The organism is Acidipropionibacterium jensenii, from assembly GCF_005890135.1.
Classification (GTDB): Bacteria; Actinomycetota; Actinomycetes; order Propionibacteriales; family Propionibacteriaceae; genus Acidipropionibacterium; species Acidipropionibacterium jensenii.
Window position 1 is genome coordinate 1,893,580 of sequence record NZ_CP040635.1, and the last position, 230,686, is coordinate 2,124,265.

Sequence of the window (230,686 nt, forward strand, 5' to 3'; positions counted from 1 at the left end):
CTCACCGGCGCCCTGGTGCTGGTGGGAGTCGGTCTGGTGTGGGCCCTCCAGGTCATCGGCTTCGGAGTGTCCAGTCGCTGGTTCTGGCCGCTGGCGCTGGCCGCCGGGGGAGTGGCGATGGTGTGGCGCCAGGCCGACGACTCGGCCTCGGCCGACCACACGGGTGCCGAGAAACCCTGGCGGCAGGCGCTGATGGGACGCCGCGGCAGGCTCGCCGCGGTGCGGGTCGGCGTCGGTCTGGCCCTGGTGGGCACCGCGGTCTCCCTGGTGGCGGCCTCCCAGATCGGTGTCGACCAGCTGCCCACTCTCGCCCTGATGGCCCTGCTGGTGCTCGGCGGGGTCTCCCTGGTGGTCGCCCCGTGGGCCCGCTCCTGGCAGGTGCGACTGCGCAGAGCCGACCGGGAGCGGGTGGTGGCCGATGCCCGCGCCGACATGGCCGCCCACCTGCACGACTCGGTGCTCCAGACCCTCGCGCTGATCCAGCGTCAGGCCGACGACCCCAGGGCGGTGGCCACCCTCGCACGGCGTCAGGAGAGGGAGCTGCGCGAGTGGCTCTACGGCGGGGCGACGGCGACCGCAGCCGACCCCGGTCGTGGTTCGGGGGCCCGATCCGACGGCAGCGAGGCGCAGGCCTCCTTCAGGGCGGTGCTGTCGGCCGAGTGCGCCCGGATCGAGAGCGAGCGCGGCACTCCCGTGGAACTGGTCTGCGTGGGAGACGTCGTGATGGACGACGGCCTGCGGGCGCTGTCCCAGGCGGCGGCCGAGGCCGTGATGAATGCCGCCAAGCACTCCGGAGCCCCCAGGGTGGACGTCTACGCCGAGGTGGAGCCCGACCAGGTGGAGGTCTTCGTCCGGGACCGCGGTACCGGCTTCGACCCCGATGACATCGCCGATGACAGGATGGGAGTGCGGCGATCGATCATCGGTCGGATGGAGCGTCACGGCGGCACCGCCACGGTGCGCAGCGCGCTCGGCGAGGGAACCGAGATACGACTTCAGATGGCTCCCGAGACAGGCGGGGCGGACTCCTCCGGCAGACCCACGAACGACTGAATGACGGCGACGAGACCGACGAGGATGAGATGAGCTACGAGATGTCCGGGGAGCACGACCCGGTGACCATCGTGCTGGTGGATGACCACGAGATGTTCCGGGTCGGGGTTCGCTCCGAGATGGAGCAGCACCGAGACCGGGTCCGGGTGGTGGGGGAGGGCTGGGACGTCGACTCGTCGGTGCAGGCGGTGATGACCGGCCGCCCCCAGGTGGTGCTGCTCGACGTGCACCTGCCCGGTGGCGGCGGCACCGAGGTGATCCGCCGGTGCGAGGCCGGCGGTCTGGAGTCCTCGGCCACCCGGTTCCTCGCGCTGTCGGTCTCCGATGCGGCCGAGGACGTCATCTCGGTGATCCGGGCCGGGGCGCGGGGCTATGTCACCAAGTCGATCTCCTCGGAGGAGCTGCTCGACGCGATCGACCGGGTCTCCACCGGTGACGCGGTGTTCTCCCCGCGGCTGGCCGGTTTCGTCCTGGACGCCTTCTCCGGTTCCATCGAGGTGGCCAGTATCGACGAGGATCTGGACCGGCTGTCGCCCCGGGAGCGCGAGGTGATGCGGCTGATCGCCCGCGGCTACGCCTACAAGGAGGTGGCCCGGGAGTTGTTCATCTCGGTCAAGACGGTGGAGACCCACGTCTCGAATGTGCTGCGCAAGCTCCAGCTGTCCAACCGCCACGAGCTGACCCGGTGGGCCACCGACCGTCGGTTGATCTGACCCCTGGGGGGCGCCCGGGCGCCCCAGGACGTCAGGAACCCCCGCCGGATCGCTCCGGCGGGGGTTCCTGACGAACGGCTGAGGGATCAGGCGCGTCGACCGCGGGCCAGCCCCCAGATGAACAGCACGATGAGGGAGCCCAGCACCGCCAGCAGCCAGCTGCGCAGACTCCAGAACTGGTAGATGCCGACGTGGAAGACAGTGCTGCCGATCCAACCGCCGAGGATCGCGCCCACCACGCCGAGCAGGATGGTGGACAGCCATCCGCCACCTTGTCTCCCCGGCATGATCGCCTTGGCGATCGCACCGGCAATCAGTCCCAACATGATCCACCCAAGAAATCCCATGGGCCCATGCTATGAGGATCTGGCAGGATTGAAAGGGCAGGAGATCCTTCTGGGGGTCGAACGGGGGTACCCCGGACCCGACCCTCAGAACAGCGGCCGCCAAGGGGCCAGCAGCATCTCGGTGAACTTCGCGAACACCGACCGGCGTCGCCACCGGTCCAGATCCATCTCGGTGCAGTTGCGCGAGTCGATCTCGAAGATCTCCTCCATCGCGCGGGCCACCTGAGCACCGACCACCGAGATGTTGATCTCGTAGTTCCCCTGCAGCGAGAGCCGGTCGATGTTGGCGGTGCCGATCGTCGTCCAGGCGCCGTCGATGGTGCAGGTCTTGGCATGGACCATCGCCCCCTGGTACAGCAGCAGGTGCACCCCGCAGCTCAACAGCCGCTCGTAGTAGCCCCGGCTCAGCCAGTCGGCGACCACGTGATTCGACTCGGCGGGGATGATGATCCGGACGTCCACCCCTCGTGCGCAGGCGCTCCGCAGCGCGGCCATCATGTCGTCGTCGGGGATGAAGTAGGCCTGGGTCATCCAGATCCGCTTGGAGGCGCGGTCGATCGCCTCGAGGTACATGTTGCGGATCGGGTACATCGCCATCCGCGGCACATTGCGGCGCACCTCGATGGTGGTGTCCCAGGACCGGGAGATCGGACCGCTGAGCCGCTCGGGTCGACGCCGCGAGGGCAGGGAGGCGTAGGGACGCAGATTCCACTTGTCGACGAAGGCGTTCTCCAGGTCGGCCACCGCGGGGCCCACGATCCGGGCGTGGGTGTCGCGCCACCGGTCGGCATAGGTCTTGCCGATGTTGTAGCCGCCGACGTAGCCGATCCTGGAGTCCACGATGAGCAGCTTGCGGTGGTCGCGTCCCAGATTCCGCACACTCGGCAGCCCCGGGGTGAGCAGCGGATGGGGTCTCACGTGGACCCCGGTCAGTCCGTGGAAGAAGCGCGGGTCAACGACGAGGTTGGCGAACTCGTCCCAGATCGCGTAGACCTTCACGCCGCGCGCCGCGGCGTCGACCAGAGCCTGGCGGAACTGGCGTCCCACCTCGTCGGACTTCCAGATGAAGGTCTCGAAGTGGATGGTGGAGGTGGCCGCGGCGATGTCGGCGAGCATCTGGGAGTAGAGGTCGCGTCCGAAGGTGAAGACGCTGACCTGGTCCCGCCCGGCGCTGACCGGCTCGGCCGGGGCGGTGGGGAACCGGTAGGGCCGACGCGAGCGCCGTTTGATGGCGGTGAAGGTGACCAGGGCACCGGCCGCAGCCAGCTGGGCGGCGAGCAGACCTCCCGACATCCAGTGCGCAACTCTCCGGAGGCGCCCTGGATGACGCGGTGACAAGGCCATGCCCGCCAGCCTAGCGGCTGTCGCCGGCGTCCCCCCAGCTACCTCCGCATGGCCTTGCGGGCCAGTGCGTTGCCGGCGAACTGGGCCGCCTGGACGATGACGATGATGGTGATCACCGCGATGAAGGTGACCGTCCAGTTGAACCGCTGGTAGCCGTACTGGATGGCGAACTGTCCCAGCCCGCCGCCGCCGATGGCACCGGCGATGGCCGTCATGTCGACGATCGCGATGAGGACGTAGGTGTAGCCGAGGATCAGCGGCCCGAGGGCCTCGCGGGCCACCACGTCGAAGAGGATCCGCCAGGGTCCGGCGCCCATCGCCCGGGCCGCCTCGATGACGCCGGGATCGACGGTGACGAGGTTCTGCTCGACGATCCGCGACATCGCGAAGGTGGCGGCGATGCACAACGGGAAGGTCGCGGCCTGGACCCCGATGGTGCTGCCGATCACCTTGAGGGTCAGCGGGCCGATCGCGGTCATGAAGATGATGAACGGGATCGGTCGGACGATGTTGACGATGATGTTGAGGATGAGGTTCGCGGTCCGGTTGGCGAGCAGGCCGCCGCGGCGGGTCGCGAACAGGAAGATCCCGAGTACCAGGCCCAGGATTCCACCGACGATGAGGGTGATCACCGCCATGAAGAGGGTCTGCCAGATCGCGTCCAGGTAGACGGGCTTGAGTGTCTCCCAGTCCATCAGTTGTCCTCCCCGCTCGTGACGGTCCGTGTGGACCCGTCATCGACGGCATCGCCGGCGATGACGTTCAGCTGGTGTGCGGCCTTGGCGACGTCCTCGGGAGGGCCGCTCAGGGCCACCGTGTAGTTGCCCAGGGCGCCGCCGCGGACCTCGATGACTCCGCCGTGCACGATCTTGAAACTGACCCTGCCCAGCCTGCCCAGTTCGGCCAGGGCGTTGCCGAAAGCACTCGCCTCGACGCTGGGGACATCGACCAGAGTGGCCCCGGGATTCTCCCGACGCAGCCGCTCGAGCTCATCGGGTCCGGGGTGCTGGCCGATGATCGTCGACAGGAACCGCTGGGTGGTCTCCGACTTCGGTCGCGCGAAGATCTCGCGGGTCGAACCGGTCTCGATGAGGTGGCCGCCCTCCAGGACGCTGACCTGGTCGGCGATGGATCGCACCACCTCCATCTCGTGGGTGATGACGATCACGGTGACGCCCAGTTCGGCATTGATGCGCTGCAGCAGGGCGAGCACCCCGGCGGTCGTCTCCGGGTCCAGGGCGGAGGTGGACTCGTCGGCCAGCAGGATGGTCGGCCGGGTGGCCAGCGCCCGGGCAATCCCGACGCGCTGCTTCTGGCCTCCCGACAACTGGTCCGGATGGGTCCACGCCCGGTCGGTGAGCCCGACGAAGGACAGCAGCTCGGTGACCCGGGCCCGCTCGTCGGCCTTGGACCATCGGGCCAGTTTCAGCGGGTAGGCCACATTGTCGTAGATGGTGCGGGAGTTGAGCAGGTTGAACTGCTGGAAGATCATCCCGATGTCGGTGCGCAGCGGCCTCAGCTGCCGCTCGGTGAACCGGGAGATGTCGGTGCCCTTCACCACCACGGTGCCGGAGGTGGGTTGCTCCAGGCCGTTGATGAGTCTCACCAGGGTCGACTTGCCGGCGCCGGACTGTCCGATCACCGCCGAGATTGCGCCTCCCTCGAAGTCCAGACTGACGTCGTCGAGGGCCTGTACGGGTCCGGAACGGGTCTGAAAGGTCTTGGACACGTGATCGATGTGGATGATCGGGTCGCCCATTCGGGTCCTCCTGTGGTCGGCTGAACCGTCGTGGTGGGCCGCAGCGCGGCCCACCACGACGGAGGAGGTCACTTGTTCTTGAGCTCGGTCTGGAGCTTGTCCAGAGAGGACTGCAGATCGGCCTGGGAGGTCCCCTTGACGATCTTTGCGGTGTTGTCGGACTCGGCGAGAACGGCCTTGAGCACCTCGGGGTCGTGCCAGATCTGGGTCACCTTGAGGTAGGTGGCGTTGTTCTTGTCCTTGGCGCGGGCCGCGAAGATGTTGATGTAGGGGGCGGACTCGGGGCTGGCGGGATCATCCTGGAAGAGGGCCGACTTGGGGTCGAGCTTGGCGTCCCGGGCGAATCCGTTGTTGATCACCGAGGCGTCCACGCTCGGCAGGGCGGTGACGGTCTGGGAGGCGTCGACCGCGGTGACCGTGATCTTCGACTTGTTGGAGATGATGTCGGCCGGGGTGGACAGCGGGGAGCCGCCGTTGCGCAGGCTCAGCAGTCCGGCCTTCTGCAGCAGCAGCAGGGCACGACCCTGGTTGGTGTCGTCATTGGGGATGGCGATCTTTCCGCCGGCCGGGACCTGGCTGAGCTTGGTGTGCTTCTTGGAGTAGATCGCCAGCGGGACGATGTAGGTCGGGGCCAGTGGGATCAGGTTGTCGTTGTTCTCGGCGTTGTAGTTGGCCAGGAAGAAGACGTGCTGGAAGAAGTTGAGGTCGATCTGGCCCTGGGAGAGGGCGCGGTTCGGCTGGTTGTAGTCGCTGAAGTCGACCTTCTTGATGGTGATGCCCTGGGCGGCGGCCTTCTTGATGAAGATGGGCCAGAAGGTGGCGCCGGCCTCGGTGGTGCCGATCCGGACCGTGGAGCTGGCCGTGGCGTCCGAGCCGGCGGCCTGGGATCCGGAGTTGCGCTGGGTGGCCCACACGATCGCTCCGGCGATCAGGGCGATCACGACGACGACCGCGGTGATGATCAGACCCTTGCGGCCGCCTCCCTCGGGCTTGTCGGGAAGGGCCTGAGGCTCCTCCGGTGTGGAGCCTGCGGGATTCTGGGGGGTGCTCATGATGGTTCTCCTGGGACAGCGAATGAGTGGGGATAACCCCGATCGGGGTCTGATCGGTCGGCGGAGAAGCTGGTCCTGGCGCGGCCATGGGCATGCGGGAGGAAGGCAGACTCCACCGTTGGAGATCCTGCTGGGTGACTCGGGATCGGTCGAGTCAGCAGGTGCCGGACATTCGGCAACACGCGTCCGCAGCGCAGCACATCATCATCGCCGCACGCCGGTCGGCGCGAACGAGATGTGTGGTGGCGGTCGCCATGTCGTGTCTCCTGCTCTCATGTGCCGTGTGGCACCTACTGCGACACGTACTCGCGCCGCGGAGGTCCTATGGTGTCAGACCTGCTTCGCAGATGCACAGAAGAGGTCAGTAAGTGACACCATGTCTCAGAACTCGGACATGACCTTATGCGGAGATCGGCGGCCAGTCAACTCATCGGGAGGCCGCGGGGGCGACGAACGGTGGTCGACCGTTCCGGTCGCGGGCCGGTCGCTCGGCTGCTGTGCCGGGCTGGCCGTAGTCTTGGCACCGCCATGAGTGACGCCACCCCAGATCTGTTCTCCTTCTTCGCCTCCGCGCAGCCGCCGACCACTGCCCGCTATGGGGCCGAGTCGTCCCGCCGGCTGCCGGCCGGGGCGGGGTCCTCCGGTGCCCAGTCGCACAACCGGACGCCGTCCGGGACCGAGCCGGGATTCCGGCCCGAGCCGCGCCCGGCCACCGAGGATGAGCTGCTGGCGGACCTCAACCCGCCGCAGCGCGAGGCCGTGCTGCACGCCGGCTCGCCGGTCCTGGTGGTGGCGGGAGCCGGGTCGGGCAAGACGCGGGTGCTCACCCGCCGGATCGCCCACCTGGTCCAGGTGCGCGGCGTCCACCCCGGATCGATCCTGGCGATCACCTTCACCAACAAGGCGGCCGCCGAGATGAAGGCCAGGGTGGTGGAGCTGGTCGGTCGGCGGGCCCGGCCGATGTGGGTCTCGACCTTCCACTCGGCGGCGGTGCGGATGCTGCGCTCCGACATCGACCGGATCGGGATGTCGCGCACCTTCTCCATCTACGACGACACCGACGCCAAGCGGCTCATCACCCTGGTGACCCGCGACTCCAAGCTGGACCCCAAGAAGTTCCAGCCCCGCACGGTGATGAACTGGATCTCCGACCAGAAGAACGAGCTGATCGACCCGGCGGCAGCGGCCGCCTCCGCCACCAGCGGAAACGACCGGCTCTTCGCCGATCTCTACGCCGAGTACCAGCGGCGGCTGCGCTCGGCCAATGCGCTGGACTTCGACGACCTCATCATGGTGACGGTCACCCTGCTGAGGCAGTTCCCCGACCTACGCGAGCAGTACCGGCGCCGGTTCCGCCATGTCCTGGTCGACGAGTACCAGGACACCAACACCGCCCAGTACCAGTTCATCCGCGCGCTGTGCGGGACCGACCCGGTGACCGGCGGCCCCGATGACCGGCAGGAGGGTGTCCGGCAGGAGGACCCGGAGGCGACCAGAACGGTCGATCCGCCGGAGCTGATGGTGGTGGGGGACTCCGACCAGTCGATCTACGCCTTCCGCGGCGCCACCATCCGCAACATCCTCGACTTCGACAAGGACTTCCCCGGGGCACGGACCATTCTTCTGGAGCAGAACTACCGCTCCACCCAGACCATCCTCAGCGCCGCCAACAGCCTCATCAAGGTCAATCCCAACCGGCCGGCGAAGAACCTGTGGACCGATGCCGGCAACGGCGAGAAGATCATCGGCTATGTCGCCGACACCGAGCACGACGAGGCCGCCTGGGTAGGCCGCAAGATCGACGAGATGGTCGACGCCGGGCTGACGACCTACGGCGAGGTCGCGGTCTTCTACCGCACCAATGCCCAGTCGCGGCCCTTCGAGGATGTCTTCATCCGCACCGGCCTGCCCTACCGGGTGGTCGGCGGGGTGCGCTTCTACGAGCGCCGGGAGGTGCGCGACGCCGTCGCCTACCTGCGTGCCATCGCCAACCCCGCCGACGACGTCTCGGTCCGGCGGATCCTCAACGTGCCCAAGCGCGGTATCGGCGCACGCGCCGAGGCCTCCCTTGAGCTCTTCGCCACCGCGCGACGGATCCCCTTCTCCGAGGCGATCGACCGGGCCGGTGAGATCACCTCGATGGCCAGCCGTTCGGTCCACCAGATCGCATCCTTCGCCGAGTTGATGGCCGACCACCGGAAGATGGTCGCCGAGGGGGCCAGGGCCGACGAGATCCTCGACTCGATTCTCAAGAAGTCGGGCTATGTGGCCGAGCTGGAGAACTCCAAGGATCCCCAGGACCAGACCCGCCTGGAGAACCTGGTGGAGCTGCTGTCGGTGGCCCAGGAGTTCGTCGCCCGGGTCCACACCATCGACCTGGACGGACGGGAGGAGGATCAGTCGGATGAGGACCAGGACGAGCTGGCCGAGGTCGACGACTCGCTGCCCGCCTTCCTGGAGCAGATCGCCCTGGTCGCCGACTCCGACGCCATCCCCGAGGAGGGGGACGGGGTGGTCACCCTGATGACCCTGCACACCGCCAAGGGGCTGGAGTTCGACACCGTCTTCGTGACCGGCTTCGAGGACGGCGTCTTCCCCCACGCCCGCAGCCTGGCCGATCCCAAGGAGCTCGCCGAGGAGCGCCGGCTGGCCTATGTGGGGCTCACCCGGGCCCGCAAGCGCCTCCTGCTGTCGCGGGCCGTGGTGCGCACCACCTGGGGGCAGCCCCAGTACAACCCCGCCAGCCGGTTCATCGACGAGATCCCCGAGCGCCTGGTGACCTGGGAGCGGGTGGCCGACGCCTCCCCCGGCTGGGCCTCCACCTCGCAGAGCGGCAGCCGCAACGCCCGGTCCACCCTGACCGAGGGCGGTCCGGTCTTCGGGTCGGGAGCCGGACGGCCGGCCTCCAGGCCCGCCCCGATCTCCCTGCAGCCCGGGGACAAGGTGCTGCACACCCAGTTCGGGCTGGGCACCGTGCTGTCGACGAAGGGATCGGGGGGCAGCGCCACCGCCGACGTCGACTTCGGATCGGTGGGCACCAAGCGCCTGGCGCTGAAGTTCGCCCCGCTCGAGAAGCTCTGAGGCCTCAGGAGCCCCTGAGTCGCCAGGAAACCCGGCGCCCAGGGAGCCTTGAATCGCCAGGGCGCACCGAGCCCCCTGACCCTGAAGAATCCTGGCGGGCAGACTCAGTACCGGGGGCTCGATGTCAGCCGTGGTCCTCGCGGGGGCGAGAACCACGGGTCGGGGGTCAGGGCTTCAGGCCGATCGACCGCAGGAAGACCAGCGGATCGGTGGTGCTGTAGACGTCACCGGGGGTGGTGCCCGCCGGGTAGTACTCGAAGTGCAGGTGGCAGCCGAAGGCTCGACCAGTCTCGCCGGAGTAGCCGATCAACTGGCCGGGCTTGACGGTCTGGCCGACGGAGACGGACTTGCTCGTCATGTGCGCGTAGAGCACCGACCCGCCGTTGGCCAGGTGGATGACGACGTGGTTGCCGGCCCAGGAACCGCCGGTCGACTCGCCGACCACTCCCGCGGCGACCGCGTGCAGCGGGGTGCCGCAGGCGGCCACGAAGTCCTCACCGGTGTGCCAGCGAGCCCACACGCCGGTCTCGCCCCAGTAGGAGCCCAGGGTGTAGGAGCCCGGGTTGATCGGCAGGGAGGCGCCGCCGTCATTGGTGATCGCCGAGGTGGTGCCGGCGGTGATCTTGACCCCGCTGGCCGCGGCAGCCTTGACCAGCTTCTGCTCGGCGGCCTTCTTCTCGGCGGCGATCTTCTTGGCCTGCTTCTTCACGGCGACGATGGAGGCGTCCAGCTCCTTGGCGCGGACCGTCTCGGAGGCGGTCACCGCCTGGTTCTGGATGCCGTCGGTGGTGCTGTCCAGATCGGTGCTGCGCTGGTTGGCCGCCGACTGGCTCATCGCCTTGTCGATCTCGGAGCGCACATTGCTGCGAGAGACCGAGGAGCCGCGTCCGGCGTTGTTGGTGCGCGAGCCGATGCCGGCCGAGCCGGCGCCGTTGAGCTGGTTGTCGGACTGGGGGACCGCCCGGGTGACATCGGACCGGTTGGGGTCGACCGTCAGTGAGTGGAGGTTCGTCGCCGAGGAGTTCGAGGCGCTGGTCAGCATCACCGCACCGGCGGTGACGGTTCCCAGGGCGGCCACCACGGCCACCGCGATCCCGGCGCGCAGCGGGGACCGGCGACGATGGTCGGCGAAGGCCCGCTCGGCGGGCTGATCGGGGTCGAAGCCCTCGGCGTCCAGCTCCTCGTCGTGGGCCTCCGGGGGATCGACCACGGCCGAACGGCGGAGGAACTCCAGCGGTGCGAACCCGCCACGACGGTGCCTGAGTGTGCTCACTGAACTCCTAGTACGTGGGACCAAGTCCCAGTCGAACGCGGATCTGCGGTCCTTCTGGAGGATGATGCAGGGCTCCGGTGGAATGCTGAGAAAACATTAGCATCTCTCAGGAATGACTCCAATTCGGGGCTGCGGTACTGCTTGGCGACGGAGCACGACGTCAACCGTCGGGGGTTGATACTGTGGCGGCGCTGGGCACCGATCAGCTCGATCCTCCTGGCTCGAGCGGAGATGCCCGGGACACCAGCCGGCCAGACCCCGGTGGTCGACCACCTCGCAGAGTGGAGAGATTGTGGATCTGTATGAGTACCAAGCCCGCGACCTGTTCGAGAAGCACGGTGTACCCGTGCTCCGGGGCATCGTCGCCGAGACCCGGCAACAGGCCGTGGACGCGGCCGCCGAGCTGGGAACACCCGTCGTCGCCGTCAAGGCCCAGGTGAAGGTGGGCGGCCGCGGCAAGGCGGGCGGCGTCAAGATCGCCAAGTCCCCGCAGCAGGCAGGGGAGTGCGCCGAGGCCATCCTCGGGATGGACATCAAGGGACACACCGTCGGCAAGGTGATGATCGCCGAGGGAGCCGAGATCGTCGAGGAGTACTACTTCTCGATCCTTCTCGACCGCGGCGAGCGCCAGTACCTGGCGATGTGCTCCCGCGAGGGCGGGATGGACATCGAGACCCTCGCCAGGGAGCGCCCGGAGGCGCTGGCCAAGGTGCCGGTCGACCCGATCGACGGGATCGACCGGGCCAAGGCCGTCGAGATCCTGGAGGCCGCCGGGTTCCCCGCCGACAGCCACGACGCCATCGTCCCGGTGATCCTCACACTGTGGGAGGTCTACTCCGCCGAGGACGCCACCCTGGTGGAGGTCAACCCGATGGTGAGGACCGGCGACGGCCGGATCATCGCCCTGGACGGGAAGGTCACCCTGGACGGCAACGCTGCCTTCCGCCACCCCGAGCACGCCGACCTGGTCGACCGGGCGGCCACCGACCCGCTGGAGCTGCGGGCCGGTGAACTGGGCCTCAACTACGTCAAGCTCGATGGCAGCGTCGGGGTCATCGGAAACGGCGCAGGCCTGGTGATGAGCACCCTGGACGTGGTCGCCTACGCCGGTGAGAACTACCCCGGATCCCCCAGGCCCGCCAACTTCCTGGACATCGGGGGCGGCGCCTCCGCCGAGGTGATGGCCAATGGCCTGGACCTCATCATGTCCGATCCCCAGGTGCGGTCGGTCTTCGTCAACATCTTCGGCGGGATCACCGCCTGCGACGAGGTCGCCAATGGGATCAAGGCAGCCCTGCAGACCCTCGGCGACAAGGCCAGCAAGCCTCTGGTCGTGAGGCTCGACGGCAACGCCGTCGACCAGGGCCGGGCCATCCTCAACGACTTCAACCATCCGCTCGTGACCATGGTCGCCACCATGGACGAGGCCGCCAGCAGGGCCGCCGAGCTCGCATCCCAGGAGGTATGAGACATGTCCATCATTCTCGACAAGAACTCCCGGATCATCGTCCAGGGCATGACCGGATCGGAGGGCATGAAGCACACCCAGCGGATGCTGGCCTCCGGATCGGCCATCGTCGGGGGCGTCAACCCCCGCAAGGCCGGCCAGGACGTCACCTTCGACGGGGGCGTCACGGTACCGGTCTTCGGCACCGTCAAGGAGGCTATCGAGGCCACCGGGGCCAATGTCACCGTGGTCTTCGTGCCCGCCCGGTTCACCGCCGCCGCGGTGCTGGAGGCCGTCGACGCCGAGATCCCGCTGGTGGTGTGCATCACCGAGGGAGTCCCCGCCAAGGACGAGACCCAGTTCGTGGCGGCCGCCCGCCGCTCCGGGAAGACCCGCATCATCGGGCCGAACTGCCCCGGAATCATCAGCCCAGGACTGTCGAACGCCGGCATCACCCCGGCCGACATCACCGGCCCGGGGCGGGTCGGCCTGGTCTCCAAGTCCGGCACCCTGACCTACCAGCTGATGTTCGAGGTGCGCGACCTGGGAATCTCCACCGCCCTGGGAATCGGCGGCGACCCGGTGGTCGGCACCACCCACATCGACGCCCTCCAGGCCTTCCAGGACGACCCGGAGACCGACGTCATCGTGATGATCGGCGAGATCGGCGGGGACGCCGAGGAGCGGGCGGCCGACTACATCCGTGAGCACATCACCAAGCCGGTGATCGGATACGTGGCCGGTTTCACCGCCCCCGAGGGCAAGACCATGGGCCATGCCGGGGCGATCATCTCGGGCTCATCGGGCACCGCGGCCGCCAAGAAGGCGGCTCTGGAGGCCGCCGGGGTGAAGGTCGGCAAGACCCCCTCGGAGACCGCCAAGCTGGCCCACGAGGCGGTCGCCGCACTGACCCACTGAGACACCGGTCACCCGGGTCCCCACGAGGGACCAGGGGACACGACCCCCCGCACCACAGGTGCGGGGGGCCGTGTCCTTCAGTACGCCCTCGGCGCCATCAGTCTCATCGGCGCAGGGGCGGGGGAGGGGTTGTCAGTCAGCGAGCCTGGGTGGCCCGCTCGGCGGCCCGGACCGCCAGCTGCGACCAGGCGTCGTCGGTGAACCGGTAACTGGTGGTGACATTGGCCAGCAGATAGGTCACCGAGGAGCCGACCGTGCTCACCGAGACCTGGAAGACGGCCTTGTTCCCAGATCCCGCGTCCTGGGTCACCAGGAAGGACCGACCGGAGATCTTGGCGCCCTTCTCGCCGACCCCGGTGAAGGACTTCGCGTCGCTCACCTTCGCGGTGGTGAGGCTCTTGGAGCAGCTTGCGATGCTGTCGCCGATCTTCTTGGCGAAGGCCGCGGCTCCCGCTGCGTCGCCGAAGCCGAATCGCAGCGAGTCGACACCGAATCCCTGAGGTGCCGAGGAGTCCTTGTAGAGCAGGTAGGTCCGCTGCTGGCGCTCCCGCGGGCCGGAGGCACTGGCGAGGGTGACGCCCTCGCACTGGGTGCCCTTGCTGGACACGCCGGCCGGGGCGGCGGCCTGCCACTCGCCCTGATCAGGGGTCAGACGCGGCAGGTCGGAGGTGATGAGCCAGCCTGGCAGGTCCGATGTCGGCGGGACCGATGCGGAGACCGTCACCTTGCCGGGACAGGTTCCACCGGCCAGCCGGCAGCCCCGGGAGGCAGCAGCGGTGATCGCCGAGGCCGCCGCTGTTGCGTCGATCGGGGTGTGGTTGTCGGAGGCGTCGATCGCCTGGATCTCGCGGCCGATGCGGGTCAGCACGATGGTGCGGTACTGGATGGTGGTTCCCTGGAAGGCGACTGTCAGGGACGTCGCCTCGTCGCCCAGGCCCTTCACCGAACTCGCCGAGACGATGAGTGAGGGGACCGAGTCGCAGGCTGCCAGGGAGGCCGCCTGCTGGGTGTAGACCGACTTGGCGGTGGCCTCATCGGCGTACCCGTCAACCCGGTGCAGGGCGGCGGTAGCGGTCTTGGTGGAGGCGGTGAAGGAGCGCTGCCATGAGGACTGAGGAGTCGGCTGGTCCGCGTCCCGCACGATGCAGGAGATGGTCTGGGTGGAGTCGGCGGGAATGGTCGACAAGGTGTCGTCGACCTTCCAGCTCGCCTTGGTGTCGAGTCGGGAGACCTCGGCGGCACTCATCAGAGAGTCCTGCGGCAGAGGGGTCACCGAGGAGGGGGTCGGGGTGACCGAGGCGCCGGTGATCGGCGACTGATGGTTCAGCCGGGAGACGGCCACCACGACGATCGCCACCACCAGCACGGCGATCACAGCCCACACCCAGGGGCGGCGCAGCGGTGAGCGGTCCACGACGAGCTCATCGGGGGAGGCCGATCCGGGCTCCTCGGCGGCGCGGTGGGGTCGATCCGCGGCCGGGGTCGCGGTCCTGCGGTTCCCGGTCCGGTGACTCCTGGCCCTGGGGATCTTCCCGGCCGGCGGCCGGAAGGCGGCGTCGGGATCGGCGGTCGAACTCTTGCCGTCCTCGGAGGACTCCGGTTCCGTGTCCTGCTCCGGCGTGTCGGTCGCCGGGTCATCGTCGGGGATCAGTCCGCGCCGGGGAGCGGGGCCATCGGCGGACTCGCCGGAGCTTCGCGACCATCCCTGCCCGGCGGGAGCCGGGGTATCGTCTGGGTGGTGCTCGGCCGCTGCGGTGCGCAGCGCGGAACCGTCGGCGGTCTCGGCTCCCGGCTGAATGGAGTCGTCGGGTATCCCGCGCCGCGGCCGACGCGTGGGTTCCTCGCTCACTCGAATGCCTCCAGGACTTGACTATGTGACACAGCGACCGGCGGTATCGGTTCTGGTGGATATCGGCTCACAGCCGCGTCTGCTCAGGCGAGCTTACCGTCTGGGCCGGGGCAGCGCCGTGCGAACCGGTCGTGGCATCCGCCCGATGACCTGGAAGGGTCTGGACCGACTCTGATGGAAGGAGACAGCCGTGCCGCCAGCACACCACGGTCACCGTGGGGGTCGACTGAGTGGGAAGCGGGCGAGTGGGAGTCGCCCGGGTGGGAGCCGGACGGGATCCGGTGACGGCCGCATCGATCTCACCGTGGAGTCCTCGGCCAGCCGTCGACGCCATGACAACGGGCCGCGCTGGCCCTGGCCGGTGGTCTGCGCCCTGGCATGTCTGGTGGGACTCGCCTCGGTGTGGGTCCTGCTCACCGGGCTCATCATCCCCGAGTGGCTGGCTCTGCCGAAGGGGAGTTTCGGGGACCTGGTGCGCGGGTCGACCGGACTGTGGCTGCTGGCCCATGGCGTCCCGCTGAGCGCGCTGGGCCTGAGGGTGAGCCTGGTGCCGCTGAGTCTCACCCTGCTGCTGGTGGTGGTCGGGATGCAGACCAGCCGGTACTCGGCCCGGGTGATGTCGGACGCCCGGCGCCGCGCCGACCGGCCGGTGGCCCTGCGGCAGGCGGGCCAGGTCGCCGCCCTGCACGCCACCGTGCACCTGGTCGCCGTGGTGTTTGCGGCATCCGCGGCCGGGGTCTCGGGCCCGTCGTCGTGGCTGCGGGTCCTGGTCGGCGGCCTGGTCCTCGGCACCGGGCCCGGCCTGGCGGGTGCGCTGCGCGGGGCACGCGTGCGGGCCGCCGGGATGGTACCCGGTGGAATCCGCAACACTTGGGCGGGCGCGATGATCGGCTCCGCAGTGGTGGTGGCGGGCGGGTCGGCGGCGCTGGCGGTGAACCTGATCGCCAACGGTTCCCGGGTGGTGGCCCTCCACGAGTCCCTCGGGGCGGGAGTCTGGGGTGGAATCGTTCTCATTCTTCTGCAACTCAGTTGGCTGCCGAACCTCATCGGATGGTGGTCGGCCTGGACCCTGGGCCCCGGCTTCACCCTGGGACTGGGGTCATCGGTGAGCCCCTTCGGAGTGCATCTGGGCATCGTCCCCGCGATCCCGGCCCTCGGCGCTCTTCCCGCGGCCGGCGACCCCGGTGCCGCGAGCTGGTTGTGGCTGGCGGTGCCCGCCCTGGCGGGGGCCGCCGGGGCCGTCGTGGCCCTGCGGGACCGCCGGCTCACCGATCCCCGGCAGATCCTCGCCCGGGGAGCGGGCTCCGGGGTCGTCGCCGCCCTGGTGGTCGCCCTGCTCGGAGTCCTGTCGGCCGGCGGGATCGGTGCCGGGCGGCTGTCGGCGATCGGACCCCAGATGCCCCAGGTGCTGGGGATGGCCCTCGTCCTGCTCGGAGGTGGCGGACTGCTGGCAGGGGCCGCGGTGGCGGTGCTGCGCTGGCGGGAGGCACGGTCAGGCGACTCGCCGTCCGGGCCCACCGACGAGGATCGGGAGGCCGGCGAGGACACCAGACACCTGGTGCGCTCCTCACGCCGTGCTACCGCTTCCCGCCGTGAGGCCGTCGGTACCGATGGCGGAAAGTCCCGCGACGAGGGGCAGGAGCCGACCCGCGACGGTCGGTAGCCGGCGTCCCCGGACTCCCGATGTGGGGGGTTCTGGGCCGAGGAGGCATACTTGCTGTGCACACGTGCTCCGGGGTCGGTGAAAGTCCGAACCGGCGGTGACAGTCCGCGAACCGCTCATCCAGGTCCACCTGGAGGAACGGCTGAACCGGTGAAAATCCGGTACCGACGGTGAGAGTCCGGATGGGAGGAAGCACGTGGGACCTGCGCGGCGACGCGCCGGGGACCCATGACGGCGATGCCGCCGGGACTCCTCGGTGCCTGTCCGGAGCGGTGGCGTCCTGAACGCCGCCCGACTCCGCACACCGCGTCGTGCCCTGCCGGTCGATGACCGGCGTCGGCCGGGTCCCCGGCGACCCCGGCGTTCGTGAGGACGCGAACGAAGGGTTGTCGATGGTCGAGAGTCATCATGTCGGGACCGGTCACCGGTGGGACGACGCCATGCGTCGAGCCATCGAGCTGGCCGCCAACGGTCCCGCCGTCGACCCCAATCCCCGGGTCGGCTGCGTCCTGCTCGGTCCCGACGGGGCCGTGCTCGGGCAGGGCTGGCACCACGGGGCGGGGACACCGCACGCCGAGATCCAGGCTCTTCGTGACGCCGGAGTGACCGCCGGCCGGGACCGGCTCACTGCCGGGTGCACGGCGGTGGTCACCCTGGAACCCTGCAACCACACCGGTCGGACCGGGCCGTGCAGCCGCGGGCTGATCGCCGCCGGCGTCCAGCGAGTGGTGATCGGCCAGTCCGATCCCAACCCGGTGGCGGCCGGCGGCGCCCAGACCCTGGCGGAGGCCGGGATCGAGGTGGTCGGGGAGGTCCTCACCGATCAGGCGCGGGCCCTCAACCCCGACTGGACCTTCTCGATGGTCCACGGCCGACCCCGGGTGGTGTGGAAGTACGCCGCCACCCTGGACGGTCGCTCGGCCGCCCAGGACGGCACCAGCCGCTGGATCACCTCCGATCAGGCGCGGGCCCGGGTGCATCTGGAGCGCTCCCGGTGCGCAGCCGTGATGGTGGGCACCGGCACCGCCCTGGCCGACGACCCGAGACTGACCGTCAGAGGGGTCGCGGTGGCCCACCAGCCGCTGCGGGTGGTGGTGGGACGACGCCCACTGCCGCCGGGAAGCCACCTCCTCGACGACTCGGCGCCGATGGTCCAGATCACCAGTCACGACCCGCAGTTCGTCCTGGCCGAGCTGCAGCGTCGAGGAGTGCACCGGGTCTGGCTGGAGGGCGGTCCTCGGCTGGCCGGAGCCTTCTGTCGGGCCGGGCTGATCGACGAGGTGATCGCCCACATCGCCCCGACACTCCTCGGATCGGGACCCGCCGCCCTGGCCGACGCCGGGGTCTCCACGATCGACGAGGCCCATCGTCTGGTCATCGACGAGGTGTCGATGATCGGCCCCGATATCGAGATCCGGGCCCACCCGATCCCGCGGGAGCCCCCCGCACCGGTGCCACCTGCACCGAGTCGATCCACACCGGGTCAATCCACGTCGAATCAATCCAGACCGTGACAGATATCAGCACCAGGCAGCCCCGAGGACGGGACTGCCGGGACAGGAGTTCAGCAATGTTCACCGGAATCATCGAGGAGCTCGGCGAGGTCGCCGAGCTGCGACACGGCGCCGACTCGGCCGTGATGACCATTCGCGGTCCGTTGGTGACCTCGGATGCCACCCTCGGGTCGTCCATCGCGGTCGACGGGGTCTGCCTGACGGTGACAGCCGTCGACGGCGACCTGTTCAGCGTCGACGTGATGGCCGAGACCCTGGCCCGCAGCGGGCTGGGGCGTCTGGCCCCCGGAGCCCGGGTCAACCTGGAGAGAGCCCTGCCGGCCGGCGGCCGGATGAGCGGCCACATCGTCCAGGGACATGTCGACGGCACCGGCCGGATCCTCCAGCGCAGGCCCGGGGACCGCTGGGAGGTGGTGCGCATCTCGGCCCCGCAGAACCTCCAGCGCTACATCGTCGAGAAGGGGTCCATCGCGGTCGACGGGACGTCGTTGACCGTCAGCGCCACCGGACCCGGATGGTTCGAGATCGGCCTGATCCCCACCACCCTCGCCACCACCGTGCTGGGAACCCTGCCGGTGGGCGAGGAGGTCAACCTGGAGGCCGACGTCATCGCCAAGTACGTGGAGTCCCTGCTCGCCGGCCGGGAGGCACCGGACCCCTCGCAGTCGAACCGCCCCGACGTCACCCGGACCGCATCCGCCGCCACGACGACCACCACCCAGCCAACCACCACCCAGCCAACCACCAGCCAGCCGACCACCACCCAGGGAGAGCTCCGATGACCGGATTCGCCACCATCGACCAAGCCCTCGACGAGCTGCGGGCGGGACGCCCGGTCCTCGTCCTGGACGACGAGAACCGCGAGAACGAGGGGGACGCCATCATGGCCGCCTCCCGGGCCGACGCCCACTGGGTCGGCTGGATGATCCGACACACCTCGGGCTACCTGTGCGCCCCGATGACCGAGGAGCGCGCCGACCGCATGGGGCTGCCGCTGATGTGGCCCGAGAACCAGGATCCGCTGCGCACCCGCTACACCGTCTCGGTGGACGCGTCCGAGGGCACCACCACGGGCATCGGGGCCGGCGAGAGGGCCCACACCTGCCGGGTGCTGGCCGATCCCGCGTCGACCCCGGGCTCCTTCGTGCGGCCCGGCCACATCCTGCCCCTGCGCGCCCGCCCGGGCGGCGTCCTGGAGCGTCGGGGTCACACCGAGGCCGCGGTGGACCTCACCCGGCTGGCGGGCCTGGACCCGGTCGGGGTGATCGGAGAACTGGTCGACGACGAAGGCCGCTGCCTGCGCACCCCCCAGGTGCTCGAGGTCGGGCAGCGCGCGAACCTGTGCGTCATCACCATCGACGAGCTGGCGCACTGGCGCCAGGACCATGACGACCGGCTGCCGGCCGTTCCCCCCTCCAGGGTGAGCGCCGGCCAGCCCGCCACCCTGCCCACCGAGTCCGGGGTCTTCACCCTCACCTGCTACGCCGACCACGCCACCGGCGCCGAGCACCTGCTGATGGTGCCGGCCCGCGGCGTGCAGGCCGACGACGGCGGGCCGAGCTGGGTGCGGGTGCACTCGGAGTGCCTCACCGGAGACGCCCTGGGATCGTTGCGATGCGACTGCGGTGAGCAGCTCCACTCGGCGATGGAGAAGGTCAGTCGGCACGGCGGGGCAGTGATCCTGCTGCGCGGCCAGGAGGGTCGCGGGGTCGGCCTGTTCAACAAGATCGCCGCCTACCACGCCCAGGACAACGGCCTGGACACCGTCGACGCCCAGACCGCCCTCGGCCTGCCGATCGACGCCCGGGAGTACGGGGCGGCCTCGGCCATCCTGGCCGACATGGGCCTGTCGAGTGTGCGGCTCATGACGAACAACCCGGCCAAGACCGACTCGCTGCGCCGGGCCGGCTGCCGTGTCGAGCAGGTTCCCCTGGAGGTGCCGGCCCATCCCGAGGACCTGCGCTACCTCATCACCAAGCGCGACCGGATGGGCCACAGCCTGGCCATCCCCGAGGACGCCCGGGTCGCCGAGTCCGAGAGCCAGACCCCCGGAAGCATCATTCCCGGAACTGCCGGGGTCCAGGGTCGCGACGACACGACCTCGTCGGCCACCGACACCATCGGGACCGATTCCGCAGACCACACCGACCAGAACCAGGAGCACATCGCATGAGCACCACCAATGGCGCAGCAGGACAGGCCAGCCCCGACCTGGGGACACTGAACGGCACCGGCCTGAGGGCCGCGATCGTCGCATCCCGGTGGCACCAGGTCGTGATGGACGGTCTGGTCGCCGGAGCCCTGGCAGGGCTGTCCGGGGCCGGCATCGACCACCCCACGGTGGTGCGGGTTCCCGGCTCCTTCGAACTTCCGGTGGCCTGTTCCCGGCTGGCCGGGCAGTTCGACCTGCTGGTCGCCCTCGGCGTCGTCATCCGGGGCGGCACCCCCCACTTCGACTACGTGTGCAACGCGGCCACCAACGGCCTCACCCAGGTGGCGGTGAGCACCGGGACGCCGGTCGGCTTCGGGGTGCTCACCTGCGACGACGAGGCCCAGGCGCTGGCCCGCTGCGGCATCGAGGGATCCATCGAGAACAAGGGTCGCGAGGCCGCCGAGGCCGCCCTCGCGACGGTGCTCGCGCTGCGGGCGGCCGCCTGCTGAGGCGGTCCGCCGGTGGTGCGGGGGCGAACCCGGCATGACGGGGGAACCGACGAGCGCGTCGAGGGCCGAGCCGCGGACCGGAGTCACCCAGGTGACTCGCGTCGGCCGCGGTGGCGTCTCACGGCGGGACCGGGTGCCCGGGGCGGGCGGATACAGTGTGCTCGTGGCCCTTCGCGTGGTTGTCCTCGTCTCCGGTTCCGGGACCCTGCTCCAAGCTCTCATCGATGCCCACGACGCCGGCGAGCTGCCCGTCCAGATCGTCGCGGTGGGCTCGGACCGGGCCGGCATCGAGGGTCTTGCCAGGGCCGACCGGGCCGGTATTGCAACCTTTGTCGAACCGCTGACCAAGGGCGCCGACCGGTCCGAGTGGGACCGTCGGATCACCGCCGATGTCGCCGGTTTCCAGCCCGACCTGGTGGTCTGCGCCGGATTCATGAAACTCCTCGGGCCCGCCTTCCTGGCCCGTTTCGGCGGTCGCGTCATCAACTCCCACCCCGCCCTGCTGCCCTCCTTCCCCGGCGTCCACGGTCCCCGCGACGCGCTGGCCTACGGGGTACGGATCACCGGCGCCACCGTCTTCATGGTCGACGCCGGGGTCGACACCGGACGGATCCTGGCCCAGCGGGCCGTGGAGGTCGCGCCCGACGACACCGTGGAGACCCTGCACGAGAGGATCAAGGTGCAGGAGCGCCAGATGCTCGTCGAGGTGGTCGCCGACCTCGCCACCACACTGACATCCACCGAACCCAGCACTCCCGACTGACCGGTCGGGTCGCCGCGCCGACATCAACCACATCTGAAGGGACTCCCTGTGACCGATCGCCAACCCATCCGTCGTGCCCTCGTCTCCGTCTACGACAAGTCGGGCCTCGACGGCCTGGCCGCAGCCCTCGGCCGAGCCGGCGTCTCCGTGGTGTCCACCGGGTCGACCGCCAAGGCCCTGGCCGCCGCCGGCCTGAAGGTCACCGAGGTCAGCGAGCTCACCGGTTTCCCCGAGTGCCTCGACGGTCGCGTCAAGACCCTCCACCCGAAGGTCCATGCCGGGATCCTCGCCGATCGCCGCCTGGAGTCCCACCGCGCCCAGCTCGCCGAGCTCGGCGTCGAGCCCTTCGACCTGGTGGTGTGCAACCTCTACCCGTTCAGCGAGACGGTGGCCAGCGGCGCCGGGTTCGACGACTGCATCGAGAAGATCGACATCGGCGGGCCCTCGATGGTGCGCGCCGCCGCCAAGAACCACGCCTCCGTGGCGGTCCTCACCTCTCCGGGCCAGTACCAGGGCCTCGAGGAGGCGCTGGCCGCCGGAGGCTACACCGAGGCCGAGCGACGGGTCCTGGCCGCGAAGGCCTTCGCCCACACCGCCGCCTACGATGTCGCGGTGGCCGGCTGGTTCGGCGGCCAGGACGGCGTCGCCGTCGACGGCGTCCCGACCTTCGTCGGAACCACCGGCAAGCTCAAGGAGAAGCTGCGCTACGGCGAGAACTCCCACCAGGCCGCGGCGGTCTACCTCACCCCCCAGGGGCCCGGACTGGCCGGCGCCGAGCAGCTCCACGGCAAGGCCATGAGCTACAACAACTACGTCGACACCAACTCGGCCCGCCGGGCCGCCTTCGACTTCGACGACCCCTGCGTGGCGATCATCAAACACTCCAACCCGTGCGGCATCGCGATCGGGGCCGACATCGCCGACGCCCACCGCCGCGCCCACGCCTGCGACCCGTTGAGCGCCTTCGGCGGCGTCATCGCCACCAACCGCCCGGTCAGCGTCGAGATGGCCGAGCAGGTCAAGGACATCTTCACCGAGGTGGTGGTGGCTCCCGGATACGACGACGGTGCGGTGGAGATCCTGTCGCGCAAGAAGAACATCCGGCTGCTGGTGGCCGCGGCCCCAGACCTGTCGGGCCATGAGCTGCGCGAGATCGACGGCGGCCTGCTGATGATGGAGCGCGACCTCTTCCAGGCCCCCGGTGACGATCCGGCGCACTGGACCCTGGCCGCCGGCGAGGCGGTCTCGAAGGAGGATCTGGCCGATCTGCTGTTCGCCTGGAAGGCCTGCCGCTCCGTGAAGTCAAATGCGATTCTGCTGGCCCACGACGGAGCCTCGGTCGGTGTCGGGATGGGTCAGGTCAACCGGGTGGACTCCTGCAAGCTCGCCGTCGAGCGGGCCGCTGACAGGGCTGCCGGTTCGGTGGCGGCCTCCGACGCGTTCTTCCCCTTCGGCGACGGACCCCAGGTCCTCATCGACGGCGGCGTCAAGGCCATCGTCGAGCCCGGCGGGTCGATCCGCGACCAGGAGACGGTCGACGCCTGTGCCGCAGCCGGGGTCTCGCTGTACTTCACCGGGACCCGGCACTTCTTCCACTGAGGTGCGGCCCACGTCCTCTCACCCGCAGTACCCCCACCCGCGGTACCCATACCCGCGGTACTCCCGTCGCCCCGGCGAGTATCGGCACAGTGCGTCCCGGGACCCGCTGTGCTGATTCCCGCCGGGGCGACGCCGGTCGCGCTGGGCCGCCAGGCACTCGCCCTGGCGGCCCGGGGCGCCCGCGACGCCGGGAGGCGCACCGTCCTGGTGCCCTGGTACTGCTGCCAGACGATGGTGACCCCGTGGGAGCTGGAGGGGATGTCGGTCCGGCGCATCCCGGTGGGCCCGGACCTGTTGATGGATGCTGCGGCCCTGTCGCACAGCCTCCGGGACTGTCGTGAGGCGGGGGAGCACCCGGTGGTGCTGCACTGCCAGACCCTCGGGCTGCATGCTGGCCCGCAGTTGGCAGGCGTGCTCGCCCGGGTGGCGCGGACCGGCGCCCTGGTGGTCGACCGGACCCACTCCTTCCTCGAGGACCACTGTCCCCACGCATCACCGGACGCATCACCGGGTTGCGACGCTCCCGCTGGGAGTGTGGAGATCGTCAGCTCCCGGAAACTGCTGCCACTGGCCGAGGTGGCCTGGATCACCGGCCCCGATCATCGGCTAGCGGGGCGCACGCCGGCGGATGAGGATCTCACCGCGGCCCGGATGCGCTACCTGGCCGACCCTCGGGTGAGCACCTTCGAGGAGGTCGAGGACCTCGCCGACAGCGCCTGGACCCCGGTGCCCCCGGACCGACAGGCGCTGGACCGACTCCGCGAGTTCGACGCGCCGGCTCTGGTGGAGCAGATGAGGGCCGGCCGGGAAGCGGTGATGGCGGGGCTCGCCGTACAGCATGCGGGAACTGCGGTGGAGGTGGTCAATCCCCGGGCGGTGTGCCCCCTGGTGGTGAGGGCGGCGGGTCGACAGGCAGCCGACCGGATCGCCGAGGAGCTCCACGGTCAGGGGCTCGACGGACCCATCCACTGGGACCGGCCCGCCCACCTTGCCCCGGTAGGCGGCAGCGAGTGGCCCGACGACCTGGTCTGCCTGCCTGTCGTGATGGACGCGGACCAGGTGGCCACCGTCCTGGAGATCCTGGGCCGGACAACCAGCTGAGGGTTCTGCCTGTTCCCCGGCCTCACGGCTGGACCGATTCATCCGCGCGGATTCTTAACAGAGGGATGACCAGGACCGTCACCGCTGCGGCGATGACGCCGAACAGGAGGATCGATCGTGCACCCGTGGTCGCTGCGCCGCCGATGCCGGTGGCCAGGAAGGTGGTCGCCGCAGTCATGGTGAGGGTGCCGGAGATCGACTCGGCCATCACAGCGGCATTGCTGACGTCCAGGTCGGTCAACCCGTCAGGCTCTTCTGGCGGCGTGAAGAGCACATTGAGGGTGTCGACGTAGCAGAGGCCCATTCCGATGCCTGCCAGGGTCCATCCCACCGCGAGAATCGCGATCGGGCCGATGCCGAGCCATCGGGTGGAGGCACAGGCCATCACCACGACACCCAGGGAGAGAACCGCCACTCCCAGACCTGCGCGGCGTCGATAGGCGGCGATGTCGGAGGCCGGTCTCCAGCCGCAGAACAGGCCGATCAGAGCCCATCCGAGGCCTCCGGCCATGAGCACGATCCCGATGTCGCGGGCACCGCCGCCGAACACGTCATGGGCGACGATCGCGACCACCGAGTCGGCGGCGAAGTAGAGCCCGCACAGCCCGAACATGAAGGCGATCACCGCCTGCCGTCGCGATCTCATCCGGAAGGTCCCGTCCGGCAGCACCCGGTGGGTCGCCACCGAGAGCAGCGCGACGCCGACGGCCAGCAGCACGACACGCAGCCACCGCGAGTCGATCGGGGCGGCGATGCAGGCCATCGCCACCGCCAGCAGGACGGCGTTCGACCAACTGATCCGGCTGTCCCGGGAGGGTTCGCGGTCGGGGAGGTGGCGCGCCACGATCGCGCGGGCGGCGAGCAGCACCGGCAGGTACACCACCATGGCCCATCGCCAGCTCAGGGCATGGGAGATCCAGGCGGCATAGGCCGGGCCGAACAGCGCCGAGATGACCCACATGGCAGACATCGCGGCCAGGGTGATCTGGCGCACCCGTCCCTCAAGCCCGGTGACGACCGCACCCATCGACACCGTGGCGATGCAACCGGCCGCGAATCCGCGGATGGCGGTGCCTGCCAGGAACCACCAGATGCTCGGAGCGACTGCGCACAGTGTCGCCCCGGCGCAGATGAGCACGGTGAAGGCCATCAGCAGTTTCGGGATCTTGAACCGGCCCGCCAGGCCCACTCCCAGTGGCAGGCCCGCGAAGCTCGCCACCGCTCCGGTGGCCGTGACCACTCCGTAGAGCGAGCGGGCACTCAGGTCGGCCGCCATCAGGGGCATCACGGTCTGCGACAGGTAGGTCTGAACTCCCGTCAGCAGCTCCACCAGCAGCAGTCCGCCCGCCAACGCGGCCGTGGTGACGGCGCGAGCCCTCGCGCTGTGCATTTCGGGAGATGTCGCGACTGGCACCATTGGATCCTCTCCGCGGCGGGGAGGAGGCACACCTCGCGCAGCCGATGATAGATCCTCCCCCGGGTGCCCCGGAGGTTTCGCAGGTGTGGGAGCAGAGCGGCGGGCCGGATGCGGCACGGGTGGCGGGCCACCGGGACGCCGGCATGACAGGATGGGACCCGGTGATGGCCCGGTCGGTGTCCCGACCCGGACCTGCAGACAATCCGATGGGCGAGGAGAGCGATGACTGCACAGAGGCTCGACGGCAAGGCGACCGCCGCTCAGATCAAGGCCGAGCTGGCCGAGAGGGTGACGGCGTTGCGGGCGCACGGGATCGTCCCGGGCCTGGGAACGGTCCTCGTCGGTGATGACCCGGCCTCCCACCAGTACGTCCGCGGCAAGCACCGCGACTGCGCCCAGGTGGGGATCGAGTCCATCCGCGTCGACCTGCCGGCAGATGTCACCGCCGAATCCCTTGAGGAGCACATCCACCGGCTCAACGAGGATCCGGCCTGCACCGGCTACATCGTCCAGCTGCCGCTGCCGCGCCACATCGACCAGAACTGGGCCCTCGGTCTCATCGACCCATTGAAGGACGCCGACGGTCTGGCGCCGGTCTCGCTGGGCTACCTGGTGCTCAACCAGCCCGCCCCGCTGCCCTGCACCCCGCGCGGCATCGTCGAGCTGCTCAGCCGACACGGCATCGAGCTGCCCGGCAAGGAGGTCTGCGTGGTCGGCCGCGGGACGACGGTCGGCCGCCCGCTGGGCCTGCTGCTGACCCGCCGCACCGAGAACTGCACCGTCACCCTGTGCCACACCGGGACCCGGGACCTCGCCAGCCACACCCGCTCCGCCGACATCGTGGTGGGTGCGGCCGGGGTTCCCGGCCTCATCGACGCCTCGATGATCCGGGAGGGGGCGGTGCTCGTCGATGTCGGCGTCTCGCGGTCCCCCGAGGGCAAGATCCTGGGCGACTTCGCCGCCGATGTCTGGGAGAAGGCCGCCTGGGTCTCCCCGAACCCCGGCGGGGTCGGCCCGATGACCCGCGCGATGCTGCTGTCCAATGTCGTGGACCGGGCCGAGCAGCTCGCCGCGCAGAGGCCGGCGGGCTCGTGACCGTCAGGCCGCAGGTGGCGCGGGACCCCCAGACCTCCTCGCCCTGGGCCCTGCTGACCTGCCTGGCCGGGGTGGTGGTCTGTTCGGCCGTCATCTACACCGGCCACTGGCGCAAGGGGGCGATGGTCTTCGCCCTGTCGGTGCTGGCGGCGGGCCTGATGAGGCTGTTCCTCCCGGCCCGGTGGGCCGGTCAGCTCGTGGTGCGCGCCAAGTGGGTCGACTGCCTCATCCTGCTGACATCGGCGGTGGCGGTGGCCGTCCTGGTGATGGTGGTGCCCCACTCCCAGCCGTCCTGATCGGGCTGTCCCCGGGGGCTGTCGGGGCCGGTCTCCGGGACATGCCGGGCGCAAAACGCTGCGTCCGCGATTCAGTGCGGAGACCTCCGGACGCAACTCGGGGAGCCGACCGAGGTCGGCTCCCCGAGAGGTCAGGAGAGGTGGGACTCAGATGAGACCCAGCTCGGTGACGGCCTTGCGCTCGTCCTCGAGCTCGGCGATCGAGGCATCGATCTTGGCGCGCGAGAAGGCGTCGATGTCGAGGCCCTGGACGATCTCGACCTTGCCGTCGGTGACGGTGACGGGGAAGGAGGAGATGACTCCCTCGGGAACCCCGTAGGAGCCGTCAGAGGGAACGGCCATCGAGACCCAGTCGCCCTTGGCGGTGGTGCCCAGCCAGTCGTGCATGCACTCGACGGTGGCGTTGGCGGCCGAGGCCGCCGAGGAGGAACCGCGAGCAGCGATGATGGCCGCGCCGCGCTTGGCGACGGTCGGGATGAAGTCGTTCTCGACCCAGGCCTCGTCCACCAGGTCGGCAGCGCTCTTGCCTGCGACCTCGGCGTGGAAGACGTCGGGGTACTGGGTGGAGGAGTGGTTGCCCCAGATGGTCATGTGCTTGACATCGGCGACGCTGGCGCCGACCTTCTTGGCCAGCTGCGTCTTGGCGCGGTTGTGGTCGAGGCGGGTCAGAGCGGCGAAGTGGTCGTTCGGGATGTCGGTGGCGTTGGTGCAGGCGATCAGCGCGTTGGTGTTGGCCGGGTTGCCGGTCACCAGGACCTTGACGTCGTCGGCGGCGACCTCGTTGAGGGCCTTGCCCTGAGCGGTGAAGATCGCGCCGTTCTTGCTCAGCAGGTCGGAACGCTCCATGCCGGCCTTGCGGGGCATGGCGCCGACCAGGAAGGCGGCGTTGACGCCGTCGAAGACCTTCTTGGGGTCATCGCCGATCTCAACATTGACCAGGTTCGGGAATGCGCAGTCGTCAAGCTCCATGACGACGCCCTCCAAGGCCTTCAGCGCCGGGGTGATCTCGAGCAGACGCAGCTCGATCGGCGTGGAACCCAGCAGTGAGCCGCTGGCGATGCGGAACAACAGGCTGTAACAGATCTGGCCGGCAGCGCCGGTGACGGCGATCTTGACGGGAGCAGTGCTCATCGAAAGTCTCCTATAAGTCCTCTGTGACACGATGTGAGACTCACTCTAGTAGTGGCACGAATGCCACCCGGCGGCGGCCCCTCGGCTCACCGCAGGGTCGGACGGCCGCCCTTGCCGGGGCCCGCGCGGGCGCTGTCCGCGGCCGGTCACCGAGCCTTCGTGCCGGCCCCTCACCGCACCGGAGATGCCGGCCCGAGGACCCCTGCTGCCGGAGATCCCCGCTGTCTGAGATCCCTGCTACCGGAAGATCCCTGCTACCGGAAGATCACCGTGCGCCGACCGTCCACGAAGGTCCGGTGCTCGCAGAACAGCCGCACCGCCTCCGCCAGAGTCGTCGACTCGGTGTCCTGACCGATCGCGGTGAGCTGCGCGACGGTCTGCGAGTGGTCCACGCGCTGGACGTTCTGCTCGATGATCGGGCCCTCGTCGAGATTGTCGGTGACGAAGTGGGCGGTGGCGCCGATCAGCTTGACCCCGCGCTCGTGGGCCTGACGGTAGGGACTGGCCCCCTTGAACCCGGGCAGGAAGGAGTGGTGGATGTTGATGCACCGGCCGGCCAGCGCCTCGCACAGCTCGGGGGACAGGATCTGCATGTAGCGGGCCAGCACGACCAGTTCGACACGGCGGTCCCGCACGGTGTCCAGGACCTCCTTCTCGAACTCGGCCTTGGTCTCCCTGGTGATCTGGCGGTGCTCGAAGTCCACGCCGTAGAAGGCGGCCAGGTCTGCCAGGTCCGGGTGATTGGCCATCACCGCCACGACGTCCAGGGGAAGCCGGCCGGCCTGCCGGTTGAACAGCAGATGGGACAGGCAGTGGGGCGCTTTGGAGGCCAGCACCAGGGTGCGCAGCGGTCGGCCCAGGTGGTCCACGCTGACCGTGGCGTCGAAGGCCGGTGCGATGCCGCGCAGGGCCGCGGTGAGATACTCGGCCGAGGTCATGTCGCGAACCTGCAGGCGCATGAAGAAGCGACCCGTGTCGGTGCTGGAGAACTGCTGGAGCTCGGTGAGATTGCCGCCGGCGCTGACACAGGCTCCGGTGACGGCATGGACGATGCCGGGCCGGTCGGGGCACTGCCAGGTCACGACGAGTTCGTCATCGCTGCGACGGGTGAGGGGGAGGGGGTTGGTCACGGCCCACACCGTATCGTCTGGCGGCGGTCCGACAAGAGTGCCCGATCCCAGCTGATGGACGACGACTCCCCGCCGGGCGGCGTCGCACGGGTAGCCTGAGGCCCGGGACGGACCGCTGGTGTCGCTGGGCCGGTGGTGGAGACCGCATCCCGTCCGAGCCGCCACGACGACCGTCGACGCGGAGTCTGATCGGCCCTCGACCGACCCACGACTGCAAGGAGCATCACCTATGGCCACCATTGTCTGGACCAGGATCGACGAGGCGCCGGCGCTGGCGTCCTACTCGCTGCTGCCGATCGTGCAGGGATTCCTCCACGACTCCGGTGTCGAGGTCACCACCAGCGACATCTCGCTGGCCTCCCGGATCCTCGCCCAGTTCCCCGAGCGACTCGACGCCGATCAGCAGGTTCCCGACCACCTGGCCGAACTCGGCGCCCTCACCGCCGACCCCACCGCGTGCATCATCAAACTGCCCAACATCTCGGCATCCGTTCCCCAGCTCAAGGCCGCCATCGCCGAGCTGCAGTCCCAGGGGTTCGACATCCCCGATCTGCCCGAGCATCCCGACGACGCCTCGCGTCAGATCGCCGCCCGGTACGCGAGTGTGCTGGGATCGGCCGTCAACCCGGTGCTGCGCCAGGGCAACTCCGACCGCCGGGCGCCGGCCGCCGTGAAGGCCTACGCCAAGGCCCACCCGCACCGCCTGGGGCCCTGGACCCCCGACAACAGGGCCCGTGTCGCACACATGGCCGATGACGACTTCTACGGCCACGAGACCTCCTTCGTCTCCGGCGGGGAGACGCTGAGCATCGTCCACGTCGGCGACGACGGCACCCGGACCGTGCTGGCCGACGGCCTGGAGGTCCTCGACGGGGAGATCGTCGACGCCACCTACCTGTCGGTGGCCGCCCTCGACGAGTTCTACGAGAAGACCCTCCAGCAGGCCAAGGAGGAGGACTTGCTGTGGTCGGTCCATCTCAAGGCCACCATGATGAAGGTCTCCGACCCGGTGCTGTTCGGCCACGCGGTGCGGACCTTCCTGGCCGACGTCTTCGACCGCTTCGGAGAGGACCTGGCCACCGTCGGGGTCAACCCCGATCTCGGTCTGGCCGATCTTCTCGCCAAGGTCGACACCCTCCCGCAGGACCGCGCCGAGGCGGTCCGCCAGGCCATCGACGCAGCCTTCGCGGCCCGTCCGGCGCTCGCCATGGTCGACTCCGACAAGGGCATCAGCAACCTGCACGCCGGCAACAACGTCATCATCGACGCCTCGATGCCCACCGTGGTCCGCGACTCCGGCTGCATGTGGAACGCGCGCGGCGAGCAGCAGCAGACCCTCGCGGTCATCCCCGACCGCAGCTACGCCACCATCTACGCCGCGATCATGGACGACTGCCGGGCCAACGGCGCCCTGGACCCCGCCACCATGGGAGACGTCCCCAATGTCGGCCTGATGGCCCAGAAGGCCGAGGAGTACGGCTCCCACGCCACCACCTTCATCCTCGATCGACCCGGCCGGGTGGAGGTCCGCTCCGGTGACGAGGTGCGGGTCAGCCAGCCGGTGGCCGCCGGAGACATCTGGCGGATGAGCCGGGTCCGCGACATCCCGGTGCGCGACTGGGTGCGACTGGCCGTCGACCGGGCGCGCATCACCGGGGCTCCCGCGGTGTTCTGGCTGGACGGCGACCGGGCCCACGACAGGCTGGTCATCGAGAAGGTGAAGGCCTACCTGCCCGAGCACGACACCACCGGCCTGGAGATCCGGATCCTGCCCCCGGCCGACGCCATGAAGTACACCCTGGAACGGGTCCGGCGCGGCGAGGACACCATCTCGGTGACCGGCAATGTGCTGCGCGACTACCTCACCGATCTGTTCCCGATCCTGGAGATCGGCACCAGCGCGAAGATGCTGTCGATCGTCCCGCTGCTGGCCGGTGGCGGCCTCTTCGAGACCGGGGCCGGCGGCTCGGCCCCCAAGCACGTCGCCCAGTTCATCGCCGAGGACTACCTGCGCTGGGACTCGCTGGGCGAGTTCTGTGCCCTGCAGGCCTGCCTCGACCACATCGGGCGGACCACCGAGGGCACCCGGGCGGCGGTCCTGGCCAAGACCCTGGACACCGCGATCGGCGCCTATCTCGAGAACGACCGCTCCCCGGCCCGGCGGCTGGGCCAGATCGACAACCGCGGGTCGCAGTTCTACCTGGCCCTGTACTGGGCCCAGGCGCTGGCCACCCAGCTCGACGACGCCCGGCTCGCCGGCCGCTTCGGGCGCACCGCCGAGTCCCTGGACAACCACACCGACTCGATCCTCGCCGAGCTCCTGGCGGTCCAGGGCCATCCGGTGGATCTGGGCGGCTACTACCGGATGGATGACGACCGCGCGCGGGCCGCGATGCGGCCCAGCGAGACCTTCAACGCCGTCGTCGACGGCGTCCTCAACCGCACCCTGAGCGGAGACCAGGCCGACTGATCCGAGACCCCGGGCACCCCGGCCTCCGGGGTGGCGCACTTCGCCGGTCCGGGGGAGCGCACCACCCCGGAGGGCGCCGACCTTGGTCGGACTCGTCGGTCGTCCATAGTCTTGGGGCCGTGGGACGATCAGGCAGCGGTCAGCGGGACACCTCGGACGGCGGGGGAGCGGGGCGGTGGGCTCCGCCGAGCCGTGGAGTGCACCCTCGCGGGACCTCCTGCCCCGGGACGAGCGAGGGACTCGCGGTGTCCCGGCGCTGCCGGACTGAGTGTGGCGGGGTCGCATCCGGGGCCCTCGACGAGACTGCCGTGGGCACGGTTCTGAGGGGACGGGCGGATGTCTGAGATCGTCAGCAATGTCATCCTGGTCCTGGTCTTCGTGATCGTCGGCGGGGTGTTCTCCGCCGCCGAGATGGCCCTGGTCACCCTGCGCCAGTCACAGGTTCAACAGCTCGCCGCCACCCGGGGGACCCGTGGCCGGGCCATCGCCGATCTGGTCGCCGACCCGAACCGGTTCCTCTCCTCGGTCCAGATCGGCGTCACCCTGTCGGGATTCCTCGCCTCGGCCTTCGGCGGAGCCACCCTCGCCCGGCACCTCGACCCGGTCTTCGTGCGCTGGGGGGTCCCGGCCGCGGTGGCCTCCACGCTCTCCCTGATCCTCACCACGATCGTCATCTCCTATGTGTCGATCGTGCTGGGCGAGCTCACCGCGAAGAGGCTGGCGATGCAGCGGGCCGAGGGGTTCTCGCTGGTGCTGGGACCGCTGACCAACGCCATCTCGAAGGTCTTCCGGCCGATCATCTGGTTCCTGGGGGTCTCCACCGATGCCCTGGTGCGGGTGCTGGGCGGTGATCCGAGTGCGGATCGCGAGGAGATCACCGAGGAGGAGCTGCGCTCGATGGTGGTCTCCTCGGCCTCCCTGGGTCCCGAGGAGAGACGCATCCTCGACGAGGTGTTCCACGCCGGGGAGCGCTCCCTGCGCGAGGTGATGGTGCCGCGCACCGAGGTCGAGTTCCTGGCCGGGGACATGTCTGCGGCCCAGGCGGCCAGCCTGGTGAGGGAGGGGTCCCACTCGCGCTACCCGGTCACCGACGGATCGGTGGACCGGATCGCCGGTTTCGTCCACGTCCGAGACCTTCTCGCGCTGGATCCGGCACAGCGTCACTCCAAGGTGATCCAGCTGGTCCGCCCGGTGCGCTCGCTGCCGGACTCGGTCAAGGCCCTCAAGGCGCTCTCGGCGATGCGCCGTGGTCGCTCCCATCTGGCGGTGGTTCTCGACGAGTACGGCGGCACCGCGGGAATCGTCACCCTGGAGGATCTCGTCGAGGAACTCGTCGGTGAGATCACCGACGAGTACGACACGGTGGCCCCCTCCGACGCCATGCACGTGAGGATGCGCGACATCGACGGCCTGATGACGCTGGAGGCCTTCGCCGACCGGACCGGCCTGGTGCTGCCCGAGGGGCCCTACGACACGGTGGCCGGCTACTTCATGTCACGGTACGGGAAGGTGCCGGTCAAGGGCGCCAAGATCCGCGTCCACCTTACCGAGGTCGATGCTCCGCAGACCTCCGAGCAGCCCGCCCCGACCGACACGGCGGCCAATATCGAGATGACGGTCACCGGGGTGGACGGCCGGCGTGCGGCATGGCTGGACATGCGTCACCTCGACGAGCCGGCCGCAGAGCCGGCAACCCCGGTCACGGCAGCCCCGGTCACGGAGACTCATGCCACGACTCGAGTCACGACACCTCCTGCCGAGGGAGGCACTGCGTCCGCACGCACTGTCGCCCACAGCCCCTCGGAGACGGCGACGGCGGGCAGAATAGAAGGAGAAGGAACCGGGCCCGATCCGACGGGGAGGTGAGACCCATGACTGGCCATCTTGTCCCGGGACCCGACCCGGACGGCTCGACGCTGCTCACCACCCCTGCCGTGGAGAGTCTCCTGCGGGCCGCCGTCGACCATGCCGGCGGGCACCTGGACTCCTGGCGGCTGGACCACGTCGACGCCAACCCCGGCCTGTCCACCACCGCGACCTACCTGGCCACCGTCACCTGGTCCTACGGCACCCGGTCCGAACTGCTGGGGGTCAGCGCTCGCAGCTCCGGACCGGCCACCAGTGACGGCAATGCCGAGATCTTCGCCGACGGGGACCGTGAGGTCGCGGTCTGGCTCTACCCGAACGACCCGGACCTGCCCGGCCTGGCCCGCGCCGCCTATCCCGACCGGATGGCCGAGCTCATCACCAGCCTGGGGCTGGTGGGACGGCCGGTGAGCCCGGGGCAGGTGAGTCTGCGGATGATCGGCTACCGGCCGCGACGCCGGGCGGTGGTGCGTGTCGACGTCACCGACCCGCGCCGCACCTTCTACGTCAAGGTGCTGCGGGGAACCCTGTTCGCCGACGTCCTCCACCGGCACCGGATCCTGCTGGACGCCGGCGTCCCGGCCCCGGAGATCGCCGGGACCACCGACGACAACCTGCTCATCCTGGCCGAACTGCCCGGCCGGCCACTGGCCCGGGCGGTCTTCGACCCCGTGGAACCGTGCGCCGCCGCGAATCTCATCGGCGTCCTGGACACCATGCCGATCTCGGTCGCGGCACTGGAGCGTCGCCCGCCGTGGAGCGAGGCGGTCAACCACTACGTCCAGATGGTCTCGGCGGCGATGCCCTCCCAGGCCGGCCGGCTGGCCTGGATGTCGCAGACCATCGGTCAGGGACTGTCCGCCATCCCCCGTGGCGAGGAGGCCACCCACGGGGATTTCCATGAGGGCCAGGTCCATGTCGCCGACGGAAGGGTCTGCGGGATCCTCGACGTCGACACCATCGGCCCCGGCCGGCGGGCCGACGACCTGGCCTGCATGGTCGCCCACCTGTCGACCATCCAGCGGATGGACGCCCAGCAGGCCAGCCGGGTGCACCACCTCATCCGCACCTGGGTGCCCGTCTTCGACGAACGGGTGGACCCCACCGAGCTGAGACTGCGCGCCGCGGCGGTGATCATCTCGCTGGCCACCGGCCCCTACCGGAGCCAGGAGCCGCACTGGGAGCACGAGACCGTGATGATCCTGGACGCCGCCGAGGCCCTGGTCCGCCAGGTCGTCTGAGGGTCGCGGGTACCTCGGCACGGAGCCGACCCTCGCCCGGCCGGGGGTCAGCCGACCCCGCCCGGGAACCAGCCGTCCCCGGCTCCGGAGCGACCGGCCGACCCGGCTCCGGATCAGATTGTGACGATATGGTCACGCTTGCCCGCTGCGACCGCTGTTGGGCCACCGTCGACACGGCAGGTGGTCTACAGTTTTGACCGCCTCGCGTCGGTGACGTCAACGCGACCGCTCCATGATCTTCGTCCTGCTCCAGGAGGCAGTCCGTGAAGAAGAAAGCCCTCGCAGCCTCGGCCGTGTTCTCGGCCATGGCCCTGACCCTGTCGGCGTGTGCCCAGGCACCCGACCAGTCCAGCAGCAGCGCATCCCCGGCCGCGTCGGCCTCCGGGAAGCCTGCCTCCGGCGACTTCAAGGCATGCATCGTCTCCGACTCCGCCGGGTTCACCGACAAGTCCTTCAACCAGACCTCTCTGGCCGGCCTCGAGAAGGCCGCCACCGATCTGAAGATCAACACCGCCAAGGTGGAGTCCAAGGACGACAAGGACTACGCCGTCAACATCCAGTCGATGGTCGACGCCAAGTGCACCATCATCGTCTCGGTCGGCTTCCTGCTCGAGAAGGCGACCGTGGCTGCCGCCAAGGCCAACCCCAACATCGACTTCGCGATCGTCGACTCCCAGCCCGAGGGCGCTCCCTCGAACCTCAAGCCGCTGATCTTCAACACCGCCGAGTCCTCCTTCATGGCCGGCTACCTCGCGGCCGCCCTCACCAAGACCGGCAAGGTCGGAACCTTCGGCGGCATGAAGATCCCCACCGTGACGATCTTCATGGACGGCTACGCCCAGGGTGTCGACTACTACAACACCCAGAAGAAGAAGTCGGTCCAGGTGCTCGGCTGGGACGCCAAGAAGCAGGACGGCCTGTTCGTCCCCCAGCCCAACCCCTTCCAGAACGTCGCCGGTGGCAAGACGACCGCCCAGACCCTCATCAACCAGGGCGCCGACATCGTCCTGCCGGTGGCCGGCAATGCCGGTAACGGTGCTCTCCAGGTGGTGAAGTCCTCGGGCGGCAAGGCCAACGCGATCTGGGTCGACGCCGACGGCTGCAACACCCAGCCGAACTACTGCTCCAGCATCATCACCTCGGTGTACAAGGGCATGGACGTGGCGGTCTACGACGCCATCAAGGCGGCCAAGGACGGATCCTTCTCCGGCACACCCTATGTCGGCTCGCTGGCCGACGGCGGCACCGGACTGTCTCCCTTCCACACCTTCGACTCCAAGATCCCGGCCGATCTCAAGGCGGATCTGACCAAGATCAAGTCCGACATCGGCTCGGGCGCGATCAAGATCACCTCGACGGCCCAGCCCAAGAAGTGACCAGGTACCGCAACTAGCCCGCAGATCACCGGCCGGCCCCGTCGACGAGGCGGGGCCGGCCGGTGATCTGATGGCGCCTCCGGTTCCCGGGTCAGGGGCCGGTCCGACTGAGCGTGGAAGGATCTCCCCGTGGCAGATGTCACAACCCAGGACTCGACGACGGCCCCACCGGTGGCCAAGGGGCTCAGCCTGCGCGGAGTCTCCAAGCGGTTCGGCGGACTGACCGCCAACGACCAGATCGACCTCGACGTCGTCCCGGGGCGGATCCACTGCCTGCTGGGGGAGAACGGGGCGGGCAAGTCGACCCTGATGAACATCCTCTACGGACTCCTGGAGTCCGACGAGGGGTCGATCTACATCGACGGCGTCGAGAAGCACTTCGACAACCCGAAGCAGGCCATGGCGGCCGGTATCGGGATGGTTCACCAGCACTTCATGCTGGTCGACGTGTTCACGGTCGCCGAGAACATCATCCTGGGCCGGGAGCCCTCCCGCGCCGGGGTGCTCGACATGCGCCGGGCCCGCGCCACCGTCCGCGACCTGTCGAGCCGCTACCACCTGGACGTCGCCCCCGATGCGGTGGTGGAGAACCTGCCGGTCGGCGTCCAGCAGCGCGTGGAGATTCTCAAGTCGCTGGCCAATGACGCCCGGTTCCTCATCTTCGACGAGCCGACCGCCGTCCTCACCCCTCAGGAGATCGAGGAGCTGATGGAGGTCATGAGAACCCTGCGCGACGAGGGCCGGGCGATCGTCTTCATCACCCACAAGCTTCACGAGGTCCGTGCGATCGCCGATGACATCACCGTCATCCGTCGCGGTCGGGTGGTCGGCCAGGCCCAACCCCAGAACTCCGAGGGGGAGCTTGCCGAGATGATGGTCGGACGGGCCGTCAACCTGGTCGTCGACAAGGAGCCGGCGCACCCCGGGGACACCAGACTGGAGATCGACCACCTCACGGTGGCCGACGACACCGGGGCGGTGATGGTCGACGACGTCTCGCTGTCGGTGGCCGGGGGAGAGATCCTGTGCATCGCCGGCGTCCAGGGCAATGGCCAGACCGAGCTGGCCCAGGCCCTGCTGGGCACCGTGCGTCCCACCACCGGGCAGATCCGCATCGACGGGGTGGCCACCGCCCAGATGGACCCCGGACAAACCATTCGGGCCGGCCTCGGATTCGTCCCCGAGGACCGCCAGCGCGACGGCTTCGTCGGCGAGTACACGGTGGCCCAGAACCTGGTCCTCAACCATGTCGAGGACTTCGCCCGGGCCGGGAACCTCAGACTCGGACAGATCCACGACAACGCGGTCGCCCGGGTCGAGGAGTTCGACATCCGGACCCCCTCGGTGAATCTCCCAGTGCGCTCCCTGTCGGGAGGCAACCAGCAGAAGGTGGTGCTGGCCCGCGAGCTGTCCCGTGACCTCAGCGTGTTGGTGGCATCCCAGCCGACCCGCGGCGTCGACGTCGGCGCCATCGAGTTCCTGCACAGCCGCCTGGTCTCCGAGCGGGACAAGGGCACCGCGGTGCTCATCGTCTCCACCGAGCTCGACGAGATCGAGGCGCTGGCCGACCGGATCGCCGTGATGTACCGCGGCAGGGTGGTCGGGGTGGTGCCCGCGGGCACCCCGCGCGACGTCCTCGGCCTCATGATGGCCGGCGCAAGCTACCAGGAGGCGCTCGACGGCGCCACCTCCTCCCGGCAGGATGCTGACGGGCACGATCACGTTGAGAAGGTCATCGATGAGCACGAGTGAGACGCCGAACCCCGGACCCGAGGGGTCTGAGAACGCGGCCCCCGAGGAGGTCGCCCCGCTGGACCAGTCCGTGGTGGACGAGGTCCCCACCGACGCCCCGGTCACCAGCCACGAGATCGTCGCCGCCCAGGAGAGCCGGGCGCGCAGCGGGTTCCCGTGGAATGAGCTGTGGGTGACGGTGGCGGCCTTCGTGATGGCCTTCATCGTCTCCGCGGTGGTGATGGTGGTCGCCGACCCGGACATCTCCAAGCAGTGGTCCTACGTCCTCAGCCGCCCCGACGCCATCACCAGCTCCTGGGCGAAGGTCTCGGGCGCCTACGTGGCGCTGTTCCAGGGAGCCTTCGGGTCCTGGACGGCGATCACCGCCACCACCGCCCAGGCGGCCCCGCTGATCTGCGGAGGCCTGGCGATCGGCCTCGCCTTCAAGGCCGGCCTGTTCAACATCGGCGGTCAGGGCCAGGCGATCGCCGGGGCCACCCTCGCGGCGTGGGTGGGATTCAACTTCCACAGCCTCCCGCTGGTTCCCCATCTTGTCCTGGCGATGATCGCCGGACTGCTCGGCGGCGCCGTCTGGGGCGGCATCGCCGGCGTCCTGCGCGCCAAGGCGGGAGCAAATGAGGTCATCGTCACCATCATGCTCAACTACGTCGCCTCCGGCCTGCTGGCCTGGCTGCTCACCACCAGCGCCTTCCAGATGCCCGGGCGCACCGATCCGATCGCCCCGCCGGTGGACTGGGCGGCCACCTTCCCGAGACTGGCCGGGTCCCAGCTCCACCTGGGCTTCTTCCTGGCCCTGCTGCTGGCGGTGGCCACCTGGTGGCTGCTGGACCGCACCAGGCTCGGATTCCACATCAAGGCCGTCGGGGCCAACCCGAACGCCTCGGCGACCGCCGGCATGAAGGTCGACCGGATCATCGCCGTGACGATGATCATCTCCGGTGCGCTGGCCGGATTCGCCGGCGTGGAGGTGGCCCTGGGTCCGATCTCGGGAGCGACCCCCACCCAGCTGTCCATCGGACTGGTCGGATCGATCGGCTTCGACTCCATCACGGTCGCCCTGCTGGGCCGGTCCAGGCCGCTCGGCGTGGTGCTGGCCGGTCTGTTCTGGGGGGCGATGAGCCAGGGCGGCCTGCGGATGCAGGCCCTGGCCCAGACCCCGCTGGACCTGGTGAGCGTCATCCAGGCCGTCATCGTGATGTTCGTGGCCGCGCCGATGCTGGTCAAGACGATCCTGCCCTTCCTCAAGACCGCTCATGACCGACGACGGGAACGCAGCACCAAGCCCGGGTCCGACCCGAAGACGGGAGCACTGGCATGAGCCCCGACAAGATCCGCCTGCCTCGCCCCGCCGAGTCCGACCCGGTGCGCGCCGGGGTGGCCGCACCCCCTGTCCCGGACGGTTCCGGGGACGGTGCCGCCGATGAGATCTCACTGGTCCACATCGAGTCCCGGGAGGCGCGCACCCACCGGCTGTCCACCTCGGTCCTGATCGGTCTGATGGCCGTCGTCCTGCTGTGGTTGACCACCATGACGACCGGCCGGGCCCACTTCTCCTTCGCCGATGCCCTGTCGACCCACAAGCTGGGCACCCTGGGGGTTTCCGGCGTCCCCGTCGTGCTGGTCTCGGGACTGCTGTGCGCACTGGCCGCGGCCGGGTTCTTCCTGGGCCGCTCCCACCGGGCCATCTCCCGGACCTCGGCGGTGGTCGCCGGGGTGGCCATCGTGGTCGGTTTCCTCACCTGGGCGGCGGCCGGCCATGAGCTGCCCTTCCAGGTCGCCAGCCAGCTCCAGGGCACCATCGCCCTGGCCACCCCGCTCATCCTGGGCGCCCTGTGCGGGGTGATGTGCGAACGATCCGGGGTCGTCAACGTCGCCATCGAGGGCCAGATGCTCACCGCGGCCTTCGCCTCGGCGCTGGTCGGCTCGATGACCCAGTCGATCACCGCGGCCATCATCGCGGCGGTGATCGCCGGCGTTGCGATGGCGGCCCTGCTCGCGGTGTTCACCGTGAAGTACCTGGTCGACCAGGTGGTGATGGGGGTCGTGGTGAACCTGTTCGCCTCCGGCCTCACCGGCTTCCTCTACAACCAGCTGATGGGCCAGGACACCGAGAAGTACAACACCGCTCCGATCATGGGCCAGATCGCCATCCCAGGGCTGTCGAAGATCCCCTTCGTCGGCTCGGTGCTGTTCGACCAGACGATCCTCGTCTACGTCGCGGTGTGCTGCATCCCGCTGGTCTACCTGCTGCTGTGGCATACCCGCTGGGGACTGCGGGTGCGTTCGGTCGGCGAGCACCCCCAGGCCGCCGACACCGTCGGAATCTCGGTCGCCGGGATCCGCTGGGCGGCCGTTCTGGCCGGCGGCGTGCTGGCCGGACTGGGCGGTGCCTACTTCACGATCGGCACCGTCGGCTCCTTCTCCAAGGACATCACCGTCGGCAACGGCTTCATCGCCCTGGCCGCCCTCATCATGGGCCGCTGGCGGCCGGGTCTGGCCGCCCTGATGGCGCTGTTCTTCGCCTTCCTCACCCAGCTGTCGACCGAGCTGGGACCGTTGGGGACGCCGATGCCCAGCCAGTTCCTGCTGCTGCTGCCCTACCTGGCCACGATTGTCGCGGTGGCCGGGCTGGTCGGTAAGGTGCGGGCCCCGGCCGCTGACGGCGATCCCTTCATCAAGGAGTGACCGATCGCCGCACCGGCGAGGCGGGAGAGCGGAGGATGATGAGCGAGGGAATCGACTGGCAGCGGCTGCACCGGGCGGCGCGGGCCGCCTGCGAGCACGGCTACGCCCCCTACTCCCACTACCGAGTCGGGGCCGCCGGGCTGGTGGACGACGGCCGGCTGGTGGTCGGCTGCAATGTCGAGAACGCCGCCTACGGCGTCACCCTGTGCGCCGAGTGCGGGCTGATCAGCAGCCTTGTCGCCGGCGGTGGCGGGAGGTTGGTGGCGTTCTGCTGCGTCGACTCCTCCGGTGCGGCGATCATGGCCTGCGGGCGCTGCCGGCAGCTGCTCTGGGAGCACGGCGGGGCCGGACTTCTGGTCGACACCCCGCTCGGCGTGCTCCCGATGAGCCAGGTCCTGCCCCAGGCCTTCGACATCACCAACCTCGACGCCCGACGTGCCGCCGAGGAGACCGGACACCGCGAGGGGACTCCCGAATGATCACAGCAGCCGCTGACGGCTCCTCCCTGGACAACCCCGGCCCGGCCGGCTGGGCCTGGTACATCGACGACGATCACTGGGCGGCCGGCGGTTGGCCGCGCGGAACCAACAACATGGGAGAGTTGATGGCCGTCCTCGATCTGCTGCGCTCCACCGCCGTCGCCGACGCCGAGGAGCCACTCACCGTGCTGTGCGACTCGCAGTACGCCATCAACTGCTGCACCCGGTGGATCCCGGGCTGGAAGAAGCGCGGCTGGAAGAAGCGCGACGGCAAGCCGGTCCTCAACCGGGACCTGCTCGAACAGCTCGACGAGGCGCTGGCCGGCCGCGATGTCACCTTCGAGTGGGTCAAGGGACATGCCGGCCACCGGATGAACGAGGCCGCCGACCACCGGGCCAGGGCGGCCGCGACCGCCTACCGCGACGGCACCCCGGTCGACGCCGGGCCGGGCATGACCGGCCACGGACCGGTCGCCGAGGAGCCCGACCCGGGCCAGAACCGCGACGAAGGCACCGGGGACGGCTCGAGGCCCGCCGATCAGGGGCAGCGCAGCGACCAGGAGGGCCTGTTCGCGCTGCCGGAGACCCCGCTGACCCCCGACCAGGAGCTGCTGGTCGAGCTGACCCGGCTGGAGCGGCTCACCCTCTCCGATGAGATCCGCACGGACCCGGCCAGGATGGCGGAGTTGATGGCTCCGGACTTCGTCGAGCACGCCGCCAGCGGCCGGCTGTGGACCCGCGGGCGGATGCTGGCCAGCCTCAAACCCCTGGAGGTCCGGCCGAAGTTCGAGGTGCTGGGGCTGATGCACCTGGGTCCCGACACCGTGCTGCTGCGCTGGCGGGAGAGGGGCGGTTCGCGGGTGGTGCTGCGCGCCTCCATTTGGCAGCGCGGTGGCGCTCACGGCTGGCAGATGCGGTTCCACCAGGGGACCCCGGTCCGCTGATCGGTGCCCCCGCGCCGGACCGATAAGCTGGGGCCCATGTGTGCCAACATTCTTGCCGCCGTCGCGTGGCCCTACGCCAATGGGCCCCGACACATCGGCCATGTCTCCGGCTTCGGAGTTCCCTCAGACGTCTTCGCCCGGTTCATGCGCATGTCAGGACACCGGGTGCTGATGGTCTCGGGATCCGACTGCCATGGCACCGCCATCTCGGTGAAGGCGGACCAGGAGGGTCTGACCGCCCAGCAGTGCGCCGAGAAGTACCACCGCATCATCGCCAAGGATCTGCAGGGGCTGGGGCTGTCCTACGACCTGTACACCGAGACGATGACCGACAACCACGCCCATGTCGTCCAGGAGATCTTCCGGACCCTGCACAGCAACGGCTACCTCGTCAAGCACTCCGAGCTGGCCGCCTTCGAGGCTGGCACCGGGCGCACCCTGCCCGACCGCTACATCGAGGGCACCTGCCCGTTCTGCGGCTATGACGACGCCCGCGGCGACCAGTGCGACCACTGCGGACGGCAGCTGGACGCCACCGACCTGGTCAATCCGCACTCCAAGACCACCGGGGCGGTCCCCGAGTTCCGCGAGACCGAGCACTTCTTCCTGGATCTGCCGGCCCTGGCGACCTCGCTGACCGAGTGGATCGACACCCGCACCGACTGGCGGCCCAATGTCCTGAAGTTCTCGCACAACCTGCTCGACGAGTTGCGTCCCCGACCCATCACCCGTGATCTCGACTGGGGCGTCCCGGTGCCGGTGGAGGGCTGGCAGGACAACCCGATGAAGAGCATCTACGTCTGGTTCGACGCCGTGATCGGATACCTGTCGGCGTCCATCGAGTGGGCCCGGCGCAGCGGTCATCCGGAGGCTTGGAAGGACTTCTGGACCGGTGGGCAGGAGCAGTCCTACTACTTCATGGGCAAGGACAACATCGTCTTCCACTCGGTGATCTGGCCCGGCATCCTGCTCGGCGTCGACGGCGAGGGGGACAAGGGCGGGGAGCAGTCCCAGGAGCTCGGCCACCTCGACCTGCCCACAGAGATCGTCTCCAGCGAGTTCCTCACCATGAGCGGCTCGAAGGTCTCCAACTCGCGCGGCGCGACGATCTTCGTCGGTGACTTCCTGCGCGAGTTCGGCCCTGACGCGCTGCGCTACTTCATCGCGGTCGCCGGTCCGGAGAACCAGGACACCGACTTCACCTGGGACGAGTTCGTCCGCCGGGTGAACTTCGAACTGGCCAACGAGTGGGGCAACCTGGTCAACCGGTCGGTCTCGATGGCCTTCAAGAACTGCGGGCAGATCCCGGCCGCCGGCGAGCTCACTGACGACGACACCGAGCTGCTGGAGGCCTCCCGGGGCGCCTTCGAGACGGTGGGGGAGCTGCTCGGCCACGCCAAGTTCAAGGCGGCGATCACCGAGGCGATGAGGATCGTCGGGCTCGCCAACGCGTACATCAGCGCCCAGGAGCCCTGGAAGCTCAAGGACGACCCGGCCCGCCGCGACACCGTGCTGCACGTCGCCCTCCAGGTGGTCAGCGACTGCAACACCCTGCTCACCCCCTTCCTGCCGCACGCCAGCCAGCAGGTCTACCAGGCCCTGGGCGGGGAGGGCATCTGGGCCGCCATGCCCGAGATGGTCGAGGTGGCGGAGAACGGTCGCAGCTACCCGGTGCTGCAGGGCGACTACGCCGCCGAGAAGGCGCACTGGGCCTCCGAGCCGATCGCGGTGGGGCGTCCGCTGTCCAAGCCCTCGCCGATCGTCCACAAGATCGACCCGAAGCTGGCCGAGACCGGCCCCGAGTGGGCGCCGATCAGCACCGACTGAGGTCCCTCGGTCCCCGGCCTCAGATCCGGGTGTTGCTCAGACTGGGTGCTGCCCAGATCTGGGTGTCGGGGGCCAGCGCCGCGATCTCGCGGCGGGCCAGCGCCATCCGCATCGGCTGGAATCCCCTCGCCACGGCGCGACCGCGCAGCTCCCGCTCATCCTGGCGTAGCGCCAGTCCCCGCCGGAGCAGGATCGAGGGCTGCTTGCGGTGCTGACGCAGGTCGCGACCCAGACGGCGGGCGAAGTTGAGATCGCGGGGCCGGTCCAGCCAGATCGGCAGCACCGCCAGGCCGGCGGCCCGGCAGGGGGCGAGCAGGTCGGTGGCGAAGATCCCCTCGGCCAGGACCGCCGGGGACCCCGCGGTGCAGATCTCCTGGCTGCCCCTGGTCCGGTTCTCCGAGATGACGTAGTGCGGGGTGACCGCGCGACCGGAGGCCACCAGCCGGCTGAGGGCGGCCACCGCTGCTGCCATGTCCCAGGAGTCGACGTCGTCCCAGTCGACCATGCCGTGCACCCGGGGCAGGTCGGGGTCGTCTCCGTTGCGGTAGAAGTCGTCCAGCCTGACCTGCGGGACCGCGGTCAACCTGGCCAGACGGGACTTGCCCGATCCGGACGGACCGGCCAGCAGGACGATGGTGCACGATGCCACGGCCGGTCATTCTAGCGGTTCGGCGTCACGCCTCCGGTGAGGCCGCTGTGGTGGCCCGCCCTCGCGTTCCCGGCGTGCCGCACCGAATGTCCTGAATGCCCCGCATGGCCCGCGCCGACTGTGCCGGCCGGGCCGCGCGGGGTGGATCACCAGCCGCCGCCACCACCGCCGCCGAACCCGCCGCCTCCGGAGAACCCGCCTCCCGAGGAGCTCGTCGACGAGGTGCCGGCCGCCTCCATCGAGGAGGCCATCGCGGCATTCATGTCGTTGAGTGAGGAGCTGAATCCGTAGGCGAAGCCGGCGTTGAAGGCCATCGAGTCGCCGCCGTACCAGCCGTAGTTGCCGTGGTAGATGCCGCGCGCCTCCAGATCCTGGAAGATCTTCACCCACCGGTCGGCCACCCCGAAGACGGTCGCCCAGGGAAGGTAGCGGGAGAACACGTCGATGCCCTCCTCGAACTTGATCTGGTCGGCCTCGGCGGTGGTCAGGTACAGCCTGAAGCCCTTGATCTGATCGAGCACCGCGGTGCCCTTCGCGGTGCGCCCGGGCGACCTCATCATCCCCGCGACGCCCATCACGATGCCGATGAGCAGCACCGGGACGCCCAGCAGACCCCAGCCCACGAAGGCGCCCGCGACGGCGATCACGACGCCGAGGAGGGCGATGCCCAGACCGGCACCCAGGGACTTCATCCGCAGGGTCATCGGGTCGGTGTCGTACCAGCCGTAGGTCTTCACCGCGGTGTTGAGGTTGCCGGTCGCCACGCTGAGGGTGTTGTTGTCGTGCTGGTCGCGCAGCTGGGCGGTGGTGACGTTCCGTGAGCCGTCGAAGAACATGTCCAGGTAGGTGCGCTCCCAGCTGCGCAGCGTGTCGCCGCTCTGCGGGGTCTGGGTGAAGCTCCAGTCCTTGGTGCGTCCCTTGCGGTCGGCCCCCATCGGGGAGATGGTGAGGTGCCCGCGGACCGCCAGGTCCAGCATCGCGGCCGTGACGTCCTCGGTGTCGGCCGACCCGTCGAGCAGGGTTCCGGCCTCTGCCGGCGAGACGTCGCGCGGCGGCTGGAAGGCCACCGCCACCTCGGGATCCTTGCGTCGCACCTGGACCGGGCCCTCGCCGTTGGGCGGGATGATGCCGGGGGCGACCCCGGCGAACTCGCGGTCGCGGCCCTTGAGGCGGCTGCGCACCGCGACCCAGCCGGCCAGCAGGGCGGTGAGTACGGTGCCGACGGCGGTGGCCGGGTCCAGTCCGAAGGTGTTGCCGGCGTGGTAGCGCTTGGTCTCGCGGGCGACCGCCTTCTCGCTGAAGGTTCCGGCCGGGAAGCCGGCGACCACCTGGAAGGGATCGCGCTTGGCGAAGTCACGGCCCTGGAAGGTGGCGGTGCTGCCCTGCTTGGAGGAGGTGCACGGGGTCTCCTGGAAGCAGGCGGTTCGCTGTACGGCGGCAGGTCCGGTGATCTTGACGTTCGCCTGGTCGATCGGCACGTCGAAGTTGTCGAAGACCCGCCAGTTGAACTCGTCCAGCCCGCTGCTGGCGCTCTTCGGGGCGATCAGTCCGTGCACCGTGAAGGTCACCCGGTAGCGCTGGATCCCGGTGTAGGTGCTGCCCTTGCGTCCGATCTTGAGCTGGACCGCCGAGCTGGAGTCGTTCACCTCCACATTGGCGTTGGCCCCCGAGGGGCTGGTCACCGCGAACTTGGAGTAGTCGATCATCCGCCAGTGGTCCGGGTCGTCGGTGAGGCGCTGCTTCTTGACGAAGGTGAGGTAGGGGCCGTGGCCCTTGTCGTTGTCGAAGTCGAAGGCCATGTCGAGGGTGACCTGGGCGTCGCCGTCACGGTTCACATTCGCGTCGAGGTTGTACTCGGGGATCGACCAGCTGCGCGGGGTGTCGTCATCGTCGGCGCGGGCCACGGTGGTGCCCTGAACGGCCACCGAGGACAGCAGCACCATCACCAGGCAGGCCAGCGCCGCCAGCAGACGATGCCCGTGTCGAGGTCGTGATGGGCCAGGGACAAGGGGATCGTCAGTGTGTGCCATGCGCCCACCATACCGACAGCTGGTCCGCCGCCCCAGCGCCTCGGCGGACCAGCTGTCGGCCGCAGACTCAGTCGGACAGCCCCAGGCTCTCGCTGGCCTGGGCGCGCAGTCGCACCATGTCGGCGTCCAGTCTGTCCTTGGCGGCGGCCAGGTCGGCGGTCGTGGTTGCGGCGTCCAGCCGGACCTCGAGGTAGACCTTGAGCTTCGGCTCGGTGCCGGAGGGACGCGCCACCACGTGGGTGTGCGCGCCGGTGAGCTCGATGGCGTTCTGCCGGGGCAGGCCGGTGTCGGCGTCGGGATCGTCGAGGTCGCGGACCGTCACGGGCTCACCCAGCAGCTCGTGCGGCGGGGACTGCCGGAGGCGGTCCATCGCCGCGGTGATCAGTGAGCGGTCCTGGACCCGGACAGCCAGCTGGCTGGTGCGGTGCAGACCGAACTGGCACCAGATCTGGTCGAGTCGCTGGCCGACCGTGAGGCCGTCGCGGCGCAGCTGCGCGGCGAGCTGCCAGATCACTGCCAGGGCGGTGATGCCGTCCTTGTCGGGGACCTTCGAGGGGTCGCAACAGTAGCCGATGGCCTCCTCGTAGCCGTAGACCAGTCCCGGCACCCGGCCGATCCACTTGAATCCGGTGAGGGTGGTGGCGTGCGGCTGGCCGGCGGCGCGGGCCATCCTCGCCAGGCAGGTCGAGGAGACCACCGAGTTGGCGTAGACCCCCTCGACGCCCTGCCCCAGCAGGTGGGCGCCGATCAGGGTGCCCAGCTCGTCGCCGGTGAGCATCCGCCAGTCCCCGTCGATGACGGCCGCGACAGCACAGCGGTCGGCGTCGGGATCGTTGGCGATCACCAGGTCGGCGTGCTCCCGGCGGGCCAGTGCGATCGACAGATCGAGGGCGCCGGGCTCCTCGGGGTTGGGAAAGGCGACGGTGGGGAAGTCGGGGTCGGGGTCGAGCTGTTCGACGACACCGGCGAAGGCGGGCAGGTGGGCGGCTCCGATGAGCCGGTCCACCACCCGGGTGCCCACCCCGTGCATCGCCGTGTACACCCAGCTCAACCGGCGCGGCGTCTGGTCGCTGATCAGGGATGCGGCACGGGCCACATAGGCGTCGATCAGGGCGTCGCCGACCATCTCGATGTCATCGCCCCGGGGGATCTCATCGACCGGGGAGGCGGAGATCCGGGAGATCTGCTCGGAGATCTCGGAGTCGGTCGGAGGCACGATCTGGGAGCCGTCGCCCAGATAGACCTTGTAGCCGTTGTCGGCGGGCGGGTTGTGGGATGCGGTCACCATCACCGCGGCGATCGCGTGGTAGTGGCCGATCCCGAAGGCGGTGACCGGGGTCGGGATCGGGGCATCGGCCAGCAGGGCGTGGAATCCGGCCCCGGCCATGATCTCGGCGGTGTCACGGGCGAAGACGTCGGAGTTGTGCCGGGCGTCGAAGCCGATCATCACCGGCCCCTCGTGGTGGCCGTGCGCGCGCAGCCATGCCGCGAACCCGGCGGCCGCGCGCTGGACGACCACCCGGTTCATCCGGGCCGGACCCGGCCCGAGGGCGGCCCTCAGGCCGGCCGTCCCGAAGGCCAGCGGACCCGCGAAGGCGGCCTCGATCTGCTCGGTCGCCGCCCGGTCCCCCGACAGCGCGCGGTCGCGCAGCTCGGTGAGCTGGGAGCGGGTGGCGGGATCGGGATCCTGGGCGATCCAGGCGTCCACCTCGGCGCGGCGCTGGAGGGACAGGCTGGTCACAGGAGACTCCTTGAGGTCGGGTGCGGGGGAGTGCGCCGGGATGGTCACAGCTGGGCCACCAGGGCGGCGAGCAGGTCCGCCAGCCGCGGCGCGGCAGCCCGTCCGGCGGCCACCACCTCCTGGTGGTCCAGGGGCTCGGGGGAGACCCCGGCGGCGAGGTTGGTCACCAGCGACAGACCCAGCAGGTCCAGGCCCGCCTCCCGGGCGGCGATGGCCTCCAGGGCGGTGGACATCCCCACCAGGTCGGCGCCGATGGCCGAGGCCATCCGCACCTCGGCGGGGGTCTCGTACTGGGGTCCGTGGAACTGCGCGTAGACGCCGGTGGCGATGGTCGGGTCGATGCGCTGCACCAGCTCGATGAGCCGCGGCGTCCACACCGAGGTCATGTCGATGAAGGTCGCCCCGCGCAGCGGGGTGGCTCCGGTGAGGTTGATGTGGTCGCTGATCGCCACCACGGTGCCGGGGGTCCACTCCCGGCGGATCCCGCCGCAGCCGTTGGTGAGGATCATGGTCGAGGCGCCGAGGGCCGCGACGGTGCGCACCCCGTGCACGACGGGCTCGACGCCGTGGCCCTCGTAGAAGTGGGTGCGGCCGGTGAGCACGATCGCGATCTTCCCGGAGGCGGTCCGGGTGGCGATGAGGTCCCCGCCGTGGCCGGCCACCACCGGTGCGAGGAATCCGGGGATCGAGGACAGCGGCATCCGGCCGATCTCCTGGCCGAGGTGGTCGGATCCGGCGGCCCATCCCGATCCCAGCACCAGGCCGATGTCGGCGCCGTCGATGCCCAGAGCGGCCCGGATGGTGTCGGCAGCCTGTGCGGCCAGGGAGCTCGGAGTGGTGGGTTCAGCGGCTGAGGTCATGAGGGCCACTCTAGAGCGTCCTCGAGACAGGGCGGGGGCGGCGATTCTCCGGCGGGCGGATGCGTCGGCGGCCACTGAGGAGAAGGTGCAGAGCAGAAGGTGCAGAGGGGAAGGTGCTGGGAGGGGTGGGCCCGAATGACGGGGGAGGGGTCAGCGGGGCCCCGGGCCCATCGGGCCGTCGTCGAACATGGCCGAGAACAGACCCAGACCGATCAGTCCGAGCCCGCCGACGGCCAGCCCGGAGACCGCCGGGCTGTGCTCGTAGCGCTGGTAGTAGCCGCGCACCCAGGGGGCGTAGTCCTCGCCGGCCTCCCAGTAGGGCACCTGGTGACCTGCCATCGGCACGGTGCGGATCCACGGCGAACGACCCTGCTGGATCCGATCGGCGTCGGCCGCGCAGGCCGGCACCTTGCGGGCGACTCCGCCCTCGGGGGCCCACATCACCTCAGCGGTCGAAGGACCGTGGGAGGGATCGAAGAAGCACGGCGGACGCATCTCGGGGACCGGATCGCCGTGCTGTCGCGCCTTGACGCAGGCCACCGCGTGCTGACCCTCCTCCAGGGCCTCGGTGACCAGGGTGATGTTGCCGGTGCCCGGGTCTGAGGCCATCAGGGTCTTCGCCCGGTCATAGCAGTCCAGAGCCCTGGTCCAGTCCTTGCGGGCCTCGGAGGACAGATCCTCCGAGCCCATCTCGATGTCCAGCTCGCGAAGGCTCTCGCCGAAATTGGTGACGTCGGTCTCGGTGTCGGCGCGCATCTGGTTGACCCGCGCCTCGATGGCCTTGGTCCGTTTCGCCTCCACCTCGCGCGCCTGCCGCTGCGCGCGCGTCATCGCAGCCATGGTGGCGATCATTCCCACCAGGAAGACGATGAACAGCAGAAGATTTCCCATGACCCCCAGCATGCCGTTCCGGCAGCCGGGGCTCAAGGCGGGGTAGCCCACAGCGGACGGGTCCGCCAGGGATCACTGCGGGTCGACGATCTCGCAGACCACCTCTCCGGAGGCCACCGTGCTGCCGGGCTCGGCGATGAGGTTGCGGATGATCCCGGAGCGGTGGGCGGTGAGCGGCTGCTCCATCTTCATGGCCTCCAGGACGACGACCAGATCTCCCTCGCTGACCTGCTCCCCCTCCACGACCTCGACCTTGACGATGGTGCCCTGCATCGGCGACGCCAGCGCGTTGCCGCTCGGCTGAGCCGGACGGTGACCCCCGCGGGACCGTCTGGTGGGCTTCTTGGACCGGGCTCCCTGGGCCGGACGGGAGGCCTGCAGCGAGGCCGGCAGTCGGACCTCCACGCGCTTGCCGTTGACCTCCACCACCACGGTCTGCGGCGGCTCGGTCTCCTCCGGGTTGCCCAGATCGCCGGTGTAGGCGTCGATCTCGTTGTCGAACTCGGTCTCGATCCAGTCGGTGAAGACGCCGAAGTGCCCGTCCTCGGCGGTGAACGCCGGGTCCCGCACGACGACCCGGTCGAACGGGATGACGGTGGGCATGCCCTCGATCCGCATCTCGTCGAGGGCGCGCCGGGCGCGCTCCAGGGCCTGTTCGCGGCTGGATCCGGTGACCACCAGCTTGCCGATCAGCGAGTCGAAGGCGCCCGGGACCGACATGCCGGTGTGGTACCCCTCGTCCACCCGCACGCCGGGACCCGACGGCGGAACCCATGCGGTGAGCGTGCCGGGAGCGGGCATGAATCCACGGCCCGGGTCCTCGGCATTGATGCGGAACTCGAAGGAGTGGCCGCGCAGCTCCGGGTCGTGGTCCTCCAGACGGCCGCCCTCGGCGACGTGGAACATCAGGCGGACCAGGTCGGTGCCGGAGACCTCCTCGGAGACCGGGTGCTCGACCTGGAGACGGGTGTTGACCTCCAGGAAGCTGATGGTGCCGTCCTGTCCGACCAGGAACTCGCAGGTCCCGGCGCCGGTGTAACCGGCGTCCTTGAGGATGGCCTTCGACGCCGAGTAGAGCCGGTCGAGCTGCTCCTGGGAGAGGAACGGGGCGGGGGCCTCCTCGACCAGCTTCTGGTGGCGGCGCTGCAGGGAGCAGTCACGGGTCGAGATGATCTGGACGGTGCCGTACTGGTCGGCCAGGCACTGGGTCTCGACGTGTCGCGGCTTGTCGAGGTAGCGCTCGACGAAGCACTCGCCGCGGCCGAAGGCGGTGACCGCCTCGCGGACCGCAGACTCGTAGAGATCGGCGACCTCGTCCATCGTCCGGGCCACCTTCAGGCCGCGACCGCCGCCTCCGAAGGCGGCCTTGATGGCGATCGGAAGACCGTGGGTCCTGGCGAACTCGACGACCTCCTCGGCTCCCGAGACCGGGTCGGCGGTGCCGGGCACCAGGGGGGCACCGACCTTGTTGGCGATGTGGCGGGCCTGCACCTTGTCGCCCAGCGACCGGATCGCCGACGGCGGCGGCCCGATCCAGATCAGCCCGGCGTCGATGACGGCCTGGGCGAAGTCGGCATTCTCCGACAGGAAGCCGTAGCCGGGGTGGACGGCGTCGACCTCGGCCCGTCTGGCGACGTCGAGCAGTTTGTCGATGTCCAGGTAGGTCTGCGCGGGGGTGGTCCCGTTAAGGGCATAGGCCTCGTCGGCGAGCTTGACGAACAGCCCGTCGGCGTCGGAGTCGGCGTACACGGCGACACTGGTGATCCCTGCATCGGCTGCCGCTCGGATGACGCGTACCGCGATCTCTCCGCGGTTGGCGATGAGCACCCGGTGGATGGTCTGCCCCACGATTCCTCCATTCGTCACAGTCCCTATGGGACGGTCTCTGTGGAGTCTAGGGGCAGATCGCCCCGAATGTGGCACAGCTCACGCTCCGGAGACTCATCGGGCCCGGCCCCATGACCTGCCGGACGGCCTGCTGCGGGCGGCTCGGAGGGCTAACCTCGACGGCGTGCCCACACCTGAGTTCATTCTTCAGTTGAGAGAGCAGATCGGTCACCGGGACCTGTGGTTGTCGGGGGCCACCGCCACCGTGGTGCGTCAGGTGGCGGGCCGACCCGCCGAGGTGCTTCTGGTGAGGCGCTCCGACGACAGCTCCTGGACCCCCATCTGCGGGATCGTCGAACCCGGCGAGCTGCCCTCCCAGACCGTGGTGAGGGAGGCAGCCGAGGAGGCGTGCGTCCAGATCGAGGTGGTCCGGCTCACCCGGATGGCCGTCTCCGGGACGATCGAGTACCCGAACCGGGACCGGTGCAACTACCTCGACCACGACTTCCTGTGCCGGTGGGTGGCCGGGGAGCCCCGGGTCGGCGACGACGAGTCCACCGACGCCCGCTTCTTCCCGCTGGACGCTCTGCCGCCACTCAAGCCGCGGCACGCCCGCAGGATCGAGGTGGCTCTGGCCGGGGGGCCGGACGTGGTGATCGAGCACGATCCCCACTGACTGGCCGGTCGCGTCCCTGTGCGGCCTCGTGCTGCGTGTGGCCGGACTGGGTGCTGATGATCTGCGGGTCCTGTCCGCGGTCCGTCTCGCCCATGGGCGGCGGCGGGTCCCGGCGTCCGGCGGGTGGATGATGGAGGGGTGACGAAGATTGCACTGACCATCGCGGGATCCGAGGCCTCCGGCGGAGCCGGGGCCCAGACCGACCTCAAGACCTTTCACCAGCTCGGCGTGTTCGGCTGCACGGCGCTGACCTGCATCGTCTCCTTCGACCCGGCCAACGGCTGGGGCCACCGGTTCGTGCCGATCGATCCCCAGGTCATCTCCGACCAGATCGAGGCAGCGGTCGGCGTCCACGGCAGGATCGACGCGGTGAAGATCGGGATGCTCGGCACCCCGGCCACCATCGAGGCGGTCGAGGCCGCACTCAAGAAGTACCAGTTCGACAAGGTGGTGCTCGACCCGGTCCTCATCTGCAAGGGCCAGGAGGCCGGCGCCGCCCTGGACACCGACAATGCGCTGCGCGAGAAGCTGCTGCCGCTGGCCACCATGACCACACCGAACCTGTTCGAGACCCAGATCCTGGCCGGGGTCGACGAGATCACCTCGGTCGACGCCCTCATCGACGCCGCCAAGCGGATCCACGCCCAGGGAGTGCCCGCGGTGCTGGCCAAGGCCGGCACCCTGCTGAACACCGGCACCGCCCTCGACGTGTTCTACGACGGCGACACCCTCGAGGTCCTCGAGGTGCCCGCGGTCGGCAAGGAGCGCGTCTCCGGCGCCGGCTGCACCCTGGCCGCGGCCATCACCGCCGAGCTCGCCAAGGGGGCCACCCCGCTGGAGGCCAGCCGCACCGCCAAGAAGGTCGTCGTCTCGGCGATCGAGCACCGGATGCACGGCAATGCCCCCTTCGACTGCGCCTACCAGGGGTACTACCAGGGCTGAGCAGGGCTACCGAGGGCCGAGTGGGCCGGACCGGTCAGCGCCGGAACACCGGCCGGATCGACAACTCCTCGATCATCGCCTCGTCGGAGGCCTCCAGGGCGGTTCTCACCGTGGCGGCCACCGACTCCGGACGCAGGTGCTCCGAGGCCACATAGGGTCTGCCGCTGCCGGCCTGCAGGGCGACCTGCATGTCGGTGTCGACCCGGCCCGGATGGATCGAGGTCACCCTCACCACGCCCCGCTCCTCCTCGCGCAGGGCGTGGGTGAGGGCCCTCAACGCATACTTGGCCGCCGCGTAGATCCCCCCTCCCGGTCCGGGTCGGTTGAATCCCGATCCGGAGTTGATCATCACGATGTCGCCGTGGGAGGAGCGCAGCAGGGGCAGCAGCAGTCGGGTGAGATCGGCGACGGCCACCACGTCGATCTCCAGGACCCGTCGCCACTGCTCCCGCCCGGCCTCGCCGATGGCGCCGGGACCCTGGACGCCGACCGCCGCGCAGTTGACCAGCGCGTCGAGTCGGGTGATCGCCGAGGCGGCCCGTGCGGTGGCATACTCGTCGGCCAGATCGCAGATGAAGGGCTCGGCCGAGGGCAGTTCGGCGACCACCGGATCGACGGTCTGCGCCCGGGTGCCCCCGACCAGGACGTGGTGGTCGCGCCCCAGGTCGCGGGCGATCGCCCGGCCGATCCCGCGAGACCCTCCGGTGACCAGGACATGTCTGAGAGTGCTGTCAGCCATGACGCCACTCTATGAGCACCCCGCGGTCGCCGACCACGCGTATATCGTCGCCCCATGGACATCAGGCCCTGTGAGGTGCACTCGGAGGTCGGTCGACTGCGCACGGTGATCCTCCACCGGCCCGGCAACGAGCTGCGGCGTCTCACTCCGCGCAACAGCGACGCGCTGCTCTTCGACGGGCTTCCCTGGGTCGACCAGGCCCAGCGCGACCACGACTACTTCGTCCAGGTGCTGGTCGACCACGGGGTCGAGGTGCTACTGCTGCGCGACCTGCTGGAGGAGGTCCTCGACGACCCCACGGCGCGCTCCCGGGCGATCCACGACGCCCTGTCCAGCCTCCGCCTGGACGACTCGGTGCGCGGGTACCTCAGAATCCGGATGGCCGAGCTGTCCAGCGAGGGACTGGCCGAGGTGCTGATGGCCGGCCTGTCCAACGGTGAGCTGTCGGACCTGGAACCGGCCGCCCCGCGCAGCCTGGTGACCGCCCTGCTGGCGCCCGAGGAGTTCGTCATCGCGCCGCTGCCGAACCTGCTGTTCACCCGCGACTCCAGCGTGTGGGTGGGACGCCACCCGGCCGTCACCTCGCTGACCATGCCGGCCCGTCGGCGCGAGACCCAGCTCACCGAGCTGATCTACGACCACCACCCCCGGTTCGCCGCCCACACACCCTGCTACGGCTGGCGCCAGGAGAATCTGGAGGGCGGCGACGTCCTCCACCTGGCCGCCGGTGTGATGGCCGTCGGCGTCGGACAGCGGACCTCCCCGGCCGGCGCCCAGCGTCTCGCCCGGATGGCCTTCGAACTCGGCGAGGCGCGGGTGGTGCTGGCGGTGCCGATCGACCAGCAGCGGGCCACCATGCACCTGGACACCATCTGCACCATGGTCGACACCGACGCGGTGGTGATGTACCCGCCGGTCGCCGACAGTCTGACCGCCCTGGAGATCACCCTGGACGGCGACGACATCCGGGTCGGCAGCCCGCGTCCCTTCGTCGAGGCCGCCGCCGAGGCGATGGACATCGACCGACTGAGGGTCATCGACACCGCCCTCGACCCGGTGACCGCCGAACGGGAGCAGTGGGACGACGGCAACAACACCCTCGCCCTGGACCGCCGGCTGGTGATCGGATACGACCGCAACACCCGCACCAACGCCCATCTGGAGAGCGCCGGCATCGAGGTGCTCACCATTCCCGGATCCGAACTGGGGTCGGGCCGCGGAGGCCCCCGGTGCATGTCCTGCCCGGTGCTGCGCGACCCGGTGGGCTGACCTGCGTGGTTACAGTGACCGGGTGAGTGTCTCTCGAGGCCCGGTCGCGGCGGCCGCCGCGGCGGCTCTGCTGGCTGTGCTGACCGTGACCGGGTGCGGTGGGCGGACGGGGTCCGCGACCTCTCCATCAGCCGGCACGGGTGCGACGCTGTCGCCCGGTGCGGGCGCCCCGGCGGCATCAGCCCCCGATACGTCGGCCAGGGCCGGCACCAGTGCGCCGGGCGGTCCCTCCGGGTCCGTGGCGATGCCCTCCTCGGCGGACCCGGAGGCCTCCACACTGCGCGACTTCGCGATCCGCAATGGCCCCGAGCAGCTGCCGCTGCCGGCCGACCTGATGATCAGCTACACGGTGGACAACCCCAACAACGTGACCCTGGTGATCGACGTCTCCCAGGGTTCGCAGACCTACCGCTTCCTGCGCGACCGCCTGCCCGGTGCGGGATTCACCATCACCGCCGACCGACAGCAGTCGCTGACCTTCAGCGGGCACGGCTGGAGCGGGGCCTACACCGTCTCCCAGGACCTCGCCGGGCTCACCCTGCGCCGTCCCTGACGGATGGCTTCCCGGACGGGTGGCCACCGGTCTCCCGGCCTCAGCAGACCGGTCTCACCGGACCCACAGGCTCTCCCAGGCGACGTCCATGTCGAGCAGCATCTGGCGCACCAGGGGCAGCGAGATACCGGTGACATTGTGCGGATCCCCCTGGATGCGGGTGACGAAGGCACCGCCGTAACCGTCCAGGGTGAAGGCCCCGGCGACCCGCTGGGGTTCGCCGGTCTCGGCATAGCTGCGGATCTCGTCGTCGGTCAGATCGGCGAAGGTGACGACGGTCTGTCCCACCCGGGTGGCGGCCCGGCGTCCGGCCTCGTCCAGGACGCAGACATGATGTCCGGTGACCAGCACCCCGCTGCGTCCCCGCATCCCGTACCACCAGTGCATCACCGCATCGGCGGTGCCCGGTTTGCCCAGCACCCGGCCGTCCAGATCCAGCACCGAGTCGCAGGCCACCACGATCGTGGGGCCGTCGACCGCCAGGGTCTCGATGACGCTGTCCGCCTTGAGCTCGGCCAGCCGCGCGGTGAGGTCGGGAGCCGGCTCGCCGGGATGCTGGGTCTCATCGGCCCCCGAGACGATGACCTCCGGCTCGATCCCGGCCGAGCGCAGGCTGGCCAGCCTGGCCGGCGACTTGGAGGCCAGCACGAAGCGGTACCGGACGCCCATCAGTACCGTCGCAGAGAGCCCTGCCAGGCGGCGTGGCCGGGCATGAAAGGTTCGCGGATCGGACGCCAGTAGGACCGCCAGCCGAAGGCCGCCGGGCGGTCCTCGGGAACATAGGGATCCGGTGCGGGGCGGGTGGCCGCGGTGAGCACCGCGATCAGAGCCCCGAGCTCCTCGTCGCTCAGACTGCCCTTGGTGAGCTGGATCTGGGGGGCCTCGGGCCGGCCCGCCAGCGTCTGGTCGGTGCTCACAGCGGGATGTTCCCGTGCTTCTTGGGAGGCAGTGCCTCGCGCTTGGAGCGCAGCAGCCGCAGCGTGCGGATCACCGTCTCGCGGGTCTCGTGGGGGTGGATCACCTGGTCGATGTAGCCGGACTCGGCGGCCACATAGGGGTTCGACATCGAGGTCTCGTACTCGTCGACCAGTTCCTTGCGCAGCGCCTGGGGATCCTCGGCCCGGGCGAGATCCTTGCGGTGCAGGATGCTCACCGCGCCGTCAGCCCCCATCACCGCGATCTGGGCGGTGGGCCAGGCGAGGTTGACGTCGGCGCCCAGGGTCTTGGACCCCATCACGATGTAGGCGCCGCCGTAGGCCTTGCGGGTGATGACGGTCAGCAGCGGAACGGTGGCCTCGCCGTAGGCGTAGATGAGCTTCGCGCCGTGGCGGATGATCCCGCGGTGCTCCTGCTGGACCCCGGGCAGGAATCCCGGGGTGTCGACGAAGGTCAGCACCGGGATGTTGAAGGAGTCGCAGGTCCGCACGAACCGGGCCGCCTTCTCGGAGGCGTCGATGTCGAGGGTGCCGGCGTTCACCAGGGGCTGATTGGCGACCACCCCGATCGCCCGCCCCTCGATCCGGCCGAATCCGCACAGCACATTCGGGGCGAACAGCTCGTGGACCTCCATGAAGGTGTCCTCGTCGAGGACGGTGTTGATCACCTCATGCATGTCATAGGGCTGGTTGGGGGAGTCCGGGATGAGGGTGTCGAGCTCGCGGTCGTGGTCGGTGATGGTGAGGTCGACCTCACCGTCGTCGTAGACCGGCGGGTCCTCCAGGTTGTTCTGCGGCAGATAGCTGATGAGGTCGCGGACGTACTCCAGGGCGTCGGCCTCGTCGGCCGCCAGGTAGTGGGAGTTTCCCGAGACGGCCGAATGGGTGCGGGCGCCACCGAGCTCCTCCAGGGAGACGTCCTCGCCGGTGACCTCGCTCACCACTGCCGGACCGGTGATGAACATCTGGGAGGTCTGGTCGACCATCACGATGAAATCGGTGAGGGCCGGTGAGTAGACGTGCCCGCCGGCGGCCGCCCCCATGATCACCGAGATCTGGGGGATCACGCCGGAGGCCCGGGTGTTGCGCCGGAAGATCTCCCCGTACATCGCCAGGGAGGAGACCCCCTCCTGGATCCGGGCGCCACCGCCCTCGTTGATGCCGATGAGAGGGCAACCGGTCTTGACGGCGAAGTCGATGATCTTGCAGATCTTCTCGCCGTAGACCTTGCCCAGGGAACCGCCGAAGATGGTGACGTCCTGGCTGAAGACGCAGACCGGCCGGCCGTGGATGGCGCCCACCCCGGTGATGACGCCGTCGGTGTAGGGCCGACGGTTGTCCATGCCGAAGTTGTGCGAGCGATGCCGGGCGAACTCGTCGAGCTCGGAGAAGGAATCCTCGTCCAGCAGTGCCAGCACCCGCTCCCGGGCGGTCATCTTGCCGGCGGCGTGCTGCTTCTCGACGGCTGCGGGGGAGGCCGCGTTGACGGCCTCGTCGATGCGACGACCCAGGTCGGCGATCTTCCCGGCCGTGGTGTGGATGTCGATGTCCATACCGGCGAGACTATCCGGTTGTGGAGCCTGTCGGTGGCACCGGTTGTGTGACGGACATCACATCGGCGCGCCGGTGGGGAGCACGGCAGGCGACGGTGGATCGGGGCCGAGGCGCTCGAGGGGTCCGGACTCGCGGTCACGGCCGCCCGGTGCGGCTAGGCTTGCCAACCGTGCCAGTCACCTCGCCCATCGACGCCGCCAGGATCACCGAGCTCACCGACCGCGACACCCGGTTCACCCGTCCGGGATCCGGCGGTATCACGGTGGTGGCGAACACCGACTCGACCAATGCTCACCTGAGCCGGATGGTGCGCAGCGGACAGACCGGATTCCGGATCCTGGTGGCCGATCACCAGGACGGCGGTCACGGGCGGTTCTCCCGGCCCTGGCAGGCGCCGGCCGGCACCGCTCTGCTGATGTCGGCCCTGGTGCCGGCCTCCCGCGATCCCCAGGACTGGGGGTGGCTGTCGATGGTCGCCGGACTGGCCGTCACCGAGGCCGTCGAGGCGACCACGGGGGCCGGGCGCGACCGCGTCACCCTGAAATGGCCCAATGACATCCTGCTGGACCAGCACCGGGAGCACGGCGGGAAGCTGTGCGGGATCCTGTCGGAGCGGGTCGAGGGCCCCGTCGGCTCCCATGCCGTGATCGGCATCGGGATCAACACATCGATGGACCGCAGCGAACTGCCGGTGCCCACCGCCACCTCCTTGGCGCTGTGCGGGCTGGCCCACGACCGGGAGCGGCTGGCCGCCGCCGTCGTGGAGGCCCTGGACCATCTCATCGGGGTGTGGCTGGCGACCGGAACCGTGCGCGGCATCTATCGCGACCGCTGCGACACCATCGGCAGGCCGGTGCGACTGACCTTCGACCCGGCGAAGGTCGGGGGTGGACCGACCCGCATCGAGGGGGTCGGTGCAGACATCGAGATGGATGGCTCGATCGTGGTCGCCACCGCCGAGGGGCGGTGTGCCTTCTCGGCCGCCGATGTCGAGCACCTCAGGCCGGTGGGGAACCCTAGACTGACCCCATGACCACCCACATCCTCGCCATGGGCGGCGGCGGCTTCTCGATGTCGAACCGCGGCGCCCCGACTGCTCTCGACCGTCACCTGTTGGATCTGTCGGGCAAGTCCTCACCGCTGGTGTGCTTCGCGCCCACGGCGGCGGCCGACGACCCGGCCTACATCAACCGATTCCTGGCGGCCTACTCTGCTCTCGGGGTCCGGACGATGGTGCTCACCCTGTGGCAGGGGGCCGCGGAGTCGGTGGACCGGCTCAGTCAGGCCGATGTGGTGCTCTCGGGTGGCGGGTCGACGGCGAATCTGGTGGCCCTGTGGCGGGCCCACGGGGTCGACCACGTCATCAAGCGAATGGTCGTCCGGGACTCCGATCTGGTGCTGGGCGGGGTGTCGGCCGGGGCCGCCTGCTGGTTCACCGGATCGTTGACAGATGCCTTCGGCGACCTGCGCGCCTGGCGGGGCGGTCTGGGTCTGCTGCCGGGTTCCTTCTGTCCGCACTTCGACGGGGAGCCGGACCGGCCCCCGGCCTACGCCCAGGCGATCGCCTCGGGGGTGCTGCCGGACGGTTACGCGGTCGACGACGGCGCCGCGGTGCACTTCATCGACGGCGAGTTCGCCGGGGCGGTGTGCGAGCGCGAGGGGGCCCAGGTGAGCCGCTTCACCAGCAGCAACTCGCCGACCGCGGCCGGGGTGCTGCGTGACCAGCTGGACGTCACCCTGCTCTGAGTGACCGTCGGTCCGGTGAGCTCCCTGCCGGTTCAGCGGTCGTAGTCCTGCGGGGTGGAGGGCGAGCGTGGGTCGGGCCTGTGGGACGCGAACAGCGCGTCGGCGACCTGGACGTGGACCTGCTCGACATGGGGCACATCGGGCAGGGTGACCGGGTCCTCGGCGGCGGTGGACAGCACCAGGGTGCCGCACCCGAGCATCCGGTCGACCAGTCCCCGCTCGTAGGACACGTCGTTGATCCGGTGCAGAGGGATGTCGTGGCCGCTGCGCTGGAGGATCCCGCGTCGGGTGATGATGCGGCGGTCGGTGACGGTGTAGGTGGTGGTGAGCCAGTTCAGCCACGGGCGCACGGTGCCCAGGACCACCAGCACCACCGCCAGCCCGACCACGGCCCAGGAGCCCCAGGGCGTCCACTGCGACGGCATGAGGCCCAGTCCGAGCCCGGCCGCCGCGACCACGATGATCAGCAGGACGGTCGGGGCGATGAGAGCCTTGACATGGGTGCGCATGTGAAGCAGTACCTGCTCCTGGTCGCTGAGCAGCTTTCGTGACAGAACCATGACTCCAGTGTGGGCCATGACTCCAGTGCGGGCCATCTGCCCAGTGCGTCGCCCGAGGTGATGGGGATCGGACCTCCCAACGCGTGGATCTGCCGGCGCGTGGATCTACCGACGTCTGGTGGCCGGTGTTCACCGGGCCGGGGCACTACCCGCCAGACTCTAGGATGACGAGGGTGAGCGCATCCTCAGACTCTGACCACCACGAGTCCGTGCAGGACTCCTCGATCTCATCCCTGCCCGGCAGCGCACGCAGCAGCCGGCCTGAGGGGCAGTACACGGTCGGCATCATCGGCGGGGGTCAGCTCGCCCGGATGATGCACCAGGCCGCGATCTCCCTGGGGGTCCACACCCGGTTGCTGGCCACCTCCCCCGATGAGTCCGCCGCCCAGGTCATGAGAGACGTCACCATCGGCTCGCACCTGGACCATGACGCGGTGCTGGACTTCGCCAAGGGGTGCGACGTCGTCACCTTCGACCATGAGCACGTCCCGACCGAGTACCTGCGGGAGATGGAGGAGGCGGGGGTCGCGGTCCGGCCCGGCTCCGAGGCGCTGGTGCACGCCCAGGACAAGGCGGTGATGAGGGCACGCGCGGCCGCCGACGGGGCGCCCTGCCCACTCTGGCAGGTGTGCGACACCCCGGCGGACCTGATCGCCTTCGGTGACGCCCACGGATGGCCGGTGATCGCCAAGACCTCCCGCGGCGGGTATGACGGCAAGGGAGTGTGGAAGGTCGAGGGCCCCGAGGAGGTCGACGAGCCCTTCGAGGCGATGGGCGGCCTGGCCGACGGCCAGCAGCCCATCGAGATCCTTGCGGAGGAGTTCGTCGACTTCACCCGCGAGCTGTCGGCGATCGTGGTGCGCTCCCCATCGGGTCAGGGGGTGGCCTACCCGGTCAGCGAGACGGTGCAGCGCGACGGCATCTGCGTGGAGACGACCACCCCGGCACCGCGGATGAGCGACGAGCGGCAGGCCGAGATCCAGCAGATGGCGATGGGGATCGCCGGGCGGCTGGGGGTGGTCGGGGTGCTGGCCGTCGAACTGATGGAGCGGGCCGACGGGTCGGTGGTCATCAATGAGCTCGCGATGCGACCCCACAACACCGGGCACTGGTCCATCCACGGGGCCCGGACCAGCCAGTTCGCCAACCACATCCGGGCGGTCCTGGATCTCCCGCTGGGTGATCCGTCGGTGACCGCACCGGTGGTGGTGATGGAGAATGTCCTGGGGGGTTCGGAGATGGATCTGACCGGTGCTCTTCAGCACTGTTTCGCCCGGGACCGCAGTCTGCACGTCGAGCTGTACGGCAAGCAGGTGCGGCCGGGACGCAAGGTGGGTCACGTGACCTGCCTGGGCACCGACGTCGAGGATGTGCAGCGCCGGGCCCGCCATGCCGCCGGATACCTCATGGGAGATCGCAATGTCTGAGTCGAGAAAGCAGCCCGAGTCCAGGAAGCAGCCCAAGTCCAGGAAGCAGCCCGAGTCCAGGAGGACGCCGCGGCGGACCAAGTCCGAACCGCGCACCAAGGCCCGACGGGTGGCCGAGGAGGAGGTCGTCTCGCCACGGGTGTCCATCGTGATGGGGTCCGACTCCGACTGGCCGACGATGGAACCTGCCGCGGCCGTGCTCAAGGACTTCGGGGTGCTCTTCGAGGCCGATGTGGTGTCGGCCCACCGGATGCCCGAGCAGATGGTGGAGTTCGGGCGGGCCGCCCACGAACGGGGCATCAGGGTGATCATCGCCGGAGCCGGCGGAGCGGCTCACCTGCCGGGGATGCTGGCGGCTCTCACCCCGCTGCCGGTGATCGGCGTCCCCGTGCCGTTGGCCCACCTGGAGGGGATGGACTCCCTCCTGTCGATCGTCCAGATGCCGGGCGGAGTGCCGGTGGCGACGGTGGGAATCGGCAATGCCAGGAACGCCGGCCTGCTGGCGGTGCGGATCCTGGCCGCCGGAGATCCCGCACTCACCGAGAAGATGCTGGCCTTCCAGGAGGATCTGAGGGCCAGCGCGCAGGCCAAGGGGGAGCGGGTCAGGCTGCACGGCCAGAGCTGACCGGGTCTGCACGGTCAGAGCCGACAGGGTCAGTGTCGACCGGGCAAATGCTGACAGTCTCAGTGTCGACCGGTCGGCGCCGGTCGGTCAGGCGTACTGCTCGGCCACCGAGGTGTCTCCACGGGCCAGCGCCTCGAACAGCGCCAGGGCCTTGGGCCTGTCCCACAGCACCGAGGATCCGGCCGCGGTGGTGGCGTCGGTGCTGGCGACCGGCACGGTGATCTTGATCCCGTTGCTGCCGGCGGCCCCCATCAGACCTGTGGCGGTCCTGACGGTGGTCCACAGCGAGGTGTCCGAGCTTCGCCGGAAGGACTCGGCGACCGCCATGTTGACCCGCCAGTAGCGCACCGGGTTGATGGCCGTCCAGGGGCTGATGACCTTCTTGGCGACCGCCGCGGTGATCTGCTGCTGGCGCTTGACCCGGCCGAGATCTCCCAGCGGGTCTGCCTTGCGCATCCGGACATATCCGAGTGCCTCGATGCCGTGGAGGGTCTGGCAGCCGGCCGGCAGGTTCGTGTGGGAGTCCTTGTCGACCATCGGCCGCTGGAGGCACACCCTGACCCCGCCGACCGCGTCGACCATGTCGACGAACCCGGCGAAACCGATCTCCATGTAGCCGTCCATCCGCAGCCCGGTGGCCCCCTCGACGGTCGCCATCAGCAGTTTCGGGCCGCCGATCGAGTAGGCGGCGTTGAGCTTGTTGCGGCCATGGCCCGGGATCGGCACGAAGGAGTCGCGGGGCAGCGAGATGAGCACCGACCTGCCGCGGGGCGGGGTGTAGAGGATGAGCATCGTGTCGGTGCGGGTGCCCACCTCGGTCCCGGTGCCCAGCTTCTTCTGCTCGGAGGAGCTGAGGTTGTCCCGTTGGTCGGTGCCGACCAGCAGGGTCGCGGTGCCGGGCTGGCTGTCCGGGCGATCCCCCTCGGGGGTGGCGTCAACCGTGTTGGACCGGACCAGGGCGATGATCGGAACCACCAGCAGCCAGATGATCCACACCACCAGAAGGTTGCGGAGGATCCGGAGCGGGCGATGTCGTCGACGACCTGCCGCGGCCCGGGGACGAGTTCCACCCGGATCGCGGTGCCGACGCGAGTCTGTGCGGGCACCCCTTCTCGACCGGGACCTTCCGGACGAGGACGGTCGGCTCGACGAGGAGTCGTAGGAGTAGCTGAAGGGGTGCAGCGGATGGCCGCTCGGGTCGACATGATCCTCGCGCTCCCCGTGAGTTCCAGCCGGGCCGGACCGACCCGGTCCGCGGTCCCGCCGCTCACCCGGTGAGGCGCCGCGCGGGGTCCCGCCACGGGCACTGCTGGTGGAGTCATTGCCGTAGAGCCAGTCCACGTCATCCTGGCGGGATTGCTCGTCTCGTCGGTCGGCCATGTGCCCACGGTAGTTCTCCCGGGAGCCGCGGGGTGCGCACCGGCGTCCCGACACCCCGTCCCGACCGGCTCGCGAGGCGGACCCGGGGGCCGAGGCGTGCAGCGCTGGGAGCGAGCGACGGATCGGTGCTGGCACAATGGCCACCATGTCCTCGTCCACATATCCGGCTCCACCGGTCAGCGTCGTCATGCCGGTCAGGGATGAGGAGAAGTACCTCGCCTCCTCGGTCGACGGGATTCTGGCCCAGGGCTATCCCGGTGAGATGGAGGTGATCCTGGTGGTGGCGCCGGGTCACGACGCCAGTCAGCAGATCGCCGAGGATCTGGCCGCCCGCGACCCCCGCGTGCGGGTGGTTCCGAACCCGTGGGCGACGACTCCCCGGGCCCTCAACATCGGGGTGGCCGCCGCCCGGCACGACATCATCGTGCGGGTCGACGCCCACGGCGAGCTGGCACCGGAGTACATCGCCACCGCCGTCGAGCTGCTGGAGCGCACCGGCGCCGCCAATGTCGGTGGCGTGATGGATGCCCGCGGCCGCACCGCCTTCGAGCAGGCCGTCGCGGTGGCCTACACCTCCAGACTGGGCCTGGGATCCTCCTCCTTCCACCTTGGCGACTCCCCGGAGGGACCGGCCGACACCGTCTTCCTCGGGGTGTTCCGCAAGTCCGATCTGCTCGCCGTCGACGGCTTCGACGTCACCTTCGACCGCGCCCAGGACTGGGAGCTCAACTATCGGTTGCGTCAGGCGGGCCGTCAGGTCTGGTTCAGCCCGCGCCTCAGGGTCACCTACCGGCCGCGGTCGACGGTCGGGGCGCTGGCCCGCCAGTTCTTCCGCACCGGGCAGTGGCGCCGCGAGGTGATGCGCCGGCACCGCGACTCGGTGAGCCTGCGGTACCTGGCGGCCCCGCTGACGGTGTCGGCCTCGGTGATCGGTGCCGCCCTGGGGATCGCTGGTGCGGTGCGCGCACTTGCCGGGATCCTCCCCGGCGCGGACTCCCGCAGACCGGGCGGCCAGTGGATGCTTGCGGGCTGGGGGCTGCCGCTGGGCTATGCGGCGGCGATCACTGTCGGCAGCGTGGCGATGCGACGCCCGATGCCCCGTCAGGTGCGCCGGCGGCTGCCCCTGGTGCTCGCGGTGATGCACTTCAGCTGGGGTGCCGGGTTCCTGGTCGGGCTGCCGCGCCGACACCGTGACACCGGCGACGCCGGGCAGCCTCCCCTCATCGAGTGAGCCCGTCCCGGCTGGCCCTCTCCTGACGGGCGATCTGCTCGATCGTGGTGCCCGACCCGGTCGACTCCACCAGCACCAGCGACCCACCGCCCCGGAGACACCCGGCCAGCAGCACGGCGAGGTGGGCCGGGGTCGCTCCCGGATCGCCGGTGGCCACCAGCAGCGGACCGGCGACCGGCGGCACGCCTGCCAGGCTCCGACCATTCATCGGGTCGACGTCGGCCAGCCAGGTCTGCGCCAGCGGGGCGGGTGTGGCACCGGGCATCTCATCGGGCATCGCCAGGGCCTCGCAGTAGTCGATCGCCCCGGGCACCGGATCCTGGCACGGTCCGGCGAGCGGCTCCAGCGAGCACTGGACCAGCGGCACTCGTGGGTCGCAGCCGGTGGCATCGGGGCCGGCCACCGCCAGGGCCGCCCTCGACGAGTCGGTCGGCAGCACGCTGGGGGTGGCCCCCGACCACCAGGTGGCCAGCAGCCAGCAGCAGCTCACCCAGTGCAGCGGGTGCGAGGAGAGGACCTGCAGGTGGACCAGGTCTCCCCGGCCCACCCCCTCCTCTGACATCAGATGAACGGTCTTGGCGACCCAGGTGCCGACGGTGCGGGTGGACAGCTCCACCCGGTCCGGCCCCCGGTACCAGGTCACCAGGGGCCCGGCTCCCGACTCACCGATCCGTTGGGCGAGGGTGGACACCGGGTCGCCGGCGGCGGGACGAGGGCCCGGGGTGGAGGAGGGGGTGCGGGAGAGCTGAACCATGCTGGCATTGTGCCGCGGACGCGTGCCCGCGGTCTCGTCGTGGCCTCTCGCAGCGCGTGCCAAGGGCGATGTGTGGGGGGTGGCGGGCGGGATCGTCTCGTGATCTCGTCTCGTCCCTCGGAGAGCAGTCCCGGAGCCGTCCGCCCCGCTAGGCTGAGGCCATGCGTCACGTCCTCATCATCGCCGGGGGCTCGGGCACTCGCCTGTGGCCCCTGTCGCACCAGGGTGAACCCAAACAGCTTCTGGAACTCATCGACGGACTCAGCCTGTTGCGGATGTCCTACGAACGGGTGCGCGGTCTGGTCCCCGACGAGAACATCGTGGTCTGCACCGGTGCGGACTACGCCGATGTGGTGGCGACCCAGCTGCCCGAGCTCCCCGCGGAGAACATCCTCGGCGAACCGGTCGGTCGTGACTCCCTGGCCGCTGTCGCCTGGCCCGCCGGGATCATCGCCGCCAGGGATCCGCAGGCCACTCTGGCCACCGTCACCGCCGACCACATCATCCGGCCGGTGCCCGACTTCCGCGCCGCCCTCGACGGGGCCTTCCGGATCGCCGAGGGCGATGCGCGCGCCCTGGTGACCTTCGGCGTGGTGCCCACCGAGGCCAACACCGGTTTCGGCTACCTGAGGCGTGGCCAGCAGATCGCCGACGACCCGCCGGCCTGCGAGGTCGTCGAGTTCACCGAGAAGCCCGACGCCGAGACCGCCCGCCGGTACCTGGACTCGGGGAACTACTGGTGGAACTCCGGAATGTTCGTCTGGCGCGCCCAGACCCTGCTGGACGTCCTCGGCCAGCTCCGTCCGGCGGTCCGTTCCGGAGTCGACCAGCTGGTCGCCGAACCCTCCAGACTCGCGCAGATCTACCCCAGGCTGGAGAAGATCTCGGTGGACTTCTCGGTGATGGAGCCGGTCTCGCGAGGCGAGGCGGACGCCCACGTGGTGGCGGTGCCGCTGGACGTCCAGTGGTACGACGTGGGCTCCTACCAGAGCCTGGCCCCGCACCTTCCCCCCGATCAGGAGGGCAACCGGCACACCGGGATGACCATCTGCCTGGACTCCGACGGCAATCTGCTGATGAATCAGCGTCCGGACTCCGTGCTGGCAGTTGCCGGACTTCACCGGATGGCGGTGATCGCCACCGATCGGGCCACCCTGGTGGTGCCCCTGGCCGACTCGCAGAAGGTCAAGGAGCTGGTCGCCAAGGTGGCCGCCGAACAGGGTGGCGAGTTCGCGTGAGCTCGCAGTCGGGCGATCCCGGAGCCCATCCGGAGAGCACCTTCAGGAGTGTCCTGGAGTTCGGCAGGAGGGCTCGCGAGCCCTTCGCCTGGGCGATGGTGGCGGTCTGCGCGGTGTCCGTCCTGATCTTCGTCGTCGAGTTCCTCTGGTCGGTGCTGCACGAGCACGGCGGCCTGTTCGAGACCTCCCGGCGACTGTCCGGGAACTCGCTGGGGATCGGCTCGATGGCCCTGGCAGTGGCGGCAGTGGTCGCCTGTCGGCTGGTGAATCCCGCCACCCGGCACTGTCGTCAGGTGTGTCTCGCGGTCGGGGCGGTGGTCGCGGTCTCCGGTTCTGCCGATCTTGTGCTGGCGGTGCTGTCCCTGATCGGTGCTCCGGGCGGGGTGATCGGGATCATCCTGGGCCTGGTCGGTGACCTTCTCGTCGTGGTGGTCAAGGCGGCCGTTGCGGTCGTCCTGCTGATGATGTCGCGCCGCCATGACGAGGACCGGTCCGTGCTGGGCTCGCCGGCCCCCGACGAGGGGCGGGGTCGGCCCGACGGGGTGGGTCAGGATAAATGACGACAACGGGTCGCGTCACGAACGACACCCGTGTAACTTATGGATTGCGCAGGCCGGAGCTGTCGCGGTGGAACTGCCGAGATGACCGACCAGGTGTGTGAAACCACTTGCCACCAGAGCCCGAGGAGTTCGTATGGGGGAGCTTTTTCCGCCGTTGTCCGGAGTTGGCGACGGGACCGAGTCGTGGCAGGAACGCGGGCTGTGCGCCCAGACCGATCCGGAGGCCTTCTTCCCCGAGAAGGGTGGATCGACCCGCGAGGCCAAGCGGATCTGCGAGCACTGCGAGGTGCAGGCCGAGTGCCTGGAATACGCTCTGCGCAATGACGAGCGGTTCGGCATCTGGGGCGGTCTGTCCGAGATGGAGAGGCGCCGGATCAAGCGCAGTGCGTGACGATCCGTCATGACCGTAAACCGCGTCGAGAGCCCCAGGTACACGATCGCCGACTAGACTCCCCACTCAATGTCCGGGGACCGGATGCCGCCGTCAGTCCGCACCGCGGACATCGAAGGGCAAGGATGGGTTGTCATCGTGAGTGAACAGACCGGAGAGACCGCGGGCACCACCCCGGTGCCGGCCGGGGGCGAGCCGCCCCGCACCGACGAGGGATTGACCGACTGGACCATCCCAGTCGTCCCCTCGGTGCCAGTGCTCGAGGAGGACTGGGAGTGGGCCCACCGGCCCGCCCCGAAGCCGCCCACCGACATCTCGCCCGACCAGGTCGCCGCGATCCTTCTGGTCCATCAGGCCGAGGAGTGGCTGCCCGCCACGCTCAGTGGTCTTGCTGCTCTTCAGGACCGACCCGGAGTCACCGTCGCGGTGGACATGGGTTCGGTCGACGGGTCGGCCGCACTGCTGGCTGCCGCCCAGCACGACGGGTTCCTCGAGGAGGTGCTCGAGGCTCCGGCGACCGAGCCCCCGGGACAGGCGGTGTCCCGGGCGGTGGCCTCACTTCCCGACGACATCACCCATCTGTGGATCCTGCACGACGACCTGATGGTGAGCCCCGAGAGCCTGCACCAGATGCTGGTGGAGGTCTCCCGCCCACCGCAGGCCGACGTCTGCTACCCGACCCTGCTGCGCCCGGCCCGACGGAACTATCCCGACGTCATCGATGAGCAGGGCCAGACCCTCACCTCGACCGGGTCGCGGGTGCTGCCCGTCATCGACAAGGGAGACATCAACCAGCACCAGTCCGATCCGGTGACGGTGCTCGGCGGATCGACTGCCGGCATGTTCCTGTCCGTGGCGGCCTGGCGACGGGTCGGCGGGTTCGATCCGGCGCTGCCCCTGTTCCGTGACGGGGTCGATCTGGGCTGGCGGGCCAACGAGGCGGGACTGGTGGTGCGCACCGCACCCAGCTGCGCCCTGCACCACCGCCAGGCAGGTCGCGGCTGGGAGCGCGACTCGACCCTGGCCCGCCGTCCCGATCTCACCGACCTGCTGGCCGGGATGAGGATGGTCACCGCTCGCTCCGCCCACCCGGGCAGGACCGCCCTGGCGCTGTTCCTGGAGTGCATCGGCCGGGCTCTCATCCTGCTTCTGGGCAAGGCCCCGGGCCGTGCTCTCGACGAGTTGAGGGCCGGGTTCAGGCTGTGGCGCACAGGCGCCGAGAATCGCGAGATGGCCGAGCGGGTGCGCGCCTTCCGGCAGACCTGCGACCCCGACCAGATCTCCAGCACCAGGCGGCTGCTGCCCACCCGGCGCAGGGTCTGGGCCCGGATCGCCGACCAGTTCGCCGGCAACGTGAGCGACCGGCTGCACCCCGACCGGGACGCCGATCTGGGCACCTCGATCGATGAGCTCACCGGCGACGAGTCGGAGGCCCGCGAGCACCACACCGTGATCAATCCCTACGGCACCATGCTTGTCGGCATGCTGCTGGTCGGGCTGGTGGCGGGACGGGGCCTGTTCGGTTCCGGCGATGTCGTCTCCAGCTGGCTGGGGCCGGCCCCCGACGGGCTGCGCGGTGCCTGGGCGGCATGGCTGGGTGCCACTCCTGGGGAGCCCGGCGGCAACGCCGTCTGGCTGAGCATCTCCGCTCTGGGGTCGACGATCGCCTTCGGACAGCCCGAGATCTTCGCGCGGGCCGCACTCATCCTGAGTCCCCTGCTGGCCGCGATGTCGGCCCACCGGGTGAACCGGCGGATCATGGGTCTCGGCGTCCCGGCCGTCCTGCTGTCGGTCACCTGGGCGATGCTGCCGGTGCTCACCGGCAGCATCGCGCGCGGGTCGATCACCGGTCTGGCGATGGGTGTGGTGATCCCGCAGCTCGCCCTGCACATGTGGCGGCTGCTGTCCCCGGAGACGATCGATCTCGAAGACCTGTGGGGGGCCGGCGGACACAGTCCGGATCCCTGGCGCACCGCCGGGGCACTGGCCTTCTGGACCGCTGTGGCGGCCTCCTTCACCCCGTCGATCTGGGCGCTGGCGGTCGTCGGCCTGGTGGGGGCGTGTTGTCGCGACCGGAGGCTGTGGCGCCCGGCCCTGCTGGCGGCGCTGGGGCCGGTCGTGGTCCTCGGTCCGTGGCTGGTGCGGGTCTGGAGTTCACCGACCCGGCTGCTCACCGGCGCCGACCCGCTGCTCACCGGCGTCGGAAGCACCACGGGCGGACTCCTGGTCCTGGTGGGAGGAGGCGTCAGTGACGGCGCGGCCCCCCTGTGGCTGCTGCTGGTGGGCACCCTCCCGCTGTGGCTCGCGGTGCTGTGGGCGCTCACCTGGCTGTTCCGCCACCCGCCCAGAGGAGGCGCCCCGCACCGCAGCAGGGTGCTGGTTGTCGCGGTGGCGATCGCCGGCCTGGTGTGCTTCCTGGTCGCCGGGACCAGTGCCCGCCGGCTCGTGCGACTGTGGGGGAGCCAGGTCCATCCCGACGTCGAGAGCTGGCAGCTGCTGGGTCTGGGATGCCTGATGGTTCTCATCGCGATGGCCTGGCAGGGGGCGGTCGTCAAGGCCCAGGCCGAGCAGACCGACGATGAACTGGGGGACTCGCCCAGCCTCGGCCAGCTCATGGCGCGATGGAGCCGGAAGATACTGCCCGTTGTGCTCATCGTCGGCATGGTCGGCAATGTGGCCTGGTGGATCATCGCCGGCGCCGGACAGCCCCTGCACCGTGTCTCGACGAAACTGCCGGCCTATGTCACCGCGGTGGAGGACTCCCCGCGGCGCACCCGGACCCTGATGATCCTGGTCCAGGATGGCCGGACCACCTGGAACCTGGTCGACTCGCGCAGCCCCCGGTGGGGATCCGGGGAGCATGCCGCGATCTCGACCGATCCCGCCATCCGGGGGGCCGCCACCCAGCTCGCCCAGTCGATCTCGGCGGGCGATGTCAGTGAGGACCTGGCGAGCCAGCTCACCGCCCTGGGAATCGGGCATGTCTGGATGCGGGGAGCCGGTGACGACGTCGTCTCCCAGGTGAGCAATGCCTCCGGACTCACCTCCGCCACCGCCGACTCCACCAGTACCGTGTGGTCCGTCAACGGGAGTCCGTCGAGAGCACGGCTGGTCACCGGCCGGACCCTCAGCCCGGTCGCCGAGACCGTGCCGGCCGGCGGTTCGGGGCGGTCCGTGGTGATCCTCGAACCACGGGACGACCGGTGGCAGGTGAGAGTCGGCGGCACCCTGCTCCAGCAGTCCGGACGGCCCTCCGGCGGATATGGCCAGAGCTACGCGCTGGGCGGGGCGGCCGGTCAGCTCGACTGGCGGATGCCCACCCAGGGCTGGGCCGCCGCCATCGAGATGGGTGCGGTCCTGATCCTGCTCATCATCGCCGGACCGAATGCCTCGCGCCGGGCCCCGGCGCCGCGCCGATCCCTGGAGGTGGACTGATGGAGCCGCGTAGAGCACGCCGCGCCGACGACGACCCGCAGAACTCCCAGGAGGTCGACCAGGACGGCACTGACGCCCGCAGGGCCGTCCCCCGTCACGGAGACCGGGCCGAGGGCGCGGCCCCGGCGGCGGATCATCAGGATCGTGCCGCGCAGACGCTGGGGGATTCCTCGGCGGGTCACCGTCAGCACTCGCGGCGCACCGCCGTGAGGGGCGGGATCATCTGCGCGGTGGGATTCGCCGCGCTGGCCCTGGTCGTGGGGACAGGAGTCTCCCTCATCCCGGCCCAGCAGCTCGACCGGGGTCGGGCCACCACCGTGATGCCCGGACAGACCCTGGTCTGTCCCCCCTCCCAGCAGACCGCCCAGATGGCGGTGGGATCCACCAGCGCGCAGTTGCACGTCTCCGATCTCGGCGGCGCCCCCCAGCAGGTCCGGGTGCCGATGTCCGGGGCGATCGGCACCGGCGCCCGGCTGGTGCGATCGGTGAGCGGCCAGGGACGTCCCACCGCCACCACGATGAGTCTGGTGGGGTCGGGGGCGGGCGCCACCAGCGCCTGGACCAGTTGCGTCACCGCCTCCACCGGCGGCACCGTGATCGTCGCCGACCCGAGCATCTCCGACCTCATGGTGACCAACTCCGAGTCCGAGGACACCACTGTCGACGTCTCCCTGAGTGGGGCCAAGGGGGCCATCGACGCCACCGGGTCCCGTGGGATCAGCATCGCCGCCGGCGCCAGCAAGGTGCTGCCGCTGTCGGTGTGGGCCCCCGGCAACTCGCCGGTCTCCGCGACCGTGACCAGCGACACCGGCCGGATCGTCGCGGTTGCCAGAAGCCGTGGGGCCGTCGGTGCGGAGACCGTCGCGATGAGTTCGCCCGCACAGAACCTGTCCATCCCCGCGGTGCCCGCGGGCGCCACCGCCTCCGAGCTCCTGGTGTCCAACCCGGGATCTGGCAGAGCCACCGTGAAGGTCAGTGCGCTGGCCGCCGGCGGGTCCTTCACACCCGAGGGGGCCGATGACATCGAGGTCGAGCCGAACAGCACGATCGCGGTGGACCTCAGCAAGGCGCTGGCCGGTGAGGCCGTCGGTCTGTCGGTGAGCGCCAGCACCCCGGTGAGCGCCCAGCTGATGGCGACCCGGGGCAAGGATGTCGCGATGGCGACGCCGGCTGCGGCCGCGACCAGCCTGCAGACCGCTGCTCCACGCGGGGGGACCGTCTCCCTGTCGAACCCCACCGACCAGGTCACCCGGATCAGCGGCAGCTACCGGACGGTCAAGGGCCAGACGGTGAGGTTCAGCGCATCCCTGGCCGCCGGCACCACCTGGACGCGCGGACTGGGCACGGATGCGGGCCATCTGCTCGTGAACGCCGACCACGCCGTCATCGGAGGGGTCTGGTACTCCGCCACCGGACTGTCATCGGTGCCGCTGTCGGTGGTGAGCGGGAACACCCGGGCCACCCGGATCTCGGTCGACGCCCAACTGTCCTGACCGGCCTCCGGACCGCGGTGCCGGTCACCGCGCGGCCGGCCGCGCGGTGACCGGCTGCCCGGTCAGTCGAACTCGGCCCCCGGGTCGATGACGTCGACCGGCAGCCCGGTGAGCGCGCTGAGCTGCTCGACCAGGGTGCGGTGCACCAGGATCACCAGGCCCTGAGGAGTGGCCGCCCTCATCTCCAGCGGACGTCGGAACAGCACCACCTTGGCCGGATGGTGCTCGTCGCCGTCCTGGGCCGAGGTGAGTGGCACGTGATCCTCGATGAAGGACTGCCTCTCGGGAACATCCTCGACACCCACCACCAGCCGGTCCAGGGCCGCCGGGCAGGTCTGTGAGATCCGCGCCAGGGCCGACCCGACGGCCTCCGCGAAGAACTCCGAGCGGGTCGGACGTGGCGAGGGCACCACCCCGCCGAGGGCGGCGGGCACGACCAGAGGTCCGCGCATTCCCCGGCCATGACGATCACGACGAGACGACATGCACCCCACGGTAGTGGTACCGGTGAGCACCGCGGCGTAGTCTCCGGCGGGTGAGAGAGTGTTCGCGGTCTGGCTGCTCGCGGCCAGCAGTGGCGACGTTGACCTACGTCTACGCCGAGTCCACCGTCGTCCTGGGGCCTCTCGGCCCGGCGCACGAGCCGGGCTCCTATGACCTGTGCCGGGAGCACTACGGGGTGATGTCGGCCCCCCGCGGCTGGGAGGTCATCCGACTGCCCGGGGTCGATGACGCCCCGGCGATCACCGCCGACGACGACCTGATGGCGCTGGCCCGAGCGGTGCGCGAGGCCGGCATGCTCGATGACGAGGTGATCCCCGACAGCCCCGTCGACCCCGATCCGGACTCCGTGCGGGTGGTCGCCCAGCGCGGCCACCTCAGCGTCATCGTCGACTCCTCGGCGCAGCCGGAGCCGCGACCTCGCCACGCCGGTCACCGGGGGCACTAGGCTGGGGACCCGATATCCCTATTGGTTCTGCATCCATGCGGGACCTGTTGCCGCACCGCTCCAGCAGACGGTGCGGCCCCGGGTCGGCCACGACCCGCAGGTCCTGCGATCGTGAGGAGTTGCGCCCGGCATGTCCGATCTTCCCGCCACACCTGAGGCTCTCGACCTGTCAGCGGCCTTCCTCGAGATTGCCGCCTGTCCGCAGTGTCACTCCAAGTTCGCCCTCGACTACGACCTGGGGGAGCTGGTCTGCTCCAGCCCCGACTGCGGCCTGGCCTTCCCGGTCCACGACGGGGTTCCCGACCTGAGGATCGACGCCGCCCGGCGTCCCGCCGATGAGGTGCCGGACCCCGCCCCGTCGACCGGCAGCACCGGGTCTGACCGCGCGGGGTCTGACAGCACCGGGTCTGACAGCACCGGCACCGATGCCGATCAGGGCGAGGCCGACCGGTGAGCGGCGCCTTCGAGGACTCCCGGCTCGAGACCTCCGCACTGCCCGGTCCGGCCGAGGCCGCACTGCGCTACCTGGCCAGCACAGGCGCACGGATCCGCTCCGACGCGACCGAGCTGGACGCCTCCGCCCGGCTGGCCGCCACCGATCTGGAGCGACCCCGCGGGGTGCTGGTGGTCGGCCCTGAGGCCAGACTGGTCCGCTCGGTGCTCGAACCGGTCTGTCCGGTTCCGATGGTCGCCTGGCCCTTCGATCGGCTGCCCGCCTGGGTGGGGCCGCTGGATCTCGTGGTCGCCCTGGACACCGAGACCGACCTGCTGGGTGCCGCCCCCGCCCAGTCCTGCCTGGAGTCGGTGGCCGAGGCCGAACGGCGCGGTGCGGGGATCCTGCTCGCCGGCCGCGACGGGTCCTCGGCCTGGCGGGCCGCCGGTCACCGCTCGGCGGTGCGGCTTCCGGTGCTCAGCGGCGACCCGATGTCGGCGGCGGTGGTGGTGCTGGCCCTGCTCGGCCAGATCGGGATCGGCCCGCACGTCGACCCGGAACAGGTCGCCCGGGCCGCTGACCTGGTCGCCGAGGCGGCCTCCCCCCACCACGACCTGGCCACCAATCCTGCCAAGGAGATGGCCTGCGCCCTGGCCGACGCCGACCCGCTGCTGTGGGGAGGGTCGGTACTGGCCGCGCGATCGGCCAGACGGTGCGCCGAGGCGCTGCGCCGGGCCAGCGGCAGGGCCGCCCTGTCCGCCGACGCCGACGCCCTGATGCCGGTGATCACCGGCACCCCGGTGCGCGACCCGTTCGCCGACCCGGAGATCGACGGTCTGCCCACCCGACCGGTGCTGGTCGTGATGGACGACGGCGAGGCCGGCGACGCCGAGGGCAGAGCGCGGCTGGAGGCCGCCTGCCGCCAGCACGACGTCTCCGCACGCAGGATCGGGCTGCCGCTGGGAATGGAGGAGGCCGGCCCGGTCGACCGCTACGTCACCCTGCTGCTGCAGGGCCGGTTCTCCGCGGCCTACCTGGCCCTGGGGCTCGACCGGCTGGTTCTCGACAGCAGGGCCGGCGCCCGATGAGCGCGGAGGAGGGCAGCAGGAGGGCGATCCTCGCCGCCGCGGCGGCGAACCTGGGAATCGCCGCGACGAAGTTCGTGGCCTGGGCCCTCACCGGCGCCTCCTCGATGCTCGCCGAGGCGATCCACTCCACCGCCGACACAGGCAACCAGGTGCTGCTGATCCTCGGGGGCCGGGCCTCCCGGCGGGAACCCGATGAGAACCACCCCTTCGGTCATGGGCGGGCCCGCTACCTGGCCGCCTTCATCGTCGCCATCGTGCTGTTCAGCCTCGGTGGGCTGTTCGCCCTCTACGAGTGCTACCAGAAGATCGTCGCGGTGCGTGCCGGGGAGCACGACGAGCTGGCCGCCTCCAGATGGTGGTGGATCCCCCTCGTGGTGGTGCTCGTCGCACTGGTCGCCGAGTTGCTGAGCCTGCGCACCGCGCTGAGGGAGACCCACCGGGCGCGCGCTCACCTGTCGGTGATCCAGTTCATCCGCCAGTCCAAGGCTCCCGAGCTGCCGGTGGTGATGCTGGAGGACTCCGCGGCCGTGCTCGGCCTGGTCTTCGCCCTGCTCGGCATCGGGCTCACCCTGATCACCGGCAACGACATCTTCGACGCCCTCGGCTCCGGGTGCATCGGCCTGCTGCTGGTGGTGGTCGCGGTGATCCTGGGCCGGGAGATGATCTCCCTGCTGGAGGGGGAGTCGGCCAGTCCTGCTGACCGAGAGGCGATCGGGACCGCGCTGACCGGCACCGACGGCGTCGAGCGGGTCATCCACATGCGCACCGTTCACCTGGGGCCCGAGACGGTTCTTCTGGCGGCCAAGATCGCGGTCGCGCCGGGGGACTCGGCCAGCGAGGTGGCGCGGATCATCGACGCCGCCGAGGCGAGGGTGCGTGCCGCGGTCCCCACCGTCGGGCCGCTCTACCTGGAACCTGACATTCTGCGAGGGGTCGAATCCCGCCCCGGTGCGCCTCGAGGTACGAAGGAGAACTGATCATGGCCACTCATGTCCTGGTGCTCAACGGTCCCAACCTGGGCCGGCTGGGTCGCCGCGAGCCTCAGATATACGGGACCCTCACCCATGCGGCGCTGCGCGAACACCTGGTCGCCGTCGGCCATGATCTCGGCCTGAGGGTCGATGTCCGCCAGACCGACGCCGAGGCCCAGATGATCGACTGGCTCCACGAGGCCGCCGACAACCGCATCCCGGTGGTCATCAACCCGGCCGCCTGGAGCCACTACTCGATCGCGATCGCCGACGCCGTCGCCCAGCTCGAGGCGCCCGCCATCGAGGTGCACCTGTCGAATATCGCGACCCGCGAGGAGTTCCGGCACCACAGCGTCGTCTCGGCCTATGTCACCGGCACCATCATCGGTCTCGGTGCCTCCGGCTACGACTACGCCCTCGAGCACATCACAGCGCTGATGGAACATCCCCAGGAGGACCTGCCCGAACCTCCTCAGATCAACCGTGGAGCGGTGCAGAGCGCCATCACCGGCGGACCCGACGCCGGCCTCGATCCCCGCAGCTGAGTCCCGCTGCAGGGCGGAGCGACGGGATCACCCACCGGCCGGCGGGTGATCCCGTCGCGAACTCGCGCGGAGCGGCGCAGGTTCAGCTCACTTGCCCGGCTTGCCTGGATTGAGGGACTCCCAGATCTCCTTGCACTCGGGGCAGACCGGGAACCGCTCGGGATTGCGGGTCGGCACCCACACCTTCCCGCACAGGGCGACCACCGGGGTGCCGTTGACCATCGCGTCGGTGAGTTTCGCCTTGGGAACATAATGCGAGAACCGCTCGGCGTCGCCGTCCTCGAATGCGGGTTGGGTCCGTTCATCGAGGACGGTCTCGGACCCGGGTGCAGACTGCGTACTCATGCCTGGATTGTAGGCTCGCCGGGATTCGCGCCCCGAGGCGATCGGCTGTTGGCGAAGCCCGGGTCCCACAGGGCCGCGGAGGGTCTCGCGGGCGTGGTTCGGATGGGTCCGCGTTGCCGTGGCGTGGGATAGTTGACGGGTGAGCAGTGAACAGCCGGACCGTGAGGAGACTCGACAGATGGTCGAGGGACAGGCCAGGCAACTGCCTCCGATGGGGTGGTACCCCGATCCGGCGGGCAGCAGGAAGGAACGGTACTGGGACGGGAACCGGTGGACCCGCAATCTGCGGTCCGCCCCCGAGGCGCCGAGGAGATCGCACTCCGGTGCGCTTCCCGAGTCCCTGGAGCCGATCCGGCGACGTCATCCCGATGAGCAGCCGCGACGCCGCGTCGTGCAGCGCCGCTCGGCCGGGGACTCCCAGTCGAGCCCCCAGAGTCCCAGTGGGTACGACCCCGATGAGTACCACTCCGCCTCCCGGGGCCCTGCTCAGCGCAATCCCTACGACGCCTACCGCTCGGGTGCGGCGTCGGGTCCCGGACGCCTGGACAGCACGACCTCCGATGGCGTCCCGCTGGCCGGATGGTGGTGGCGGGTGCTGGCCAGTCTCATCGACCAGGCCGTCATCTGGACGATCGTCTCGATCCTGCTGCGCGACCAGTGGCAGGCCTACATGACCGCTCTGGTGAAGGTCACGGCCGAGTACACGACCCCGGCCCAGCTGCTGTCCGCCCTTCAGAAGGACCCGAATCTGATGGTCACAGCGGGCCTCACCGGTCCGCTGTACACCCTGATGATCTATGCGATCTTCGGCCAGGCGATCTACCAGTTCGTGATGCTCGTCGCCTGCTCGGCATCGCTGGGCCAGCTCATCGCCGGTCTGCGGGTGGTGGAGGTCGGCAAGGGCCGGGAGCACAGCCGTCTGATCTGGTGGCGGGCGGCAGTGAGGGCCCTCACCTGGGGGATCGTCGAGGTGGTCAACATCTACCTCGGGATGCTCACCGTGCTCAGCTACCTGATGCCCCTGTTCCAGCGGCGACGCCAGACCCTCCACGACCTCGCCGGCGGCACCCAGGTGATCCGTCCGGTGCGTCGCTGAGGTCACCGGCCCCCACTCCCTGTTCCCAGATCCTCTGAAAGGCCCCCTGACATGTCTCTGTCCGATCCCGCCCTCCTCGCCCTGGCCGACCACTTCGGTGTTGCCCGGAGCTTCCAGGACTGGAAGGGTCGGCAGACCACCGTCTCCGAGGAGACCATCCGGGCGGTGCTGACCGCCCTGGGTGTCGACGTCAGCGCCCCCGACCGGGCCCTCAGGGAGGTCCGCGACCGCCCGTGGCGGCGCACCATCACCCCCTGCACCGTGCTGCGGGAGGGCCAGGAGGGCCGTGTCGACATCCACCTGCCGGCCGGGCAGTCGGTCGCGGTGCACATCGAGCTGGAGGACGGCACCCGTCGCGACTGCTGGCAGGTCGACAACTGGAACCCCGACCGGCTGCTGGACGACGGGTGGGTCGGGGAGGCCACCTTCGGGATCCCCGCCGATCTGCCACTGGGCTACCACACGGTCGTCGCGATCACCCCCGACCGACGGTCCACCGCCAGCCTCATCGTCACCCCCGGATGGCTTGGGCTGCCCACCCGGATGGGCTCGACCCGATCCTGGGGATACTCCACCCAGCTCTACTCGGTCCGCTCCCACGGCTCCTGGGGGGTCGGCGACCTCACCGACCTGGCGGACCTGGCGGTCTGGTCGGCCACCCAGGGGGCTGACTACCTGCTCATCAACCCGCTGCACGCCGCCGAGGTGGTGGCGCCGATGGAGCCCTCCCCCTACCTGCCCACCAGCCGGCTGTTCGTCAACCCGGTCTACATCCGGCCGGAGCTGGTTCCCGAGTACCAGGATCTGGACGAGGACGCCCGGGAACTGGCCCAGCGGGACCGCCAGCGGGTCTGCGAGAATCCGCACGCGATCGACCGGATCGACCGGGATGACTCCTGGACGGCCAAGAGGTCGGTCCTCGAGGAGATCCACGCCCTCGGGATGGAGCCGGCGCGAATGATGGCCTTCCAGGCCTTCCGCCGGACTCGCGGCCGTCGTCTGGACGACTACGCCGTCTGGTGCGCCCTCTCGGAGCGGCACGGCTCGGACTGGAAGCGCTGGCCCGAGGATCTCCAGCACCCCGACAGCCCGGCGGTGGCCGCCTTCGCCCGGGAGAACCCCGAGCGGGTGGAGTTCTACGAGTGGTTGCAGTGGGTGGCCGACCAGCAGCTCTCGGCGGCCGATCGGGCCGGTCGCGACTCCGGGATGCGGCTCGGGCTGATCTGCGATCTGGCGGTCGGGGTGAACGGCCACGGTGCCGACACCTGGATGCTGCCGAGCCTCTATGCGGAGGGGATCGGTGTGGGGGCCCCGCCGGACCAGTTCAACCAGTCCGGACAGGACTGGGGACAGCCGCCGATGCGCCCCGACGCGCTGGCCGAGATGTCCTACCAGCCCTTCCGCGAGATGGTCTCCACCGCTCTGCGGCACGCCGGAGGGGTCCGGATCGACCACATCCTGGGGCTGTTCCGACTGTGGTGGGTGCCCGCCGGGCTGGGGCCGCGCAATGGCACCTATGTGCGCTACGACCACGACGCGATGGTCGGAATCCTGGCCCTGGAGGCGCTGCGTGCCGGAGCCCTGGTGGTCGGTGAGGACCTGGGGACCGTGGAGCCCGGGGTGCGCGACTACCTGCGCGACCGCGGGATCCTGGGCACCTCGGTGATGTGGTTCGAGATGGACGGTTCCGGGCGGCCGCTGCCCCCGCAGGCCTGGCGCGAGTACGCGCTGTCCTCGGTCACCACCCACGATCTTCCGCCGACCGTGAGCTACCTGGCCGGCGAGCACGTCGATGCCCGCAACGAGCTGGGACTGCTCACCGAGCCGGTGGAGCAGGAGCGCGCCAACGCCGCCCGGGAACGCGCCCTGTGGGTCCAGGCGCTGCGCGACTGCGGTGCGCTGACCGTCGAGAATCCCAGCGACGAGGAGATCGTGGTGGCGATGCACCGGATGCTGAGGCAGACCCCCTCCAGAGTCCTCAACGTCGCTCTGACCGACGCGGTGGGGGACCGGCGGACCCAGAACATGCCGGGGACCACCGACCAGTACCCGAACTGGAGGGTGCCGCTCAGCGGTCCCGACGGGCGTCCGATGTGGCTGGAGGAGGTCTACACCAGCGAGCTGGCGGCCGAGTTCGCCGGCGTGCTCAACGACGGCTGAGCCCGGCACCGCCTCGTGAGGGGGCGCACAGCGGGGGCCCGGATCCGATCGGATCCGGGCCCCCGCTGTGCGCCTGGCGCGGTCGCCGTGGCGACGTTGATCAGGTCGCAGTGGCGACGTCGATCAGAGGGATCGACGTGGCGCAGTCACTCCGAGACGGCCTTCTTGAGGGTGCTCGATGCCGAGATCTTGACGGCCTTGTGGGCCGGGATGGTCATCGACTCGCCGGTGCGCGGGTTGCGCCCGTTGCGCGCCGGACGCTCGACCGACTCGGCGGTGAGCAGACCGGGAAGCTGAACCTTCTCGCCGTTCACCAGGGCGGTGGTGATGACGTCGGTGAGCGCCTTGACAGCTTCGTTGGCCTGGGTCTCGGTGAGCGAGGCCTCCTTGGCGATGGCCTTGATGAGCTCGGACTTGGTCATGGGGTCTCCTTGTATCTGACTACAGGGGCTGGCACGACCAGTTTGGCCGTCCCGCACGAGGGTGCCGTCGTCATCGGTCAGCGGGGCCGGTTTCGCCTGGCACGTTCTCTGAACTAGGACACTAACCGATCTGGGCTCGCAGTCAAGCTTCACACCGCCGTCAGACCCGCAGAAACAGCGGTTCTGATGCCCCCGGGGAGGTCTGGGAGAGGCCGAGTCAGAGTCCCTCGCCGATGATGGTGACCGGGCCGTCGGTGCCGGACCTGCCCATGATGGTGGGGATCGCCTGCTCCCCGCGGGAGATCCGCCGCCCCGACATCGGCAGCTCCTCCAGCCTGGCGCGGTGCCGGTCCCGGGCGGCCTGCAGGGGCTCGGCGCCGACCGTGACGCCGTCGGTGATGAGCGGGACGATGAGCTCCTGGTCTCCCGGCTGGTGGGCCGGCGGACGGTCGATACCGACCACCTCCGCGGTCGCCACGCCGTCGGGGCCGATCCGGCGCACGGCGAACTTGCGGCCTCCGACGGTCGACTTGTGGGAGGACTTCTTGGCCACCGGGACCATCGGGGCCGCCGGATCGTCGCTGGTGGCCCGGGCGACCAGTTTGTAGACGAAGCTGCAGGTCGGGGCCCCCGAGCCGGTGACCACCGAGGTCCCCACCCCGAAGCCGTCGACCGGGGATCCGCGCAGCGCGGCGATCTGCCACTCGTCGAGGTCGCTGGTGACGATGATCCGGGTCTCGGTGGCGCCCAGGTCGTCGAGCAGGTCGCGGACCTGACGGGCGACGATGGCCAGGTCCCCGGAGTCGATCCGCACCGCCCCGAGCCGGCCCCCGGTGAGCTCGACCCCGGTGCGCACCGCCTGCTCGATGTCGTAGGTGTCGACGAGCAGGGTGGTCTGGTCCCCGAAGGTGTCGAGCTGGGCGCGGAAGGCGTCCCGCTCGGAGTCGTTGAGCAGGGTGAAGGAATGGGCCGCGGTGCCGGAGGTGGGCACTCCGTAGCGCATCCCGGCGGCCAGGTTCGAGGTGGGACCGAAGCCGGCGATCCAGCAGGCCCGGGCCGCGGCCACCGCGGCCTCCTCATGGGTGCGCCGCGAGCCCATCTCGATGATCGAGCGGCCCTCGGCCATCAGCACCATCCGGGAGGCCGCCGAGGCGACCGCCGAGTCGTGGTTGTAGATGCTCAGCAGCAGGGTCTCCAGCAGACAGGCCTCGGCGAAGCTGCTCTCCACGGTGACCAGCGGGGATCCGGGGAAGTACAGCTCCCCCTCGGGGTAACCGTGGATCGAGCCGGTGAACTGGTACCCCGACAGCCACTGCGCCATCTGCTCGCTCACCACCTGGTGGCCGACCAGGAAGTCGATCTCCTCGGGCTCGAAGTGGAAGTCGGCGACGGCGTCCAGCATCCGTCCGACCCCGGCGACCACCCCGTAGCGCCGGCCCTCGGGAAGCCGACGGGGGAACAGCTCGAAGACGCAGGGGCGGAAGGCGGTGCCGGCCCGCATGGCCGCCTCGACCATGGTCAGCTCGTAGTGATCGGTGAGCAGTGCTGTCGACATGGGGCAACTCTATGGGGCCGACGGCATCGGGAACAGGTTGGCGGGCTGGAGAGGGGAGGCAGAATGGGGGCATGTCCCAAGCCGTTGACGGTCCGCAGGTGGCCGAGGTGCTGGTCGGACCGCGGTGCTCCCTGCCGGCCGGCGAGCCGACCGCGCAACGACTCGAGCAGCACGAGCCCGAGTGGACCACGGTGGTCTGGGACGACCCGATCAACCTGATGAGCTACGTCTCACGGGTCTTCGCGACCTACTTCGGCTATCCGCGTCCCAAGGCCCACGAGCTGATGATCCAGGTGCACAACGAGGGCAGCGCGGTGGTGGCCACCGGGTCCCGCGAGGAGATGGAGACGGCGGTCAGCGGCATGCACTCCTACGGCCTGTGGGCCACCCTCGGGAGGGTCGGTCGGTGAAGATGTCGACGGGGCAGCCGCCGTGGTCCCTGGAACTCGAACCGGAGGAGACCTGGCTGCTGGGGATCCTGCTGGACGTCTACCAGCCGCTGGTCGACCCCGACGACGAGGTCGACTCCGACGGTGAGGCCGACCGGACCGAGGATCTCGACGGGCCGGAGGACGGCGACGCCGACGACGACTGCTTCGACTTCTGGGAGTCCGATCTCAGCCCGACGGTGATCGACCGGGACCACGAGGACCCGGCGCTGCGCAGGCTGTTCCCCGACGCCTACCCCGACGACGCACTGGCCAGCGCGGAGTTCCGCCGGTTCACCCTGGCGGGCCAGCGACGCGAGCGGCTGGACGACATCGCCTTCCTGCGCCGGGCCCTGGATGCCCTGGACGAGGGCCCGCTGATCGTCCAGGAGTCCCAGATCGATCAGTGGCTGCGAGTCGCCAACGCCCTGCGACTGGTGCTGGCCAGCCGCCTGGGGATCGTCGATGAGATCACCGCCGACCAGGCCGAGCGGACCGCCGAGCAGGACCCCTCCGACATCGTCCATCCCGCCTACGAGTGGCTCGGGGTGCTCATCGAGATCCTCATCGAGGTGTCCTGGGGGCAGGACTGAGAGCCGCCCCAACAGCCCTTGTCCGGGTTCGGTTCGACCAATACCGACCCCCGGTTGGTTAGGGTCGCCTATCCTCACCTACACTCATCCGCATGAGTGAGAACCCGAGCCGTCGGCTCAACGGCGATGCCGATGGCCTCCGCCAGTCCCTGCGCGGCGAACCCCTTTCCAGCTGCCTGACCGGCGTGCCTCGTGTCCTGCAGGCCACCGGCGCCCGCCCCGAGATGGCCCGTCGGCTGGCCGCCCTGGGACTGCGCCGGGGCGCCCAGGTGACCCTGATGACACGCACCGCCGGTCGCGGCGGGATCGTCTCGGTGGCCGGGGCCCGGATCGCGCTGGACCACAGCATGCTCGCCAGCCTCTACACCACCGACGCGAGGGATGCCGCATGAGCCCCAAGGTTGCCGAGGACGCGATGCGGGAGCTGTCGGGCCACAAGCACCGACCGGTGATGTCGGCCAAGGCGTGCTGCTCCGAGGGTCCCGACGAGTCGGCCACCGGGGCACCGGTCGTCGCCCTGGCCGGAGCCCCCAATGTCGGCAAGTCCACCCTGTTCAACCTGCTCACCGGAGCGCGGGTGAGCATGGGCAACTGGCCCGGCACCACGGTGTCGGTGTCCCGCGGCGTGTGGCACACCCACCACACCCCGGGCGCCCCGTCCGACCAGGACTGCAGCTGCCCGGAGGGGCAGTGCCACTGCGACCACATGGCCGACCACGACCGCGACATCACCCTCATCGACCTGCCCGGCGCCTACAGCATCGACCCGATGAGCCCCGACGAGGCCCTCACCCGGGCCCTGCTGGTCGACTGCCCGCCCGCCGAGGCCCCCGACCTCGTGGTGGTCGTCGCAGACGCCGCCCACCTGTCGCGCAGCCTCTACCTCGTCGCCCAGCTGAGGGAGCGCCCGCTGCGTGTCGTGGTGGCCCTCACGATGGTCGACGTCGCCCGCCAGTACGGCATCGAGATCGACACCTGGGCGCTGTCGGACAAGCTCGGCGTCCCGGTGGTCTCTCTGGACCCGCGGCGGCGCCGCGGCCAGCAGACCCTGGCGATGGCGGTCCGCAACCAGCTGGACGACCTGCCCCCCTGCCCCCGCGAGATCGCCCTGGACCCGGCCGAGCTGAGTGTCGGTCCCGACGCGCTGCCCGCGACCCCCACGGACACCGCGGACACCGCCGGCACCGGCACGGCCGACGCGGCGGCCGCCGATGAGGACGCCGACCTGGCCCGCGAGGACGAGCGCTTCGCCTTCATCGAGGACGCCGTCGCCGGAGGCACCACGGTCTCCGGGGAGAACCGCAAGACCACCTCGGACAAGATCGACCGGTGGGTCACCCACAAGGTCTTCGGACCGATCATCTTCGCCGCCGTGATGTGGATCGTCTTCGAGGTGACGACCACCGTGGCGGCACCCTTCCAGGACTGGCTGGACTCCTTCTTCTCCGGGCCGGTCTCCGAGTGGACCCACGCCGGACTGGCGGCCATCGGGCTCGGCGACACCTGGGTCAACGGACTGCTGGTCGACGGCCTGATCGCCGGCGTCGGCACCGTGCTCACCTTCGCCCCGCTGATGGCGCTGATGTTCATCCTGCTGGCGATCCTGGAGGACTCCGGGTACATGGCCCGCGCGGCCGTGGTCACCGACCGGATGATGCGCCGGATCGGACTGCCCGGCCGGGCCTTCATCCCGCTCATCGTCGGCTTCGGCTGCAATGTGCCGGCCATCTCGGCCACCCGTGCGCTGCCCCAGGCCCGCCAGCGGATCCTCACCTCGCTGCTGGTCCCGTTCACCTCCTGCACCGCCCGGCTCACCGTCTACGTGATGCTCGCCAGCACCTTCTTCCCGAAGATGGCCGGCACGGTGTGCTTTATCATGTACCTCGTCTCGATCGTTCTGGTGGTCCTCATCGGGATGGCGCTGCGCAAGACCCTGTGGCGCACGATGGGTTCCGAGCCGCTGGTGCTCGATCTGCCCCCCTACCAGGTGCCCACCGCCCGGCTCACCGCCAGCGTCACCTGGGTGCGCCTCAAGGGATTCCTGCGCACCGCCTCCGGCATCATCGTGGTCGCGGTGGCCGCGGTCTGGCTGCTGCAGTCGATCCCGGTCGTCGGAGGGGCGGGGTTCGGCGAGGCCGCCCCCGAGGACTCGGCCTTCGGGGTCGGGGCCTCCGCCGTCGCGCCGGTCTTCGAGCCCGCCGGATTCGGATCCTGGCAGACCTCCTCGGCGCTGGTCGTCGGGTTCGTCGCCAAGGAGGCCGTGCTGTCCTCGTGGGCCCAGACCTATGCGGTCGACGATCCCGAGGAGACCGGCAACGAGACCCCGCTGCAGGCCAAGGTGGTGGAGTCCTTCGAGCAGAGTTCGGGAGGACACACCTATCCCGCGGTCTGGGCCTTCCTGTTCTTCATGCTCTCCTACACCCCCTGCGTGGCGACCCTGGCCGTCCAGAAACGTGAGATCGGCATCGGTTGGACGCTCTTCGGTCTGGCGATGCAGCTCGCGGTGGCCTACATCGGCGCGGTCGCGATCTTCCAGATCGGCAGTCTGCTGTGGTGAGGGATGCCGGCACCGGGACCCTTCCCGACGAGACGACAGGCGGCAGGACGGCAGCGTCCTCCGAGGCGGGGACAACCGCTCCCGCCAGGCCCGTCCGCCCGCTCAGCCAGGTGCTGGCCGCCTTCCGGGCCGGCGCCGTCAGCCTCGACGAGATCGCCGAGAGGACCGGGCTGCCGGGCACCATCGTGCGCACCAGCGTCGCCCATCTGATCCGGATGGGGCGGATCGAGGCCCGCGAACTGTCGATGGGATGCCCCGGAGGGGGATGCGCCTCCTGCGCCTCGGCGCACACCGACGGCACCCCCGGGTGCGGTGCGGCCGGACCCTCCCAGGCCCGGCGGGGGCCCGTCCTGGTGCAGCTGAGTCTGCGCCGGTGAACGCTCCGTCGTAGGCTGGCACACCGTGAGCGATGATCCGGCCGGACCTGACGAGAACACCGTCGACTCACCGATCGGGGTCTTCGACTCCGGTTTCGGTGGGCTGACGGTGGCCCGGGCCGCCGTGGACCTGATGCCCAACGAGGACATCATCTATCTCGGCGACACGGCCCGGGCGCCCTACGGCGAGAAGCACATCGCCCAGGTCCGCCACTACGCCCTGCAGTGCCTCGACCGGCTCAACACGCACGGTGTCAAGGCCTTGGTGATCGCCTGCAACACCGCCTCCTCGGCGGTGCTGCGCGATGCCCGGGAGCGCTACGACGTGCCGGTCATCGACGTCATCATGCCCGCCGCCCGGCGCGCCTCGCTGGTCACCCGCAACGGTCGGATCGGGGTGATCTGCACCGAGGCGACCGCCCGATCGCGGTCCTACGAGGATGCCCTGGCCGCGGTGCCGGGGGTCCGCCTGACCACCTCCCCCTGCCCCCGGTTCGTCGAGTTCGTCGAGCGGGGGATCACCGGCGGCCCCGAGCTGGAGGCGGTGGCGCGCCAGTACCTGGCGCCGATCCGGGAGGCCGGCTGCGACACCGTGATCCTGGGGTGCACCCACTACCCGCTGCTGGCCGGTCTGATCAGTATGACCCTGGGCGACGAGGTGACCCTGGTGTCCTCCTCCGAGGAGTGCGCCCGGGCCTCCTACGCGGTCCTCACCCGGCGCGGCATCCTGCACACCGCCCCGAGGGAGCCGAGCCGCTACTTCCTCACCACCGGAAACGCCGAGAAGTTCGAACGGCTGGGACGCCGGCTGATGCAGGGATTCGTCCGCGACGTGCACCGAGTGGGGATGGACGAGACGCCGGCCCTGCTGGGCGACCGGGCCTTCGTGCGCTCCGCCGACGAGCCGGTCTCCTGAGGATCGTCCGTCGCCGGCACCCCGTTGACCGGAGCGCGGTCGGCCCCAGGATCTCGGCCGCCAGAAGTGTCGGCGGTGACCGCTACCCTTGGCGGCGTGACTGATTCTTCATCCAAGACCCGTGTCGACGGCCGTGACCTGGACCAGATGCGTCCGGTCTCCATCAAGCGTTCCTGGCTCTCCCAGGCCGAGGGCTCGGTGCTGGTGACCTTCGGACGCACCACCGTGCTGTGCAACGCCTCGGTCACCGAGGGGGTCCCGCGCTGGCGCAAGGGGTCGGGGCTCGGCTGGGTCACCGCGGAGTACGAGATGCTTCCGCGGGCCACCAACGACCGCAGCCCGCGAGAGTCCCGCAAGGGCAAGATCGGTGGCCGCACCCACGAGATCTCCCGGCTGGTCGGCCGCTCCCTGCGGGCCGTCGTCGACTACAAGGCCCTCGGCGAGAACACCATCGTGCTGGACTGCGACGTCCTGCAGGCCGACGGCGGGACCCGCACGGCCTCGATCACCGGCGGCTACGTGGCCCTGTGGGACGCCATCGCCTGGCTGCGCGAGCGCGGATCCCTGGCCGGGGAGCCGCTGACCGGATCGGTGCAGGCGATCAGCGCCGGCCTGGTGGGCGGGGTCCCGATGCTCGACCTGGCCTATGAGGAGGACTCCCGGGCCGACACCGACATGAACATCGTGATGTCGGGGGACGGCGATTTCGTGGAGATCCAGGGCACCGCCGAGGGGGCCCCGTTCAACCGGTACCTGCTCGGCCAGCTGCTCGACCTGGGGACCAAGGGCTGCGCCGAGCTCAAGGCCGCCCAGCAGGAGGCCCTGAAGGTGGAGCTGTGAGCCGCGTCGTGCTGGCCTCCCACAACCGGGCCAAACTCGTCGAGCTGTCGCGGACCTTCCAGGCCGCCGGCTCCGACGTCGAGGTGGTCTCCGTCGATGAGGTGCTCCGCTACCCGCCGCCCGCCGAGACCGGCGCCAGTTTCGTCGAGAATGCCCTCATCAAGGCCCGGGCCGCCGCCGAGCGCACCGGACTGCCGGCTCTGGCCGACGACTCGGGGATCGAGGTCGACGCCCTCAACAGGATGCCCGGCATCCGGTCGGCCCGCTGGTCGGGGCCCGAGGCCACCGACGCCGGGAACCTCCAGCTGCTGCTGGACCAGACCTTCGATCTGCCGGCCGAGCGCAGCACCGCCCGGTTCGTCTGCGCGATGGCCTTCGTCGACCCGGACGGCACCGAACTCACCGAGACCGCGACCATGGAGGGCCGGGTGATCCACCAGGCCCGCGGCACCAACGGTTTCGGCTACGACCCGATGTTCGTTCCCGACGAGCAGCAGGGATCCCTCACCAGCGCCGAGCTGAGCCCGGCGGCCAAGGACGCCATCAGTCACCGCGGCAGGGCGGTGCGCGCCATCGTGCCGGCGGTCATCGCCCACCTGCACGCCAAGGAGAGCTGAGATGCAGCAGTACCTCGACCTGCTGCGCCGGATCCTCACCGAGGGGTCCCGCCGCCAGGACCGCACCGGCACCGGGACGCTGAGCGTCTTCGGACACCAGATGCGCTTCGACCTGCGCCAGGGATTCCCACTGGTCACCACCAAGAGGATCTACACCCGGGCGGTCTTCGGGGAGCTGCTGTGGTTCCTGCGGGGGGACACCAATGTCTCCTGGCTCCACGACAACAACATCCACATCTGGGACGAGTGGGCCGACGAGAAGGGCGAGCTGGGGCCGATCTACGGCCACCAGTGGCGGTCCTGGCCCGATCTTCACGGGGGCAGCATCGACCAGATCGCCCGGGTCATCGAGCAGATCCGCACCGACCCCTGGTCGCGGCGTCACATCGTCAGCGCCTGGAACCCGGCCGAGGTCGACGAGATGGCACTGCCGCCCTGCCACACGATGTTCCAGTTCTACGTGACCGGCGACGACTCCGGGAGGCCTGCCTGGCTGTCCTGTCAGCTCTACCAGCGCAGCGGTGACACCTTCCTGGGGGTGCCCTTCAACATCGCCTCCTACGCCCTGCTGACCCACCTGGTCGCCCGGCTCACCGGGCTGCGACCCCTGGAGTTCGTCCACACCCTCGGCGACGCCCACCTCTACCTCAACCATCTCGACCAGGTCCACGAGCAGCTGGGCAGGACCCCCAGGGCGCTGCCCCGGCTGGTGCTCAGTCCCGACATCTCATCCATCGACGCGGTGGAGCTGTCCGACATCAGCATCGAGGGATACGACCCCTACCCGGCCATCAAGGCCCCGATCGCGGTCTGAACGATGAACGCGCACACGCCGATGCAGGTGATCGCCATCGCCGCGGTGGCCGACGACGGGTCGATCGGCTCGGGGGAGGACATGCTGTGGCACATCCCCGAGGACTTCCGACGGTTCAAGAGGGTGACGATGGGCCACACCCTGGTCTTCGGCCGACGGACCTTCGAGCAGATCGGCAGGCTTCCCGGGCGCCGGCACATCGTGTGCACCCGGGACCGGTCCTGGTCGGCGCAGGGGGTCGACGTCGCCCACTCGGTGCCCCGGGCCGTGGAGATGGCCCGACAGGCCGGTGAACAGATCTGCTACATCGCCGGTGGGGCGCAGATCTACGCCGACGCCCTCGGCCTGTGCACCGGCCTGGACATCACCGAGGTGCACCGCCGACCCGGCGGTGCGGCGCGGTTCCCGCAGATCACCCCCGACAGCTGGCGGGAGGTCTCCCGCCAGCGGCACGAGGGATTCGACTTCGTGCAGTACCTGCCGGTCCGGGCCGCCGGCGAGGACTGAGCGATGCGCTCCCGGGCGTCGGTCCTGCACCTGGACATGGACGCCTTCTTCGCCTCGGTGGAGCAGCGCGACAAGCCGTCGTTGAGGGGCAAGGCGGTCATCGTCGGGGGAACCAGCGGCCGCGGCGTCGTCTCGACCGCCTCCTACGAGGCGCGCGCCTTCGGGGTGCACTCGGCGATGCCGAGCGCCCAGGCCCGCCACCTGGCCCCTCAGGCCGCCTTCCTGTCGGGCCGCTTCGAGGCCTACCGGGAGTCCAGCCGAGTGGTGATGGGGCTGCTCCACGAGGTCTCCCCACTGGTGGAGCCGCTGAGCCTGGACGAGGCCTTCGTCGACCTGGAGTTCGCCGACATCGACACCGGGGATGTCGCAGCGGTGCGCAGACTGGCCGCCACCCTGCGCCACCAGGTGGCCGGGCGGACCGAGGGCCTCACCTGCTCGGTCGGGATCGGCTCAAGCAAGTTCATGGCCAAGGTCGCCTCCGAGATGGCCAAGCCCGGCCGGGGGCACCAGGACCATGTCGTGCTGGTCGAACCCGGCACCGAGGCCGACGTCATCGCCCCGCTGCCGGTCCGCGCGATACCCGGGGTGGGGCCGGTGGCGGCGGCCCGGCTGGACCGACTGGGAATGAAGAAGGTCGCCGACATCCGGCAGGCCTCCCGGGAGGAGCTGGTCCGGGAACTGGGTCAGGCCTGGGGGGCCGGTCTGGCCGATCTGGCCCTGGCCCGCGACGACCGCCCGGTGATCTCCTCACGGGAGGCGAAGTCCATCTCGGTGGAGGACACCTTCGAGCACGACCTCACCGACCGGGCCGAGTGCGAGCGGGTGGTCGACCGGGACGCCGCGCTGGTCTGCGCCCGGCTGCAGCACTCGGGGCGGTTCGCCCGCACGGTGACCCTCAAGGCCAAGATGTCGGACTTCAGCATCTGGTCGCGGTCGGTGACGATGACCGGGGCCACCGACTCCGCCGAGCGGGTCCGACGGATGGCCCGGCACCTGCTCGGATCACTGGACCTGAGGGAGGGGGTCCGGCTGCTCGGGGTGGGGGTGGCGAACTTCACCACCTCCGCCCAGGAGGAGCTCTTCGCGGTCGACGACCACGGAACACTGGTGGAGGACGTCGACCGGCTGCCGACGGTCGAGGGACCGTTGGGAGGACTGGCCGCCGGTCCCTTCGGCAGGCGACGGTCGATGGACGAGGGGATGCACCACTGGCGTCCCGGCGCCGATGTGGAGCACACCCGCTGGGGTCGCGGCTGGGTGTGGGGGTCGGGCCACGACGTGGTGACGGTGCGCTTCGAGTGCCGGGGGTCCAGCATCGGCCGGGTCCGTTCGATGGCGGCCGACGATCCCCAGATCAGCCGGGCCGACCCGCTGCCACTGGCCTGGACGCTGGACCACCGGGTGACCACGGTCGACGAGGATCCCGGCGTCGACCCGACGACACCTGACTGACCCGACGCAGTCGAGGCGGCCCGATCTCAGCCCAGCCACACATCCCGACAGGATGAGACAATCCCCCTCCGACAAGGATAAACATCCTTGTCGGAGGGGGATTGTCGCAGGTGCCGGAGAAGGGACTCGAACCCTTCCCGTAGATCCATTCCACAAGGTGAAACAATGGGAATTCCGACCACCGTGCCAGATATGTGCCAGAACAAGACGCCTCGAACCGGCCCCAAGACGTAGGTGTGGCCCCCGCCGGTTTCCAAGCGACGAGGGCCACGGGAAGAGGGTCGGAACACCCCTGCCAGAGCAGCCATGTGGCTGCACCACCAGGATGCCACCCGGCACAGACGGTTATTCGGCGATCACCGAAGAACTTCCCGGCTCCGGGAAAAGCTTCCCGGCGGCGGGGATGTCCACCAGGGCCATCGCGCCCATCGTCGGAGTCAGCAAGGCTCAGGTTTCCGTGGATAGGCGTGAGGCCGAGGTGTCCAGCGACTGGACACCTGCCTCTCCTGTCAGCCCGGACGAGACCGAGACCGAGCACAGGCTGCCCGCCCCTGGGCAGCCGTTCGGATGAACCGAACAGTTGCCCTCCACTGCCGTAATGGCAGCGCAGCTGGTCGGCCAACCACTGCCGTTACGACCGTGGTTGGGCCTCCGTTGTCGTAACACGAACGCAGCGCCGCCGGGGGCTCCGCAAGACGGAGTCCCCCTCGGCCTGCACTGCCGTTACAGCAGTGCAGCTCCCCGGGTTCTTCGGTGATCGCCGAAGAACCCGGTGGGCCCGTGTGAAACATCGGCCGTTTCTCGTGGAACAGCCCCGGTCGTTACGACCGGGGCTGAGTTCCTTCCATGACGGAAGCGGCTGCACCTCCATGGCACAGGTGCAGCCCGTCCGCACTACGGGTGGACTCTTGCCACCGTGGGCCTCCGTCTCCGTTATGAAGACGGTCGGGTATCCCGCGGGCGTGGGAGTGCCCCCGCTCCAGCACCAGGACGGGGGCACTCCGCTGCGCCGTCCACTCCGCGGCGCGGAACCGGTCAGGGGGTCTCGAAAGGGTTAGCCGTCAGGCCGGACCCCCCACCGGAGGATTCAGTTGTTCATCGTTCCTCGAACTGGAACGTCCGGCCCAGCTCGGCGGCGATGAGCCGGCGGGCCCGGTTGACCTGGGCGCCAGGGGAGGCGGCCTGCACCTCGTCCAGGCTCATCTCCGAACGACCGCCATTGTCCCGGTACGCGTCGGCGAGGAACCGCCACAGCCGCGGCCCGGCCTCGGGGTGCTCGGCCCGGTAGTACTCGAACGAGCCGGGCTCCAGTGCCTCCGAGGGCTCGCCAGCGTCGATCTGAGCGCCTCCCACCGCCTCGGCGTCCTCCCGGCCACCCACCGGGCTGTCAGGGCCGCTCATCGCTTCTCCTGCTCCAGGAGGAACAAGCCGATCCAACTGTCCGAGTCGGGCATGCGCCGATTCTGCGCACCACCCGACGCCCGACGCTGGATCTCAGCACGAAGCATGTTCCGACGATCGGCCGGCAGGCTCATCGCCCGCCCCACCAGCCCCGGATCCAGGTCCACGACCGGGGCCGCCGGCCCCAGCCGGACCGCGGCACGCTTCCCGGCCCCGGGAACCTTCCGGGACGCCGGCACCACCGGAGCCAGCAGATCCGCCCACCGGGGCCTGCCCGGGGCCACCCGCAGCCGCACAGCCGGCCGCGGCACCACATCATCCCAACGATGATTGCTCATCACGCCACCTCCACTGTCTGAACGACCCCGTCGGCCCGACGGGTCACCTGCCCGTACCGCAGCCACCCGAGCTGGGTACCCAACACCTTCGGATCGACCTGGGAGAACGCCTCGACCGGGCTCGCCTCCAGCCACACCCCGCCCGACGCGACCACGTAGGCGGTTCCCGGCTCCCGGACCCCGCCGGTGGCCAGCACCAGGGGACGATCGGCCGGCCCCAGCTGGGCGGCCGCATAGGCGCGCACGATCTTCGGCCGGTCGGCCGCATGACACAGCACCAGGTCGGCACCCGACGGCCACGCCGCCCCGCAGGCGACCTCCGCAGCCTCCAGGTCGGCGGCAGCCGGCGCACCATCGGCCAGCTGACGAACCAACTCGGCCTCCAGGGCCACACTCGCGACAGCCACACCCAGACGGTCGAGCTCGACCATCGCGGCCACACCCCAGTCGGCCACCTGGGCGGACCGGCTCGTCGACCAGCCGGCCAGCGTGTACCGCTTCTCGTCGCCCTCCAGCTGCGAGAGGTCGGTTCCAGCATCGGCCGGATTCGCACTGCCCGGGTTGACCACCCCGGCCGGGAACACGTCCCACCGAAGCGGCGTCATCAGCTTCGCAGCCGACGAGGCGGTCACCGGCTGCGCGTACCCGTCCAGCCACGCCGACAGGCCCGGCAGCTCGACGGCAGGCGGGGTGACGAACACCTCACCCACCGAGGCCACGCCCAGCCCGGCGGCACGCGCCTGGGCCCTCACATCAGCCAGCTGGGAGGACACCCGAAGCCTGCCACCGGCAGCACGGACAGCAGCCTCACCGCCGAACGCCCGCGGCATGTTCGAGCCGACGTGATCCACGCCGCCGTCGATGCCATGCACCAGCGGCCCCTCAGCCGACAGCACCAGGTCAAGCACCCGGGAGTGCTCCCCATCCGCGTACGGGTCCAGACCAGCCACCACCTGGGGAACATCCCTCAGCGCCTCAGCGGCCCGCCGGGATCGGGTCACACGCTCCGCCCGGGAGATTCCCTCCTCACCCACACTCGCGGCCAGGTCCCGCACCGCGGTGAACAGCTGCTCGGCTGCCCCCAACTCCGCCGTCTCACCCATCAGTGTTCCTTCCTCGTCGGCGGGATCTCGTCCGCCACCACGAGCCATGTCCGGCCCGACCGTCGGGCCCGGATCTTCTGCGCGGAAGCCCAGTCCCGGGCCGTCCGCACAGGCACCCCGCAATTGCCTGCCCACTCAGTCAACGTCACCCAGGCACCCCCAGACCAGCGGCCAGGATCAGATTCGCCGAAAACGGCGAACTCCCGGGCCCGACGGGCGATCAGATCCAGCCGGCCGGTCTCCCGGCCCCGCCCACTCAACCGCCGCCGCACCATCTCGGAATCCATCACGTCGGCGAGCTCCTGGGCATCGATCGGCACCCCGAACAGCATCACCGAAGCCACGGGTCCGCCTCCCCATCGAGATGGTCAACCGGCCTCAACCGCCGCCACAAGTCCAGCCGGCCACCACGCTGCAACGCCACATACAGCCCGTGCTCAGACAGCCGCAACGCCGAACAGACCCCCGCCAAGGACTCCCCGAACGACAACAGCCACTCGACCTCCTCCACCGTGGCCGCGGTGGTCGAAGGACGGCCCCTCCGCGGCTTCACCGGCTGATCGTCAGCCACGACCGGACCCCTCCCCAAGAGTTCCAATCCGAAGAGAGAGAACATGGATGGGCATCGGCGGTGTCTGAGGGGGCCTGCTGCTCAAAAAAACGGGCGGCGGTCATCGTCGAACGATTCGTTGAACGGATCGTTGACGATCGGTTGACGATTCGTTCGCTGGTCTCGGTTGCCGGATCACGTAGTCGATGAGTCCGTGTCCGGGTTCGGTGATGGTGACGCGGATCTCGCCTCCGCAGTCGGGGCAGCGGTTGATGCGGGGTGCAGTCGGCTTGCCGCACTGGTTGCAGCGTCGGCGCCTCATGATGCGTTGCCCTGGGGCTGGTCGTTGGGCTGCTGGTCGGTGGGGCGTAGTTCCTTCATCCTCGACTCGACCGCGGCGCGGAGCTGTTCGCTTCGGTTGATGACCTCGCCGTACTTCGCGCATGCCTTGGTGAGCTCGGGGTAGTCGCATCGCTGGATGATGTGGAGGATGCGGGTCTCTTCCTGTTCGTCGGTCTCGGTTGTCTTGGGTCGGCGGTGTGTCTTGGCCTGGGCTCGGGCGAAGGCGGGTGGGGTCTGGCCGTAGTGGGCTGGCTGGCTGGTGTGCTGCTCGATGGCAGCTGCCTCCCACGGGTCGGTGGCTTGTGGGTCGGGTGTGCCGGTCAGGACTTCTCCGGTGGTGATGTCCACGGTGTTGTTGGCGAAGAGCTGGCCGGGTTCGTCGGTGGTGGCCGGAGCGTCAGCGGAGGTGGTGTTCCTCGCGCGCGCGGACTGAGGTGAGTTACAAGCAGACGCGCTACGCGCGCGGGAAGAGGAAGTGGAAGTGGTAGTGGAAGTGGTAGTGGAAGTGGAAGTGGTGCGCGTGCGCGGGCGCGCACCACTACCAGGTGAGTTCGGGACTGAGTCCCCGACTGAGTTCGGGACTGAGTCCCCGACTGAGTTCTGGACTACTTCCGGAGTAGCCCCTGAACTAGTACCGGGAGTAGTTGGGGAACTAGTTCCTGAGTAGTCCGAGACGGGGTCCTGAAGGGGGTTCGGGACCCCCTTCGGAAGGTCGTAGATCTGAAGGTCACCGTCAGGGTTGAGCTCGGCGTACAGCTCGGCCAAGATCTCCTCGACGCGCTGCTGCTCGGTCTTCTTGTCGCGATCGCCCACACGGTCGTGCTTCACCTGCGAGGTGTCGATCTCCCGCAACGACTCAGCCATGGCCAGGCGCAGTTGCTTGGATTCGATCTGGGCCGCAGCACGGGCGGCAGCCCGCATGTTGTTGGACCTCTTCCAGGTACCGTCTCGGTCGATCCACGACGGGATCAGCACCTCTCCCGTGTCGTCGTCCACGACGATGAACCCGTGCTCGGTGAGCTCGTCCAGGTCGGCGTCAAGGTCGGCCTGCGAGTAGTCGGCCGCCGAGCGAAGCCACTGCCGGGTGTTCATCAGAACCACGCCGCACGCGGACCTGCTCGGGATTGAGCACAGGTACCAGAACAGTCCTTGAGCTGACCGGCTCAGCGCCTTCATCTCCGGGTCGCGCCAGGTCCCCGTAGAGATCGGAAAGTACAGGTCTTTCACTTCGAGCCTCCCGGCTTGCCGCCGGCCACCAGGGCAGCGGGGAACGTGTGTCCGGCACTCGAGTGCCGGGGGTGGACTGGCCGGGCCTCAGCGGCCCGGGCGGAGCCCCCGCCAGCGCGATGCTGGCGGGGGCTGATGCTGCTGTTGCCGGTCACTTGGTGCGCTCCAGTTCCGCCAGGAGCCGGCTGTAGTGGTCGTCGTCCAGGAGGCGGCGGAGGCGGCGCAGGGCACGGCGCTGGCCGATCGGTGCGGAGCGGACCATCTGGGCCATGCCGGCCAGGTTGACGATCTCCTCGGGCTGCCCGTCGATCACGGCGACAGTCCAGTTCTCCGGGGAGACGACGCCGTACAGGTTCAGACCGTCAGCCATGGTGGGCCTCCAGGATGATCGAGTCGGCGGCGAACACCATGTCGGTGAGTCGTTCGAGCTGGGCGGACGGCGTGGACGGTTGCAGCCCGTCGGCCTCCAGGGCTTGGAGTCGGTGCACCTCGTTGTCGAGGACGTTGCAGATCAGCTGATGCTCGGCCTCGGTGAGGACACGGTCAGACATGGCGGGCCTCCTCGTCGGAGTGCTCGGGCAGGTGGTCGGCGTCAAGGTCGGCCGCGATCTCTTGGAGCGCGGCGATCAGCGCGGGAAGCTCGGCCCGGGTGAAGAAGCACGTCCCGCCGTCCACGCCCACCAGCTCGATGGTCTCGAAGGAGTCTTCGGTGACGGCCCCGTCACAGGTGAAGTCCCCCCAGCGCACCAGGTCAACCTCAGTGTCCTTGTGCCCCGACGTGATGGGGAACTCTCGGATCCAGTGCATTGAGGCCGTGGGGTCGTTCGGGTTCTTCTGGTAGAAGGCCCGGAGTCGGCCGGCCCACCGGGGACGCTGGGCCTTTATCCTCGCCATCACATCGTTGGGCAGGTACTCAATCGTCTTGCCCTTACCGTTCCACTTCATGCCTGGGCCTCCCCGAGCTGGTCGCGGTCGGTGAACACGCTGTCGATGCTGTGGCGGATCGTGGCCGCGGTGCGCTCGCGGCGCCGGCGGGCGTTCGCGGTCGGGATGTTCTCCCACGCCGGGGTGCATTCCAGGATGGTGACGGTGCAGCCATATCGGCGGAGCAGTGCGGCCCGGTCTCTCGCCGCGGATCGTGACTTGTAGATCCGGTCCGTCTTCGGCCAGTAGAAGGCCGGCACCTGCTCGGTCGGGGTGAACGTGTCGGGCACCCAGTCGGGGTCAAGCGCCCCGTCAGTGATCAGCGCGGCGGCCGGGTAGGCCACCTCCAGGCAGTAGAGGCGAGGTTCGGTAGTCTTGGTCATGTCCTTCTCCTTGTTGGGGGTTGGGTTGGCTCCGGCGCGACGGTCTTGGCGGATAGGCGCGTCGGAGTTGAACTTGTAGGGGCCGGGAGTGTCGAGGGCGACACCGCGGCGGGGCCGGCTGACAGCGGCCATGGCGACCAGCACCAGGGCAACGGCCAGGTAGACCAGCAAGCCGCTGTTGCTGGCGGTGGGGATCGCGTTCATCGGTCGCCGCCGTACGTGGTGAACAGGGCGTCCATGTCGCCGTCCTTGATTCGGATGATCTTCCCGCGGCGGTAGATCTTCAGGGCTCCGGAGGCTATCTGCTTCCTGACCCAGTCAGTGGACACTCCCCATCGCTCTGCCTGCTCGGGGATTGAGCCGGCCCCCTTGGCGGGCTTGATCTTCGTCGTTGGCATGTGCTTCCTCCTCGGTCTTGCGTGGCTCTGACGCGCTCACGCTTGTTGTGAGGAGACTAGCACGTCTTGCGAGGTGATGTCATAGGGGCGCTATTGCAGATTGTGGCCAGCACCGGGCAAGGTGGGGGCATGGAGGGTCAGCCAGAGGAGCACACCGGGGATCTGCTGATCGGTGGACGGTCTGGATACATCGTGGGATCCCGGGTCCAGATCAGCCCGCACCTCGAGGGGCCGGCTATCGCCGAGATGGAGTCCTACCCCGAGGATCCCCGCTTCAAGGCGGTCTTGAGCATGCATGCCATGACGGGGAAGGGGTACCAGCTACGGGAGCTGACCTTCAGTGCCCGCGAGGGAGAACCGGAGCTGACCAGCGCCGCCCTCCGGGAGTTCCCCGTTCGGGAGCGGGTACGAGAGGCGGCCATCCAGGTCATCGCGGGAATGGTCAGCTCCAAGTTCGGCAATTTCACCGAAACGATCAAGCACATACAGGACCAGGTGAAGGAAGCCGGCGGCAGGCTCAGGCCCACGGCGGAAGTGCTAGAACTCGTCGCCATTGCTCATGAGTTCTGCCAGGTGCTCCAGATCCCCACCATCAAGAACATCCAAGCGATGTTCTCGATCCCGAACCGCACAGCCTCTCACTGGGTCCGCCTCTCTAAGGATCGGGGCCATCTCCAGGACGACCCCATCAATGTCGCGCCAGATCCCACAGCGAAGGTGTGGACCACTCGGCTCAGCGCCGAGGAGGTAGACCGACTGATCGGCGGGGCCTCTCCGAAGGATGGCGACTAGTCGCCCGGGATCTTCCGCCTCGCCTCGGTGATCGTCTTGTCCAGGCGGGCGGCACGGTCCCGGTCACGCCGCGCGGACGGCACCTGATACAGCATCGCAACGTCGGCGGTCGTGTGGCCCAACAGCCTCTTGAGCTCCTCGAGGGTTGCCCCGTCCTCGGCGGCCAGAGTCGCGGCCGTACGTCGCAGATCGTGAATGGTCAGGTTCGGCCGGCCGATAGCGGCGGCCGCCTTCTTGTGGTTGCGGTTCAGCGTGCTGTCGTTCATCGGCGAGTGGCCGTCACGGGCGGGGAACACCAGGGCGTCCCGGCCGGCCACCGGTTGCGAGGCGATCCACGCCGCCAGCGTCGGCACCAGGAACTTGGGCACGGTGATATCCCGCCGGCCGGCGTCACTCTTCAGATCGGCGAACCGGTACACCAGGTGATGATCCACCGTCGGCTTGATGACCTGCTGGCGGACATGCAGCGTCCCGCCCTTCAGGTCCACGTCACGGCGCCGCAGGCCTCGCAGCTCCCCGGACCTCAGGGCGCACGTGGCCGCCAGGGACAGCGCAGCCCGGTAGTGCTCCGGTACGGCATCCAGGTAGGTGAGGAGCACGTCGACGGGGAGCGCGTCCACATCCTTGGATCGGCGAGGCTTGCCCGCACCCTTCAGCCTGCACGGGTTCCGATCGATCCACCCGTCATCCACTGCGTCGTTGAAGATCGAGCGCACCAGGTCGTAGCACTTCCCGCGGCTCGTCTTCCGTCCCGGACAGCAGCCGTCGTACCATCCGGCGATGTCGGCCGGCGCGAACTGGTCAATGCGGATATGGCCGATCGCAGGATTGATGTGCAGGCGGAGGAGCTTCTCGTAGTCCTGGGCGGTCAGGGGCCGCAGTGGCCGGCTTGAACGGTTCTTCCTGCGCGCCATGATCGTGCCGGCGTAGGCGGCGAACGTGGGCACGGACTTCCTACGGGCCCGCGTCTCGGGCGGAGTCCAGGTGCACATGGAGATGAGCATCTCCTCGTCGGCGAGCCATGACTCGGCGTGGCCCTGCATCGCGAACGTCCGGTCGGCCTTGTGCTCGATGGTGTCCGGGCCGATGTAGCGGGCCTGCCACTTGCCCGATGGCAGGTGCCGGATGCTGCCGAATCCGCGTCTCGCCATGGTGTCCTCCGTGCCAGATACGTGCCATAACTGCCCATTTCTGGGCTGATTTCAGCCTACCTGCACATACCGACAAGATACGCAAATTACCCTCTGGCAAGGCTGTTTGCGCTTGTCAGAGGGGAATCATGAATGGTGCCGGAGAAGGGACTCGAACCCTCACGCCACAAGGCACAGGAACCTAAATCCTGCGTGTCTGCCAGTTCCACCACTCCGGCCGGGGCGCCCGCGGGGGCGCCGGGGGCTCAGCCCGGGATCAGATCTTGAGTTCGCGACACAGCTTCTCCACGTGGCCCTTGGCCCGCACGTTGTACTGGGCGAGGCTGACGATCGGTCGGCCGTCGTCCTGGACGTCCACCACGAAGGTGGACCGGATCACTCCCTCGATCTCCTTGCCGTAGACGTTCTTCAGACCGTAGGTCCCGTAGGCCCGCATCACCTTCGTGTCGGCGTCGGAGAGCAGGGTGAGGGTCAGCGACTCCTTCTCGGTGAACTTCCGCAGCCGGTCCACCGAGTCCGGGGAGATCCCCAGCACGGTGTACCCGGCGGCCGAGATCGCGTCGTGGTGGGTGGTGAAGTCAACCGCCTGAGTGGTGCACCCGGGTGTCATCGCGGCCGGGTAGAAGTACACGATGACCCGCTGTCCGGTGAGCTTGGAGAGGGTCACCGGATGGCCGGAGGCATCCGGGAGAGTGAAATCGGGGGCGATCGATCCGGGGGCGAGGCGAATGCTCATGCGCTCACGATATAGGCTGTCGCCACGGCTTGGCGCGCGGGCCGACGTTGACACGTCGGACGTCGTCGAGACGATTCAGGAACCACGGTCGGCCCAGCGCCGGCCGATTTTCAGGTGGTCGCGTCTCAGGGAGGGCCAAATGGCTGACAACCGACAGCAGGGCAAGGCGAAGGACACTCGTTCCGCCGATCAGATCAGGCGGGACATCGCCGCTGCACGGGCCAAGATGTCGGCCACGGTGGAGGGCCTCACCGAGCAGTTCCACCCCGCTGCGGTCAAGAACCGGGTCGTCGAGGACGCCAAGGAGTTCGTCCAGAAGGAGTACACCAGCGTCCGGGAGAAGCTGATCTCCCAGGTCAAGGACGAGGACGGCTGGCGCACCGATCGGCTCAAGCTGGTCGGCGGCGCCTCCGCGGGGGCGGTCACCGGGCTGGTGCTGCTGCGTGCGGTGGTCGGCAAGGTGACCGGATCAACGGCCCGCAAGAAGTTCGAGAAGGCCCAGGTCACCGCGGCCAAGGACGCCAAGAAGCAGGCGAAGAAGCAGCGCAAGACCGATGCCAAGGCGGCGAAGACCGCCAAGAAGCAGGCGAAGAAGCTGGCCAAGACCATCGCGAAGTGATCGTGCAGCGGTGAGCGAGCACACGGAGGGCGGCGACACTGCCGTCGACCTGCCCATCCGGATGCTCGGCGACCGGGTGCTGGTCTCCACGAAGGGGGAGGACGCCGAGCGGCGCAGTGGATCGGGAATCGTCATTCCCGCCACCGTGACGATGGGCCACCGGTTGAGCTGGGGCCGGGTCGTCGCGCTGGGCCCGGCGGTGCGCCAGGTGGTGCTGGGGGACCGGGTGCTCTTCGACCCCACCGATCGGCCCGAGGTCGAACTCGAGGGATCCAGCTACACCCTGCTGCGCGAGGAGGAGATCCACGCGGTGTCCACCGCCCAGCAGGATTCCGACAGCGAGGTCGGCATGTACCTGTGAGACCGCCCAGGCCGAACAGCCTGAGAATTCTCCCTGAGTTGACCGGACCGCGCTGCTAGCATGAGGGGCACCACACGGCGGGGGCACGTGGTGATGACGTGCACCGTCACATTCAAGGGAGAATGAGTGATGCCAGTTTCACGTCGCAATTTTCTGGCCGGGCTCGGGGGTCTTGGTTCACTGGCTGTGCTGAGCGCATGCGGGTCCAACTCCGATTCCGGCACGGGTTCCTCGGCCGGGGCCTCCTCGGGCCCCGCCTTCACCGGGAAGGGACCCATCACCTATGCCACCGGCAAGGACACCTCGGGAAAACTCCAGGAGATCCTCGGTGACTGGAACAAGACCCATCCCGACGAGAAGGTCACACTGACCGAACTTCCGGAGTCGGCCGACGACCAGCGCGCGGCGATGATCCAGAACTTCCAGGTGAAGTCGGACTCCTACTCGGTGGTCGGGATGGACCCGATCTGGGTGGCGGAGTTCGCGGCCCAGCAGTGGGTGGCGGCGCTGCCGGCCGACACCGACACCTCGGGACTGCTGAAGTCCAGCGTCGACTCGGCAACCTATTTCAAGAAGCTCTACGGCGTTCCGTTCGCGACCAACGGCCAGCTGCTGTTCTACCGCAAGGACCTGCTGGACGCCGCCGGGGTCGGCGTGCCGACCAGCTGGGACCAGATGTGGGCGGCCTGGGACAAGGTGAGGTCGAGCCCGGCGGCCAAGGGGATGTCGGCCTATGCCGGTCAGCTGACTAAGTACGAGGGGTTGACGGTCAACTTCACCTCGGCGGTGCTGTCGGCCGGTGGCAAGGTCTTCGACGAGAACGGCAAGCCGACGGTCGACTCCGCCCAGGCGAAGGCCGGTCTGGGGGCCCTGGTCAACGGATTCTCGAAGGGGTTCATCCCCAAGGAGGCCCTCACCTACAAGGAGGAGGAGTCGCGTCAGGCCTTCCAGGACGGCAAGCTGATGTTCCTGCAGAACTGGCCCTACGTGTACTCCAAGGCCGCCGCCACCGACGGTTCCTCGAAGGTGGCCGGCAAGTTCGCCGTCGCACCGGTTCCCGGCATCGGCAGCAACCCGGGCATGACCGTTCTGGGCGGCCTCGTGCTGGGCATCTCTGCCTACGCCAAGAACAAGGCGACGGCCTTGGAGTTCGCCAAGTACATGGCCAGTGAGAAGGTCCAGAAGGTGTGGGCGCTGGCCACCAGCCAGGCACCGGTGGTCACCTCGCTGTACTCCGATGCCGAGGTCATCAAGGCCTACCCGTACACCGAGGAGCTGAAGAAGGCCCTCGACAGTGCCGGAACCCGACCCCAGGTGCACAACTACGGCGACGTGACGCTGGCCATCCAGAATGCCGTCTACCCGGCGCTCAGCGGCAGGACAGGTGTCGACGCGGCCCTGAAGGATCTGCAGACGAAGCTCGAGGCCCTGGCCAAATGAGCCGCCGGGCACGATCTGGCGAGGAGAGGAAGGAGGAGCGGTTCGCCTATCTGCTCCTCCTCCCCACCTTCCTGGTGCTCGCCCTGGTGGTCGGTTTCCCGCTGGTGCTGTCGCTGTGGCAGTCCCTGTTCCGCGGTGGCTCCGGTATCAACCCGCAGACCGGTCTGGTGGAGAAGGGCGACGTCTTCGTCGCGCTGGGCAACTACACGGCTGTCTTCTCGGACCCGGATGCCTCGGCCCAGTTCTGGAACGCCTTCTGGAATACCTCCTTCTTCACCGTCGTCGGGGTGCTCGTCGAGACGGTGCTGGGGGTGCTGATGGCCCTCATCATGGTCCGCGGGATGCGCGGGCTGGGGTGGGTGCGGGCCGGCATCCTGGTGCCCTGGGCGATCCCGACGATCGTCTCGGCGCTGATGTGGAAACTGATCTTCAACGCCGACGGGGTGGCCAACAAGCTGATCGGCAACCAGATCCTGTGGACCACGGAGGGCTGGCAGGCCAAGGCCGCGGTCCTCATCGCCGACATCTGGAAGACCGCCCCCTACATCGGGCTGCTCACCCTGGCGGGCCTGCAGACCATCGACACGCAGGTCTACGAGGCCGCCAAGGTGGATGGGGCGAGCGCCTGGCAGTCCTTCTGGAGGATCACCCTGCCGCTGGTCAAACCGGTGCTCATCGTGGCGGTGTTGTTCCGCACCCTGGACGCCATGAGGATGTTCGACCTCCCCTACGGCCTGCTGGGCATGCTGGACTCCGGCAAGACCCTGTCGATGCTGTCGTGGTACCAGGCGGGTCAGTCCCGCTACGGGGAGGCGGCGGCCTACTCGCTGTACCTGTTCGCCTACATCTGCCTCATCGTGCTGGTCTTCGTGCGGGTGCTGGGGGCCGACATCATGGGGTCCCAGGAGAGCGGGAGGAATCGCAGCAGGAAGGGCGGGAAGGGCGACGCCCCGGCGTCGGATCCCGCCGGGGCCGCGACGGCAGGGGGCAGGTCATGAGTGGCGAGACGCAGGACACCTCCAGGGCTGTCGCCGACGATCAGCTGGAGGAGGTGCGGCGACGCCGGCGGCGTCCCTCCCGGGTGGCCGGCAGAGTGCTCACCTGGATCGGGATCGTGATGATCGTCGTCTACTGCCTGGCGCCCTTCTACTGGATGATCGTCTCGGCACTGCGGCTGCCCTCGATGGGTCTGGACACCTCCTTCATCCCCGACCCGGTGAGCCTGGACAACTTCACGGCGGTCTTCCAAGGCCGCAACCACTTCGGCCGGGCGCTGGTCAACTCGCTGATCGTGGCCGGCCTCACCACCGCCCTGGTGCTGGTGGTCGGTACGGTGGCGGCCTATGCGATGGCCCGGCTGCGGTTTCGCGGCAAGCCGCTGGTGCTGTTCGCGATCATCTCGACCTCGATGTTCCCGGTCGTCACCCTCATCGTCCCGCTGCTGCGGCTGTTCACCGGGGGGTATGCGTTCTTCCCGGTCAACTGGATCAACACCTACCAGGCGATGATCCTGCCGTCGATCAGCTTCGCCCTGCCGCTGGCGGTGTGGACCCTCAACGCCTACTTCCGGCAGCTGCCCCACGAGCTGGAGGAGTCGGCGATGGTCGACGGCGCCACCCGCAGCCAGGCCTTCCGCCGGGTGATCCTGCCGCTGGCGGCGCCCGGCGTGTTCACCACGGCGATCATCACCTTCATCGCGGCCTGGAATGAGTTCCTCATCGCCCTGACGATGGTCAATGACAATGTGCACATGACCGCGAATGTGGCGATCTCGAAGTTCACCGGGGTCTCGGGCTATGACACCCCCTACGGCACGATCATGGCCGCCGGCGTCATCGTCACGGTGCCCCTGCTCATCGTGGTGCTGATCTTCCAGCGCCGGATCGTGGGCGGGTTGGCGGCGGGCTCGCTCAAGTGAGAGTCGGACCGGCGGGTGGCGGGTTCAGCGCGCGTAGCGGGTGACGAAGGCGCTCAGCAGGCGGTGGGAGTCCTCCACCTCGGCGAGGGCGACCCGCTCGATGAGGGGTTCCATCTCCTCGGGGTCGAAGTATCCCTTGTCGCGGTAGATCCGGATCCGCTCGGTGATCCCCTCGACGTCCAGCTCGGGATGGAACTGGGTGGCGTAGAGGTTCTTGCGGATGCGGAACATCTGCACCGGGGCGGCGGTGCCGGTGGCCAGCAGCACCGCACCGGCCGGGAGCCGGTGCACCGACTCCTTGTGGCCGACGAAGGCGTCGAACCGGTCGGGGACGCCGGCCAGCCGCACCAGCGGGTCGCTCCGGCCGTCCTCGGTGAGGCTGACGGTGACCGCGCTGACCGGCTCGGGGTAGGTGTGGTCGATGAGTCCGCCCTGGTGGACGCCGAGGGTCCCGACCCCGTAGCAGGCGCCGAAGAAGGGGAAGTCGCGGGCCACCACCCGGTCGAGCAGACCGGACAGCTCGCTCTCGGCGCGCACCTGGTCGGGGGACTTCTCCTCGGTGGGGTCCGAGGTGCTGTAGGGGCTGCCGCCGACGATCACCCCCGACAGCTCGTCGAGATCGACCCGGGGCAGCGGGGAGCGGTCGAGCTGGGAGTAGACGACGTCTCGGGGAGTCAGTCCGCAGTAGCGCAGCATCGCCCGGTACTCACCGCGGGCGGCGGCGTCCTCGGGGCGGGTGGCGATCAGCAGGAAGGGTTTCACAGGACATCCCTCGGGACCAGCGTCGTGCTCAAAGTGGAGAAAAGGACCTCTTCAATGAAGAAGAGGTCCTTCGGCCTGGTGCGCCGCCAGGGACTCGAACCCTGAACCCGCTGATTAAGAGTCAGCTGCTCTGCCAATTGAGCTAGCAGCGCCGGCGAGAGAGAACATTACCGCAGACCGGCAGACATCCCAAATCGGGCTGGCGCGGCCACCCTGACGGTGGTGCTGACGGTCACGGTCGGCCCTCCCGGACCGCCTCGATCCGGCGGGCCCGCAGGGCCTCGATCTCGGGCATGTCGAGGGGTTCCAGGGGGCGGCCCAGGGCCGTCTCCAGGAGATGATCGGCCAGGTCGGGATTGCGGGAGAGCACCGGCCCGTGCGGGTAGATGCCGTACACCCGTCCCTGCACCGCACCATCGGTCTGTCCGTCGCCGTTGCCCCAGCCGACCTCCATGGAGGTCAGCGGGGTGGCGCCGGAGCCCAGCTGGGTCCAGCCGCCGTGGTTCTCGAACCCGGTGATGAGGGAGCTGGTCCCGTCGGGCCTGGTCCAGTGCGACAGGGACTCTCCGACGGCCCGCTCGGGGCCCCGGCGGGTCTCGATGTCGAGCAGTCCCAGTCCGTCAATGATCTCGTCCCGGGCGCCGATGGTGAAGCTCTTGCCGCAGATCTGGTAGCCGGCGCACACCGCGAAGAGCACGGCGCCGTTGTCCAGGGCGGTGAACAGACCGCGGTCGGTCTTCAGCTCGTGGACGGCGGTGGTCTGGGCGATGTCCTCCCCGCCGCCCATCAGGTAGACCGCGCCGTCGGTGGGCACCGGGTCGCCGGGCTCCACGGGGACCAGCTCGGCGTCGATCCCGCGCCACTGGAGTCTTCTGGTGAGGATGACGGCATTGCCGTGGTCGCCGTAGATCCCCAGCAGGGACTGGTACAGCAGGACGATCTTCACAGGTGCGGCGCTCATGCCAGCCCCCCAAGTCGACGCAGTTTCTGGAACGGGGTGTAGGTGGACAGCACGTCGATGGGATGGTCCTTGTCCCAGTGGCCGGCCAGCAGCGGGGACTCGAGGGCCTCGGCGAGGTCCTCGATGACGACATGCTCGACGCCGGCGTAGCTGAGCCGCACGGCCAGGTCGAGGGCGCGAGGTCCGGTGCAGATCACCGTTCTCCCGACCAGCTGCTCGTAGTCGACGTCCCACAGCCAGGAGACGTCCTTGCCGTCGGCGGCGACCGCGTCGATGGCCAGCACCAGGGGGTCGGAACTGGTCAGCGGCAGGGACTCGGTCCAGCCCGCGGGGTTCTTCGACAGCAGCAGGCGCACCTCGGTGCCGGAGATCACGGTGGTGGCGTAGCGGCCGGCGGGTGAGGCGACGGTGTGCATCCCGGCGAGGGCGTCGTCGGGGGAGATGCCCATCTCGACGGCGGCGGCCAGGGCGCAGGTGGCGTTGGTGAGGTTGAAGTGTCCGGGGACCTGGAGATCCAGGTGGTGCCGGTCGCCCTTGCGGGAGACGGCCTCCTCGCCGTCCACCCACCAGTCGGCCTCGGGCTGACGCAGCGGACAGTCGGGACAGTGCCAGCTGGTGGCCTCGTGGATGAGGACTCCGCCGCAGTTGGGGCACAGTGTGGAGTCGGCCGTCCAGCGCGGTTTGGTGTCCACCCAGACCACGGCGCGGGCGCGCTGGCAGACCCAGACGATGAGCGGGTCGGAGGAGTTCGCGATGACCATCGGTCCGTCGGGGCCGGCGGCGGCCAGGGCGGCCCGCCAGTCGCGTCCCAGGAAGGTCAGTTCGTGGTTGCGGTCCAGCTGGTCGCGGCTGAAGTTGAGCAGCACCAGGATCTCGGGATGTCCCAGTCGGACGGTGTCGGTGACCACCCGCTCGTCGGTCTCCAGGATCGCGACGGGGGCCTGGGGGGCCTCGCCGAGAGCCGAGACGATGCCGTGGTGGAGGTTCGCCCCGTCGGCATTGGTGACGACCTCGGTGCCGTCGTCGTCCAGTCCGGCGCGCACCGCGGCGGCCAGGAAGTGGGTGGTGGTGGTCTTGCCGTTGGTGCCGGTGACCGCGGCGATCCGGCGGGAGGCGATGAGTTCGGCGAAGGCCCTCGGATCCAGCTTGGTGGTGACCTTCCCCCGGATCGAGGCTCCCGATCCGCGTCCGGCCATCCGTGAGGCCAGAGCCGCTACTCGTCCTGCCAGCAGTGCCGTCCGCAACCGGGGGGAGGGACGTCGGCGCGGCTGCCGGGGGGATCGGGACTCTCTGCTCATGGCCCCATCATGGCAGCTTCCGGAAAACCGGGCCGTCGCGGTGGTGGGAGTTGGCAGGGAGTTGCCCCCGGCCTGTCGGGGGTTGCCAGGGGGTTGCCCCCCGGCCTCAGAAAAACTGTCAGTGGTCGCTGGCACCGTGGAGACCATGAGCAGCGAGAACCGGTCAGGGTCGGGTGAGGCGATGGCCGCCGCCCTGGCGCGCCTGCCGGTGAGTCGCGGCGTCGGTCGGGGAGCCGGTTCCGGGCACGGCGGATGGTCGGCCGACGATCTGTCGGTGCGTCCGGGCCGAGCGGTTCATCCGGGGCTGCGCCCGGTGCTGCCCAGCGGTCTGATGCCGGAGATCTACTCCCTCAACGGGTCGGCCCAGGTCGGCCTGGGACTGCTGGTCGAGGGCTGGTGCGCGGTGGTCGGGTTGCCCGAGCTGGGGGTGGAGGCCGCCCGCGAGTGGGGGGTCGAGCTGTCGCGGATGGTGCTCGTCCCCGATCCCGGGTCGTGGTTGGAGACCGTCGCCACCCTCATCGAAGGGTTGGACGTCGTCCTCGCGGCGGCTCCGGCGTCGATCGCCCCGGCGGCCGCCCAGCGGCTGGTCGCCCGGCTGCGGTCACGGGGCTCCAGCCTGGTGGTGCTCGGCCGATGGCCCCACGCCCATGCCCGGATCGATGTGCGGACTCTCGGCTGGCAGGGACTCGGACGGGGGTACGGGGCCCTGGAGTCCCAGCGTCTGGAGATCACCGTGACCCGCCATCACAGTCATCGCACGGTCACCCTGATCCGGGGTGCCGAGGGTGTCACGGCAGCCGGGGAGTCCTCCGACGACTCGGGAGGAGCGGGCCGGTGAGCAGTGACGCGCAGTCCCCGCGAGTGATGCTGGTCCGGGTGCCGGACTGGCCGATCAGGGCCGTCCAGATGCACACCGAGCACAGCGACCCGCTGATCGTCGCTGAGAAGGGCAGGGTGCTCACCTGCTGCCGACGGGCCGCCGAGGACGGGGTCCTGCCCGGCCTTCGGGTGCGCGCCGCCCAGCTGCGCTGTCCCCGGGCCCGGGTCGTCGTCCACGACCCGCGGGTGGAGGAGGAGGGCTTCGCACCGGTGGTGGCCCGGATCGAGGAGCAGGTCGCCCCGGCGGTCCACGTGCTGCGCCCCGGCACGGCGGTGGTCCCGGTCGGTGGCCCGGCCCGCTTCTACGGCGGGGAGCGGGCCGCCGCCGAGCGGCTGTGGCAGGTGCTCGGGCAGGAGGGGTGGTCGGATGCCACGGTGGGGGTGGCCGATGGCATGTTCGCCGCAGAGCAGGCGGCCCTGGGTGTCGCCGCGGTCCACCGGGGAACCCGGACCCCGACCGGGCAGCCGGTACCGATCGGGGAGTCCGACCCGATCAGGATCGTGCCGGCGGGCCGGTCCCGGGAGTTCCTGGCCGATCTGGAGGTCGGTGCCCTGGTCGGGTCGATGGATGACTGCTGCACCGACGGCGGCATGGATCTGGTCGTCTCGCTGCGCACCCTGGGGCTGCGCACGATGGGCCTGGTCACCACCCTCAGCCGCGAGCAGGCGGCCACCCGGTTCGGGAGGGCCGGCAGGCTCGCCCACCAGTACGCCCTGGGTCAGGATCCCCGCCCGCTGGTCCCGCATCGCAGCGACCATGACGACACCGTCGAGATCGCCTTCGAGGATCCGGTGGCCTCCGTCGAGCAGCTGGAGCAGGCGGTGCGGCCGACCCTCGAGAGGCTGATCGGCGAGATCGGGAGCCGTGGACTGATCTGCGACACGGTGCGGATCCTGATCCGTTCCACCGCGGGGGTGTGCGAACGCACCTGGCGGCATCCCTGGCAGTTCGGCTCCGACGACCTGGTCTGCCGGGTCCGGTGGCAGTTGGCCGAGCTGGACCGGCCGCGGGCCGACACCGCCGAGGAGGTGGTCTGCGAGTACTCCACCGGCGTCCAGGCGGTGCAGCTGATCCCCACCTGCCGGCCCCTGGCCGATCACGCCGAGGGGTTGTTCGGTGCCCGGCCGGCCGAGCACCTGGTCCAGATCCTCACCCGGTTGCAGGCCCGGCTCGGGCCGCGTGCGGTGCTGGTGCCCAGTGTCGCCGGGGGACGGCTGCTCACCGAGAGACGTCGTCTGACCCCGTTCGGCTCGGTGCCCGACGGTGCCCGGACCGGCGGGGATCAGCCCTGGCCGGGACGTCTGACCGGGCCGGCCCCCGGTGTCATCTACTCCGAGCCGCGGCCGGTGCGCGTCCAGACTCTCGGCGGACAGTCGGTGCACCCGCTCGAGGATGCCGGGGGATCGGCCGGTGAGGATCCTCCGGGCGGTCTGGACGCCGAACCGGGTTGGCTCATCGTCCCGGGCGGACGCCGGGTCAGGGTGATCGCCTGGGCCGGGCCCTGGCCGGTGCGGGAGCACTGGTGGACCGATCGGGCGGTGTCCCTCGACCGATACCAGTTCGTCACCGAGGACCAGGAGGCCTGGGTGCTGGTCGCGGCCTCCTCGACATGGTGGCTGGAGGCCCGCTATGACTGAGTGCGCTGCGAGCGGGGTGCGCCATGCCCTATGACAACCCGCCTATCTCCTGGTCGGAGATGGAGCGACGGATCCGCGGCAAGGCCCCTGAGACGGAGGGCCACGGCACGGACCGGATGCGCGGCGGCCCGGAGGACGCCCCCATCGGCAGGCGGCGGGCACCCTTCTCCGGCAGGGCGACACCTCCCGAGGGTCCGGTGGTGCCCTACGCCGAGCTGCACTGCCACTCCTACTACAGCTTCCTGGACGGTGCCTCCAGCCCCGAGGATCTGGTCCGCAGGGCGGTCGAGCTCGGCCTGTCCGGACTGGCACTGACCGACCACGACGGGGTCTACGGGGTGGTCCGGATGGCCGAGGCGGCCGAGGCCTGCGGGCTGGCCACCAGTATCGGCTCGGAACTGTCGATCGGTCTGCCGGCCCCCCAGAACGGGGTGGCCGACCCGGTGGGCAGCCATCTTCTGGTCCTGGCCCGGGGGACCGAGGGATACCGCCGGCTGTCGGGGGCGATGACCGAGGCCTATCTCGACGAGGATGCCGAGAAGGGCCGGCCCGTCTACGACCTGGACCGGCTGGCCGATCAGGCCGACGGCCACTGGATCATCCTCAGCGGGTGTCGCAAGGGGGCGGTGCGGCAGGGCCTGGCCCGCGGCGGCCCCGATCTGGCCGGGAGGGAACTGGACCGGCTGGTCCGGCTGTTCGGCCACCGCAACGTCGTCGTGGAGCTCACCGACCACCGGCGTCCCTGCGACTCCCACGACAATGATGCGCTGGCCGCGCTGGCCGCCGCCCGCGAGCTGCCGGTGGTGGCGACCAATGACGTCCACTACGCCGATCCCGGACAGTTCGAGCTGTCCTGCGCCCTGGCGGCGGTGCGCGCCCGACGCACCCTCGACGAGATGGACGGCTGGCTGCCGGCCGGCCCGGTCGCCCGGATGCGCTCCGGCTCCGAGATGGCCCGGCTGTTCGCCCGCTACCCCGGTGCCGTGGAGCGCAGCGTGGAGATCGCCGAGCAGACCCGGTTCTCGCTGCGCGCCAGCCGCCCCGAGATGCCCGAGCAGAAGGTGCCGCAGGGCCACACCCCGATGAGCTGGCTGCGCCATCTGGCCGATCTCGGCTGCGCACGGTTCTACGGTGACGACCCGGTCGCCCGACGGCGTCTCGACGAGGAGCTGGAGGTCATCGAGTCCAAGGACTTCGCCGGCTACTTCCTCATCGTCCACGACATCGTCGAGTTCGCCCGTCACCACGACATCCTGTGCCAGGGGCGCGGCTCGGCGGCGGCCTCGGCGGTCTGCTACGTGCTGGGGATCACCGTCGTCGACCCGGTCTTCTACCGGCTTCCCTTCGAGCGGTTCCTCTCGGCGCTGCGGGAGGAGGAGCCCGACATCGACGTCGACTTCGACGCCCGGCGCCGCGAGTCGGTGATCCAGTACGTCTACGGCAGGTACGGCCGCCACTACGCCGCCCAGGTGGCCAATGTCATCAGCTACCGGCCCAAGAACGCGATCCGCGACATGGCCAAGGTGCTGGGTTACTCCCAGGGTCAGCAGGATGCCTGGTCACGGCAGGTGGAGCGCTGGGGATCGCGGATCGGCGAGGACCAGGAGGGGGCTGACAGGATCCCCGAGCGGGTCCGGGATCTGGCCGGACAGGTGCTCGGATTCCCCCGTCATCTGGGGATCCACTCGGCCGGAATGGTGCTCACCCGGCACTCGGTGGGCGAGGTGTGCCCGATCGAGCCGGCCCGGATGGCGAACCGCACCGTGCTGCAGTGGGACAAGGAGGACTGCGCGTGGATGGGGCTGGTGAAGTTCGACCTGCTCGGACTGGGAATGCTCGCCGCCCTCCAGCACACCTTCGACCTGGCTGCCGAGCACTGCGGGGAGCGCTGGACGATGCAGTCGATCCCGCGCAATGAACCGGGGGTCTACGACATGCTGTGCCGGGCCGACACCATCGGCGTCTTCCAGGTGGAGAGCCGCGCCCAGATCGGCACCCTGCCACGGCTCAAGCCGCGCTGCTTCTACGACCTGGCGGTGGAGATCGGACTGATTCGGCCCGGCCCGATCCAGGGAGGTGCGGTGCACCCCTACATCCGGCGGCGCACCGGGGTGGACCCGGTGAGCTACCCGCACCCGATGCTGGAGCCGGTGCTGAGACGCACCCTGGGGATCCCGCTGTTCCAGGAGCAGCTCATGCAGATGGCCACCACGGTGGGCAACTGCACCGCCGCCGACGCCGACCTGCTGCGCCGCGCGATGGGCTCCAAACGCGGGGTCGAGAAGATCGACTCGCTGCGCGCCAAGCTGTTCGCCGGGATGGCGGCTAATGGCATCTCCGACGACGTCGCACAGGAGATCTACAACCGGATCGAGTCCTTCGCCAACTTCGGTTTCGCGGAGTCCCACTCGCTGAGTTTCGCGGTGCTGGTCTATGCCTCCTCGTGGTTGAAGCTGCACTACCCGGCGGCCTACCTGGCCGGGCTGCTGCGCTCCCAGCCGATGGGGTTCTACTCGTCGGCCACCCTGGTGGCCGACGCCCGCAGGCATGGCGTCAGGGTGCTCGGCCCCGATCTGCTGGCCTCGGGGGTGCACGCCGGGCTGGAACCGGCACGTCGCGACGGACGCGAGAACCCCGAGGTTTCCGAGAACCACGAGAATCCCGGCCGGGGTCGGTCCGACTGCCTGCTGGACCACACCCAGGAGCAGATCGGCGAGTTCGACGCCGCCTCCCCCGACGACTGCGCCTCCCACCGCCGGGACGGGGGACTGGCGGTGCGGCTGGGACTGGCCGACGTCTCGGCGATCCCGGTGGAGGTCACCGAGCAGATCGTCGCAGAACGGGAGCGCGAGCCCTTCACCAGTCTCGCCGATCTGGTCCGTCGGGTGGGGCTGGAGCCCGACCAGGTGGAGGCGCTGTCCCTGGCCGGGGCCTTCGACCGTCTGGTCGGGTCGCGGCGAGGGGCGCTGTGGCAGTCGGGCCAGCTGGCCGGGGTGGCACCGGGCCAGCTGGACATCGAGGTGTGCAGCCAGCCCCCGCTGCTGCCCGAACCGACCCCGGTGGAACTACTGGGTCACGATCTTCGGGCCACCGGGATCAGCGCCGAGGATCATCCGATGCGCCATCTGCGCGCGGCGATGGCCGAGCGCGGAGTGCTGCCGATCGACACCTTGGACCGGGTCGAGGCGGGCCGCCGGATCGAGGTGGCAGGGGTGGTCACCCATCGGCAGCGCCCGGCCACCGCCGGCGGGATCACCTTCATCAATCTCGAGGACGAGACCGGTCTGCTCAACGTCATCGTGACCGCCGGGGCGTGGAAGCGGTACCGGCAGGTCGCCTTGACCTGCTCGGGGATGGTGATCAGGGGGATCCTGGAGCGCGGCGACGAGGGGGTGATGAACCTCTACGCCGACCGCCTGGAGCGGTTGCAGATGGCGGTGGTGGTCTCCTCCCGAAACTTCCGCTGAGGGGCCGGACCACTCGGTCGTGATCGGCAGGCCGACCAACAGGTCACAATCGATGCAGTAGCCGCCATGGTGGCAGGGCGCGGCACAACTCGTAGGCTCAAGACACCGGTCGAGGTCCTCGTCGGTACAGACGTGTGGTCACTCCTGATCCAGAGGACCTCGACCGCTCAGCTCACCGACCACCCATTCATCGGCGTGTCCCGCTCACCCTCACCGCAGATCCGAGGAGCCCGTTAACGACGCGATTCCCGTAGTCGACGTGACTTTTCCTGAGCAGTGCAGTGACCGTGGTCAGATCGACCGTGATCACGGTCACAACGTCGTCCTAGGAGGCCACAGGTCATGGTGGCGAAGGATGCTTAGCAAACTGGCTCTTCAGGATCCGGGGTGTAGTCGGGGTCTGAAGCCGCCGGCCTCGAGTAGGGATCTCGCGACATAGTTGGTCAGGTTCCGGAAGTCCAGGGCTGAGCCGCGTAGGTGTTCGAGTCGGCCGTTGATGGCCTGGGTGGGCCCGTTGGATGTGCCGGGCCGGTCGAAGTGGGCCAGCACGTCGGTGGCCCGCTTGGTCAGTGTCCGGCCGAGCGTGATGACCTCGGCGAGTGCCTTCGGCACGCCGGTGCTGACCGACTCGATCAGGCTGGCCATCAGCTCCCGGCCATGTCGGCGGTCAGGGTGACGGTAGGCGGCGATCATCGTCTGGTAGATGCCCCAGATGGCCTCGACCTCGACGTGGGCGTCGTCGTTGAAGAGCGCGGTGAGCCGGTTGGTCTGTTTCTCGGTGAGCAGGTCAGCGACGGTGCACAGCGTCCTGCGTGCGGCGTACAGCGGATCGCTCTTGCGGCCGCGGTGTCCGCCGATGGCCTGCTGGACCCGGCGCCGACACTCAGCAAGGGCATCGCCGGCCAGCCGCGTGACGTGGAAGGGATCCATCACCTCGGTCGCGGTCGGCAGTTCCTCGGCGGCGGTCTTGAAGCCCGTGAACCCGTCCATCGACACCACCTCCACACCGTCACGCCACGCCTGGTCGCGATCGGCCAGCCAGGTCTTGAACACCTGCTTGGAGCGGCCCTCGACCATATCGAACAGCCGCGCAGGGCCGGTGCCGTCACGGACCGGGGTGAGATCGATGATCACCGTGACGTACGTGTCACCGCGCCGGGTGTGCCTCCAGATGTGTGGACTGCTTGCCGTTTCTCGGACACGCCCAAACACTTGGTTTCAGGCCACCTGACGTGATTCCCTGTACTCCGCCTCAATCTCATTAGGGGTCCGATACCCCAACGACGAGTGAAGACGTTTCTGATTGTACCTGAGCTCGATCCACCGCACAATATCCCGGACCGCATCATCTCTGGTCCGATAGATCACCCGGTGCACCCTCTCGTTCTTCAACGTCGCATTGAACGACTCCGCCCACGCATTATCCCAGCACAGTCCCGTCCTCCCCACGGACAGTCTGATATCATAGGACTCGAGCAGCTCGGTGAATTCCTTCGACATGTACTGCGACCCATGATCCGAATGGAAAATGGTCGCCCCTCTCACATACTCACAATTCCTGACGGCCATGTCGATGGCCCTGCAGATCAATCCGGTCCTCATGTGATCATCGATCGCGTAACCCACGGCCCTCTTCGTGCAGCAGTCCAGTACCGTCGCCAGATAGCAGAATCCTTCCAGGGTGCGAATATAGGTGATGTCACCGACCCATTTGTATCCCGGCTGCGCCGCGGTGAAGTCTCGTTCCACCAGGTCTGGGCGCCCGTCGGCGTCGTCGGCCGGGATCGTGGTGCGGACCGCCAGGCGGGGCTGTGCGGCCACCAGCCCCTCGGCCCGCATGATGGAGCGGACCGTGTCCGGGTGCACCGCCTCACCGGCCCGGGCGAGCTCGGCTGCGATCCGCCGGTAGCCGTAGGTACCGTCCGAGTCAGCAAAATAGAAACGAATCTTGGAAGCGAGGTCACGGCGTCGACGTGCGGTCGCAGAAATGGGCCTGGCTCGCCAGTCATAATATCCCGAGGGAGACACGGTGAGGCATCGGCACATGAGCCGAACGGGGTAGTTGCCTTCTTGCGAGAAGATGTACGTGTAGCGGACAGCTACTGTGATTCCTTCGCGAAGAAGGCTGCCGCTTTTTTTAGGAACTCGTTCTCCATCCGGGCCTCACGGAGATCCTTCCTCAACCGTTCGAGTTCGGCCGACTCGGCACTGGTGAGGTTCTCGGTTTCCGGGTCCGGATTCTTCTTGCGATACTCCTTGACCCATACACCGACAGTCTGAGCGACAAGATTGTATGATTCTGCTACGGCTTTGATGGTGCGATGCTTGTCCACGACTTCAAGAACGACCTGGTTCTTGAACTCCGGACTGTACTTCGATCCTGACATGATGTGATCCTACCCGATTTTCGAAACTATGACTTTCCTCAGAAGTCCGGGAAGCTTCACTCAGTCCAGATGCTTACTGGGCCCGTGTTCTGTGCCGACACGTGCCAGGGCAAGGACGTTGCGTATCAGATTCACGGTCATCGCCGACCCCAGTGGCCGCCCGCTGGGAACATCTGGCCGGCAGACTGGACGCCTACCGCGACCTGCGACGAGGTCGCGATCGGCCTGCCGAGCCGGACCTGCAGTTCAGGTCGGCATGGCCGACTCCTACCACGCGCTGAGCTGCACCACCGCCTTGTACATGGCGGGCCATCCGCCCCGTCACTCGGCACCCCGAGTGGTGGATCGGGCTCAGTGGGCGCCGGGCACCACCAGGGCCCACAGCACCCCGAAACGATCGGTGACCTGACCGTAGTGGTCTCCCCAAGGGGCCACCGCGAAGGGCATCGTGACAGTGGCGCCGGCGGCGGTCAGCGTCGCGATGAGTCGCTCGGCCTCTGGCACGGTGTCCAGGCCGATGAGGAAGGAGTAGACCTGCGACTCCAGCGGGGCCAGGGGCTGGCCGTCCTCGGCGATGGCATCGCCGCCGGCGAGGGTCACCAGGCCGCCGTGGAGCTGGGCGTGGGAGACGGCGTCGGCGGGAGGGGTGAAGGGGAACCCGTCGGTGGGGAAGTCGCCGTAGTGGCCGATCTCCAGCTCTCCGCCGAAGACCTCCTGGTAGTGGTGGAAGGCCGCGTCGGCATTCCCGGGGAAGCTGATGTAGGGGGTGAAGCTGTGGGACATGTGTGGTCTCCTCGAGGCTCCCGATGACGGCGCTGACAGGCGGTGACGCTATCAGCCCCGAGTTCAGACAGCCCCGAGGTCACATGGCCCAGGGGTTCAGAGCACCTCGACCAGATGGACGATGGCGACCACCATGGCCACCGTGGTGAGTCCGTAGCCGATCGACAGCAGGGTGAGGGGCTGGCGGATCGCCGCCCCCAGCGTGGCCCAGGTGGGCAGCTTCTCGCGGGGGACGGTGTCCCAGGACTGCTCGGTGGCCTCGGCCCTCGACAGCGCCAGGTGGGAGACGACGATGCCGGGCACCGGGGTCAGCATCCACAGCCACACCAGGCCGGTCGACATCGTCGTGACGTCCACCGCGCCGGTCACCGTGAGGACCACCTCGGCGAGCACCGCGATGGCCGCCAGAGCGGTGAGGACCAGGGCCACCCGGTGGTGGCGGATCGGCTCGGCGTCGTCGTTGAGCATCGTCATGTCCGGAGTCGCGGGGACCACGATCGAACCGGTGTCGTCGGGGGCGGCGGCATTGCCGGCGAGCATTCCCTCACCGAACTGGGAGAGCACATTCTCCTGGTGACCCTCCAGCCGCACCCGGGAGTGCAGGTAGGAGTAGCCGAAGTAGATGACGAAGCCGAGCAGCAGCCACACGACGAATCGCAACCAGGTCTCCACGGCCAGATTGGACATCAGCCACAGGCACAGCACCCCGGAGATGATCGGCAGCACGGGGGAGAAGGGGACGGTGAAACCCCGCTTGAGGTCGGGGAACCGCTTGCGCTGCACCGGGATGGAGAAGCTCACCAGGACGAAGGCGCTCAGGGTGCCGATGTTGATCATCTCGGAGAGCTGGTCGACATCGGCCAGGGCGGCGACGACCGCGACCACGATGCCGCAGATGATCTGCAGCAGGGCGGGGGTGCCGCGGTCGGAGGTGCGCGAGACCCGGCGCGGCAGCAGACCGTCGCGGCTCATCGAGAACACGACGCGGGTGAGTCCCAGCAGCAGCACCATGATGACGGTGGTCAACCCGATGAGGATTCCGATGGTGATGAAGGTGCCGACCCAGTCGGCCCCCACGAGCTTGAATGCGGTGGCCAGGGAGACGTCTTTCTGGGTGGCCATCTTCTTGTAGGAGACCATCCCGGTGACGACGATGGTCACCGCGATGTAGAGCGCCGAGACCAGCGCCAGTCCGCCGAAGATGCCGCGCGGCAGGGTCTTCTGCGGGTCCTTGGCCTCCTCGGCGGTGGTGGCGACGATGTCGAAGCCGATGAAGGCGAAGAAGACCAGAGCGGCGGCACCCATCAGCCCGTAGGCGCCGTAGCGGGTGGGTTCGGCTCCGGAGAGGAAGGAGAACAGGCTCTGGCCCAGCACCCCGGTGGCCGATCCGTTGCTGATGGGCTCGGAGGGCGGGAAGAAGGGGGTGAAGTTGGAGGCCTTCACGTAGAAGGCGCCGGCCACGATGATGAACAGGGTCACGCCGATCTTGATGGCGGTGAGGATCCCGTTGACGCGAGAGGTGAGTTTGGTGCCCAGCACCAGCAGGACGGTGAAGAAGGCGACGATCACCGCCGGCGGCCAGGAGACGGCGACCGAGCCGATGGTGAACTCGGTGGCGATGTTGATGTGGAGGAACTCGAAGACGTTGGACAGGTAGATGCCCCAGTACTTCGAGATGACCGAGGCGGCCATCAGCATCTCAAGGATGAGGTCCCAGCCGATCACCCAGGCGAGCAGCTCTCCCAGCGACAGGTAGGAGAAGGTGTAGGCGGAGCCGGAGACCGGCACCGATGAGGCGAACTCGGCGTAGTTCATCACGGCGAGGCCGCAGATGAGGGCGGCCACCACGAAGGAGATGATCACCGAGGGGCCGGCGTAGAGGGCGGCGGCCTGGGCTCCGACCGAGAAGATCCCGGCGCCCACCGCGACCGCGACACCCATCACGGCGATGTCCATCGCCCCGAGTTCACGTTTGAGGCTGCGTTCCGGGTCGCCGAGATCCTCCTCGACCTGGTGCAACCCTTTTCTGACCAGCAGCGACATTCGCTCGTCCTCCCGTCCTGAGGCCGACCAGTCGTGATCGGCCCAAGGTCAAAAGGCTATCCTCGGCCGGTTCGGCGATGAGACGCGGGGGTCATATCCCGGACATCCGGGCCCCGTGAGCGCCGAGGATCAGCCGAGCCGGCGGGCCAGGTATTGCCCGGTGACGGTGTCGCCGGCGGCCAGCTCGCGCGGAGTCCCGGTGAAGTCGATGAGCCCGCCGTTGTGGCCCGCCCCGGGCCCCAGGTCGATCACCCAGTCCGCATGGGCGATGACGGTGAGGTGGTGCTCGATGACGATCACCGAGCGGCCGGCGTCTACCAGCTGGTCGAGCAGTCTCAGCAGGATGTCGATATCGGCCGGGTGCAGTCCGCTGGTCGGTTCGTCGAGGACGTACAGGCCGCCGTCCTGGGCCATCTGGATGGCCAGTTTGAGCCGTTGCAGCTCCCCTCCCGACAGGGTGCTCAGCGGCTGGCCGATGGTGAGGTAGTTCAGTCCGACGTCCCTCATCCTCGACAGGATCCGGTCGGCCTGGCGGACGGTGGAGTCCGGGGAGCTGAAGAACTCGTGGGCCTGTTCGACGGTCATGTCGAGGACCTGGCTGATGTCGCGTCCGGCCAGTCGGTACTCCAGGACGCCCGGCTGGTAGCGCTTGCCGCCGCAGTCCTCGCAGACGGCGGAGGTGGTCTGCATGAAACCGAACTCGGTGTAGACGACGCCGTTGCCGTTGCAGGTCGGGCAGGCTCCCTGCGAGTTGGAGCTGAACAGTGCGGGTTTGACGCCGTTGGCGGTGGCGAAGGCCTTGCGGATCGGGTCGAGGAGGCCGGTGTAGGTGGCGGGGTTGCTGCGCCGCGATCCCTTGATGGGGGTCTGGTCGATGGTGATCGCCCCGGCACCGGTCGGCAGGCAGCCGCCGATCAGGGAGCTCTTCCCGGACCCGGCGACCCCGGTCACCGCGCACAGCACCCCGAGCGGGATGTCCACCGAGACGTCGCGCAGGTTGTGCAGGTTCGCATGGCGGACGGGGATGGTCCCGGTGGCCGTGCGCACCGACTCCTTGAGGGCGACGGGGGTGGACAGGTGGCGACCGGTGAGGGTGCCGCAGGTGCGCAGGCCCTCGACGTCCCCCTGGTAGCAGATCGTGCCGCCCTCGGGCCCGGCTCCCGGGCCGAGGTCGACGATGTGGTCGGCGATGGCGATGGTCTCGGGCTTGTGCTCGACCACCAGCACCGTGTTCGACTTGTCGCGCAACTGGGTGAGCAGGCCGTTGAGCCGGTCGATGTCGGCCGGGTGGAGGCCGGCGGTGGGTTCGTCGAAGACGTAGGTGACGTCGGTGAGGGCCGATCCGAGGTGGCGGATCATCTTGACCCGCTGGGCCTCACCGCCCGACAGGGTGCCCGAGGGCCGGTTGAGCGACAGGTAGTCCAGACCGATGGCGGAGAAGGCGTCGAGGGCCTCGGCCAGGGAGTCCAGCAGCGGGGCGGCGGAGGGTTCGTCCAGGCAGCGCACCCACTCGGCCAGGTCGCTGACCTGGATGGCGGACAGGTCGGCGATCGACCGGCCGCCGATGGTGGCGCTGCGCGCCCCCTCCGACAGCCGGGTGCCCTGGCACTCGGGACAGCGCGCGAAGGCCACCGCCCGGTCGACGAAGGCCCGGATGTGGGGCTGCATGGCCTCGGGGGACTTGGCCAGCATGGACCGTCGAATCCGGGGGATCAGACCCTCGTAGGTCATGTTGATCCCCTGGAACTTGACCTTGGTGGGCTCCTTGTAGAGGAAGTCGTTGAGCTCGCGCCGGCTGTAGTCGGCGATGGGCTTGTCCGGGTCGAGAAATCCGGACTCGGTGAAGAACCGCACATTCCAGCTCCCGGGCTTGTATCCGGGAATGGTGAGGGCTCCCTGGTCCAACGATCGGGAGTCGTCGTAGAGCTGGCTGAGATCGATGTCGGAGACCGATCCGCGGCCCTCGCAGCGCGGGCACATGCCGCCGGTGACGTGGAACTCCTTGCGCTGCTTGAGTCCCTTCCGGTCGCCGGTCTGGACGGTGAGGGCGCCGGCCCCGCTGACCGAGGCGACGTTGAAGGAGAAGGCCTTGGGGCCGCCGATGTGAGGCTCGGCGAGGCGGCTGAACAGCACCCGCAGCATGGCGTCGACGTCGGTGACGGTGCCGACGGTGGAGCGAGGGTTGGCGCCCAGCCGGCTCTGGTCGACGGTGATGGCGGTGGTGAGTCCCTGGAGCCGGTCGACCTCTGGGCGCGACTGGCTGGGCATCATCCCCTGGAGGAAGGCGGTGTAGGTCTCGTTGATGAGGCGCTGCGACTCGGCGGCGATGGTGTCGAAGACCAGTGAGCTCTTGCCCGACCCGGAGACCCCGGTGAACACTGTGAGCCGACGTTTGGGGATGTCCAGGGTGAGGTCGCGCAGGTTGTTCTCGCGGGCCCCCTGGATCCGGATGAGGTCGTGGGCGTCAGCAGACATGGCGGACAGCCTAGCTGTGAGCAATCTCACAGACTGTGACGCGAGCGCTGATACCGTGCGCGCCATGACCACCAGACTGGAGAACGTCGGCATCGCCGTGCGCGACATCGATGAGGCTGTCGCGTTCTTCACCGACCTGGGCCTGTCGGTGCTTGGCCGGGACACGGTCAGCGGCGAGTGGGCCGACACCGCCGTCGGACTGGATGGCAATCACGCCAGGATCGCGATGCTCCAGACACCGGACGGCCAGGGTCGCATCGAACTGTTCGAGTACATCCATCCGGAGGCGATCGAGACCCAGCCGACCCGTCCTCAGGAGATCGGCATGCACCGCGTCGCACTCCTGGTCGACGATATCGACCGGTCTGTGGAGATCGCCGCCCGTCATGGCTGCCACCCGCTGCGGGGAGTGGCGACCTATCGGGACCTCTACCGGCTGACCTATCTGAGGGGTCCCAGCGGGATCATCGTGATGCTCAGCGAGGATCTGAGGGCCACCCGGTCCATGCACGGCGGGCACGAGGACGAGCACGGCGAGCAGATGGACGAGCACGGGTGAGGTGAGCGCCGGGGGCGGTGGGGAGTGGTCCGCAGAGGGTTCATATATTGGACGGCCATGACCGACATCACACCGCTGCTGCGCAACCGTTGGAGCCCGCGCGGCTACGACCCGGACCACACCCTCTCCTCGCAGGAGGCCGACCTGCTGCTGGAGGCCGCGCGCTGGGCGCCCTCGGCGATGAATCTCCAGCCCTGGCGGTTCATCATGGGTCTGCGCGGCGATCCGGTGCGGGCGCGTGTCGACCGGTTCGTCGTCGGCCACTCCGACTGGGCCCTGGACGCCAGCGCCCTGGTGGTCAACATCTGCCGGTCCGGGGAGGACCACCTGGAGGTCGCCCACTACGACCTGGGCAACGCGGTGGCCGACATGTGCCTGCAGGCCGAGGCGCTGGGTGTGCACGCCCGACAGTTCATCAGCTTCGACCACCGGGGGCTGAGCCAGGAGTTCGGCATCACGGCGCCGTGGACGGCGTTCACCATGACGGCGATCGGCCGGCCCGCCGCCGGCCTGGAGCCGGCGGGCCGCCAGCGCGCGGATCTCTCCGAACTGGTCTGGCCCACCGACTGAGCCGGTGCTCGACTGAACCGGGGCCCGGCTCCGGGACGCAGTCCCGGGTGCCGTGCCCGGCCGACGCCGGTTCGGGAGCGGGTCAGCGCTGCGGGGGCACCGCCTCGGTGCCGGAGTCGTCGACCCGGGTGCGGCGGCGCACCACCAGCCAGCACACCCCCAGGAGGATGAACCACAACGGCGTCATCTCGAGGGCCTCGAGGGTGTCGGGCTGCTGGGTGAGAAGCACCAGCACGAAGGCGAAGAAGGCCAGCACCACCCAGCACATCACCCGTCCTCCGGGCATCGGGTAGACCGACGTCCGGTGCGCCTGGGGATGGAGCTTCCGGTAGCGCAGGTAGCTGATGAGGATCATGCTCCACACGAAGATGAACAGCACCGAGGCCACCGTCGTCACCAGGGTGAAGGCCTCCATGATCGACTGGGAGAGAGTCAGCAGCACCGAGCAGCCCACCAGGACGACGGTGAAGATCAGACCCCAGGTGGGCACCCCGGACCGGCTCAGCCGGCCGAACCGCGCCGGGGCCATGCCCTTGTGGGCCAGCCCGAAGAGCATCCGCGAGTTGGAGTAGATGCCCGAGTTGGCTCCGGAGGCCGCCGAGGTGAGCACGACGAAGTTCATCACGGTGGCGGCCGCCCCGAAGCCGATCAGTCCGAACATCTGGACGAAGGGGGAGGAGTCGGCGTGCACCTGGTCCCAGGGCGTCACCGACATGATTCCCAGCAGAGCCAGCACGTAGAACAGCAGAACCCGGATCGGGACCGCGTTGATGGCCCTGGGCAGGGTCTTGACCGGATCCTTGGTCTCGGCGGCGGTGGTACCCACCAGCTCGATGCCGACAAAGGCGAAGACGGCGATCTGGAATCCGGCGAACAGTCCGGTCCAGCCCGCAGGCATGAACCCGCCGTGGGTCCACAGGTTGGAGACGGCCGCACGGTGGCCGGCCGGCGACTGGTAGTGGATCACCACGAGCACGATGGCGGCGACGATGAGCACCGAGATGGCGATCACCTTGATGATGGCGAACCAGAACTCCAGCTCCCCGAAGAGTTTGACGGTGAGCAGATTCAGACCCAGCAGGAGGAGCAGGGTGCCCACCGCCAGGGCGACGGCCGCGCCCTTGGAGTGGACCCAGTAGTCCCAGTAGCTGGTGACCCCGATGAGGTCGGCCATCCCGGTGGCGATCCAGCACAGCCAGTAGGTCCAGCCGAGGAAGAACCCGGCCCAGGGGCCGAGCAGGTCGGCCGCGAAGTCCTGGAAGCTCTTGTACCTGAGGTTGAACAGCAGCACCTCGCCCATCGCCCGCATCACGAAGAACAACATGATGCCGATGACCAGGTAGGCCACCACGATGCTGGGACCGGCGGTGTGGATCGTCTTGCCCGATCCCATGAACAGGCCGGTCCCGATGGCACCGCCGATGGCGATGAGCTGGATGTGGCGGTTGGACAGGTTGCGGCGCAGGTGGTCCGGGTGGGAGCTGTCCCGCTCGGGTGATCCTGACTGTCCGGCGTCCGCGTTGTGGGTGGTGGTCTGGGGGCTGCTCACTGACCGATCACCACTCCCGAGGACCGACGGTCCGCGCTGTTTGTCGATCGTCCGTACCCCGGGCGTCCATGCCCTGTTGCTCCACACATGGGGCCAGTGTTCGCTCTGGGCGCGGTGAGGTCGACCGGGGTCCACATGCTGGGAATGTCGGCGGGACGGCACTTCTCGTGTGGTGGACCGGTGACGGGGCGGATACCGTCGAGGACGTGACGACTCAGCCTTCCCACCCCCGTCCCCGGGATCCGGACTCCTCCGAGGGCCCCGGCACACCTCCGGCCGGGGCGGTCACCCCCGCCCGGGAGCAGTTGCTGAAGGTGCTGTGGGGTCTGGAGATGGAGCAGGGGCTCCGGGTCACCAACTCGTTGCTGGCCCAACATGCCGGACTGCACACCTCCACGGTCTCCGACGCGGTGCGCCGGATGGCCGAGGACGGCTTCGTCGAGCACCACCGCTACGGTGCGGTGGCGCTCACCCCCGCCGGTGAGCAGATCGCGGTCCAGGTGGTGCGCCGCCATCGTCTCCTGGAGACCTTCCTGGTGAGCAGCCTCGACTACACCTGGGATGAGGTCCACGAGGAGGCGGACGTCCTGGAGCATGTGGCCTCCGACAAGCTCATCGAGCGCATCGACGAGAAGCTCGGGCACCCCTCCCGGGATCCTCACGGGGACCCGATCCCCGACTCCTCGGGCCGGCTCCCGGCCCTGTCGCGGGGCACCTCGATCGTGAAACTGGAGCCGGGGGCGACCGCGGTGGTGAGTCGGATCCGCAGTGACGACGCCGAACTGCTGAGGTACTTCTCGGTCCTGGGACTGGGGCCGGGAACCCGGGTGGAGATTCTCGTGCCGCCGCCCTTCACCCGCGACGTCCGGATCCGGATCGACGGGGGAGCGCCGGTGGTGCTGGGGGAGCCGGCCGCCGAGGAGGTTCTCACCGATCCGATCGACGGCCCCCGGGGGCGCGGCTGATCCGCGGCCCGACCTGTGCTGACCGCCCCGCAGGTCGTGTCCGGACAGTCTTCAGTCGACCCGCACAGTCTCGGCCGGCCTGCACAGCCTCAGTCGACCCGCACAAGTCTCAGCCGGGCCGGCCCGGAGGGACTGCCGCGGAACCTCAGAACAGGCCCGACAGGGTCTGCCAGATGAGCTGGATGTTGAGGACGGTGAGCACCGCGGTCGCCAGCCAGCCGAGGATGACGGCCCACTTGCGGTTGGCGAACTCGCCCATGATCTTCTTCGACGAGGTGAACCAGACCAGCGGGACCATCGAGATCGGCAGGGCGATGCACAGGAAGACCTGGGAGTACACCAGCAGGTTGTCCAGCGCCGCCTCCTCGCCGCCGAAGATGATGGTGCAGATCACGACCGGGATGATGGCGATCACACGGGTGACGACCCGGCGCAGCCACAGCGGGATGCGCATCTTGATGAATCCCTCCATCACCACCTGCCCGGTGAGGGTGCCGGTGATCGTGGAGTTCTGGCCCGAGGCCAGCAGGGCGACCGCGAAGAGGATGCTGAGCACCGGGCTGGCGACTGCTCCGGCGATCTTGGAGTCCTTGAGGGCGTCGAAGACCGAGCCGAGGGTGCCCAGGTCGGATCCCCTGCCGTAGAACATCGCCGCGCCGAGCAGGAGCAGCAGGGTGTTGATGACGAAGGCGACCGACAGCTGCAGGTTGGAGTCGATGGTGGTGAAGCGAACCGCCTGTCGCTTGGACTCCAGCGAGGTCCGATCGTAGCTGCGCGACTGGACGATCGCGGAGTGGAGGTACAGGTTGTGCGGCATCACGGTGGCTCCCACGATGCCCAGCGCCATGGTGAGCTGACCGCTGTGGGTCAGCGAGGGGGAGGGGAGGAAGCCGGTGAGGATCTGCGGGATGTCGGGACGGGCGAGGATCACCTGGTAGACGAAGATCACCATGATGGTCGCGATGAGGACCACCACCAGGGCCTCGATCTTGCGCATCCCCACCTTCAGCAGCAGAAGCAGCAGGAAGACGTCGAGGACGGTGACGATGACGCCGATCGTCAGCGGGATTCCGAAGAGCAGGTGGAGGGCGATCGCGGCGCCGATCACCTCGGCGATGTCGGTGGCCATGATCGCCAGCTCGGTGACGATCCACAGCGCGAAGCCGAGTTTGCGCCCGGTGTGGGCGCGGGTCGCCTGGGCCAGGTCCATTCCGGTGACGACGCCCAGTTTCGCCGACATGCACTGCAGCAGCATCGCGACCAGGCTGGACAGCAGGACCACTGACAGCAGGACGTAGCCGTACTGGGCTCCGCCGCCGATCGACGTCACCCAGTTGCCGGGATCCATGTAGCCGACGGCGACCAGGGCGCCGGGTCCGAGATAACTGGCCAGGGTCTTGGCGAACCCTGCCCCGGCCGGGGGTACCGGCACCGATGCGTTGATCTCTCCCAGTGAGATGTCATCGGACGGTCGGATGATCCGTCGTGGCTTCTCCAAGACTGGTGCCGATCCTGTTCTGCCGATCATGGGCCGTCCTCCCCGGAACTACCTTTCCGGATATCAGTATCATACTTTTCGTTATCTAAAGAAAAATTGTTTGATACTCCAAACAATGCCTGGTGCCGGCGGCCTCCAGACGGGCCGGAGAGTCCCCGCTGGGCCGATCCGATCCCCTCCGGGAGGGGCAGGGGACGTCGGGGCGGGGATGGGCGACAATGGGTGGGCAAGGATCGGCACCGGAAGCGAGGAGGCGACCATGGTGCTGGGCAGAAGGAGGGCCGGGCAGGCAATCAACATCTACTTCGACATCGACGGGGTGCTCAATCTCTACGGCCGCGATCCGCGACCGGACTCTCCCGACGACCAGGACCTGTGGGGGTCCTACCGGAGCCAGTCGATGATGGTCACCTACTCTCCCGACATGATCGAGCGGCTCAACACGGTTCTGGAGGATCCCGAGGTGACTCCCTACTGGCTCACCACCTGGGAGTCGCAGGCCGGCTGGTTCGGGGCCCATGTCGGACTGCGGGACGCCCGCGAGTGGACCTGGCTGCCGGCTGTGGGGATGAGTTCGGCCGGTCAGTGGCAGAAGTTCGCCAGCATCAGGCGGCACGTGCGCACCACCCGGCCGTCGATGGCGATCTGGTTCGACGACGACCTGGCGATTCAGGACGACGCCCGGGCCTGGGCCGATCGGACCGGGTTCGTCCACGCCCAATCCCCGGAGCCGCGAATCGGATTGCGTCCCTCGGATGTGGACCGCCTCGCGGACCTGGTCGGTTCGGCCCGCTGACCCCGGGGCCCTCACCACTCCAGGTCGTTGGCAGATGGTGCGGCCTCGGTAGTGTGAGAGTCGGCTCCGGCCCCCGACGCCGTCCGCGCCGTTCGGAGCTGTTCGGAGCTGTTCGGAGCACAGACGGCGTCCGGTGAGGGATGCCGGACTCTGCAACGAGGAGAGAGACACCATGTTCAAGGGCCTGCTCATCGAGAACGACGAGGCCGGATATCGCACGAGCCTTCAGGACATCGACGAGCAGCGGCTGCCCGCGGGCGATGTCACGGTGCGGATCGACTTCTCGGGTCTGAACTACAAGGACGCCCTGGCCATCACAGGGAGGGGGAAGATCGCACGGGTCTTCCCGATGATTCCCGGTGCCGATCTGGCCGGGGTGGTGGAGGACAGCACCCATCCCGACTACCGGACCGGGGACCGGGTGCTGGTCAACGGCTGGGGGATGGGAGAGCGGCACTGGGGAGGGCTGGCCCAGAGGGCGCGGGTCGACGGAGACTGGCTGGTGCCTCTTCCCGCCCGGTTCACCCCGGAGCAGGCGATGGCCATCGGGACCGCCGGTTACACCGCCATGCTGTGCGTGATGGCGATCCAGCGGCACGGGGTGACTCCCGGGGACGGTGATATCGCGGTCACCGGCGCCTCGGGAGGGGTGGGCGGGGTGGCGATCGCCCTGCTGTCCAGCCTGGGCTACCGGGTGGTCGCGATCACCGGGCGTCCCCGGGAGAGCGACTACGTCACCGCGCTGGGGGCCTCGGAGATCCTGGACCGCGCCGAGTTCGCCGGCCCAGGGAAACCGCTGGCCAAGGAGCGCTGGGCGGCGGCGGTCGACGTGGTTGGCAGCCACACGCTGGCGAACCTGTGCGCCGGCACCCGACGCCGGGGGATCGTGGCGGCCTGCGGTCTGGCGGGGGGCATGGATCTGCCCGCCACCGTCGCACCCTTCATCCTGCGGGGAGTGACCCTTGCCGGAATCGACAGTGTGATGTGTCCCCGGCAGGAGCGGATGGAGGCCTGGCGACGGCTCGGCACCGATCTGGATCTCGCCACACTGGGCGAGATCGCCCACCAGATCGGTCTGGACGAGGCCATCGAGGCCTCCAGCCGGCTGCTGGACGGCACGGTGCGCGGCCGCGTCGTGGTCGACGTCAACCGGTTCTGAGCGGACTCACTGGCCGGCGAAGGGCCGCACCTCCACGGCGGAGCGGCAGGCCTTCGAGGCCTGTGCCGCCAGGTCCACCGCGGTCTGGATGTCGGGGGTCTCCACCACCCAGAACCCGCCGATGTACTCGTTGGACGGCGCGAAGGGACCCTCGGCCACCCTGGTGCCGCCGGCCCGCCCGTCCACCGTCCGGGCGGTCTCGGGAGGCTCGAGGCCCCCGACGAAGACCAGTGCGCCGCTGGCCGCCAGCCGGTCGTTGAAGGCCCCGGTGTCTGCGAAGGCCTGGTTCATCTCCTCCTCCGAGTCGTAGGCCAGGTACTTCCTCGTGCCGTTGTAGACATCGGCGCTGTGGTGGACGGACAGCAGATAGCGGGGCATGGGGTCTCCATCGACGGGCCGGCCGTCGGCCGGGTTCGAGGGAGTGTAGGACGGCGCGGGCTCAGCCTCGAGCCCGGCGGGCGGGGATCGGTGGGGAGACCTGTGACCCCTCGCCGCTAGGCTTCGAAACGGAAGAGGTGATCAACGATGAAGATCGGTATGCGTACCCTCTCACTCACCAAGTCGTTGAGGGCACGGACCACGGGTCGAGCCACCCGGGCGGTCAAACGGGCCATCATTCCCGGCTACGGGAAGAAGGGGATGGGCTGGATCAAGGATCCGAAGCGGGCGGCGAGGAATGCCGTCTACCGGCGCACGACGTTCAGCGTCTGGGACCTGTTCAAGAAGTAGATCCGGTCCGGACCGATGAGCGAGGATGCCGTCCACCCCAAGATCGACGTCAAGAAGACGATGGCCGGATACCGGGCGCCCAGGGGGACCTTCGCCCTGGTGGAGCTGGCGGACCAGCGCTACCTGATGATCGATGGCCGGGGCGACCCCAACACCGCTCCGGCCTACGCCCGGGCGCTGGTGGCCCTTTACCCGGTGGCCTACGCGCTGAAGTTCGCGAGCAGACGCGAGCTCGGACGCGACTACGTGGTGCCACCGCTGGAGGGGCTGTGGTGGGCCGACGACATGAACTCCTTCACCGGGGTGCCCGACAAGAGCCGCTGGCAGTGGACGATGATGCTGATGGTGCCCGACTGGATCGGGTCCGGGATGGTCGACGAGGCGGTCGCCAGAACCGCCGACAAGGCAGCCGGGGAACGGCTCGAGGGTCTGCGTGAGGTACGCCTCCAGACCCTCTCGGAGGGCCTGTGCGTCCAGACCCTGCACCTCGGATCCTTCGACGACGAGGGTCCGGTGCTGGAGCGGATGCACGACGTCTTCATTCCCGAGCACGGCCTGCAGATGACCGGGCGCCATCACGAGATCTACCTCAGCGACCCCCGCAGGGTGGCGCCGGAGAAGCTGAGGACGATCCTGCGCCAACCTGTCCTGCCACGCTGAGCTGTCCTGTCACGCTGGATTCGCGCCAGCGCCGACCGGACGCGGCGGGGACGCACGGTGGACGCATTGCCCGGTCGGTGAGGAGCCACTTAGCATGAGCGACACCGCGGGACGGTGGTGGGGACGCCGACCCGCAGCAATGATCCAGCTCGCCTCATGAGGATGTGCGATGAAGAAACTCGGTCTCGTCGGTGGCACCGGCCCCGAATCCACGGTGCTGTACTACCGGCGCATCATCGAGGGGATCGGTGAGCGCGAGGGGTCCCGGGTCATCCCGAAGATCACCATCGACAGCCTGAGCCCCTTCGAGGTCTTCGACATGTTCGAGCACCCTCGATTCGACGACCTCACCGGATACCTGCTGGCCTCCATCGAGAACCTGGCGGCCGCCCATGTCGAGGTCGCCTCCTTGACCGGCATCACCCCGCACGTGGTGTTCCCCGACCTTCAGGCCGCATCCCCGGTGCCGCTGGTGAGCGCCATCTCGGCCACCTGCGACGCCGCGGTGGCGGCGGGGTACACCCGGATCGGACTGCTCGGCACCGAGTTCACGATGCGCGAGCACTTCTTCGGCGACGCTTTCGCGGCGGCCGGCATCGACGTGGTCGTCCCCGAGGAGGCGACCCTTCGCCTGGTCCATCACCGGATCGAGAGCGAACTGGAACTCGGCAGAGTGAAGGACTCCACCAGGCAGGAGTTCCTCGGAATTGCCGACGAGATGCACCGCAAGGACGGCGTCGAGGCCATCATCCTGGGATGCACCGAACTGCCCCTGCTGTTCACCGGCATGGACGTCGAGGTGCCCCTCCTCGACGTCGTCGAGCTGCACACCCGAGCGCTCATCGACGCCATCTGACCCTCGTCTCACCTGGCCGGCTGTGCTGGCCGATACTTCAGCGCGACTGCTCCCGAGCGAAACTCTGTGCGGTCGACCAGTTCGAGCTCGATGCGGTGGCGCAGACCGGCGAGCAGGGTCGGGCCGTGACCGGCCAGGACCGGCTGGACGACGAACTCGTACTCGTCGATGAGCCCCAGGTCGGCCAGCGCCAGGGGCAGCGTGACACCGCCCACCGAGATCTCCGTCCCTGATCCCTGCTTGAGTCGGCAGACCGCCTGCTCCAGATCGCCCACCACCAGCTCGGCATTCCAGTCGACTGTGTTCAGGGTGCTCGAGACGACGTACTTCCTCGTCTGGTCGATCGCCTCGGCGAACGGAATCTCCCACTCGTCCATCCAGTCGGGCCACTGGCCGGAGGCCGGCCGACGCCAGGCCTGCTCCATCATCTGGTAGGTCACCCGCCCGAAGAGCAGGGCATCGGCCCGCTGCATCTGCGCCGTCCAGTAGCCCATCGACTCCTCATCGGGCGGCAGACCCGCCTCGTGGTGGCAGCAGCCGTCGAGGGTGGTGTTGATCGAGTATCGGAGCGGTCTCATGGGAGTCCTCCAGGCGGGTGGATCAGGCAGGCGGGTGGATCAGGCAGGGGGGTGGATCAGGCAGGCAACGATACGAGCCGAGGTTCCAGGACACTCCGCACGCTGATCCGGTGCCCCGGTCCCCGGTCACAATGGACGCCAACCACAGTCGTGCGGCGCGATGGGAGCAGGACGATGACGTCGAACTCGCTGGACAAGCCCTGGAGACGCAGCGGACGTGCCGGCTACGCCCTGAGGAGGGTCCGGGCCCTCCTGCACCCTCCGGTCTCGGTGTACGAGATGTCCGCCGATGTGCGCAAGGACCAGGACGTGGAGGTGCGGCTGCGCGACGGCGTCACCCTGCGACTGAACCTGTTCCGCCCGGCGGGGCGCAGCGACCCGCTCCCGGTGATCGTGTCGGCGCACCCCTACGGGAAGGACGCCGTCCCCAGAAGACGGCGCGGACGATGGTCGCTCAACCCGCAGTTCCGCATCATGAATCAGCCGGCGCCGCTGAAGATCTCGGACCAGACCAGCTGGGAGGCCCCCGATCCTGTCTGGTGGGCGCAGCAGGGATTCGCGGTGATCAACCTGGACGTGCGCGGGGGAGGGCGCTCCGAGGGCAGCGGACGGCTCTTCTCCGACCAGGAGGCCGATGACATCGCCCAGGTGATCGAGTGGGCGGCGGCCAGGCCGTGGTCGAACGGGAGGGTCGGGATGCTGGGGGTGTCCTACCTGGCGATCTCCCAGTACAAGGTCGCGGCGCTGGGTCCGCCCGCTCTGCGGGCAATCTGCCCCTGGGAGGGGTTCACCGACGCCTACCGCGACTTCTTCACCCCCGGCGGGGTCGTGGAGAACGGTTTCGCCCGCGTCTGGCTGTTCCTCAGCTCCCGGGTGGCCAGACTCGAGGGGGGTGTCGCCGCCGAACGACGCCGTCACCCACTGCGCGACCAGTGGTGGCGGGCGATCACCCCCGACCTGGCGCGGATCCGGGTGCCGATCCTGGTGTGCACGAGTTTCTCCGACGCCAACCTGCACAGTGCCGGATCGATGCGGGCCTTCCAGCAGGCCGGCTCCCGGCATCGTCACGCCTATGCCCACCGCGGCCCCAAGTGGGCGACGTTCTACTCCCAGCAGGCGAGGTCCTGCCAGCTGGCGTTCCTCAACCGGTATCTGCGCGGGGAGGACGTCGCCGAGCCGCCGCCGCTCCGGCTGGAGATCCGGGACCGGGGCGATCACATCGTCGAGGTGCGCGACGAGCAGGAGTGGCCGCTCGCCCGGACCGAGTGGCGGCGGCTCCACCTCGCCGGCGACGGCACCCTGCGCCAGACCCAGCCCGGAACCGGTCGGACGGCGTTCGACCTGAGGCGAAACGCGGCGAGGTTCGACCACCGGTTCGACCAGGACACCGAACTCAGCGGCCCGATGACCCTGCGGTTGCAGGTGGCGACTCGGGGGGCGAGGGATCCTCGGCTGTTCGTCGCCGTCGAGAAGTGGGCCCAGGGCCGCCCCGTGCCGTTCGAGGGGTCCTACGGCTACGGGCGCGACCACATCGCCCAGGGACGCCTCCGACTGGCGGTACGGGAGATCGACGAGAGGCTGAGCACCGCCCATCAGCCCGAGCACGCCTTTGACAGGCTGGTGCCGGTGCGCGATGGCGAGGAGATGGAGGTGGTCATCGCCCTGACTCCCTCGGCGACCCTGTTCCACGCCGGGGAGAGCCTGCGTCTGCTGGTGTGCGGCCGCTACCCGCAGCCGCGCAACCCGCTGTTCGGGCACTTCCCCACCCGCTACGAGCCGAGCCGCGGTGGAATCGCCGTCATCAGCTGGACGCCCGACCGGCCCTCGACCCTGGAGATCCCCGTCATCCCGGCCCGCGCCGTGGTGCCGGGTCGGTGAGCGGTAGCACCCCGGCTCACTACACTCCCGGCATGCGGATTCGACCCACCGACCTCGTGGACGTGTTCGTCTACCTCGTCGTGCTGGGAGTGTTCATCCAGCTGTTCCCCGCGGTCCTCTCGGAGTCATTCCTGATCGCCCTGCTCACCGCGGTGCTGCTCAAGGCCGTCCTGGAGGTCGTCCTGCTCGTGAAGCGGCGGATCGTCGGGCGGATCCGGAACGGTCGCGAGAGATGGATCCGGGTGCTCAACGTCCTGGCGCTGATCCTGGTCCTGCCGGGCAGCAAGTTCGTGGTGCTCGAGCTGGTGGACTGGGCCTTCGGGGACGCGGCCTCACTGGGAGGGTTCGTCCCGGTGACTCTCCTCATCGTGGTGCTGATGCTGGCGCGCGGCGGTGTGCGGAAGCTGTTCCCGGAGACCGGCGCACAACCTCAGGAGTGATCGGGCCCGGTGGCCGGCCTCCGGGCCGTGCGGATCAGCCGATGGCGGTGAGCCGGGTGACGTCGTCGAGAGGAAGCTCGTCGACGGTGGCCCTCACCTGCTGGTCGGTGACGGTGGCCCGGCCGTGATGGATCGAGAGGAAGGCGATGTCGGCGGCGTCGTCGCCGGTCGCCATTCTCACGAAGGACTGCCGGGGTCCGAGAGCGGTGGCGTCGACCACGTGCCAGCCGCCGTCGATGCAGGCCTCCGCCACGGCGTGGAAGTCCATCGGGTCGATCCCCGGCGCGTACACCCCGACCACGCGTGCCGGGACGTCGAGGGCGCGCAACAGTGCGACCACCAGGTGGGCGTAGTCGCGGCAGACTCCCTGGCGCGACAGCAGGGTCGCGGTGGCTCCGTCGGTGGGCTGGGAGGAGCCGGGGACGTAGCTGAGCCGGGTGCCGACCCAGGAGCTGACGGCGGCCAGCAGGTCCTGGTGGGGCACGTCCTTGAACTGCGCCAGAGCGGTCGGTGCCAGGACGTCGGACTCGCAGTACCGCGAGGGGCGGAGGTATCTCAGGGTGTCCCACCGGGTCACCGGGGCGGGTGGGATGCGTCCGGTGATCGTGGCGGTGTAGTCGATGGTCAGCGGGCCGACGGGTGCCTCGATGACGTGCACCCTGGTGCCGTGCTGGACGAGGATCTCGTTGGGGGCGAGGTCGCCGGCCCCGCCGTTGACGGTCAGCGTCTCGGTGGCGGCGCCGGCATCCAGGTAGTCCTGGGCGACGGCGATCTCCAGCACCAGGGTGGCGGGCTCGGTGACGTCGATGGACAGGTGGGCGGAGACGGAGCGTTGCATGGGCGAAGTCTTGCAGATCTGCCCCGCTCGGGACTCCATCGATCTCAGCCGAGCGGATCCGCCAGCCGCCAGCCCTCGGCCATCACGGCGTCGATCAGCTCGATCGACGCGCGCACCCTGTCCCGGAGGGATCCGCGCACCTCTGTCCAGGGGGTCTCCTGGCCGGCCAGCACATCGCGGAACCGCTGCTGCATGTCGTGGCGCAGGTGCTCCCCGTCGCGCATGCCGTCCTGGACGAAGGGGATCTCGTCGCCGGTGAGCAGGTACAGGTCCGGCTTCCATCGGCTGGCCAGCTCGGTCACCGAGGGGGAGCTGACGCCCAGGTAGCGCTCGTGCCAGATCGAGGTGGCCCGCACGTCGGTGTCGCTGATGACCAGCGGGATCGGCGCGGTGGCCATGGCATCGCGCTCCTGGCGCCGGTGCTCGGCGGCGATGAGATCGAACTCGGCGGTGTGCCAGGGTGCCTCCAGGCCGCCGGGGCGGATCTGCGACCACGTCCTGCCGTACTCGGGCACCCACCTGGTCCGGTAGTACCCGGCCAGTGCTCGGGCCAGGGTGGTGCTGCCGGTCGACTCGGCCCCCAGGACCACCACTCGGCGGCAGAACCACTGGCGGACCGCTGGTGACAGCGCCCACCAGCAGCCGGCGGGGTCGGCGCGCACCGCGGTTCCCGAGGTCGGCAGCGAGGCCCGACCGGGATCGACCCGGACCCACCGGGCATCCAGCCGCCGGGCCAGTTCGGCCCCGTAGTCATCGGAGGTGAACACCGCGTCGACCGGCGTCTTCAGCAGCGACTCGATGACCCCCATGTGCTGATCCCAGGCGGCCGGCGAGTCGAAGTCGACATCGGCCTCGTCCATCGCGGCCACGACGTCGAGCATCGGGAACCTCTCGGCCACCCAGTCGCGGCGGACCTGGAGGGGGACCGACTCCCGGGAGGACCCCAGCACCTGGACGGTGACCTGCTCGCAGCGGGCCGCGGCGGCGCAGATGAGGTGTTCGTGGCCGGCGTGGAAGGGATAGAACTTGCCGAGCACCAGGCCGTGACGGAAGGAGGTCATGCCGCCACCTTCTCGCGCTCGGTGCGGGCAGTTGCACTCTCCTCGCGCAGGGTGGCCCGCCACTGCGCCACCCCGACGAAGCACATCGCCAGGAACAGTCCGTAGAGACCGGCGGTGAGATAGAGCCCCTTGTAGGCGTAGAGGCCGATGTAGATGGCGTCGGCGCAGATCCACAGCAGCCAGTTGCCGATCCACTTGCGGTTCAACATCACCTGCGCGCCCAGCGACAGGGCGGTGGTGGTGGCGTCTCCCCACGGCACGGTCGAGTCGGTGTGGACCGACAGCAGTGCCCAGATCGCCCAGGCGCCTCCGGCCACCGCGACCCCGATCGCGGGCCAGGCCCAGGCCGGGGTGCGACGAACCACCAGGTGGCTGCGATCCTGCCCGCCGCGCAGCCACCAGTACCAACCCAGCCCCCCGAGGACCAGGTAGAGCACCTGGAGCCAGGCGTCGGCGTACAGGCCCGAGCCGATGAACAGGATGAAGAAGAAGACGTTGTTGGCCATGCCGACGGGGAAGTTCCAGATGTTCTGGCGCACGGCCAACCACACGCACACCGCCCCGGAGACGAAACCGAGGATCTCTGTCCAGTTCATGAGCTGCTCCTTTAGCGCAAGATTCGCCTAACTCGTGAGGAGACTGTAACCCCGGGATGGAAGTTTGCGCAACAGTCGCCTAATCTGGCCTCATGAAGAAGCCGCAGGATCGCGACCGCCAGGGTGCGTACTGTGACGAGTCCGGTCGCACCCTGGCGGACTATCCGCGTCCCTCGGTGGCCGTCGACACCGCGGTCCTCACCGTCGAGGACGGCCGGCTGTGCGTGCTGCTGGTGCGCGGCCCCGACGGCTGCGAGGGCCTGCCGGGGACCTTTCTCCATCCCGGCGAGACGCTGGCGGACGCGTCCCTGCGGGCCCTTCGCGACAAGGCCCAGGTGGAGGGGCTGGCCCCGCACCAGTTGAAGGTCTTCGACGATCCGGACCGCGACAGTCGCGGCTGGGTGCTGTCGGTGGCCCATCTGGACGCGGTGCGGGCCGATCTCATCCCGCTCACCGATCGCAGCGATCTGGTGCCGGTGGACGAGTGCCCCCCGCTGGCCTATGACCACACCGCGATCATCGCCCATGCCGCGGCGGTCCTGCGCGACGGGTACCGACGTCTCCCCGATCCCTGGCGGCTGCTGGAGCCCAGCGAGGAGGGTGTGACGATCCGCGACCTGCGCCTGCTGCACGAGCAGGTGCTGGGGGAGAGGCTGGTCCCCGACACCTTCAGGCGCACCATGCTGCCGGGTCTTCGCGGGACCGGGCGGGTTCGCCGCGGCACCAGAGGAAAACCCGCCGAGCTCTACCGGATCGATCGCCGCTGATCGATCTGTGGGGCGTCCGCGGGAATGTTGGAGGCCTCCGCTCGACCCGGATCAGGTCGCAGCACTCGCTGTGGATGTGAGGATCGCTGTGGCAGGATAGGCCGACGAAGGGGAGTAGCTCCCGATCCCTGAGCTGGCGCTGCCGAGCGGCGCAGACCCAGGTCGAGCGATGCGTCGACACAATGGCAGGCCTGTGAGCCTGCCCGGTGCATCACCTGCGGCATGCGGGCGGGCGAGACCTTCGACCGCTCACCGCTCAGGACCCTGTGTTGGCCCCGGGGCAGTGATGACCGAAGGAATGCCATGCCTCGGGCCGTTACCCAGTCGCACTCACACGCCCTCGCACGCTCGAAGCACAGATGGCGCCGCTATCTCGCGGACGAGCGCGCCGAGGCCGCGATGTACCGGTCCCTGGGGCGGCGTCGCCAGGGCGAGGAACGCGAGATCCTAATGGCCCTGGCAGACGCCGAGAAGCGCCACGAGCAGCACTGGCTCGACCTGCTCGGCGATGAGGTCGGGCGCCCCCTTCGCCCGGCCCTGCGCACCCAGGTCCTGGGGCTGTTGGCGAAATGGTTCGGTTCGGTCTTCGTGCTGGCACTGATGCAGCGGGCCGAGGCGCGCTCCCCGTACTCCAAAGATCCCGATGCGACCCCGAAGATGGCTGCCGACGAGCAGCTGCATGAGGAGATCGTCCGCGGGCTGGCCGAACGCGGACGCAAGAGACTCTCGGGATCCTTCCGGGCGGCCGTCTTCGGGGCCAATGACGGGTTGGTGAGCAATCTCTCGCTCATCCTGGGGGTCGGTGCCAGCGGCGTCTCCACGCATGTGATCCTGCTCACCGGTGCCGCCGGGTTACTGGCCGGAGCACTGTCGATGGGTGCCGGTGAGTACGTCTCGGTGCACTCCCAGCGCGAACTCCTGGAGGCGTCGCGGCCTAATCCTGCGGTGCTCAAGATCATTCCGATCCTTGCCGTCGGCAACAACGAGCTGGAGCTGCTCTACCGCGCTCATGGCATGAGCGAGGAGCAGGCCAGGGCTCGGGCCCATCTCGTGCTGGAGGAGCGCACGGCCGACTCCAGCATCATCCTCGATCAGCCCGAGGACGTCAGCCACGAGGAGATCGGCACCGGAATGGGAGCCGCACTGTCGAGTTTCTGCTTCTTCGCCTCGGGCGCGATCATCCCGATCTTCCCGTACCTCTTCGGGGTGTCAGGGATGCCGGCAGTGTTCACCGCCGCCGGGCTGGTCGGTATCAGCCTGCTCGGCACCGGTGCGGTCGTCGGGCTGCTGTCTGGCGCGTCACCGGTGAAGCGGGCGCTGCGCCAGCTCGCCATCGGGTACGGGGCAGCTGCCGCCACCTACCTGCTGGGGATGCTGTTCGGCACCGAGATTCACTGACTGCCGGGCCGGGTTGCGGAGGGGGCGCCGGCCTGTCGCAGGATTTTCTCCATCTTCCTGCCCCTGGCGAGCTCATCGACGAGCTTGTCCAGGTAGCGGACCTGCTGCATCACCGGATCCTCGATCTCCTCGACCCGGACCCCGCAGACTGTTCCGGTGATGAGCGAGGCATTCGCATTGAGGTCGGCGCCGGCGAAGAACTCCTGGTAGGTCATCTGGTCGGAGGCGAGCCTGTCGATCTGGGCATCGTCGTAGCCGGTGAGCCAGCTGATCACCTCGTGCAGTTCGGACTCGGTGCGCCCCTTGCGCACCACCTTGTTGAGCAGCAGCGGATAGACCGATGAGAAGGTCATGGCATGGACTCGTGCGAGGGTCTTCGGGTCGGTCCTCATGCGGTGAGCCTACCGAGGGGGGTGCCCCTTCGCCGCTCTGGCCAGAGCTGTCATCGTGAACGGACCGGGTCCGACCCGATCGAACAGCGCCGCCCGCACCGCCTGCTGAGAGGGGGCGCTCAGGGCCTTCAGGTAGCTGCCCGCCGGCCCGATGCCCTGGTCGAACCCGGCCCACAACTCGTCGAAATCCCACACGGCGGCGGCCGAGATGCCGCCGGCGCGCAGGACCCGCGCCTGTTCGGCAGCTGCCGCCGGGGGGTCGCCGACGAAGTGCAGCACGAGTTCTGACAGGGCTGCGTCGACCGAGCCGTCGTCGAACGGCAGGTGCTCAGCGGCACCGGTACGTACGTCGACGCCGGGGTTCCGCCTGGCGCACGCGGCGGCGAACGGCCGCGAGGGATCGCACGCGACGACGTTGGCGGCACCCACCAGGCGGACCAGTTCGGCCGTCAGAGCGCCGGGTCCGCAACCGACGTCGAGCACCTGGTCGGTTGACCCGACCCCGACGAAGGAGACGAACTGGGTCGCCAGCGGAGTGGAGTACCTGCCCATGAAGTTGTCGTAGGCCTCGGCGGCGACGTTGAACCCGCCCGCACCCGATGGTTGCATGGTTCCTCCCGCAGATTTCCGTCGGCGTCACCGAACCCGGCACACGTCCACGGCGTCGATGTACTGGGACACCAGGAACCGGCATCCTCCCTCGTCGGAGGTCGGTTCCTGGTCTCTCGAAGGGGTCAGGATACTGCTGCGAGGGGCGATCTCGGCCGTCCCGCCGACGCCCTGAACCAAGTCGAGGCGAGTCTCTTCTCGGAGCGTGTCAGGGCTTCAACTGGCGATCGTGATGTTCGCTTGTGCGAGGGCGTTGGTACCGGTCGGGGTGAGTCGCACGGCGCGGGTGGTGCCGATGCGCTCGATCCAGCCCTGGGCGAAGAAAGTGCGACACAGGGCGTTCCCGGCGGGACCGGCGAGATGGTAGTGGCGCTCCGTGGAGTCCATGCATGTTCGTGCCCGGGTCGCCTCGGCCTCGGGGACTCCCCACTCGGCGAGGAGGGCACGGCCCGCGTCGGTCGGCTGCCAGGCGCTGTCAAGGAGGCGACGCTCCTGCATCTGAGTGGTCAGGCCGGTACCCAGCCTGCCTGCGAGGTGTCGGTAGCAGGTGCGTCCAGCCAGGAGTCGTTCGTGTGCGGTCGTGGCGCGCAGGCTCGGCGGAGTGGGCACCGTGTCTCTCGCGATGACGCCCAGGTCCTCGATTGCTCGCGCGACGCGTTCCCCGGCGAGGTGGAGATAGCGGTGCCGGCCTTGCCGGACCTCGGTGACCAGGCCGCGAGCGACCAGGAGAGTGGCGTGCTCGCTGGCGGTGGATCGGGCGATGCCGCAGTAGGTGGCGAGTTCGCCAAGGGTCCAGGCACGCCCGTCCATCAGCGCCGCGCACATCGCGGCGCGCGACGGATCGGCCAACGCGGCGGCGGACGCCGCGATGTCCGGCACTGCCTCGGGAAAGCTGCGACCACTCACCCCTCCAGTATGAGCGGGGAGAAGGTTCGACTCCCACCGAACTCTCGGCAGACCAGGATCGAGGAGACGGGCAGCGAACGGGAGGACAATCGTGGCGGTAGTCGAGAAGCGGCGCGCAGCAGCGACTGGCGGTGTACTGGCGGGCTTCTTCATCGTCATGCTCGACACGACCATCGTCAACGTCGTCCTGCCGGACATCGGTAGCGATCTCGGCGCGAGCGTGTCGGGGCTGCAATGGATCGTCGACGCGTACACGCTGGTGCTCGCTGCGTTGCTGCTGACAGCTGGTGCTGCCTGCGATCGGCTCGACACCAGAACCGTGTACGTGTTCGGGCTCGGCTGGCTCGGGCTGATGTCGATCTGCTGTGCGCTCGCCCCGACGACGCTGCTGCTGGTCATCGCCCGCGCACTGCAGGGAGTCGGTGCGGCGGCGATCATTCCCGGCTCGCTCGCCCTGCTGGCGCAGCTGTTCCCCGAACCCGGCAGGCGCGCACGCGCCATCGGGCTCTGAGGCGGGGTGGCTGCCGCCGTCGGACCGGTGATCGGCGGCTTCCTGGTCTCCGTCATCGGGTGGCGCGTCGTGTTCTGGGTGAACATCCCGGTCGTCGTGCTCGCCTGCTGGGCTGCCCTGCACGACATCGCCGCGCGGCCGGGCAATGCGCGTAGGGGGCTCGACCTGCCCGGTCTGGCGCTGTCGGTGCCGGGCCTGGCCGTCATCACCTGGGCGGTGATCGCCGCCGGTGAGCACGGCTGGATGCTCGCCCCGGTCTTCGGCCTGGCACTCGGGGTGCTGGTGCTGGCGGGCTTCGTGCTGGTCGAGCATCGGGTGCCCGCCCCGATGCTGCCCCTGAGTCTGTTCCACAGTGGCCGCTTCTCCGTCGCCAGCGTGGTGGGATTCGCGCTCAATGTCAGCTTCTTCGGGCAGCTCTTCGTGCTCTCGCTCTTCTTCCAGCGATACCTCGGCTACGAACCGTGGCTGGCCGGACTCGCGCTCGCACCGCAAGCCTGTAGTGCCGTTGTCGGCTCCCCGCTCGGCGGGCGCGCCTCAGCCAGGTTCGGACCGTTCCCGGTCATGCTGATCGGCCTTCTGGTCGGTGCGGTGGGATTCGGTGGACTTGCCTTCGTCTCTGGCGCGACCGCATATCCGATCATCGCGGCCCTGTCCTTCGCCGGAGGACTCGGCATGGCATTCGCCATGCCCGCTGCCACGGCGGCGGCCGTCGCAACAGCACCCGCCGAACTCGCCGGTACCGCAAGCGGCGTCATCAACACCGCCCGACAGACCGGCACCGTGATCGGCGTCGCCACTCTCGGCACCTTCGCCACCGGGAGCAGCGGCTTCCTGCCCGGCTTTCAACGCGCCGTCACCGGTGCGAGCCTCGTCTTCCTCGTCGCCGCCGTCCTCGTCGCAGTCACACTGGCCCGGCACCGGCGTTCCAGTGGACTGCTCGGTGCATCTCGGACGTGCCCGAGGGACACCGAGCAGTCCAACTCATGAACCAGGCGCTGTTGAAGACGATATGCGTCGACAAGGACAACGAGGCACGCGTCGGTTGACGTAACCGGTACGACGGGCGGAGCCTCTCGGGAGCTGCATGTCGACGCACCGAGCTGGGCCGCCGCAGGCAGAGAAAGAGGGCCAGGTGAGAATCTGAGACCAAGCGTGGACCCTTGGTCGAAAGTTCAAACCTGACCCATCTGGGGTGGATAACGGGACTTGAACCCGCGACCCCCTGGACCACAACCAGGTGCTCTACCGACTGAGCTATATCCACCATCTGCCCGACAAGCTCCGGGCAACTCGGAGAGAATATCGAACCCCCGAGATCCTTGGCAAATCCGTGCGGGTCCACCGGGACGCGCACGGTGCCAGGTCAGTCGGCGGTGCGACCGGCTCCGGTGAGAGCCCCCTGGCACCTGGCGGCGATGGTCCTGGCAGTGGCGGCGTCCGGCCCCGGGGCCGGCACCATGAGCGCCGCGCGCCAGTACATCAACTCCTCGATCGACTCCTCGATGTCGGCCAGCGCGCGGTGGTTGCCCTGCTTGGTCGGGGAGTTCCGGTAGGCGGCCGGGTACCAGCGCTTCGCCAGCTCCTTGATGGAGGAGACATCGACATTGCGGTAGTGGGTGTACCCCTCGAGCTCGGGCATGTCCTTGGCCAGGAAGGACCGGTCGGTCCCGATGGAGTTGCCGGCCAGCGGGGCCTTGCCGGCCTCGGGCACCCACTCCTTGATGTAGTCGAGGACCTGCTTCTGGGCCTCCTCCATCGACATCCCGGAGTCCAGCTCGTCGAGCAGTCCCGAATGGGTGTGCATGCCGCGCACGAAGTCGTTCATGTGCTCCAACCACTCCGGCCTGGGGCGGATGATGACGTCGACCCCCTCACCCATCACGTTGAGGTCACCGTCGGTGACCAGGGCGGCCACCTCGATGAGCCCGTCATGGGCCAGGTCGAGCCCGGTCATCTCGCAGTCGATCCACACCAGCATGTTGTTCACGGGCAACCAGCCTACGTCGACGCGGCATGTCGCCCCGACGGCGTCATCCTCTAGACTTGCCGCGCTGGCCCGGTAGCTCAGCGGATAGAGCAGCAGCCTTCTAATCTGTCGCGCGTGGGTTCGATTCCCACCCGGGCCGCCACATCCTCACCCTCCCCGTGCCTGGGCGGCTGATAGGCCGGTACCCCCGGGGCCGAACGTCGATCGCCGATCGCTCCCGGGCGAGCGGTCTGCCTCCTGTTGCCGACCCGCCGGTACAGTGGCGGGCATGCCCGAGTCCGCCACCATCCGACGTCCCTGGTGGATGCGCCTGCTGCGCAACCCCTGGACCTGGATCGTGCTGGCGATGATTCTCCTGTCGGTCGGGCTGCTGTACGCCCAGTACCTCCAGCTGCACGCCGACGTCGAGGTCGAGCGCGACGGCCGCACGGGGGTGATCCCGGGCATCACCGTGCGGTCGTTCACACTGGCCGCCCACTACGCCTGGCCCACCGCCGCCGTCTGGTCCCTGGTGTTCATCTGGCTGGACCGCTTCCGCACCCAGCACATGGCGATGTGGTTCACCGCCTTCGCCTGGGGTGCGGCGGTCGCCACCTCCATCTCCCTGGTCGTCAACACCTGGATGGCCGGCATGCTGTCGGTCCAGGGCGGCTACGACCCGAGCGGCGGGGCGGGTCCGGCGATCTACTCGGCGCCCTTCGTCGAGGAGACCTGCAAGGTGACGGTGCTCTTCCTGTTCGCCGCCTTCATGCGCAACCGCCTCACCTCGATGCTCCAGACGGTGAGCCTGGCGGGCCTGTCGGCGATCGGCTTCGCCTTCGTGGAGAACATCATCTACTACGCCCGCGCCGACAACTACGCCCGCATCACCGTCCAGGCCGGCGACCCCACCCAGGCCGTCCGGCAGCTCGTCCTGCTGCGCGGCGTCCTCACCTCCTTCGGTCACCCGCTGTTCACCTCGATGGCCGGGATCGGCCTGGCGATCGGCCTGCGTTCACGCAGTCGGCTGGTGCGGATCCTCGCCCCGGTCACCGGTTTCCTCGGAGCCGTGATCGGCCACATGGCCTTCAACGGGATCTCCTCGGTGGTGCCGAGCAAGGACCTCAAGGTCTACTGGTTCGTTGCCCTGGGGATCGTCGCCTCGCTGGTGATCTTCCTCATCGTCCGGCTGCTGCGCGAGGGTTCCATGGTGCGCAACCGGCTGGCCGACTACGTCGTGATGGGATGGCTGGAACCGCGCGACCCGACCGTGGTCGGCAGCCTCGCCAGGCGCTGGTGGATCACTGTGGTCGCCACCTCCCACGGGTTCGCCACCTGGTGGGCGACACTGGCATTCCTGCGCACCGCCACCGAGCTGGCCTACCTGCGGGACGCCGTCACCCGCGGCACCGCCGATGCCACCCAGGACCGTGAGGTCGCCCTGGTGGATCGACTCCGCGACCTGAGGCCGGTGGCCATCACCGAGTCCAAGGGGGCCCGACCGGTCGCCCCGCACCTGCCCGGTTGGTGGCCGTGGCGTCGCGGCAGGGCCGGTCGGATGCCGGCCTTCGCCCCGCCCGGACCCGGTTCGCGCCCGGCGGTCTCCTGGGTCCCGCCGCGTCCCTGACCGGTTCTCCACAGGAGGGTCGGGACCGAGGCGGGGTGGGAGAAGTTGTCCACAGATCTGTCCGGAGGCGGCAGATCGAGGCCTGCGCCACGACACGTGTCGGTGAGAGGAAAGGAACTCACATGGACGCGAACGTGTCAATCACCGGAAACCTCGGCACCGAGGTCGATTTCATCAGGAAGGACGGCTGGTGCGGCGGCCGATTCCGCATCGCCCAGACCCCCCGGTACCTCCGGGAGGGGCAGTGGTCGGACGGCGAGACCACCTGGATGTCGGTGCGTGTCAACGGCCGGCTCGCCGAGAACTGCCGGCAGAGTCTCAGCAAGGGCGACCCCGTCGTGGTCGTCGGACGGCTGCGGACCCAGGCCTGGGTCACCGAGGACGGCGTGCGCCGTGAACAGCTGGTCATTCTCGCCTCCTCGGTCGGTCACGACCTGCAGCGGGGGACCAGCATGTTCGTCCGCCCGACGCCCAGGCCCGAGGAGGCTCCCATCATGGAGCCCGGTGCGGTTGTCGATGCGACCACCGAGCTGCTCACCGACCGCTCCGGGGGGTTCGCCGACCGGGACCCTGACGGTTCTGGGGCTCATTCCACAGGCGTCGACGGCAGCGACCCCGCCGGAGCCGAGGACGACGGGACCGAGGGCGACCAGACGGATCTCGATGCCATCGAGATGGACGGGGAGATCGCCTCGGCCGACCGCCACACCGGTGAGATCCCGGTCGGATAGCGGTGGGACCAGCGGTGCGGCGGCCTCGCGCGGTGGTCGCGGTCGGAGGCGACTGGCATACTGGCGTGCGGCCCTCCGACCCGCCCTGTGCGGCGTGGGGCCACACGATCCCTGTTCCCGGTCGTGACCGCGGCCGCCCCGTGCCGGCCCGGCCACCCCACACAGACCTTGCGTCATCACGACGCCGAAGACACGCCAACCCCGAGGAGCGCCGATGGCTGAGTTCATCTACACCATGCACAACGTCCGGAAGGCGATCGGCGACAACGTCATTCTCGACGACGTCACGCTGTCCTTCTATCCCGGCGCCAAGATCGGGGTGGTCGGCCCCAACGGCGCCGGCAAGTCCACCATGCTCAAGCTGATGGCCGGCATCGAGAAGCCCAACAACGGCGACGCCACCCTCGCCAAGGGGGCCACCGTGGGGATCCTGCTCCAGGAGCCCCCGCTCACCGAGGACAAGACCGTCTTGGAGAACGTCGAGGAGGGAGTCGGCGAGATCAAGGCCAAGCTCCAGCGGTTCGAGGAGGTCTCGGCGGCGATGGCCGATCCGGACGCCGACTTCGACGCCCTGATGGCCGAGATGGGGGAGCTGCAGACCGAGCTGGACTCCTCCAACGCATGGGACATCGACGCCCAGCTGTCCCAGGCGATGGACGCCCTGCAGTGCCCCCCGCCCGACACCCCCGTCTCGGTGCTGTCCGGTGGTGAGCGACGCCGGGTCGCGCTGTGCAAGCTGCTGCTCCAGGCCCCCGACCTGCTGCTTCTCGACGAGCCCACCAACCACTTGGACGCCGAGTCGGTCAACTGGCTGGAGGGCCACCTCCACAGCTACGCCGGCGCCGTGCTGGCCGTCACCCACGACCGGTACTTCCTCGACAACGTCGCCCAGTGGATCTGCGAGGTGGACCGCGGCAAGCTGCACCCCTACGAGGGCAACTACTCCACCTACCTCGACACCAAGCGCCAGCGCCTCCAGATCGAGGGCAAGAAGGACGCCAAGCGGGCCAAGATCCTGGAGCGCGAGCTCGAGTGGGCGCGTTCCTCGCCCAAGGCCCGCCAGGCCAAGAACCGGGCCCGGCTGGCCCGGTACGAGGAGCTGGCCGCCGAGGCGGAGCGCAACCGCAAGATCGACACCGCCGAGATCAACATCCCGGCCGGCCCCCGACTGGGCAACACCGTCCTTCAGGTCACCAAGCTCACCAAGGCCTTCGAGGACCACGTCCTCTACAAGGACCTCACCTTCGACCTTCCCCGCGCCGGCATCGTCGGTGTGATCGGGCCCAACGGCGTCGGCAAGACGACTCTGTTCAAGATGATCGTCGGCCAGGAGCAGCCCGACTCCGGCACGTTGCGGGTGGGGGAGACGGTCAGTTTCTCCTACGTCGACCAGAACCGTGCCGGGATCGACCCCGACAAGAACCTCTGGGAGGTCGTCTCCGACGGACTGGACTACATCAAGGTCGGCAACTTCGAGGAGCCCTCGCGTGCGTATGTCGCCAGCTTCGGGTTCAAGGGGCCCGATCAGCAGAAGCTCGCCGGGGTGCTGTCGGGCGGTGAGCGCAACCGCCTGAACCTGGCGCTCACCCTCAAGCAGGGCGGCAACGTCCTGCTTCTCGACGAGCCCACCAACGACCTGGACGTCGAGACCCTGTCCAGCCTGGAGGACGCCCTGCTGGAGTTCCCCGGCTGTGCCGTGATCACCTCCCACGACCGGTGGTTCCTGGACCGGATCGCCACTCACATCCTGGCCTGGGAGGGCGAGGACGAGGACGGCGCGCCCCGATGGTTCTGGTTCGAGGGCAACTACGCCGACTACGAGGCGAACAAGGTTGACCGCCTCGGCGTGGAGGCCGCTCGCCCGCACGCCTCCAAGCACCGCAGGCTCACCCGAGGGGAGTGACTCGCTCGGCGTCGGATCCCTCCTGGGGAGCCTCTCGGGGCGTCGGGGGCCTCTCGGGGCCCCTTCGGGCGGGGCCTCCTCGGGGCGCTTCCGTCACGGAAGGCTCGTCCGCGGCCGGCGACCGGTCGATCGGACGTCAATCGTTCGTAACAGTGGGCATCTAGCGTCCAGGACATCAGTCCGGGAGGTCACGTGATCATCGTGCTCGTCGTTCTGGCGGTGGCCTGCTGCAGCGCCGTGGTGTGGTCGGCGATCGCCGAGAAGGTGCCGCCGGCGAGCGGATGGGCGCTGGCCGGCGCGACGGTGGCCACCACGGTGACCGCCCTGCTGGCCGGTGACATCCCGTCGCGGTTCGCCGCCTCCGTGCTGGCCGCCGGGTGCATGGCCGAGTCCGTGTGGACGATGGCCGCATCTTCATGGCAGCGCCGTCGGACCGCACGCGCTCTCTCCCGGTGAGTGCGTGCGGTCCGGGACCGGCTGTCGGGCCTTGAGGCGATGGCCGTGTCCGTGTCCGGCTCCTGTGACGCAGGTCGGGGGGCTCAGTGGTGGTCGTCCTCCGGCGAGGTCTCAGATGGGTCCGGGGCGCCATCTGACTCAGTCACCAGGTCGGTCTCGCTCGTTCTCTCGATCTTGAATCCAGTGAACCCGTACAGGAGGCTGAGCAGCGGGCTGAGGATGTTGAAGAATGCGAACGGCAGATACAGCAGTGTCGACACACCGAGAGCGGAACTCATGAAGGCACCGCAGGAGTTCCACGGCACAAGCGGCGAGGTGACTGTGCCGGAGTCGGCGCACAACCGGGAGAGGTTCGTGGGGGCGAGCCCGCGCTTGGCGAACTCGGCGCGATAGGTGCGGGCCGGCAGCACGAGCGCGATGTACTGGTCACCTGCCACGATGTTCAGGCCGAACGCCGAGCCGAACACGGCGACGTAGAGACCTCCGCGACTCTTCGCCCGCGCGAGCAGCGGATCGGTGAGTCGTCGGATCAGTCCCAGCTCGTCGAGGAGTGCTCCGAAGGTCACCGCCCCGATGATCAGCCACAGTGTGAGCAGCATGGAGTCCATGCCGCCCCGGGAGAGAAGGCGGTCGATGTCGGCGATACCCGTGTGGGCCGAGAACCCGCTCGACATCGCCAGCCAGGTCGCCCGAATCGCTCCCAGTGGAGTGAGGTGGTCCGCGCCGACAAAGCCGGAGAACACTCTGGGCTGCAGGATCGCACCGCTGATGCCCGCGAACACAGCTGCCAGGAACAGCGAGATGGAGGCGGAGACCTTGCGCACGGAGAGCACCACGAGCAGCACCAACGGCAACAGGTTCCACGGGGTGATGAGGAACACCTGGTCGAGTTTCTCCAGCTCGATGGAGGTCGGTGCCGGCGGCTGGGCCGAACCGCTGGTGAAGAGTCCGATGACGAGAAAGAGCACCACTGCAATGCCGAAGGCGGGGATCGAGGTCCAGGCCTGAGCCTTGATGTGCCGCATCACGTCGGCCTTCACCAGCTGGGCGGTGAGAATCGTCGTCTCCGACAGCGGGGAGAGCTTGTCGCCGAGATAGGCGCCGCTGACCACCGCGCCGGCCGCGATCCCGGGGGAGACTCCCAGCATGCTGCCGATGCCGACGAGTCCGACGCCGATCGTGCCGACAGTGGTCCACGAGCTACCGATCGACATCGCGATGATGCCGCAGATCAGGGCAGTCGCCGGATAGAACCACTCCGGTCTGAGCACATGGAGCCCGTAGGAGACGAGGGTGGGGATCGTGCCTGAGAGATTCCAGGTTCCGATCAGGGCGCCCACTGACAGCAGGATGAACACCGCCGAGGTGATCGACGCCATCGCCGACTGGCCCGCGGCCTGCACCTCGCCCCAGGGATGTCCATTCTTCAGGGCAACGGCCGCAGCCACCAGACAGGAGGCGACGAGGGCCACCTGGATCGGTCCGTCGAGGGCGTCCAGGCCGAAGATCAGGAGGGAGGACGCGATGAGGAGCACCATCGCGATCAGTGGTGTCAGCGAGTCGGCGATCGACGGATCCCGCTTCTGCCGCGCCTTCGGCTGTGCTTCTGCCGGCTGTGAGCCCTTCATGGCTGGCGCCTCAATTCTCGCTGCGTACCAGGGCGGGCATCGGTCAGAACTCGACGGGATCGCGCAGGATCGGGCACGTCATGCAGTGCCCGCCGCCACGGCCGCGGCCGAGCTCCGCGCCGACGATGGGGATGACCTCGATGCCGGCCTTGCGAAGCTGCTCATTCGTGAGGGTGTTGCGATCGTAGGTGTAGACCACTCCCGGGCTCAGAGCCACGGCGTTGTTGCCGCTGTCCCACTGCTGGCGCTCGGACTCGTAGTTGTTGCCGGCGGTCTCCACCACGTGCAGAGCGGGAAGTCCGAGTGCTCCGGCGACGACATCGACGAAGGGCCGCGATCCGTGGTCGATCACCTCTGCACCTGGGGCCTGGTCCGAGGGGCGCAGCGAGAAGGTGTGGACGGCGTCCATGATCCGGGGGAACAGTGTGACGACGTCGCGGTCGACGAAGGTGAACACGGTGTCGAGGTGCATCGCGGACCGGAGCTTGGGCATCCCGGCGACGATCACATGATCGGCAGCGCCCTGTGCGAACAGCTCGGTGGCGAGCTGGGTGATCGCCTGGCGGGAGGACCGTTCGCTCATCCCGATCAGCACCACTCCGTTGCCGACCGGCATCACGTCGCCACCCTCGAGGGTCGCCTGGCCCCAGTCGCGCTCGGCGTCGCCCCACCACACGGTCGAGTCGCGGAAGTCCGGGTGGAAGCGGTAGATGGCCTGCATCAGCAGCGTCTCATCGTGCCGGGCGGGCCAGTAGAGAGGATTCAGGGTGACGCCGCCATAGATCCAGCAGGTCGTGTCGCGGGTGTAGAGGGTGTTCGGGAGCGGCGGCATGAGGTACTCGTTGACGCCGGTCGACTCCCGGGCGAGGCTCAGGTAGTCCGTGCGGTAGTCGGCCGGTAGATCCGCGGTCGACAGACCGCCGATCAGGAACTCGGCCAGCTGGGCCTCATCAAGGGAGTCGAGGTAGGCCCGAGTGCCCTCGATCAGACCGAGGCCAACCTCGTTCGGCACGATCTTCCTGTCGAGCAGCCACGCTCGCGCGGAGGGGTCCCGCAGGGTGTCGGCGAGCAGGCTGTGCAGCTCGACGACCGCCACTCCGTGGGAGCGCAGACTGTCGGTGAACTCGTGATGATCTTTCTGCGCATTCTCCACCCACATCACATCGTCGAAGAGCAGCTCATCGCAGTTGGAAGGGGTCAGTCGGCGATGAGCCAGACGCGGTTCGCACACCAGAACCTTGCGCAGCACGCCGACCTCGGAGTATACCCCTGGCGTATTCGTCTCAGACATTGTCTGTTCCCTTTCTGGTGGATTGTTGAGTGATCTCAGAGCTGGATGAAACCGGTCGCGAGGGCAACTATTCCAGCGGCTGCGCCTATCAGCGATACCATGAGGATGACAAACTCCCGGGCGGTGAACAAGGTGCGTCCCTGTTCACGTCGGGTCATCACGAAAAGAATAGAAGCGGGAGCGTATATGACAAATGAGAGGAGAAGGAACTGCAGGCCAGCCGCAAATATCAGGAAGGCCGTGTACAGGCAGGCCAGGATCGCCAGCATTATGTCGCGCGGAACCAGTGTGTTCTTCCCGGTGTTCTTCTCGGTGCCGCCGTTTCGGGAGAGTACCAGCTTCAGTGCGAACAGAGCCGCGAGGAAGAACGGTATGAGTGTTAGGGCGCTGGTGAGGTCGAGGGCCAGGTCCAGGGCATTGCTGGCGAACAGCAGGATGACAAGGAGCAGCTGGACGAGCAGCGAGCTCAGGAGCACCGCATTCTCGGGCACGCCATTGCGATTCGTTCGGGCAAGGAACCGGGGCATGTCCTGGCTCTCGGCCATGACGCTCAGCACCTCGGCCGCCATGAGCGACCACGCGAGATATGCGCCGAGCACTGAGACGATGAGCCCGATACTGACGAACCAGCGACCCCATGGGCCCACGGCGTGCTCGAGCACACCGGCCATCGACGGCTGGGGCAGTGCGGCGATGTCGGCCATCGGCATGATCCCGTAGGACACGATCGTCACCGACGCGAAGACCGCGAACACGGACAGGAAGCCGAGCACGGTCGCCCTGCCGACGTCCTCGCGGCTCCTGGCGTGGCGGGAGTAGACGCTCGCTCCCTCGACGCCGAGGAACACGAAGACGGTGACCAGCATCGTCCCGCGAATCTGCTCGCCGAGTGAGCCCGCGTAGTCGGCCCCGGCCCAGTTCTGCAGGAAGACATGGAGTTTGAACACGAAGATGCACAGCAGCACGAAAATGACGATGGGCACGATCTTCGCGATGGTGATGATCGTGTTGATGAACGTCGCGTTCTGCACGCCCTTGCGGATGAGCAGGAAGAATCCCCACAGGCCGACCGAGGAGACTGCCACGGCGAGGACGGTGTCCCCGCCTCCGAGTCCGCGTACGCCGAGCCCGGAGAGGGTCGACATGATGAAGACCCAGTAGAAGGTGTTTCCCGCGCAGGCGCTCGCCCAGTAGCCGAAGCCCGAGAAGAAACCGAGGTACTCGCCAAAGCCTGCCTTCGCGTACGCGAAGACGCCGGAGTCGAGCTTCGGCTCCCGGATGGCGAGCATCTGGAAGACGAATGCCAGCATGAGCATGCCCACACCGGCGATGACCCATGCGATGAGCGCGCCGGCAACTCCGGTTTCCCGGGCAAATCTGCCGGGAAGTGAGAACACTCCGGCGCCCACCATCGAACCCACGACCAATGCGGTCAACGCGGCCACCGACAGTTTGTCCACCGACCGGGTCTCCTCGGGGGAGTCCCCCGCCTCTCTGTCCTCCGACATCGCGCCGCCTCTCCGTTTCCCCGGTATCGCGGTCGCACTCGTGTGTGCCTGCGATCAGGAGTTTATCGAGGGGGGTTGGTGAACACGACCGACACGCACCCTCATTTGTGGGGGAATTCGGGATTCGAGCCTGTTTGGTGTGCTTAACTCACGCATGTTTGGCTATCAGAGAAGTGAACTTACGGTGGGGATCACGTAACACTTCGTCCCACCAAAACCGTGTGGATCGTGGACCGCCCGCGGTATCAGTCGACGCGCCTGTCAGCGTCCATTGCAGACAGCCCTGGCCACATCCCGCGCCAATGGACCCATCGGCATCAGATCCCCCAGTTGTGAGGGTTGCAATGCGGCCCGTCCGGGGCGTGCGGAGGATAGCCTTGTCGTAGAGTCCTGGGGTCTCCTGAAGGGGTCGCTGATGAAGGCACGGATAGGGGTTGTCGACGATCATCCAGCGGTGATTCTGGGTGTGACAGCCATCCTCAACGAGCAGCCGGATATGCATGTGGCGGCCGGAGGGGCGACGATCGACGCCCTTCTGCAGTGTGGAGCGACCTTGGATCTGGTCCTGCTCGACCTCGTGCTCGTCGACGGATCGACACCGGCTGACAACGTGCGTCGGCTGACCGCTCTCGGAGTGACCACCCTCGCCTTCACCAGCGGCGATCAACCACAGCTTGTTCGCGAGGCTGCCCGAGCCGGAGCTGCGGGCATGATCCGCAAGTCCGAGTCCCCCGAAATGATCGTGCAGACGGTCCGTGGGGTGCTTCAGGGGGATCCGGTGCCGACGCCTGACTGGGCCACCGCGATCCTCGCGGATCACGCCTTCATCAGCGCGCACCTCAGTGATCGCGAGTCCGAGGTTCTGGCCCTGTACGCCTCGGGAGAGACTGCCGAACGAGTGGCCGAGGAGCTCTTCGTCTCGCGGACCACCGTGATCGACCACGTCAAGCGCATTCGCGCCAAGTACGCCGCCGTCGACCGCGTGGCTGTCACGAAGGTCGATCTGTTCAGACGCGCTGTCGAGGACGGTCTCATTGAGGCGGAGCGATAGGTGACGGAGCTCTCCTCCACCCACATGCGACGCGCGGATCGCTGGGCTGGCTCACTCATCGCAGTCTCCGCCCTGCTGCTCAGCGTGTGGTGGTTGCCCGACGCCCTGATGCAGCGGAACCGCTTCGCCATCTGGTGGACTGTCGGAGCGTGGGGTCTCATTGCGCTGTGGCTGCTGCTGGCGGGACTGGGGCAGCGGTTGCCGATGTGGTGGCTGCGTCGACTGTGGGCCGCGATCCCCAGTTTTCAGTTTCTGCTGCAGGTGCTCTCCTTCGCCGCCATCCGCGGCAATCCGTCCGACGTGATGCCCTGGGTGTGGACACTCGAGTCGACCACCGTGTGTCTGCTGGTGCTGCAACTGAGGCGGGTTGCCGCCGTCGCTGTCTCGATCGTCTTCTCGCTGAGCGTGCCGTTGTCGTCGTGGCTCTTCACCGGAGGGGTCTCGCAGCTCGTGCTCTCGAACACTCCCGTACGACTCAGCAATGTCTTGTTCGTCGTGCTGCTCATCGGCGTGCGACATCGTCTGTCATCGCTCTTCGAGGTCGAGACGGAGGCGCGTATGGCGGCAGACAGGAGAGCACTGAGCGCGGCCGAGACCCGGCAGCGGGCACGGTTCTCTCGCTTCGTCCATGACGAGGTGCTCTCGGTGCTCACCGCGGCACAACTGTTCAGCGGTACACCCCCGCCCGAGTTGCGGGCCGAGGCGGCCGCCACCATTCGGGCGCTGGCCGTCGAACGGCCCTCGGCGGCCGAGGACGCGCGCGCTGTCGATCCAGTCGATTCGACGGAGGCGGGGGAGCGGCTGCGCGCTCGGATCGCTCGCCTCGCGCCGACGGCGGTGGTCCACCTGGAGGCCGACCACATGCCGATCGATACAGGCGCTGTCGAGACTCTGGGCGACGCGGCGGCCGAGGCGGTGCGAAACGCACTCCGGCACTCTGAGGGAAACCACCTGTCGGTGCGCATGACGATCCTCGAGCAGTCGGTCGACATCTCGGTGAGTGACGACGGCACCGGCTTCGACGTGAACTCCATTCCGCCCGAGCGCTTGGGGGTTCGAGAGAGCATCTTCGCCCGAGTTCGCGAGATCGGTGGGCATGCGGAGGTCCTGTCCTCGCTCGGCCATGGCACAGAGGTGAGGCTGTCGTGGACCACACAGTGACCGCCAGGGGTACTGGTGCCGGCGGGCTCGCCACTCCTGCCGCCCGCTGGGCGCTCGTCTTCGCCTGGCTGATGGGGGCGGTGAAGGCGCTCGTCGACGGGCAGTTCAATCCCCAGTACGTCACACTCCCAGTGGCGTGCTTGTTGTGCCTTGTCGCAGCGGTGGTGCTGACGCGAAGGGAGGACCTGCCACTCAGCGGTGTGCTCGCGACCGTGGTCACCGCACTCGTGTTGACCGCGATGGTTCTCGCGCTCTCGGTGCCTCCGGATCGAGCCTCGATCTGGCAGCTCCAGTTCGGTGCGACGCTGCTCGCGCTGCTCTTCGTGCGGGGAGATCTCGTGCACGCCGTCATTGGCGCGGCACTGCACAGCGCCATATTCATCGTCTGGGCCCTGTGGTACTCAATGCCCGTCTCGTGGCTCCTGACCGTGCTGACGGCCCCGTGTGTTGTGTACTTCCTGGCGGTGACCTGGCTGTTCGGACTGCGCCGCGTCGTGATGCAGGAACGCACACACCGATCCGAGGCGGCCGAACACGTACGACAGACCAGGGCCGAGCGTGAGGCTGCCAGACGTATCGGCAGGGAGCTGGCCCTCGTGCGCGCGAAGACCGGGCATGTCCTCGCACTGCTTCGCGACGGTGCTCCTCTCGACAAGGAGTTGCGCGGTGAGATCGCGGTTGTCGGGGGAGAGATCCGAGATCGTCTCCGATCGCCCCGGTTGCAGCACCCCGAGCTGAACCGGGCCATTGCAGCGCTGCGGGCCGGTGGAACATCGGTGAACGTCCTGGCGGAAACCTCCGAGAGCGCTCCAGAACTGGGGGATCGGGCCGCAGAACAGATTGCCGCCGTGGTTCGCGATGAGGCTGGGGCTGACTCACTGGTGGTCACCTGGAATGAGCCGGAGCGAGTGAGCATCGTGGCCCGGCACGGAGATCGCAGCGAGAGGCACATCGTCCAGGTGCTGCCGGCGGTGAGCCGCTCAGACGCGGAGTAGTGGTGGTGGCTGGTGCTGGTAGCGCTGGTTGTGCCTCACCGTTGCCACCGGAGTGTCTGGCAACCGGAGTCCCGGGACGCGAGTACCTGTGTCGGGCATGGGTTGGGACGTGAATGCCCGTCTCGGGCGGGGTCGGGCTGCGGGAGCTCTCGTCGGGCAGGGTCGGGCCGCGGGTACCCACGTCGGGCAGGGTCGGGCTGCGAGTACCTGTGTCGGGCAGGGTCGGGTCACCGCGAACCCTGGTGGATTCTCGTCCCAGGGCCCTGACCGCACTCTGCTGGTTCCGAGTAGTGCCCCTTATGGTGGTGTAACCCGCTGGTGACCAACCCGTCGGCCTCCGCGACTTCGTGGTGGACGGCAGCGCGGTCACCGTGTGATCCTTCGAGAAAGCTCTCTACTTCTCACTCGAAAGGAACAACCACGATGACCGCTCCTCATATTGTCGACCCGACGCGGGTCCTGGACCAAGCCCTGGGCCAGGCCTCCCCGGACCTGCTGCGCTCACTGCTGCAGACGATGATCAACATGCTCCTGTCAGCCGACGCCGACCAGGTCGCCGGCGCGGAGTACGGCCGCCCCGACCCCGACCGCCTCGTCCAGCGCAACGGCTACCGTCACCGCGACCTGGACACCCGGGTCGGCACGGTGGACGTGGCGATCCCCAAGCTCCGCCAGGGCAGCTACTTCCCCGAGTGGCTGCTGGAGCGGCGCAAGCGCGCCGAGTCGGCGATGATCACCGTGGTCGCCGACGCCTACCTGGCCGGGGTCTCCACCCGCCGGATGGACAAGCTCGTCAAGAGCCTGGGTATCGACTCCCTGTCGAAGTCCCAGGTCTCCAGGATGGCCGCCGACCTCGACGCCCAGGTCGAGGCCTTCCGCCACAGGCCTCTGGGCGAGGCGGGCCCGTTCACGTTCGTGGCCGCTGACGCCCTGACGATGAAGGTCCGGGAGGCCGGACGGGTCATCAACGCGGTCGTGCTGACTGCCACCGGGGTCAACGCGGACGGCCACCGGGAGGTCCTGGGCCTCCAGGTCGCCACCGCTGAGACCGGGCCGGCCTGGAACACGTTCTTCGCCGATCTGGTGGCCCGGGGCCTGTCCGGGGTGCGGCTGGTCACCTCGGATGCCCATGCCGGGCTGAGGGAGGCGATCGCGGCGAACCTGCCCGGGGCTGCCTGGCAGCGGTGCAGGACCCACTACGCGGCCAATCTGATGAGCGTGTGCCCCAAGAGCCTGTGGCCGGCGGTCAAGGCCATGCTCCACTCGGTCTACGACCAGCCCTCCGCGGCCGCCGTCGACGCCCAGTTCGACCGGCTGCTGGACTATGTGGAGGCCAAGCTTCCCCAGGTCCATGCCCATCTGGACGCCGCGCGGGCCGATCTGTTGGCGTTCACGAGTTTCCCGGTCGACGTGTGGCGCCAGATCTGGTCGAACAATCCTCAGGAGCGGCTGAACAAGGAGATCCGGCGGCGTACCGATGCCGTGGGGATCTTTCCCAACAGGGAGGCCGTCATCCGGCTCGTCGGGGCCGTGCTGGCCGAGCAGACCGATGAGTGGGCCGAGGGCCGGCGCTACCTGGGCCTGGAGGTCCTGGAACGCTCACGAGGCACTCACAACCCCGACGGCCCGGACCAGACGCACCTGGAAGGAGCAGACCCCATCCCACCCGAACTGGCAGCCTGACCCCGTATCGAAAGATCACGAAACGGATACACCACTACCAGGGACTTGACCTGGTTCCGAACGCGTGAGACATTGCCGTCAATGAGCGCGCGACGTTCGACTCCACGAGACGCGTGACAAGAGGTGTCTGGGGGAGTCGGTTTCCGGCTCTGGTGAGTGCCGGCGTGATTGATGGGAAATCGCTCTCGCCTTGAGCGCATGCTCGTGGTGTAGAAAAGGCGGTGTTGGAGGCGGATGGCGCCGGTTATCCCTGGTGGAGTGCGTTGCATCAGTCGAACGTGGTCGGCCTTGATCTGCGTCGGCTGGGACGTGAATAGTTCTCGCACTTGTGTGTGTTTCCGCGTTCAGTGTCAGATTGTGATCGGAAGGAATATGCTCTCGGTCTTCTCGCATGATCGGTCGCGCGAGTGACGGATTCGATATCGAGCTGGATTCACGGTGTTTCGGTATATCATCAGGCCCCCTGAATCGACCAACGATCGACCCGTCCAAGCTGACCATCCCGCCATACCGTCCGCGGTGTGGCCGGTAGTTCCCGGGGCTCGGCTGGGCGGTGGTATGTTCCCGATCCCCCTGCCTTGACCGCCTGACCAAAGAACACCTCCTATGAGACGTGACTTCCCTCGCGGGTCAGATCGACAGGCAGTCCTCTCTCGGTCTGCTCCCCGCCGTCTCGTCGGCTCTCCTTCGCGACTCAACGGCCCAGGTGGGATTGGTTCTGTGCTCCTGACCGCGGCGACCATCTCATGTGGCCACGCCCGTCATCTGGCCATGCTCGTCATGGGCCACGGCACGGCAACCCGTGAGGGGACAGTGGTTGCCGAGGCCGGGCGGGGACGGGTCCCGCTCTCGTCGCCGTGCTGTCCGGAGGCGCCACACCTGCGTCTGCTGCACCAGGGGTCCCCGACAGATCGCCACTCGGTCATCTCCAGCGCGCTACGTGTTGGGCTGTGCGTCGGTGAGGGTGCTGAAGTGTAGGGGTGCGCCTGTGCGGCGCTGGCGGTTGTGGTCGTGCCGGCTCGTCCGGGTGCTCATGAGCGTCCCGCGGACCTGCATGTGCAGACGGCCCGGCGTCCGGATGCTGTCGTGCGGTTCTGGTGTCCGGAAACTGTCGCACCTTCTTGGTAGCCTTTTGTCGGTTTGCCGATGTGTCACTACTCGAAGTCCCAACAAAAAACTGTCAGTGCTGCCGGGTAGAGTTAATTAGTTAGGTGTCAAGTATGGTTGGAGCGGTAATCATGAAGGCGCCGTCGGAGTGTGTGCATGACAATGTGGAACTCCAAAAAAAGAGGCAGGAAATATCCTCCCGACTCTTGTGTGATGGACGCCGTGAACATACCATTGATCCATGGAACAGGTATCGGACTTCTGGGCGGCGACCCGGGTGATCTCAGAGGCCCTCGATGGCCTGGATCACGCCGCGGTCAGCCACATGTCCGATACTGAGAAGGTTCGGGCCATGACCTGCCTGAGGACCCTTTCCCGACGACTTGACGTCTCGGCACGGGTCGTCACTGATGTGGTGTCCAAGGCATGTGCCGTCGACCGCGCGACCGGTCTGATGCTCTCGGACTTCCTGGCCAGGGAGGAGGGTCGTTCCGCCAGTGAGGGGCTTGGCGAGGTTCATCGTGCCGCAGCGATCACCGCGAACTCCCAGGTTCGTGATGCTGCACTGGCAGGAACGATCACGCCCGAACATGCGGTGGCCATCGGCCAGCAGATGCGCACACTGCCGGTAGGTGAGATGACGCGCGACGAGGAAGATGCCGCGGCCGGTCAGTTCATCGATGCGGCGCGCTCGACAGCGCCGGGCCAGTTGTCGCGCAAGACCGCCTCGATCCTCGAGACCGCCGCACCTCGGCTGGCTCCCTCGCCTCGCGACCGGGCCGGGCGGACCGCCGCCAGACGCAAGCACGCGGTGGCCGAACGACGGTTCTGCTGGGGTGAGGACGGGAACGGCTCCATCTGGTTCTCCGGCAAGCTGCCCGAGCTGGAGGGTCGAACCCTCATCGGCACCCTTCAGGCTTTCACAGAGAAGGGCCGGCAGGCCGAGCGCGCCGAACGGGAGGCACTGCGCGCCCAGCGCAATCAAGGGGTCATCTCCAGCAGGCAGTACCTGGCGCTGCGCCGGGAGACTGATGCGCGCGGCGCCCGCACCACCGCCCAGCGGATGGCAGACGCCCTGGTTGATGCCGCCCATCTGCTGGCCGGAAAGGACCTCGTCCCCTCGGCCGGGGGACAGCCGCCCCGCATCGTGGTCACCATCGGCTACCAGTACCTGCGTGACGCCCTGCAGGGCATGATCGACGCGGGCACCTTCGAGGGTGAGGTACCCGTCGATGCCGGAACTCTGCGTCGCTTGTGCTGCGATGCGCAGATCCTGCCCGTCGTGCTCGGTTCAGATTCTCAGACCATGGATGTGGGACGCTCCGAGCGTCTGGTCACCCCAGGGATCCGTCGGGCGCTGGAGCACCGAGACGGAGGATGCATCTACCCCGGCTGCACCGTTCCAGGCCATCTGTGCCAGGCACACCATGTGTGTCCCTTCTGGGACGGTGGGGCCACCGCACTGGACAATCTGGTGCTGGTGTGCCGCCACCACCACGCCGTTGTCGAACCCGACCCGCACCGCGACCGAGACCAGCCCAGGATCGTCTTCGACCCGACCACTGGACGACCCCGCGTCATCGAACCCGAGCGCATGCGGAATTACCGCACTCGCCTCGCCAGACCGGGCAGCTCGGATCAGGGGGAGGACTCCGTCCGCATGGGTGGCGAGATCCAAAGTGGCGCCGCCGATCGGCCGCGTGACCCCAACAAGCACCAGCACCAGGCTGCCCTGCTGTAGTCGCTGATGGCGGGAGCCACAGGGTCACGGGTCTTGGCGCTCAGCGGGTCCTGGAACTCAGCGGTCCCTGGGGGTTGTGTCGGGCGGGGCGAGCAGATCGCGGGGGGTTGAGTGGGGCCCGGGCCTTGAGTGGGCCGTGGGACTTGAGCAGGTCCTGGGATTCGAGCGAGTCTCGTGGCGAACGGGACCGGGAAGACTCAGCGCCTCCCCGGGCTCAGGCTGTCAGCCGGTCCGGCGAACTGGGTGCAAGGCGGTGGAGCGGGTGCCGGGTGGGGCGTCCAATGGGCTGCAGGTGGGCGGCGATCCCAGGCCTGGATACTCAGTGCTTCTGGGACCTCAGACCCGCCCGCTCCCGCCCCGCACGGTCCCGCCCCGCACGGTCCGGTTCTGCACGGTCCTGTCCCACACAGCCCCGTTCTGCACCGTCCCGAACCACCCCGCCCGTCAGGCTCAGTGGTGCTGAAGGTGAGAGGCGAACAGCTCCGCAAGGGTGAGGGCGCGACGTCCGGCCAGGTCGGAGGTCTGACGGCGGCAGGAGAAGCCATCGGAGACGACGATCGCCCCCGGGCCGGCCTTCTCGATGGCGGGCAGCAGGTCGTGCTCGGCCACCGCCACCGAGGTCTCGTAGTGGCCGATCTCCACCCCGAAGTTGCCGGCGTAGCCGCAGCACCCGCCGACCGTGGTCACGGTGGCACCGGAGGCCTCCAGCAGTCGCCGGTCCGGGCCGAAGCCCAGGATCGAGGCGTGGTGGCAGTGCGGCTGGGCGACGATGGTGTGCCCGGCCAGGCTCGGCGGCTGCCACCCGGCGGCCTCCAGCATCTCCGCCATGGTGTGGATGTCCTTGCCGACCACCGCGGTGCGCGGATCATCGCCCACCAGCTCCTGGGCGTCGGCACGCCACACCGTGGTGCAGGAGGGCTCAAGACCCACGATCGGGATACCGGCCTCGGCCAGCGGGGCCAGCACGTCGAGCGCCTTGCGCAGCTTCTTGGCGGCGCCGTCGAGCTGACCGGTGGTGATCCAGGTCAGTCCGCAGCACACGTCATCGGTGAGCACCTCGGGCTGGTAGCCGGCGTCGGCCAGCACCGCGACCACGGCCGACAGGTCGCAGTCGCCGAGCATGTCGGAGAAGGAGTCCACCCAGATGACGACCCGGCCGTGCTTGGCGGTCGAGGACCGTCCGGCCCGCACCGCGTCGGCCGCCGTGGTGGAGTGCTCGGCGCTCAGCCCCTTGCGGGCCGGCCCGCCGGGTCGGAAGGTCGGCAGCGGACGGCGCTGGTCCACCCCGGCCACCCAGCGGCCCAGATGCTTGATGCCGGTGATCTTCAACGCGGTGTTGGTCACCGTCGCCATCCCGGGAACTGCAGAGATGAGCCGCTCCCAGCGGGGCAGCCAGCCCATCACGTAGTGGGAGCGGGGACGCAGGTGGCCGCGGTACTTCTCGAAGAACACCCGCGAGCGGTAGCTGGCCATGTCGATGCCGGTCGGGCAGTCGCGGGCACAGCCCTTGCAGGCCAGGCACAGGTCCAGCGCCTGGGCCACCTCGGGGGAGTCCCAGCCGTTGACCAGGGTGCCGTTGACCATCTCCTGGAGGACCTTGGCGCGGCCCCGGGTGGAGTCCTTCTCGTTGTGGCTGGCCTGGTAGGAGGGGCACATCACGCCGCCGTGCTGGGAGTTCTCGGCGATGCACTTGCCGACCCCGGTGCACTGGTGGACGTCGTGGGCGAACTGGGGGTGGCCGAGAGTCAGCGGCGAGTTGCGGGCGGCGAAGACCCGGATGTCGGCCTCCACCGGCCGCGGATCGACGAGCACGCCGGGGTTGAGCAGGTTGTCGGGATCCAGGATCCCCTTCACCTGACCGAACAGGGAGATTGCCTCGGGGGAGTACATCGCCGGCAGCAGGGCCGAGCGGGCCCGCCCGTCGCCGTGCTCTCCGGAGGCCGATCCGCCGTGGCGGGCCACCAGGGCGGCGGCGTCCTCCACGAAGGAGCGGTACTGCGCCGGACCGTCGTCGGCGTCCAGCGGGTAGTCGATGCGGCAGTGCACGCATCCCTCGCCGAAGTGGCCGTAGGGCATGCCGTGCAGTCCGTGGGCGGTGAGCAGTTCCTCGAAGTCGCGCAGATAGGCGCCCAGATCGGAGGGCGGCACCGCGGCGTCCTCCCAGCCGGCCCAGGCCAGCTTCTCCAGGCTGACCCCGGCCAGTCCGGCGCCGTCGGAGCGGATCTGCCACAGGGCGGCGGCCTCGACGGGATCGGAGACCACCCGGGCGTCCAGTGCCCCGGAGGCGGCAGTCATCTGCTGGGCGCGGGCAGTCACCTCGGCCGGGTCGTCGCCGCGCAGGTCCAGGAACATCCAGCCGTCCCCGCGGGGAAGGTCCGGCACCGCCGAGGCCCCCTTGGCGCGGGCCACGACGTCGACGATCCGACGGTCCATCCCCTCGCAGGCCACCGGCTTGAAGGGCAGCAGGGCGGTGACGGCGTCGGCCGCCTCGGGCATGGTGGGATATCCCAGCGCGACGGTGACGCCGTAGGGCGGGTCGGCGACCATCCTGACGGTGGCCCGGGTGACGATCCCCAGGGTCCCCTCGGTGCCGCAGATGAAGGCCGGCAGGTTGAAGCCGTTCTCGGGGGCCAGATGCTCCATCTGGTAGCCGGAGACCTGCCGGGAGAACCGGCCGAACTCGGTGCGGATGACCCCCAGGTTCGCCTCCGCCAGCTCCCTGAGCCGGGTCAGACGCGGATCGGCGGACTCCCCGGCGCGCACCGTGAGGACGTCCCCGGCGGCGGTCAGCAGGTCGACCGTCACGACGTTGTCGCAGGTTCGGCCGTATCCCAGTGCCCGCGGGCCGCAGGCATTGTTGCCGATCATCCCGCCGATCGTGCAGCGGGTCGAGGTGGACGGGTCGGGCCCGAATCGCAGCCCGTGCGGACGGCCGGCGTCCTGCAGGGAGGCCTGGATGACGCCGGGGTCCACCACCGCGGTGCGGGCCTCGGGGTCGAGCTGATGGATCGTGTGGAGATGACGGGCCAGGTCGATCACCAGGCCCTCACCGATGGCGTTGCCCGCGCAGCTGGTGCCCGCGCCGCGGGTGGTCACCGGAAGGCCCACCTCGGCGGCCGCCCGCACCAGGGCGATCACCTCCTCGACGCTGCGGGGCCGTGCGACAGCGGTGGGGACGACCCGGTAGATGGAGGCGTCGCTGGAGTACAGCGCACGAGCCAGGGTCGAGCTGTCCAGACAGTCGGGGGCCCCGGAATCGAGCCGGCCGAGTGTGGAGACGAAGTCCCCGAGAAGTTCACTGTCGACAATCATGCTGGGAGCGGACATGTGCCTCAGTTTCCCACGGCCCCCAGGACGGCGCGCAGGGCCCTGCCCACCGCGGACAGGTCGGCCGGATCGATGGCGTCGATGAAGACTCTTCGGACCGCCCGCACATGGAGCGGGGCGACCTCCACCAGGCGGGCGTGGCCGGCGTCAGTGAGGTGGGTCATCACCCCACGACGGTCGTGACTGGCGGGCCGTCGCTCGACCATCCCGAGGTTCTCCAGCCGGGCCACGGTGTGGGTCATCCGGGACCGTGAGGCCCTCACCAGCTTGGCCAGGGCGCCCATCCGCAGGCTGCGGTCGGGGGCCTCCGACAGGTGGATCAGGACCTCGTACTCGCCCAGCCCCAAGCCCTGGGCGCGCAGGTTGGCGTCGAGGACGCGGTCCACGGTCGCACTCGCCTTGAGCCAGTCCCGCCAGACCCTCTGCTGCTCCTCGTCGAGCCAGCGGGTGGTGCCCGGGTGTGCAGGTGCGGGTGCCTGCCGGGCAACGTTGTCTTCGGGCATGGCTGCATCGTAGTGACCTGGCAACGTCCCTGGACGATCGAGCGTTCCCGTCCATCTGGCGGAACGAGATGAAGCGGGATGGGACGGTATGAGGGGGGACCTCAGACCATCCGCTCCCGGTGAGGAGTTGGCGGGTCTGTCCAACACCGCGCCCCGGATCGTTGTGGGATCTGCCCATCAGGGCCTTGCCTAGAGTCGATCATGATCTGATATCGCGCACCGCCGAGCCGGCCCGGGACGCCGCAGCGCCAGAGTTCCCGAAAGGCGAGGACTCAGCATCTGCGAAGCGCGCCAGCATCTGTGAAGGGCGCCGGCATCCATGAAGGGCAGGGGACCAGTGAGTCTCGAACAGGATCTGATCGACCGATCGGCACCCAACTTCGGGGCCCTGCTCGACCGGCAGGCCGACGCCCATCCCGACCGGGTGGCCCTGCTGGTGCCGCACGGTGCCGACGACCAGGTCAACATTTGGACCCCGATCACCTTCGCCCAGTTCCGCAGGCAGGCCCACGACGTGGCCGCCGGCCTGCTGGGGCTCGGTCTGGGGCGCGAGCAGCGGGTCGCCATCATGTCGGGCACCCGCACCGAGTGGATCATCGCCGACATGGGGATCTCCTGCGCCGGCGGTGCGACCACCACCGTCTACCCCAACACCAGTCCCGAGGAGACCGCGTACATCCTCACCGACTCCGACTCCCGGATCGTCTTCGTCGACACCGCCGCTCAGGTCGACAAGATCGTCTCCCGGACCGAGCTCGCCGACCAGATCCAGCAGATCGTCACCTTCGCGGGGACCGACGAGCGCACCGGTGCCGACGTCCACACCCTCGACCCCAGGGTGCTGACGATGGCCGAGCTGATCGCCTCCGGACGCCGTCTGCTGGCCGACGACCCGCAGCTGGTCCGGCGGATGATCGACTCCATCAGGCCCATCGATCTGGCCACCCTCATCTACACCTCCGGGACCACCGGCACCCCCAAGGGGGTCGAGATCGAGCACGGCTCGTGGACCTACATGGGTGCGGCCTGGGAGTACAAGGACTTCATCGGCCCCGACGACCTCCACCTGCTGTGGCTGCCCCTGTCGCACGCCTTCGGCAAGTGCCTGCTGGCCATCTGCATCCAGATCGGCGTCGCCCAGGCCGTCGAGGGGCGGATCCCCCGACTGGTCCGCAGCATCGGCGAGGTCCGCCCCACCGTGATGTGCGGGGTGCCGCGGATCTTCGAGAAGATCCGCGCCGGCGTGATGACCGCCGCCCCCCAGGGGCGTCTGACCACCCGGATCTCCCACTGGGCCTTCGCCGTCGGGCGCGACTCGCGGCCCTACCGGCTGTCGGGGAGCCGGATGCCGCTCGCCCTGGCGGCCCGCTACCGGATCGCCGACGCGCTGGTCTTCGCCACCCTCAAGCGCAAGCTCGGTGGGGTCCGGTTCATGATCTCGGGAGGGGCGAAACTCTCCCCGCAGGTCCAGGAGTGGTTCTACTCGGCCGGCATCCCGATCGTGGAGGGCTACGGCGCCACCGAGTTGTGCGCGGTGGCCTTCTTCTCCGAGCCCTCCACCATCCGGTTCGGCACCGTCGGGCCGGTCTGCCCCGGCTGCGAGGCCAGGATCGCCGAGGACGGGGAGGTGCTGGTGCGCGGCCCGATCGTGGCCCGCGGCTACCACAACCTTCCCGACAGGACCGCGGAGTCCTTCGTCGACGGCTGGTTCCACACCGGCGACATCGGCGAGTTCGACGAGACCGGCAGTCTGCACATCACCGACCGCAAGCGCGATCTGTTCAAGACCTCCGGGGGCAAGTACGTCGCACCCCAGAAGGTCGAGGCGGCGCTGATGGCCAACTGCCCCTACCTCGCCCAGGCCGTCGCCCTGGGGGAGGGCCACAAGTACGCGGTGGCCCTGCTCACCCTGGATCCCGAGAAGCTGGCGGTCTGGGGACGCCGGCACGGCCACCCCCAGATGTCCTACGCCGAGCTGACCCGTCAGCCCGAGGTGAGATCGACCATCCAGGGATATGTCGACCGCGCCAATGCCCACCTGGACCGGTGGGAGACCGTCAAGAAGTTCGCCATCCTCGACCACAACCTCGACGACGAGGAGGGGCTGGTCACCACCAGCCTCAAGGTACGGCGTGACGTGGTCGCCAACCGCTATCGTGACCTGTGGGAGTCCTTGTACAAGGGCGATGAGGTTCCCGAGGGCTGAGGCCACCCCAGCCCGCCACGTCCAGCCGCAGGAGGATTCCAGAAATGACGACCGACACGCTGGCGATTCGAGACGAGCTGTTGTCCCGCAGCGCCCGCAACCTCGGGGACATGCTGCGCCGCCGGGTGGATCAGACCCCCGACGCCACCGCCTTCCTGTACCCGGAGAGCAACGCCGGTGGTCCCGAGAAGTGGACGCCGTTGACCTGGCGCGAGGTCCAGGACCGGGCCCACGACATCGCCGCCGGGCTGCTTGACCTGGGACTGGGACCCGAGCAGCGGGTGGCGATCTGCGCCGACACCTCCGTCTGGTGGATCCTCACCGATCTGGGCATCGGCTGCGCGGGCGGGGCCACCACGACCGTCTACGGGAACTCCCAGCCCGAGGACGTCGAGTACATCCTCACCAGCTCCGAGTCGCGGATCTACGTCGCCCAGAACAGCGCCCAGGCCGCCAAGGTGGAGCACAGCTCCGCCCTCGACGAGCTGGTCACCCACATCATCCTGGTCGACGACGACCGGCTCATCCAGGGCGCTCCCGGTTCCGACCGACGGCTGGTCGCCGAGGACACCCGGGTGATCTCCCTGGCCGACCTGTCGGCCCGCGGACACGCCGCCCGGCAGGCCGATCCCGGAGCCGTCCAGCGGGTCATCGACGCCACCGCCCCCGACCACCTGGCCACCCTCATCTACACCTCGGGCACTACCGGTAAGCCCAAGGGGGTCGAGCTGACCCACCAGTCGTGGACCTACATGGGTGTGGCGATGGAGTCCTGGGACCCGTTGGAGCCCGGAGACCTGCAGTACTTGTGGCTGCCGCTGGCCCACGTCTTCGGAAAGTGCCTCATCGCGGTGCAGATGACCATCGGCTTCAGCTCGGCGGTCGACGGCCGGGTGGAGCGGATCGTCACCGGGATGGGCGAGGTGCACCCCACCTTCATGTGCGGGGTGCCGCGGATCTTCGAGAAGGTCCGCGCCAAGGTCATCACCTCGCGGGGGATGGCTCGCACCATCTCGTCATGGGCCTTCCGGGTCGGCGAGCGCACCGCCCCCTACCGTCTGGAGGACCGGCCACTGCCGGTCTGGCTGTCCGGTCAGCAGCTGCTCGCCGAGAAGCTCGTCTTCTCCACACTGAAGCAGGCGATGGGCGGCCGGCTGCGGATGATGATCTGCGGCGGGGCGAAACTCTCCCCCCAGGTCCAGCGCTGGTTCTTCGCCGCCGGGATCCCGGTCGTGGAGGGCTACGGCGCCACCGAGACCAGCGCCATCGCCTTCTTCAACGTCCCCAAGAAGGGTCGCTTCGGGCCCCGGTTCGGCACCGTCGGACCGGTCTGCCCCGGCTGCGAGGCCAGGATCGCCGAGGACGGGGAGGTACTGGTGCGCGGCCCGATCGTGGCCCGCGGCTACCACGAGCTGCCCGAGAAGACCGCCGAGACCTTCACCGACGGCTGGTACCACACCGGCGACATCGGCCACTTCGACGAGCTGAACTACCTGGTCGTCACCGAGCGCAAGCGCGATCTCATCAAGACCTCCGGGGGTAAGTACATCGCCCCCCAGAAGGTCGAGACCACCCTGATGGCCAACTGCCCCTACCTGTCTCAGGCCGTGGTGCTGGGGGAGGGGCACAAGTTCGCGGTGGCTCTGCTCACCCTGGACCGCGAGGCGCTGTTCAAGTGGGCGGAGAACCACGGCCACGCCGGCGACTCCTACGAGAAGCTCACCCAGCTGCCCGAGATCCGCCGATCCATCCAGCGCTTCGTCGAGGTCGCGAACTCACGACTGGACCGGTGGGAGACGGTCAAGCGGTTCGCGATCCTCGACCACGAGCTGGACGGCCAGAAAGGGCTGGTCACCGAGAGCCAGAAGGTGCGCCGCGACCAGGTCCGCAAGCGCTACAAGAAGGAGATCGAGGAGCTGTACGCCGATGAGCAGACGGCCTCCCGGGAGGATCCCGAGCGGTGAGTGAGGAGGGGAGCCCGGCCTCGGCGGTGCGGGTGCAGATCCCGATGCGGTGGTCCGACATGGACTTCCAAGGCCACGTCAACAATGTCGCGATCGCGGATCTGGTCCAGGAGGCCCGTTCTCTGGCGCTGATCGGCACCCCGGTGGAGAAGCTCTTCGGCACCGGAATCATCGTGGTGACCCAGGATGTCGAGTTCATCTCCCCGTTCACGGTCGACGGGAGGCCCCTCGACGTCGATGTCTGGTGCTCCAACCTGGGGATCGCGCGGGTCTTCCTCGAGTACCGGGCCCGCCACCACGGGGTCGACGTTGCCCGGTCCCGGGGCTGGATGTGCCCCTTCGACTTCCATACCGGCCGGCCCCGACGCCTGGACCGCGCCGAGCACGCCACTTTCGAGGCGATGAGCGGCCCGGCGACGGTGTGGGGGGAACTGCCGCTGTCAGATCTCAGCGGCGGGGCGGAGATCACCGCCATCCCGGTGCGCTGGTCGGATGTGGACCGCTACGGCCATGTCAACAATGTGGCTCTGGCCGGATACCTGCAGGAGGCCAGGATCCAGGTCACCACCGGCTGGACGCCGGGGATGCGCCGGGCCGGCAGCCGCAACTGGGTGGTCGCACGCCAGGACATCGCCTACCGGCACCAGGTGCACCCCGCCATCGGGAGCTGTGCCGTCCACACCGCCCTGACCCGGCTGGGACGGACCTCGCTCACTCTGGCGGCGTCCATCCCCACCGATGAGGGCACCGCCGTGTCGGCCGCCACCGTGCTGGTCTGCGTTGACCCGGCCACCGGTTCCGCCGTGCCGATCGACCAGGACACCAGGGCGGTGCTGAGGGCTCACCTCATCGGCTGAGGCAAACCGAGCCCTCTGAAGATCGTGTCGGTGCTGACCTAGGGGCTCCATCGCCCCCGGGGCGCTTCGGAACCGGGATCACATCCGGGCGACGGGATCGTCCTCGGCCACCGGAATGTCCCACCGCTTGCGCCACGGATTGCGGTCGTTGTATCCGTCCAGGGCGACCGCAGCACACGACTGGGCGAGCTGACGGCCCAGCTCCTCGCGCTCCATCTGCGGGATCCGGTCGTCCCCGTCCATGTAGTCGCACAGCGCCTCGGCCGCCCGCTCGTACTCGGAGGAGTCCTGCATCAGACGTCGGCGGGTGTCGCGGTAGGTGGTGCGCAGCGCGGTCCACACCAGCGCCTGCTCGAAGTCGTCGGGATCGGTCATCAGCGCCTCGACCGAGGTGTTGAAGGTCTCGGCGATCGCGGAGACCTCGGTGATCCGGGGCTCCCGTTCGCCCCTCTCGAGCAGCTCGAGCTGGTCCGGGGTGATGGTGGCACCGCGGACGGCCAGCTCGTCGCAGAGCCGCTGCTGGCTCCAGCGGCGGGTCTTTCGTGCCGCCGAGATGTTTGCGGCGAGGCGTTCCACAAGGGCATTCATGGCCCCCACTCTTCCACCCGCGGCGACCTCGAGCCGCCGCGGGTGGACCCACAGTGCTCAGGCGCTGACCTCGGAGCCGTCCCCGCTCCACTGCAGGTGCCAGGAACCCTGGTCGTCGACGCGACGGTAGGTGTGGGCGCCGAACAGATCGCGCAGGCCCTGGGTGAGAGCCGCGTTGAGCCGTGGCGCGCGGACCTGGTCGTAGTAGCTCAGCGCCGCGGAGAACCCGGGCACCGGCACCCCGGCCTCGGCGGCCCGGGCGACCACCCGACGCCAGGAGGCCTGGGAGGAGGCGAGCTCGGCCTTGACCGAGGGGGCCTCCAGCAGGGTGGTGAGGTCGTTGGCGGCGTACTCGTCATGGATCCGCTGGAGCAGACGCGCCCGGATGATGCACCCGTCGCGCCAGATCGAGGCCACCTTGGCCATGTCGACCTGCCAGCCGTACTCCTGGGCGGCGGTGCGGATCTCGTCGAGCCCCTGGGAGTAGGCGACCACCTTCGAGCTCCACAGAGCCGCACGGACATCGTCGAGGAATCCCTGCCGGTCGTCGACCGAGATCCTCCCGTCGGGTCCGGTGAGGGCCTGCTGGCCGGCGGCGCGCAGCTTCGGGGAGCTGGAGACCGCGCGGGAGAAGACCGCCTCCCCGATGGTGGAGACGTCGACCCCCAGGTCCAGGGCCGACTGCACCGTCCAGGTGCCGGTGCCCTTCATCCCGGCCTCGTCGACGATGACGTCGATGAGATCGCGGGAGGAGCCACGAGGATCCCGGGTGGCCAGCACCCGTGAGGTGATCTCGATGAGATAGGAGTCGAGGTCGCCGGTGTTCCAGCTGGCGAAGACCTCGGCGGCCTCGGCGTTGGACAGGCCGACCCCGCGCAGCAGGGCGTGGGCCTCGCCGATGAACTGCATGTCGGCGTACTCGATGCCGTTGTGGACCATCTTCACGAAGTGACCGGCGCCGTCGGTGCCCATCCAGGCGCAGCAGGGCTCCCCGTCGACATGGGCCGAGATCTTCTCCAGGACCGGGCCGATGGCACGATAGGACTCCTTCGAGCCGCCCGGCATGATGGACGGCCCCTCCAGGGCGCCCACCTCCCCGCCGGAGATCCCGGTTCCCACGTAGTGGATCCCGGTCTCGCGCAGTGCAGCCTCGCGCCGCCGGGTGTCCTTGAAGAAGGAGTTGCCGCCGTCGACCAGGATGTCGCCGGGTTCCAGCAGCGGCACGATCTCGTCGATCACCGCGTCGGTCGGCCCGCCCGCCTTGACCATCATCACCACGCGGCGGGGCCGCGACAGGGAGGCGACGAAGTCGGCCAGCTGGTGGAAGGGGAGGAAGGTGCCCTCGGACCCGTGCTCGGCGATGACCTTGTCGGTGCGGGCGTCGGTGCGGTTGTACAGGGCGACCTTGAATCCCTTGTGGGCCATGTTGCGCGCAAGATTGGACCCCATCACCGCCATTCCGATGACCCCGACGTCCGCCTGGGCGGCCTGAGTACTGGTCTGCGACATCAATTCCTCCTGTTGATCGGTCGGTCTCATTGTGTCAGCCCGGCCCGAATCCGGTCCTGCCACCCTGTTCGCGGCAGGAGGATTCCGACATCCCGGAGTTCGTCGACCAGTGCCGTCGGTGGCCGCGCTGGTCTAGTCTGGCGGCCATGAGCTCAGCCCTGGTGTTGATGAATGTCCTGGTGCCCCTGAAGGTGATGCCGGGATGGCCGCCGTACACCTTCAGCCCGATCCACTTCATCGTGCTGTGCTTCATCGGACCGCTGCTGGTGGCCGCCCTCTTCGCGGTGATCGGCAAGACGCCGGGGTGGCTGCGTCAGCGCCACGCCTCCGAGCAGGCCGCCGGTCTGGCAGAGCCCGCCGATCCCGCCCGCCGTGATGCCGCACCGGCCGATGAGGTGGCCGAGGCCGACCGGGTCGCCGCCGACCAGGTCGCTGCCGGCGAGTCGGGCAGCAGCCGCCAGATCCAGTCCTGACCGGTCGGGTGTCCCGTCCGGTCGGCAACGCCAACGGGCGGGTACCCCCTCAGTCTCGACCGCCCACTTCAGGTCACTTCAGGCTGAAGGCCTGGCAGCGCAGCGCCCGCTCGGTGCCGTCGGCCTGCTCCAGAAGCACCCGGCGCACCGTGCTGGACAGCGTCCGCGAGGACATCCAGCCGCTCAGCTCGTCGAGCCAGGCGCGATCGGCCACCTCACCGGGGAACAGCCACTGCAGGGCGTTCTGCACCTGGGCATGGCCGGCCTCGCGCCACTGACCCTGCTCGGCGTTGATCACCTCGCACAGCTGGAGATACTTCGCCGCGTACGGCTTCAGCACCTCCTCCTGGTCGGGATTGTTGAAGTGGCTGACGATCGACCGGTAGGTCTCGTTGGGCACCCCCGCCTCATCGGTCGCCCGCTTCCATGCGGTCTCCTTGGCCTGGGCGGTCGGCACCGCGGCCCGGGCGCCGGCGGCCTGCTCGGCCCCGGAACTGGTCTTGTCCCGCTCCTGCTCGGCGGCGATGAAGGACTCGTCGGCGGCTCCCAGCCGGGCCAGCGTCGAGACGATCCGCCACCGGAGGTCCTGATCGACGTCCAGACCCTCGGGCACCTCCTCGCCGTTGAGCCAGCCCGCCAGCAGCGGCACCCCCTGGCTGCCGATCGCCCCGGTCAGCCCGTTGGTGAGGGCCAGCTGGTGGTCCGACCCGGGCTCGGCGTCGCGCAGCAGGGTGGCAAGGGTGCTGATCAGACCGGTCCGGACCTCCTCGCGCAGCGAGGGGTCGGTGTAGTTGAGAGTGGCGGCGGTGGCCTGGCGGATCAGCGAGGAGACGGCGGTGAGGTCCTGCTCGGAGGCCAGCCCGTTGGACACCAGGGTGACGTAGTCCTGGGCCCTCAGCTCGGCGTCGCGGCACATGTCCCAGGCCGCTCCCCAGCACAGCGCCCGGGCCAGCGGATCGACCAACTGGCCGATGTGGGCGGTGAGGGTGGCCAGGCTGGCCGGATCCAGCCGGACCTTCGCGTAGGTGAGGTCGGCGTCGTTGAGCAGGATGAGATCGCCGCGGGAGTGACCCACCAGGGCGGCGATCGGCGTCCGCTCCCCAAAGATGTCGACGTCCAGCCCGTCGGTGCGCACCAGCCCCTCGTCGGTGAGCGAGTAGATGCCGATCCCCAGCCGGTGGGTCCGCAGGGTCGGGAACTGCGCCGAGGCGGACTGGACGATGTCGAACCGGGTGAAGGCCCCGTTCTCGTCCAGATCGAAGTCCGGGCGCACCGTGTTGACCCCGGGGGTGCGCAGCCAGGTCTCGGTGAAGCTCGACAGGTCGCGGCCGCTGGAGCGCTGGAGCTGGTCCAGCAGATCGGACAGCTGGCTGTTGCCGAAGGCGTTGGCGTTGAGGTAGGCCCGCACCCCGGCCAGGAAGGCGTCCTCCCCGACGAAGGCGACCAGCTGCTTGAGGGTCGAGGCCCCCTTGGCGTAGGTGATCCCGTCGAAGTTCTGCTCCACGGTGGCCAGGTCGACCATGTCGGCGGCGATCGGGTGGGTGGTGGGCAGCTGATCCTGGGCGTACCCCCAGGTCTTGCGCTGGTTGGCGAAGGACACCCAGGGGTTGACTCCGCCGTAGCGGGCCACGATCTTCTCCTGGCAGTGGTGGGAGGCCCACTCGGCGAAGGACTCGTTGAGCCACAGGTCGTCCCACCAGGTCATCGTCACCAGGTCGCCGAACCACATGTGGGCCAGCTCGTGGAGGATCGTGTTGTCGCGCGAGTCGTAGGCCGCCGCGGTCACCTTGGAGCGGAACAGGTAGTCGTCGCGGTGGGTGACGCAGCCGGCATTCTCCATCGCGCCGGCGTTGAACTCGGGGACGAAGGACTGGTCGTACTTGCTGAACGGGTAGGGATGGCCGAACTCGGCCTCGTAGACCTCGAAACCGCGCTGGGTGGTGGTGCGGATCCGATCGGCGTCCAGGAACTCCTTCATCGACTGGCGGCACAGGATGTTGGCCTGGATGTCGCCGCCCTCGCGGGTGCGCACGGTGCCCTCGTCGACGTGGTAGTCGCCGGCCACCAGGGCGGTGAGGTAGGTCGAGATGCGCGGGGTCGGGCCGAACTGCCAGGTGGAGATGTCGTCATAGGGTCCCTGGGCGACGGTCACCTCCGCCGAGTTGGAGATCACCGTCCAGCCCGTCGGGGCGAGCACCTGGAGCTGGAAGGTGCCCTTCTGGTCGGGCTGCTCGAAGTTGGCGTAGACCCGGCGGGCGTCGGCGATCTCGAACTGGCTGTACAGGTAGACCTTGCCGTCGGCGGGATCGACGAACCGGTGCAGACCCTCCCCGGAGTGGGAGTAGCGGCACAGCGCCACGATGGTGAGCTGGTGCTCCCCGGCCGGGGCCTCGATCGGGTAGCGGTGGTCATGATGGGCCGCCGGGTCCAGCGGGACGCCGTCCAGCTCGGCGGCATAGACCCCGTCGGCGATCAGGTCGGCGTGGGTGGGCTCCCCGGTGCTGGTGAAGTGGATCGTCGAGGAGGAGACGAAGGTGCCGGTCGGATCGGCCAGCGGGTTGCCCTGCGGGTCGCGACCCGACAGGTCCACGACCACCCGGTAACCGAGCGTCCTGACGATGCCCGAACGAGTCCGCGCTTCGTCTCTGCTGATGTTCACCGGGTTCATGCTGGTGCTCCTCGGAAGGTGTTTGTGACACGCCCGCTGCCACGTCGGGTGGCTGTCAGGGCAGACTCTATCGACTTGCCCCGGGTGCCGATACTCAACGGCGCCGATACACACCATGGAGCTGCGCGCGCGGCGAAATGTCGCTCCACAGGCCGATTCGGGCCCTCCTGACGGGCATCCTCGCGGTTGACTGGGGCCATGACGACAACTGTTGACTTCTGGTTCGACCCGGCATGCCCGTGGGCCTGGATGACCTCGCGATGGATGCTCGAGGTGGAGAAGGTCCGCGACGTCCACACCGTCTTCCACGTGATGAGCCTGGCGGTGCTCAACGAGGGGCGGGACCTGCCCGAGGACTACCGGCGGGAGATGGACCGGGCCTGGATCGGCGCCCGGGCCGCCACCGCTGTGGCCACCAGCTACGGTCAGGAGGCGGTGCGCCCCTTCTACACCGCACTGGGCACCCGCTACCACCTGGGCAGGGCCCCGCACGACCGCGACACCGTGGCCGCCGCACTCCAGGAGTGCGGCTACGACACCGGTATCGCCGAGCGCGCCACCACCGAGGAGTTCGACGAGGCGATGAGGGCCTCCCACCACGAGGGGATGGACCCGGTCGGCCAGGACGTCGGCACCCCCGTCCTGCACGTCAACGGGATGGCGCTGTTCGGCCCGGTGATCTCCCCGGCTCCCAAGGCGGAGCAGGCCGGTGAACTCTTCGACGGCTTCCTCAAGATGGTCTCCTACCCGGGATTCTTCGAGCTGAAGCGGACCCGGACGGTGGGGCCGATCTTCGACTGAGCGAGGGGGAATCTCGGTGCGCAAGGATGGATCCATGGTGAATGAGGAGAACCCGGTGGAGGCCAGCACCTCCGAGTCGACGCTGCGGCACACCTGGAAGGAGCTGGTCGACCAGATCCTGGCCGCCCAGGAGGCCTACTACGGTGCCGATGCGCCGACCATCTCCGATGCCCGGTACGACCACCTGATGCGCGACCTCCAGTCATTGGAGGAGCACAACCCCCAGCTGCGCACCCCGGACTCGCCCACCCAGCGCGTCGGCGCGCCGCAGAAGGTCACCGACTTCGCCCCGGTGCAGCACATCGAGCGGCTGCTCAGCCTGGACAACGTCTTCACCCTGGACGAGCTCGCCGAGTGGATCGCCCGGGCCGGGGCGACAGCCTCCCAGCAGGTCCCCGGTGAGCACTCCCAGCTGCTGTGCGAACTCAAGATCGACGGCCTCGCCCTGGATCTGGTCTACCGCAACGGCCGGCTCGACAGCGGTGCCACCCGCGGCGACGGACGGGTCGGCGAGGACGTCACCGGCAATGTGCGCACCATTCGGGCCATCCCGCAGCGACTCACCGGCGACGACATCCCCGCCCTGCTGGAGGTGCGCGGGGAGGTCTTCTTCCCGGTGGAGGACTTCGCCGATCTCAACGCCCATCTGGTCGAGGTGGGCAAGCCGCCGTTCGCCAACCCCCGCAACGCGGCGGCCGGGTCGCTGCGCCAGAAGGACCCCCGGGTCACCGCCGGACGGCCGCTGTCGATGATCTGCCACGGACTGGGACGGGTGGACGGCCACGACTTCCCCAGCCAGGGCCACGCCTACCGCAAGCTCGCCGAGTGGGGACTGCCGGTCTCGCCCTACTACAAGCTGGTCGACACCCCCGGCCAGGTGATGGACTTCGTCCAGTACTGGGGGGAGCACCGCGACGAGGCCGCCCACCAGATCGACGGGATCGTCGTCAAGATGGACGACGTCGAGGTGCAGCGGGCGCTGGGTGCCACCTCCCGGGCCCCCCGCTGGGCGATCGCCTTCAAGTACTCGCCCGAGGAGGTCAACACCAAGCTGCTGGACATCCGCGTCAACGTCGGCCGGACCGGCCGGGTCACCCCCTACGGGGTGATGGAGCCGGTCGCGGTGGCGGGCTCCACGGTCGAGATGGCGACCCTGCACAACGCCTTCGAGGTGAAGCGCAAGGGTGTCCTGATCGGCGACACGGTCGTGCTGAGGAAGGCCGGAGACGTCATTCCCGAGATCCTCGGGCCGGTCGTCGAGCTGCGCGACGGCACCGAGCGGGAGTTCCAGATGCCGACCGTCTGCCCCTCCTGCGGAGCCACCCTCGGCTACGAGAAGGAGGGGGACAAGGACCTGCGCTGCCCCAACACCAGAGGCTGCCCCTCCCAGCTGCGCGAGCGCGTCTTCGCGCTGGCCTCCCGCTCCGGACTCGACATCGAGGCCCTGGGATGGGAGGCCGCGATCGCCCTCACTGATCCTGAGAACGCCCGGCCCGACCCCTCTCTGGTGACCGGGGAGATGCCCGAACCCCAGACCCCGGTGCTCACCAGCGAGGCCGGACTGTTCGACCTGCAACCCGACGACCTCGCCGACGTCCAGGTGTGGCGCCAGCGCAAGGTGAAGGGCTCTCCCGGGCCGTGGGTCCGGGAACCCTACTTCTGGACCCGGGCCACCAGGACCCGGCCCTCGGCCCCGGCGGCCAACACCCGCAAGATGTTCGACGAGCTGGCCAAGGCCCGCAACCAGCCGCTGTGGCGGGTCCTGGTGGCGCTGTCCATCCGCCACGTCGGGCCGACGGCGGCCCGCGCCCTGGCCACCCGGTTCGGCTCCCTGGCGGCGATCCGCGCCGCCAGTCAGGAGGAACTGGCCCAGACCGACGGGGTCGGACCCGTGATCGCCGAGTCGGTGATCGACTGGTTCGGGGTCGACTGGCACCAGGAGATCGTCGAGCGCTGGGCCGCCGCCGGAGTGCGGATGGCCGATGACACCTCCGGGGGGCCGGCGGCCACCCTGGAGGGGCTCACCGTGGTGGTCACCGGCAGCCTGGAGGGATTCAGCCGGGACGAGGCCAAGGAGGCCATCCTGTCGCGCGGCGGGAAGGCCGCCGGATCGGTCTCCAGGAAGACCGACTACGTCGTGGTGGGGGCCAACGCCGGGTCCAAGGAGACCAGGGCGCGGGAACTGGGCCGCCCGATCCTCGACGAGGCGGGATTCCGCCATCTCCTGGACCACGGACCCCAGGGGGTGCCGACGGTCGGCTGAGGCCGACACACCCCTTGGCGGCCGAGTCCCGGTGAGCACCGGCCGACCGCCACGAGGATCCTGGCGCGCGGTGCGGGAGGCGGCCCCGGTCGTGATCGTCCGGGCCGCATAGCCCGGCCGCCGGGACCGATCAGCTCAGGTGACGCGCCACCCGGTCCTCCAGACGCCGCCGCACCGCCGGCCACTCGTGGGACAGCAGGGAGTAGACGACGGAGTCGTCCAGGACCCCGTTGGCGTGGCGGGCGTAGCCGCGCAGCACCCCGTCGCGGCGGAACCCGAGTCTCTCGATCGCGGCCCGCGACTGCTGGTTGGTCCACTTGGTGCGCAGCCCGACGCGCTGGCAGCCGAGCTCCTCCATCGCATGGGCGATCAGCAGCCGCTTGGAGTCGGGATTGGTGCCGGTGCCCTGGCATGAGGCGCGGGTCCAGGTGTAGCCGATCTCCAGACGCGGCACCGAGGGCTCCAGGTCGTAGTAGGTGGTCACCCCGACGACCTGCTCATCGGCCAGCCGCACGCAGACGAAGGGCACCATCGTGCCGGCGTCACGGGCCGCTAGCTTGCCGGCGATGTCCTCGGCCATCCGCTCCGGGTTCGGTGTCGAGGTCCACCACAGGCGATCTCCCAGATCGCCGTCGCGGGTGGCCTCCCGCAGCGCGTCGAGATGGTCCATCGAGAGCGGCTCCAGCCGCACGATCCGCCCTGTGAGAGTCAGTCCGGGATCGATCCAGGCCATGGTGGTCTCCTTGTCTCAGAACTCGGTGTCGCGGGAGTCGGTGCCGTGAAGCTTGGTGTCTCAGAACTCGGTGATGCTGAACGGGAGGTCGTCGGTGGCGAACATCCGTCCGATCGTCTGGATCTGCTCGGCGGTGCCGCGCAGGTGACCCGCCCCGGCCAGGGACTGGGCCCGCACGGCGCCGAAGTACAGCGATCCCAGGGCGGTGATCCCGATGGTGGCATGCCCCTCGGTCCCCGCCGCGTCGTCGGCCACCCGGGTGACCACGGCGGGCCGCTCCGGGTCGCTCACCTCGATCCGGTAGCTGCCGGTGCACCACTCCAGCGGATCGGTGACACGCAGCACCACCGAGCCGGTGTGGTCCCAGCCGCGCACCGACAGCGCTTTCACGACGTCGAGGATGCGCACCCAGGTGAGGTCCGACCGTCCGGTGAAGCGCACCAGCCGCGGGTCCCGGACGGCCCACGGAAGGGGGGTGTCTGGATTCGTGTTTCCGGCGGTGATCTTGGTCACCAGGTCGATGGAGGCCAGGAACTCCCACAGGCCCAGTTCGGCGTCGGCGGTGACAGCGATGAGGTCGTGCACCTCCAGGGTGCTCCCGAAGTCCTCGGTGACCTGGTAGGACACCACCCCGTCGGGGCGGCCCTGGGAATCCCGGTGGATCGCCGAACGGACCCTCCGGTCGGGCTTCTGCCTCTCGTAGGACCAGCGTCCGGAGGCGAACTCGACCCACCAGTCGAGGCGGCCGTGGGAGCCGCGGCGGGAGGCGTGGAAGCGCCGGAACAGTTCCAGACGCAGCTCGTCGATCTTTCCGGGAGCCACCATCTCCACCGAGCCCTCGGGGCGGTGGGACAGCACGAACCGGCCCCCGCTGGTCACCTCGATGCGCTGGTTCTGGGTGGACACCCCGAACCCGAAACGGCCGTAGATGGCCCCCTCGGTCGCGGTGAGAGCAGCCATCGACAGGCCGGCCCGTCTGGCCGCCGCCAGATCGTGGCTGATGAGACCGCGGAGCAGGCCTCGACGCCGATGGGTCGGACGGACCGTCACATCGGTGATGAAGTCGGCCGGCTCGAGGTGACCGTGGCCGGTGTTGATGGTCTGGTCGTAGCTGGCCAGGGTGGCGACCGGCAGACCCGGCAGCTCCGGGTCGTCCTCGGGGCCCTGGACCGCCCAGAGGCGCTCCCCGGCGACGTGCTGGGCGAAGTGGTTCAGGAAGTCGTCGTCCGGCCAGGGCATGTGGAAGCCCAGATTGACCGCCCGGCACTGCGCGACGATTCCCTGGGAGACCGTCCCGTCGGTGACCACCCGCGCCAACCGGTAGGGGTCTGGCAGTTCTCGCGGTTGGCTGACATCGGGCCTGCGTCGATCCTCGGACATGCCCTCACCGTATCGGAGCCCCACGTCAACGGCCGATCGGGCGATGAAAGGATGAGCCCATGACCTTCCATCCCAGCCATGTCCATGTCGCCACCGATCACGCCGCCTTCGAGCTGAAGGAGTACCTGGTCAAGGAGCTCCGCGCTGCCGGCTACCAGGTCGTCGACCACGGGGCCACCAGCTATGACGCTGAGGACGACTACCCCGACTTCTGCATCCCCTGCGCCCAGGCGGTGGTCGCCGAGCCGGGCTCGCTGGGGATCGTGTGCGGGGGTTCGGGCAACGGCGAGCAGATCGCGGCGAACAAGGTGGCCGGGATCCGCGCGGCGCTGGTCTACAACGCCGAGATGGCCCAGCTCGCCCGTGAGCACAATGACGCCAATGTGATCTCCCTGGGTGGCCGGATGCAGTCGGTCGAGGACGCCTGGGAGTGGGTGAAGGTCTTCCTCACCACCCCGTTCTCCGGGGTCGAGCGCCACCAGCGCCGGATCGAGAAGCTGGCCCACTGGGAGTCGGCCGGAGCCCTCAGCTGATCCAGGCCGATCCCGGCTGATCACTTCGTGGGGGCGTCGTCCCGTCCGTCGGTCCGGGTCGCGTCCCCGTCGGCACCGTGGCCGGCATCCCTGCTACCGGCCCGGCCGGCACCCCGGCCCTCGGCCCTGTGGTCCTCGCCCCGTGCCCGTCTCCTCAGCGAATCGAGGATGAACGGCCACTCGCGGCCATTCGCGGGCATCGGCACCGTCTCCGAGGGCGGCGTACGGTGTTGACGGCCCAGCAGCTCGCGGGCGCGCAGCGCACGGACCCGGTCGACGACCGGGCCGGATCGCCGCCCGTTCGTGGTCGGCCTGCCGGACCTGCTCATTGCTCCATTCCACCACGTCCGGGAGGCCGAGTTGCCAGAGGGGCACGTCATCCACCGTCTTGCAGGCGCCATCGAGGACGCCTTCGCGGGCGAGGAGGTGACCGTCACCTCCCCCCAGGGCCGCTTCGCGGTGGAGGCCGCCCATCTCAACGGCAGCCGGCTGCGCGGGGCACAGGCCTGGGGCAAGCACCTGCTCATCGACTTCGCCGCCGAGGGAGCCCACCTGGTCCACATCCACCTCGGACTCATCGGCAGGTTCACGGTGGGGCCGATCACCCCGGTGCACGGCCAGGTGAGACTGCGCATCGAGGACGCCGTGAGCTCTGCCGATCTGCGAGGACCGCAGTGGTGCCGACTGCTCAGCGACGAGGAGTGGGAGGCCGTCCTGTCCACCGTCGGCTCCGACCCGATCCGCCCCGATGCCGATCCGGAGAAAGCCTGGCGGGCCATCCACCGCAGCACCCGGGCGATCGGGGTGCTGCTGATGGACCAGTCGATCACCGCCGGGGTGGGCAACATCTACCGGGCCGAGGTGCTCTTCCGCCACCGGATCGACCCGATGACCCCCGGGAACAGACTGGCGCACGCGACCTGGCAGGCCATCTGGGAGGACCTGGTGGTCCTGATGCGCCGCGGGGTGGCCACCGGTCGCATCGACACCGTCCGGCCCGAGCACACCCCGGAGGCGATGGGGCGGCCCCCTCGCCTCGACCGGCACGGCGGCGAGGTCTACGTCTACCGCCGGGACGGACAGCCCTGCCTGGTCTGCGGAACCACCGTGCGCCGGACCAATCTGGCCGGACGCCACCTGTTCTGGTGCCCGCGCTGCCAGCGGAGGCACCGATGACCCCGGCGTCAGGTTCCGACTCCCGGTCAGTGGACTGGCAGGGCTGGACTCTCGACCTCGGGGTCGACGCCGACTCCTGGCCCCGGGTGACCGGCTGCTCCCCACCCGGGGAGGTCCTGGTCAGCGCACCCTCCCCCTGGCGGGTGAGGGAGGCCGACCGGCCGGGCACCGAGATCGAGGTGAGCGCGATTCACCCCAGCGGGGCGCGGATGAGGATCCGTCAGAGCATCGACGAGAGCTGGGACATCCGCATCGCGGTGGCTCCGCCGTCCGAGGCCATGACGTCGGTCGAGGTGCCGGGGCCGGTCTGGCGGTTCGGAACCGACAGTCCGGTCCAGGTGTGGACCGCCGGCGCCGAGGGCCTCGCCCTCACCGACCGGGACCCGCAGGACCCGGCTGGGCGACGGATCGTCTGGCGCCAGATCGTCGGGGACTCCAGCCTGGACGTCGAGGGGATCCGCCCGCTGGGGGAGTCGCTGACCCTGGAGCCGGGACGCACCCGCACCGCCCTGTGGCGGGCCACGCCGGTCGACGACGTCGCCTCGGCGGCAGCCAGACTGCCGTCCTGGCTGCCCGACGAACTGCTGGTCGATCCCGCCGTCGACCAGGAGATCTGGCTGGACACCCCCGACGCCGGACTGCTCCTGGACGGCGCACCGAGCGACCAGTGGCTGAGTCCCGGCACCGACTCCCCGACAACAGATCACGACGTCGTGCACGGTCTCGGGCACGACGTCGACCACGGCCTCGACCACGACGTCATGCACGAGGTGCAGGTGCGCCAGGCCCGCGGCACCACGCGGCTGATGGTCGGCTGGGCGATGATGGCCCGCGACCACGCCCGCCGGCGCGCCGAGGAGATCCTCGAGGGAATGGATCCCCGGCTGGTCACCGGGGCGCAGTTGTGGATCCTGCTCCAGGCCACCCCGGTCGGGGCGGTCCGCGGCGAGGACGTCGTCGCCGCGGTCGCCGAGTCCCTGGAGAACCGGCTGGCGCGCCCGGGCGCCGACTTCTTCACCGTTGTCTCCGCGATCACGGTGGCTGCCCAGATCGGCGACGCCGACATCTGGGAGTCTGCGATGGAGGGCCTGGCGAGCCTGCCCGCGGAGGCCCCCGGCACTCTCATCGGCCACGCGCTGGCCCGGTCGCGGGCCCTCCTCCACGACTGGCAGGTCCCGGCACCCCGCAGCGGCAGGGCCGACGACCCGCTGGTGCGCGCCGAACGGTCGGTGCTGCTGCGACCGGGCCCCGTACCGAGCCCAGGACCGAACCCTGGACCGGGCGTCGACGACGGCCCGGACGCAGACGCCCTGGCCGCGCTGTGGTGGCTCGGGTCGGCGCTGCCCGTCCCCGGCCCCCGCCCCCTGATGGGCCGGACCGGCCCGGTGGACCCGATCCAGTCGGCCTGGGCCTCGGCCATCTGCTCCTTCTGGCCGCAGTGGTGGCAGATCGGCCCCGACTGGGGTGTCGACGTCACCCGGCTGCGGCAACGGACCGCCCGTCGGCTGCTGCTCGACCCGGAGCTGAGAGACGAGACGCTGGCCCTGCTGCTCTGGTGAGCGCGCAGGGAGCGGGCAGGGAGCGACCGGGGGGCTGGGGAGAACACCTCTGTTGCCGAGGTTGCGGGCGCGTTCCGGAGTGGCGCCGATCGGTGTGGTGCGCGCGAAGGCTGCACCCCGGGTGGCACAGTGTGAGCGTGACCATCGCAGAAACCCGATCCAGACGCGGCGCCGCCGTGGTCGTTCCGCGACTCATGCTCGTGGGAGCGGTCCTGACCGCCCTGAGGTTGTTGTTCGCCCAGACCTGGTGGGTCCAGGGCCTGAGCTCGCTGTTCTCGGTGCTGGTCTTCCCGACCGACCTGGGCAGCTGGGGGCTGGTCGTCCTGCTGATGGTGCTGGCCTACTCCCTGAACCGCCGTAAGCGCATCGCCTGGCTGGGTTGCCTGGTGATGTTCGGGTTGATGTGGCTCGTGTCGGTGTTCTTCTTCGTCGTCCTCATCGTCGAGGTGGTTCAGGGAGACCCCACCGACCCGTTCGAGGACATGGGGATCGCCTCCTACCTGTTCAACGTCGTGAGCGTCGGCTGGATCCTGCTGGTCCTGGTGGAGAACCACTCCCAGTTCGGTGCCCGCACCGCCCGGGCCAATCTGCGCCGGGCCATCGTGGTGCTGGTCTCGGGACTGGCCGCCACCGCCCTCATCGGATGGCTGCTGGTGTGGGCCTCCGGCGGATCGGGACGCCCCCGCAGCCGGCTGTGGCACCTCATCGCCCGGATGCTGGAGGGCCACCGCGCCGACACCGGCCCGTTGGCCCCCGCCTGGGTGGGCGACATCATCGGACTGCTCATCGCCGGTACCCTGGTCGCCGCCCTCATCGTGCTGCTGCGCTCCCAGCGGGAGGTCGCGGTGATGACCCTGGCCGAGGAGCTGGAGGTGCGTCGCCTGCTGGCCGCCAATCCTGCGGACTCGCTGGGCTACTTCGCCCTGCGTCGCGACAAGTCGGTGTCCTTCTCGGCCAACCGGCGGGCCGCCATCGCCTACCGCACCGTCTCGGGGGTGATGCTGGCCGCCGGGGACCCGATCGGACCCGCCTCCCAGTGGCCCGCGGCGATCGACTCCTTCCTGCGCACCGCCCACACCTTCGGCTGGACACCGGCCGTGCTGGGGACCTCGGAGGCCGGCGCCACCGCATGGGAGCGGGCCGGCCTGAGAGTGATGAGGATCGGCGACGAGGCGATCATCTCGCCGTCGACCTTCCACCTGGACGACCACGAGCTGAAGGCCGTCCGCGGCACCGTCGACCGGTTGCACAAGGCCGGCTACTCGGTGCGGGTCCGCCGCCACGAGGACATCGCCCCGGCCGAGCTGGAAGAGCTCATCACCCTCGCCGACCGGTGGCGCGTCGACGGCGACGAGCGCGGGTTCTCGATGGCCCTGTCTCGCCTGGGCGACGTCCTGGACGGACGCTGCGTGATGGTGGAGGCCCGCTATCCCGACGACCAGGGCACCGCCGGACTGCTGTCCTTCGTGCCGTGGGGGGAGGACGGGCTCTCCCTGGACGTGATGCGCCGAGACCCGAGGGCCGACAACGGGGTCACCGAGCTCATGGTGGCCGGGCTGATGTCGGCGGGCCGGGAGATGGGTCTGCACCACGTCTCACTGAACTTCGCGGTCTTCCGCGAGGCCATCGAGGAGGGTTCGCGGGTCGGGGCCACCCTCCTGCAGAGACTCAACCGGCGACTCATCGCGGCCGCCTCCCGCTGGTTCCAGATCGAGCAGCTCTACCGGTCCAACGTCAAGTACAGCCCGCAGTGGCAGGCGCGCTACCTGGGATACGCCGACGCCGCCGATCTGGGGCAGGTCGGTGTCGCCCTGGGACAGGCCGAGGGGCAGCTGGACCTGCCGCGATGGATGCGTCCGCTGCCGCTTCCGGTCCAGCCGATCTACACCGCCGAGTCCCGTCCCGAGATCGCCGCCTTCCTCGCCGAGCAGTCGAAACCCTCCCTGCTCCCGACCCGGCCGGTGCCCGAGCAGATGCGGGCCAGGATGGCCACCCGACAGCACATCCTCGACGAGGGGGGACAGGCCTACCCGCCCGATATCCACCCCGACCACCGGCCGCACGACGTGGAGACGGTGGCGATGGGGGAGTCCATCTCCGTCGTCGGACGGGTGCTGGCGGTGCGCGACCACGGCGGGGTGATCTTCGCCGAGGTGGCCGACTGGTCCGGATCGGCCCAGGTCGTCCTGGAGGTCTCGGCGCTGGGAGCCGGGTCGATGGCCCTGTTCCGCTCCCAGATCTCGCTGGGCGACCATCTGCTGGCCGAGGGCACCGTCGGACCGACCCGCAACGGCACCCGTTCCCTGCTGCTGACCTCCTGGCGGTTGGCCGCCAAGGCACTGCGGCCGCTGCCGGACCGCCGCTCCGGGATGAGCGACCCGGAGGCCCGGGTCCGTCGGCGCTACCTGGACCTCATCATCAACAGGTCGGCCCGCGACCAGTTGAGGGCCCGCTCCGAGACCATCCGGGCGGTGCGCGAGACCCTGCTGGGCCACGACTACCTGGAGGTCGAGACGCCGATCCTCCAGACCATCCACGGCGGGGCCAATGCCCGGCCCTTCCGCACCCACATCAACGCCTACGACCTGGATCTGTACCTGCGGATCGCGCCGGAGCTGTTCCTCAAGAGGCTGATGGTGGGCGGTGCCGGCCGGGTCTTCGAGATCGGTCGCAACTTCCGCAACGAGGGGGCCGACGCCACCCACAACCCGGAGTTCACGATGCTGGAGGCCTACCAGGCCTACGGCGACTACGTGCAGATGCGCCATCTCACCCGCGAGATGATCCTCACCGCGGCCCGGCGGGCCACCGGCGGCACGTCGATCCGGGGTCGCGACCGCTCCGGCGTCGAGCACGAGATCGACCTGGCCGAGGAGTGGCGGGTGGTGACGGTCAACGAGGGGATCTCCGCGGCCCTGGGCGAGGAGATCACCGCCGACACCTCCAAGGAGGAGCTGATCCGTCACGCCGACCGGCTGGGGATCGCCGTCTCCCCGAAGTGGGAGCGCGGAGACGTGGTCCTGGAGCTCCATGAGCACCTGTCCGAGCACGTCACGGTCGCGCCGACCTTCTTCTGCGACTTCCCGACCGACGTCTCGCCGCTGACCCGACAGCACCGCGACGACCCGCGGCTCGCCGAGAAGTGGGACCTCATCGTCCTGGGGGATGAGGTGGCGACCGCCTACACCGAGCTCGTCGACCCGGTGATCCAGCGCAAGCGGTTCACCGACCAGTCCCTGCGCGCCGCCGGCGGGGACCCTGAGGCGATGGAGCTGGACGAGGACTTCCTCCAGGCCCTGGAGTTCGCGATGCCCCCCTCGGGAGGGATGGGGATGGGCCTGGACCGGTTGGTGATGATGCTCACCGACACCTCGATCCGGGAGACCATCGCCTTCCCGCTGGTGCGCCCGGCACGGCGGGAGGGGACGGGTCGCGGTGACCGATGAGATCGTCGAGACGCCGACATCGGCGGGGCCGCGACAGGTCCGGCTGAGGATCCGTCACGGCCGGGGCCCGGCCGCCCTGCTGATGTCGGGAGCGGCGCAGTCCAGCGAGCTGTGGCGTCCGGTCGTCGAGGATCTTCCCGACCGTCTGGTGGTCTCATACGACCGACCCGGGATGGGCGGCACGCGCTGGCCCGGACGGCTCCCGAGCCTGGCCGAGGAGGCGCAGACGGCGACCGCGCTGGCCCGCCGGATCGGCCCGCCGGTGATCCTGGTCGCCCACTCGATGGCCGCCTTCCACGCCGAGGCAATGATCCGTGAGCACCCCGACCTGGTGGCCGGCCTGGTGCTGGTCGACCCCTCGGTCGAGTGGCACGCGCGTCGTCCCGGTCCTCAGGGCAGCCGCCTGGCCCACACCGTCCGGCTGGCCGCCCGAAGCGGCCTGTCGGGACTGGGGGAGCTCACGATGGCCACCGGCACCCTGCTGCAGACCAGCTGGTCGGCCGGACGGCTGCGCGGATACCTGCGGACCCACCGACTCAGGGAGGTCTTCGCCGACCCGGACTCCCTGGCGATGTCCACCGCCGAACTGCTGGCCTACCCCCGCCAGGCCTGGGAGCTGATGGAGGTCCGGGCGCATCACCCCTGGCCCGGCACCGCCACGATCCTGCTGTCGGCAGAACACTCCCACGCCGAGCAGGAGGTCGACCGTCAGGACAGGCTCGCCCGACTGCTGGGGGCCGAGCTGCGGGTCGTCCACGGCTCGCGTCATCTCATCATGCTCGACGAACCCGGGGCGATCGCCGGGGCGATCCGGGAGCTGTCCTGAGTCTGCGCCGCCGTCCGTCCTGGCCCAGCCGGGCCCGATTCCTCGGGACGGCTCTGGTTCCGGTGCCGCAGGGCGGCCCGGGGACCATTGCCGCAGGACCGCTGCGAGGCGGTCCTCGGGCCACCCGCGCAGACGACCGCGGGTGAGACTCGCGCACGACAGCCGGGAGTCGGGATGCCGGACGGCGTCGGGTCCACTACACTGGCCGTCGTTCTGCCGCCGAGGCGGTGGGATCGGGGCGTAGCGTAGTGGCTAGCGCGCCTGCTTTGGGAGCAGGAGATCGCGGGTTCGAGTCCCGTCGCCCCGACGGACGGTACGGCCTCATCGTCGGCGAGATCCGGCGGATATGACGCGACGGCCGGTTCCATGTAGCATTACCCGAGTTCCGTCAGGGACGTGCGGATGTAGCTCAATGGTAGAGCCCCAGTCTTCCAAACTGGCTACGCGAGTTCGATTCTCGTCATCCGCTCCACATGCCGCCGTGGGTTTTCCAGCATTGGTGGACCCCATCTGCGCTCGGTACAATTGCACGGCGTGTGTCCCCGCCGTGACGGGCGGAGACTGTGTTACCCCGGACCATCAGGAGAACTTCGTGCCCAGCACCCTCGAGCAGCTCACCAACAATCGCGTGAAGCTCACTGTCGAGATTCCTTTCGAAGAGCTGAAGCCCAGCCTCGACAAGGCCTACAAGGACATCGCCGGCCAGGTGAACGTCCCCGGCTTCCGGAAGGGCAAGGTGCCGGCCCCCGTCATCGACCAGCGGTTCGGACGCGGCGCGGTCCTCCAGGAGGCCATCAACGACGCCCTGCCGACCGCCTACAGCAGCGCCGTCAACGACAACAAGATCGTTCCTCTCGGCCAGCCCGACATCGAGGTCACCAAGCTCGAGGACCACGGCAAGGACGTCGACGTCGAGTTCACCGCCGAGGTGGACATCCGTCCCGACTTCGACCTGCCCGATGTCTCGACCATCGAGGTCGAGGTGCCCGACCTCGACGTCCCCGACGAGGACGTCGACGAGCGCATCGAGACCCTGCGTCAGCGCTTCGCCACCAACACCGAGGTCGAGCGCCCGGCTGCTGACGGCGACGTCGTGGTGCTCAACCTCAAGGGTTCCCAGAACGGTGAGGTCCTCGAGGACGCCACCGCCGATGACATCACCTACAAGATCGGTTCGGGCGGCATGCTCGAGGGTCTCGACGAGGCCGTCACCGGCCTGAAGGCCGGCGAGTCGGCGACCTTCACCTCCAAGCTGCTGGGCGGCGCCCACCGCGACGAGGAGGCCGAGATCGAGGCCACCGTCACCAAGGTCTCCGAGCAGAAGCTGCCGGAGGTCGACGACGACTTCGCCCAGCTGGTCAGCCAGTTCGACACCGTCGACGAGATGCGCCAGGACATGCGCAACTCGCTGGAGGGGATGGCCCGTCTGGACCAGTCCGCCGATGCCCGCGACAAGGTCCTCGAGGCCGTCATCTCCAAGATCGACATCGAGCTGCCGCAGGCCCTGGTCGACTCCGAGCTGGAGGCCCGCCGCAACCAGGTGAGCCAGCAGCTCGCCCAGGCCGGACTGACCGTCGAGCAGTACCTCGAGGACTCCGAGGAGGAGGCCGAGGACGAGGACGCCTTCTGGGCGGAGATCGAGAAGCGCTCGCTGGACGCCCTCAAGGCCCAGATCGTGCTCGACAAGATGGCCGACGACGACGAGATCGGCGTCGAGCAGAACGAGCTGTCCGAGCTCATCGTCCGCAAGGCCCAGCAGAACGGCTCGACGCCGCAGCAGGAGGCCCAGCACATGATGGAGCACAACCATCTGGCTGAGTGGATGGAGGAGATCCGACGCGGCAAGGCGCTGGCCTCGATGGTCAAGCAGGCCACCGTCAAGGACGCCTCCGGCACTGTCCTGGAGCTGGACCGCATCCAGCCCGACGGTTCGATCTCCGACGCTCCGGCCGATGACGAGGCCGCCGCGCCCGCCGACAAGGCCGATGAGCCCGCCGACGAGGCCGACGAGGCGAAGGCCGACGAGGCGAAGGCCGACGAGGCGAAGGTTGATGAGCCGAAGGCCAAGGCCAAGGCAGACGAGCCCAAGTCCGACGAGCCCAAGGCCAAGGCCGACGAGCCCAAGTCCGACGAGCCCAAGGCCAAGGCCAAGTCCAAGGCTTCCGCCAAGAAGTGATGATCTGACCCGAGTCCCGTGCGGGCAACGGGCTGCCGATCTGGCAGGATCGTGCCAGCACGGCCGCTCGACGGTACGGTGATCCGAACCGGCACCCGCGATGAGACGTCGTGCGGTGCCGGTTCGGCGTCTCCAGGGAGGGGTAGTTCATGACGCGACGATCATCCAGCCCGGACGGTGAGGGGACCGAGGAGTCCCCGACACGATCGGAGGAGCCGTCCTCCGGCCGACTGGTCCGGATCCAGCGGGCGGTCCGCCGACAGATCTCCAAGGTCCAGGCGGTCACCGCGGTGACCCCGCCGCCGATTCCGCAGCAGCCGGTCAACGTCGCCGATCAGGGCACCGCCGATCAGAGTGTTGCCGCCGATCAGGGCACCGCCGATCGGGGTGTCGGCGGCGAGCCGGTGTCGGCCAGCCAGGACCACGGGGCCGAGCCGCACCCCGGCGTCCCGCAGGAACACGGAACCCTGCCCAGATTCACCGTGGCGGTGCTCACCATCGGGGCCGCCTGGCTGGCCTTCAGTCTGCTCCACGATCTGGCCGGCGTCATCGCCCCGATGTTCCTGGCGCTGAACCTCATGATCACCGCCTACCCGATCCACTCCTTCCTGGTCCGCCACCACTGGCCCAGGGGGATCTCCGCGATCATCACCGGCCTGGTCGTCGTCCTGGTCCTGGGCGGCTTCCTTGCCGGTATCGCATGGTCGGTGGCCGCCACCATCACCCAGATGCAGAAGTACGTCCCGCAGATGGAGTCGCTGTACCGCAACGCCATCGAACTGCTCACCAGAATCGGCTGGGACGAGGAGTTCATCCTGGAGAAGGTGCGACGGATCGATCCCCAGCAGGTGGTCGGGGTCGCCACCTCGCTGCTGTCGGACACCACCTCGGTGCTCACCATGATCGTGGTGATCATCACCGGGATGATCTTCATGGTGATGGACACCTCCCGGTTCGGCGAGAGGCTGGAGGCCGCCGGCCGGCAGAAGCCGGGCATCGTCGCCTCGCTGATCGCCTTCGCCTCCGGAATCCGGCGGTACTGGCTGGTCACCACCGTCTTCGGCCTCATCGTGGCGCTGCTCGACTGGGGTGTGCTGGCGGCGATCGGTGTTCCGCTGGCCGCGGTCTGGGCGCTGTTCAGCTTCCTCACCAACTACGTGCCCAACATCGGCTTCGTGATCGGCGTGATCCCCCCGGCGATGCTGGCCCTGTTCGACAAGGGCTGGGTGAGCGCGGTGATCGTCGTCGCCGCCTACTCGGTGCTCAACTTCGTCGTCCAGTCGATCATTCAGCCGACCTTCGCCGGGGACGCGGTGGGGCTGACGCCCACCCTGTCCTTCCTCTCCCTGCTGCTGTGGGGATGGGTGTTCGGCGCCCTGGGCACCCTCATCGCGCTTCCCTGCTCCCTGCTGGTCAAGGCGATGCTCATCGATCCCGATCCCGAGTCCCGTTGGGTCAATGCGCTGATCTCCCCGCGCGGCGACGAGCTCGAGTCCTCCTCGGGCCAGTCCGCCCCCGACTGAGCCCCGGTCCGGGCGTCCCGACGGCCCCGCCGTGCGCGAAACCCGCACGGGGGGCCGTGAAGTGTCGGTGGCACACGGTAGGTTCGTAGACGTGAACGACACCAATGCACCCATCATGGCGGGCGCACCTCGGATGGCCGGGGAGTCCCTCGGCGGCGGAATGACCGACAACGTCTACCAGTCCCTGCTGCGCAACCGCATCATCTTCCTGGGTTCGGAGGTCAAGGACGAGAACGCCAACGCGTTGTGCGCCCAGATGCTCCTCCTGAACGCCGAGGACCCCGAGGCCGACATCTACCTCTACATCAACTCCCCGGGCGGATCGATCACCGCGGGAATGGCGATCTACGACACCATGCAGTGGATCTCCAACGACGTCGCGACGGTGGCCATGGGGATGGCCGCCTCGATGGGGCAGTTCCTGCTCACCGCCGGCGCCAAGGGCAAGCGATATGCCCTGCCGCACTCCAAGATCCTGATGCACCAGCCGCTGGGAGGGATCGGTGGCACCGCCACCGAGGTCGCCATCCACGCGAGGTTCCTGGTCGACATCAAGAAGGAGATGGCGCGCATCATCGCCGAGCACACCGGCCAGCCGGTCGAGAAGATCGAGGCCGACTCCGACCGGGACCACTGGTTCACCGCCGAGGAGTCCCTCGAGTACGGCTTCATCGACCACGTCTACGAGAACGCCTCGCAGATCCCGCACGACGCTCCCACCAAGTGAGGTTTCCGATGGATCTTTCCACGATGGCCGGATTCAACGCCCAGCAGGCCGCCCACGCGCTGGCCGGCGCCGGCGTCTCCCCGGTCTCACCCGTGATGCCCTCGACGATGCCCTCGTCGACGAGCAGCCAGCCCGCACCCTCGATGGACTACTACATCCCCCAGTGGGAGGAGCGCACCTCCTACGGGGTGCGGCGGGTCGACCCCTACACCAAGCTCTTCGAGGACCGGATCATCTTCCTCGGCACCCCGGTCACCGACGACATCGCCAATGCCGTGATGGCCCAGCTGCTGTGCCTGCAGTCGATGGACCCGGACCGCCAGATCAGCATGTACATCAACTCGCCCGGCGGCTCCTTCTCCGCGATGAGCGCCATCTACGACACGATGAACTACGTGCGCCCCGACATCCAGACGATCTGCCTGGGAATGGCGGCCTCGGCGGCGGCGGTCCTGCTCGCCGCCGGCACCAAGGGCAAGCGGTTGGCCCTGCCGAACTCGACGATCCTCATCCACCAGCCCGCGATGGGCCAGTCGAGCTACGGTCAGTCCTCCGACATCGAGATCCAGGCCAACGAGATCCAGCGGATCCGCAGGCTGATGGAGAAGATGCTCTCGGAGGCCACCGGCCAGACCGAGGAGCAGGTCTCCCAGGATGTCGACCGTGACAAGTACCTCACCGCCGAGGGAGCCAAGGAGTACGGCCTCATCGACGACATCCTCACCTCGGTGTGAGGATCCCGCCCCCTCGGGGGCACGGCTCGCGGGGGTCCTGAGGATCTCGGGACCCCCGGCGGGCTAGGTTGAAACAACAGCCCACATCGCAACACGATAGGGGCCCCACAGGCCCCCGGGAGATCGGCCCGGACCGGGTCGGAGGTATCGGCCCCATCGGGACACGACAGGCCTGAACGACGGGCCCAGGGGAAGGAGGAGAAGCTCATGGCACGGATCGGCGAGAGCAGCGATCTGTTCAAGTGCTCGTTCTGCGGAAAGAGCCAGAAGCAGGTCAAGAAACTCATTGCGGGCCCGGGGGTGTACATCTGCGACGAGTGCATCGACCTGTGCAACGAGATCATCGAGGAGGAGTTCACCGAGTCCAGCGAACTCGGCCCGATCGACGAGCTTCCCCACCCCCGCGAGATCCGCGACTTCCTCGACTCCTACGTGATCGGTCAGGACGAGGCGAAGAAGACCCTGTCGGTGGCTGTCTACAACCACTACAAGCGGATCCAGGTCTCCCAGGAGACCCCCCACGCCCGACGCGCCGAGGACGACGGGATTGAGCTCGGCAAGTCCAACATCCTGGTCCTGGGACCCACCGGCTGCGGCAAGACCTATCTCGCCCAGACCCTGGCCCGACGCCTCAACGTCCCCTTCGCGATGGCCGACGCCACCGCCCTCACCGAGGCCGGCTATGTCGGCGAGGATGTCGAGAACATCCTGCTCAAACTCATCCAGGCCGCCGACTTCGACGTCAAGAAGGCCGAGACCGGAATCATCTACATCGACGAGATCGACAAGGTGGCCCGCAAGTCGGAGAACCCGTCGATCACCCGCGACGTCTCCGGTGAGGGAGTGCAGCAGGCCCTGCTGAAGATTCTGGAGGGCACCGTGGCGGCGGTCCCGCCACAGGGCGGCCGCAAGCATCCCCACCAGGACTTCCTGCAGATCGACACCACCAACATCCTGTTCATCGTCGGCGGCGCCTTCGCCGGCCTGGAGGACATCATCACCAAGCGGGTCGGCACCCGGCCCCTCGGGTTCAACACCGATCCGACCGCCCAGCGGATCGACACCTCCGACATCCTCGCCCAGGTGACCCCCGAGGACCTCCACAAGTTCGGCCTGATCCCCGAGTTCATCGGCCGGCTGCCGATGATCACCACGGTCCACTCGCTGGACCGCGACTCCCTGGTGCGCATCCTCACCGAGCCGCGCAACGCCCTCACCCGCCAGTTCGAGAAGCTCTTCGAACTGGACGGCGTCCAGCTGGAGTTCACCGAGGACTCCCTGGAGGCGATCGCCGCCAAGGCCCTGGAGCGCAAGACCGGTGCCCGCGGGCTGCGCTCGATCATCGAGGAGACCCTGATGGAGGCGATGTTCGAGGTGCCCTCCCGGGAGGACGTCGCCCGCGTCGTCGTCACCGCCGGTGCCGTCGAGGGGTCCGAGCAGTGTCGGCTGGAGTCCCGGGTCAAGATCAGTCAGAGCCGCGGCAAGCTCACCGCCTGAGGGCGGCTGAGGCGTCCAGCGATCGGCTGATCGGCTGAGAACCGCTGACGGTGGAGCGAGACGGGGAGAGTGTCAGAGGGCAGGGATAACCTGTTCCTCATGCCCTCTGGATACCTGCGCTACCCCGATGTTCACCAGGACCGCGTGGTCCTGGTCGCCGATGACGACCTGTGGCTCGCCCCGATCACCGGTGGCCGGGCGACCCGGCTCACCACCGATCACGCCCCGGCCAGGAATCCGCGGTTCTCCCCGGATGGCAGCAGGATCGCCTGGAGTTCCACCGCGGCCCAGCGTCCCGAGGTCTACGTCCTCGACCTGGCCACCGGGAACCGACGCCGTCTCACCTGGCTGGGATCGGTCAAGACGGTCGTGGTCGGCTGGGCCGACGACGAGCACGTGGTGATCTCCTCCCCCTATCAGCGCAATGACGCCGGACTGGGCTGGTTGTACACGGTCGGGATGGATGGCGATGTGGAGCCCTGCGGCTACGGGCCGGGGATGGATCTGGCCGTCGATCCGCACGGGGCGGTGGCCGTGGTGAGCCCGAACTCCGGGGACTGCTCGCGCTGGAAGCGCTACCGAGGCGGCACCGCCGGCCAGATCTGGCTGCGTCCGGCCGGGGCCGAGCGGTTCCTCCGGGTGCTGCGCGACGGCAATGACGACCACGACGGGGTCTACGCGGCCGCCGGCCGGTACTCGGTCGGATGGATCGACGGACGTCTCATCTTCAGCTCCGACATGGGCGCCGAGCTCGACCCGGCCGGCCAGGAGACCGCCAATCCGGGCCGTCAGGCCCAGCTGTGGTCGGTCGACGGTCAGGGCGCCGACCTGCGGCTGCACACCCATCAGGACCTGTCCCAGGGCTACGTCCGCGACCCCCGCACCGACGGCAGCACCATCGTCTTCCACTGCCGCGGGCGGATCTACGCGATGGCCGGGCTGGCCGCCGACCCTGTCGAGATCCCGGTCGAGCTGGGCATCGGGGATCCCCGGCCGTTCTGGATCGAACCCAGCGACCGGTTGGGCTGGGTGGTCAGCGACCAGGGTGGGGACGGCTCCCTGCTCGAGTGGCGGGGCGCCGCCTACTACCTCACCCACCGCAGCGGACCGGCCCGTGCGCTGTCGGCCCAGGACGGGGTGCGGATCCGCGAGCCGCGCTGTCTGGGCGCCACCGGCGCAGGAATCTGGGCCAGTGACGTGGCAGGGGAGGACTGTCTGGAGACGGCATCCCTCGATGGCACCGGCACCCCGGTGCGAATCGCCCAGGGCGAGCTCGGCCGGGTGCTCGACCTGGCACCGGACCCGGCAGGGGAGCGGGCCGCGGTGGTGAGCCACGACGGCCGGGTCCTGCTGGTCGAGATCGCCACCGGGGCGGTGCGCGAGCTCGCCACCTCCCGCTACGGCGAGGCCACCGGGCTGGCCTGGTCCCCCGACGGCCGCTACCTGGCGTGGCGCTCGGCGGTGGCCGCCGACCCGGAGATGAAGGGCCAGCTGATCTGCGTCGACACCCGGGCCGAGGGTTCCGACCCCGGTGTGCAACCGGTCGCACTGACCCGGGGGTCCTATGACGACTCCGAGCCGGTGTTCACCGCCGACGGGAAGTACCTCGTCTTCCTGTCGGCGCGCACCTTCGACCCCGACTACGACGGCCAGACCTTCGACCTCACCTTCGGTCACACCATCCGGCCCTGGCTGGTGCCGCTGCGCGCCGACGAGCCCTCTCCCTTCGGCCCCAGCCCCGAGGGCTGGCGGATCAGCGAGGTCCAGGACCCGGCCCGCGGCGGATCCCAGCAGGGGGCTGCGCAGGGCACCGGCGAGGGGTCCGTCGAGGGCAGGGACAAGGAGGAGATCTCCTGCCGTCTGGACGCCGAGGGGTTCGAGGAGAGGATGATCGCCTTCCCGGTCGCCTCGGGCGCCTACCACGGCCTCACCGCGGTCAAGGACGGCCTCGCCTGGATCCAGGACGCCGACCGCGGCGGCCAGATCGGCACCTCGCGGGCCGGGGTGAGCGGCGAGCAGCCGACGGACTCTCTGTGGGTGTACAACCTCACCACCCGGCGCCTGGAGGAGATCTGCGAGGCCGTCGACACCTTCTCGGCCTCCGGTGACGGCCAGCGGCTGGTGGTGCGCCACAAGGACGAGGTCACCGTCATCCCCGCCGATCACAAGGTCGACGGCGACGACCCGGCCAAGGTGGTCGTCGACCTGACCCGGCTGCGCCGGCAGGTGTCTCCGCGGGCCGAGTGGCGTCAGATGTTCGAGGAGAACGGCCGGCTGATGGCCAGCCACTACTGGCGCCCCGACATGAACGGCACCGACTGGCAGGGGGCCCTGGCGGCCTACCGGCCCACCCTGAACCGGCTGGCGAGCGCCGACGACCTCTACGACGTCCTCCAGGAGGTGGTCGCCGAGCTCAACACCTCCCACTCCTATGTCATCCCCTCGGGGCTGGACGGGGACGCCTCCAGCCGTGCCGGTCGCCTGGGAGCCGACCTGGCGACCTCCACCGACGAGGGGTCGACCATCCGCCGGGTGGTGCCCGGGGAGACCTCTGACCCGCGAGCCTGGTCGCCGCTGCGGGCCGCCGGGGTGGCGGTGCGCGACGGCGACGTCATCACCGCCGTCGACGGGCAGCCGGTCACCTCCCGCACCCCGATCGGGGAGCGGCTGGAGGGTTCGGCCGGGCGCACCGTGGAACTGACCGTGCGCCCCCACGACGGCGCTGACAGGCGGGTCGCCGTGGTCCCGATGGCCGACGAGTCGGTACTGCGCTACCACGACTGGGTGGCCTCGCGGCGGCGCTACGTCGAGGAGCGCTCCGGGGGTCGGCTGGGCTACCTGCACGTCCCCGACATGGTCGCCGACGGATGGGCCGAGCTCTACCGCCAGATCGCCGACGCCACCGCTCACGAGGGGGTGGTCGCCGATGTGCGGTTCAACCGCGGCGGACACACCTCCCAGCTGGTCGTCGAGAAGCTGGCCCGCAGGGTGGTCGGCTGGGACTACGGCCGCTACCACAGCGAGCCGACGACCTACCCGCAGAACGCGGTCCGCGGACCGGTCATGCTGGTCACCAACCAGTGGGCCGGATCCGACGGGGACATCGTCTCCGCGGTCACCCAGGCGATGGGATACGCGAAGATCATCGGGGAGAGGTCCTGGGGCGGGGTGATCGGCATCGACGGACGGTTCGACCTGGTCGACGGCACCGCGGTCACCCAACCGCGCTACCCGAGCTGGTTCGCCGGCTACGGCTGGGGGGTGGAGAACCACGGCGTCGACCCCGACATCGTGGTGACCCAGAGCCCCGAGGACTGGGAGTCCGACCAGGACATCCAGCTCGACGTGGCCATCACCGAGTGCCTGCGCCAGCTGGCCGAGCACCCGGCCGCGGTGCCCCCGCAGTTCCCGCCCGCCGTCTTCGGCTGACCGGGACCGCGGCTGCCCGCCCGGCCCTCCCCCCGACTGCCCGCCCGCTACTGCCGGGCGGGCCGGGGCTCTGGCCGGTGGGCGGTCACGACGTACTCGAGGGGCATCCGGTCTGGCCGTTCGGCCAGCCGGACCTCCTGCCGTAGGCGACATGGATCGCGCCCCCGGTCGTCAGCCTGGAGCAGCACCGATGGTGAGCTCCGCGCTCGGTAGCGGTGCTGGCGGGCCGGGGTGGGAGGATGGCGGGCATGTCTCACGCCACCGCCGCAGATCTCAGGTCCGCCCGACGGGTCCTCATCCAGGGGGTCACCGGTTCGGGGAAGTCGACCGCTGCCGCCCGGATCGGCCGCGCACTGGGCCTTCCGGTCCATCTGGCCGACGAGGAGATCGGCTTCCTGCCGGCCTCCGAGGCGGTGTGGACCAACCGTGAACCCGATCAGATGCGCGCGATTGCCGCCGAGATCACCGCGGAGCCCGGCTGGGTCCTGGACGCCAGCTACAGCTCCTTTCGCGACATCGTGCTGGAACGTGCCGACATCGTCGTCGGGCTGGACTATCCGCGCTGGCTGTCGCTGGGCCGGCTGCTGCGCCGCACCGCCGGGCGTCTACGGGACCGCACCCCGGTCTGCAACGGCAACCGGGAGACCCTGCGCCAGACCCTCGGCGGCGAGTCCATCATCGTCTGGCACTTCCAGACCTTCGCCGACAAGCGCGCCACCATGCGCGACTGGGCCTTGGACCCGGCGGGGCCGCCCACCATTCTGGTGGACGGCCCCGGCCGACTCGATGCGCTGATCGCGCAGATCAGTTCCTGATCACCTGTGCTTGGCGGGCGGCTCTCCGAGGGTGGCCTCGACGGTCAGCTCCCCGGATTCCTCGACCAGGGTCATCTCGCCGGTGGTCTTCGAGACGTTCTTCAGATCCTGCTCGGCCTGCTTGAGGTGGTCGATCACCGAGGCAGGGGCGGTGATGGTGGCGGCCAGGATCGGGGTGCGCATCGGCTTCTTGTGGGTCGACTTCACCCCGCGCAGCTCCACCAGGGCGGCTGAGACGTCGGTCATCAGCTCGGTGTCGCCGGCCTTGGGCAGCTCCTCGGGCAGCGGCCACATGGTGGTGTGCACCGAACCGGACTGCCACCAGCTCCACACCTCCTCGGTGACGAAGGGCAGGAAGGGGGCGAACAGCCGCAGCATCACGTCCAGGGCCAGACGCAGCGCCGTGCGGGCGCTGGTGGCACCGGGGACATCGGTCCCGTCGGAATCGTAGGCGCGCTCCTTGACCAGCTCCAGGTAGTCATCGCAGAAGGCCCAGAAGAACTGCTCGGAGGCCTCCAGGGCCGCGGTGTAGTTGAACTCCTCGAAGGCCGCGGTGGCCGCCACGATCACCTCGTGCAGCTGGGAGAGCATCGCCAGGTCGACCGGCTCGGTGACGTCGGCGATGCCGCCGCCCTCACCGAAGCCCAGCACGAACTTGGAGGCGTTGAGGATCTTCATCGCCAGTCGGCGACCGACCTTCATCTGGGCCTTGTCGAAGGGGGAGTCCATCCCCGGCCGGGCCATCGCGGCCCGCCAGCGCACCGCATCGGCGCCGAAGGAGTCGATGATCTCGGTCGGCACCACCGTGTTGCCCTTGGACTTGCTCATCTTCTTGCGGTCCGGGTCGGTGACGAATCCGGAGATCGCCGCCCGCTTCCACGGCAGCACGTGGTTCTCCAGGTGGGCCCGCACGATCCGCGAGAACACCCAGGTGCGGATGATGTCGTGGGCCTCGGGGGCGAAGTCCATCGGGAAGGTCTTGGCGAACAGGTCGGCGTCGCGCTCCCAGCCGGTGACGATCTGGGGGGTGAGGGAGGAGGTGGCCCAGGTGTCCATCACATCGGGGTCGGCGACGAAACCGCCGGGCACCCCGCGCTGGGACTCCTGGAATCCCTCGGGGGCCTGGGAGGCCGGGTCGATCGGCAGCTGCTCCTCAGAGGGGGTGATCGGGTGGTCGTAGTCGGGCCGCCCGTCGGCGTCCAGCGGGTACCAGACGGGGAAGGGGACGCCGAAGAACCGCTGGCGGGAGATCAGCCAGTCGCCGTTGAGCCCCTCCACCCAGTTCTCGTAGCGGTAGCGCATGTGCTCGGGCACCCAGGCCAGTTCCCTGCCCCGCTCCAGCAGCTCCTCGCGCAGTTTCTGGTCGCGCCCGCCGTTGGTGATGTACCACTGCCGGGTGCCGATGATCTCCAGCGGCTTGTCGCCCTTCTCGTAGAAGTTCGCCTTGCGCTCGGTGGGGGTCGGGTCGCCCTCCATCTCGCCGGAGGCCTGGAGGGCCTCGACGACCAGCTTGCGGGCGGTGAAGACCGTCTTGCCGGCGATCGGGGAGTAGGCCTCCCGGTTGACGATCCAGTCGGGGGTCTCGGAGAGCAGCCGTCCGTCGCGGCCGATCACGGTGCGGGTCGGCAGCTGCAGCTCGCGCCACCAGGTGACGTCGGTGAGGTCGCCGAAGGTGCAGCACATCGCGATTCCGGCGCCCTTGTCCATCTCGGCTGCCGGGTGGGCCAGCACCGGGATCTCCACCCCGTACAGCGGGGTGGTGACGGTGGTGCCGAAGAGGTGCTGGTAGCGCTCGTCATCGGGGTGCGCGATGAGTGCGCAGCAGGCCGCCAGCAGCTCGGGGCGGGTGGTCTCGATGGCGACGTCGCCCGACCCGTCGGTGCGGTGGAAGTCCAGCCGGTGGTAGGAGCCGGGGTAGTCCCGGGCCTCCAGCTCGGCCTGGGCGACGGCGGTCTGGAAGGTGACGTCCCACAGCGTGGGGGCGTCCTTCATGTAGGCCTCGCCGCGGGCCAGGTTGCGCATGAAGGCCAGCTGGGCGATCCGCTGGGCCTCCGGGGAGATCGTGCTGTACAGCTGGTTCCAGTCCACCGACAGGCCGACCGAGCGCCACAGGTCCTGGAAGGTCTTCTCGTCGACCCGGGTGAGTTCCACGCACAGCGCGACGAAGTTGCGCCGGCTGATCGAGATCTGGTGCTTCGGGTCGGGCTTGGCCGGCGGCCGGAAGTCGGGGTCGTAGGGCAGCGTCGGGTCGCAGCGCACCCCGTAGAAGTTCTGGACGCGGCGTTCGGTGGGCAGGCCGTTGTCGTCCCAGCCCATCGGGTAGAAGACTTTCTTGCCGCGCATCCGCTGGTAGCGGGCCACCAGATCGGTGTGGGTGTAGGAGAACACGTGTCCGGGGTGCAGATGGCCCGACACGGTGGGCGGCGGGGTGTCGATGGAGAAGACCTGCTCGCGGGAGTCGACCTGCGACGCGCTGAAGGCGTAGAGCTGCTCGTCCTCCCAGACCTTCCCCCACTTGGCCTCCAGGCCCTCCAGAGCCGGTTTGTCGGGGACGACGCCGCGGGCCACGGTGGACTCGTCGGTGCTGGGTCGATGGTCTTCAGACGTCATGTCACATCATTCTATGAGTGCCCGAGATGTGACGCGAAACGGCCTGCGGACCGGGCCGGGGAATGGAGCTGGGCCCTGCCGACCGGACCGGTCGAGCAGGGCCCGGGTGCACCGCGCCGGGCAGCAGAGGAGCGGACGGGGTCCGTGCCCGCCAGGCGGATCAGGCAGCGGACTTGATGGAGGTCAGCAGGGCGGCGGGGGTCGGGTTGGTGATGGACTGCCAGCCGGTGTACGGCTTGCCGTTGACGGTGAAGAACGGAGTGCCGAACTGGTTGTCCAGCCTCGACCCCTCCGCCAGACCCTTGGCGGCGGCGTTCTTGACGAAGTCGGAGGTGGCCCTGGTGTCGTAGTACTTCTGGAACTTCGTGAGGTCGGAGCCGGTGATCCCGGCGTCCTTGGCAAATGTGTTGCGCAGCTGGTCGTCGGTGAACCCGACTCCCTCCTCGGGCTGGTTGTCGTAGATCGTCTTGTGATAGCTCTCCAGCTTGCCGACCATGGCGGCCGAGGCGGCCGCCACCGCGGCCCGGTAGGAGTTGTCCCCCTGCGAGCCGTCCAGGAAGGTCAGCGTCCAGTACTGCAGTTTGATGTCACCCGATGAGGCCAGCTGGCGGATCGACGGGCCGAAGGCGTTCTCGGCGTTCTTGCAGTTGGGGCACTGGTAGTCCTCGTAGATCGTCAGGGTCGGCACCCCGCTCTTGGCGGCGTCGGCGTTGACGGTGTAGATCCCGGTCTTCGGGTCGGCGTTGGGCGGGACCACCTGGGAGCCGGTGACCGCCGACTGGGCCTGCTGGGCACTGCGGTGCCGGTCGACACCGACGAAGACCGCCACCGCGGCGACCACGATGACCACCACTCCGGCGACGATGCTCAGCACCTTCTTGCGCTTGGCGGCCCGGACCTCGGCCTCCTGCTGGGCGCGCAGCGCCTCACGACGTGACGACTTCGACTGACTCATGGTCTCCCTCAGCTATCGGTGTGGCATGCGATGACGCCGCCGCCATGGTACCCAGCGATCACAGCGCGCAGTTGTAGCGGGGCAGTCCGGCGGCGGCCTCGGGATCGGTCATCCAGCAGGTCTCCTCGGTGCCGTGCACCAGGGTGGCCGGCAGCGACTCGTCGCCGGCGAAGACCTGGGCGACGGCGTCGGCCTTCTCCGCCCCGCTCACCAGGAACCACACGTTGCGCGACCGGTTGATCACCGGCAGGGTGAGCGAGATCCGCTCGGGCGGCGGCTTGGGGGCGTCGGTGACGCCGACCGCGATCTGGCTGGTGTCGGGGACGAAGGCCGGATGCCCGGGGAACAGCGAGGCCACGTGGCCGTCGGGCCCCATCCCGAGCAGGCAGATGTCGAAGGCGGTGTCGCCGACCTCCTCGGCGTAGGAGTAGGCGGCCTCGTCGGGATCGGCCCGGCCGTCGGCGGCCGGCATCACATGGGTGTTGGCCGGGTCGAGGTGGAAGGCCTTCTGCAGCTGGAGCAGGCTCTGGAGGGAGTTGCGGTCGGGATCGCCGGCCGGCACGAACCGGTCGTCCCCCCACCAGACGTGGAGCTTCTCGGGGTCCACCCGTCCGCACTCGCTGGCATTGGACAGGCTGGCGTAGATCTGGTTGGCGATCCGGCCGCCGGTGAGGCACAGGTCGACGCGGGGCCGCTCGGCCTGGAGCAGCACGATGTTGTGCGCCAGCCGGTGGGCGACCCCCTCGGCCAGATCGTCGGCCGACTGGTAGCGCATCACTCGGGGGGCGTTCATCGTGCCTTCTCCTTGCTCTTGCCGGTGGGGTTGCTCTTGCCGGTGGGGTTGCTCTTGCTGGCGGGGTTGCTCTTGCCGGCGGGACTCTTCGGTGCGGTCGAGGTGGTCCCGGTGGTGTTCCTCGTCCCGGACTCTGTGGTCTTCTTCGTCCCGGACTCGGTGGACGTTCCGGGCTGGCCGACCCCTCGGTGCAGAGCCGCCATCACCTCGGCCTGGACCGGGTCGGGATCCAGCCGGCGCAACTCCTCGGCCATCACCTCGGCGATGCTGCGGCGGTCCAGGGCGACCCCTCGGGCGGGCTCGCCGGGTATCCGGTAGACCGCCGAACGCCGGTCGGTGCGGCGGATCTCGATGTCGCCGGCGGCGGTGCTCAGCGCCAGGGCGATGATCCCACCGGGCCCCTTGACGTCGTCGCGCTGGACCGGAACCCCCAGTTTGAGGGCCAGCCAGGCGGTCAGCAGGGAGGTCGGGCCGTTGGTCGGGTCGGCCTCGACGCGGATCGAGTGCACCTGGCTGGGGTGCTGGTCCAGGGCTGCGGCGGCCAGCGCGCGCCAAGAGGTGATCCGGGCCCAGCACAGGTCGGAGTCCCCGGGGCTGAGGTGCTGGGCGCGCAGCTCCAGCGCCCTGCGCGAGTCCTTGGCCGTTCCGGAGTCGGAGATCCGTCGGGTGGCCAGCCGGCCGATCGAGTCGGCGGCCAGATCCCGGGGGGCGTTGAAGGGCCACCAGGCGATCACCGGGGAGTCGGGCAGCAGCAGTGGGAGCACCACCGAGTCGGCGTGCTCGGCGATCTTGCCGCAGACCCGCAGCACGATGACGTCTCCGGGGGTGGCCTCGGCGGTCTGGATCTCGGCGTCCAGGGTGTTGCCGCGACCCTTGGTGTGGACGACCATCAGGACCCGGGCCGGATGCTCGCGGGCCGCGTCGACGGCGTCCTGCAGGGCGGTCTCGTAGTGGTCGGAGTCGCAGATCGTGATGAGGGTGTGCACCAGGGCGGTGCCGCCCATCTCGCGATGGTTCTCGATGAGCGCGGCGTTGATGTCGGCCGCGGTGGTGTCGTGAAGGGTGACGATCATGTCGATGTCCTGTCTGGCGGGCTCAGGGCCGGCGCCACTCGAATCCGTCGCGGGCCAGCATCTGCTTGCCGGCAAGAGGTCCCCAGGTGCCCGATGCGTATCCGTGCGGCGGGATGGGGGAGTCCGCCCAGTGGTTCAGGATCGGGTCGAGGATCCGCCAGGCCAGCTCGACCTCCTCGTGCTGGGGGAACAGCGGCGGGTCGCCGAGCAGGACGTCGAGGATGAGCCGTTCGTAGGCCTCTGGGCTGGACTCGGTGAAGGAGCTGCCGTAGCCGAAGTCCATCGTGACGTCGCGCACCGAGTTGTGGGTGCCGGGCACCTTGGCGCCGAATCTCAGGGTGACCCCCTCGTTCGGCTGGATCCGCAGCACCAGGGCGTTGGAGCCCAGCGACTGGGTGTCGTGGAAGGGCAGGTGGGGGGCCCGCCGGAAGTTCAGGGCGACCTCGGTGACCCGTCGGGGCATCCGCTTGGCGGTCCTCAGGTAGAACGGCACACCGGCCCACCGGCGGTTGTCGACGCCGACCCGGATCGCCGCATAGGTCTCGGTGGTGGAGTGCGGGTCGACGCCGTCCTCGTCGAGATACCCCGGCACCCAGGTGCCTCCCTGCCAGCCGGCCTGGTACTGGCCGCGCACGGTGTGGGCATCCAGGTCCTCGGGCAGGGTGACCGCAGCCAGCACCTTTTTCTTCTCGGTGCGCAGCTGCTCGGCCTCGAAATTGGTGGGCTCCTCCATGGCGGTCAGCGCCAGCAGCTGGAGGAGGTGGTTCTGGATGACGTCGCGCGCCGCGCCGATCCCGTCGTAGTACCCGGCCCTCCCGGCGATGCCGATGTCCTCGGCCATCGTGATCTGGACATGGGAGACGTAGTTGCGGTTCCAGATCGGCTCGTAGATCTGGTTGGCGAAGCGCAGCGCCATGACGTTCTGGACGGTCTCCTTGCCCAGATAATGGTCGATCCGAAAGACCGCGTCGGGGGAGAAGGTCCCCGACAGCAGGGCGTCCAGCTCACGGGCGCTGGCCAGGTCGTGGCCGAAGGGCTTCTCGATGACCACCCGGTTCCAGTGGCTGTGGTCCTGGGTGGCCATGCCGTGGTTCTTGAGCTGGCCGATGACCTTCTCGAAGGACTTCGGCGGGATCGACAGGTAGAAGGCGTGGTTGCCGCCGGTGCCGCGCTCCTCGTCGAGGTCGCGGATGGTGTCGGCCAGCCGGGCGAAGGCGTTGTCGTCGTCGAACTCGCCGCGCACGAACCGGATGCCCTCCAGCAGCTGCTGCCAGACCTCCTCGCGGAAGGGGGTCCGGGAGTGCTCGGCGACGGCGTCGTGGACCACCTGGGCGAAGTCCTCGTCCTCCCAGTCACGGCGGGCGAAGCCGACCAGCCCGAAGCCGGGCGGCAGCAGCCCGCGGTTGGCCAGGTCGTAGACCGCGGGCATCAGCTTCTTGCGCGACAGATCACCGGTGACGCCGAAGAGCACCAGTACGCACGGCCCGGCGACCCTGGGCAGGCGGCGGTCGAGCGGGTCGCGAAGCGGGTTGCCGCCACGTCGACGAGTCCTCTCGGTGGCTGTCTCGAGGGTGCTCACGCAATGTCCTTCCGGTCAGATGAGGTGCCGCCGTGATCGCGTCGCCAGGGACGCCGGGGGCACTGCCAATAGGCTAGTAGCAGGCCGATGGTCGCTGCTTCGCCGTCCGCGATAGCCGACCACGATGGTTGGCCGGTGCGGACGACAGTTGCCTACACTCGGCCTCAGCGCCAGGAGCAGGTCCCCTCCCGGGAACCGGTCTCGAGGCGGGCCCAGCATTGCGAAGGACACCGTGACCCACAACACGTCGAGAACGTTGAGAGCAGCTGAGTCGCTGTCCGCCGACCGCCGCGAGGGCCGATCGGCGCGGTCCCGCGCGCAGCGCAGCACCGCCCGCGCCCGCTTCGACGCCTACCTGGCCCTCACCAAGCCCCGGGTCATCGAGCTGCTGCTGGTCGCGACCCTGCCGGTGATGTTCCTGGCCTCGCGCGGGGTGCCCGACTGGCGGCTGGCCCTGGTCACCCTGATCGGCGGCTTCCTGGAGGCCGGCAGCGCCAACACCTTCAACTGCGTGATCGACGCCGACATCGACCAGAAGATGCGCCGGACCCGTCGCCGCCCGATGCCCCGCCATGTCGTGGCGCCGCGCAACGCGGTGGTCTTCGGGGTGCTGCTCGGCCTGGTCGGCACCCTGCTGCTGGGGCTGGGCGCGAACTGGCTGTCGGCCGGTCTGGCCGTGGGGGCGAACCTGTTCTACGTCCTCGTGTACTCCCTGGTGCTCAAGAGGCGCACCTGGCAGAACACCATCTGGGGCGGGATCGCCGGCTGCTTCCCCCCGCTGATCGGCTGGACGGCGGTGACCGGCCGGGTGAGCTGGGAGCCGCTGGTGCTCTTCGCGCTGGTCTTCTTCTGGACCCCGCCGCACACCTGGGCGCTGGGACTGCGGTACCGGGAGGACTACGCGGCCGGCGGGGTGCCGATGCTCCCGGTCGTCCGTGACGCCGTTCCGGTCTGCGTCCAGATCCTCGTCTACACCGTGGTCACGGTGGCGACCTCTCTGGTGCTGTGGCCGGTGGCCCCGATGAACTGGCTCTACCCGGCGGTGTGCCTCGTGGCCGGGGCGGTCTTCATCGCGGAGGCGGTGCAACTGCTGCGCCGTGCCCGGGCCGGACTGAGGGACGCCCAGCTCAAGCCGATGAGGCTGTTCCACTGGTCGAACACCTACCTGTCGCTGGTCTTCCTGGCCGTGGCGATCGACCCGCTGCTGCCCTGAACCTGCTGGTGTGCTGAACCTGCTGTGTCTTGGACCTGCTGGCGTCTTGGGCCGGCTGCTGGCCTCAACCGGCACCGAGCGCCTCTTTCTTCGCCAGGCGCCTCTTCCAGCTGGCGCGTGGTGAAGGAAGAGGCGCTTCGTCGCAGGAATGAGTGGTGACGTACCACCGAGGAGCCGTCAGGGGGTAGCCGACGGAGTGCGGTCGGGTCTGCAGGATGATCCACAGCGGCTCGGGACCGGGTCGCGAGGTTGTCCACAGGGGGCCGGACTCTCGCCGAGTGGGTTGTCCACAGGATCGGAACTGCCCCTGGCGTCGGCGGACTTCTCATGGCTGGCTTGGTCCCATGACCGAGCAGACCAGGCGGGTCCTGAAGGTGTCCGATCTTGCGCTCCAGGGCATCGGCCCCAGTGAGATCGCAAGGCTGAGGAGAGACGGCACCTTCAGCTCCGTGCGCCGCGGTGTCGTGGTGGAGGGAGCTCCCGAGCGGGATGCCCGACGCCGTCAGTTGGAACTCATCGCGGCGACGATGCCGGTGCTGTCCGGTGCGCAGGGGGTACTCACCCATACTTCGGCCACAGCCCTGCTCGGTCTGCCGATGACCGTCATGGGTTCTGATCGAGTGTGGCTCAATCGGCCTGCCGGAAGCAGTTCCCACCGACGCCGGCAGCTCGTTGTCCGGGACGGGCCGATGGAGTGGGACGAGGTGACGGAGGTGGACGGCCTGCTGGTCACCGGTCCGGAACGTACCGCCGTCGACATGGCCAGGGAGTTCGGTTTCGTCACTGGGGTGATGGTCGCCGACGCGGTACTTCGCCGGTCCGGGGAGCCCGAGCGGCTGCAGGAGCTCGTGCGACGCGGTGCCCGGCGTCGCGGAAATGCCACGGCCAGGGCGGTGGCGGCATTCGCCGACGGGCTGTCCGAGAGTCCGGGGGAGTCGCTGATGAGGGCTCAGCTGCAGATGCAGGGCTGCCCTGAGCCGGAACTCCAGGTCGAGATCCTCGATGCGCGAGGCTTCCTGGTGGCGCGTTGCGACTACGGCTGGCGCAGGTATGGGGTGGTCGGCGAGTACGACGGGGTCGAGAAGTACGGGCGTCTTCTGAGGCCGGGACAGACGGTGTCCGCGGTGGTCGACGCGGAGAAGGATCGCGAGGCCAACATCCGCGACCAGGGTCTGGAGATCATCCGGTTCTGCAGAGCCGACCTGCGCAACCCCAGAGCGGCCGCAGCACGGCTCAACCGTCTTCTGGCCAGTCGGGCGCCGAGCGCGATGACGGTGGCGTCCGGGAGATGGGCAGGTCCTCGACGGGCTGTGAGGGCGCCGCTCGGTGCAGTGTGGGACGACGACGCGCCCCTTCTCCCACCAGGCGCCAACTAGAAGAGGCGCTTGGCGGAGGAAGGGGCGCCTGGTGAGGTGGGACGGGCCTTCAGCGCTGCCGGCGTCCCCTCAGTCAGCGCGGGGTGAGGTCGGGGGCCTGAAAAGGTCGGACGCTGGACCACAGTGCGCCGGCCGCCATCGCGCAGGCCGAGACTCCCACCATGTGCCAGATCACCAGCCAGGGGTTGAGGTGGGCGAAGTACTGGGCGTAGCCGATCGCACCCTGGCAGATCTCCACGATCAGCAGGATGAGCGCCCAGCGGCGCATCGGGGCCGCGCGATGGGCGATTCCCAGCAGCAGGCAGGCCACCGTGAGGATCACCAGCACCCACACCGAGATGCCGTGCAGCCGGGCGACGGTCTCCAGGTCGAATCCGGTCCGCCGGGCCCCGGCGTCCCCGGCGTTGGGGCCCGATCCGGTGACGATGGTGCCCAGCCACATCACCACCACGGTGGCCGCGACGACGGCTCTCACCAGCGCCATCGCCAAGCCGTCCACCTCGACGGTGTCGTGGTGGGAGACCACCCAGACCAGCTTCACGACGACCAGGATGATGGCGACCGACAGCAGCAGGTGCAGGGCGACGACGAAGGGGTTGAGCCCGCTGAGTACGCTCAGCCCGCCGACCACCGCCTGCAGCGGGATGCCGACCAGGGCCACCCAGGACAGGGAGCGGACATTGCCGGCGGCCCGGGTGCGGGTGGCGGCGACCACCGTCATCGCCGAGGTGATGAGCAGCACGAAGGTGAGCAGCCGGTTGCCGAACTCGATGACGCCGTGGGCGCCCATCGACTGGTGGGGGACGAAGGACCCGGCGGTGCAGTGCGGCCAGGTGGGGCAGCCCAGCCCGGACCCGGTGAGCCGCACCACGGCTCCCGAGACGATGAGCACCATGTTGACGACCAGGGTGGCCATCGCCCAGCCCGACAGTGCCCTGCGGGTCGCCGAGACGGAGTTCAGGAGACCCATCGGAACACCTTGTGCGCGACGAACCCGAGGACGGCGGTCCACACCGCCAGGGAGAGCAGCGGCCACCACTGGGTGACCCCCTCGCCCCAGGCCCGCAGGGACTCGCCCAGGGCGGTGGTCGGCAGCAGGGCGACCACCGGACGCAGTGCCGACGGGTAGTCGCGCAGCGGCCACATCACCCCGCCGGCCACGCCGAGCAGGTAGATCAGGTTCGCCAGGGCCAGGGTGGCCTCGGCCCTCAGCGACCCGGCCAGTGACAGCGCGAGCAGCGAGAAGGCCGACATCCCCAGCAGCACCGAGACGAGCATCGGCAGCCAGGCCAGCGCGGAGCCGACCGGGGACCAGCCCAACACCACGGCCACCACCACCAGGATCACCACCTGGAGGGCGGAGATGAGGGAGTAGGCCAAGGCCTTGCCGACCAGCAGCCCGCCCCGTCCCAGGGGGGTCGCGGCCAGCCTCTCGAGAACTCCGTAGCGGCGTTCGAAGCCGGTCTGGATCGCCTGGGAGGTGAAGCAGGTCGACCAGATGGCCAGCGCCAGCACCGAGGGGGCGAGCATGGACAGCGGCAGGCCGACCCGGTCGCCGACGTAGCGGCCGGCGAACAGGATGGCCACCGGGACCACCAGGGCGAGCACCAGCTGCTCGCCGTTGCGCATCACCAGACGCGCCTCGGTGAGGCCGTGGTTGCGGATTCTGGCGGCCGGCGTCGCGGCGTGCGGTGCCGGGTGAAGATCGAGTGCACTCACCTCAGTGCCTCCTGGCAGGGTCGTTCGGGGCAGCAGGGTCGTTCGGGGCGGCAGGGTTGGTCGGGGCGTCGGGCCCGGACGGATCACTCGGGTGGGGGAAGGACCACTGCGCTCCCTCGGCCCGGTCACTGGTGTGGGTCAGGAAGACGTCCTCCAGGCTCTGCTGGGCGGTGAGCTCGGCGACGCTGCCGTGGATCGCGACCTTTCCCCGGTCGACGATCCAGACGTGGTCGGCCAGCCGGGCGGCCTCATCCATCGCATGGGTGGTGAGCACCACCGAGACCTCGTCGCGGCGCAACTCCTCGATGACATCCCAGGTGTGGTGCCGGGCGTGCGGGTCCATCCCGGCGGTGGGCTCGTCGAGGAAGACCAGTCGGGGCCGTCCGATGATCGCGGCGGCGAGGTTGACGCTCTGCTGCTGGCCCCCCGACAGCCGTCGGTAGGTGGTGCGGGCGAAGGGAGTGATCCCCAGCGCTTCGATGAGCTGGTCGGGGCTGATCGGGTCGGAGTACATCCCGGCCATGTAGCGCAGCAGCTCACCTGCCTTGATGTTCACCCAGGCGCCGGCGCTCTGGGGCATCAGCCCGGTGGCCTCGGCGGCCTGCGGTGAGCCTGGTTCGTGACCCAGTACGCTGACCTGTCCCGAGTCCGGGTGGATCAGCGAGGTGCAGCATCTCATCATGGTCGTCTTACCGGCCCCGTTGGGTCCAAGGATCGCGGTGACCTCCGCCCGGTGGGCGGTGAGGGTGAGACCGTCGAGAGCGACAACGGGGCCGAAAGAGACGTGAAGGTCGTCGATGACGAGGGGTTCGGGTTCCGGCACGAGCGACAGTGTACGGCGTGCTCAAGGGCCCTGGTCCGCCACGGCGGCGGACCAGGGCCCAGTCTCTGAGCGGTACTCGGACCGTGGTCAGCCGGCGTGGTCGATCTGCGGAGCGACCCGGTGCACCGACTCGGGTGAGGCCGGTGAGGAGGGGGTCTGCGGCGACTCCGGGGAGGCCGGGGAGACCGGAGCCTGCGCCAGGGCCCCGAAGCCGTCCCCGCTCGGCAGATCGAGGCGCCACTCGTCGTCCCCGGGACCGTCCGCGGAGTGGATCCGCATTCCGTAGAAGGACCGGTAGACGAAGACCGCCGCAGTGACAAAGAAGGCCGCGGCCAACAGGTGGGTGAGCAGTCCGGCACCGATCGAGACGGCCAGCTCCACGGCCAGCAGCCCGAACAGGGTGGTGAACTTGATCACCGGGTTCAGGGCCACCGAGGAGGTGTCCTTGAAGGGGTCGCCCACCGTGTCGCCGACCACCGAGGCGTCGTGCAGCGGGGTGCCGCTGGCGTCCAGGTCGACCTCGACGATCTTCTTGGCGTTGTCCCAGGCTCCTCCGGCGTTGGCCATGAAGATCGCCTGGTAGAGCCCGAAGATTGCGATCGAGATGAGGTACCCGACGAAGAAGTAAGGGTCCAGGAAGGCGAAGGCCAGGGCGAAGAAGAACACTCCCAGGAAGATGTTGAGCATCCCCTTCTGGGCGTACTCGGTGCAGATCCGCACGACCTTCTTGGAGTCCTCGATCGAGGCCCGGGTGGCGTCGGAGTCGAGCTTGATGTTGTCCTTGATGAACTCCACCGCCCGGTAGGCACCGGTGGTCACGGCCTGCATCGAGGCTCCCGAGAACCAGTAGATGATCGCCCCGCCGGTGATCAGGCCGAGCAGGAAGGGGGCGTGGGTCAGTCCGAGCTTGGTGACCTCCGAGGTTGCCGCCAGACCGTCGGTCAGAGCCATGATGATCGAGAAGATCATCGTGGTGGCGCCGACCACCGCGGTCCCGATGAGGACCGGCTTGGCGGTGGCCTTGAAGGTGTTGCCGGCACCGTCCTGCTCCTCCAGGAAGTGCTTGGCGACGTCCCACTTCGGGGTGAAGCCGAAGTCGCGCTCGATCTCCTCGTCGATCCCGTCGATCTCCTCGATGGTGGACAGCTCGTAGACGCTCTGGGCGTTGTCGGTGACCGGGCCGTAGGAGTCCACGGCGATCGTCACCGCACCCATCCCCAGGAACCCGAAGGCCACCAGACCGAAGGCGAAGACCGCCCACTTGACCTCCGACATGGCGCCCATGTCTCCCAGCCCGGTGCTGGCGACCAGGAAGGACCCGCCCATCAGGGCGACGATCACAGTGCCGAGCCAGAAGGCGGAGAAGTTGCCGGCCACCAGCCCCGACAGGATGTCGAGGGAGGCGCCGCCCTCCTTGGCGCTGGTGACGACCTCGCGGACGTGGCGGGACTTGGTCGAGGTGAAGGACTTCACCAGTTCGGGGATGAGGGCCCCGGCCAGGGTGCCGAAGGACACGATGATCGACAGCTTCCACCACAGCCCGTCGGCCATCGAGCCGAGCATCCACCAGGTGGTGACCACGGTGAGCACGATCGACATCACCGAGGTGATCCACACCAGCGAGCTGAGCGGCTTCTCGAAGTCGAAGGCCTTGGCGTTGCCGAAGCGGGCCTTGGTGACGGCGGTGTTGATGAGGTAGGAGACGAAGGAGGCGATGAGCATCACGACGCGCACCACGAAGATCCACACCAGCAGCTTGACCTGCTCGGAGGGGTCCGGCACGGCCAGGGTGAGGAAGGTGATGAGGGCGACGCCGGTGACGCCGTAGGTCTCGAAGCCGTCGGCCGAGGGGCCCACCGAGTCGCCGGCGTTGTCGCCGGTGCAGTCGGCGATGACGCCGGGGTTGCGGGCGTCGTCCTCCTTGATGTGGAAGGCGATCTTCATGAGGTCGGCTCCGACGTCGGCGATCTTGGTGAAGATGCCGCCGGCGATCCTCAGGCAGGCGGCGCCCAGGGACTCGCCGATCGCGAAGCCGATGAAGCAGGGGCCGGCGACGTCGCCGGGCAGGATCAGCATGATGAACAGCATCATGAACAGCTCGACCGAGATGAGCACCATGCCGACGCTCATGCCGGAGCGCATTGGGATGTCGAAGCACTCGTAGGGCCTGCCGCGCAGCGAGGCGTGGGCGGTCCGGGAGTTGGCGAAGGTGTTGACCCGGATGCCGTACCAGGCGACCCCGAAGGAGCCGGCCATGCCGATCAGGCTGAACAGCAGAATGACCAGGACGGTGGCTCCCATGTGCTGGAGGAACAGGAAGTAGGCCAGGATCACCGCGGCGATGAAGACCCACAGCACCATCAGGAATTTCGCCTGCTGGGCCAGGTAGGTCTTGCAGGTCGCGTAGATGGTCTCCGAGACCTCCCTCATGGACCGATGGACCGGCAGCTTGTGGAGCTTGGAGTAGCTCAGCAGCCCGAACCCCAGGCCGAGCAGGCAGACCACCAGGCCCACCCACAGCAGGGTCGTGCCGGAGACCCCGCCGACCATCTCATCGAGGGGCGGCAGCTTGATATTGGCCTCGCCGCCGACCTCATGGCCGCCGGCACCACCGGCGTCGGCTCCACAGCCGGCCAGGCCGAGCAGCACCAGGCCGCCGAAGGCGGCGGTGGCGATGCGGCGGCGGGCCGACGGGCGCGTCCCGATGGGGACGCCTGTCGTGTCTTGCCTGACATTCACGATTTGTTCTCTTCCTCGAGCACTCTCGTTCAGGGGCCTCCCGGAACACCGTCGTGGTGACCGGCACGTCGTCGTGGGATCCGAGACCCGTGAGGGTCACGCTATGACGACTGAATGGCGTTGTCACCGCCAGAAGGCTCGGATGTGCGCAAGATCACAATTTTGATGTCGACACGCGCAGCGCGGTGAGCGGAGCCGCGCTCAGGAGCGGGCCGGCCCGGTGGTCGAGCGGATCACCAGATCCGGTCTCACGAGACGCTCCCCGGTCTGGGCGGACTCTCCGTGGATCTGTCCGACGAGGGTCGACACCGCCATCGAGGCGATGAGGTCGACGTTCTGTCGCACGGAGGTGACGCCGGGATCCCAGTAGCGCGAGACCGGGGAGTCGTCGCATCCGATCACCGAGACGTCATCGGGGACTGACAGCCCGTGGGCGCGGATTGAGCGGATCGCGCCCATAGCCATGATGTCGGAGGCGCAGATGATCGCGGTGACCCCCTCGCCCAGCAGGTCTGCGGCGGCCTGGCCGCCCCCGGTGGCGGAATAGATGGAGTAGGCAACGCGGATCCCCTCGTCGGTCCCGAAGCGCCGGATCATCGCGGCCCGGAAGCCGGCCTCCTTGCGCCGGACCGGTACGTAGCGCGCCGGCCCCAGGGCCAGTCCGATCCGCCGGTGGCCCAGGGTGGCCAGGTGATCGATGGCCTGGTCCATCGCCGAGGCGTCGTCGTCGGAGATGAAGGGGGCCTCCAGGCCGGGGGCGAAGCCGTTGACCAGGACGATCGGCAGACCGACGTCGATGAGGGTGCGGTAGGTGGACAGGTCGGCGGTGGTGTCGGCGTGGGATCCCGACACGATGATGATCCCGGCGGCCTGGCGGGAGCGGAGCACCTCGAAGTACTGGTCCTCGCGCATGCCGCCGGGTGCCTGGGTGCAGACCAGGGTGGCGAATCCGGCCCTGGCGGTGTCGGTCTCCACGGCCTGGGCGTAGGCCGCGAAGATCGGGTTGACCAGTTCGGGCACGATGAGCCCGATCATCCCGGTCGTGATCGGCCGCAGATGGGCGGGGCGCACGTAGCCGAGCACGTCCAGGGCGGTGAGCACGGCCTGGCGGGTGGCCTCGGAGACGCCGGGTTTGTCGTTGAGCACCCTGGAAACGGTGGCCTGACTCACCCCCGCCTGCTCGGCGATGTCGGCCAGTGTGGGGCCCTCCATGTCACTTCACCGAGCCCGAGGTGAGGCCGGAGACCAGGTACTTCTGCAGCCAGAAGAACACGATGAGAGGGGGCAGACAGGCCAGCACGGTGCCGGCGGCGAAGACCGGCCAGTTGGAGTTGGTCTGCTCGGAGACGTACTGGTACAGGCCCAGGGCCAGGGTCTGGGTGGCGGGGTCGTTGCCGACCACCACCGAGGCCACGACGTACTCGTTGAAGGTGTTGATGAAGCTCAGCAGCCCCACCACCGCCAGGGTGGGGATCACCAGCGGCAGGATGATGGTGAAGAAGGTCCGGGCGTGGCCGGCCCCGTCGATCTGCGCCGCCTCGTCCAGGGCCCGCGGTACGGAGTTGAAGAATCCGTACATGAGGTAGGTGTTCGCCCCCAGGGCGCCGCCGAGATAGACCGCCGCAAGCGCCAGCAGGGATCCGATGCCGAGCACCGGCACCACATCCCCCAGGTTCGACAGCAGCAGGAAGATGGCGGTCACGGCCAGCATCTGCGGGAACATCTGGATCAGCATGAGGCTGAGCAGGCCGCCGCGTCGGCCCACGAACCGCAGCCGCGAGAAGGCGTAGGCGGCCAGCGCCGAGAACAGCACCGTCAGCAGGGACACGCCGACCGCCAGCAGGGTGGTGTTGAGGTACCAGCGGCCGTAGGGGCGCTCGGAGTCGGTGAACAGCTTGACGTAGTTGGACCCCGAGAAGGTGGTGAACAGCGAGTTGGAGCCGGTCATGGTGCCCGACGGGTTCAGCGATGCCGAGAGGACGTAGAGGATCGGGAAGACGGCGAAGACGCACGCCACCACGGCGACGACGTAGCGCCACCAGAGCCCTCGGCCGCGGGGGCCGCGGGATCGTGACTGTCGGGGCGCGCCCTTGGGCGGGTTCAGTGCTGCGGTACTCATGTCAGTTGATGTCCTCCAGCGCCCGGGTCTGGCGGAAGCCTATCCAGGAGATGACTCCCACGATGATGAAGATGAGGATCGCGAAGGCCGATCCGAGGCCGTACTGGCGGCCCTGGTCGCCGAAGGCGACCTTGTAGACCATCGAGATGAGGATGTCGGTGGAGCCGACGTCCAGACTCGTGTCGGTGAACCGGGGCCCTCCCCGGGTCAGCATGTAGATGAGATTGAAGTTGTTGAAGTTGAACGCGAAGGTGCTGATGAGCAGTGGGGCCAGGGAGACCATCAGCAGCGGGAACTTGATGTACCAGAAGGCGCTCCACCCCGACGCGCCGTCCACCTCGGCGGCCTCGTTGACGTCGTCGGGGAGGGACTGGAGGGCCCCGGTCGCGACCAGGAACTGGTAGGGGAATCCGAGCCACAGGTTGACCACCAGGATCGCCACCTTGGCCCAGGTGCCGTCGTTGAGCCAGGGGACCTGCAGCCCGCCGAGCAGCACCTGGTTGATGAACCCGAAGTCCTGGTTGAACAGGCCCGACCACACCATCGTCATCATGGTGGCGGGGAAGGCGTAGGGCAGGATCATCACGAGCCGGAACCAGCGCCTGCCCCGCAGCCGGGAGTCGTTGAAGATGAGGGCGAGGATCAGGCCCAGGGCGAAGCAGCTGACCACCGACCCGATGGCGAAGACGAAGGTCCACACCAGGACCTTGAGGAAGGGCCCGCGCACCTGGGAGTTCGTGATCGCCGCGGTGAAGTTGGAGAACCCGACGTTGACCTTCCAGCCGGGCTGGATGGTCCTGCCCTCGGAGGAGACGAAGGATCCCTGGCCGGAGTCGCGGTACACGGTGCCCTTGGTGTCGGTGAAGGTGTCGGCCTTCTCGTCGTAGGTCATCGTGGACCGGTAGACGTAGGCCTGGGATCCGGTGGTGATGTGCAGGAACCCGTCGGCACCCTTGTCGCTGAGCGGCACCGCGAGTTTCGAGACCTCCGAGGAGCGGGCCGAGACGGCCGCGAAGTCCAGCACCGTGTAGCCGTCGGCCCCGGTGATGGCGCCCAGCGAGGAGGTGGTGACGCCGGAGGCGTCCTGAAGCGGGGTCTCGTTGTTCCCGGCGCGGGCCTGCCCGGTCTTCGGGTCCACGACGATGAGCCACAGATCGTCCCCGCCGCCGTTCTTCGTGGCGACGGCCGCCTTGTAGGTGGCCGAGTCCGGCACCCGGGCCTGGTTGTTCTGCTGGATGGCCAGGACGGCGTCGGCCTTGGAGCCGTTGTGGCCGTCGCCGTAGTTGGTGAACCCGACGTAGACCGTGTACAGCATCACGCTCACCGAGAAGATGAGCATGAAGGCGACGCCCGGCGCCAGGTATTTGCCGGGCAGCTCCCGGTTGGGCGGCAGGTAGATGAGGTTGACTGCCAGAGTGCCGATCGCGATGACGGCCACGATCACCCAGGACGCCTTGGCCACGGCGGCCAGCAGGCCCAGCACCATGAGGGCGTCGAAGCCCCCCAGCAGCACGATCTTGATCACCCAGGACCATGCCCCGCCCGAGAACCTGACCTGTGCCCGGTGGACGCGCTCCTCCCGTTGCGCGGGGGGCGTGAACTCTTCCTTCGTCATTTCCAGCCTGTCGTCTGTGAGAGCTGCGATTGTGAGAGCCGAGGTCTCCCCCGGGGCCCGGTGCGCCGGGCCCCGGGGGAGGTGATCAGTGGGTCACTTGATCTTGGCCTGCAGGCCGGTGACCATCTTCTGCCAGGCGGCCGCCGGATCGGCGGACTTGCCCGACAGGATGGCGGCCTCGGCATTGCCCCAGTCGGTCCACACCGAGTCCATGGCCGGCACGGCCGGCATCGGGACGCCCTTGGCGCCGACGGCTCCGTAGGCGGCGACGTCCTTGTCCGACTTCGCCTTCTCGAAGGCCTCCTTGTTGGCCGGCGGGCGCTGCCCGGCCTCGAAGAGCTTGTACTGGATGTCGGCATTGCCGGCGTACTCGACGATGAACTTCTGGGTGGCGACGGTGTTCTTCGACTTGGAGCTCATCGCGAATCCCTGGACGCCGACGAAGGGGGTGGCGGCCTGGGAGCCGGCGGCCGGGATGGGCTCGATGGCGTAGGGGATCTTCTTGGCCTTGATGTCGGCCAGGTTCCAGGGGCCGGAGATGAAGAAGGGGCTCTGCCCGGACAGGAAGGAGGTCTTGGCGATGTCGTTGGAGATGTTGATGTTGAGCGTCCTGGCCTTCTGCTGGGCGGCCAGCCAGGTGGCGAAGGAGGCTCCCGCGGCGTCCCCCATGCCCAGCGTCGTCCCGTCATAGGCGCCGTCGGCGCCGATCTTGAACACGGGAGCGTTGAAGGAGGCCTGGAAGGGATACAGGTTGTAGGGGCTGGCGGCCTGCACCGAGTCCATGCCGACCAGGACGGGGTACTTCGCCCCGGACTTGCGGCCGGCGGCGATCATGGCGTCCCAGCTGGTGACCGCGGAGGGGGCGAGCTTGGTGTTGCGGATCAGGGCCAGGTTCTCGGTGGAGTAGGGGACGCCGTAGATCTTGTCCTGATAGGTGAAGGCCTTGATGGCGATGTCCTGGTACTGGTCGGTGGTGTCGCCGAGCTCGAGGGGGGAGACGACGCCGTTCTTGACCAGGGTGCCGAGGCGGTCGTGGGCGCAGATGATGGCGTCGGGCCCCTTGCCGGTGGGCACCTGGGTGATGAAGTCCGGGACGATCTTGGAGTTGTCCTTGACCACCAGGTTCACGGTGACGCCGACGTCCTTCTTGAACTGGGCGGCGACGCTCTTGAGGACGGGCGCCCGGTCGGAATCGACCCAGATGGTGATGGTTCCGGCCCCGGCGGATCCCGAGGCGGCGGGGGTGGACGAGCTGCTGGAGTCCGATCCGCCGCAGGCGGAGAGCACGCCAAGGGCTCCCAGCCCCAGTCCCGAGAGCAGCAGTGAGCGACGCGCGATGTCGGTCATGGGTAGTCAGTACCTTTCGCTGATGCGTTCGACGGCCATCGTCGAGCGCGCGGTGCGGAGGCTCCTCCACCACTGGATGTGGAAGCTCTTGCAACCAGGCCTGATTCTTGCAAAATCCTTCATCGTTGTCCATGGGCCCGCCACTTCGGTGGATGCCCGTCTCAAGGAAGGGTCGCCTTACTTGCATCGGCGCAACATTTGGAAACAATGGAGTTGTGAAAAATTCGAGTGACACCTCCCGTGGGCACGGCGAGGGCCGCGCCGCGGCCGAGGCTCGCTTCGAAGAGCCCGCAGACGGCACCACGCGCGACCGCGTCATGTCCTCGATCCTCCACCACGGACCCTCCACCGCTGCCCAGCTGGCCGATCGTCTGGGCCTGACCCCGGCGGCTGTCCGGAGGCATTTGTCCGCCCTGGGCGAAAGCGGCCAGATCGCCAGTCGCGAACAGCGGGTCTTCGGCTCCCGGGGCCGGGGGCGTCCCTCGCGGGTCTTCTTCCTCACCGACTCCGGTCGAGCCGACTACTACACCGCCTATGACGAGCTGGCGATCGCGGCCCTCAAGCAACTCGCCGCGGCCGCCGGTCCCGACGCCCTGGCCGCCGTCGCCCAGGCCAGGGTCGACGACATCGAGGCGAAGTACCGGGAGCTGCGCGCCGCCCGACCCGATCAGGACCCGGCCCAGACGCTGGCCGAGAGCCTGTCCGCCGACGGCTACGTGGCCTCCCTGGAGCCGGCCGTCGCCGGACGCCAGATCTGCCAACACAACTGCCCGGTGGCCGAGGTCGCCAAGGTCTTCCCCGAGCTCTGCGAGGTCGAGACCCGACTGTTCTCCGAGCTGCTCGGCTCCAACGTCCAGCGGCTGGCCACCATCGCCCACGGCGACGGGGTGTGCACCACCCACGTCCCGGTCGACGTGGAGATCACCCGAAAACGCATCGGCCCACCGGTGTCGGGCTGATCGGCCCATCCCGCCGGTGCGCCGCCTCGCGCATCACCCCCAGTTCTCAACTTCTTCCCACGGCTTCGACTGACTGAAAGGCCCAGATATGACTCAGGTCGACACAACCACCGCCCTGCCGGGCACCGGTGCCACCCAGGACGAGCACCTGGCGGCACTGTCCGGCTACAAGTACGGATGGCACGACTCCGACGCCTACGCGGCGGCCTCCCAGCGCGGCCTGTCGGAGGAGGTGGTGCGCGGCATCTCGGCGATGAAGCACGAGCCCGAGTGGATGCTCAAGCTGCGCCTCAAGGCCCTGCGCCAGTTCGAGAAGAAGCCGATGCCGACCTGGGGCGTCAACCTCGACAGCATCGACTTCGACCAGATCAAGTACTTCGTCCGGGCCCAGGAGAAGCAGGCCAAGTCCTGGGAGGACCTGCCCGCCGACATCAAGAACACCTACGACCGGCTGGGCATCCCCGAGGCCGAGAAGGACCGGCTGGTGGCCGGGGTGGCCGCCCAGTACGAGTCCGAGGTGGTCTACCACAAGATCAACGAGGAGCTCGGCAAGCAGGGAGTGATCTTCCTGGACACCGACACCGCCCTCAAGGAGTGCCCCGAGCTGTTCAAGGAGTACTTCGCCTCCACCGTCCCGGTCGGCGACAACAAGTTCGCCGCCCTCAACACCGCGGTGTGGTCGGGCGGATCCTTCATCTACGTCCCCAAGGGAGTGCACTGCACCATCCCGCTGCAGGCCTACTTCCGGATGAACACCGAGAACCTCGGTCAGTTCGAGAGGACCCTGATCATCGTCGACGAGGGTGCCTACGTGCACTACGTCGAGGGCTGCACCGCCCCGATCTACAAGTCGGACTCGCTGCACGCCGCGGTCGTCGAGATCATCGTCAAGAAGAACGCCCGCTGTCGCTACACGACCATCCAGAACTGGTCGAACAACGTGTACAACCTCGTCACCCAGCGCGCCTACGTCGAGGAGGGCGGGACGATGGAGTGGATCGACGGCAACATCGGCTCCAAGTCCAACATGAAGTACCCGGCCTGCTACCTGATGGGCGAGCACGCCAAGGGCGAGGCCCTCTCGGTGGCCTTCGCCGCCGAGGGTCAGCACCAGGACACCGGCGCCAAGATGGTCCACAACGCCCCCTACACCTCCTCGACGATCGTCTCGAAGTCGATCTCCCAGGGAGGCGGCCGGTCGGCCTACCGAGGCCTGGTCGCGGTGGGCAAGAACGCCCACCACTCGGCCTCCTCGGTGCGCTGCGACGCGCTGCTGGTCGACGACATCTCGCGGTCGGACACCTACCCCTACAACGACGTCCGCACCGACGAGGTGTCGATGGCTCACGAGGCCACCGTCTCCAAGGTGAGCGAGGACCAGCTGTTCTACCTCATGCAGCGGGGACTCACCGAGGAGGAGGCGATGGGCATGATCGTCCGCGGGTTCATCGAGCCGATCGCCAAGGAGCTCCCGATGGAGTACGCCCTGGAGCTCAACCGGCTCATCGAGATCCAGATGGAGGGTGCGGTCGGCTGACCCGGTCGACCACCACATCACCCGCAATCCACACGAAAGAGAGCACAGCGTTGACCGCACCCGTCCAGACCCCCCAGAAGGGTCACAATGTGACGATCGAGGGGGACGTCGAGTCCCATCTGCACCCGCGCCCCTCCTGGCAGCTCGCCGACCATCCGATGCCCACCGGGCGCGAGGAGATCTGGCGGTTCACCCCCGTCCGTGAGTTCGCCCCGATCCTGGCCGAGGGTCCGACCCGGGCCAGCCTCGAGTGGGACATCAAGGCACCCGAGCAGGTCACCGTCACCGACCTGGCCCCCGACGACCTGCGCGGTCTGGCCGAGACCCCCCAGGACCGCCTCTCGGCGGTGGCGGCCACCAACTCCGTCAACCCCTCGAGGCGGATCGAGATCCCGGCCGACGCCCAGTACGACGACCCGATCGACATCAACCTCACCGGCACCGGTTCGGGCGAGTCGGTCTACCAGAACCTCGTCGTGGAGATCGGCCGGTTCGCACACGTCACCCTCGTGGTGCGGTACAAGGGATCGGCGAACCTCGGCGAGAACTGGACCTTCCGGATCGGCGACGGCGCCGAGGCCACCATTGTCTTCGTCCACGAGTGGGACGACGACGCCGTCCACGCCGCCCAGATCGCCTTCGAGCTGGGCCGCGACACCACGGTGCGCACCGCCCAGGCGACCTTCGGCGGGAAGGCCGTGCGGATCTCGCAGACGGCCTCCTACCAGGGGCCGGGAGCCGACCTCTCGCAGCTCGGCGTCTACTTCGCCGATGCCAGCCAGCACATCGAGCACCGGCTGTTCGTCGACCACAACGCCCCGCGCACCAAGTCGCGGGTGGACTTCCGCGGCTGTCTGCAGGGCGCCGGGGCCCACACCGTGTGGGTCGGCGACGTGCTGATCCGTCCGGTCGCCACCGGCATCGACACCTACGAGTCCAACAAGAACCTGGTGCTCACCGAGGGCTGCCGGGCCGACGCGGTGCCGAACCTGGAGATCCAGACCGGCAACATCGTCGGCGCCGGGCACTCGGCCTCCACCGGCCGGTTCGACGCCGAGCAGCTGTTCTACCTCCAGTCCCGAGGGATCGAGGAGGAGGAGGCACGGCGTCTGGTGGTGCACGGCTTCTTCACCGACATCGTCCGCAGGATCGGCGTCGAGGAGATCAGCAACGAGCTGATGGACCGCATCGAGGAGGAGCTTCTCGAGAGCCTCGGAGCCTCCACCCAGACCGCCGCCGACCAGTCCTCGGAGGGCTGAGATGGCAGCGGTGAAGGTGACGACCGTCGACCAGCTGGCCGACGACACGCCGGCCGAGTTCGACGACGTCGAGGGCACCGACATCGTCCTGGTGCGCACCGAGGGCCAGACCTTCGCGATCGGGGCCCTGTGCAGCCACGCCGAGGTGCCGATGGTCGATGGAGAGGTCGAGGACTGCGCCCTCGAGTGCTACATGCACGGCTCCATGTTCGACCTGCGCACCGGCGCACCGCTCAGCCTGCCGGCCACCGAGCCGATTCCCGTATTTCCCGTGACCATCGACGGCGACGACGTCCTCGTCGACGTCGCCCATCCCATTCCCTACAAGGAGTCCTGACACACCCATGGCAACTCTTAAGATCACCGACCTGCACGTCGACGTCGAGACCGAGACCGGTCCCAAGAACATCCTCAAGGGGGTCAACCTCACCATCAACTCCGGCGAGGTGCACGCCATCATGGGCCCCAACGGCTCGGGCAAGTCCACCCTCGCCTACACCCTCGCGGGCCACCCCAAGTACACCGTCACCAGCGGCACCGTCACCCTCGACGGGGAGGACCTGCTGGCGATGACCGTCGACCAGCGCGCCCGCGCCGGCCTCTTCCTGGCCATGCAGTACCCGGTCGAGATCCCCGGAGTCTCGGTGGCCAACTTCCTGCGCGCGGCCCGGACCGCCGTGGACGGCAAGGCCCCCAAGCTGCGCACCTGGATCAAGGAGGTCGACGCCGCCCTGGAGCGCCAGGACCTCGACGACGACTTCGCCGACCGCTCGGTCAACGAGGGCTTCTCCGGTGGCGAGAAGAAGCGTCACGAGATGGCCCAGCTGGAGCTGCTCCACCCGAAGTTCGCGGTCCTCGACGAGACCGACTCCGGCCTGGACATCGACGCCCTCAAGGTGGTCTCCACCGGCGTCAACCACTACCTGGAGGACAAGACCCGCGGGGTCATGCTCATCACCCACTACACCCGCATCCTGCGGTACATCCACGCCACCCAGGTCCACGTCTTCGTGGACGGCCGGGTGGCCGCCACCGGCGGTCCGGAGCTGGGTGAGCAGCTGGAGGCCGAGGGCTACGAGAAGTACGTCGAGGCCGCGAAGGCGAACGCCTGATGAGTGGGGCCACCGACTACGACGTGGAGGCCGTTCGGGCGGACTTCCCCATCCTGACCACCAGGGTGGGGGACTACCCGTTGGCCTACCTGGACTCGGCCAACACCTCCCAGAAGCCGCAGGTCGTGATCGATGCGGTGGCCGACCACTACGCCCACCACAACGCCAATGTGGCCCGGGCGATGCACAAGCTGGGGCTGGAGGCCACCCAGGCCTACGAGGGGGGACGCGAGCGGATCGCCCGGTTCATCGGAGCCGAGCGGCCCGAGGAGGTCATCGCCCTGTCGAACGCCTCCGAGGGACTCAACCTGTGCGCCTACACCCTGGGATCGCGACTGAAGCCCGGCGACGAGGTGGTGGTCTCTGTGATGGAGCACCACTCGAACCTGGTGCCCTGGCAGCTGGCCTGCCAGCGCACCGGCGCCACCCTGCGCTGGTTCGACATCACCGACCAGGGCCGTCTGGACCTCGAGAAGGCCGAGCGCGAGGGACTCATCAATGAGCACACCAAGGTGGTCTCGATCGCCCTGGCCTCCAACGTGCTCGGCACCGTCAACCCGGTAACCGCGATCGCCGCCCAGGCCCATGCGGTCGGTGCGGTGATGGTGGTCGACGCCTCCCAGGCGGTGCCCCAGATGCCCGTCGACGTCTCGACCCTGGGCGCTGATCTGGTGGCCTTCACCGGTCACAAGATGGTCGGCCCTACCGGTATCGGGATCCTGTGGGGCCACTACGACCTGCTCGCCGACCTGCCCCCCTTCCTGGGCGGCGGGGAGATGATCGAGATCGTCCGGATGGACCACTCGACCTACGCCGAGCCGCCGCACCGGTTCGAGGCCGGCACCCCGCCGATCGCCCAGATAGTCGGGCTGGCGAAGGCCGCCGACTACCTCGACGGGGTGGGGATGGCGGCCATCGCCGCCCACGAGCGCGACATCGCCGACTACGCCCTGGCGGGGCTGACCGGGTTGAAGGGGCTGCGTATCCTGGGTCCCACCGAGGCCGTCGATCGCACCGGGACCATCTCGTTCACGATCGAGGGGGTCCACCCCCACGACGCGATGAGCCTGATGGACTCCCACGGGGTGGCGGTGCGCGGTGGTCACCACTGCGCCCGACCGCTGCACGAGAGACTGGGGATCCAGGCCTCGCTGCGGGCATCGGCCTACCTCTACACCACCCGCGGGGAGATCGACGCCCTCGTTGACGCTGTGGAGTACGCCCGCGATTTCTTCACCGGTCGGACCCTGACCGGCGCCGGGGCTGGAAGGAGTGATTCATGAACGTCGAGGACATGTACCAGCAGATCATCCTCGATCACTACCGCGAGAAGCACCACTCGGGGCTGCGCGACGGCTACGCCGCCGAGGTGACCCAGGTGAACCCGTCCTGCGGCGACGAGCTGATGCTCCGACTGCACCTGGACGGAGACGTCATCACCGACGTCTCCTACGACGCGGTGGGCTGCTCCATCTCCCAGGCTTCCACCTCGGTGATGACCGATCTGGTGATCGGCGGCACGGTCGACCACGCCCAGAAGCTGTACCGCGGCTTCCAGGCGATGATGCGGTCCCACGGCGAGGAGACCCTCGACCCGGATCGCTACGACGACGCCGTGGCCTTCGAGGGGGTCGCCAAGCTGATGGCTCGCGTCAAGTGCGCGATGCTCGGCTGGTCGGCTCTGGAGGAAGCCATGATGGAGGCTCAGCAGAACAGCGACACAGCGGTGTCGACGCAGAACAGCGACACAGCGGTGTCGACGCAGAACAGCAGTACTGCCGTGTGCGCAGGAGCACCGGCGAGGGGAGAGAAGGCATGAGCGAGGAGACCACCCAGGAGGCCAGGCCCTCCGACCTGGTGCGCGACACCCTTCCGGACCAGGAGCCTGCGACTCCGCAGCCGGGGGAGCAGTCCGGGGAGGTGACCCGCTCGCTTCCGACCGCCGACGACATCATCGAGGCGATGAAGGATGTCATCGATCCCGAACTCATGGTCAATGTGGTGGATCTGGGCCTGGTCTACGGGGTCCAGATCGACGACGAGGCCAATGTCACCATCGACATGACGCTGACCAGTCCCACCTGTCCGCTCACCGATCGCCTGGAGTACGACACCCAGACGGTCCTCGAGGGGATCGTCAACAGCGTGGCGATCAACTGGGTGTGGCTGCCGCCGTGGGGTCTTGAGAGGATCACCGAGGACGGCCGGGCACAGCTCCAGGCCATCGGCTTCAACGTCTGATCCGCGACATCTGATCCGGTTCTGACGAGGGCGGGCCCCCACATCTGTGGGGGCCCGCCCTCATCCTGCCGTGACCGCAAGGACTGCCGTGACCGGTGTGGATGCCGTCGTCGATGGCGACCGCCGCCATCCGTGCGGCGGGTCACCGCTCGCTCGGGGGCCGGATCAGCCGTCCAGGTTGTTGGTCGAGAAGGTGTCGCAGGAGGCCAGGCTGCTGGCGTTGAACCCGCGCTGGGTCCAGTAGACCCGCATCTTCGAGGACCCATGGGTCCAGGCGTCCTGGTTCACCCGACCGGAGGACTGCTCCTGGATGTGGTCGTCGCCGACCGCCTTGGCGGCGTCGACGATCTTGGCGATGTCGGCGGAGGTGACATTCTCGATGAGGTCGTCGGGGTTGTCGGAGGCCCACTTGAGGTAGGCTCCGGCGTAGCAGTCGGCCTGCAGCTCGAGGCGCACCGAGGGGGAGCGGGCACCGGTCTGGTTGCCCGATGCGTGGGCCTTGGCCAGGGTGCCGAGCAGATCCTGGGCGTGGTGGCCGTACTCGTGGGCGATGACATAGGCCTCGGCCGCGGTGCTGGACTTGGTGCCCAACTCGGTGAACAGCTGCGAGAGGAAGCCGGTGTCCAGGTAGACCAGTTTGTCGCCGGAGCAGTAGAAGGGGCCGGTCTGGGAGTCCGCCGTCCCGCAGGCCGTCGAGATCTGGCCGCTGAAGGGCTTGATCCGAGCCTTGGTGTACCCGTCGATCTGGGTCCCCCAGTACTGGTTGACGCTGGTGGCGTAGGCCGCCCAGCGGCAGTTCGGGTCCCGGTTGGCGTCGGCCCCGGTCCGACAGCTGGAAGTCGAGACGGCGGTGCTCTGCGACGTCTCGGTGCCGGTTCCGGAGTCGGTGCCCAAGATGTCGCCGGGATTGACGCCGAAGACCAGGGCGAGGATGAGCACCACGATCCCGGCCCCACCACCCAGGACGATCCGTCCTCCTCCGCCGCCACCGCGTCCCGGTCCACCGGCGCTGTTGTCGATGGAGTCCGAGTCGATCTGAGCGTCATTCTTGAAGTCCATCGTTCCTCCGGGTCGGTCAGCAGGCGAGACCAGACTACGCATCAACAGTGTGCGATCCGGCTTCTCTCCCGAGGTCGTCTACTCACCGGCAATCATCGCGATGGCCGCCAGGTGTCCCTCAAGGGCGGCTCTCCCCGCGCCGGTGAGACTGACCCAGGTAAGACGACGCGAGTCGCTCCGGGCGCGCGAGGCTTCCTTGCGGAGGGTGATCAGTCCCGCCTGGGCGAGCACCTTGAGGTTCTTCGACAGACTCGCATCGTGCAACCCCAAGGTGTCGCGAACGACGGAGAACTCGATCTCCGACATACGTCGGAGCAGGCCACATATCCGTAGCCGCACCGGCGAGTGGATCACATCGTTGAAAGCGGGTTGTGCATCTGACGTCATCAGGCTCGTCCGGTCCTCCCGCCCAGTTCGTCACGCAGCGCGTCATCGTAGCGGCGCCCGAGCACGACTGTCGCGAGGAGTGCAGAGACGGCAGGGATGAGCCCCCACCATGGCGAGAACGCAAGAAACTTGATCGCGAGACTGCTCACCATCGCCAGGATCAGGATCGCGAGGAGTGTCAGAAGCAGGCGCTTGCCGCGAGAACCAGCGGGTTGGGTCGTTGAGACCCCGTAGCGGCGGTTGTAGGTGATCGTGAGCACCGGCAGCAGCATGATTCCGACCGCGACGATCCAGATCGCAGTTGAGCCGGGAAGCACCTGCGAACCGACGAAGGCGGCGACGATCGCCCCCAGCGCGGGGTGGTACCACCACGGTGTCACGACTCGGGCGGCAAGTCGTGATCCGTCATCCTGAAGCTGCCTGAGAGTCTCGCGGGACGACGCGGCTTCAGGGTTTTCAGGCTGATCGCCGCCATGGCTGAAGTCGTTTTCCATGCAGGAAAGCGTATCTGTCGTGTGCCATCAGGAAAAGGGGAATGAGCCCCTGAAACGCGATCGGTCCTCGTCAAGCTGCGCGGCAAGGGTCGGCGTCCTCGACTGGTCGCCGTCCTTGACAGGTCGTCGTTCTGGGCGAGCTTGGCGAGCACCGTGCCCTCATCGGAGGGGGGAGCTACTTGGCCCTGCTAGACGACGAACCAGAAGACCACCGCGAGCACCGCCACCAGCGCCGGAAGACCGAACATCAGGACAAGCCGCCAGGTGCGGCGCAGCCAGATCTGGGCGAGGATGCCGATGATCGACCCGAGGGCCGCGGCGGCCACCGCCGATCCCCAGTAGGTGGCGGCCTCGCCGGGACGACACCCCTCCAGGGACGAGTCGCACAGGCTCCACCAGGCGAGATAGCCGAAGATGCCGATGCCGATGACGGCGACGACCATCCCGATGATGACCCAGATGGAGTACCGCCGCCATGCCTTCAGGTCGGCGGCGATCTCCTCCTCGTTCTCCGGTGCTGCTCGCCGTGGTGCTGCCATGTCGTCCATTGTTGCCCATCGTGGCGACGCTGGCCCGTCGGGGCGCGCCGGGGGATACTCCCTCCATGGTCCACACTCCGCCCACCGCCACTCCCCAGGTTCACTGGGCGTCCCTCGACGAGATCGATCCGGTGGTGCTCTACCGCCTGCTGTGGCTGCGCAGCGAGGTCTTCAACGGGGAGCAGCACTGCACCGACGACGATCTGGACGGCCGCGAGCTCGATCCCTCCTCCCGGATCGGCTGGGTGGAGGTCGACGACGAGCCGGTCGCCACCCTGCGCGCCTTCGACGAGGACGGGGTCACCGTCCTCGGCCGACTCGCCACCGCGGCCGGCCACCGGGGTCGGGGTCTGGCCGCGGCACTGGTCCGGCGAGCCGTCGCGGAGTCCGCCGGGCGTCCCGTCGTCCTGCACGCCCAGGCCCACCTCCAGGGCTGGTACGCGGGCCTCGGATTCGTCCTGGACGGAGAGCCCTTCATGGAGGCCGGCATCCCGCACGTGCCGATGAGGCTCACGCGCTGAGCTGACAAGATGTGCACGCATTTGGCCACCGGGGCGGGTGAGGGCAGGATGGTCCGGTGCTGCAGGTCAAGGATGTGGAGGTCCGTATCGGGGCCCGGTTGTTGCTCAACCCGGTGAGTTTCCAGGTCGCACCCGGGGACAAGATCGGACTGGTGGGCCGCAACGGCGCCGGAAAGACCACCCTCACGAAGATCCTCGCCGGGCAGACCCAGCCCAGCGCCGGCACCGTCTCCCGGACCGGTCAGCTCGGCTACCTCCCTCAGGATCCGCGCGATCCCGACCTCACCCAGCTGGCCAGCGAGAGGATCCTGTCGGCCCGCGGTCTGGCCCACATCCTCGACAAGATGCAGAGCCTCGAGGACGCGATGTCCTCCCCCGATGACGCCGTCCGCCAGCGTGCGATGGACAAGTACGCCAAGGCCGAGGCCCGACTGATGGCCGCCGGCGGCTACGGGGCCGAGGCCGAGGCGGCCCGCATCTCGGCCAACCTGGCACTTCCGGACCGCGTCCTCAGTCAGCCCCTGGGCAACCTCTCCGGCGGCCAGCGACGCCGCGTCGAGCTGGCGCGGATCCTGTTCTCCGGCGCCGACACCCTGCTCCTGGACGAACCGACCAACCACCTGGACGCCGACTCGATCAATTGGCTGCGCGGCTTCCTGCAGGGCTATCAGGGCGGGGTCCTGATGATCTCCCACAACACTGAGCTGGTCGGGGAGACCGTCAACAAGGTCTTCCACCTGGACGCCAACCGGGCCACCCTCGACGTCTACTCGATGAACTGGAGGCGCTACCTCATCCAGCGCGCCGCCGACGAGAAGCGCCGCCACAAGGAGCGGGTCAACGCCGAGCGGAAGGCCTCGGCACTGATGGCCCAGGCCGACAAGCTGCACGCCAAGGCCACCAAGGCGGTCGCCGCCCAGAACATGGCCCGACGGGCCGAGCGGCTGCTGGCCGGGGTCGAGGGGGAGAGGGCCGCCGACAAGGTGGCGGCCATCCGCTTCCCCAGCCCGGCCCCCTGCGGCAAGACGCCGTTGACCGCCCACAACCTCACCAAGACCTACGGGTCCCTGGAGGTGTTCACCGGGGTGGACCTGGCGGTGGACCGCGGCTCCCAGGTGGTGGTGCTGGGCCTCAACGGCGCCGGCAAGACCACCCTGCTGAGGATCCTGGCCGGGGTGGAGACCCCAGACACCGGCGAGGTCGTTCCGGGTCACGGGCTGAAGATTGGCTACTTCGCCCAGGAGCACGACCTCATCGAGATGGACCGGACGGTGCTGGACAACATGGCGCGCACCGCCGGGGACATGACAGACACCGACATCCGCAAGATCCTGGGATCCTTCCTGTTCACCGGCGACGACGTCGACAAGCCCGCCGGGGTGCTCTCGGGAGGCGAGAAGACCCGTCTGGCCCTGGCCATGCTGGTCGTCTCCTCGGCCAATGTGCTGCTGCTTGACGAGCCCACCAACAACCTGGACCCGGCCAGCCGCGCACAGGTGCTCGACGCGATCGCCCACTTCGGTGGGGCGATCGTGCTGGTCACCCACGACGAGGGCGCCGTCCAGGCCCTCCAGCCCGACCGGGTGCTGATCCTGCCCGAGGGGACCGAGGATCTGTGGGGGCCCGACTACCAGGACCTCATCACGCTGGCCTGAGCGGCCGGCCCGGCGGTGCAGGTGCCGGTACCATGAGCGCGTCATCACCACGACCGCGGAGGACAGCCATGCCAGCACGCCAGCCCAGACTCACCGGGGACCAGAGGCGTGCGATGGCCGAGGTGCTCGCCCAGCGCTATGACGAGGGGGCCTCGATCCGGTCCCTGGCGGTGGAGTTCGGCAGGTCCTACGGACTGGTGCAGCGTCTTCTCGCCGAGGCCGGGGTGGAGTTCCGGGCCCGTGGCGGAGCCGACCCCAGCTCCCCGATGACCCGCGCCGAACGTGAGAGCGAGGCACCGACGGATGATTCCCGGGATGCGCCGGAGCAGCCACGGGAGCCCGATGAGGCAGCCGAGATGGTGACCGAGGAGCAGCTGGCGAAGGCCGAGGCCAAGGCGCGACGGGCCACGAACCGGCTGTCCAAGGCGCTGCGGGCGCGGGCGAAGCTCACCAAGGCCAACAGCTCCAAGAAGCAGCGCAGGGCCGCGAAGAAGAAGGTGGCCAACCGCCGCCTGAAGTCGGAGAAGGCCGCCGACCGGCTGGAACGGATCCGCGAGCAGCTGGACGCCCACACCGGCCACTGAGTCGGTCAGTGCGGGTCTCGGCGCAGGAAGATGGTCAGTCCCCGCCGCGACGCCGGAAGGTGGTCACCTCGACCGCCACCGTCACCGCGATCGGTTCGCTCAGATCGAC

General features: G+C 69.1%; 200 protein-coding genes, 6 tRNA genes, 7 pseudogenes and 1 riboswitch (2 of these 214 running past the window's edge). Of the genes and pseudogenes, 122 read left to right on the plus strand and 91 right to left on the minus strand.

The features are described 5' to 3' along the window. Positions 1-1,053 carry the 3' portion of an ATP-binding protein gene (locus FEZ32_RS08395; protein ID WP_244937831.1) on the plus strand. The gene continues 450 nt to the left of window position 1, outside the view, so the window shows 1,053 of its 1,503 coding nt (coding positions 451-1,503); the start codon falls outside the window, past its left edge; it ends in the stop codon at positions 1,051-1,053. Between the two features lie 29 nt (positions 1,054-1,082). Next, positions 1,083-1,766: a LuxR C-terminal-related transcriptional regulator gene (locus FEZ32_RS08400; protein ID WP_051238232.1), complete on the plus strand. Its 684-nt coding sequence runs from the start codon at positions 1,083-1,085 to the stop codon at positions 1,764-1,766. Between the two features lie 86 nt (positions 1,767-1,852). Here the strand turns inward: FEZ32_RS08400 and FEZ32_RS08405 are convergent, their stop codons facing one another. The 5 genes from FEZ32_RS08405 to FEZ32_RS08425 form a co-directional block, all read right to left on the minus strand. Next, positions 1,853-2,113, minus strand: a complete 261-nt coding sequence (locus FEZ32_RS08405) for a GlsB/YeaQ/YmgE family stress response membrane protein (RefSeq protein ID WP_138680402.1) — start codon at positions 2,111-2,113, stop codon at positions 1,853-1,855. Positions 2,114-2,197: 84 nt separating this feature from the next. Beyond that, positions 2,198-3,457, minus strand: coding sequence for a phospholipase D-like domain-containing protein (locus tag FEZ32_RS08410; RefSeq protein WP_138680403.1), 1,260 nt, complete (start codon positions 3,455-3,457; stop codon positions 2,198-2,200). A 38-nt stretch (positions 3,458-3,495) separates the two neighbouring features. Beyond that, positions 3,496-4,152: a methionine ABC transporter permease gene (locus tag FEZ32_RS08415; RefSeq protein WP_414973625.1), complete on the minus strand. Its 657-nt coding sequence runs from the start codon at positions 4,150-4,152 to the stop codon at positions 3,496-3,498. Next, positions 4,152-5,216: a methionine ABC transporter ATP-binding protein gene (locus tag FEZ32_RS08420; RefSeq protein WP_028702871.1), complete on the minus strand. Its 1,065-nt coding sequence runs from the start codon at positions 5,214-5,216 to the stop codon at positions 4,152-4,154. Before FEZ32_RS08420 ends, FEZ32_RS08415 begins: the two co-directional genes overlap by 1 nt. A gap of 68 nt (positions 5,217-5,284) precedes the next feature. Then, on the minus strand, positions 5,285-6,268 hold the full coding sequence (locus tag FEZ32_RS08425; RefSeq protein WP_138680404.1) for a MetQ/NlpA family ABC transporter substrate-binding protein: 984 nt from the start codon (positions 6,266-6,268) through the stop codon (positions 5,285-5,287). Positions 6,269-6,796: 528 nt separating this feature from the next. On the opposite strand from FEZ32_RS08425, the gene pcrA reads away from it, so the two are divergent. Next, the gene (pcrA, locus tag FEZ32_RS08430; RefSeq protein ID WP_244937832.1) at positions 6,797-9,349 is read left to right on the plus strand and encodes a DNA helicase PcrA; all 2,553 of its coding nucleotides are present in this window, start codon (positions 6,797-6,799) and stop codon (positions 9,347-9,349) included. 166 nt (positions 9,350-9,515) lie between these two features. Here pcrA and FEZ32_RS08435 read toward each other — a convergent pair whose 3' ends face one another. Further along, complete coding sequence (locus tag FEZ32_RS08435; protein ID WP_127843593.1) at positions 9,516-10,622, minus strand: M23 family metallopeptidase; 1,107 nt, start codon at positions 10,620-10,622, stop codon at positions 9,516-9,518. Between the two features lie 292 nt (positions 10,623-10,914). Between FEZ32_RS08435 and sucC the strand changes: the two genes are divergently transcribed. Continuing rightward, positions 10,915-12,090 (plus strand): ADP-forming succinate--CoA ligase subunit beta, encoded by a 1,176-nt coding sequence (gene sucC / locus FEZ32_RS08440; RefSeq protein ID WP_138680405.1) that lies wholly within the window; start codon positions 10,915-10,917, stop codon positions 12,088-12,090. Positions 12,091-12,093: 3 nt separating this feature from the next. Next, positions 12,094-12,987, plus strand: a complete 894-nt coding sequence (gene sucD / locus FEZ32_RS08445; protein ID WP_138680406.1) for a succinate--CoA ligase subunit alpha — start codon at positions 12,094-12,096, stop codon at positions 12,985-12,987. A 136-nt stretch (positions 12,988-13,123) separates the two neighbouring features. Here the strand turns inward: sucD and FEZ32_RS08450 are convergent, their stop codons facing one another. Further along, positions 13,124-14,836 (minus strand): hypothetical protein, encoded by a 1,713-nt coding sequence (locus FEZ32_RS08450; protein WP_028702876.1) that lies wholly within the window; start codon positions 14,834-14,836, stop codon positions 13,124-13,126. Positions 14,837-15,140: 304 nt separating this feature from the next. Here FEZ32_RS08450 and FEZ32_RS08455 point away from each other — a divergent pair, with 304 nt between their 5' ends. The 8 genes and pseudogenes from FEZ32_RS08455 to FEZ32_RS08490 all read left to right on the plus strand — a co-directional run bounded on the left by FEZ32_RS08455 (position 15,141) and on the right by FEZ32_RS08490 (position 24,137). Beyond that, entirely contained in the window at positions 15,141-16,499 is a 1,359-nt protein-coding gene (locus tag FEZ32_RS08455; protein WP_127843592.1) for a cell division protein PerM, read from the plus strand. 60 nt (positions 16,500-16,559) lie between these two features. After that, a riboswitch (FMN riboswitch) is annotated at positions 16,560-16,699 on the plus strand. Positions 16,700-16,891: 192 nt separating this feature from the next. Continuing rightward, the gene (gene ribD / locus FEZ32_RS08460; protein WP_244937833.1) at positions 16,892-18,013 is read left to right on the plus strand and encodes a bifunctional diaminohydroxyphosphoribosylaminopyrimidine deaminase/5-amino-6-(5-phosphoribosylamino)uracil reductase RibD; all 1,122 of its coding nucleotides are present in this window, start codon (positions 16,892-16,894) and stop codon (positions 18,011-18,013) included. A gap of 56 nt (positions 18,014-18,069) precedes the next feature. After that, a pseudogene (locus FEZ32_RS08465) lies at positions 18,070-18,645 on the plus strand (riboflavin synthase); the annotation flags it as partial. A gap of 146 nt (positions 18,646-18,791) precedes the next feature. Then, positions 18,792-20,021: pseudogene (gene ribB / locus FEZ32_RS08470) on the plus strand (3,4-dihydroxy-2-butanone-4-phosphate synthase); the annotation flags it as partial. Positions 20,022-20,182: 161 nt separating this feature from the next. Further along, entirely contained in the window at positions 20,183-20,674 is a 492-nt protein-coding gene (gene ribH, locus FEZ32_RS08475; protein ID WP_028702877.1) for a 6,7-dimethyl-8-ribityllumazine synthase, read from the plus strand. A gap of 163 nt (positions 20,675-20,837) precedes the next feature. Next, on the plus strand, positions 20,838-21,437 hold the full coding sequence (gene purN, locus FEZ32_RS08480; RefSeq protein ID WP_036981375.1) for a phosphoribosylglycinamide formyltransferase: 600 nt from the start codon (positions 20,838-20,840) through the stop codon (positions 21,435-21,437). 48 nt (positions 21,438-21,485) lie between these two features. Next, positions 21,486-23,036, plus strand: a complete 1,551-nt coding sequence (gene purH / locus FEZ32_RS08485) for a bifunctional phosphoribosylaminoimidazolecarboxamide formyltransferase/IMP cyclohydrolase (protein ID WP_028702878.1) — start codon at positions 21,486-21,488, stop codon at positions 23,034-23,036. Positions 23,037-23,144: 108 nt separating this feature from the next. Then, positions 23,145-24,137, plus strand: a complete 993-nt coding sequence (locus tag FEZ32_RS08490; RefSeq protein ID WP_051238236.1) for a hypothetical protein — start codon at positions 23,145-23,147, stop codon at positions 24,135-24,137. Positions 24,138-24,159: 22 nt separating this feature from the next. On the opposite strand, the gene FEZ32_RS08495 is transcribed toward FEZ32_RS08490, so the two are convergent. Next, positions 24,160-25,527 carry an MFS transporter gene (locus FEZ32_RS08495; protein ID WP_051238237.1) on the minus strand — a complete coding sequence of 456 codons (1,368 nt, stop codon included), beginning with the start codon at positions 25,525-25,527 and terminating at the stop codon, positions 24,160-24,162. 249 nt (positions 25,528-25,776) lie between these two features. Here FEZ32_RS08495 and FEZ32_RS08500 point away from each other — a divergent pair, with 249 nt between their 5' ends. Next, positions 25,777-26,649 carry a bifunctional methylenetetrahydrofolate dehydrogenase/methenyltetrahydrofolate cyclohydrolase gene (locus tag FEZ32_RS08500; protein ID WP_097798488.1) on the plus strand — a complete coding sequence of 291 codons (873 nt, stop codon included), beginning with the start codon at positions 25,777-25,779 and terminating at the stop codon, positions 26,647-26,649. Further along, positions 26,646-26,945, plus strand: a complete 300-nt coding sequence (locus tag FEZ32_RS08505; protein WP_232020923.1) for a DUF3017 domain-containing protein — start codon at positions 26,646-26,648, stop codon at positions 26,943-26,945. The genes FEZ32_RS08500 and FEZ32_RS08505 overlap by 4 nt, the downstream gene beginning before the upstream one ends. Positions 26,946-27,092: 147 nt before the next feature. Here the strand turns inward: FEZ32_RS08505 and FEZ32_RS08510 are convergent, their stop codons facing one another. Continuing rightward, entirely contained in the window at positions 27,093-28,076 is a 984-nt protein-coding gene (locus tag FEZ32_RS08510) for a malate dehydrogenase (RefSeq protein ID WP_028702882.1), read from the minus strand. 254 nt (positions 28,077-28,330) lie between these two features. Beyond that, complete coding sequence (purU, locus tag FEZ32_RS08515) at positions 28,331-29,206, minus strand: formyltetrahydrofolate deformylase (RefSeq protein ID WP_138680407.1); 876 nt, start codon at positions 29,204-29,206, stop codon at positions 28,331-28,333. Positions 29,207-29,435: 229 nt separating this feature from the next. Between purU and FEZ32_RS08520 the strand changes: the two genes are divergently transcribed. The 10 genes from FEZ32_RS08520 (at position 29,436) to metG (ending at position 43,846) form a co-directional block, all read left to right on the plus strand. Next, complete coding sequence (locus FEZ32_RS08520) at positions 29,436-31,676, plus strand: NADP-dependent isocitrate dehydrogenase (RefSeq protein WP_138680408.1); 2,241 nt, start codon at positions 29,436-29,438, stop codon at positions 31,674-31,676. Between the two features lie 336 nt (positions 31,677-32,012). Next, a complete protein-coding gene (locus tag FEZ32_RS08525) occupies positions 32,013-33,542 on the plus strand; it encodes a hemolysin family protein (protein ID WP_084149314.1) in 1,530 nt (509 codons plus the stop codon). A gap of 5 nt (positions 33,543-33,547) precedes the next feature. Continuing rightward, positions 33,548-34,783, plus strand: coding sequence for a phosphotransferase (locus FEZ32_RS08530; RefSeq protein WP_138680409.1), 1,236 nt, complete (start codon positions 33,548-33,550; stop codon positions 34,781-34,783). A 263-nt stretch (positions 34,784-35,046) separates the two neighbouring features. Next, complete coding sequence (locus FEZ32_RS08535) at positions 35,047-36,159, plus strand: BMP family lipoprotein (RefSeq protein WP_161626005.1); 1,113 nt, start codon at positions 35,047-35,049, stop codon at positions 36,157-36,159. 129 nt (positions 36,160-36,288) lie between these two features. Beyond that, complete coding sequence (locus FEZ32_RS08540; protein ID WP_051238238.1) at positions 36,289-37,911, plus strand: ABC transporter ATP-binding protein; 1,623 nt, start codon at positions 36,289-36,291, stop codon at positions 37,909-37,911. Next, positions 37,898-39,229: an ABC transporter permease gene (locus FEZ32_RS08545; RefSeq protein ID WP_138680410.1), complete on the plus strand. Its 1,332-nt coding sequence runs from the start codon at positions 37,898-37,900 to the stop codon at positions 39,227-39,229. Before FEZ32_RS08540 ends, FEZ32_RS08545 begins: the two co-directional genes overlap by 14 nt. Beyond that, on the plus strand, positions 39,226-40,596 hold the full coding sequence (locus FEZ32_RS08550) for an ABC transporter permease (protein ID WP_138680411.1): 1,371 nt from the start codon (positions 39,226-39,228) through the stop codon (positions 40,594-40,596). Before FEZ32_RS08545 ends, FEZ32_RS08550 begins: the two co-directional genes overlap by 4 nt. 38 nt (positions 40,597-40,634) lie before the next feature. Further along, complete coding sequence (locus FEZ32_RS08555; RefSeq protein ID WP_138680900.1) at positions 40,635-41,075, plus strand: cytidine deaminase; 441 nt, start codon at positions 40,635-40,637, stop codon at positions 41,073-41,075. Next, positions 41,072-42,019 (plus strand): RNase H family protein, encoded by a 948-nt coding sequence (locus tag FEZ32_RS08560; protein ID WP_028702889.1) that lies wholly within the window; start codon positions 41,072-41,074, stop codon positions 42,017-42,019. Before FEZ32_RS08555 ends, FEZ32_RS08560 begins: the two co-directional genes overlap by 4 nt. A 36-nt stretch (positions 42,020-42,055) precedes the next feature. Then, positions 42,056-43,846 carry a methionine--tRNA ligase gene (metG, locus tag FEZ32_RS08565; RefSeq protein ID WP_138680412.1) on the plus strand — a complete coding sequence of 597 codons (1,791 nt, stop codon included), beginning with the start codon at positions 42,056-42,058 and terminating at the stop codon, positions 43,844-43,846. A gap of 19 nt (positions 43,847-43,865) precedes the next feature. Here metG and FEZ32_RS08570 read toward each other — a convergent pair whose 3' ends face one another. The 6 genes from FEZ32_RS08570 to FEZ32_RS08595 all read right to left on the minus strand — a co-directional run bounded on the left by FEZ32_RS08570 (position 43,866) and on the right by FEZ32_RS08595 (position 51,865). Beyond that, complete coding sequence (locus FEZ32_RS08570; protein ID WP_138680901.1) at positions 43,866-44,429, minus strand: uridine kinase; 564 nt, start codon at positions 44,427-44,429, stop codon at positions 43,866-43,868. 212 nt (positions 44,430-44,641) lie between these two features. Then, complete coding sequence (locus FEZ32_RS08575; RefSeq protein ID WP_097798496.1) at positions 44,642-46,525, minus strand: DUF2207 domain-containing protein; 1,884 nt, start codon at positions 46,523-46,525, stop codon at positions 44,642-44,644. 67 nt (positions 46,526-46,592) lie between these two features. After that, positions 46,593-48,266, minus strand: a complete 1,674-nt coding sequence (locus FEZ32_RS08580) for a phospho-sugar mutase (RefSeq protein WP_028702892.1) — start codon at positions 48,264-48,266, stop codon at positions 46,593-46,595. Between the two features lie 44 nt (positions 48,267-48,310). Continuing rightward, entirely contained in the window at positions 48,311-49,126 is an 816-nt protein-coding gene (locus FEZ32_RS08585) for a purine-nucleoside phosphorylase (RefSeq protein ID WP_028702893.1), read from the minus strand. A 150-nt stretch (positions 49,127-49,276) separates the two neighbouring features. Then, entirely contained in the window at positions 49,277-50,017 is a 741-nt protein-coding gene (locus FEZ32_RS08590) for a hypothetical protein (protein ID WP_028702894.1), read from the minus strand. Between the two features lie 72 nt (positions 50,018-50,089). Next, positions 50,090-51,865 (minus strand): acetyl/propionyl/methylcrotonyl-CoA carboxylase subunit alpha, encoded by a 1,776-nt coding sequence (locus FEZ32_RS08595; protein ID WP_028702895.1) that lies wholly within the window; start codon positions 51,863-51,865, stop codon positions 50,090-50,092. A 163-nt stretch (positions 51,866-52,028) separates the two neighbouring features. On the opposite strand from FEZ32_RS08595, the gene FEZ32_RS08600 reads away from it, so the two are divergent. Then, positions 52,029-52,520, plus strand: coding sequence for an NUDIX hydrolase (locus tag FEZ32_RS08600; protein WP_244937836.1), 492 nt, complete (start codon positions 52,029-52,031; stop codon positions 52,518-52,520). A 138-nt stretch (positions 52,521-52,658) separates the two neighbouring features. Continuing rightward, positions 52,659-53,462: a hydroxymethylpyrimidine/phosphomethylpyrimidine kinase gene (locus tag FEZ32_RS08605; RefSeq protein ID WP_028702896.1), complete on the plus strand. Its 804-nt coding sequence runs from the start codon at positions 52,659-52,661 to the stop codon at positions 53,460-53,462. A gap of 34 nt (positions 53,463-53,496) precedes the next feature. Here FEZ32_RS08605 and FEZ32_RS08610 read toward each other — a convergent pair whose 3' ends face one another. Then, entirely contained in the window at positions 53,497-54,201 is a 705-nt protein-coding gene (locus FEZ32_RS08610) for an SDR family oxidoreductase (RefSeq protein ID WP_028702897.1), read from the minus strand. Between the two features lie 54 nt (positions 54,202-54,255). On the opposite strand from FEZ32_RS08610, the gene FEZ32_RS08615 reads away from it, so the two are divergent. Together FEZ32_RS08615 and FEZ32_RS08620 are read left to right on the plus strand one after the other, a co-directional pair. Then, positions 54,256-55,470, plus strand: coding sequence for an arginine deiminase (locus FEZ32_RS08615; RefSeq protein WP_175415764.1), 1,215 nt, complete (start codon positions 54,256-54,258; stop codon positions 55,468-55,470). Between the two features lie 22 nt (positions 55,471-55,492). After that, entirely contained in the window at positions 55,493-56,023 is a 531-nt protein-coding gene (locus tag FEZ32_RS08620) for a hypothetical protein (RefSeq protein WP_126412788.1), read from the plus strand. Positions 56,024-56,077: 54 nt separating this feature from the next. Here FEZ32_RS08620 and FEZ32_RS08625 read toward each other — a convergent pair whose 3' ends face one another. From FEZ32_RS08625 to FEZ32_RS08635, 3 genes are read right to left on the minus strand one after another with little or no spacing between them, the layout of a single operon-like run. After that, positions 56,078-56,692, minus strand: a complete 615-nt coding sequence (locus FEZ32_RS08625; protein ID WP_097798501.1) for a Maf family protein — start codon at positions 56,690-56,692, stop codon at positions 56,078-56,080. Then, positions 56,692-56,922: an acyl-CoA carboxylase subunit epsilon gene (locus FEZ32_RS08630; RefSeq protein WP_236082270.1), complete on the minus strand. Its 231-nt coding sequence runs from the start codon at positions 56,920-56,922 to the stop codon at positions 56,692-56,694. The genes FEZ32_RS08625 and FEZ32_RS08630 overlap by 1 nt, the downstream gene beginning before the upstream one ends. Positions 56,923-56,936: 14 nt before the next feature. Beyond that, the gene (locus FEZ32_RS08635; protein ID WP_028702901.1) at positions 56,937-58,511 is read right to left on the minus strand and encodes an acyl-CoA carboxylase subunit beta; all 1,575 of its coding nucleotides are present in this window, start codon (positions 58,509-58,511) and stop codon (positions 56,937-56,939) included. A 296-nt stretch (positions 58,512-58,807) separates the two neighbouring features. On the opposite strand from FEZ32_RS08635, the gene FEZ32_RS08640 reads away from it, so the two are divergent. Together FEZ32_RS08640 and FEZ32_RS08645 are read left to right on the plus strand one after the other, a co-directional pair. Continuing rightward, a complete protein-coding gene (locus FEZ32_RS08640; RefSeq protein WP_244937974.1) occupies positions 58,808-59,545 on the plus strand; it encodes a biotin--[acetyl-CoA-carboxylase] ligase in 738 nt (245 codons plus the stop codon). Then, a complete protein-coding gene (locus tag FEZ32_RS08645) occupies positions 59,542-60,258 on the plus strand; it encodes a Type 1 glutamine amidotransferase-like domain-containing protein (RefSeq protein ID WP_028702903.1) in 717 nt (238 codons plus the stop codon). Before FEZ32_RS08640 ends, FEZ32_RS08645 begins: the two co-directional genes overlap by 4 nt. A gap of 32 nt (positions 60,259-60,290) precedes the next feature. On the opposite strand, the gene FEZ32_RS08650 is transcribed toward FEZ32_RS08645, so the two are convergent. Next, positions 60,291-60,818 (minus strand): PH domain-containing protein, encoded by a 528-nt coding sequence (locus FEZ32_RS08650; RefSeq protein WP_028702904.1) that lies wholly within the window; start codon positions 60,816-60,818, stop codon positions 60,291-60,293. A gap of 311 nt (positions 60,819-61,129) precedes the next feature. Between FEZ32_RS08650 and FEZ32_RS08655 the strand changes: the two genes are divergently transcribed. Together FEZ32_RS08655 and purE are read left to right on the plus strand one after the other, a co-directional pair. Beyond that, a complete protein-coding gene (locus FEZ32_RS08655) occupies positions 61,130-62,245 on the plus strand; it encodes a 5-(carboxyamino)imidazole ribonucleotide synthase (RefSeq protein WP_244937975.1) in 1,116 nt (371 codons plus the stop codon). After that, the gene (gene purE, locus FEZ32_RS08660) at positions 62,238-62,870 is read left to right on the plus strand and encodes a 5-(carboxyamino)imidazole ribonucleotide mutase (RefSeq protein ID WP_138680416.1); all 633 of its coding nucleotides are present in this window, start codon (positions 62,238-62,240) and stop codon (positions 62,868-62,870) included. Before FEZ32_RS08655 ends, purE begins: the two co-directional genes overlap by 8 nt. A gap of 87 nt (positions 62,871-62,957) precedes the next feature. Here purE and FEZ32_RS08665 read toward each other — a convergent pair whose 3' ends face one another. Next, on the minus strand, positions 62,958-64,250 hold the full coding sequence (locus FEZ32_RS08665; protein WP_084149318.1) for an LCP family protein: 1,293 nt from the start codon (positions 64,248-64,250) through the stop codon (positions 62,958-62,960). A gap of 145 nt (positions 64,251-64,395) precedes the next feature. Here FEZ32_RS08665 and FEZ32_RS08670 point away from each other — a divergent pair, with 145 nt between their 5' ends. Further along, positions 64,396-65,481, plus strand: a complete 1,086-nt coding sequence (locus FEZ32_RS08670) for a glycosyltransferase family 2 protein (protein WP_036981403.1) — start codon at positions 64,396-64,398, stop codon at positions 65,479-65,481. Here FEZ32_RS08670 and FEZ32_RS13550 read toward each other — a convergent pair. After that, positions 65,471-66,235: a TIGR03089 family protein gene (locus tag FEZ32_RS13550; RefSeq protein WP_036981317.1), complete on the minus strand. Its 765-nt coding sequence runs from the start codon at positions 66,233-66,235 to the stop codon at positions 65,471-65,473. The two genes, FEZ32_RS08670 and FEZ32_RS13550, sit on opposite strands and share 11 nt — an antisense overlap. Before the next feature lie 161 nt (positions 66,236-66,396). On the opposite strand from FEZ32_RS13550, the gene FEZ32_RS08680 reads away from it, so the two are divergent. From FEZ32_RS08680 to FEZ32_RS08700, 5 genes are all read left to right on the plus strand, one after another. After that, the gene (locus tag FEZ32_RS08680) at positions 66,397-67,473 is read left to right on the plus strand and encodes a mannose-1-phosphate guanylyltransferase (RefSeq protein WP_028702908.1); all 1,077 of its coding nucleotides are present in this window, start codon (positions 66,397-66,399) and stop codon (positions 67,471-67,473) included. Next, the gene (locus tag FEZ32_RS08685) at positions 67,470-68,033 is read left to right on the plus strand and encodes a hypothetical protein (protein ID WP_138680417.1); all 564 of its coding nucleotides are present in this window, start codon (positions 67,470-67,472) and stop codon (positions 68,031-68,033) included. Before FEZ32_RS08680 ends, FEZ32_RS08685 begins: the two co-directional genes overlap by 4 nt. A 133-nt stretch (positions 68,034-68,166) precedes the next feature. After that, positions 68,167-68,424: a WhiB family transcriptional regulator gene (locus tag FEZ32_RS08690; protein ID WP_028702909.1), complete on the plus strand. Its 258-nt coding sequence runs from the start codon at positions 68,167-68,169 to the stop codon at positions 68,422-68,424. 138 nt (positions 68,425-68,562) lie between these two features. Next, positions 68,563-71,859 carry a glycosyltransferase family 2 protein gene (locus tag FEZ32_RS08695; protein WP_138680418.1) on the plus strand — a complete coding sequence of 1,099 codons (3,297 nt, stop codon included), beginning with the start codon at positions 68,563-68,565 and terminating at the stop codon, positions 71,857-71,859. After that, positions 71,859-73,352, plus strand: coding sequence for a DUF5719 family protein (locus FEZ32_RS08700; protein ID WP_051238244.1), 1,494 nt, complete (start codon positions 71,859-71,861; stop codon positions 73,350-73,352). The genes FEZ32_RS08695 and FEZ32_RS08700 overlap by 1 nt, the downstream gene beginning before the upstream one ends. A 62-nt stretch (positions 73,353-73,414) precedes the next feature. Here FEZ32_RS08700 and FEZ32_RS08705 read toward each other — a convergent pair whose 3' ends face one another. Then, positions 73,415-73,837 (minus strand): metallopeptidase family protein, encoded by a 423-nt coding sequence (locus tag FEZ32_RS08705; RefSeq protein ID WP_097799796.1) that lies wholly within the window; start codon positions 73,835-73,837, stop codon positions 73,415-73,417. 89 nt (positions 73,838-73,926) lie between these two features. Between FEZ32_RS08705 and FEZ32_RS08710 the strand changes: the two genes are divergently transcribed. The 5 genes and pseudogenes from FEZ32_RS08710 to aroQ all read left to right on the plus strand — a co-directional run. Further along, the gene (locus FEZ32_RS08710) at positions 73,927-74,301 is read left to right on the plus strand and encodes a DUF3499 domain-containing protein (protein WP_051238245.1); all 375 of its coding nucleotides are present in this window, start codon (positions 73,927-73,929) and stop codon (positions 74,299-74,301) included. 130 nt (positions 74,302-74,431) lie between these two features. Then, positions 74,432-74,755: a Trm112 family protein gene (locus tag FEZ32_RS14145; protein WP_331855824.1), complete on the plus strand. Its 324-nt coding sequence runs from the start codon at positions 74,432-74,434 to the stop codon at positions 74,753-74,755. Continuing rightward, positions 74,752-75,822, plus strand: coding sequence for a phosphoheptose isomerase (locus FEZ32_RS08720; RefSeq protein WP_126412789.1), 1,071 nt, complete (start codon positions 74,752-74,754; stop codon positions 75,820-75,822). The genes FEZ32_RS14145 and FEZ32_RS08720 overlap by 4 nt, the downstream gene beginning before the upstream one ends. Further along, positions 75,819-76,799, plus strand: coding sequence for a cation diffusion facilitator family transporter (locus FEZ32_RS08725; protein ID WP_138680419.1), 981 nt, complete (start codon positions 75,819-75,821; stop codon positions 76,797-76,799). Before FEZ32_RS08720 ends, FEZ32_RS08725 begins: the two co-directional genes overlap by 4 nt. A gap of 2 nt (positions 76,800-76,801) precedes the next feature. Then, positions 76,802-77,212, plus strand: a pseudogene (gene aroQ, locus FEZ32_RS08730) (type II 3-dehydroquinate dehydratase); the annotation flags it as partial. A 213-nt stretch (positions 77,213-77,425) separates the two neighbouring features. Here aroQ and FEZ32_RS08735 read toward each other — a convergent pair. Then, on the minus strand, positions 77,426-77,683 hold the full coding sequence (locus FEZ32_RS08735) for a DUF3039 domain-containing protein (protein ID WP_028702912.1): 258 nt from the start codon (positions 77,681-77,683) through the stop codon (positions 77,426-77,428). Between the two features lie 139 nt (positions 77,684-77,822). On the opposite strand from FEZ32_RS08735, the gene FEZ32_RS13555 reads away from it, so the two are divergent. Both FEZ32_RS13555 and malQ read left to right on the plus strand, forming a co-directional pair. Then, complete coding sequence (locus tag FEZ32_RS13555; protein WP_127843588.1) at positions 77,823-78,779, plus strand: RDD family protein; 957 nt, start codon at positions 77,823-77,825, stop codon at positions 78,777-78,779. Between the two features lie 51 nt (positions 78,780-78,830). Beyond that, positions 78,831-80,939 carry a 4-alpha-glucanotransferase gene (malQ, locus tag FEZ32_RS08745; protein ID WP_138680420.1) on the plus strand — a complete coding sequence of 703 codons (2,109 nt, stop codon included), beginning with the start codon at positions 78,831-78,833 and terminating at the stop codon, positions 80,937-80,939. A 146-nt stretch (positions 80,940-81,085) separates the two neighbouring features. Here the strand turns inward: malQ and FEZ32_RS08750 are convergent, their stop codons facing one another. Together FEZ32_RS08750 and FEZ32_RS08755 are read right to left on the minus strand one after the other, a co-directional pair. Continuing rightward, positions 81,086-81,361: an HU family DNA-binding protein gene (locus tag FEZ32_RS08750; protein ID WP_028702915.1), complete on the minus strand. Its 276-nt coding sequence runs from the start codon at positions 81,359-81,361 to the stop codon at positions 81,086-81,088. Between the two features lie 217 nt (positions 81,362-81,578). Beyond that, positions 81,579-82,916, minus strand: coding sequence for a nicotinate phosphoribosyltransferase (locus tag FEZ32_RS08755; protein WP_028702916.1), 1,338 nt, complete (start codon positions 82,914-82,916; stop codon positions 81,579-81,581). Positions 82,917-82,987: 71 nt separating this feature from the next. On the opposite strand from FEZ32_RS08755, the gene clpS reads away from it, so the two are divergent. The 11 genes from clpS (at position 82,988) to FEZ32_RS08810 (ending at position 92,017) form a co-directional block, all read left to right on the plus strand. Continuing rightward, positions 82,988-83,326, plus strand: coding sequence for an ATP-dependent Clp protease adapter ClpS (clpS, locus tag FEZ32_RS08760; RefSeq protein WP_138680421.1), 339 nt, complete (start codon positions 82,988-82,990; stop codon positions 83,324-83,326). Positions 83,327-83,328: 2 nt separating this feature from the next. Beyond that, on the plus strand, positions 83,329-83,937 hold the full coding sequence (locus FEZ32_RS08765; RefSeq protein WP_138680902.1) for a DUF2017 family protein: 609 nt from the start codon (positions 83,329-83,331) through the stop codon (positions 83,935-83,937). A gap of 92 nt (positions 83,938-84,029) precedes the next feature. Further along, positions 84,030-84,329, plus strand: coding sequence for a FeoA family protein (locus FEZ32_RS08770; protein WP_036981323.1), 300 nt, complete (start codon positions 84,030-84,032; stop codon positions 84,327-84,329). Then, a complete protein-coding gene (gene feoB / locus FEZ32_RS08775) occupies positions 84,326-86,494 on the plus strand; it encodes a ferrous iron transport protein B (protein WP_217496593.1) in 2,169 nt (722 codons plus the stop codon). Before FEZ32_RS08770 ends, feoB begins: the two co-directional genes overlap by 4 nt. Next, the gene (locus FEZ32_RS08780; RefSeq protein ID WP_161626006.1) at positions 86,491-86,871 is read left to right on the plus strand and encodes a FeoC-like transcriptional regulator; all 381 of its coding nucleotides are present in this window, start codon (positions 86,491-86,493) and stop codon (positions 86,869-86,871) included. Before feoB ends, FEZ32_RS08780 begins: the two co-directional genes overlap by 4 nt. 25 nt (positions 86,872-86,896) lie before the next feature. Further along, positions 86,897-87,787, plus strand: coding sequence for a glutamate racemase (murI, locus tag FEZ32_RS08785; protein ID WP_138680422.1), 891 nt, complete (start codon positions 86,897-86,899; stop codon positions 87,785-87,787). A 147-nt stretch (positions 87,788-87,934) separates the two neighbouring features. Continuing rightward, positions 87,935-88,627 carry a ribonuclease PH gene (rph, locus tag FEZ32_RS08790; RefSeq protein WP_236082617.1) on the plus strand — a complete coding sequence of 231 codons (693 nt, stop codon included), beginning with the start codon at positions 87,935-87,937 and terminating at the stop codon, positions 88,625-88,627. Continuing rightward, on the plus strand, positions 88,624-89,244 hold the full coding sequence (locus tag FEZ32_RS08795) for a non-canonical purine NTP pyrophosphatase (RefSeq protein ID WP_097798513.1): 621 nt from the start codon (positions 88,624-88,626) through the stop codon (positions 89,242-89,244). Before rph ends, FEZ32_RS08795 begins: the two co-directional genes overlap by 4 nt. Position 89,245: 1 nt before the next feature. Further along, a complete protein-coding gene (locus FEZ32_RS08800) occupies positions 89,246-90,058 on the plus strand; it encodes a thymidylate synthase (protein WP_097798514.1) in 813 nt (270 codons plus the stop codon). A gap of 21 nt (positions 90,059-90,079) precedes the next feature. Then, entirely contained in the window at positions 90,080-90,565 is a 486-nt protein-coding gene (locus tag FEZ32_RS08805; RefSeq protein WP_097798515.1) for a dihydrofolate reductase, read from the plus strand. A gap of 3 nt (positions 90,566-90,568) precedes the next feature. Beyond that, a complete protein-coding gene (locus tag FEZ32_RS08810) occupies positions 90,569-92,017 on the plus strand; it encodes a DNA polymerase IV (protein ID WP_138680423.1) in 1,449 nt (482 codons plus the stop codon). A 1,095-nt stretch (positions 92,018-93,112) separates the two neighbouring features. Here the strand turns inward: FEZ32_RS08810 and FEZ32_RS08815 are convergent. The 10 genes from FEZ32_RS08815 to FEZ32_RS08865 form a co-directional block, all read right to left on the minus strand. Next, on the minus strand, positions 93,113-93,418 hold the full coding sequence (locus tag FEZ32_RS08815; RefSeq protein WP_138680424.1) for a hypothetical protein: 306 nt from the start codon (positions 93,416-93,418) through the stop codon (positions 93,113-93,115). Continuing rightward, positions 93,415-93,756 carry a hypothetical protein gene (locus tag FEZ32_RS08820; protein ID WP_138680425.1) on the minus strand — a complete coding sequence of 114 codons (342 nt, stop codon included), beginning with the start codon at positions 93,754-93,756 and terminating at the stop codon, positions 93,415-93,417. The genes FEZ32_RS08815 and FEZ32_RS08820 overlap by 4 nt, the downstream gene beginning before the upstream one ends. Continuing rightward, a complete protein-coding gene (locus FEZ32_RS08825) occupies positions 93,756-94,859 on the minus strand; it encodes a hypothetical protein (protein ID WP_138680426.1) in 1,104 nt (367 codons plus the stop codon). The genes FEZ32_RS08820 and FEZ32_RS08825 overlap by 1 nt, the downstream gene beginning before the upstream one ends. Further along, the gene (locus FEZ32_RS08830; protein ID WP_138680427.1) at positions 94,859-95,203 is read right to left on the minus strand and encodes a hypothetical protein; all 345 of its coding nucleotides are present in this window, start codon (positions 95,201-95,203) and stop codon (positions 94,859-94,861) included. Before FEZ32_RS08830 ends, FEZ32_RS08825 begins: the two co-directional genes overlap by 1 nt. 524 nt (positions 95,204-95,727) lie before the next feature. Beyond that, a complete protein-coding gene (locus FEZ32_RS13560; RefSeq protein WP_175415767.1) occupies positions 95,728-96,978 on the minus strand; it encodes a hypothetical protein in 1,251 nt (416 codons plus the stop codon). Positions 96,979-97,129: 151 nt separating this feature from the next. Next, on the minus strand, positions 97,130-97,348 hold the full coding sequence (locus FEZ32_RS08845) for a hypothetical protein (protein WP_138680430.1): 219 nt from the start codon (positions 97,346-97,348) through the stop codon (positions 97,130-97,132). After that, positions 97,341-97,529: a hypothetical protein gene (locus FEZ32_RS08850; protein ID WP_138680431.1), complete on the minus strand. Its 189-nt coding sequence runs from the start codon at positions 97,527-97,529 to the stop codon at positions 97,341-97,343. The genes FEZ32_RS08845 and FEZ32_RS08850 overlap by 8 nt, the downstream gene beginning before the upstream one ends. Then, positions 97,522-97,923 (minus strand): glycoside hydrolase family 32 protein, encoded by a 402-nt coding sequence (locus FEZ32_RS08855; protein WP_138680432.1) that lies wholly within the window; start codon positions 97,921-97,923, stop codon positions 97,522-97,524. Before FEZ32_RS08855 ends, FEZ32_RS08850 begins: the two co-directional genes overlap by 8 nt. Beyond that, the gene (locus FEZ32_RS08860) at positions 97,920-98,489 is read right to left on the minus strand and encodes a hypothetical protein (RefSeq protein ID WP_138680433.1); all 570 of its coding nucleotides are present in this window, start codon (positions 98,487-98,489) and stop codon (positions 97,920-97,922) included. Before FEZ32_RS08860 ends, FEZ32_RS08855 begins: the two co-directional genes overlap by 4 nt. Next, positions 98,486-98,683: a helix-turn-helix domain-containing protein gene (locus tag FEZ32_RS08865; protein WP_138680434.1), complete on the minus strand. Its 198-nt coding sequence runs from the start codon at positions 98,681-98,683 to the stop codon at positions 98,486-98,488. Before FEZ32_RS08865 ends, FEZ32_RS08860 begins: the two co-directional genes overlap by 4 nt. Positions 98,684-98,812: 129 nt before the next feature. Here FEZ32_RS08865 and FEZ32_RS08870 point away from each other — a divergent pair, with 129 nt between their 5' ends. Continuing rightward, entirely contained in the window at positions 98,813-99,475 is a 663-nt protein-coding gene (locus FEZ32_RS08870) for a hypothetical protein (protein WP_138680435.1), read from the plus strand. On the opposite strand, the gene FEZ32_RS08875 is transcribed toward FEZ32_RS08870, so the two are convergent. The 3 genes from FEZ32_RS08875 to bcp all read right to left on the minus strand — a co-directional run bounded on the left by FEZ32_RS08875 (position 99,472) and on the right by bcp (position 101,362). Further along, on the minus strand, positions 99,472-100,626 hold the full coding sequence (locus FEZ32_RS08875; RefSeq protein WP_138680436.1) for a tyrosine-type recombinase/integrase: 1,155 nt from the start codon (positions 100,624-100,626) through the stop codon (positions 99,472-99,474). The two genes, FEZ32_RS08870 and FEZ32_RS08875, sit on opposite strands and share 4 nt — an antisense overlap. Before the next feature lie 133 nt (positions 100,627-100,759). Further along, a tRNA-Leu gene (locus tag FEZ32_RS08880) sits at positions 100,760-100,844 on the minus strand. Positions 100,845-100,882: 38 nt separating this feature from the next. Beyond that, positions 100,883-101,362, minus strand: a complete 480-nt coding sequence (gene bcp / locus FEZ32_RS08885; protein ID WP_028702925.1) for a thioredoxin-dependent thiol peroxidase — start codon at positions 101,360-101,362, stop codon at positions 100,883-100,885. 139 nt (positions 101,363-101,501) lie between these two features. Between bcp and FEZ32_RS08890 the strand changes: the two genes are divergently transcribed. From FEZ32_RS08890 to FEZ32_RS08910, 5 genes are all read left to right on the plus strand, one after another. After that, complete coding sequence (locus FEZ32_RS08890; RefSeq protein WP_138680437.1) at positions 101,502-101,981, plus strand: DUF3618 domain-containing protein; 480 nt, start codon at positions 101,502-101,504, stop codon at positions 101,979-101,981. 10 nt (positions 101,982-101,991) lie between these two features. Next, positions 101,992-102,342 (plus strand): GroES family chaperonin, encoded by a 351-nt coding sequence (locus FEZ32_RS08895; RefSeq protein WP_474390608.1) that lies wholly within the window; start codon positions 101,992-101,994, stop codon positions 102,340-102,342. A 129-nt stretch (positions 102,343-102,471) separates the two neighbouring features. Next, positions 102,472-103,782 carry an ABC transporter substrate-binding protein gene (locus FEZ32_RS08900; protein WP_138680439.1) on the plus strand — a complete coding sequence of 437 codons (1,311 nt, stop codon included), beginning with the start codon at positions 102,472-102,474 and terminating at the stop codon, positions 103,780-103,782. Next, positions 103,779-104,780 carry a carbohydrate ABC transporter permease gene (locus tag FEZ32_RS08905; RefSeq protein WP_097798519.1) on the plus strand — a complete coding sequence of 334 codons (1,002 nt, stop codon included), beginning with the start codon at positions 103,779-103,781 and terminating at the stop codon, positions 104,778-104,780. The genes FEZ32_RS08900 and FEZ32_RS08905 overlap by 4 nt, the downstream gene beginning before the upstream one ends. Then, a complete protein-coding gene (locus FEZ32_RS08910; protein ID WP_051238249.1) occupies positions 104,777-105,700 on the plus strand; it encodes a carbohydrate ABC transporter permease in 924 nt (307 codons plus the stop codon). The genes FEZ32_RS08905 and FEZ32_RS08910 overlap by 4 nt, the downstream gene beginning before the upstream one ends. A 24-nt stretch (positions 105,701-105,724) precedes the next feature. Here the strand turns inward: FEZ32_RS08910 and FEZ32_RS08915 are convergent, their stop codons facing one another. From FEZ32_RS08915 to FEZ32_RS08930, 4 genes are all read right to left on the minus strand, one after another. After that, positions 105,725-106,462, minus strand: coding sequence for a glutamine amidotransferase (locus tag FEZ32_RS08915; protein ID WP_028702929.1), 738 nt, complete (start codon positions 106,460-106,462; stop codon positions 105,725-105,727). Positions 106,463-106,538: 76 nt separating this feature from the next. Further along, a tRNA-Lys gene (locus FEZ32_RS08920) sits at positions 106,539-106,614 on the minus strand. Positions 106,615-106,694: 80 nt separating this feature from the next. Further along, positions 106,695-107,423, minus strand: coding sequence for a type 1 glutamine amidotransferase (locus FEZ32_RS08925; protein WP_138680440.1), 729 nt, complete (start codon positions 107,421-107,423; stop codon positions 106,695-106,697). After that, positions 107,420-108,619: a Mur ligase family protein gene (locus FEZ32_RS08930; RefSeq protein WP_244937977.1), complete on the minus strand. Its 1,200-nt coding sequence runs from the start codon at positions 108,617-108,619 to the stop codon at positions 107,420-107,422. Before FEZ32_RS08930 ends, FEZ32_RS08925 begins: the two co-directional genes overlap by 4 nt. Positions 108,620-108,866: 247 nt before the next feature. Between FEZ32_RS08930 and FEZ32_RS08935 the strand changes: the two genes are divergently transcribed. The 3 genes from FEZ32_RS08935 to FEZ32_RS08945 are packed head-to-tail and all read left to right on the plus strand — an operon-like array spanning position 108,867 to position 114,705. Further along, a complete protein-coding gene (locus tag FEZ32_RS08935) occupies positions 108,867-109,559 on the plus strand; it encodes a hypothetical protein (RefSeq protein WP_244937837.1) in 693 nt (230 codons plus the stop codon). Beyond that, the gene (locus FEZ32_RS08940; RefSeq protein WP_244937838.1) at positions 109,556-111,238 is read left to right on the plus strand and encodes a DNA polymerase Y family protein; all 1,683 of its coding nucleotides are present in this window, start codon (positions 109,556-109,558) and stop codon (positions 111,236-111,238) included. Before FEZ32_RS08935 ends, FEZ32_RS08940 begins: the two co-directional genes overlap by 4 nt. Positions 111,239-111,261: 23 nt before the next feature. Continuing rightward, complete coding sequence (locus tag FEZ32_RS08945) at positions 111,262-114,705, plus strand: error-prone DNA polymerase (protein WP_138680442.1); 3,444 nt, start codon at positions 111,262-111,264, stop codon at positions 114,703-114,705. Between the two features lie 375 nt (positions 114,706-115,080). Here FEZ32_RS08945 and FEZ32_RS08950 read toward each other — a convergent pair. The 6 genes and pseudogenes from FEZ32_RS08950 to FEZ32_RS08975 form a co-directional block, all read right to left on the minus strand. Next, positions 115,081-115,881, minus strand: a pseudogene (locus tag FEZ32_RS08950) (ISL3 family transposase); the annotation flags it as partial. Positions 115,882-115,923: 42 nt separating this feature from the next. Beyond that, on the minus strand, positions 115,924-116,814 hold the full coding sequence (locus FEZ32_RS08955; protein ID WP_138680443.1) for an IS3 family transposase: 891 nt from the start codon (positions 116,812-116,814) through the stop codon (positions 115,924-115,926). Continuing rightward, positions 116,805-117,092 carry a transposase gene (locus tag FEZ32_RS08960; protein ID WP_028703815.1) on the minus strand — a complete coding sequence of 96 codons (288 nt, stop codon included), beginning with the start codon at positions 117,090-117,092 and terminating at the stop codon, positions 116,805-116,807. The genes FEZ32_RS08955 and FEZ32_RS08960 overlap by 10 nt, the downstream gene beginning before the upstream one ends. A 351-nt stretch (positions 117,093-117,443) precedes the next feature. After that, the gene (locus FEZ32_RS08965) at positions 117,444-117,875 is read right to left on the minus strand and encodes a VOC family protein (RefSeq protein ID WP_028702257.1); all 432 of its coding nucleotides are present in this window, start codon (positions 117,873-117,875) and stop codon (positions 117,444-117,446) included. A gap of 96 nt (positions 117,876-117,971) precedes the next feature. Continuing rightward, entirely contained in the window at positions 117,972-119,918 is a 1,947-nt protein-coding gene (locus tag FEZ32_RS08970) for an APC family permease (protein WP_138680444.1), read from the minus strand. A 129-nt stretch (positions 119,919-120,047) separates the two neighbouring features. Beyond that, a complete protein-coding gene (locus FEZ32_RS08975) occupies positions 120,048-122,393 on the minus strand; it encodes an ATP-binding cassette domain-containing protein (RefSeq protein WP_138680445.1) in 2,346 nt (781 codons plus the stop codon). Positions 122,394-122,457: 64 nt separating this feature from the next. On the opposite strand from FEZ32_RS08975, the gene FEZ32_RS08980 reads away from it, so the two are divergent. Further along, positions 122,458-122,952, plus strand: coding sequence for a VOC family protein (locus tag FEZ32_RS08980; RefSeq protein ID WP_051238087.1), 495 nt, complete (start codon positions 122,458-122,460; stop codon positions 122,950-122,952). 57 nt (positions 122,953-123,009) lie between these two features. Further along, positions 123,010-123,522: a nitroreductase family protein gene (locus FEZ32_RS08985; protein WP_028702259.1), complete on the plus strand. Its 513-nt coding sequence runs from the start codon at positions 123,010-123,012 to the stop codon at positions 123,520-123,522. Positions 123,523-123,604: 82 nt separating this feature from the next. Here the strand turns inward: FEZ32_RS08985 and FEZ32_RS08990 are convergent, their stop codons facing one another. Beyond that, on the minus strand, positions 123,605-124,987 hold the full coding sequence (locus tag FEZ32_RS08990) for an amino acid permease (RefSeq protein WP_036980773.1): 1,383 nt from the start codon (positions 124,985-124,987) through the stop codon (positions 123,605-123,607). Between the two features lie 290 nt (positions 124,988-125,277). Here FEZ32_RS08990 and FEZ32_RS08995 point away from each other — a divergent pair, with 290 nt between their 5' ends. After that, positions 125,278-126,036 carry a metal-dependent transcriptional regulator gene (locus FEZ32_RS08995; protein ID WP_175415768.1) on the plus strand — a complete coding sequence of 253 codons (759 nt, stop codon included), beginning with the start codon at positions 125,278-125,280 and terminating at the stop codon, positions 126,034-126,036. A 145-nt stretch (positions 126,037-126,181) separates the two neighbouring features. Here the strand turns inward: FEZ32_RS08995 and FEZ32_RS09000 are convergent, their stop codons facing one another. Further along, a complete protein-coding gene (locus FEZ32_RS09000) occupies positions 126,182-127,534 on the minus strand; it encodes an Nramp family divalent metal transporter (RefSeq protein ID WP_244937839.1) in 1,353 nt (450 codons plus the stop codon). A 259-nt stretch (positions 127,535-127,793) separates the two neighbouring features. Here FEZ32_RS09000 and FEZ32_RS09005 point away from each other — a divergent pair, with 259 nt between their 5' ends. Next, on the plus strand, positions 127,794-128,330 hold the full coding sequence (locus FEZ32_RS09005) for an HAD domain-containing protein (RefSeq protein ID WP_126412793.1): 537 nt from the start codon (positions 127,794-127,796) through the stop codon (positions 128,328-128,330). 172 nt (positions 128,331-128,502) lie between these two features. Beyond that, the gene (gene acuI / locus FEZ32_RS09010; RefSeq protein WP_028702262.1) at positions 128,503-129,489 is read left to right on the plus strand and encodes an acrylyl-CoA reductase (NADPH); all 987 of its coding nucleotides are present in this window, start codon (positions 128,503-128,505) and stop codon (positions 129,487-129,489) included. 6 nt (positions 129,490-129,495) lie between these two features. Here the strand turns inward: acuI and FEZ32_RS09015 are convergent, their stop codons facing one another. Continuing rightward, a complete protein-coding gene (locus tag FEZ32_RS09015) occupies positions 129,496-129,867 on the minus strand; it encodes a YciI family protein (RefSeq protein ID WP_028702263.1) in 372 nt (123 codons plus the stop codon). A gap of 159 nt (positions 129,868-130,026) precedes the next feature. Between FEZ32_RS09015 and FEZ32_RS09020 the strand changes: the two genes are divergently transcribed. From FEZ32_RS09020 to FEZ32_RS09030, 3 genes are all read left to right on the plus strand, one after another. Continuing rightward, positions 130,027-130,218, plus strand: a complete 192-nt coding sequence (locus FEZ32_RS09020) for a hypothetical protein (RefSeq protein WP_338028417.1) — start codon at positions 130,027-130,029, stop codon at positions 130,216-130,218. Between the two features lie 15 nt (positions 130,219-130,233). Next, complete coding sequence (locus FEZ32_RS09025) at positions 130,234-130,878, plus strand: GyrI-like domain-containing protein (protein ID WP_028702265.1); 645 nt, start codon at positions 130,234-130,236, stop codon at positions 130,876-130,878. 169 nt (positions 130,879-131,047) lie between these two features. Next, entirely contained in the window at positions 131,048-131,734 is a 687-nt protein-coding gene (locus FEZ32_RS09030) for an aspartate/glutamate racemase family protein (protein WP_138680448.1), read from the plus strand. 8 nt (positions 131,735-131,742) lie between these two features. Here FEZ32_RS09030 and FEZ32_RS09035 read toward each other — a convergent pair whose 3' ends face one another. Then, positions 131,743-132,312 (minus strand): dihydrofolate reductase family protein, encoded by a 570-nt coding sequence (locus FEZ32_RS09035; protein ID WP_138680449.1) that lies wholly within the window; start codon positions 132,310-132,312, stop codon positions 131,743-131,745. A gap of 174 nt (positions 132,313-132,486) precedes the next feature. Between FEZ32_RS09035 and FEZ32_RS09040 the strand changes: the two genes are divergently transcribed. Both FEZ32_RS09040 and FEZ32_RS09045 read left to right on the plus strand, forming a co-directional pair. Next, positions 132,487-134,190, plus strand: coding sequence for a CocE/NonD family hydrolase (locus FEZ32_RS09040; protein WP_028702268.1), 1,704 nt, complete (start codon positions 132,487-132,489; stop codon positions 134,188-134,190). 32 nt (positions 134,191-134,222) lie between these two features. Then, positions 134,223-134,630 (plus strand): hypothetical protein, encoded by a 408-nt coding sequence (locus FEZ32_RS09045; protein ID WP_028702269.1) that lies wholly within the window; start codon positions 134,223-134,225, stop codon positions 134,628-134,630. Between the two features lie 34 nt (positions 134,631-134,664). On the opposite strand, the gene FEZ32_RS09050 is transcribed toward FEZ32_RS09045, so the two are convergent. Genes FEZ32_RS09050 through pnuC form a run of 3 tightly spaced genes read right to left on the minus strand, consistent with a single transcriptional unit; the run spans position 134,665 to position 137,125 of the window. Next, the gene (locus tag FEZ32_RS09050; protein WP_028702270.1) at positions 134,665-135,468 is read right to left on the minus strand and encodes a transglutaminase-like domain-containing protein; all 804 of its coding nucleotides are present in this window, start codon (positions 135,466-135,468) and stop codon (positions 134,665-134,667) included. A gap of 44 nt (positions 135,469-135,512) precedes the next feature. Further along, a complete protein-coding gene (locus FEZ32_RS09055) occupies positions 135,513-136,529 on the minus strand; it encodes an AAA family ATPase (RefSeq protein ID WP_138680450.1) in 1,017 nt (338 codons plus the stop codon). Then, entirely contained in the window at positions 136,526-137,125 is a 600-nt protein-coding gene (gene pnuC / locus FEZ32_RS09060) for a nicotinamide riboside transporter PnuC (RefSeq protein ID WP_097828227.1), read from the minus strand. Before pnuC ends, FEZ32_RS09055 begins: the two co-directional genes overlap by 4 nt. A 92-nt stretch (positions 137,126-137,217) precedes the next feature. Between pnuC and FEZ32_RS09065 the strand changes: the two genes are divergently transcribed. After that, positions 137,218-137,892 (plus strand): NrtR DNA-binding winged helix domain-containing protein, encoded by a 675-nt coding sequence (locus FEZ32_RS09065; protein ID WP_028702273.1) that lies wholly within the window; start codon positions 137,218-137,220, stop codon positions 137,890-137,892. 303 nt (positions 137,893-138,195) lie between these two features. Continuing rightward, entirely contained in the window at positions 138,196-139,290 is a 1,095-nt protein-coding gene (locus FEZ32_RS09070; RefSeq protein WP_217496594.1) for a VIT1/CCC1 transporter family protein, read from the plus strand. Here the strand turns inward: FEZ32_RS09070 and FEZ32_RS09075 are convergent. From FEZ32_RS09075 to FEZ32_RS09085, 3 genes are all read right to left on the minus strand, one after another. Then, positions 139,284-139,682 carry a DUF2200 domain-containing protein gene (locus FEZ32_RS09075; RefSeq protein WP_051238090.1) on the minus strand — a complete coding sequence of 133 codons (399 nt, stop codon included), beginning with the start codon at positions 139,680-139,682 and terminating at the stop codon, positions 139,284-139,286. The genes FEZ32_RS09070 and FEZ32_RS09075 overlap by 7 nt on opposite strands. A gap of 9 nt (positions 139,683-139,691) precedes the next feature. After that, positions 139,692-140,291, minus strand: a complete 600-nt coding sequence (locus FEZ32_RS09080; RefSeq protein ID WP_138680451.1) for a class I SAM-dependent methyltransferase — start codon at positions 140,289-140,291, stop codon at positions 139,692-139,694. A gap of 216 nt (positions 140,292-140,507) precedes the next feature. After that, positions 140,508-141,197: an ArsR/SmtB family transcription factor gene (locus FEZ32_RS09085; RefSeq protein WP_138680452.1), complete on the minus strand. Its 690-nt coding sequence runs from the start codon at positions 141,195-141,197 to the stop codon at positions 140,508-140,510. Positions 141,198-141,354: 157 nt separating this feature from the next. Between FEZ32_RS09085 and FEZ32_RS09090 the strand changes: the two are divergent. After that, positions 141,355-142,695, plus strand: a pseudogene (locus tag FEZ32_RS09090) (DHA2 family efflux MFS transporter permease subunit). A 201-nt stretch (positions 142,696-142,896) separates the two neighbouring features. Here FEZ32_RS09090 and FEZ32_RS09095 read toward each other — a convergent pair. After that, positions 142,897-142,972, minus strand: a tRNA-His gene (locus FEZ32_RS09095). Between the two features lie 99 nt (positions 142,973-143,071). Then, entirely contained in the window at positions 143,072-143,686 is a 615-nt protein-coding gene (gene orn, locus FEZ32_RS09100) for an oligoribonuclease (protein ID WP_244937979.1), read from the minus strand. Between the two features lie 75 nt (positions 143,687-143,761). Between orn and FEZ32_RS09105 the strand changes: the two genes are divergently transcribed. The 5 genes from FEZ32_RS09105 (at position 143,762) to FEZ32_RS09125 (ending at position 148,391) form a co-directional block, all read left to right on the plus strand. Next, positions 143,762-143,837 (plus strand) — tRNA-Arg (locus tag FEZ32_RS09105). A gap of 126 nt (positions 143,838-143,963) precedes the next feature. After that, positions 143,964-145,301, plus strand: coding sequence for a PrsW family intramembrane metalloprotease (locus tag FEZ32_RS09110; protein WP_244937840.1), 1,338 nt, complete (start codon positions 143,964-143,966; stop codon positions 145,299-145,301). A gap of 122 nt (positions 145,302-145,423) precedes the next feature. After that, complete coding sequence (locus FEZ32_RS09115; RefSeq protein ID WP_097798546.1) at positions 145,424-146,032, plus strand: single-stranded DNA-binding protein; 609 nt, start codon at positions 145,424-145,426, stop codon at positions 146,030-146,032. A gap of 214 nt (positions 146,033-146,246) precedes the next feature. Further along, positions 146,247-147,935 (plus strand): energy-dependent translational throttle protein EttA, encoded by a 1,689-nt coding sequence (ettA, locus tag FEZ32_RS09120; protein ID WP_028702277.1) that lies wholly within the window; start codon positions 146,247-146,249, stop codon positions 147,933-147,935. 192 nt (positions 147,936-148,127) lie between these two features. Further along, a complete protein-coding gene (locus FEZ32_RS09125; RefSeq protein ID WP_138680454.1) occupies positions 148,128-148,391 on the plus strand; it encodes a hypothetical protein in 264 nt (87 codons plus the stop codon). Positions 148,392-148,474: 83 nt separating this feature from the next. Here the strand turns inward: FEZ32_RS09125 and nhaC are convergent, their stop codons facing one another. From nhaC to FEZ32_RS09140, 3 genes are read right to left on the minus strand one after another with little or no spacing between them, the layout of a single operon-like run. Then, positions 148,475-150,019, minus strand: a complete 1,545-nt coding sequence (gene nhaC / locus FEZ32_RS09130; protein ID WP_051238091.1) for a Na+/H+ antiporter NhaC — start codon at positions 150,017-150,019, stop codon at positions 148,475-148,477. Between the two features lie 43 nt (positions 150,020-150,062). Further along, the gene (locus tag FEZ32_RS09135; protein WP_138680455.1) at positions 150,063-151,310 is read right to left on the minus strand and encodes an arginine deiminase; all 1,248 of its coding nucleotides are present in this window, start codon (positions 151,308-151,310) and stop codon (positions 150,063-150,065) included. A gap of 35 nt (positions 151,311-151,345) precedes the next feature. Next, a complete protein-coding gene (locus FEZ32_RS09140) occupies positions 151,346-152,770 on the minus strand; it encodes a basic amino acid/polyamine antiporter (RefSeq protein ID WP_244937841.1) in 1,425 nt (474 codons plus the stop codon). 463 nt (positions 152,771-153,233) lie between these two features. On the opposite strand from FEZ32_RS09140, the gene FEZ32_RS09145 reads away from it, so the two are divergent. The 5 genes from FEZ32_RS09145 (at position 153,234) to FEZ32_RS09165 (ending at position 160,556) form a co-directional block, all read left to right on the plus strand. Then, positions 153,234-153,869, plus strand: a complete 636-nt coding sequence (locus FEZ32_RS09145) for a response regulator transcription factor (RefSeq protein ID WP_217496595.1) — start codon at positions 153,234-153,236, stop codon at positions 153,867-153,869. Further along, positions 153,870-155,030: a sensor histidine kinase gene (locus tag FEZ32_RS09150; protein WP_028702282.1), complete on the plus strand. Its 1,161-nt coding sequence runs from the start codon at positions 153,870-153,872 to the stop codon at positions 155,028-155,030. Beyond that, positions 155,015-156,025 (plus strand): hypothetical protein, encoded by a 1,011-nt coding sequence (locus FEZ32_RS09155; protein ID WP_126412794.1) that lies wholly within the window; start codon positions 155,015-155,017, stop codon positions 156,023-156,025. The genes FEZ32_RS09150 and FEZ32_RS09155 overlap by 16 nt, the downstream gene beginning before the upstream one ends. Positions 156,026-156,448: 423 nt before the next feature. Beyond that, positions 156,449-157,708 carry an IS256 family transposase gene (locus tag FEZ32_RS09160; RefSeq protein WP_138679658.1) on the plus strand — a complete coding sequence of 420 codons (1,260 nt, stop codon included), beginning with the start codon at positions 156,449-156,451 and terminating at the stop codon, positions 157,706-157,708. A 1,348-nt stretch (positions 157,709-159,056) separates the two neighbouring features. After that, entirely contained in the window at positions 159,057-160,556 is a 1,500-nt protein-coding gene (locus FEZ32_RS09165; RefSeq protein WP_138680457.1) for an HNH endonuclease signature motif containing protein, read from the plus strand. Between the two features lie 450 nt (positions 160,557-161,006). Here FEZ32_RS09165 and FEZ32_RS09170 read toward each other — a convergent pair whose 3' ends face one another. After that, on the minus strand, positions 161,007-163,868 hold the full coding sequence (locus FEZ32_RS09170; protein WP_138680909.1) for an FAD-binding and (Fe-S)-binding domain-containing protein: 2,862 nt from the start codon (positions 163,866-163,868) through the stop codon (positions 161,007-161,009). A 20-nt stretch (positions 163,869-163,888) separates the two neighbouring features. Beyond that, the gene (locus FEZ32_RS09175) at positions 163,889-164,386 is read right to left on the minus strand and encodes a MarR family winged helix-turn-helix transcriptional regulator (RefSeq protein WP_138680458.1); all 498 of its coding nucleotides are present in this window, start codon (positions 164,384-164,386) and stop codon (positions 163,889-163,891) included. A gap of 319 nt (positions 164,387-164,705) precedes the next feature. Here FEZ32_RS09175 and FEZ32_RS09180 point away from each other — a divergent pair, with 319 nt between their 5' ends. The 3 genes from FEZ32_RS09180 to FEZ32_RS09190 are packed head-to-tail and all read left to right on the plus strand — an operon-like array spanning position 164,706 to position 169,413. Further along, positions 164,706-166,592: an AMP-dependent synthetase/ligase gene (locus FEZ32_RS09180; protein ID WP_138680459.1), complete on the plus strand. Its 1,887-nt coding sequence runs from the start codon at positions 164,706-164,708 to the stop codon at positions 166,590-166,592. Between the two features lie 44 nt (positions 166,593-166,636). Beyond that, positions 166,637-168,556 carry an AMP-dependent synthetase/ligase gene (locus tag FEZ32_RS09185; RefSeq protein WP_138680460.1) on the plus strand — a complete coding sequence of 640 codons (1,920 nt, stop codon included), beginning with the start codon at positions 166,637-166,639 and terminating at the stop codon, positions 168,554-168,556. A gap of 44 nt (positions 168,557-168,600) precedes the next feature. After that, positions 168,601-169,413: an acyl-CoA thioesterase gene (locus tag FEZ32_RS09190; RefSeq protein WP_138680910.1), complete on the plus strand. Its 813-nt coding sequence runs from the start codon at positions 168,601-168,603 to the stop codon at positions 169,411-169,413. Between the two features lie 78 nt (positions 169,414-169,491). Here FEZ32_RS09190 and FEZ32_RS09195 read toward each other — a convergent pair whose 3' ends face one another. Continuing rightward, positions 169,492-170,001, minus strand: a complete 510-nt coding sequence (locus tag FEZ32_RS09195; RefSeq protein ID WP_138680461.1) for a helix-turn-helix domain-containing protein — start codon at positions 169,999-170,001, stop codon at positions 169,492-169,494. A gap of 57 nt (positions 170,002-170,058) precedes the next feature. Further along, the gene (gene gndA, locus FEZ32_RS09200) at positions 170,059-171,510 is read right to left on the minus strand and encodes an NADP-dependent phosphogluconate dehydrogenase (RefSeq protein ID WP_138680462.1); all 1,452 of its coding nucleotides are present in this window, start codon (positions 171,508-171,510) and stop codon (positions 170,059-170,061) included. A 146-nt stretch (positions 171,511-171,656) separates the two neighbouring features. Here gndA and FEZ32_RS09205 point away from each other — a divergent pair, with 146 nt between their 5' ends. Next, positions 171,657-171,983 (plus strand): hypothetical protein, encoded by a 327-nt coding sequence (locus FEZ32_RS09205; protein ID WP_127822649.1) that lies wholly within the window; start codon positions 171,657-171,659, stop codon positions 171,981-171,983. A gap of 73 nt (positions 171,984-172,056) precedes the next feature. Here FEZ32_RS09205 and pepN read toward each other — a convergent pair whose 3' ends face one another. Beyond that, positions 172,057-174,651: an aminopeptidase N gene (pepN, locus tag FEZ32_RS09210; protein ID WP_138680463.1), complete on the minus strand. Its 2,595-nt coding sequence runs from the start codon at positions 174,649-174,651 to the stop codon at positions 172,057-172,059. Between the two features lie 198 nt (positions 174,652-174,849). Between pepN and FEZ32_RS09215 the strand changes: the two genes are divergently transcribed. Then, on the plus strand, positions 174,850-175,452 hold the full coding sequence (locus FEZ32_RS09215; RefSeq protein ID WP_175415769.1) for a mycothiol-dependent nitroreductase Rv2466c family protein: 603 nt from the start codon (positions 174,850-174,852) through the stop codon (positions 175,450-175,452). A gap of 34 nt (positions 175,453-175,486) precedes the next feature. After that, positions 175,487-177,715: an NAD-dependent DNA ligase LigA gene (gene ligA, locus FEZ32_RS09220; protein ID WP_138680464.1), complete on the plus strand. Its 2,229-nt coding sequence runs from the start codon at positions 175,487-175,489 to the stop codon at positions 177,713-177,715. Between the two features lie 130 nt (positions 177,716-177,845). On the opposite strand, the gene FEZ32_RS09225 is transcribed toward ligA, so the two are convergent. Together FEZ32_RS09225 and FEZ32_RS09230 are read right to left on the minus strand one after the other, a co-directional pair. Further along, positions 177,846-178,448, minus strand: coding sequence for a GNAT family N-acetyltransferase (locus tag FEZ32_RS09225; RefSeq protein ID WP_097798562.1), 603 nt, complete (start codon positions 178,446-178,448; stop codon positions 177,846-177,848). A gap of 60 nt (positions 178,449-178,508) precedes the next feature. Beyond that, the gene (locus FEZ32_RS09230) at positions 178,509-179,828 is read right to left on the minus strand and encodes a GNAT family N-acetyltransferase (RefSeq protein WP_138680465.1); all 1,320 of its coding nucleotides are present in this window, start codon (positions 179,826-179,828) and stop codon (positions 178,509-178,511) included. 59 nt (positions 179,829-179,887) lie between these two features. Here FEZ32_RS09230 and FEZ32_RS09235 point away from each other — a divergent pair, with 59 nt between their 5' ends. Next, a complete protein-coding gene (locus FEZ32_RS09235; RefSeq protein WP_028702296.1) occupies positions 179,888-180,361 on the plus strand; it encodes a ribose-5-phosphate isomerase in 474 nt (157 codons plus the stop codon). 20 nt (positions 180,362-180,381) lie between these two features. Here the strand turns inward: FEZ32_RS09235 and FEZ32_RS13565 are convergent, their stop codons facing one another. Further along, entirely contained in the window at positions 180,382-180,690 is a 309-nt protein-coding gene (locus FEZ32_RS13565) for a hypothetical protein (protein WP_175415770.1), read from the minus strand. 31 nt (positions 180,691-180,721) lie between these two features. On the opposite strand from FEZ32_RS13565, the gene FEZ32_RS09245 reads away from it, so the two are divergent. The 13 genes from FEZ32_RS09245 to FEZ32_RS09305 all read left to right on the plus strand — a co-directional run bounded on the left by FEZ32_RS09245 (position 180,722) and on the right by FEZ32_RS09305 (position 198,269). Further along, positions 180,722-181,537, plus strand: a complete 816-nt coding sequence (locus FEZ32_RS09245; protein ID WP_028702297.1) for an Fpg/Nei family DNA glycosylase — start codon at positions 180,722-180,724, stop codon at positions 181,535-181,537. Next, entirely contained in the window at positions 181,534-183,096 is a 1,563-nt protein-coding gene (locus FEZ32_RS09250; RefSeq protein ID WP_138680466.1) for a hypothetical protein, read from the plus strand. The genes FEZ32_RS09245 and FEZ32_RS09250 overlap by 4 nt, the downstream gene beginning before the upstream one ends. 194 nt (positions 183,097-183,290) lie before the next feature. Beyond that, positions 183,291-186,542 (plus strand): bifunctional lysylphosphatidylglycerol synthetase/lysine--tRNA ligase LysX, encoded by a 3,252-nt coding sequence (gene lysX, locus FEZ32_RS09255; protein WP_138680912.1) that lies wholly within the window; start codon positions 183,291-183,293, stop codon positions 186,540-186,542. Continuing rightward, positions 186,532-187,368 (plus strand): alpha/beta fold hydrolase, encoded by an 837-nt coding sequence (locus tag FEZ32_RS09260; protein WP_051238095.1) that lies wholly within the window; start codon positions 186,532-186,534, stop codon positions 187,366-187,368. Before lysX ends, FEZ32_RS09260 begins: the two co-directional genes overlap by 11 nt. A 234-nt stretch (positions 187,369-187,602) precedes the next feature. Then, positions 187,603-187,675 (plus strand) — tRNA-Pro (locus FEZ32_RS09265). 91 nt (positions 187,676-187,766) lie between these two features. Beyond that, positions 187,767-187,840 (plus strand) — tRNA-Gly (locus FEZ32_RS09270). 120 nt (positions 187,841-187,960) lie between these two features. After that, complete coding sequence (gene tig, locus FEZ32_RS09275) at positions 187,961-189,544, plus strand: trigger factor (RefSeq protein ID WP_138680467.1); 1,584 nt, start codon at positions 187,961-187,963, stop codon at positions 189,542-189,544. 149 nt (positions 189,545-189,693) lie between these two features. Further along, positions 189,694-191,067: an AI-2E family transporter gene (locus FEZ32_RS09280; protein ID WP_138680468.1), complete on the plus strand. Its 1,374-nt coding sequence runs from the start codon at positions 189,694-189,696 to the stop codon at positions 191,065-191,067. A 115-nt stretch (positions 191,068-191,182) separates the two neighbouring features. Further along, a complete protein-coding gene (locus FEZ32_RS09285; RefSeq protein ID WP_036980808.1) occupies positions 191,183-191,794 on the plus strand; it encodes an ATP-dependent Clp protease proteolytic subunit in 612 nt (203 codons plus the stop codon). 8 nt (positions 191,795-191,802) lie between these two features. Beyond that, positions 191,803-192,528 carry an ATP-dependent Clp protease proteolytic subunit gene (locus tag FEZ32_RS09290; RefSeq protein ID WP_097798568.1) on the plus strand — a complete coding sequence of 242 codons (726 nt, stop codon included), beginning with the start codon at positions 191,803-191,805 and terminating at the stop codon, positions 192,526-192,528. A gap of 207 nt (positions 192,529-192,735) precedes the next feature. Further along, positions 192,736-194,025 (plus strand): ATP-dependent Clp protease ATP-binding subunit ClpX, encoded by a 1,290-nt coding sequence (gene clpX / locus FEZ32_RS09295; protein ID WP_028702302.1) that lies wholly within the window; start codon positions 192,736-192,738, stop codon positions 194,023-194,025. Positions 194,026-194,124: 99 nt separating this feature from the next. After that, positions 194,125-197,454, plus strand: a complete 3,330-nt coding sequence (locus FEZ32_RS09300) for a S41 family peptidase (RefSeq protein WP_138680469.1) — start codon at positions 194,125-194,127, stop codon at positions 197,452-197,454. A 248-nt stretch (positions 197,455-197,702) separates the two neighbouring features. Then, the gene (locus FEZ32_RS09305; RefSeq protein WP_071161688.1) at positions 197,703-198,269 is read left to right on the plus strand and encodes a P-loop NTPase family protein; all 567 of its coding nucleotides are present in this window, start codon (positions 197,703-197,705) and stop codon (positions 198,267-198,269) included. Here FEZ32_RS09305 and valS read toward each other — a convergent pair whose 3' ends face one another. From valS to zwf, 5 genes and pseudogenes are all read right to left on the minus strand, one after another. Further along, complete coding sequence (gene valS / locus FEZ32_RS09310) at positions 198,270-200,879, minus strand: valine--tRNA ligase (protein WP_028702305.1); 2,610 nt, start codon at positions 200,877-200,879, stop codon at positions 198,270-198,272. It lies immediately after the preceding gene. Between the two features lie 160 nt (positions 200,880-201,039). Next, positions 201,040-201,834 (minus strand): DsbA family protein, encoded by a 795-nt coding sequence (locus tag FEZ32_RS09315; RefSeq protein ID WP_051238096.1) that lies wholly within the window; start codon positions 201,832-201,834, stop codon positions 201,040-201,042. A 58-nt stretch (positions 201,835-201,892) separates the two neighbouring features. Continuing rightward, the gene (gene pgl, locus FEZ32_RS09320) at positions 201,893-202,627 is read right to left on the minus strand and encodes a 6-phosphogluconolactonase (protein ID WP_028702307.1); all 735 of its coding nucleotides are present in this window, start codon (positions 202,625-202,627) and stop codon (positions 201,893-201,895) included. A 173-nt stretch (positions 202,628-202,800) separates the two neighbouring features. Beyond that, positions 202,801-203,700: pseudogene (locus FEZ32_RS09325) on the minus strand (glucose-6-phosphate dehydrogenase assembly protein OpcA); the annotation flags it as partial. Positions 203,701-203,722: 22 nt separating this feature from the next. Next, positions 203,723-205,129: a glucose-6-phosphate dehydrogenase gene (zwf, locus tag FEZ32_RS09330; RefSeq protein ID WP_232021344.1), complete on the minus strand. Its 1,407-nt coding sequence runs from the start codon at positions 205,127-205,129 to the stop codon at positions 203,723-203,725. 382 nt (positions 205,130-205,511) lie between these two features. On the opposite strand from zwf, the gene FEZ32_RS09335 reads away from it, so the two are divergent. After that, entirely contained in the window at positions 205,512-206,492 is a 981-nt protein-coding gene (locus tag FEZ32_RS09335) for a heme o synthase (RefSeq protein ID WP_097798579.1), read from the plus strand. Between the two features lie 344 nt (positions 206,493-206,836). Continuing rightward, positions 206,837-207,868, plus strand: coding sequence for a hypothetical protein (locus tag FEZ32_RS09340; RefSeq protein ID WP_138680470.1), 1,032 nt, complete (start codon positions 206,837-206,839; stop codon positions 207,866-207,868). Positions 207,869-207,941: 73 nt separating this feature from the next. Here the strand turns inward: FEZ32_RS09340 and FEZ32_RS09345 are convergent, their stop codons facing one another. The 8 genes and pseudogenes from FEZ32_RS09345 to FEZ32_RS09380 all read right to left on the minus strand — a co-directional run bounded on the left by FEZ32_RS09345 (position 207,942) and on the right by FEZ32_RS09380 (position 218,086). Beyond that, a complete protein-coding gene (locus tag FEZ32_RS09345; RefSeq protein ID WP_097798581.1) occupies positions 207,942-208,838 on the minus strand; it encodes a COX15/CtaA family protein in 897 nt (298 codons plus the stop codon). Further along, positions 208,826-209,587, minus strand: a complete 762-nt coding sequence (locus tag FEZ32_RS09350) for an ABC transporter permease (RefSeq protein ID WP_138680471.1) — start codon at positions 209,585-209,587, stop codon at positions 208,826-208,828. Before FEZ32_RS09350 ends, FEZ32_RS09345 begins: the two co-directional genes overlap by 13 nt. A 112-nt stretch (positions 209,588-209,699) precedes the next feature. Beyond that, positions 209,700-210,410, minus strand: a pseudogene (locus tag FEZ32_RS09355) (ABC transporter ATP-binding protein); the annotation flags it as partial. 87 nt (positions 210,411-210,497) lie between these two features. Next, positions 210,498-212,960: a sodium-translocating pyrophosphatase gene (locus FEZ32_RS09360; protein ID WP_244937981.1), complete on the minus strand. Its 2,463-nt coding sequence runs from the start codon at positions 212,958-212,960 to the stop codon at positions 210,498-210,500. A 390-nt stretch (positions 212,961-213,350) separates the two neighbouring features. Then, on the minus strand, positions 213,351-214,361 hold the full coding sequence (locus tag FEZ32_RS09365; RefSeq protein WP_138680472.1) for a LacI family DNA-binding transcriptional regulator: 1,011 nt from the start codon (positions 214,359-214,361) through the stop codon (positions 213,351-213,353). Position 214,362: 1 nt separating this feature from the next. Then, positions 214,363-215,268 carry a sugar ABC transporter permease gene (locus FEZ32_RS09370; protein ID WP_097798584.1) on the minus strand — a complete coding sequence of 302 codons (906 nt, stop codon included), beginning with the start codon at positions 215,266-215,268 and terminating at the stop codon, positions 214,363-214,365. Between the two features lies 1 nt (position 215,269). Then, positions 215,270-216,883 carry an ABC transporter permease subunit gene (locus FEZ32_RS09375; protein ID WP_138680473.1) on the minus strand — a complete coding sequence of 538 codons (1,614 nt, stop codon included), beginning with the start codon at positions 216,881-216,883 and terminating at the stop codon, positions 215,270-215,272. A gap of 93 nt (positions 216,884-216,976) precedes the next feature. Beyond that, a complete protein-coding gene (locus FEZ32_RS09380) occupies positions 216,977-218,086 on the minus strand; it encodes a sugar ABC transporter substrate-binding protein (RefSeq protein ID WP_028701077.1) in 1,110 nt (369 codons plus the stop codon). 359 nt (positions 218,087-218,445) lie between these two features. Between FEZ32_RS09380 and FEZ32_RS09385 the strand changes: the two genes are divergently transcribed. From FEZ32_RS09385 to FEZ32_RS09420, 8 genes are all read left to right on the plus strand, one after another. Beyond that, positions 218,446-219,189: a helix-turn-helix transcriptional regulator gene (locus tag FEZ32_RS09385; RefSeq protein WP_138680474.1), complete on the plus strand. Its 744-nt coding sequence runs from the start codon at positions 218,446-218,448 to the stop codon at positions 219,187-219,189. 88 nt (positions 219,190-219,277) lie between these two features. Further along, positions 219,278-220,726 carry a Fe-S cluster assembly protein SufB gene (gene sufB, locus FEZ32_RS09390; protein ID WP_028702313.1) on the plus strand — a complete coding sequence of 483 codons (1,449 nt, stop codon included), beginning with the start codon at positions 219,278-219,280 and terminating at the stop codon, positions 220,724-220,726. A gap of 50 nt (positions 220,727-220,776) precedes the next feature. Then, positions 220,777-221,985: a Fe-S cluster assembly protein SufD gene (gene sufD, locus FEZ32_RS09395; protein ID WP_414973626.1), complete on the plus strand. Its 1,209-nt coding sequence runs from the start codon at positions 220,777-220,779 to the stop codon at positions 221,983-221,985. 1 nt (position 221,986) lies between these two features. Then, positions 221,987-222,322: a non-heme iron oxygenase ferredoxin subunit gene (locus FEZ32_RS09400; protein ID WP_028702315.1), complete on the plus strand. Its 336-nt coding sequence runs from the start codon at positions 221,987-221,989 to the stop codon at positions 222,320-222,322. A gap of 7 nt (positions 222,323-222,329) precedes the next feature. After that, positions 222,330-223,097 carry a Fe-S cluster assembly ATPase SufC gene (gene sufC / locus FEZ32_RS09405; protein ID WP_028702316.1) on the plus strand — a complete coding sequence of 256 codons (768 nt, stop codon included), beginning with the start codon at positions 222,330-222,332 and terminating at the stop codon, positions 223,095-223,097. Continuing rightward, complete coding sequence (locus FEZ32_RS09410) at positions 223,097-224,380, plus strand: aminotransferase class V-fold PLP-dependent enzyme (protein WP_138680475.1); 1,284 nt, start codon at positions 223,097-223,099, stop codon at positions 224,378-224,380. The genes sufC and FEZ32_RS09410 overlap by 1 nt, the downstream gene beginning before the upstream one ends. Then, the gene (gene sufU, locus FEZ32_RS09415) at positions 224,377-224,916 is read left to right on the plus strand and encodes a Fe-S cluster assembly sulfur transfer protein SufU (protein ID WP_138680476.1); all 540 of its coding nucleotides are present in this window, start codon (positions 224,377-224,379) and stop codon (positions 224,914-224,916) included. The genes FEZ32_RS09410 and sufU overlap by 4 nt, the downstream gene beginning before the upstream one ends. After that, a complete protein-coding gene (locus tag FEZ32_RS09420; RefSeq protein ID WP_138680477.1) occupies positions 224,913-225,338 on the plus strand; it encodes a metal-sulfur cluster assembly factor in 426 nt (141 codons plus the stop codon). Before sufU ends, FEZ32_RS09420 begins: the two co-directional genes overlap by 4 nt. A 165-nt stretch (positions 225,339-225,503) precedes the next feature. Here the strand turns inward: FEZ32_RS09420 and ypfJ are convergent, their stop codons facing one another. From ypfJ to FEZ32_RS09440, 4 genes are all read right to left on the minus strand, one after another. Next, the gene (ypfJ, locus tag FEZ32_RS09425; RefSeq protein WP_097798589.1) at positions 225,504-226,397 is read right to left on the minus strand and encodes a KPN_02809 family neutral zinc metallopeptidase; all 894 of its coding nucleotides are present in this window, start codon (positions 226,395-226,397) and stop codon (positions 225,504-225,506) included. Between the two features lie 78 nt (positions 226,398-226,475). Continuing rightward, on the minus strand, positions 226,476-226,784 hold the full coding sequence (locus tag FEZ32_RS09430; RefSeq protein WP_036980735.1) for a transcriptional regulator: 309 nt from the start codon (positions 226,782-226,784) through the stop codon (positions 226,476-226,478). Then, positions 226,784-227,278 carry a hypothetical protein gene (locus FEZ32_RS09435; RefSeq protein WP_138680478.1) on the minus strand — a complete coding sequence of 165 codons (495 nt, stop codon included), beginning with the start codon at positions 227,276-227,278 and terminating at the stop codon, positions 226,784-226,786. Before FEZ32_RS09435 ends, FEZ32_RS09430 begins: the two co-directional genes overlap by 1 nt. A 188-nt stretch (positions 227,279-227,466) precedes the next feature. Further along, a complete protein-coding gene (locus FEZ32_RS09440; protein ID WP_028702322.1) occupies positions 227,467-227,826 on the minus strand; it encodes a hypothetical protein in 360 nt (119 codons plus the stop codon). A 56-nt stretch (positions 227,827-227,882) separates the two neighbouring features. Between FEZ32_RS09440 and FEZ32_RS09445 the strand changes: the two genes are divergently transcribed. From FEZ32_RS09445 to FEZ32_RS09455, 3 genes are all read left to right on the plus strand, one after another. Then, entirely contained in the window at positions 227,883-228,338 is a 456-nt protein-coding gene (locus FEZ32_RS09445; protein WP_036980737.1) for a GNAT family N-acetyltransferase, read from the plus strand. A 56-nt stretch (positions 228,339-228,394) separates the two neighbouring features. Then, complete coding sequence (locus tag FEZ32_RS09450; protein ID WP_028702324.1) at positions 228,395-229,993, plus strand: ABC-F family ATP-binding cassette domain-containing protein; 1,599 nt, start codon at positions 228,395-228,397, stop codon at positions 229,991-229,993. 68 nt (positions 229,994-230,061) lie between these two features. Continuing rightward, on the plus strand, positions 230,062-230,577 hold the full coding sequence (locus FEZ32_RS09455) for a helix-turn-helix domain-containing protein (RefSeq protein ID WP_097798593.1): 516 nt from the start codon (positions 230,062-230,064) through the stop codon (positions 230,575-230,577). Between the two features lie 34 nt (positions 230,578-230,611). Here the strand turns inward: FEZ32_RS09455 and FEZ32_RS09460 are convergent, their stop codons facing one another. After that, a protein-coding gene (locus FEZ32_RS09460) for a methyltransferase domain-containing protein (protein WP_331855826.1) crosses the window boundary here: on the minus strand, positions 230,612-230,686 show its final stretch. It continues 762 nt past the right edge of the window; 75 of the gene's 837 nt are visible here — the last part of the coding sequence; its start codon lies off the right edge, out of view — the gene reads right to left on this strand; it ends in the stop codon at positions 230,612-230,614.

Bases quoted from the DNA above. Each gene is read 5' to 3' on its own strand.
- FEZ32_RS08400 (WP_051238232.1), top strand. From the start codon at position 1,083: ATGAGCTACGAGATGTCCGGGGAGCACGACCCGGTGACCATCGTGCTG.
- FEZ32_RS08405 (WP_138680402.1), bottom strand. From the start codon at position 2,113: ATGGGATTTCTTGGGTGGATCATGTTGGGACTGATTGCCGGTGCGATC.
- FEZ32_RS08410 (WP_138680403.1), bottom strand. From the start codon at position 3,457: ATGGCCTTGTCACCGCGTCATCCAGGGCGCCTCCGGAGAGTTGCGCAC.
- FEZ32_RS08415 (WP_414973625.1), bottom strand. From the start codon at position 4,152: ATGGACTGGGAGACACTCAAGCCCGTCTACCTGGACGCGATCTGGCAG.
- FEZ32_RS08420 (WP_028702871.1), bottom strand. From the start codon at position 5,216: ATGGGCGACCCGATCATCCACATCGATCACGTGTCCAAGACCTTTCAG.
- FEZ32_RS08425 (WP_138680404.1), bottom strand. From the start codon at position 6,268: ATGAGCACCCCCCAGAATCCCGCAGGCTCCACACCGGAGGAGCCTCAG.
- pcrA (WP_244937832.1), top strand. From the start codon at position 6,797: ATGAGTGACGCCACCCCAGATCTGTTCTCCTTCTTCGCCTCCGCGCAG.
- sucD (WP_138680406.1), top strand. From the start codon at position 12,094: ATGTCCATCATTCTCGACAAGAACTCCCGGATCATCGTCCAGGGCATG.
- ribD (WP_244937833.1), top strand. From the start codon at position 16,892: ATGGTCGAGAGTCATCATGTCGGGACCGGTCACCGGTGGGACGACGCC.
- ribH (WP_028702877.1), top strand. From the start codon at position 20,183: ATGAGCACCACCAATGGCGCAGCAGGACAGGCCAGCCCCGACCTGGGG.
- FEZ32_RS08495 (WP_051238237.1), bottom strand. From the start codon at position 25,527: ATGCACAGCGCGAGGGCTCGCGCCGTCACCACGGCCGCGTTGGCGGGC.
- FEZ32_RS08500 (WP_097798488.1), top strand. From the start codon at position 25,777: ATGACTGCACAGAGGCTCGACGGCAAGGCGACCGCCGCTCAGATCAAG.
- FEZ32_RS08510 (WP_028702882.1), bottom strand. From the start codon at position 28,076: ATGAGCACTGCTCCCGTCAAGATCGCCGTCACCGGCGCTGCCGGCCAG.
- FEZ32_RS08520 (WP_138680408.1), top strand. From the start codon at position 29,436: ATGGCCACCATTGTCTGGACCAGGATCGACGAGGCGCCGGCGCTGGCG.
- FEZ32_RS08525 (WP_084149314.1), top strand. From the start codon at position 32,013: ATGTCTGAGATCGTCAGCAATGTCATCCTGGTCCTGGTCTTCGTGATC.
- FEZ32_RS08530 (WP_138680409.1), top strand. From the start codon at position 33,548: ATGACTGGCCATCTTGTCCCGGGACCCGACCCGGACGGCTCGACGCTG.
- FEZ32_RS08545 (WP_138680410.1), top strand. From the start codon at position 37,898: ATGAGCACGAGTGAGACGCCGAACCCCGGACCCGAGGGGTCTGAGAAC.
- FEZ32_RS08550 (WP_138680411.1), top strand. From the start codon at position 39,226: ATGAGCCCCGACAAGATCCGCCTGCCTCGCCCCGCCGAGTCCGACCCG.
- FEZ32_RS08555 (WP_138680900.1), top strand. From the start codon at position 40,635: ATGAGCGAGGGAATCGACTGGCAGCGGCTGCACCGGGCGGCGCGGGCC.
- FEZ32_RS08560 (WP_028702889.1), top strand. From the start codon at position 41,072: ATGATCACAGCAGCCGCTGACGGCTCCTCCCTGGACAACCCCGGCCCG.
- metG (WP_138680412.1), top strand. From the start codon at position 42,056: ATGTGTGCCAACATTCTTGCCGCCGTCGCGTGGCCCTACGCCAATGGG.
- FEZ32_RS08575 (WP_097798496.1), bottom strand. From the start codon at position 46,525: ATGGCACACACTGACGATCCCCTTGTCCCTGGCCCATCACGACCTCGA.
- FEZ32_RS08585 (WP_028702893.1), bottom strand. From the start codon at position 49,126: ATGACCTCAGCCGCTGAACCCACCACTCCGAGCTCCCTGGCCGCACAG.
- FEZ32_RS08590 (WP_028702894.1), bottom strand. From the start codon at position 50,017: ATGGGAAATCTTCTGCTGTTCATCGTCTTCCTGGTGGGAATGATCGCC.
- FEZ32_RS08610 (WP_028702897.1), bottom strand. From the start codon at position 54,201: ATGGCTGACAGCACTCTCAGACATGTCCTGGTCACCGGAGGGTCTCGC.
- FEZ32_RS08615 (WP_175415764.1), top strand. From the start codon at position 54,256: ATGGACATCAGGCCCTGTGAGGTGCACTCGGAGGTCGGTCGACTGCGC.
- FEZ32_RS08625 (WP_097798501.1), bottom strand. From the start codon at position 56,692: ATGGGCGTCCGGTACCGCTTCGTGCTGGCCTCCAAGTCGCCGGCCAGG.
- FEZ32_RS08635 (WP_028702901.1), bottom strand. From the start codon at position 58,511: ATGGACATCGACATCCACACCACGGCCGGGAAGATCGCCGACCTGGGT.
- FEZ32_RS08645 (WP_028702903.1), top strand. From the start codon at position 59,542: ATGACCACCCACATCCTCGCCATGGGCGGCGGCGGCTTCTCGATGTCG.
- FEZ32_RS08650 (WP_028702904.1), bottom strand. From the start codon at position 60,818: ATGGTTCTGTCACGAAAGCTGCTCAGCGACCAGGAGCAGGTACTGCTT.
- FEZ32_RS08655 (WP_244937975.1), top strand. From the start codon at position 61,130: ATGATGCACCAGGCCGCGATCTCCCTGGGGGTCCACACCCGGTTGCTG.
- purE (WP_138680416.1), top strand. From the start codon at position 62,238: ATGTCTGAGTCGAGAAAGCAGCCCGAGTCCAGGAAGCAGCCCAAGTCC.
- FEZ32_RS08665 (WP_084149318.1), bottom strand. From the start codon at position 64,250: ATGGCCGACCGACGAGACGAGCAATCCCGCCAGGATGACGTGGACTGG.
- FEZ32_RS08670 (WP_036981403.1), top strand. From the start codon at position 64,396: ATGTCCTCGTCCACATATCCGGCTCCACCGGTCAGCGTCGTCATGCCG.
- FEZ32_RS13550 (WP_036981317.1), bottom strand. From the start codon at position 66,235: ATGGTTCAGCTCTCCCGCACCCCCTCCTCCACCCCGGGCCCTCGTCCC.
- FEZ32_RS08680 (WP_028702908.1), top strand. From the start codon at position 66,397: ATGCGTCACGTCCTCATCATCGCCGGGGGCTCGGGCACTCGCCTGTGG.
- FEZ32_RS08690 (WP_028702909.1), top strand. From the start codon at position 68,167: ATGGGGGAGCTTTTTCCGCCGTTGTCCGGAGTTGGCGACGGGACCGAG.
- FEZ32_RS08700 (WP_051238244.1), top strand. From the start codon at position 71,859: ATGGAGCCGCGTAGAGCACGCCGCGCCGACGACGACCCGCAGAACTCC.
- FEZ32_RS08705 (WP_097799796.1), bottom strand. From the start codon at position 73,837: ATGTCGTCTCGTCGTGATCGTCATGGCCGGGGAATGCGCGGACCTCTG.
- FEZ32_RS14145 (WP_331855824.1), top strand. From the start codon at position 74,432: ATGTCCGATCTTCCCGCCACACCTGAGGCTCTCGACCTGTCAGCGGCC.
- FEZ32_RS08725 (WP_138680419.1), top strand. From the start codon at position 75,819: ATGAGCGCGGAGGAGGGCAGCAGGAGGGCGATCCTCGCCGCCGCGGCG.
- FEZ32_RS08735 (WP_028702912.1), bottom strand. From the start codon at position 77,683: ATGAGTACGCAGTCTGCACCCGGGTCCGAGACCGTCCTCGATGAACGG.
- malQ (WP_138680420.1), top strand. From the start codon at position 78,831: ATGTCTCTGTCCGATCCCGCCCTCCTCGCCCTGGCCGACCACTTCGGT.
- FEZ32_RS08750 (WP_028702915.1), bottom strand. From the start codon at position 81,361: ATGACCAAGTCCGAGCTCATCAAGGCCATCGCCAAGGAGGCCTCGCTC.
- FEZ32_RS08755 (WP_028702916.1), bottom strand. From the start codon at position 82,916: ATGTCGACAGCACTGCTCACCGATCACTACGAGCTGACCATGGTCGAG.
- clpS (WP_138680421.1), top strand. From the start codon at position 82,988: ATGTCCCAAGCCGTTGACGGTCCGCAGGTGGCCGAGGTGCTGGTCGGA.
- FEZ32_RS08765 (WP_138680902.1), top strand. From the start codon at position 83,329: ATGTCGACGGGGCAGCCGCCGTGGTCCCTGGAACTCGAACCGGAGGAG.
- FEZ32_RS08770 (WP_036981323.1), top strand. From the start codon at position 84,030: ATGAGTGAGAACCCGAGCCGTCGGCTCAACGGCGATGCCGATGGCCTC.
- feoB (WP_217496593.1), top strand. From the start codon at position 84,326: ATGAGCCCCAAGGTTGCCGAGGACGCGATGCGGGAGCTGTCGGGCCAC.
- rph (WP_236082617.1), top strand. From the start codon at position 87,935: ATGCGTCCGGTCTCCATCAAGCGTTCCTGGCTCTCCCAGGCCGAGGGC.
- FEZ32_RS08800 (WP_097798514.1), top strand. From the start codon at position 89,246: ATGCAGCAGTACCTCGACCTGCTGCGCCGGATCCTCACCGAGGGGTCC.
- FEZ32_RS08805 (WP_097798515.1), top strand. From the start codon at position 90,080: ATGCAGGTGATCGCCATCGCCGCGGTGGCCGACGACGGGTCGATCGGC.
- FEZ32_RS08810 (WP_138680423.1), top strand. From the start codon at position 90,569: ATGCGCTCCCGGGCGTCGGTCCTGCACCTGGACATGGACGCCTTCTTC.
- FEZ32_RS08815 (WP_138680424.1), bottom strand. From the start codon at position 93,418: ATGAGCGGCCCTGACAGCCCGGTGGGTGGCCGGGAGGACGCCGAGGCG.
- FEZ32_RS08820 (WP_138680425.1), bottom strand. From the start codon at position 93,756: ATGAGCAATCATCGTTGGGATGATGTGGTGCCGCGGCCGGCTGTGCGG.
- FEZ32_RS08825 (WP_138680426.1), bottom strand. From the start codon at position 94,859: ATGGGTGAGACGGCGGAGTTGGGGGCAGCCGAGCAGCTGTTCACCGCG.
- FEZ32_RS08845 (WP_138680430.1), bottom strand. From the start codon at position 97,348: ATGGCTGACGGTCTGAACCTGTACGGCGTCGTCTCCCCGGAGAACTGG.
- FEZ32_RS08850 (WP_138680431.1), bottom strand. From the start codon at position 97,529: ATGTCTGACCGTGTCCTCACCGAGGCCGAGCATCAGCTGATCTGCAAC.
- FEZ32_RS08855 (WP_138680432.1), bottom strand. From the start codon at position 97,923: ATGAAGTGGAACGGTAAGGGCAAGACGATTGAGTACCTGCCCAACGAT.
- FEZ32_RS08860 (WP_138680433.1), bottom strand. From the start codon at position 98,489: ATGAACGCGATCCCCACCGCCAGCAACAGCGGCTTGCTGGTCTACCTG.
- FEZ32_RS08865 (WP_138680434.1), bottom strand. From the start codon at position 98,683: ATGCCAACGACGAAGATCAAGCCCGCCAAGGGGGCCGGCTCAATCCCC.
- FEZ32_RS08870 (WP_138680435.1), top strand. From the start codon at position 98,813: ATGGAGGGTCAGCCAGAGGAGCACACCGGGGATCTGCTGATCGGTGGA.
- FEZ32_RS08875 (WP_138680436.1), bottom strand. From the start codon at position 100,626: ATGGCGAGACGCGGATTCGGCAGCATCCGGCACCTGCCATCGGGCAAG.
- bcp (WP_028702925.1), bottom strand. From the start codon at position 101,362: ATGAGCATTCGCCTCGCCCCCGGATCGATCGCCCCCGATTTCACTCTC.
- FEZ32_RS08890 (WP_138680437.1), top strand. From the start codon at position 101,502: ATGGCTGACAACCGACAGCAGGGCAAGGCGAAGGACACTCGTTCCGCC.
- FEZ32_RS08900 (WP_138680439.1), top strand. From the start codon at position 102,472: ATGCCAGTTTCACGTCGCAATTTTCTGGCCGGGCTCGGGGGTCTTGGT.
- FEZ32_RS08905 (WP_097798519.1), top strand. From the start codon at position 103,779: ATGAGCCGCCGGGCACGATCTGGCGAGGAGAGGAAGGAGGAGCGGTTC.
- FEZ32_RS08910 (WP_051238249.1), top strand. From the start codon at position 104,777: ATGAGTGGCGAGACGCAGGACACCTCCAGGGCTGTCGCCGACGATCAG.
- FEZ32_RS08925 (WP_138680440.1), bottom strand. From the start codon at position 107,423: ATGAGCGCCGCACCTGTGAAGATCGTCCTGCTGTACCAGTCCCTGCTG.
- FEZ32_RS08930 (WP_244937977.1), bottom strand. From the start codon at position 108,619: ATGGCCGGACGCGGATCGGGAGCCTCGATCCGGGGGAAGGTCACCACC.
- FEZ32_RS08935 (WP_244937837.1), top strand. From the start codon at position 108,867: ATGAGCAGCGAGAACCGGTCAGGGTCGGGTGAGGCGATGGCCGCCGCC.
- FEZ32_RS08945 (WP_138680442.1), top strand. From the start codon at position 111,262: ATGCCCTATGACAACCCGCCTATCTCCTGGTCGGAGATGGAGCGACGG.
- FEZ32_RS08960 (WP_028703815.1), bottom strand. From the start codon at position 117,092: ATGTCAGGATCGAAGTACAGTCCGGAGTTCAAGAACCAGGTCGTTCTT.
- FEZ32_RS08965 (WP_028702257.1), bottom strand. From the start codon at position 117,875: ATGTCCCACAGCTTCACCCCCTACATCAGCTTCCCCGGGAATGCCGAC.
- FEZ32_RS08970 (WP_138680444.1), bottom strand. From the start codon at position 119,918: ATGTCGCTGCTGGTCAGAAAAGGGTTGCACCAGGTCGAGGAGGATCTC.
- FEZ32_RS08975 (WP_138680445.1), bottom strand. From the start codon at position 122,393: ATGTCTGCTGACGCCCACGACCTCATCCGGATCCAGGGGGCCCGCGAG.
- FEZ32_RS08980 (WP_051238087.1), top strand. From the start codon at position 122,458: ATGACCACCAGACTGGAGAACGTCGGCATCGCCGTGCGCGACATCGAT.
- FEZ32_RS08985 (WP_028702259.1), top strand. From the start codon at position 123,010: ATGACCGACATCACACCGCTGCTGCGCAACCGTTGGAGCCCGCGCGGC.
- FEZ32_RS09005 (WP_126412793.1), top strand. From the start codon at position 127,794: ATGGTGCTGGGCAGAAGGAGGGCCGGGCAGGCAATCAACATCTACTTC.
- acuI (WP_028702262.1), top strand. From the start codon at position 128,503: ATGTTCAAGGGCCTGCTCATCGAGAACGACGAGGCCGGATATCGCACG.
- FEZ32_RS09015 (WP_028702263.1), bottom strand. From the start codon at position 129,867: ATGCCCCGCTATCTGCTGTCCGTCCACCACAGCGCCGATGTCTACAAC.
- FEZ32_RS09020 (WP_338028417.1), top strand. From the start codon at position 130,027: ATGCGTACCCTCTCACTCACCAAGTCGTTGAGGGCACGGACCACGGGT.
- FEZ32_RS09025 (WP_028702265.1), top strand. From the start codon at position 130,234: ATGAGCGAGGATGCCGTCCACCCCAAGATCGACGTCAAGAAGACGATG.
- FEZ32_RS09030 (WP_138680448.1), top strand. From the start codon at position 131,048: ATGAAGAAACTCGGTCTCGTCGGTGGCACCGGCCCCGAATCCACGGTG.
- FEZ32_RS09035 (WP_138680449.1), bottom strand. From the start codon at position 132,312: ATGAGACCGCTCCGATACTCGATCAACACCACCCTCGACGGCTGCTGC.
- FEZ32_RS09040 (WP_028702268.1), top strand. From the start codon at position 132,487: ATGACGTCGAACTCGCTGGACAAGCCCTGGAGACGCAGCGGACGTGCC.
- FEZ32_RS09045 (WP_028702269.1), top strand. From the start codon at position 134,223: ATGCGGATTCGACCCACCGACCTCGTGGACGTGTTCGTCTACCTCGTC.
- FEZ32_RS09050 (WP_028702270.1), bottom strand. From the start codon at position 135,468: ATGCAACGCTCCGTCTCCGCCCACCTGTCCATCGACGTCACCGAGCCC.
- FEZ32_RS09055 (WP_138680450.1), bottom strand. From the start codon at position 136,529: ATGACCTCCTTCCGTCACGGCCTGGTGCTCGGCAAGTTCTATCCCTTC.
- pnuC (WP_097828227.1), bottom strand. From the start codon at position 137,125: ATGAACTGGACAGAGATCCTCGGTTTCGTCTCCGGGGCGGTGTGCGTG.
- FEZ32_RS09065 (WP_028702273.1), top strand. From the start codon at position 137,218: ATGAAGAAGCCGCAGGATCGCGACCGCCAGGGTGCGTACTGTGACGAG.
- FEZ32_RS09070 (WP_217496594.1), top strand. From the start codon at position 138,196: ATGCCTCGGGCCGTTACCCAGTCGCACTCACACGCCCTCGCACGCTCG.
- FEZ32_RS09075 (WP_051238090.1), bottom strand. From the start codon at position 139,682: ATGAGGACCGACCCGAAGACCCTCGCACGAGTCCATGCCATGACCTTC.
- FEZ32_RS09080 (WP_138680451.1), bottom strand. From the start codon at position 140,291: ATGCAACCATCGGGTGCGGGCGGGTTCAACGTCGCCGCCGAGGCCTAC.
- orn (WP_244937979.1), bottom strand. From the start codon at position 143,686: ATGCTGGTGTGGATCGACTGCGAGATGACCGGGCTCGACCTGGCCCAT.
- FEZ32_RS09110 (WP_244937840.1), top strand. From the start codon at position 143,964: ATGCCCGAGTCCGCCACCATCCGACGTCCCTGGTGGATGCGCCTGCTG.
- FEZ32_RS09115 (WP_097798546.1), top strand. From the start codon at position 145,424: ATGGACGCGAACGTGTCAATCACCGGAAACCTCGGCACCGAGGTCGAT.
- ettA (WP_028702277.1), top strand. From the start codon at position 146,247: ATGGCTGAGTTCATCTACACCATGCACAACGTCCGGAAGGCGATCGGC.
- nhaC (WP_051238091.1), bottom strand. From the start codon at position 150,019: ATGAAGGGCTCACAGCCGGCAGAAGCACAGCCGAAGGCGCGGCAGAAG.
- FEZ32_RS09135 (WP_138680455.1), bottom strand. From the start codon at position 151,310: ATGTCTGAGACGAATACGCCAGGGGTATACTCCGAGGTCGGCGTGCTG.
- FEZ32_RS09145 (WP_217496595.1), top strand. From the start codon at position 153,234: ATGAAGGCACGGATAGGGGTTGTCGACGATCATCCAGCGGTGATTCTG.
- FEZ32_RS09160 (WP_138679658.1), top strand. From the start codon at position 156,449: ATGACCGCTCCTCATATTGTCGACCCGACGCGGGTCCTGGACCAAGCC.
- FEZ32_RS09165 (WP_138680457.1), top strand. From the start codon at position 159,057: ATGGAACAGGTATCGGACTTCTGGGCGGCGACCCGGGTGATCTCAGAG.
- FEZ32_RS09170 (WP_138680909.1), bottom strand. From the start codon at position 163,868: ATGATTGTCGACAGTGAACTTCTCGGGGACTTCGTCTCCACACTCGGC.
- FEZ32_RS09175 (WP_138680458.1), bottom strand. From the start codon at position 164,386: ATGCCCGAAGACAACGTTGCCCGGCAGGCACCCGCACCTGCACACCCG.
- FEZ32_RS09180 (WP_138680459.1), top strand. From the start codon at position 164,706: ATGAAGGGCAGGGGACCAGTGAGTCTCGAACAGGATCTGATCGACCGA.
- FEZ32_RS09185 (WP_138680460.1), top strand. From the start codon at position 166,637: ATGACGACCGACACGCTGGCGATTCGAGACGAGCTGTTGTCCCGCAGC.
- FEZ32_RS09190 (WP_138680910.1), top strand. From the start codon at position 168,601: ATGCGGTGGTCCGACATGGACTTCCAAGGCCACGTCAACAATGTCGCG.
- FEZ32_RS09195 (WP_138680461.1), bottom strand. From the start codon at position 170,001: ATGAATGCCCTTGTGGAACGCCTCGCCGCAAACATCTCGGCGGCACGA.
- gndA (WP_138680462.1), bottom strand. From the start codon at position 171,510: ATGTCGCAGACCAGTACTCAGGCCGCCCAGGCGGACGTCGGGGTCATC.
- FEZ32_RS09205 (WP_127822649.1), top strand. From the start codon at position 171,657: ATGAGCTCAGCCCTGGTGTTGATGAATGTCCTGGTGCCCCTGAAGGTG.
- pepN (WP_138680463.1), bottom strand. From the start codon at position 174,651: ATGAACCCGGTGAACATCAGCAGAGACGAAGCGCGGACTCGTTCGGGC.
- FEZ32_RS09215 (WP_175415769.1), top strand. From the start codon at position 174,850: ATGACGACAACTGTTGACTTCTGGTTCGACCCGGCATGCCCGTGGGCC.
- ligA (WP_138680464.1), top strand. From the start codon at position 175,487: ATGGTGAATGAGGAGAACCCGGTGGAGGCCAGCACCTCCGAGTCGACG.
- FEZ32_RS09225 (WP_097798562.1), bottom strand. From the start codon at position 178,448: ATGGCCTGGATCGATCCCGGACTGACTCTCACAGGGCGGATCGTGCGG.
- FEZ32_RS09230 (WP_138680465.1), bottom strand. From the start codon at position 179,828: ATGTCCGAGGATCGACGCAGGCCCGATGTCAGCCAACCGCGAGAACTG.
- FEZ32_RS09235 (WP_028702296.1), top strand. From the start codon at position 179,888: ATGACCTTCCATCCCAGCCATGTCCATGTCGCCACCGATCACGCCGCC.
- FEZ32_RS13565 (WP_175415770.1), bottom strand. From the start codon at position 180,690: ATGAGCAGGTCCGGCAGGCCGACCACGAACGGGCGGCGATCCGGCCCG.
- FEZ32_RS09250 (WP_138680466.1), top strand. From the start codon at position 181,534: ATGACCCCGGCGTCAGGTTCCGACTCCCGGTCAGTGGACTGGCAGGGC.
- lysX (WP_138680912.1), top strand. From the start codon at position 183,291: ATGCTCGTGGGAGCGGTCCTGACCGCCCTGAGGTTGTTGTTCGCCCAG.
- FEZ32_RS09280 (WP_138680468.1), top strand. From the start codon at position 189,694: ATGACGCGACGATCATCCAGCCCGGACGGTGAGGGGACCGAGGAGTCC.
- FEZ32_RS09285 (WP_036980808.1), top strand. From the start codon at position 191,183: ATGGCGGGCGCACCTCGGATGGCCGGGGAGTCCCTCGGCGGCGGAATG.
- FEZ32_RS09290 (WP_097798568.1), top strand. From the start codon at position 191,803: ATGGATCTTTCCACGATGGCCGGATTCAACGCCCAGCAGGCCGCCCAC.
- clpX (WP_028702302.1), top strand. From the start codon at position 192,736: ATGGCACGGATCGGCGAGAGCAGCGATCTGTTCAAGTGCTCGTTCTGC.
- FEZ32_RS09300 (WP_138680469.1), top strand. From the start codon at position 194,125: ATGCCCTCTGGATACCTGCGCTACCCCGATGTTCACCAGGACCGCGTG.
- FEZ32_RS09305 (WP_071161688.1), top strand. From the start codon at position 197,703: ATGTCTCACGCCACCGCCGCAGATCTCAGGTCCGCCCGACGGGTCCTC.
- valS (WP_028702305.1), bottom strand. From the start codon at position 200,879: ATGACGTCTGAAGACCATCGACCCAGCACCGACGAGTCCACCGTGGCC.
- FEZ32_RS09315 (WP_051238096.1), bottom strand. From the start codon at position 201,834: ATGAGTCAGTCGAAGTCGTCACGTCGTGAGGCGCTGCGCGCCCAGCAG.
- pgl (WP_028702307.1), bottom strand. From the start codon at position 202,627: ATGAACGCCCCCCGAGTGATGCGCTACCAGTCGGCCGACGATCTGGCC.
- zwf (WP_232021344.1), bottom strand. From the start codon at position 205,129: ATGCCCGCGGTCTACGACCTGGCCAACCGCGGGCTGCTGCCGCCCGGC.
- FEZ32_RS09340 (WP_138680470.1), top strand. From the start codon at position 206,837: ATGACCGAGCAGACCAGGCGGGTCCTGAAGGTGTCCGATCTTGCGCTC.
- FEZ32_RS09345 (WP_097798581.1), bottom strand. From the start codon at position 208,838: ATGGGTCTCCTGAACTCCGTCTCGGCGACCCGCAGGGCACTGTCGGGC.
- FEZ32_RS09360 (WP_244937981.1), bottom strand. From the start codon at position 212,960: ATGGTCGGCGGGGTCTCCGGCACGACCCTGCTGTGGGTGGGCCTGGTG.
- FEZ32_RS09365 (WP_138680472.1), bottom strand. From the start codon at position 214,361: ATGGAGGGCCCCACACTGGCCGACATCGCCGAGCAGGCGGGGGTGAGT.
- FEZ32_RS09370 (WP_097798584.1), bottom strand. From the start codon at position 215,268: ATGAGTACCGCAGCACTGAACCCGCCCAAGGGCGCGCCCCGACAGTCA.
- FEZ32_RS09375 (WP_138680473.1), bottom strand. From the start codon at position 216,883: ATGACGAAGGAAGAGTTCACGCCCCCCGCGCAACGGGAGGAGCGCGTC.
- sufB (WP_028702313.1), top strand. From the start codon at position 219,278: ATGACTCAGGTCGACACAACCACCGCCCTGCCGGGCACCGGTGCCACC.
- FEZ32_RS09400 (WP_028702315.1), top strand. From the start codon at position 221,987: ATGGCAGCGGTGAAGGTGACGACCGTCGACCAGCTGGCCGACGACACG.
- sufC (WP_028702316.1), top strand. From the start codon at position 222,330: ATGGCAACTCTTAAGATCACCGACCTGCACGTCGACGTCGAGACCGAG.
- FEZ32_RS09410 (WP_138680475.1), top strand. From the start codon at position 223,097: ATGAGTGGGGCCACCGACTACGACGTGGAGGCCGTTCGGGCGGACTTC.
- sufU (WP_138680476.1), top strand. From the start codon at position 224,377: ATGAACGTCGAGGACATGTACCAGCAGATCATCCTCGATCACTACCGC.
- FEZ32_RS09420 (WP_138680477.1), top strand. From the start codon at position 224,913: ATGAGCGAGGAGACCACCCAGGAGGCCAGGCCCTCCGACCTGGTGCGC.
- ypfJ (WP_097798589.1), bottom strand. From the start codon at position 226,397: ATGGACTTCAAGAATGACGCTCAGATCGACTCGGACTCCATCGACAAC.
- FEZ32_RS09430 (WP_036980735.1), bottom strand. From the start codon at position 226,784: ATGACGTCAGATGCACAACCCGCTTTCAACGATGTGATCCACTCGCCG.
- FEZ32_RS09435 (WP_138680478.1), bottom strand. From the start codon at position 227,278: ATGGAAAACGACTTCAGCCATGGCGGCGATCAGCCTGAAAACCCTGAA.
- FEZ32_RS09440 (WP_028702322.1), bottom strand. From the start codon at position 227,826: ATGGACGACATGGCAGCACCACGGCGAGCAGCACCGGAGAACGAGGAG.
- FEZ32_RS09445 (WP_036980737.1), top strand. From the start codon at position 227,883: ATGGTCCACACTCCGCCCACCGCCACTCCCCAGGTTCACTGGGCGTCC.
- FEZ32_RS09455 (WP_097798593.1), top strand. From the start codon at position 230,062: ATGCCAGCACGCCAGCCCAGACTCACCGGGGACCAGAGGCGTGCGATG.